Genomic DNA, 230686 nt, shown 5'->3' on the forward strand with positions numbered 1-230686 from the left:
TTACGAGGCGCTTTTTGCCTCGAATGAAGGAGTGAAACAACCGACTGTTCTAGCCGCTGGAGCTAGATATCACTAAAAGCGGAAGCGGCTCGTTCAGAACAGGAGGTTGTTGGAACTCCTGATTACGAGGCGCTTTTTGCCTCGAATGAAGGAGTGAAACAACCGACTGTTCTAGCCGCTGGAGCTAGATATCACTAAAAGCGGAAGCGGCTCGTTCAGAGTCGCTTTTTTCTATTGGGTGTTCCCATGTAACGGTACATGAAATTATATTAACGATTTTTCAAATATATCGATCATAACTCGCAATATATCAACGATTTTTTCATTATATCGATCACAACTCACAATATATCAACGATTCGACAAAGAATATCGATTTACCGACAAATCACGACAATATTAGCACTCTCCTCCCCTATTTTTATCAATATATTACAATCTCATTTATGTTAAAATATAGGAAACACCCTTTAGTAACTAGATCCAAAAAGCTTTTCCAAGTTCATCATTTACTACTTAAATGACGGGAGTGGTTCAGTTGAAAGACTACTTAATTAGAGCATTTTTTGCGTTAATAACAGTTGGGATTGTCTTACTTATAGCTAATATTTTCAATATAAATGTCGCGGTGAAAGACTATGCTTTCCTCGTTGTTGTAGCGATTGGTGGCGGCTGGGGTGGCTGGTACCTGTATAAAAAACAAAGTAATCAAAATGATAAAGGCATTCCAAAGTAATATGGAATGCCTTCCTTGTTATTTCCGTCTATAGTAAATAATGAAATTTAGACCACTGATCACACCAATCGCAATAAACATATTAAAAGACTGCACATCGCCACCTAGATTATACTCATCAACAATAAACCCAGACATAAAGAGTGTGATTGCCGAAACACCGATACACAATATCGAAATAAACCAAAGAGAAAATTCATTAATTAGCTCTTTCTTCTGTGTTGAAACAATTAGCATAACAAGAACAGATGCTGCTAATATACTTTTAAAAACAGGACGTAAATATACAAACTCCCCCATCTATTTCTCCTTTTCCAAAAACATTATATCTCAACATTAACATATTTAACCAAATTAAAAACACATGCCTTTTCAAGGTAAAATGACATGTGTTTCAAAAAATCTCTATAAAATTGTATTATGATAGCTGTTTCCACTTCGTCCCTAAAACAGGGCGCTCATAATTTTGGATTTCATGAATGAGTTTATCTGCCGTCTCTGCTGAAACGATCAACTCTTTATTTGATGGATTCATAAAGCCTTCTTCTGCTGCACGTTCAACCATTTGCAGAATTGGTCCGTAAAAGTCTTTAATGTTTAATAAACCAACCGGCTTATTATGTATACCGATTTGTGACCAACATACAACTTCAAATAGTTCTTCAAACGTTCCATATCCGCCTGGTAGTGCAATGAAAGCATCCGCAAGCTCTGCCATTTTTGCTTTACGCTCATGCATCGTTTCTACTTCAATTAGTTCTGTTAATCCTGTATGTACAATTTCTCCTCGGAATAAACCGCGCGGCATAACACCTGTTACGCGTCCACCTAAACGAAGGACTTCGTTTGCTACTTCTCCCATTAATCCAACGCATGAACCGCCGTATACGAGCTCATAGTCGTTCTCAACAAACATTTTTCCTAATTCAATTGCTTGCTCTTTAAACTCTGGTCTCTCCCCTAAATTTGAACCTGCAAACACACAAATCTTTCTCATTCCTACACCCCGAAACTATATATTGTTATGATACAATTGACATTGTACAACATATTGAGGAGATGAGGAAGAAATGGATATCGTCGCATTTCAAAGATGGGTTGAGGAATTTTACGAAAAACGAAGCTGGTCACAGTATAATGCCTTTATTCGCTTAAATTTCTTAACTGAAGAAGTTGGGGAAGTTTCACGCGTTGTTCGCGCTATTGAAATCGGCCGTGATCGCCCAGATGAAGATGCGAAAACAGAAGAAGAGCTAAAACAAGAACTAAAAGAAGAACTTGGTGATGTACTATCTAATCTTGTTATTCTTTCACAAAAATATGATTTAGACCTGCAAGACATTATGGACACACACGTCACAAAGCTTTCGAAAAGGTTCGAAGCATCCAAATGAGAATATTATCAATTATGATATAATATTCTTGTCACAATAATAAGGGGGATTTTATGTTATCTAAAAAATTGCACGACGCACTAAACGATCAAATGAACTTTGAATTTTATTCCGCTCATGCTTATATGGCAATGGCAGCTTACTGTACAGCTGAGAGCTACGATGGATTCGCTAACTTTTTCCTTGTACAAGCTGAAGAAGAGCGTTTCCACGCAATGAAACTTTACAACTATATTAATGACCGGGGCGAGCGCGCTATTATTACTGGTTTTAATAATCCAAATAACGAATACGAATCTGTATTACACGCTTTTGAAGTCGCACTTGAACACGAGCGTGAAGTAACGAAACGTATTTACAACTTATCTGATATCGCTTGGGATGAGCGTGAACACGCAACAATTACATTCTTAAAATGGTTCGTTGATGAGCAAGTTGAAGAAGAAGCTTCATTTGATAGCATCATCCAAAAATTAAAACGTATTACAAGTGATTCAAACGCACTATTTATGCTAGATGCTGAATTAGAGAAACGTACATTTACGCCTCCAGCTGAGTAGTATTTCAATCACCTTAATGAATGTATTAAGGTGATTTTTTATTTCAATGACTCCTTATAATCAACTGGAAATTATATCAAAAAAATGTATGAATTTGTTTTTGTATTATTTATAATAACACTATAAATACTATAGGGGGTTCGGTATGGGAAATGTATGGCTTACAAGAAATTTAAGAATCGGATTTTTTTCAGCGTTCTTTATTATTCACATGCTAGTATTACTAGTTTCTTTATTATCGGGGGCAATTCAATTCGCATTTATTTGTCTATTATTCTCTATTCCATTTGCATATCTCGGATTTGGTATTGATATGCAACGAAAGAAAAAAGCAACTCAAGTTTTAGAAGAAAAGATGAGATCCATAAATCAAGTAGAATCTATTCAATGTATTGCCGACGGATATCATGAACAAAAAGGCAGAGGCCACTTAGCTTTAACAGATCATTTTCTCTTTTTTATAACAAGAAAAAAAGAAATTTACTCCATAGACCTACATACAGTCGAACGCTATGGAACACGTGCTGATGGAACTGGTGTTTATGGAACAACCATCCACCACTCTGGTCCCATTAGTATCGCAAGTACTCAAGAAGCAAAGATACCTATGTTTTATGTTGAAGGTATTCATGCAGGTGAACATTTCCATTATGCCTTTAGTACCTTCAAAAACACTAAATTCTTTAAAATTTTAGATCGTAATTTAAGCTCTGGAAAAATCGCAAAAGAATCTGCCGCCAAAAACCAGGAACAGCAAAAGCAACAACAAGTGTTTGAAAATGAAAATGCTGTTCTTATCCAAAATATGAATCGCATTATGGATACAGAAATCAATGATTTAGATACACCTCTTTATTTACAAAATGGAAAAGCATATTTAGAAATTTATTTTGATATTTTTAAAGAACAATTTCCAAATTTAAACGCTTTGCAAGAGGGTGAAAAGCATACATTTTTCAGTTATCTACAAGCTTGTATGCTACGTGGTTCACGTATGTATAGTACGATCGTAGAAATGAATCATGGGAAAGTTTTATCCCTACAAGAAACCCCTACTCTACCAATAGATTTATTAGAGGAAAATTTCCCTAAAACATTCATGCCTAACTATCCTGCTGTCAAACAAATTGTATACAGTCAATTTAGAGGTTTTAGATATCAAAACCAAACCATGATAACAGAAGAACAAGCTCTATCCCTTACAGAAGAATATATAAAAATTGGATTTAGAAATGCCATGAGTAATTTCTTAGCATATAACGAACTACAAAATAGAGTGACTGTATAAACATAAAAGAGATGGGCAATTGATTGCCCATCTCTTTTTCATACACTTTTTAAATTTTATTAAAGCATAACCCCAACGATAATCGCTGATAATATACTTACTAATGTTGCACCGTATACAAGTTTTAATCCGAATGATGATACAACGTTTGCTTGTTTGCCATCAATACTCTTCGTTGCACCTGCGATAATTCCGATAGATGAGAAGTTCGCAAATGATACAAGGAAGATTGATAAAATACCTACTGTACGAGTTGATAACTCACCAGCTACTTTACCTAAATCAAGCATTGCAACGAATTCGTTCGTTACTAATTTTGTTGCCATAATTTGTCCTGCTTGTAGCATCTCTGATGTTGGAATACCCATTATGAATGCTAATGGTGAGAAAACGTAACCTAAAATGCTTTGGAATGTGATTCCGAAAATAGAATCGAATACACCGTTAATTGCTGTAATTAATGCTACGAAACCGATTAACATCGCCGCTACTGTTACAGCGATAGAGAAACCAAGCATAATATATTCGCCTAACATTTCAAAGAATGTTTGTTTCTTATCTTCTTGTAATTCTAAAATATCGTCTTCTTCTTTTACGTCATATGGATTAATAATATGAACGATAATGAATCCACTGAATAAGTTTAATACAAGTGCTGTTACTACATATTTTGGATCAATCATTTTCATATAAGAACCGACGATTGACATCGATACTGTTGACATTGATGATGCACAAAGTGTGTATAAACGATTTTTCGGTAATTTGCTTAGTTGATCTTTTACTGTAATAAATACTTCCCCTTGACCAACAATTGCAGCTGCTACTGCATTATATGATTCTAGTTTTCCTAAACCGTTAACTTTACTTAATAGGAAACCGACTGCACGAATGATAATCGGTAAAATTTTAATGTGTTGCAGGATCCCGATTAATACCGCTAAGAAAATAATCGGTAATAATACTGTTAAGAAGAATGGTGCTTGTCCATCGTTTGCTAGACCACCAAATACGAAATTAACCCCAGCTTCCGCAAATTTTAAAATAGCGCCAAATCCATCTGCAATTCCTTTAACTAATACAAATCCGATTTTTGTATTTAGTAAGAAATACGCAAGTACCAATTGAATGACAAGCATAAGTGCAATTGGTTTATATTTAATTTTCTTACGATCTGAACTTATAAGGAAACCTAGTACAAATACTACAAGTAAACCGACTAGAAACATTACTATTTTCATATGTGAATCCTCCACTTCTCCCACGAGTTATTAGTCATCTAACGAATGACGTCTGACCATTGTTGTTAAAAAAATTTAAAACCCCTAAATACTATTCAACTGTTATCTAAAATCAGTAAGCGTTTACATAAATTGCAATTTATAAAAGGTAGCCTCGTCTCTCCTACCATATTTGAAAGTCTGAAATTGATACCACCTACAAATCAAATTGTAAGCGTTATCTAATCGAAATGCAATATAAATTTTAAAAGATTTTCATATGTTAATATATTCCTAACTAATTGGTTTTTTCATGTAAATTTACCATAAAAAAATAGCCCTAGCTTTGAGCTAGGACCATCCCTTTTTATAACATAACACCAACGATAATCGCTGATAATATACTTACTAATGTAGCTCCGTATACAAGGCGTAGACCGAATGATGATACAACATTTGATTGATTTTCATCGATACCTTTCGTTGCACCTGCGATAATTCCGATAGATGAGAAGTTCGCAAATGATACAAGGAATACAGAAAGAATACCGACTGTACGAGCTGATAAATCACCAGCTACTTTTCCTAGATCAAGCATCGCAACGAACTCGTTTGATACTAATTTCGTTGCCATAATTTGTCCCGCTGTTACCATCTCTGATTGCGGGATACCCATTACGAATGCTAATGGTGAGAAAATGTATCCTAAAATAGCTTGGAATGTAATACCGAACATTGAATCAAACAAGCTATTGATTGCTGTAATTAATGCTACGAAACCAAGTAACATTGCTGCTACCGTAATTGCAATCGTGAAACCAAGCATAATATATTCGCTCAGCATTTCAAAGAATGATTGCTTCTTCTTATTTTCTAACTGCAGTGTATCTTCTTCTTCTGTAATATCGTACGGGTTAATAATATGAATGATAATGAAACCACTAAATAAATTTAATACAAGTGCTGTTACTACATATTTCGGTTCGATCATTTTCATATAAGAACCGACGATTGACATCGATACTGTCGACATGGAAGATGCACATAATGTATATAAACGGTGTTTTGGGATTTTACTTAATTGATCTTTTACTGTAATAAATACTTCTGCTTGTCCAACAATTGCAGCTGCTACTGCGTTATATGATTCTAGTTTTCCTAGACCATTTACTTTGCTTAACAAAGTACCAATAGCACGAATAAATATCGGTAAGATTTTAAAGTGTTGCAGAATTCCAATTAGAGCAGCAAAGAATACGATTGGTAATAAAGCTGTTAAGAAGAATGAAACTTCTCCTTTATTGACAAGACCACCAAATACGAAAACGATTCCAGATTCCGCATATCCAAGAAGCGCTCCAAATCCATCTGAAATTCCTTTTACTAAAATATAACCAATTGGCGTATTTAATAAGAAATACGTTAACGCTAGCTGAATAACAAGCATAATTGCGATTGGTTTATACTTAATCTTCTTTCGATCAGAACTTATAAGAAAACCGAGTCCGAACACAACGAGTAATCCTACAAGAAACATAACAAACTTCATGAATAAAATCCTCCATTTAACTCTTCATTAACGTTGAACGTCTGACCATTCAAAACAAGAAATAATCCGAACTTTCCATTTCCCCTCTAAAACCTTCAATTGGATATAAAAATTCATATAACCTCTTGTCCCAAAGGCATTTTCCATTCTAACATAAATCCCAATTCATATCCTCCCTTTTCTAAAAAAATTACATTTTATTATAAAACGCTCATGAATGTTCGTCTTTTTTATTATGTAATAAAAAAAATGAGCATCAAGTTTCACTTGATGCTCACCTCATTATACAGCTTTTTCTTTATCAGCTACTGGCTTATCCCAGCACTCTGTATTGTTCAATCCTGGAATAGACTCCGCATAAAAGACTGGATCTTTTCCTTGTTTCTTTTGCTTTACGTAATCTGATAATGCCGCGAAAGCATACTTAGAAAGGAATACAATTGCTACTAAATTAATAACAGCCATAATACCCATGAATAGATCTGCTAAGTCCCAAACAATTTGAATTGTTGCGACAGACCCTAACATAACCATACCAAGTACAGCAATTCGATAAGCATTTAATAAAACTTTACTTCCATTTAAGAATTCAATATTTGTCTCACCATAGTAGTAGTTACCTACTAATGAACTGAATGCAAACAAGAAGATTGCAACTGCTACGAATATAGATGCCCACGATCCAATGTGTTGACTTAACGCTTGTTGCGTTAATTGAATTCCATTTAAATCAGCTGCACCAGGTACATCAGATAATAAAATGATGAATGCTGTACAACTACAAATTAATAATGTATCTGTAAATACCCCTAAAGTTTGAATGAAACCTTGTTTAACTGGATGTGTTACGTTTGCAGTCGCTGCTGCGTTTGGCGCACTACCCATACCAGCTTCATTTGAGAATAATCCACGTTTTACTCCTAGTAAAATCGCAGCTCCTAATCCCCCACCAACTACTTCTTTAATTCCGAAAGCATGTAAGAAAATTTCTTTAAATACATACGGAATTGCCGTAATGTTTGTTACAACAACAAATAATGCAACTGCTACATAAATAATTGCCATTACCGGAACGATCATTTCCACTGCACGAGCAATTCGCTTCACTCCGCCGAAAATAATGATTGCAAGTAAACCAGCCATAACAACACCAACAAGTCTACCATCTGTTTTAAATGCCTCATCAAAGGCTGCTGCTACCGTATTTGATTGCACAGCATTAAAAATTAATCCGAAACTAACCGTTATTAAAATAGAGAACACAACACCTAACCAGCGTTTCTTTAAACCCTTCTCCATATAATACGCTGGTCCCCCACGGAATGTATTCCCATCTTTTACTTTATAAATTTGCGCTAACGTGCTCTCTACAAATGCAGAAGCACCCCCAATTACCGCGATTAACCACATCCAAAATACAGCTCCAGGTCCTCCCATAGAAATTGCAATAGCAACCCCTGCTAAGTTACCAGTACCTACACGAGAAGCTGTACTCATACAAAATGCTTGGAACGATGATACACCGCTCTTCTCCTTTTGCGCTTTTCTTGTCTTCGAACTCGCCCCATCCCCAAGTAAGCGAATCATTTCACCGAAGTAACGAATTTGGACAAATTTCACACGAAATGAAAAGTAAAGTCCTAACCCAATTAACATTGCAATAATGATATATGACCAAAGAACATTATTTACATCCCCAATTATATTAGTTAAAAAATCCATAATTGTATTGCCCCCTCTTCCTAACAATAAGAAAATTATATTCTAAAAACTTGTGGCAATCAAGAATTTTCGACAAAAATGTAAGGTTTTTTAACACAACTATGTAAGGATTTCTGACACGAGCGCTTTTTACATCTTTTATTACAACAAAAAACGAGCATCGAATTCATCTCGATGCTCGCCTTTTTATTACACTGCTTTTTCTTTATCCGCTACCACTGGCTTATCCCAACACTCTGTGTTCGTTAAACCAGGAATAGAGTCTGCACTGAAAACTGGATCTTTCCCTTGTTTCTTTTGTTTCACATAGTCTGCCAATGCAGCATACGCAAATCGACCAAGAAGTGTAATCGCAATTAAGTTTGTCATTACCATTAGACCCATAAATAAATCTGCCATATTCCATACCATTTGAAGCGTCGCAACAGAACCGAATAATACCATTGCCACTACCGCAATACGGTAAATTGTTAACCAAGTTTTACTTTGTTTAATGAATTCAATATTCGTCTCACCATAATAGTAGTTTCCTAGAAGTGAACTGAAAGCAAATAAGAAAATAATAATCGCTAAGAAGCTACTTGCCCACGGGCCAATTTGTGAACTTAACGCATTTTGTGTTAATTCAATACCTTCTAAATTCGTTGCTTTATATGCACCAGAACATAATACGATAAACGCTGTTGACGTACATACTAAAAATGTATCTACTAAAACACCGATTGTTTGAATAAATCCTTGTTTTGCTGGATGCGTTACGTCAGCTGTTGCCGCCGCATTTGGCGCACTACCCATACCTGCTTCGTTCGCAAATAATCCGCGCTGAATACCATATTTCATCGCAGCACCAATACCTCCACCTACAGCTGAATCTAAACCGAATGCACCTTTAAAGATTTCTGTAAATACATCTGGTAGTAAATAGAAATTTTTAATAACAACGAAAATAGCTACCGCAATATAAAGAAGTGCCATTGGTGGAACAATCATTTCTGACATACGTGCAATACTTTTCACGCCACCAAAAATAATAACCGCAACCAGTGCCGCTAATACGATTCCGACAACATAACGCTCAATACCAAATGCATTTTTAAATGCTAATGTAACTGTATTCGCTTGTACTGAGTTAAAAATTAAACCGTAACTAATTGTGATTAGAATAGAGAACCAAATCCCCATCCAACGTTTATTTAAACCTTTTTCCATATAATAAGCAGGACCACCACGGAAGCCACTGCCATCTTTTATTTTATAAATTTGCGCAAGCGTACTTTCCACGAAACTTGAAGATGCTCCAATAATTGCAATAACCCACATCCAAAATACAGCTCCAGGTCCTCCCATAGAAATAGCTAGCGCTACACCAGCTAAGTTACCGATTCCAATACGAGCTGCTGAACTCATACAGAACGCTTGGAAAGAAGATACACTACCCTTTTTACGCGTCTTACCAGTTAATCCATCACTCATTAATCGAACCATTTCCCCTAAATGAGTAATTTGTACGAATTTTAATTTAATAGAAAAATAAAGCCCTAACCCAATTAACATTGCAATAAGAATATATGACCAAAGAATTGTATTCGTTGATGAAACGAATTGATCTAAAATATTCATACAATTAACCCCCTCCTTTTATTCATAAAACGAATTATATTTAAAATACACTTAAAAATCAACATATTTCGACAACTTTCGACTTCCAAATATTAGAGATTCTACGACTCCCCCTTTCAACAAATACACATACTAAAACAAAAAATATTTTCATAAACAACGCCATTGACAAAAATACACATCTGTAACTATAATAGTTACATCAAGTTGTAACAAAACTAATTACAATACATTCATTCTTTTTCAGATATACATTTTAATAAAACACTTTGGAGGGATTCATTATGAAAATCGGAATTATCGGAGCAAGTGGTAAAGCAGGAAGTCGTATTTTAAAAGAAGCATTAGATCGCGGACATGAAGTAACCGCAATCGTAAGAGATGCCGCAAAAATTACAGAAGAAAATGTAAAAGTTTTAGAGAAAGATGTATTCTCCCTTACATCTAACGACCTAGGGGCATTTGATGTAGTTGTAAATGCATTCGGCGCTCCAGCAGGACAAGAACATCTTCATGTAGATGCAGGGAACGTACTTATTGAAGCTGTAAAAGGTGCACCAAATACAAAATTACTTGTAGTCGGCGGCGCTGGTAGCTTATTCGTAGATGAAGAAAAAACAACACGTGTATTTGATACACCTGGGTTCCCTAACGAATACCTTGCAACTGCTCAAAACCAAGGTAAAAACTTAGAAATCTTACAACAAACAAATGACATCACTTGGACATTCATCAGCCCTTCTGCACTATTCGCATTAGGAAAACGTACTGGCTCTTATACAGCTGGTAAAGACAACCTTCTTGTTAACTCAAAAGGGGATAGCTACGTAAGTTACGAAGACTTCGCGGTAGCAGCTCTTGATGAAATCGAAAATCCAAAACATGTAAATGAACGCTTCACAGTTGTTTCTGAAGCTGAGTAATAAAAAAAGCTCGTAAAACATATTGTTTTACGAGCTTTTCTATTTTTTTAAACCTTACCTCTTGTATACCTTCTGTTTTTTCAAAACCTTGTTCTGTAATTTTAAAGAAAAAGCATCGGCACATGCCAATGCTTTTTCTTTATCTCTTTTGATTCGGTTTGTGTGGTTCATTTGGAGTATGTGGTTTATTATTATCATGACCATTTGCTGTTTTCCAACTTACCGATAACTCTGGACTTGTTTTTTCTTCACTACGCTCTAATAATACAACTGCATTTTGAATCGTCGGTGTCCCTTTATGCGCAATTCCTTGTAGTTTCGTTAAATTGCCTGATACTTTAAAGCTAAATCCACCTGCTGGTGTTTGTTTCGGAATTAAAATGCGGAATTTCTCTCCCACATTAAATTCTGTTTTTGCTTCGCCTTTTTCATTTACAAACTTCGCGCCCTGCGGTGCACCTGTTGCCTGTACTTTATATGTTCCACTTTTCGCGTTAGTTTGTACTGTGTATAAACCTGTTTCAAAAAACTCATCTTTTAATACCGCTTGTTGTTCTTCTGTAGGCGTTACACTCATCGTAATTTCTTGTAATTCTTCACTAGCGTTTGCTTTTGCAACGATATCTTTCGTTACTTTTTCTACATTTTTATTACGGAAATCTAAATCGTTAATATCGATTTGTTTCAACGCATTCCACACCGCGAGCTGCGTTGCGTAATGTGCATCTCTCCAATCAGAAACACCTAATTCTTGCGGGCTCTTTTGTGGATATCCATTTAATAATACACGGTATACGTTAATATCCACTTTCCCCATTTCCGGTAAATCTTGACCGCTTGGAGATTTCAAATCTACATTTAAACAAAATGCAATTTTCCCATCTGCCGTTTTAATAAGCTCTGTTCGGATTGGTTTCTTCTTAGACTTACTATAACTCCAATCCATTTGATACTTTGTATGATCCATAACTTCTGCGAATGCCTTTTGAAGTGGGAATAACACAAATAAAACACTTAAAAACACAGCTAAAAGTTTGAACGATTGCTTTATATTCATATTTACAGCCCCTTAATAACAAACTTAATACTAAGTAGTATTTATTTAGAAACTATTTTTATGCACAAAAAAAGAGTGCTTTTACGCACTCTTTTTTCTTACCTTAATCTTAGAAATCGAAGTTATCAGGATCTGGACCAACGCGGTGATTTTCATTTAACGCATCGATTTTTTCCATATCTTCTTTCGTTAATTCAAAGTTAAACACATCAGCGTTTGCAACAATACGGTGTTCTTTCGTTGATTTTGGAATTGTGATTACTCCATTTTGAAGATCCCAACGTAAAATGACTTGCGCTGTTGTTTTATCATATTTAGTAGCAATTTCTTGTAATGTTTCATTATCTAATAGTTGACCTTGCATAAGTGGTGACCATGCTTCCATTTGAATACCTTGTTCTTTACAGAAAGCTTGTAATTCTTTTTGTGTTAAACGCGGGTGATATTCCACTTGGTTAATCATCGGTTTAATTTCCGCATCTTTCATTACATCTTGTAAGTGATGAATTTGGAAGTTACTTACACCAATTGCACGTACGCGTTTTTCTTTATAAAGTGTTTCTAACGCTCTCCATGTATCTTTATATTTTCCTTCTACAGGCCAATGAACAAGATATAAATCTAAATAATCTAGCTCTAATTTTTTTAAGCTCTCTTCATATGCAGCAAGTGTCGTTTCATATCCTTGATCCGCATTCCACACTTTTGAAGTAATAAATAAATCTTCGCGAGAAATTCCAGCTTCTTTTATACCTGCGCGAATTCCTTCACCTACCGCTTTTTCATTTCCGTAAATTGCAGCTGTATCGATGCTGCGGTATCCTGCTTTAATAGCCGATTTTACAGCCTCTACAAGTTCCGGTCCATCTTCTACTTTAAATACACCTAAACCGAACCAAGGCATTTCTACACCGTTATGCAATGTTGTTGTACTTTGTAAGTTTTTCATTTTATTTTCTCTCCTTTTATTTCACTTGATCTCTTTTTTCTAATGCCATGCTCCACGCCGTTAAAATAACAGCACCTGCTACCATAATGCCACCTACCCAAGCTGTATGAAGTAACCCTAACGAGTTCGTTACAATACCGCCTAAATAAGCACCGAGAGCGATTCCAGCGTTAAATGCTGCAATATTCATTGCTGATGCTACATCGACAGCACTCGGCACGAATCGTTCAGCTAATATAACGACATATACTTGTAATCCAGGAACATTCATAAATGCGAATAGTCCCATAAAAATAATCGTAATGAGCCCCACTACTTTAAATGGTGCTGTAAATGTTAGCACGAATAATACAATCGCTTGAATGAAAAACATATAAAATAATGCTCGAATTGGATTACGATTTGATAACTTACCACCGATCATATTCCCAATCGCAATTGCAATCCCGTACACTAACAAAATGATTGTAACGGTACTTGCTTTAAATCCGGTTACTTCTTGTAATAGCGGTGATAAATACGTAAACGTTACAAATGTTCCCCCGTATCCTAATGCAGTAATGATGAAAACAAGTAATAACCTTCCGTTCGTAATCAATTTGAACTGATCACGAAATGATACGGACGTACCTTTTTTCAAATTAGACGGGACTAATATACTATTTGCAATTAAAGCAACAATTCCAATTACAACAATTACCATAAAGGAAGCTCTCCAGCCAAATTGCTGACCAATAAACGTTCCAATTGGTACACCTGTGATCGTCGCAACCGTTAAACCAGTAAACATAAACGCAATTGCACTAGCTCGTTTATTCTCTGGTACAAGTGCGGCTGCAATCGTGGATCCGATCGACATAAAAACGCCGTGTGCGAAAGCAGATACAACTCTCGCGATAAGTAAAACAGTGAAACTTGTCGCCACAGCTGCAATTCCATTACCAATAATGAAAATAATCATAATCCACATTAATAACGTCTTTCGCGACATACTAGCTGTTAACGACGTTAACACTGGGGCGCCAAACGCTACCCCTAACGCATATAAAGAAACAGTTAAACCAGCTGTTGTGACAGAAACATGTAAATCTTCCGAAATGGATGGTAATAAACCCACACTTATAAATTCGGTCGTTCCTATTCCAAACGCACTAATAGCTAATGCTAACAAAGCAAACATACTTCTTCGATTCGTCTGAACCTCCGAAGATGATATTGTATATGAACTCAATTGAATTCCTCCTTATTACAAGAAATCCAATCATAATAGTGTGATAAAAAGGCCCTTTTATCTTCTAAAAAATATATTTACTCTCTACAAATGCTATTATGAATGGTTTCATTCCTTTTTGAAAGAACGCACTTTTAAGTACGATAGGCACCAAAAAGTAACATAGGCACTTTTTAGTACCGTACTACTCATTTGCCTCTTACGTATGCTATTATGAAACATATTCAACATAATAAAAAGTACGTACTTTAAAGTGCTATAGGCACTAAAAAGTAACATTTACATTATTTAGCTTCTTTCGTTGAAAAGTATAAATCCATATTCATCAAAGGAGATTTTTTATATGAAGAAATACAATATTCCTGTAGAAGCGACTTTAGAGGTTATCGGCGGAAAATGGAAAGTCGTAATCCTTTGCCACTTACAGAAAGGCACAAAAAGAACGAGTGAACTCAAACGTTTAATGCCTGGTATTACGCAGAAAATGTTAACTCAGCAATTACGTGAATTAGAAGAAGACGGAGTTATTCAAAGAAAGGTATACAACCAAGTACCCCCAAAAGTAGAATATTCTCTTACTGACTACGGCTGGTCTTTAGAAGCCATTCTTGATTCTCTTTGCACTTGGGGCGAATGCCATCTTGAAAAAGGCGGTAACACATCGATGCTTATGACAGAAGCTGAACAATAAGAAAAAGGAAAAAAAGAACAGTAATTTGTTCATTTTTTCCTTTTTTTCTTCATATATATGTACATTTCTCATTCAAACAAAATATTTTATGCGCTTTCATGCCTTGTCAGTACTAGGTTATGCACTTAATATCAAATAATTAGGAATCATTTTTATGTTAACATAGGTGTATATAGTATATAATATAAGATATATATTATATACACTTTCCGATAAAGGACCTTTCCATTATGCGGACAAGCCATGTATCGGACAGTTCATAAATAATAGGTAAGACGTTATGGTTTTAGATTTATGATTTCAGCTTATTTGTTATCATAAATTTAAAGGCATTTTATTGTGTTTTGTGAAACTTTGTATAAAGTTTCGTAAACGGTTACTATCTTACTTATCAAAAATAAGAGTATTGCTATCGTAAAGGAGAATTGGAGATGCCAGAAACTATGACTCAAACAAAGCCAGAACAAGAAACTGTACAAATTTCTGCTAGCCAAGGACAACTTGATGTACTTGATCAGTTGTTAAAACCTGAGGTACAAGAATCATTAACAACACTAGTAGAACAGCTTCCAAAATTAACTGAGCTTGTTAACATTTTAACTAAATCTTATGACTTCGCTCAAACTGTTGCTACTGATGAAGTATTAAAAAGCGACACTGTTGGTGCAATCACAGAGCTTGTAGAACCTGTAAAAGATACAGTGAAAAGCATGGCTGCGACTGCAATCGAAGCGAAAGATCGTGCTGACGAAAGTAATGAAGTTATCGGCCTATTCGGTCTATTGAAATTACTAAAAGATCCACAAGCACAAAAAATGTTCCGCTTTGTGAACGCATATCTTCAAATTAGTGCAGAACGCAACAATAAATAATTGAATTTATAACAACAATTAGTAAAGACGGGGGATATCATACTATGTCAAAACAAATTGTCATCTTAGGCGCTGGTTATGGCGGTCTTCTTGCCGCTTTAAACGTACGTAAATATTACAGCAAATCAGAAGCACAAGTTACAGTGATTAACCAATACCCAACACACCAAATCATCACTGAACTACACCGCCTTGCAGCTGGTAACGTTGCTGAGCAAGCAATTGCAATGCCACTTACAAAGCTTTTCAAAGGTAAAGACATCGATCTTAAAATCGCAACAGTTGAGTCATTCTCTGTTGATAGCAAAGAAATCAAACTAGCTGGCGGCACTACTTTATCTTACGATGCACTTGTAGTTGCTTTAGGAAGTAAAACTGCTTACTTCGGTATTCCAGGACTAGAAGAAAACAGCATGGTATTAAAATCTGCTGCTGATGCAAACAAAATCTACAAACACGTTGAAGACCGTATTCGTGAATACGCGAAAACGAAAAACGAAGCTGATGCTACAATCGTAATCGGTGGTGGCGGATTAACTGGCGTTGAGCTAGTTGGTGAGCTTGCTGACATTATGCCTAAACTTGCAAAAAGCCACGGCGTAAATCCAAAAGAAGTGAAACTTCTTCTTGTTGAAGCAGGTCCAAAAATCCTTCCAGTATTACCGGACCACTTAATCGAACGTGCAACTACTAGCTTAGAAGCACGCGGCGTTACATTCTTAACTGGTCTTCCTGTAACAAACGTTGCTGGCAATGAAATCGACTTAAAAGACGGTCAAAAACTTGTTGCTAACACATTCGTTTGGACAGGCGGCGTACAAGGTAACCCATTAATCGGTGAATCAGGTCTTGAAGTTAACCGTGGTCGTGCAACAGTTGATGCATACCTACAATCTACTTCTCACAAAGACGTATTCGTTGCTGGAGACAGCGCTGTTGTCTTCGCTCCAGACGGACGTCCATACCCACCAACTGCACAAATCGCTTGGCAAATGGGTGAGTTAATTGGATACAACTTATACGCAGCACTAGAAGGCAAAGCATTCGAAGAGTTCGCACCTGTAAACTCTGGAACACTTGCTAGTCTAGGACGTAAAGATGCTGTTGCTACAATCGGAGCAAGCAATACTCCACTTAAAGGCTTACCAGCATCATTAATGAAAGAAGCAAGTAACGTTCGTTACTTATCACACATTAAAGGTCTATTCAGCTTAGCTTACTAATCTGAATATAAGCCCGAATCATGCCCAGCATGGTTCGGGCTATTTTTATCCGTAATTTTCTCTAACTTATTTATTCGGCAGAAGAATACTATAATCCTCTATAATTATCAAAATATACTGACTCTTTTTAGTAGAAGCTGTCCCGTTTGGAACAGCTTCTATTGTCATTTTTTGTCGGTAAATCGATATATCGGGAACATCGCTGATATATTTTGACTTGCGGTCGATATATTTTAAAAATCGCCGATATAATTCGAGTTACGGTCGATATATTCGAAAAATCGCCGATATAATTTTTCGATTGTATTCGTTATCCTAGCTTCACTAAACTGTAGTTCTTCTTCCCTTTACGGATAATAATAAATCTTCCATCAAATGAATTTTCTACAGTTACATCCGTACCAACATCTGTTACTTTTTCACCATTCATAGAAATCGCGCCATTATTAATGTCTTCACGTGCTTGTCGTCTAGATGGTTCAATTCCTAAATCAACTAGCCACTCTACGATGTTTTTCTTCTCTTTTGAAGACTCGAATGTTGGCATCTCTTTAAAACCTTGTTCAATTTCATCAGCTGTTAACGTTTTAATATCTCCGCTAAATAACGCTGCTGTAATTTTCACAGCCTGCAGGAACGCTTCTTCACCATGAACGAACTTCGTCATTTCTTCTGCTAATACCTTTTGCGCTTCACGTTTATGAGGCTCTGCTTCTACCTTTGCTGCTAATTCATCAATGCGCTCTTTCGTTAAGAACGTAAAGTATTTCAAGTATTTCACCACATCACGATCATCTGTATTTACCCAGAACTGGTAAAATTCAAACGGTGTTGTTTTTTCAGGATCAAGCCAAACCGCACCGCCTGCTGATTTACCAAACTTCGTACCATCTGATTTTAATAATAACGGAATTGTTAGTCCAAATACTTTCGCCTCATGACCTTCTAACTTACGAATTAAATCTAAACCGCTCGTAATATTTCCCCATTGGTCACTACCACCAATTTGTAGTTGAACATCTTCTTTCGTGTATAAATGATGGAAATCCATCGCCTGCAAGATTTGGTACGTGAATTCAGTGAAAGAAATTCCCGTATCTAAACGACTTGCGACAATATCCTTCGCTAACATGCTATTAACGCTAAAGTTTTTCCCGTAATCACGTAAAAACTCGATAATGTTGATTTCATGTGTCCAGTCGTAGTTATTTACCATCTTCACTTCGCTATTCCCACCGAAATCAAATAGCTTTTTCATTTGCGCTGTTAACGCATCCACATTATGCTGAACGACTTCTAACGTTTGAAGCTGGCGCTCTGATTGACGTCCACTTGGATCACCAATTGTTCCAGTTGCTCCGCCAATTAAAATAACAGGATGATGGCCAGCTAACTGGAATCTCTTCATCATCATAAACGGAATCAAATGCCCAATATGCATACTATCACCAGTCGGATCAACTCCGCAGTATAGTGAAATCTTTTTCTCTTCTACTAGCTTACGTAAACCTTCTTCATCTGTCTGCTGATTCACAGCACCGCGCCATTCTAATTCATCAATAATATTCATGTTTTGTCATCCCCTTTATTTTTTCAAACAAAAAAGTCCCTATGTCTACGATAGACATAGGGACGATTATTCACCGTGTTACCACCCAGTTTGCATAAATAGCATAGCTACTCATACCACTCTTAGCAATAATATCGATTGCCAATCCGCTTAGCATTACCTAAGATACTCCAGAGTGTAATTCACAAGTTTGTTTGTGCTAGGTTCCAGCAACCCCTAGCTCTCTCGTTAACAGTGACAAACTGCTACTGGGCTCTTTCAACGTATGTTATTTGTTAAATTATTAGCCATTATATTGAATTAAAAACAAATTGTCAATAATCACCAAATATTATTTTAAAATAATTCGCATCTTCATACGTATTCCTTTATTACTTATCTTCTCCAATAATCCTTACTTCTCGCTCTAACTTCACGCCAAATTTCTCTTCAACTGTTTTTTGTACGAAGTGAATTAAATCGATGTAATCTTGTGCCGTTCCGTTATCAACATTCACCATAAATCCAGCATGTTTTAAAGAAACTTCCACTCCACCAATTCGCTTACCTTGTAGTCCTGATTCTTGAATCAATTTACCAGCAAAGTTGTTTGGTGGGCGCTTAAATACGCTACCACATGAAGGATATTCTAGAGGCTGTTTTGATTCACGCTTAAACGTTAAATCATCCATTTTCTCTTTAATTTCTTCACGTACACCTTCTTCAAGTTCAAACTTCGCTTCAAGAATAATGTAATGATTGTTCGCAAATACACTCTTACGATATCCAAATGCAAATTCATCTTTCGTTAAAGTACATAAGTCTCCATCACCCGTCATTACGACAGCTTCTGTTAACACAAACGATACTTCACCGCCGTAAGCACCAGCATTCATATATAATGCTCCGCCAACTGAACCTGGAATACCACAAGCAAACTCAAGACCTGTTAAATTGTGATCTAATGCAATGCGTGATACATCAATAATTGCTGCACCGCACTGTGCTACAATCGTCGTTCCTGTTACAGTAACACCTGTAATATGAATTAAACTTACTGTAATCCCTCGAATACCACCGTCTTTAATAATGACATTCGAACCGTTTCCTAAAAACGTAACTGGAATATTATATTGGTTAGCATATTTAATAACTTCTTGAATTTCATCATAATTCGTAGGCGCAACAAACACATCTGCTTTTCCGCCAACTTTAATATGCGTATGATTCTTTAACATTTCATCTTGTTTCACATGACCTTCAGGCAATACCGTACTTAAATATTCATAAACCTCTTGCATATTCATTTTACGATTCCTCTATTTCTATATTCTTTTTATCCCGTTATACGGGCCCATAATATCCCCACATACATGAACGAACCTAAAGTGGTGGATACAGTGTACCCAAAATCAATTCGAGACACCTATAAACCTCTTAATTTATAAGAGGTGCCACTCATATTAAAATATATATTGCATAATAAAGCAACCCAAATGGGCTACTAAACTTGACATGTCATCAGAAAGACAACAATTTGTAAAATATATTACTTTTTCAAAACACTATCCCTCAGTATCTTACTATACCATATGAAAAGAAAGTGGTATTTTTTTGTAATCTCTACTTTATCTTCTTCAACAAAAAAAAGAGGACATCCCACGGTGGAATGCACTCTTTTTTCGTTGCTTTACTTATCGTTCTCTTCTTTTTCCTTGTCAAACCATAATAGTTCGTCATCATCAACTTCACCGTTATAGTTGATTAAAATTTCTTCTCCAGCTTTTATATCCTTATAAGCGAAAAAGTTAAACGTATGATTCTCGAAGACAATTTCATACGTTGCATTCGGATTATATGCATGATTAAATAACATGCCGTATCCTAACAGAAATGCCGTATGATTTACCCCATACTCAAATGCGTAGTCAGCAAGTAACGTTTTCTCAATGTGTTCATGTTGTTCATTCGGATAAGAGATAACTGGTGCTGAGTGAATCAACTCACCCTTTTTAATATCACGAGTTGCAAATACACCTCTATTAAATTCTCCATCACTAAGTTCAGAAGTCTTAACTTCGATCATATAAGTCACCTATATAATTCTTTCTTTGAAGTATTTTTCTCCTTAAGCTTGGCAGAAAACGATGAGAAAAGCAATTAAATTCCTACCAAATGTAAAAGGAGCACATTATTTGTGCTCCTTTACAGTCATATTATTTTTCTAAAATCTCTTCTAGCAACTTGATTCACTTCATTACTTCAACTTAAATACCGCACTCACTGGGTTATGATCACTATTTTCAAACTTCAAATCTTTCCCTTGTACATTTACAATCTCAACATTCGGTGAAACGACGAAGCCATCAATAATCGTGACAAAATTTTCACCTTCTACATATTTCTTCACATCATCTCTCACAGTCATAACAGACGGATCTACAGCCCACTGGAATCCTCCGTCAGTAAAATCTTTCGGCAACTCTACTAACCATTCCGGGCGCTCCTTCACAAACCTCGGATCGCTTAATTGAACATCAGAAAGTAATTGATTCCAATCTCCACCCATTATTACGTAATCGCCATTTTGATAATGCTTGTTCATATATTCCTTTAAATATTCTACTTGCTGCTTTCTAATTTTTCCGCCTTCATCATAAGCAGACAAATGTAAGTTTACGAGTCTAACAAATTTCCCGTTATTAACCGGGATTTTATACTCAACAATCGCTCGGTCCAAATCAAATAAACGTTTTGGCCAAGGCTCCATACCTGGTAATTGGAACTGTGTCGCCTTTTGAACTGTATATTTAGAAAACGTACTTAGTCCAGCCTCAGCATATCCCATTGGACTTGTTACTGGCACCGGAACCCATTTTGTATCGTAATTCTTTCCAAATGACGAAGAATACTCAGATAGTCCATTTTTCAACAATTCATGTTCATTTACATCGAATGATCGAAGTGATTTTATATCAACTTCTTGTAATAACGTAAAATCACTATTCTCATTTTGCAAGAAAGAAAGCATCTTCTTTAAGTTCACTTCAGTCTGTTCTTTACTACTTGAACCAGAACCTTTTCCGCCATCCATAAAGAAGTCTTGCCCCTTATCTAATCCAGCATAGCCAATATTGAATGTCGTAACTTTAAACTCATTTCCTTGCTCTAATACGCGTTCCTTATTATTTTCCACCTTCAAACTTATAACATCAGCCGGCTGTTCTTTTGTAAGTGTCATATATCCTAAAAACCCACCTAAAATGCCCACTCCTATTAAAATAAATATAAGTATTACCTTTAAAAATTTCTTCAAATAAACGACTCCTTTTCTAAAAACACAACTCGTTTTTCTTTATTTTCAGTTAATTAAAATAAAATAGCAGACGTAAGAAATATTTTATCATAATTAAAATTGCACATCACCACATTTTGGTTATTAATAATAAACCTACTTCAAAATTCCCATTGAAATTTAACATCAATATTTAGTACACTATATGTAATAATCATAGGCGATGGAGTTCGCCATAACCGCTACTGAGCTAATGACTCCTACCAGTATACTTGCTGGTAGGAGTCTATTTTTTTGAACAAACTATGAAAGAGGTGAGGAAATTGATTTATATTATCGTTGGCATAGCCGGTATATTAGGAGCTCTTTCCCGTTATTATGTAGGGCTTACTATTCATACATTTTGGCATCATTCATTTCCGTTAGCTACATTACTTATTAACTTAGCTGGCTGCTTCTTATTAGCCTGGCTAACTACTTATATCGCTCGGCTGAACATCTTACCCTCTGAGGTGATTACAGGCATCGGGACTGGATTCATCGGTTCCTTTACGACGTTTTCAACGTTCAGTGTAGAAACCGTACAATTAATCAATCATTCTGAATGGAGCACAGCTTTCCTATATGTATCATGTAGCATGCTGGGTGGCCTCATTATGTCTGGTCTTGGCTATACACTAGGTGATTTCTTAATTAAGAAACGCCTTACGGAAGGTGATTTCTCATGATGGAGGCTTTATTAGTAGCAACTGGAGGTTTCTTCGGCGCCATTACACGATTTGCCATTAGCAATTGGTTTAAAAAAAGAAATACAACTTCCTTTCCAATCGCCACGTTTCTTGTGAATATAACGGGAGCCTTTTTACTCGGATATATAATTGGAGCGGGAATAACCACAGATTGGCAACTTCTACTAGGTACTGGTTTTATGGGTGCTTTTACTACATTTTCAACGTTTAAATTAGAGACATTCCAGCTTCTCAATCGTAAAAAATTTGGCATACTATTGATATATTTAAGCGCTACTTATATGATTGGCATCATCTTCGCATTCCTCGGGATGAAGTTAGGTGGAATATAAAAAAGCGACTCTTTTACAGGTCGCTTTCTTTCATAAGAAGTATCTCTCGCCATACAAAATTAAAAATAAACGGGCTGGATATACGTTGCTGTAGTGAACCACTTTCGTAACTTCACTACAACTCATCCTTTTCATATTCTAAAATATCGCCAGGCTGACACTCTAACACTTCACATATCTTCTCTAAAGTCGAAAACTTAATCGCTTTCGCTTTTCCGTTTTTCAAAATAGAGACATTTGCCATCGTAATTCCTAACTTGCCAGATAGCTCTGTCACACTCATTTTCCGCTTCGCTAACATTACATCAAGATTTACTATAATCGCCATAACAGAGCACCTCAAATCGTTAAGTCGTTATCTTCTTGTATATCACTCGCTTTCCTAACTAAATGAGAAAGTAAAGAAGTGAAAATGGATATAACAACTGAGAAAAATAAAATAAGTAATAGAATCACTACAATACTCGTATGATAATTCCCTACTATAGAAATATACAATAATGCTCCAATATATAAAATACCTTCCATCATCGATAAAATGCTAATTGCCTTTAATCTCTTCGCATTTTGTAAAGTAAATGCTTCATCTACAGCAATATCTGAACATATTTTCCACCCTAAAAATAAGGAAATAAAATATGGAATTCCTGTAATACAAATAAACGTACAAAAAAACGGCAAATGTGATCACTCGCCGCTTATATATATTTACTTATTCCCTTTTAAGTTTAATCGAATAAATGTAAATGAACCTGTCACTATAGCCATAAAGAATAGCAAATAACTTACTGGTACTAAGAAAAAGTAAGGCTCCATTAGCATACCATTCTCCGCTACTGTACTATTCGAACCATGTATCGATAAGCAAATAACTCCAAGCACGATTAACATAATAGATAATATATATTTTTTCATAAGACATTCTCCTCTATACGTAAAATTCCTCTTCACTAACTACCATCATAATAACGATATATATATTATAAGTCAATTATTTTTTATTGTTTTACGATAAAAAAATATCATTTCAAATAAAAAAAAAAAAAAAAACGTTTATAAAGTTAATACTTTATAAACGCTTTTTTTCTAAATATTGCTTCTGAAACATGCACATTCTTATTGCATTATGATACGTGCCATCTACGAAGAATTCATCTTGTAGCTCGCCTTCTACTATAAATCCAACCTTTCTATAAACATGCACAGCTTTTTCATTCTCTTTATCGACAACTAAATATATTTTATGCATATTTAATACCGAAAAAGCGTAATCCATCGCTAAACGCGTTGCATCAGCTGCATATCCGTGACCTTGATAACTCGGATCAATAATAATTTGGAATTCCGTTCTTCGGTGAATATAATCGATTTCTACTAACTCGACCAATCCAACCATTTCATTATCTTTCTCAACGATAAATCGGCGTTCACTTTGATCGTGTATATGTTTATCGTACAAGTCCTGCAATTCTACAAAGGCCTCATACGGCTCTTCAAACCAATACGACATAATATGTGCATTATTATTAAGTTCATGTACAAACTTTAAATCTTCCCGTTCTAAAGGACGTAACTTCAATTCCTGACTCATTTCTATAACCTCCAAGTAAAAGAAACCTCTTCACTTAATTTCTCAATTTTTTTCAATTTCAAACGCCCTACTTACATTGTAAACTTTCAAGCAACTTGAAGGTCAAGACATAAAAAAGTAGCACAAACAAAAGTCCGCACTACTACTCTTTTCTCAAATCTCTCAAATTTGATATGTATAAAGCAATAACTAAAACAAGAATGGAACCTGCATATAACAACGTCTCAAACGGTTCATCATGCGACACAATAATTAATCGAATTAAAGCCGTAATCCCGATATAAATAAAATAGCGTAACGGAAAATGGTAATTCGATTTAAAATACTTAATAATTAATGCGATGAACTCAAAGTACAAGAAGTAAACAATGATACTTTCCACTAACTTATAAGATGTATACTTCTTCGCTGAAAATATGTATTGAATAAATGTGATTGTCTCATTAATTAAAAAGATAGATAAGACAATGGATAGTATGATTAGTGCTATATTTAATATCCATTGTAAAACGCTAGCGATAAAATGATCAATATTGAATGATTTCATTTTCTCATTAAACTCCCTTCGTATAAGTGCGTATTTATTATAGCAAAATTATACTTACAGAAGTGTTAAATCATATATGATCGTCCTCTTTCACTATCACTTCGCCTTTCAAGCTCTTTCAATTGCTCGGTAAGCATCTTTTGTGTAATACCAGTTACCAACTTTTTTAACTCACCCGTTCTTGTCGGTCCACTTGTTAAATGATGTAAAATGTGGGATTTCCACTTTCCTCCGATCACATCCAAAACGACTTCAATTCTATTGTTATACTCTTTTTTCATACTGAACTCCTTCTGTATTTTGACAGGCACTTTCTCGTGCCTATGTCACGGAAAATTGCGTACTTTTCATAGTACCTGTACTATACCATAATGATGCATGTAAGCAACTTAGTGGAGGTATTTTAAAATGAAAAAAGAAAGGATAAATAGCTTATTCTTTCTTTTTTTCCATTCCCCGACATTTTTTCTCAAAAGTTTTGCACTACAATCGATTAGCTCTATTAGCAATTACATTATTGTTAGCGGCTTTCCTTTTTTCTTTACAATGCATTTTTTGATTACTCGTAGGCGCTACAGCAAGCTAGCGATTTTTTTATAAATATGAACATTTTTTAGGAATTAGTTTATCTTTTTTTAATGTTTTATTTAGAGGCAGTTTATAGTCGGGTATTAACATAAGAAACGTAGTAATTACATTCAGGAAGACGAACTATTTAAAATCACAAAATAAGGAGACGATAAAAATGAACAAAAAAACAAAAGTACTATCATCCATACTGCTCGGATTCACATTAGCATTAACAGGGTGTGCTGGTACTAAAGCTGAAGAAAATCATAGTAAACAAGAACAAGTTGCTAAAGAAACAAAAAAGGAAAATAAATTAACTAAAGGGCAAAAAATGGCTAATATTCTTAGCGAGACAAATTGGCAAGGTACACGAGTGTATGACAAAGATAAGAATGACTTAACAAAAGAGAATACAAACTTCATTGGTCTTGCAAAATATGATGCGAAGTCAGGCAGATATGAATTTTTTGATGCTAAAACAGGTGCAAGTCGTGGTGATAAAGGAACTTTCTTTGTCACAAATGATGGGAAGAAAAGAATATTAATTTCAGAATCAATGAAGTATCAAGCTGTTGTTGACATGACAAAATTAAATAAAAATATATTTACTTATAAACGAATGGGGAAAGACGCTAACGGTAAAGATGTAGAAGTTTTTGTTGAACATGTTCCATATAAAGAAAAAGAACTTTCTTTCACTGATCCGGACAAGCAGCTGAACACGACTACAGGCGATATTGTTAAAAACGTTGATGGAGATAAAATTTTAGGCAGCACCCTTTGGCACGGAACAAAGGTATTAGATGAAGCTGGTAACGATGTAACACAGTTTAATTCAAATTTTATAAGTCTAGCAAAATTTGATGACAAATCTAATAAATATGAGTTCTTCAATAGCGAAACAGGTCAAAGCCGCGGTGATTATGGCTACTTCGATGTTGTACACGAAAATAAAATAAGAGCCCATGTTTCAATTGGAAATAATAAATATGGTGCTGCTCTTGAACTTACTGAATTAAATAAGAATAAATTTACGTATAAAAGAACTGGTAAAGACCAAGCTGGTAAGGATATAACTATATTCGTTGAACATGAACCTTATAAAGGGGATATGAAACCACAATTTAGCTTTTAAAAACGTTTGATTAAAGATCCTGTACTGAGTTGCAGGATCTTTCTTATTAAGCAAGAGAACGAAAAGACGAAAAACATGTAGCTTTTCGTCTTCACAATATTCATACATGTCATTACAATTGTAGCAATCCAGCTTTGGAAAGAATAAAATTTGTGACTAAGTAAAAAAGCGCCCTACTTATAGGGCGCTTTTTTATACTTAATGACTAATACTAGCTGTTGGGTATAATGTTGTTCCTCCAATTGAAACTTTTATTTCATTTGTTAATGGAACGTTTTGTTCATTAATAATTGTTCTCCACCATTCCCATGCAAGACCTGTACATTCTCTTGCTACAATTTTTATATTTTTTGAATTTGGTGGAAGAGGGATAACTGTAGAGTAATGAGCCGTTTTGTCTTTTCCGCTACCATCCCATGTTTTATGTGTTAATACTTCGTTACCCTTTTGGTCAAATGTGAACTCATCCCAAGATACATCAAATTGAGCAACGTAAGCACCGTAATGATCAAGTGTCATTTTAGCACTTGAATATTCTGTAGTTGTCGTCTCAATATAATCTGTATTGTTATGAACAGCAGCAGTTGCATTATCTTTTAAGAAAGTACTTGTATATGAAATTGGGTATGCTGGATTTTTAAGACTTAATTCAGCATTATCTTTAATGATATTTCGGATTTCATTGAAATCTTTAGTAACAACCTTGTTATGCTCTTTCGCATCTCCACCTAATACTACAGCAGTAAAGGTACTTTCCTCAAAAATATCTTTATACTGTCCACTTGTTTCAACGCTGTTATCCTTAAGTAAGGCTTTAAAAGCAGCTTGTACATCTTTGCTCTTAGATGTTGTTTCTAATTTTACATAAATCGTTCTACCATAAGCTACATTTGAAACCATAACAGGTGGAGCCGAATTACTTACGCCTTTTCGAGTTAACTCACCAAAAGTAACACTATTATCAAAAAGGTCGGATGGATTGTTAGGTAGTTCAGCACTTACCGTATAAAATATTTGCTTATATGCGGCAACCATCACTTTTTTCTCTCCATTTGCAACCGCATTAAAATCAATGTTTAGACTGTTATCAAGATATTTAGCGTTAACATTAAGAGCACTTGCGATTTGTGATTTACTATAAACCATAGATTCCGTATACTGCATTCTTGCAGGTAACGTATGTGTTGTAGAATACTTTTCATTCCAAGTAGATACTAAATCATCTACTGCTCCAGCTACATTACCATATGTCGGATTTTGGACAGTGATTGTATTTTCTTTTCTCATGCCCGGTAAGTCTATACTAATATTCAAAGGCTTTCTCTTAGCCACTAATAAACTTGGTTGATTGTCTGCAAAAGCTTTATTTGCAAGTTGTACAGCTCCTGGATACGTGCGATTCACTACAGAATCAATAATTGAAATATCGACTGGTGACGTTGTAAGTGATTTTTTCTCGCGTTCCACTACTACAAATTTACCATTTGAATTGATACTTTCTTTCGGAACAAAACTCTCTACTTTATCACCATTTACAGCTAAAACCTCTTGATTATTATATTTAAGATTTGCTATACCAGTATCAATGCCACTAGCATTTTTGGTTACATCAGTTGTATTACTTGCTTGTGTTTCTGCGAAGGAAATAGATGAATAATTAATAGTGCATAGACTAACTAATAAACATGCAAGGAACTTTCTTCTTTTAGTGTTTTTCTTAATATTCAGAAAAATCACCCCGTTCTTTTTTTTAGTAAAATATGATAATGATTGATAAATGATAGCTAACTAATAAACTTACATAAATGCTTTTAATAGTTCTTGAATTAACGGGATTACGCCACCTACAAATTTTAAAACTGCCATTGCGATTTCCATATTATTTCCTCCTTTTTATTGCTACGAAAATGTGATTTATCTTTATGCCCTCATTATAGTGACCCCTTACACTTTTATCAATACACTCTGATATGCAATATTACATATAAAAAACAAGCTGAATTCTTTTAAAAAGTTATACAGAGATATTTTTTCCGCTTGGTAGATACTTAAAAAGGTGAAACATTCTTTTGCACTTTATGAGTAATCACATAAAAAAAGCTGCTGCCTATAAAATACAGACAGCAGCTACAGTATACATGTTGTAACTAATAAACAGCGATTGGACCATAAGGACCATCGATAATTTCTATTTTTGTTTCAAAAATATCTGTCAAAAGTGTTGGGTCCATAACTTCTTCTACTGTTCCAAAAGCAGCAATTTGTCCGTCTTTCATAGCACAAATTTTATCAGAGTATTTGGCTGCAAAATTTATGTCATGCATAACAGTCAAAATTGTTCTTCCAAATTCATTAGCAGCACGTCTCAAATGCTCCATCATTTGAACAGAACGAGCAACATCAAGGTTGTTTAGAGGCTCGTCCAAAAGTACATATTCCGTCTCTTGGCACAATACCATCGCTACATATGCCCTTTGTCTTTGACCACCAGAAAGCTCATCTAAATATCTATTCTCTAAACTAGTTAAATCTAGAAAATCGATATACTTAGAAATAATAACCTCATCCTCTTTAGTCAATCTTCCCTTTGAATAAGGAAAGCGCCCAAATCCAACTAGTTGTCTAATAGTAAGCCTAGTTACAAAATGATTTTCTTGTCGCAATATCGTCAAAACTTTTGCTAAGTCTTTTGATTTGGATTCAGAAACATCCATATTTGCTACCTGAATTTGACCTTCATCCATATCTAAAAGTCTTCCAATCATCAAAAGTGTCGTAGACTTTCCAGCGCCATTTGGTCCAATTAAAGAAGTAAAGCCCGCTTTTGGTATTTCAATATCCAAAGGTCCTATTTTTACCTTATCAGTATAGAACTTTTTAACATTATCAATTTTTATCATAAAGCCCTCTTCCTTAAAACTATAATTAAAAATGTGATTCCACCAAATAATTCAATAATAACTGAAACTACACCTTGAGCATGGAATACATGATACATTAAAAAGTATGCACTCGTCAGTATCAAAAATCCTATTGCAAAAGCCATTGGAAAAATATATCTATGATCATACGTTGACGCCGCCTGATAGCTCAAAGTTGCTACTAAAAAGCCGTAGAAAGTAAGTGGTCCAATTAGAGCTGTTGAAATGGACATTAAAATAGCTACTAATACAAGCGTATAAATTACACTAGGTTGATATTTAACTCCAAAAGAAGTAGCAACATCCTTTCCTAGTGATAAAACATTCAAATTCTTAGAATGAGCAAAAATTAATACCGCTACAATTATGATCATAGGAATTACAATAGGAAAATATGCAGGATCTGCATGATTAACAGAGCCAAATAATCTTGCTTGTAAAATATCAAATTCTGAAGGCGCAAGTAGTTTTCTCATGAAAGTTGACACAGAATTTAGCCCGGTACCAATAATAATTCCAACTAAAAGCATAAGTTGCAAATTCCCGTATTTACCGGAAAGTAACCATCCATAAAGTATCAAACTCATGAAGACCATAACCACAACTTGGAATAAAAATGATCCGATTCCATTAAAATTTAGTAATGCACTAGCACCAAAGAAGAATATTGTACTCGTTTGAATCGCTGAATAAAGTGATTCGAAACCTAAAAGCGAAGGCGTAATAATTTTATTATTCGTAATAGATTGGAAAGCTACAGTCGACAAGCTATGACAAACAGCTGCAATAATCATTGCAACAAGAGCTACTATCCTTCTCTTAACAACTGGGATAAAAGAAGGCGAATCTATCGGAACTGGATTGTTATAAACTAAAAGTCCATATGAAGAAAGGAGGCCTAAACCAATCAATGTGATCAGTAAAATCCAATAACGTCTTGCTTCCTTCTTAGAACGAAAAGCACTAGCTGATCTACTTTCATTATGAAGGCTAGAATCGATTTCGACATTTTCTTTATTTCTATATTCTAATGTGATCATCGTAGCCTCCTTGGTTTTCTTTGTCTCAATAAAATAGTAATAAACACGACTGCTCCCACTGTTGCGAGTATTAAAGAAACAGGTACTTCAAAAGGTTTTATAATTGTTCGAGAAATGATGTCACAGGCAGTTATTGTCCCCATTCCGATTACACACACCCAAGGTAAATTACTCCTAAGATCATCACCTCTAAACATGGAAACAATATTTGGCACAATTAATCCCAAGAAAGGTAAGTGTCCAATAACAGCTGCAACAATTCCAACTGCAACAGAGATAAGAGCAGTTCCAAAAAGAACAATTCTATTGTAATTAACTCCAAGGCTTGTTGCGACATCTTCTCCTAGTCCAGCTAAAGTCAATCTATTGGCATACATAAAAATAAGCAAAGTAATGATGACAATCAGCCATAAATATTCATATCTTCCCACCTGAATGTTAGCAAATGAACCTACAAACCAAGTTTCAATACTTTGCGTCATTTGAAAAAGAAGTCCCATAAAAGTAGACACTGCAGAAATAACTGCTCCAAGCATCAATCCAATAATCGGGACAATTAAAGACGAACGAAGCTTAACTCTTCTTAAAAATAGAAAGAAAATCATAGTTCCTATAAAAGAAAAAATGATTGCACCAGTCATTCTTTGAACTAAAGTCGGGGCAGGAAATAATAAATACACAAAAAGCAGGCCTAAGCCTGACCATTCAATAGTACCCGTTGTAGTAGGTTCAACAAAGCGATTCTGTGTAATTAGTTGCATGACGAGTCCTGCCATCGCCATCGCAGCTCCAGTAAGCATTAATGCAGCTGTTCTCGGAACACGAGTTATGAAAAACATCTCTATTCCGTCCTCTTGTCCGCGTATATCATAAACTCCAGTAAACAGTGATATAATCCCTAAAATTATTACAACTATAATCGCTATTATAAAAGGTTTTGTCCATAATTTATTGTGATTATAAAACTGGGGTTGAGAAATATTCTCAACCCTAGAAATTATATTTTTTGACACTGTTTCGTACTCCTTTACACTACTTAGCTAAAGTTTTTGCAATATTTCCAAATAACTCTATATAAGTTTGAATTGATTCATTTGTGTAAGTATCTTCTGGTGCATAAATAACCTGATTTTTAGAAACAGCAGTTGTGTTTTGAAGAGCAGGTGATTTAGAAATAACATCCTTAGCAGGTGTTGAAGTAGCTGCATCAGATGTTGCAGCATCACGATCTAATACGAAAATCCAATCAGGATTTGTTTGTGCAATAGCTTCAACAGAAACGTCGTCACCTTTATGACCTGCAGTAGAATTTGAAACTTCTAATGCTGGAACCCAACCGAAAATTTCATACATTGGTCCCCAAACACGACCAGAATGTGGAGCAGCAAAACCAATATTACCACCAGTAACGATAACACTCATAACTTTATCTTTTCCGTTATAAGCAGATTTTGCATTTTCAATAGATTTATCAAAATCAGCTACTAATTGTTTAGCTTCTTTATCTTTATCAAAGATTTTTCCTAAAGTCATTGTAGAATCTTTAAGTCCTTTTACTAAGTTTTCTCCAGGCTTAGTAGCTTTCTCAGAAACATCAACATTAAGATCAATAACAGCTGCATTTGGTACTAATTTTTTGATTTCTTCGTAATGATCAGCAAATCTTTGACCAACGATTACAAGGTCAGGGTTTGCTGCTGCAATAATTTCAAGATTTGGCTCGCGATGATTTCCAATATTTTGAACTGAATCGTCCTTTTTATATGCTGAATCTGCAGGCATTATATCCTTCGGAGCAGCCGCTAATTTAATTCCCCAATCAGCTAAAGTTTCAAACGTTCTATTATCCAAAGCAACTACACTCTTTGGATTTACAGGAACTTTAACCTTTCCATGTGCATCAGTGATTTCAATCGTTTTTGGCTTATCACTACTATTACCTTTAGTAGCCTTCGAAGTTTCTTTACCTGAATCTGAGCAAGCTACTAACATTAAAGTGAAAATTGCTAGAATACTCAACAATTTTAAAAGCATAGATTTTTTCATACATATACTCCTTATAATGTGATTTATTTCGAAAATGATGCCGTCCCTAGATTGAATTAAATAGTAACTACTATTCACCCAAATCAATATTGATAATCATTTTCATTTGAATATCCTGTTAATTAGTATAATCATTAATTCTGTGAAAATCTTGTGAATGGTGTGAGTTAATAGAATTAAGCATAATTTGTATTCAAAAAGGAATATATGCCGTCTGGCTTGTTAATTAACCTTTAGAAAATACATGAGAGAAGTATTTTTTTATGTTTTCCATCTCTTTCATATTTCTCATAAACTATTTGACTAGCAAATTTAATAGAAAAAACGAGTAAAACTAAAACAGTTTTACTCGTTTTTTCTATTATTCTAGGTATTGATTATTATGATAAACTGTACTTTACCTATTATCATTCAATCATTGAATAGCCCCTGCCATGTATCGTTTGAATATATCTGTCTTTCTTCTCGCACTTTAATTTTTTTCTTACATACCCAATATATAAATCCACTACATTTGGATTTACTACTACGTTATGTCCCCAAACCTGGTTCAAAAGCATTTCACGGCTCAATATTGTATTTTTATTCTTGATTAAAAATACAAGTAAATCATACTCACGCTTAGTAAGCGCGAGATTTTCACCATCTTTTTTTACGATATTGCTAGATGCATCAACAAAGAGATCTTTAAACCGCAAAAAGTTTGTCTCATTTTGCTGGATACAGTCGCTTCTCCTTAAAATCGCTTGAACCCTTGCTACTAATTCTTCTTTCACAAATGGTTTTCTTATATAATCATCCGCTCCCGCTTGTAACCCCGCTATGCAATCTTTGCTAGAAATATTGTCGGTCACAATAATTATCGGTGTCGTTTTAACGAGTCGTATTTGTTTACAAATTTCTGGTCCAGATATACTTAACGAATCCCAATCCAATATGATAATATCCCAATTTTGTTCATATATTATATTTAAACCTTGGTTTTCATTGTGAAGTTTTAAAATGAAATAGCCTTCTTGCGTTAGACCGCTTACGATTTTCTTTGCTGAAGACCGTTCATTTTTAATCACCAACACCTGCTTCACCGATGATTCACCTCTACTTCAATATAACTTATTTAGATAAAAAATTATCCCGAAAAAATAATTTGAAATTTATAAATATTAAACTCCTAAAAAAACCATTATAACAGCTTATTAGGAGAACTCTATATAATCTTACAATAGATATGGGTGAAAATACAAAATATATGAAAATTTAAATAAAGTGAAATTTTCATAACCACTCACCAATCGGGCGTTTACGAACAGCCGAGCTTCCACCTAACTTCTTTGCTTCAGCCGAATTTTGAGGTGGGGGGGGGTTCTGCCCGGCAAATAGCGTGATAAATATTATTTAATCATTAAGGGGTAGCTATAGTATCTACCTACTTATCGTCAATAACTATTTCTTCATTTTCTATTTCAGGGGTACCACCCATCCCCATCAACTTAAGCATTTTATAAAATCTCCAAAACAAAAAACGGTATCCTTCTTATTTTAAGACTAAATTTAATAGAGTTTAAGGCCGATCTTCTATAATGTAAGTTAACTGATAGTGAAAAAACTAGGTGTAAAATAAAGTGAAACTTTAATCAGTGGGGATTTTCTTCATCCCCCACTGATTATTAGCCTTCACCAATCGGACTTTTATGGGCAGCCCGACCCCCACCTAAATTCTTTGCTTTCGCTGAATTTTGAGGTGGGGGTCTTACTGCCCATTAAAGCAGGATAAATTTTTAAAAGGATCATCACTTTATTGATGATCCTTTTCCATTGCTTACTGATACATTGTTAAATCATACTTCCTCCCTTTATTCTCACCGACATACGGGATTTCAAGTAATTGAAGTATGCGTTTCATAATTGAACTTGATTGGATATTTAGAAATTCTTTCAACTTACTATTGGTAGCCACGGTTTCAATAAGAAGTGCATAATCTTGTAAAGCACACTTATGTGCATCCTTAGATAAAGTATTACATTTCGAGCAATGCCACCCTTTTTTCACTTTAACCATTGGTATAGAGGTACATTCCTCACACAGTACCCCCTTTAACAATTCTTCTTTTTTCATTTGATATTTCTCAAGGACATTTTGTTGCAATGGTGAATGCTCCATCATCATTCGCTGAATAAGTTCATTTATATTATATATAGGTTTTTTCTTATATTTACTTTCTAGCCACTTTATTTTATGAGGTAAATTAGCACTATGAATGATTTTATTAGAGAGGTTATCATCTGAAGATTTAATAACGGTACGCGGCGTACTAATAACAACGAAGGATTCAATTGGGAATTTAGAAAATCCGTATAACCTTAACCATTTCTGAAGCTGTAATTCCTGTCTTTTCACTTGCAAAATTGGATCTGGAAACCCTTCTGACTTTTCTTCGGATATTCGAATGAGCTGATTAAATGTTGAGTCAAAAAGTAGTGTACCTACTATATTCTTTATTTCTAGAAATAGAAGAAAGCACGAGGAAATGATGATGGTATCAATTTGAAAGTAATGATTTTGATCAAATAAACGAATGTCATGTAAAATGCTATAACCTCGCTCAGGGAGAAAACTTAATGGATAATCAACAGCTCGTTCCCCTTTATAACCTGCCTTATATTTCGCTATATTTTCAGCGATTATATTCCGTTTTGGATGATGAACAGGCAATCTTCTGAGTAGCGCTTCTAGTTGGCGTAAATAAATCGGCATTCTCCGTTCTTTCACAATCATTTTATCACTCCTCTAGAAATATATCGGCGATTTTTCAAATATATCGACCACAACTTCAATTATATCGGCGATTTTTTCATTATATCGACCGCAACTTCAATTATATCGGCGATTTTTTCATTATATCGACCGCAACTTCAATTATATCGGCGATTCGACATAGAATATCGACCGCTCGACAAAACACGACATCACTCCACCTCCCAAAACAGCATACCACCCGAAACCCACTACCAGCAAAACATGAAAATCCTATTTTCCTGCAAACAAAAAGAACCATAACCTCGCCAATCTGGCAAAGTTATGGTTCATATCATACAAAATAAAAAACCACCAAATATGTATTGGTGGAGACGGTGGGAGTCGAACCCACGTCCAAAAATATCGGCACTTAAGCTTCTACGAGTGTAGTCGATATATTAGCATTTCGCGAACTCTTCGGCCTATCGACAGGCTTCCAAGTTGCTAGTCTGGTTGTTCTCTTCCTTTGTCCTCAGACGGCGAACTCCGGCGTAGTCCACTTAGTTTGAGTCCCTTACCCTACCACATGGACGATGGAGGGAGGAACCTTTAGTGCAATTAAGCAGCTAAAGAAAGATTGTTTTGTTTGCCAATTATAGGCTTTGACGTTTTAACGAGGCCGATCCCCTCGACTCGCAACCTAAGCTCGAACTATCCCTGTCGAATCCGTAACGTCCCCATGATAGAAATGGAGCATACGAAGAAATATCGTGATAGCTACTAAGAGCTGTTTTTCAATGTGCAACAACCTTACATAAGTTATTATATCATACGCGCGCCGTTTTACAAATGTAAATATTTGTATTACATCTTTTGACGATCACGGAACGCGCGTGCAATTTCACGTTTAGCTTCTTTCTCTTTTAAATCGTGACGTTTATCGTATTGCTTCTTACCTTTTGCTAAACCAAGTGCCATCTTTGCAAATCCATTTTTCAAATAGATTCTAAGTGGAACTAATGCGTAACCTGTTTCTTTTGCAGCCCCCGCTAGCTTATCAATTTCTTTTTTATGAAGAAGTAATTTTCTCGTACGAAGCGGATCATGATTGAAACGATTCCCTTGCTCGTATGTATTAATATGCATATTATGAACCCATACTTCACCATTATGTACACGTGCAAACGCATCTTTCAAGTTTACGCGTCCAGCGCGAATCGACTTAATTTCCGTTCCTTGAAGGACAAGCCCTGCTTCATATGTTTCTTCGATGAAATAATCATGAAATGCTTTTTTATTTTGTGCAATAACCTTACCTGTACCTTTTGGCATACAACGTCCCTCCTCTATTTTTACTATTGTAACAAATGTTATTAAAAAGCGAAAGTGGCTCGCTCAGAATCTTTGGACATTGGAACTCCCGACAGAGAAGCGCTTTTTGCTTCGTCCGAGGGAGTGAAATGGCCAATAGATTCTAGCCACTGTAGCTGGATTCCATCAAAAAGCGAAAGTGGCTCGCTCTCAAGCCACCAAAAAAAGAAAACGACCTCGCTTTTCATCAAAGCGAAGCCACCCTCTTCTTACTTACGCTTTTTCTTTTTCTTCTTAAATCCTGGTACGTTTTCGAAGAATGCTTTTTTCTTCTTGCCATTACCATCTTTCTTTCCTGGCTGACTTGCGGATGCGGATGCAGAAGCTGATCCTCTTCCTTTTCCTTTACCGCCACGGTCAAACTTTCTTCCTGTACCGCGTTCTCCGCCGCGCTCATTGCTGCGCTCGCTACGTCCACCGCGTTTCTTTCTGCCTGTTCTTGGCTGCTCGATTACGACTGGACGATCTTTGAACTTACGACGAGGTGTACCTTTCATGCCAACGATTTCAAAGTCGATTGCTCGCTCGTCTTTGTTTACGTTAATAACACGAATTGTAATTTCGTCACCGATGCGGAATACGTTACCTGTACGTTCTCCGATCATTGCGAAATGTTGCTCGTCATAACGGTAGTAATCATCCGTTAAGTAGCTAACGTGTACAAGACCTTCAATTGTATTTGGCAGCTCTACGAATAAACCGAAGTTTGTTACAGAGCTAATCATACCATCATACTCTTCGCCGATCTTATCAACCATGTACTCTGCTTTTTTCATTTCGTCTGTTTCACGCTCTGCTTCAACAGCACGACGTTCCATATTAGAAGAGTGCTCTGCAATCTCAGGTAATTTTTCACGCCATTTCGCTTGTGTTTCGTTGTCGACTTTACCGTTAATGATGTATTCACGAATTAATCGATGAACAATCGTATCTGGGTAACGACGAATTGGTGATGTGAAATGTGTGTAGAACTCCGTTGATAAACCGAAATGTCCTAAGCTATCTGCATCATAACGTGCTTGCTTCATAGAACGAAGCATAACTGTTGAGATTACTACTTCTTCTGGTTGCCCTTGCACCATTTCAAGAATTTGTTGCAGCGCGCGAGGATGTACTTCATTCGCACGTCCTTTTACTGCATATCCGAAGTTTGTTACAAACTCGAAGAAACGCTCAAGCTTATCTTCTTTCGGATCTTCATGGACACGGTACATAAACGGTACGTTCATCCAGTGGAAGTGCTCTGCTACTGTTTCGTTCGCAACAAGCATAAATTCTTCAATTAACTTCTCTGATACAGAACGATCACGCATAACAACATCAGTCGGTTTTCCTTCTTCATCTACTAATACTTTTGCTTCTTTAAAGTCAAAGTCAATTGCACCGCGGCGCATACGTTTTTCACGTAAAATTTGAGCTAGTTGCCCCATCTCTTTAAACATCGGTACTAACGGCTCATAACGCTTAATTAACTCTTCGTCCTCATCTTCTAAAATGCTTCTTACGTCAGCATACGTCATACGCTCTGTCGTTTTAATTACACTTTGGAAAATCTCGTGTTTTACAACGTCACCTAAGTTATTGATTTCCATTTCACAAGATAGTGTCAGACGGTCTACTTTCGGATTTAATGAACAAATACCGTTAGATAAACGATGCGGAATCATCGGGATTACACGGTCAACAAGATATACACTCGTCGCTCTTTCCGCTGCTTCCACATCAATCGGAGAACCTTCTTGAACGTAATGACTTACATCCGCAATATGAACACCAAGCTTGTAATTACCGTTCTCAAGCTTCGTCACTGTAACAGCGTCATCTAAATCTTTCGCGTCTGCACCGTCAATTGTAACAATCATTTGGTCACGTAAATCACGGCGATCTTTTAAATCTTCTTCTGAAATCGTTTCTGGTACACTGTTTGCATGTTCCATCACTTCTTCTGGGAATGCTAAAGGTAAATGATGTTTATGGATGACAGATAAAATATCTACTCCTGGATCATTTTTATGACCTAGAATTTGAATAACTTCACCTTCTGCGCTTAAACGATTCTCCGGATAGCTCGTAATTTTCACAACTACTTTATGACCTTCTACAGCGCCCATAGATGCACTTTTCAAGATGAAAATGTCACTTGTCCAACGCTTATTGTCAGGTATAACAAATCCGAAGTTTTTTGATTCTGTATATGTACCAACTAGTTCTTTCGTTCCACGTTCTAAAATACGTACAATTGCACCTTCTTGACGTGAACCACTCGATTGGGAACTAACGCGTGCTAATACTGTATCGCCATGAAGTGCACCGTTTAATTCTGTAGGCGGGATGAAAAGATCATCATCTCCTGTTTTCTTCTCTTCTGGCACGACGAACGCAAAGCCACGTGCATGTCCAATTAACTTACCGCGTACTAAATTCATCTTTTCGGGAAGACCGTATCGGTTGCTACGTGTACGAATAACAAGCCCCTTCTCTTCCATCGTTACCAGTGCCTTTACAAAATCTTTAAAGCCTTCAGAACCTTCAATTCCAAATGCCGCTTCTAATTCTTGTATCGTTAACGGTTTATACGCTTCTTCTCTCATGAATAATAATAATTTATCAATATGTTTTTGTATGATTTCTTCCAAGCAGAAATACCTCCTTTAAACCCTTATATTATTTAGTGTATCCGAAAGATGGGGGATGTATAAAGCGAAAATTTAATACTCCCCTAATGATTTTTACAGTTTTCATAAAGTGAAACTTTAATCAGTGGGGATTTTTGTATCCTCACTGATTATTAGCCTTCACCAATCGGGCTTTTACGGGCAGTTAATCTCCTCCCCACTTTCTTGGCTTCAATTACTGCCAGTGAAAGCCGGATTAAAAAAACCTTATGAAAAAAAGAGGCAACTAGACCTTACCAATCTAGTTGCTCCAAGAAGTTATATACATCCTCATGTAGCACATCACGTTCTTTATCAAGTGTAATGACATGCGTAGAGTCTTCATACCATTTAATGTCTTTTAACGTAGATTCTACACCGTTATAAATAATGTTAGCACTATCTGTATTAATCATCTCATCGTGGCGTGCTTGTACAACGAATGTTGGAGCATAAATCATATCAACATTATTGCGTACGTCACGAATCAACTCTTGTAATGCTTTTAATGTATTCATCGGTGTCTGTTTAAATTCGAACATTTCCTGCTCAATTCGCTCTGGTGATTTTTGTTCACGCTTTTTATATTCGCGGGCATATGCCAATATACCTTGGTACATAATTTCTTCACTTTTAATGTACATAGGTGCACACATTGGTACAACACCTAAAATCGGTAATGTATAAGCAAGTTTTAATGAAAATACTCCACCTAATGATAATCCAACTGCAGCTATTTTCTCGTAACCTTGATCTTTTAAATGCTGGTAGGCATTCATTACATCTTTCCACCAGTCTTCAGGACCTGTATGAACAAGCTGCTCTGGTGGTACACCGTGTCCTTTATAAATTGGCGCATGACAAGTATAGCCTTTCTTCTCTAAAAAACGTCCAAGCATGCGTACGTCAGCTGAGTTCCCTGTGAATCCATGTAATAATAAAACAGCGCGGTCTCCACCTTCAAATGTAAATGGTTTTGGAGATGCTAATTTCATCATGTACTTCTCCTCTTTCTCTTCTGTAATCTAGTCGTATTCTTTCTATTCTTAGTGTACCATATTTATAATTCTATAATCTAATTAGAAACTTTTTTCGAATAACGAAATAAAAAAAGAAGAACCATCAGCACAAATCAGCTAACGCTTCTTCTCTCAATTCTATAAGTTTAAGTACGTAACAGCAATTGTTAGTGTGAAGAATAACACAGCTAAAACAACTGTAATACGGTTTAATACCGCTTCAATCCCGCGTGCTTTTTGCTTACCAAATAATTGCTCTGCACCACCTGAAATTGCACCCGAAAGGCCTGAGCTATTACTAGACTGCATAAGTACCATAACAATTATTAAAATCGATACAATAATAAGTAAAACTGATAATAACGTATGCACTTGGCGTACCTCCTACAAAGATTCAGTTAGTTTAACTGTAGCATAAAACCTATAGAAAAGCGAGAGCAATAAGGTTGCTCTCGCTTTTCTTCTATTACATAAACATCATCGCAAATAACGGACCAAGCACACATGTTAAAATAGCTGTTAATGTCATTGTTACCGATCCAATAACACCTTCATGCTCATTATTTTTCATCGCTCTCATAACGCCCATAATGTGAGATGCACATCCAAATCCAATGCCTTTACCAACCGAGTTTGTAACACGGCTCCATTTTAATAAAAGTGGGCCGGTAATCGTTCCAGTAATACCTGCAATAACAACGAAAGCTGCTGTTAAGGAAGGAACTCCGCCAACTTCCTCAGAAACGCTCATCGCAACTGGCATTGTCACTGATTTTGGTAAAGAAGATAAAATTAAGCTTTTATCTGTCCCCATAAGTGTAGCAATAGCCAAATCACTTGCAATAGCAACTGTTGTACCTACTAATACCCCGCCGGCAATGGGTACAACATATTTTTGCAGAACATGACGCTGTTTATAAAGCGGGATTGCGAATGCTACAACACCTGGTCCGAGTAATTCCGCAATCCAACCACCACCGCTTTCCATATAATTTTGATAAGGTATATCAAGCACTATAAATATAACAGCCATTAACCCTGTCGCCACAAGCATTGGAATAGTAAATGGTGTTGGAAATAATTTATAGATTTTTTTAGATAATTGATATAATAGCACCGTAAAAAGAACCCAACCAATTCCGATTAATATTTGGCTCATCGTGACTCTCTTTCCCCTCTCTTCGCAAGGTATTGTCCTGTATGTCCTGCGACAATAATAATTAAAAATGTACTCGCTACAATTGTAATGAAAAGGGAAATTCCTTTACTCATAAAAAAAGCACCGTAATTCATTAAGCCAAGTGTTGGCGGAATTAATAAAAACGGCATAACAGCGACGAGTGTTTCTGCTCCTACATCAAACCATTTCACTGGTAGAACTTTCAAGCTCAGTAAAACAAGTAAAAGAAACATCCCAATTAGACTTCCTGGAATCGGAATATTCAACATTTCCTGAACCCAATTTCCAACCATATAAAATACATACAAAGCAGCAATTTGGACAAGAATCTTTGTAAATTTCATGTTCATCATCCCTCATGTTTATACGATCTTCTCTTAATATCTTTATCATAGTATAAATTGTAAAAAGCTGCAATTTATCAACTTGACAGTAAAAATAGCCGATGTTACACGCTTACACCCTTGATATGACTGCATTTCCGAACAAAAATTAAGTCAAAAACGTTGACCTAATATAAAAAGTTTTTATTTTCTGAATTTACCTAGTTACTATTGTAAGAAAATAATCTTTTTATTCTTATTATCCAAAAACTTACATACATATAAATAAGATAGGTGGTGACCTTATGCCAAAAAAAGTTCTCATTTTTTGTGATCCTGGGATTGATGATACGATGGCGCTCCTCTTAGCATTCTTTATCGATGAAATCGAAATTATCGGCATTGTTGCAGATTACGGCAACGTTCCGAAAGAAATGGCCGTACAAAATGCTCATTTTCTTACGAACGAAGCAATGGAGAGAAATATTAAGATATTTGGTGGATCTGAACGTCCGCTTACCGGTTCTTCTCCTGCTTTCTTTATGAATGTACATGGAAAACAGGGGCTCGGGCCAATTATCCCTAAGAAGAATGTGACTAACGGAGAAATGGAGAACTTTTTCGAAGTTATTCCTCTAATTGAGCAGTATAAAGATGAACTAGTCATTGTAAGTTTAGGAAGACTTACCTCTCTAGCAATTTTATTCATCGTATATAAAGAGTTAATGAAGCAAATTAAATCTTATTACGTAATGGGTGGTTCCTTTTTGCATCCAGGTAATGTAACTCCACTATCAGAAGCAAATTTTTATGGTGACCCAATCGCAGCTAACATTGTATTACAATCCGCATCTAACATGTATATATATCCATTAAACGTTACTCAATATTCAATCGTTACACCCGACATGGCTGAATACATTGAAGCAAAAGGAAAAGCCCCTCTCGTCAAACCTCTTTTCGATCACTATTACTATGGATATTATAAAAATGCTTTACCCCATTTAAAGGGCAGCCCCTTCCATGACACAATGCCCATACTCGCTTTATTTGATAACACTATGTTCACGTATCACAAGTCACCAATCGTTGTCATGAAAGAGTCTTACGCACAAGGAGCAAGCATTGGAGAATTTCGCTCTTTAGGAGAATCTAAACCATTTATTGATTGGCCAAGTCATCAAATCGCAATTGATTTTGATTATAACCGCTTCTTTAAACATTTCATGTCACTTATGACTGGTGAGCAATTTTAGCATAAAAAAACAGACCGTGATTTCTCACGGTCTGTCGTTATTTTCTACAATTATCGTTTGATGTTGTAGAAAGATTTTAAACCATCGTAAACAGCGATTTCGCCTAGTTCGTCTTCGATGCGTAATAATTGGTTGTACTTAGCAATACGGTCAGTACGGCTCATAGAACCAGTTTTGATTTGGCCAGCGTTAGTTGCAACTGCGATGTCAGCGATTGTAGCATCTTCAGTTTCACCAGAGCGGTGAGATACAACTGCTGTGTAACCAGCACGTTTAGCCATTTCGATAGCTTCGAAAGTCTCAGTTAAAGTACCGATTTGGTTAACTTTAATTAAGATTGAGTTAGAGATACCTTTTTCGATACCTTCAGCAAGTTTTTGAGTGTTAGTTACGAATAAATCATCACCAACTAATTGTACTTTATCACCGATACGCTCAGTTAATAATTTGTGACCATCCCAGTCGTTTTCGTCTAAACCATCTTCGATAGAGATGATTGGGAAGTCTTTGCAAAGCTCTTCGTAGAAATCAACCATTTCTGCAGAAGTTAAGCCAGTACGGCCTTCGCCTGCAAGGTCATATTTACCAGTTTCTTTGTTGTAGAACTCAGAAGAAGCAACGTCCATTCCTAGGAATACGTTCTCACCAGCTTTGTAACCAGCTTTTTCGATAGCTTCGATGATTACTTCTAATGCTTCACGGTTAGAACCAAGGTTTGGAGCGAATCCACCTTCGTCACCTACTGCAGTGTTAAGACCTTTGTCATGTAATACAGCTTTAAGTGCATGGAATACTTCAGCACCCATACGGATTGATTCTTTGAATGTTGGAGCACCAACTGGTAAGATCATGAACTCTTGGAAGTCAACGTTGTTATCAGCGTGAGAACCACCGTTGATGATGTTCATCATTGGAGTTGGTAATTGTTTTGCATTGAATCCACCAAGGTAACGGTATAATGGAAGACCTACGAAATCAGCTGCTGCGTGAGCTACTGCCATAGATACACCAAGGATAGCGTTAGCGCCTAGTTTACCTTTGTTTGGAGTGCCATCTAATTCGATCATAGCACGGTCGATACCAGCTTGGTCAGTTACGTCGAAACCAACGATTTCTGGAGCGATTGCTTCGTTAACGTTGTTTACTGCGTTCATAACACCTTTACCAAGGTAACGAGATTTGTCACCGTCACGTAATTCTACTGCTTCGTGTTCACCAGTAGATGCACCACTTGGTACGATAGCGCGTCCGAAAGCGCCGCTTTCTGTGTAAACTTCTACTTCTACAGTTGGATTACCACGAGAGTCAAGGACTTCGCGAGCATAAACATCAATAATTGTTGACATAATAAATTCTCTCCTTTTTATATAAGCAAATTATTTAATGATTGTTTTACCTGTCATTTCTTTCGGTTGTTCCACATTTAAAAGCGTAAGCATTGTTGGGGCGATATCTCCTAAAATACCACCTTCACGAAGCTCTACATCATTTTTTGTAACGATGAAAGGAACCGGGTTAGTTGTATGTGCTGTCATTGGTTCACCATCAGCAGTTAACTCCTGATCAGCATTACCATGGTCAGCAGTAATAAGTGCTACACCATCTTTTGCAAGAATCGCTTCTACAACTTTTCCTAAACATTCGTCAGTTGCTTCTACTGCTTTAATTGTTGGTTCCATCATCCCAGAATGGCCAACCATATCACAGTTTGCAAAGTTAAGAATGATAACATCATGTTTATCATTTTCGATTTCATTTACTAAAGCGTCCGTTACTTCGTAAATGCTCATTTCAGGTTTCAAGTCATACGTTGCAACCTTTGGTGAGTTAATTAAGATACGCTCTTCTCCTGGGAATTCAGCCTCACGACCACCGCTAAAGAAGAATGTAACGTGCGGATACTTTTCAGTTTCCGCGATGCGAAGTTGCTTTAATCCCGCTTGCGCAACAACTTCACCTAATGTGTTATCAAGGTTCATCGGCTTGAATGCCACGTAACCATCTACAGTTTCACTAAAGTGTGTCATACATACGAATTCTGGAATGTGAGGTACTTTTTCACCACGATCGAACTCACGGAAGTCTTCGTTTGTAAATACACGAGCAATTTGAATTGCACGGTCTGGACGGAAGTTATAGAAGATAACTGCATCATCATCATTGATTGTTGCAACTGGCGTGTCATCTTCGTTAACAATTACAGACGGCAATACGAATTCATCGTAGATACCATTTGCATAAGAGTCTTCTACACACTCTTCTGCTGATTTATAAGTAGGGCCTTCACCATTCACCATAGCACGGTAACATTTTTCTACGCGATCCCAACGCTTGTCACGGTCCATGGAGTAATAACGACCAGAGATAGTCGCGAATTGTCCTACTCCTGTTTCTTTAATGACTTCATTTGTTGCATCGATATAACCTTGTGCTGTTTTTGGTCCAACATCGCGGCCATCTAAGAATGCATGGATATATACTTTCTCTACGCCTTCTTTTGCTGCTAAGCGAAGAAGAGCAAACATGTGGTTCATGTGACTGTGCACACCACCGTCAGAAAGTAAACCGAATAAATGAAGTGCAGTACCTTTTTCTTTTACGCTTTTAATTGCATTTTGGAACGTTTCGTTCTGATCGAACTCACCTTCACGAATTGCAACGTTTACGCGTGTTAAGCTTTGATATACTACGCGGCCAGCACCAATATTTAAGTGTCCAACCTCCGAGTTACCCATTTGACCTTCTGGAAGACCTACTGCCTCACCACAAGCTGTAAGCGTTGTGTGAGGGAATTTGTTCCAGTAACCATCAAAATTAGGTTTCTTAGCTTGTGCTACAGCATTCCCGTAAGTTTCTTCACGAAGTCCGAAACCGTCAAGAATGATTAAAGCTGTTGGCTTTCTCATTTTACCGCCCCCAGAAGACCTAAGAACGAAGCAGGCTCTAAGCTAGCACCGCCAACTAAAGCGCCGTCGATGTCAGATTGTGCCATATACTCTTTAATGTTTTCTGGTTTTACGCTACCGCCGTATTGAATACGAACAGCTTCTGCAGCTGCTGGAGAAACAGCTTCTGCAACAACTTTACGGATGTGCGCACATACTTCGTTTGCATCTGCAGAAGAAGAAGATTTACCTGTACCGATAGCCCAGATTGGCTCGTAAGCGATAACAGTTGCTTTAACTTGCTCTTCTGTTAAGCCTGCAAGTGCTTTTGTCACTTGACCTGCTACTAGATCAAATGTTTTTCCGCTTTCGCGCTCTTCTAAAGTCTCACCACAACATACGATTGGTGTTAAACCATGTTCAAATGCTGCGATAGTCTTTTTGTTTACTGACTCATCTGTTTCAGCAAACATTTCACGACGTTCAGAGTGGCCAAGTACTACGTAGCCTACTTTTAAGTCGCTAAGTGCTACTGGGCTAATTTCGCCAGTGAATGCACCATTTTTTTCGAAGTGCATGTTTTGTGCACCTACTTGTAAGTCAGTTCCTTCAGCCGTAGCTACTAAACGCTCTAAGAATAGAGCTGGAGAGCAAACTACTGCATCAACAGCTGAAGCTGCTGGGATTTGACCTTTAACTTCCTCTACGAAGCTAACTGCTTCAGATAGAGTTTTATTCATTTTCCAGTTACCTGCGATAATTGGTTTACGCATGCTTTGCACCGTCCTTTTTCTTTGGCTGCTACTTATTTGTCGTTAAGACAAACTACACCTGGAAGCTCTTTACCTTCCATAAATTCTAATGACGCACCGCCGCCAGTAGAAATGTGGCTCATTTTATCAGCCATACCGAATTTTTCAACAGCTGCTGCAGAGTCACCACCGCCGATAACAGAGTATGTACCTTCTGCATCTGCTAATGCTTGTCCTACTGCTTTTGTACCTTCTGCGAATGGAGTCATTTCGAATACACCCATTGGTCCATTCCATACAACAAGCTTAGAGTTTTTAATTACATCTGCATAAATTTCACTTGTTTTAGGACCGATGTCCACGCCTTCCCATGTAGAAAGAATAGAGTCGATACCAACGATTTGAGTTGTTGCAGTTTCAGAGAATTCCTCAGTGATTACAACATCAACTGGCATGTAGAAGTTTACGCCCTTTTCTTTTGCAAGTTGCATAAATTCTTTAGCTAGTTCAATCTTGTCATCTTCACATAAAGATTGACCAATTTCATGACCTAAAGCTTTAACGAATGTGTAAGCAAGTCCGCCACCGATAATTAAGTTATCTACTTTGTCTAATAGATGACGAATTACACCAATTTTATCTTTTACTTTCGCACCACCGATGATAGCTGTGAATGGACGATCTGGGTTAGAAAGTGCTTTTCCAAGAACATCTAACTCTTTTTCCATTAGTAAACCAGATACTGCTGGTAGGTAGTCCGCGATACCTGCAGTAGAAGCGTGAGCACGGTGAGCTGCACCGAATGCATCGTTTACGAAGATATCAGCAAGTGCTGCAAATTCTTTCGCAAGTTCTGCATCGTTCTTTTCTTCGCCCGCATAGAAACGTACGTTTTCAAGAACTAATACGTCGCCTTCGTTCATTGCTGCAACCATTTCTTGTACAGCTGGTCCAAATGCTTCGTCTGCTTTTTTAACGTCTTTACCAAGAAGCTCGCCTAAACGTGCTGCTACTGGAGTTAAACGCATTTCTTCTACTACTTGACCTTTTGGACGGCCTAAGTGACTTGCTAAAATAACTTTCGCACCTTGCTCTACTAAATATTGAATTGTAGGAAGAGCTGCACGGATACGAGTTTCATCTGTAATTTTGCCTTCTTTCATAGGTACGTTGAAATCAACGCGGCAAAATACACGCTTACCTTTTAAATCTACGTCACGAATTGATTTTTTGTTCATTGGATTTCCCTCCGACTACTAGTTAGGATTGACAAAACCCACTCAAAAGCTTACCACATTTGCTTTTAAAACGAAAGAAAAGAGAGAGGGAACAAACCCTCTCCCTCGTTTTGTCATTGATAACTTATATAATTAAGAATTAAAGACCTTTAGAAGTCATGTATGCTGCTAAGTCTACTACGCGGTTAGAGTAACCAGTTTCGTTATCGTACCAAGAAAGTACTTTAACCATGTTACCTTCCATTACCATTGTAGATAATGCATCGATTGTAGAAGAAGCTGTGCATCCGTTATAGTCGATAGATACTAATGGCTCTTCGCTGTATCCAAGGATACCTTTTAATTCGCCTTCAGCTGCTGCTTTGAATGCTGCGTTTACTTCTTCAACTGTTACTTCTTTGTCAAGTTCAACAACTAAGTCAACAAGAGAAACGTTAGCAGTTGGAACACGTACAGCGCCACCGTTTAATTTACCTTTAAGTTCTGGTAATACTAATGCTACAGCTTTAGCTGCACCAGTAGATGTTGGGATCATGTTTTCAGCTGCTGCACGAGCACGACGTAAATCTTTGTGTGGTAAGTCTAAGATTTGTTGGTCGTTAGTGTAAGAGTGAATTGTTGTCATCATTCCGCGTTTCACGCCGAATTTTTCGTTTAATACTTTAGCGAATGGAGCTAGACAGTTTGTAGTACAAGAAGCGTTAGATACTACGTTGTGGTTAGCTGCATCGTATTGTTCGTGGTTAACACCCATAACTACAGTGATATCTTCGTCAGAAGCTGGAGCTGAGATGATAACTTTCTTAACTGATCCACCTAAGTGTTTTTCAGCGTCTGATTTTTTAGTGAAACGGCCAGTAGATTCTACTACTACTTCTACTCCGTAGTCGCTCCATGGTAATTGAGCTGGGTCACGCTCAGCGATAACTTTAATTTCTTTACCGTTAACAATGATGCTGTTTTCGTTAGCAGATACTTCTGCATTTAAAGTTCCGTGAACTGTGTCATATTTTAAAAGGTGAGCTAATGTTTTAGCATCTGTTAAGTCGTTGATTGCTACTACTTCTACCTCAGAGTTGTTAAGAGCTGCGCGGAATACGTTACGTCCGATACGTCCAAATCCATTAATACCAATTTTAGTCATTTGAATTTCCTCCTTGGGGGATTATATTAAAGGGTAATACCCTTTGCTAACTGTTTCGCTGCACCTTCATCTGTAATTAGAATTGAAGTGTGCCCTTGTTTAATTACAGCCTGTATTGCCTTTGCCTTTGAAGAACCTCCAGCGACTGCAACAACGTGAGATACATTTTGTAAATCCTCTAGTTGCATACCAACTGTTCTTACTTTATGAACAACATTTCCTTGTTCATTAAAGTAGTAACCGAAAGCTTCGCCAACTGCTTCGTTTGCCTCAATCTTTAACCAATCTGCTTCTGAAGTATTTCTGCGACGTGCCATTGTTAACGCATCACCTATTCCATGAATGACGATATTGGAAGATCGAATCAACTCAAGAACTTCTTTCACGGAAGGCTCTGTCACAATAGACGCATATGCTTCGCTACTAACATGGTCCGGAACATACAATAAGCGATAATTACTCATCGTATTTTGCGCCATTTTGGCACAAATGGTATTGGCTTCTAATTCAACACCTTCTCCAATTCCACCACGAGCTGGGACAAATAGCATATGTAAATCTTTGCAATCAAGCTGCATCATGTCCGCAGCAGCAGCTAGCGTAGTTCCTCCAGCCACAGCAACGATATTATTCGCTGTCAGACGGTCTTTTATACAACTCACACAAGCACGGCCCATCTCCAGTTTGACCCAAGGTGATTCATCACTATCACCAGGGACAACGAAAACTTCATCCAAGTCTAATGTTTCCTTAAGTTGTTTCTCTAAAACCTTTAACCCGGAAATTTCTTTCATAAAGTCTTCCAAAGCAAGAACTAAAGCTGTTCCTTCTTCTGTCAATGTCATTCCAGAAGAAGCGATGTGAACTAAGTTCTGTTCTTTCAAAACTTGAACTTCACTTCGCAATACTCGTTCTGTCATACCGAGACTTGCTGATAAATTCCTTCTTCCAATCGGCTGCATAAGCCTAATGTACTGAAGAATTTGCATTCTCGTTTGCATAACAGGTAGCAGATCAGGTAATAATTTTTTTGTGTTCTGAATCCATGAGCGCATATCTTTTCTCCTCACTACATTGGTTCATTTTTTCTCGTGGTCACTTTATGTCCCGTAGTGACATTTTGTGTCCCACATAGATTAAAAAAATAATCCCTGCTACGTGTATTATTGTAACAGGAGATAGAAACTTATTCAACTCTTAACTGCATTCTTTATATAGTTTATTATGACACCTTTGTGAATGTTACCATATTCTACTTGTTTTCCGCCTATTTCTACAACCGGAATCATTAAGTGATATTTTTCTAAAAGGTCATTATCTTCATATATATCTATTTCCTTAATTTGAAAAGAATATTCACATTGTACTTCCTGTAAAACTTGTTTCGCCTGCACGCAAAGGCCACAATCTGTTTTTGTATACAGTACAACTTCCATCTTTTTCACCTATCCGATCGTTTTTCGTAATGACGAAGCTGGAATGTGCATTTGTTCTCTATACTTCGCCACTGTTCTTCGAGAAATAACAATTTCATGCTCTTCTTCTAACAATTTTGAAATCTTTTGATCTGAAAGTGGCTTTTTCTTATTCTCTGCCTCAACGAGCGTTTGAATAAATCGTTTCACACGCTTTGTAGAAACTGCTTCATCTTCAGTAGTCGAAACGGCATTGCTAAAGAACGATTTCATCTCAAATAAACCGTGTGGTGTTTGCACATATTTATTTCGCGTTGCCCGACTAATTGTAGACTCATGCACACTTAACTCTTCCGCTACCTCTTTTAACGCGAGCGGTTTTAAATACTCTGGGCCTTTCCAGAAGAAATCCCGTTGTTTTTCCATAATAATGGTCATCACTTGCAGAAGCGTCTGCTTTCTCTGTTTCAAACTACGCAGAATCCACTGCACATGCTGATACTTTTCTGATACGTAAGATGCTACTTCACTTTCACTATTATTAAGAAGCGCACTATACTCCGAATGAATTTCAATTCTCGGCATATTTCTCTCGTTCATCTGTAAAACGAGACGATCGCCATCTTTTTTCACCGCCATATCAGGCACAATATAAAGTGGTTTATCAGAAGAAAATGCAAGACCTGGTTTTGGTTGTAATGAGGTGATACAATTTACCGCACTCTGCAATTCCTCATTACTACACTTCAGCACTTGAACGAGCTTTCGCCAATCTTTCTTCACGAAATGAGCAAAGTGCTCTTCTATAACTTCTTCCGCTAATCCATTCCGTCTTTGTAAGCGCTTCAATTGCAAGGTTAGACATTCCTGAATATTACGTGCTCCTACCCCTGCTGGCTCCAGTGATTGGACAAGCTCTACAGAGCGGTCTACTACATGAATCGGTGCGGAAAGGAGGCCTGCTAACTCTTCATTCGTTTCTTGTAAATACCCATTTCCATCCATGTTCATAATAATGAAAGAAGCTACTTTTCGCTCTTCTTCATCTATTTTATAATACTGCATTTGATTTAATAAATGTTGCTGAATCGTTGTAGAATCTACACTGTAGATTTCCATCTGATTCTCGACTTGTTTGCTGGTACTTTTACTTGTGTTAGAGCTCTTTTTCTTCTCCCTCTCAAAACCACCTAACTCAATAAGGGGATTCTCTAACGATTGCTCATACAAAAACTCCGATAATTCTTGTACATTATACTGGAGCATTGTAATCGCTTGCCTTAACTCTTGTGTCATTGCCAAACGTAAGCTTTGTTCTTGTAAAAGACTTGCCTTCAAACTAATCTCCCCCTTGTTTCTATTGTACAATAAGTTTGGTAAAAGGAGAATGCTATCACAGACACCCATTCCAAAATATTATTAATTTATATGTATTAATGAGATTTACAACTTACAACCGAAATTTGAATAATATTGAAAGAAAATATTAAAACAAAAAATTATTATCAAGTACTAATAGTAAATCTTATTACTAGATATAACAATAGGGAAATAAAAAAAGTCCTAACCTACAAAACGTAAGTTAGGACTTTTTGACGCGCCCAGAGGGATTCGAACCCCCGGCAGACGTGGTACCGGAAACCACCGCTCTATCCGACTGAGCTATGGGCGCATGATTATAGAAAACACTTCATTTTCTTTTCATAATAATAGCAATAAAATCCATTTAAATCAATAAAAACTCTTTAATTTCACATTATATATACTTTATTTTCTACATAAAAATGCCCCCTAATTTCTACATGTAGGAGGCAATTCTTATCCATTTTATTTATCTAATTTCTCTTTTATCTCTTTTGGAATTTCATTAGGCTGTACTTCTTGATATGTTTCAATATATTCACCTTTCGTTTTAACCTTTACATATGCTCCCTCTCTAAGCCCACGAGGTGCATAAAACTTAACGTCTCTTCCTTCACCTGAACCGTAATAACCGGTAAGTTTATAGTCTCCAGCTACCTCTCCAACTGTAGATAGTCGGCCAGATTCCTTCGCTTTTACATATACCCAGTCCTCTTTTACAAGCGGGTTATATCTATCTGTTACCTCATTATGATAAATGCTTGCCACACCAATAATTAATATAAATATTCCAATTAAACCTAATAATATTTTTTTCATTTTGCTCTCCTTAAAATATCCTTTTAACTTGCTTTACCTTCTTTATTCTAGGAGAAATAGTTTTTTTCCACCATCGTTTATCCTTACATGTTCATTACAAAATTTTAATCTACACATGTTACATCCCTAAAATTCCCAATCATAAATTCACCCCAATTCACAAATTATAACTTTTGAATTGATATTCCAAGGGGGGCTTCATTCAATGACTGTAATTACAAAACTAAAGCAAACTGTTTCTGGATTAAAAAGTGCACAAGCTAGCTTAGAGGGATTCGCTCTTGATACGGATAACCAACAAGCAAAGCAACTTTTTCAAACAGCTGCACAGCAAACGCAAACGATTATTGATTCTTTAAACCCGCGCGTTGAAGAAGTCCAGCAAGAAGAACCACAGTACTCACAACAATAACAAATCGCTTATATAGCGAAATAGAAAAAGGATGATATGCAGTCATCCTTTTTCTATCACATTACATATTGCAATAGAAACGGAATGATAATCATGCGAAAACTCGGCCTCATAACCGCATTATTTGCCCTTCTATTTAGCTCTTTTACTGGATGTGATAATAGTCCTTTAGATAAAAAAGTGAAAGAAGAAGCAAAACGAACGGAGAAAGAAAAAGGTCCTAAATTAACAAAGACGAGTACAGAATCCTTTAATCAATCTATATCACAAGGCGCCAAGAAAAAGGCTCTCGCTATGGATGAAATTATAAAAAGTACGGCAGTGAATTCAAATTTAGATCTTTACATAGCAGTTATACCCGAGCATCATGAAAGATTTGGACTGAAACCTCTGCGCAGCAAACTCCAAAAGCAATTAAGTGATGAATATCCTACTTTCGATGTTCGTGTAAGTACGGATAAAAAAATCTTTATGTTACTTGAAAAGCTTGAAAATAAAATTAAGAAAAAAGAAGTGTCTAAAGATGAAATTAAAAAACAATTAAAACTCATTGGAAGCAAAATGGAATCTAACACTTAACGCTTTTTAAAAGAAAAGGAAGGATCGCAATGTCTAGTAAAGATAAAAACCTAACTCCTGTACAACAGGAATATAAAAAATTCGCGCAAGAACGCGAGCCGAAGCGTCCTGTTTTAAAAAATTGTATAAAAGCCTTTTTCGTCGGTGGTTTTATTTGCTTCGTCGGACAACTAATCTCTACTTTTTATATCACGTATTTCGATTTCACTGAACGTTCGGCAGGAAATCCAACCGTCGCAACTCTGATTTTCATTTCCATGTTACTAACTGGTTTCGGTATATATGATCGCTTTGGGCAGTTTGCTGGAGCAGGCACAGCTGTACCTGTTACTGGATTTGGTAACTCTGTTATTGCCGCATGTATTGAACACCGAACAGAAGGGTTTGTCCTCGGTGTTGGTGGTAACATGTTCAAATTAGCTGGTTCTGTTATTTTGTTTGGTGTATTTTCCGCTTTCGTCATCGCACTTATTAAAACGATTCTCGTTCAATGGGGAGGGCTATAAATGTTACAAGGACACCGAACGTGGGTATTTGAAAACAAACCAGTTATTATTTCGACAGGAGTCGTTGGCGGGCCATTTGAAGCAAAAGGGAACATTCCTGAGGACTTCGATATCCTTCATGAAGATTTATGGCTCGGACAAGATTCTTATGAAAAAGCACACAAAATTTTATTCGAAGAAGCTTGTAGCCGCGCTACTGAAAAAGCAGAACTTCGTAAAGACGATATTCAATTCGTACTCGCAGGCGATTTAATTAATCAAATTACTCCTACAAGCTTTGCGTGTCGTACACTCGGCACCCCTTATCTCGGATTATTCGGTGCTTGCTCTACTTCTATGGAAGGTTTAGCACTCGGGGCAAGTATTGTAAATGCAAAAGGCGCAAAATATTTATTAACTGGCGCATCCAGTCATAATACAGCTGTAGAAAAACAATTCCGATATCCTACTGAATATGGCGGACAAAAGCCGCCTACTGCGCAGTGGACAGTAACTGGCGCTGGTGCAGCCATTTTAAGTGATACTGGATACGGTCCACGAGTAACCTCTGCAACAATTGGACGAGTTGTGGATATGGGATTAACAGATCCTTTTAATATGGGAGCTGCGATGGCCCCAGCTGCAGTTGATACAATTGAAGCCCATTTACGCGAACGAAAAATCGATGCCTCTTACTACGACTTAATCGTAACAGGTGATCTTGGACATGTTGGCCGCGAAATTGCCTATGACTTATTACATAAACACGGAACAAAAGTGAAAAATGAACAATTCCAAGACTGTGGCATCATCATTTATCGAGAAGGGCAACCTGTCATAGCTGGCGCTAGTGGCCCGGGTTGTTCTGCAACTGTCGTATACGGTCACTTATTAAACCGAATGAAAAGAGGAGAATTTAACAAAATACTTGTCGTTGCGACAGGCGCTTTACTATCTCCACTTACATTCCAACAAGAAGAAACGATTCCGTGTATCGCTCACGCCGTTTCGATTGAATTTGGAGGTGCAACGCAATGATTTTTTTCTGGGCTTTCGTCATTGGCGGGCTTATATGCGTAATTGGTCAACTTATGTTTGATGTCGGTAAACTTACTCCTGCCCATACGATGGCAACACTCGTTGTCGCTGGGGCTATATTAGATGGGTTTAATTTATATGAACCATTAATCGATTTCGCCGGCGCTGGGGCCACTGTACCAATTACAAGTTTCGGTAATGCCCTCGTTCATGGTGCGATGGAAGAAGCCGCAAAACACGGAATCGTTGGTGTCATTACTGGCATGTTTAAAGTAACGAGTGCTGGTGTATCAGCAGCTATCATTTTCGGGTTCATCGGTGCATTACTATTTAAACCAAAAGGATAAGAGGTGTTTTATATGACTGTAATCGCTAGTGTAAAAACATGCCTCGCTAGTCTACGGGGCGCGCAAGCAAGTTTAAGCTCCCTTTCTTTAAACGCAGCAGATGAAGAATCAAAACGCGTCTTTCATGAATGTATGTTAGAAATGGACAGTGTCATCGCTGATTTAAAAGATAGAGTTTCATTATTAGAACGTGAAGAACCTCAATATAAAGGGTTTTAAGTAGACTGGAGGAAATGACTATGTCTCACCTGCCGGAATGGACACTCGTTATTCTTCGCTCTGTATTCATATTAATTATTTTATTTGCTATTACAAAATGGTTAGGGAAAAGACAAATCTCTCAGCTCTCCTTTTTCGAATACATAGCTGGAATGACAATCGGTGACATCGCTGCCCAAGTATCTACAGGGCTCGATTCAAAATTTTTTCACGGCGTCTTTGCGATACTCATTTTCGCTGTGGTACCTTTTTTCACGGGAATCCTCTCCTTAAAGAACAAAACAGCTCGGGACTTCTTTGAAGGAAAATCTACCGTATTAATAAAAGACGGAAAAATACTCGAAGACAACTTAAAGAAAGAAAAATATACAAGTGACGAATTACTTGAACTACTCCGAGGAAAAAGTGCGTTCAGCGTAGCTGAAGTCGAATTTGCTGTCTTAGAACCGAGCGGAGAATTAAATGTATTATTAAAGAAAGATTCTCAGCCACTTACAGCAAAAGACATCGGTTTAAAAGTACCAAACGAGAAAGAACCGCAAACTGTTATTATGGATGGAAATGTACTAGATGAACCTCTATCCTCTAGTGGACATAACCGCGCTTGGCTACATTCTGAGCTCGAAAAACTCGGTGTTGTCATTGAAAATGTCTTTCTTGCTCAAGTTGACTCATATGGACAACTTACTATCGACATTTACAATGACAAACTCCAAATGCCTTCTCCTCAAAATAAGCCTTTATTATTGGCATCTTTAAAAAAATGCCATGCTGATCTCGAGTTATTTTCTTTAGAAACAAAGTCAAAAACAGCAAGTGAAATGTATAGTAAAAATGCGAAACAAGTCGAAAAGATTTTAAATAAAGTTACCTATCTTTTAAAAGAATAGATAATGAAAGAACGCTCCCGTCAAAAGGCGTTCTTTTCTTTTTTCTACAGCTTTCATGACGTTTAAATTTATGCAATTCGGTTATGATGTTGAAGATACATAAGCAGGGAATTTCAAAAACATAGCGAATAATTCATGGTACAACTACATATTTTTTTGATTTAAAGTGGTTTCGTTTGACCTTTATTGACCATAATTGTATTATAAGACTAAGAAAGCTTTAGAAGGAGGAAATAACAGATGAATTTAATTCCTACAGTAATTGAACAAACAAATCGTGGAGAACGCGCTTACGATATTTACTCTCGACTATTAAAAGACCGCATCATTATGCTTGGTAGTGCAATTGATGACAACGTAGCTAACTCAATCGTTTCCCAGCTTTTATTCTTGGAATCTCAAGATCCAGAAAAAGATATTCATATCTACATTAACAGCCCTGGTGGTTCTATCACAGCAGGTATGGCAATCTACGATACAATGCAGTTTATTAAACCGCAAGTATCAACAATCTGTATCGGTATGGCTGCATCTATGGGTGCATTCTTACTAGCAGCAGGTGAAAAAGGAAAACGTTTCGCACTTCCAAACAGTGAAGTAATGATCCACCAACCACTTGGCGGTGCACAAGGTCAAGCGACTGAAATCGAAATCGCAGCAAAACGTATCCTATTCTTACGTGAAAAACTAAACCAAATTCTTGCTGACCGCACAGGTCAACCACTTGAAGTACTACAACGCGACACAGACCGCGACAACTTCATGACAGCTGAAAGAGCTCTAGAATACGGTTTAATCGATAAGATCTTTACAAATCGTTAATACTTAAAAGCGGAAGCGGCTCGTTTAGAATCGCAGGGCGTTGGAGCCCCTGATTCCGAGGCGCTTTTTGCCTCGAATGAAGGGGCGAAACAACCGGAGATTCTAGCCGCTGGAGCTGGATATAACTAAAAGCGGAAGCGGCTCGTTCAGAATCGCAGGGCGTTGGAGCCCCTGATTCCGAGGCGCTTTTTGCCTCGAATGAAGGGGCGAAACGACCGGAGATTCTAGCCGCTGGAGCTGGATATAACTAAAAGCGGAAGCGGCTCGTTCAGAATCGCAGGAGCTAGATACAACAAAAACCGGAAGCGCCCTATTACAGGGCGCTTTTTTATTATGTGCTCCCGCGCGCATACCCCACCTAGTATCAAACCGGATATATCAGCGATTTTTCAATTATATCGACCGTAATTCCAATTATATCGGCGATTATTTTAATATATCGACGTTTCGACACAACATATCGACTTACCGACAATTCCCGACAAGCACGCGCGCCCTACATACCCTCCCCCCACCAATCCACGCAAATAACAAAACAAAAAAGCTATCGCAAATATGCGATAGCAGTTTTATTGTACATATGCAGCTAATGCTTCTAAAGCTTCTTCTGCATCTGAACCTTCTGTTGTAATTGTTATCATGCTACCAGTTCCAATTGCTAAGCTCATAATCCCCATTATGCTCTTTGCATTCACTGTCTTTCCATCTTTCTCGATGAAGATATCTGCATGAAAACGATTTGCCTCTTGTACAAACAACGCAGCCGGACGTGCTTGTAAGCCGTTTTTTAATGAAACTTTAACCTGTTTTTGAACCACAGCTCCATTTCCCCTTTAACCTTTTATTTTTTTACTACTGGTTCTCCCGCGCGTAATTTCTCTGCAATTTCATCGATTTTACGCAAACGATGATTAATACCCGATTTACTAATTTTCCCCCCGGATACCATCTCACCTAACTCTTTCAATGTTACATCTTGATAATCTCTTCGTAGTTGTGCAATTTCTCGTAGTTTATCCGGCAAAATATCAAGACCAACCGTCTCATCAATATAGCGGATATTTTCAATCTGTCTTAGCGCTGCACCAATTGTTTTATTTAAATTGGCTGTTTCACAGTTCACTAAACGATTTACTGAATTACGCATATCGCGAACAATTCGAATGTCTTCAAATCTTAAAAGCGCATTATGAGCACCTATAATATTTAAAAACTCCGTAATTTTCTCTGCTTCTTTCAAATACGTAATATACCCTTTTCTTCTTTCCAACGTCTTACTATTTAAATCAAATCCGTTCATCAGTTCACATATAGCATCATTATGTTCCTTATATAACGAAAAGATCTCTAAATGATAAGATGATGTTTCTGGGTTATTTACTGAACCACCTGCTAAAAATGCACCGCGTAAATACGATCGTTTACAACATTTCTTCTCAATTAACTCTTGTGATATATTTCGAATAAATGAAAAGTCGTCGCGGACGATATGAAGATCTGCTAATATTTCACGTGATTTCTCAACAAGCCTTACGATATATACATTATTTTTCTTCAATCGCATTTTTTTACGAACAAGTAATTCTACCGTCACGTCATATCCCTTTTTCAAAAGCGTATAAATCCTTCTTGCAATTGCTGCATTTTCCGTTTGAATATCGATAGATAGACGACGATTTGAAAAAGAAAGCGATCCGTTCATTCGAAGCAACGCTGATAATTCTGCTTTCTCACAGCATTCCTTCATCTCAAGATTCGTCAACTCTTTCTTTGTTTCTGATGCAAATGACACAGTCAACACCTCCTTATACTATTACTCTGGAACAAAAATCTTGTCCTATATGAATGAAGGAGCGCTATCTCATAAAGAGATAACGCACATCTACAACAGTGAATATAAAATAGAAGCTAACTTTAATGTATCATGCCTTACAACATGATCATCATACTTCGCTAATTGATCTTGAATTACATTAACATTATTTTCAGCAAAACGCTCTTCATCCACTACAACTGGTCCCGACATTTCTTCCTCATATAACCTACGTAATTCAGAAGGGATATCACGGTTATTTACAATTGCAGTATCGATAAATGGTTGCCCTAAATGATCATGCAGCGCCTGCACATGGTCAAACGCCGTATATCCCATCGTTTCACCCGCTTGCGTCATAACATTACATACATATACCTTCTTCGCTTTTGCAGCAAGAACAGCGTCCCCAATTTTGTTAACAACTAAATTCGGCAATATACTCGTATACAAACTTCCTGGACCGAAAACAAGTAAATCAGCTCGTTTAATCTCAGCCAACGTTTCATGTAACGGCTCTACATCTTCCGGAGTTAAAAAGACACGGTTAATCTTCTTTCCGTAATAAGGAATCTTGGATTCACCTGTTACAATTTCTCCATCTTCTAGTTCCGCATGAAGTACCGCACTTTGATTCGCTGCTGGCAATACACGCCCTCTGACATTTAATACTTTACTCGTTTCCGTAATTGCATGGAAAAAGTCTCCTGTAATCGAGGTCATACCTGCTAATAGTAAATTTCCTAACGCATGACCTTTCAGTCCGTCTCCCGTTGTGAAACGATGCTGAAATAAAGCTTCCACCAGTGGCTCTACATCCGACAACGCAACAAGTACGTTACGAATATCACCCGGGGGCGGAATTTCTAGCTCATCACGTAATCTACCTGAACTGCCACCATCATCAGCGATTGTAACAACTGCTGTAATATCAACAGGATATTGCTTTAATCCTCTTAATAAGACAGAGAGTCCAGTACCGCCTCCCATGATAACAATTTTAGGTTTTCTCTCTTTTTTCATCCCTTAATGGCCCTTTCTTTTCTCCACATCACGATGAGATACATGAACGCTATACTCTGGTTTCAAATGTTTCCCAAGGTATTCTGTAAGCGTAACAGAACGATGTTGCCCACCTGTACATCCAATTGCAATTACAAGTTGGCTCTTGCCTTCTCTTTTATAATGAGGAAGCATGAAAGTAATGAGATCTGTTAGTTTCTCTAAAAACTTATGTGTCTCATTAAATTTCAGTACATACGATGAAACTTCTTCATCTAGCCCTGTTAATGGCTTCATATGTGGAATGTAATATGGATTTGGTAAAAAACGAACATCAAACACTAAATCGGCATCAATTGGAATACCGTACTTAAATCCAAATGACATAACATTTACACGAAATGCTTGCTCAGTTTCAGTTGAAAACAGTTGAACAATTTTTTCACGTAATTCTTTCGGTTTTAATTCCGATGTATCGAGCACAATATTCGCTCGTGCCTTCATATCAATTAATAAGCTACGCTCCGCCTCGATTCCCTTTAACGGCAAACCAGTTGGCGCAAGTGGATGCGAACGTCTCGTTTCTTTATAACGAGTTACAAGTGTGCTATCTTTCGCATCTAAAAATAAAATATGAGGAATGATCCATGTACGTTCTGATAAATCATCAAGTGCTCCCCATAAATGTTCGAAAAACTCTCGGCCACGTAAATCAACGCCAAGTGCTACTTTATTCATTTTTCCTTTTGAATCCGCCATAAGCTCAATAAACTTTGGCAATAACATCGGTGGTAAATTATCTACACAAAAATATCCTAAATCTTCAAAACTTTGTAAAGCTACTGTTTTTCCAGCTCCAGACATTCCTGTAATTATTACCATTTTTATATCATTATTCTCTGTCATCGTATCCTCTCCTTGACGGTTTAACTCGGATCTAATCGATATGAAAGCAACTCAAAATCTGGGGTATATACAAATGTACCGTAGATTATACCATTCCCTTTAATTAAATAATCAATAATGTGATAATCTCCTGGCGCCATTGCTAAATCATCAATTTTATCAAATGTATGCCAACCAATGATGCCTTCTTCGCTCTCTAGTTTGTTTTCTCCTGCAAAATCTGTCGCTAAAAAGGAGAACATCATCCATTCAGAAACTACTTTATCACCTTCTTGGATGACAAAGGTGAAGACCCCCTTTAACGCTGGGTTCTTTAAATAAATACCTGTTTCTTCACGATACTCGCGAACAACGGAATCTCTTACTGTCTCACCACGCTCCATTTTCCCGCCTGGTGCAACCCACCAATTTCGACGAGGCTTTTGGAGTAAGAGTACTTCATTATCTTTAATTAACACACAGTTTGTCACTCTTTGCATGTTTCTTCACCTCAGCTACTTGCAGCGAAATTTTTCACTGCATACTCATTTCATTATACTATCAAAAACAGTTTGCTACAACGAAGGAGCCAGTCCTCTTTTGTTAAGCATATGCTCCCAACAATTGTAGAAAAGCTTTCTAGAACAAGCAATGTAAATGCTCCTGCACCTCATGACTAGCACATAAAAATCCCCTTAACGATTTTGCCATTAAGGGGATGAAAAGCCTTATTTCTTACCAAAATAATTCACAATCGCAAATCCTAAAATAAACGTAATAATTGAACTTACAATTGAAAATCCACCAGTTGGAATACCAGGGAATACAATTACAATCGAACCGATAACAAGTCCAATAATTGCCGCAAATGTCATACTTTTATAACGATCCAATAAAAAACTAATTCCTTTACTACTTACAACAAATCCGACCATAACACCTGCACCAATCACAGCGATTAATGGTAAATTGAGTGTAGTTAAAGCGTTAATTGCTGTTGGATAAACACCAATGATTAATAAAATAAACGATCCGCTAATTCCAGGAAGAAGCATAGCCATACTAGCCATCCATCCTGCGAAAAACAAACCGATTGCATTTAAAATTGTTAACGTTGTAATTGGATCTGCTGCCTTATCTGGCTTAAAGAACGCTGTTATCGCAACAAGAATTGCTGCGATGATTAATAAAGCAATGTGCTTACCTTTAAACGACGCCTTTGCATCAGCTTCTCTCATTAACATCGGTAATATACTAATAATTAAACCGAGGAAGAAAAATTGAGTCGGCTCATAATGATTTGCAAGTAAATATTTAATAACGTGACTTAGCGTTAAAAACGCTGCCGCCACACCAGCAGCAAGCGGAATTAAAAATCCTAAATGCTTTTTCCATTCACGACTAAAGAATCCACTAATGGCCGCAAGCAATTGTTCATAAATCCCTAACACAACAGCGATTGTACCGCCGCTCACACCAGGAATTAAATCACTAACGCCCATACAAAATCCACGATATATATTACGCCATTCCATACTGAATAAATTCCTCATTTCTTATAGTGATTTTTTCCGTAAAGTCCAGTATATCAATAAGAAACCTTATAATCCTACTTGTTTTTGACAAAACTTTGACATTTTCACAAAAAAAGAAAGCTACTATCGGTAGCTTTCTTCTCAAAAGGTATAATATCCCTTATTTCTCTGTTACAGTTTTTAGTTCTTCTAATAATTCTTCTACGTAATGTTGTGCACTTTGTGCTGCAATACTACCGTCACCTGTTGCAGTTACAATTTGACGAAGCATTTTTTCGCGAACATCACCAGCTGCGAAAATACCAGGAACTTTCGTTTCCATACGCTCGTTCGTTTCAACGTAACCATTTTCGTTTGTAATACCTAACTCAACGAACGGTTTTGATAGTGGCAACATACCGATGTATACGAATACGCCGTCAGTTTTGACTTCTTGCTCTTCTCCACTGTTTACATCTACAAGTGTTACGCTTCCTACTTTACCATTTGCTTCGTTAATTTCTTTTATCGTGTGGTTCCAAATGAAATCTACTTTCTCGTTTTGGAAAGCACGATCTTGTAAAATTTTCTGTGCACGAAGCGTGTCACGACGGTGAACGATTGTTACTTTTGATGCGAAGCGTGTTAAGAACACACCCTCTTCAACAGCAGAGTCTCCGCCCCCGATAACAACAAGTTCTTTTTCTTTAAAGAATGCGCCATCACATACCGCACAGTATGATACACCACGGCCGCCAAGTTCTGTTTCACCCGGTACACCGATTTTTTTATACTCTGCACCACTTGCAACGATAATTGCACGTGTTTTATATTCTTTTTTACCAGCAATAATTGTTTTGTACTCTTTACCATCGATGACTGCTTTCACATCACCATATGCATATTCAGCACCAAATTTCTTCGCATGCTCGAACATTTTATTTGATAAGTCTGGTCCTAAAATAGACTCATAACCTGGGTAGTTTTCTACATCTTCTGTATTTGCCATTTGTCCGCCTGGAATACCACGCTCAAGCATTAATGTGCTTAAATTCGCACGAGATGTATATACTGCAGCTGTCATACCAGCTGGTCCTGCACCAATAATAATGACATCATAAATTTTTTCTTCTGACACACTACTCACTCCTATCCATTCCTACACAATTAAGTTACCCTCATTATACTGTTAGCATCATTTTTTTCCCAATGATTTGCTTATCTTATGTGTGCGTACGCTTCACAGCCTGCACATACTTTCGAACAGTCGCTACAGATACATTATATACATCTCCAAGCTCCGACTGTGTCATCTTATTTCCTTGTTCGCCCCGCACAATGTATTCAACCGCAGCTGACCAACCGTACACATTTGTAAAAACTGCTCCAGATGTATATAAACGTATGAACGTACAAAACCAAAATTGTAAACACTCTTCGATTAATTCATCATCTTTTTTCGTATAATTGTATAAAGCATCCGCAATTCGCACGCACTGTTCAAATTGCTGTAAATCAGCTGGAATACTCTTATGGCTATTCAGTAAAAAGAAATATTTTGCAAGTTGCGATACAATTGGAACACCATTCTTCGCCTGCGTCACATCAAAGAAGAATCCAACCTTCTCAGGCGTTGACAATTCATTCATTAAATATAAAGCTAGCATTTGCTCCTCTAGCGTCGCACTTTGCTGAAATGATTTTCGTAATTCTTCAAATAATATATTTTGCCCTTCATCTTCTAAATTCAGTGCATTCCACGGTTCTTTCCCTTTTTTATCAGGATGCAATTCTATAACATGTTGCCACATTTTTTCAGCCACTTGCTGATCCTTCACCATATAAGCAGAATATGCAAACCAATAATAAAAACTAACGTCTCCTTCGTACCCTTGACGCTTTAATACTTTGAACCATTTATATGCAGGCTCGAAATGACCAATTGTTGCAAGTGTCGTTCCAAGTTTCAAACGATGTTCAAATGAAATCGGATATACTGAAACGAGCTGTCCCGCTAACGCTTCTACTTGTTTATGCTCTCCAATTGAATATAGAAAAATAAGCGTATTACAAAGCGCATGTATATTACCAGGATTTTTCTCTAAAATCATTTCTGTTAACTTCAGCGCCTTATCTACATTACCAGATTGAAAATGTGCAATCGCTAAATTATTATGACCTGACCAAAATTCCGGATAATCTTTCGTAACAATTTCTAACGTAGCAATTGCTTCTTCTAGTTGTCCGTTACGAATATAACGATTCGCCTCTTCCTGCATAACAATTAAATCGTCTTCATCTTCAATCTCTTCCGCACCCATCGCTTCTTCTTCTATAATTTCAAGCAACTCTAATGTATCCTCAACAAATTCCTTCTCTTCGGCAACATCTAAATAGCGCTCCGCATACTTCTTCGCCTGCTGAAATAAACCCATATATGCATAATTATTTGCAATAAAATAATAGCACTGTTCAAGTTCTGGATTAGATTTTATTAGCTTTAAGAAGGTTTGATTCGACTCCTGATATTCACCAGATTCAGACAATGTTATTGCTAATTGGCATAAAATAAACGGCTCCTTCTCACTTTGTGCCGCTCTTCGAAAATATTTAATTGCATCTTGCAATTTTTGCCCTTTGTAAGCCCTCATCCCTTTTTTATAAAAAAAGTCCGCTAATTGGTTAAAAGAGATAACTTGTCCGTTCTCCTTATATATTCTTTGATTTTTCCCCATATATCCTCCAGTTTTTTGTTTTCTTCGCTCACACATTCTTCTATCTATAAGTATAAACGATTCCGTAAAAAACAAAACAGTATATTATACTCAATTATTTCCTTTTTATTCATTAAAAAAGAGGAGAAATGTTACATTTTTAGTATGAACCTTTTCTAGCCGCCATTTGCTCTTTCGTATAAATAATACGCATTGGATTTCCACCTACGAAAGCACCACTCGGTACATCTTTATGAACAAGTGTGCCCGCTGAGACAATCGCACCATCTCCAATTTTCACACCTGGCAATATCGTCGTATTTGCTCCAATCATCACTTCATTTCCAATGACGATTTCTCCAAGACGATATTCACGAATTAAATATTCATGTGCTAAAAGCGTTGTGTTATAGCCAATAATCGAATTTTCTCCCACAGCTATCTTTTCTGGAAACATAATATCCGGCATTACCATAAGCGCAAATGATGTTTTCTCTCCTACTTTCATGCGTAAAAACGTGCGATACAACCAATTCTTCACAGATAAAAATGGCGTGTAACGTGCAATTTGGATAATAATAAAATTCTTCATTACCTTCCAAAAAGAAACTGTTTTATACACATTCCATAATGAATTCTCTCCTGAAATAGGATAGCGTGTTGTCCGTCGCACTTAACTCGCTCCTCCACTAAAAAAGTAAAACTGTAAGCTAGTAGGGATACGCATCCCTACTAACTTACTTGAACCTTTATGAACGATTCATGTCGGACAAGATCGGTAGTAAATCACTCATTTTATCTAACATAAAATCTGGTTTATAAGCTTCTAAATACGCTCTACCCTTTAACGTCCATGAAACTGCAGCTGTTTTCGTACCCGCATTTTGTCCGCCAACAATATCATGATGATTATCCCCAACCATCAATGTTTCTTCTGGTTTCGCATCTAGTAATTCAAGCGCTTTTTGAAGTGGTTCTGGATGTGGTTTCACATGCTCCACATCATCAATTGTCACGACAACATCAAAAAACTCATCAAGCTTTGACAACTTTAATCCCATCTCAACCGTTTGTCTCGCTTTCGTTGTAACAATACCAATTTTGTAACCTTGCTTCTTCAAGTCTTGAACTGTTTCATATACAGTTTCATATTCTTCCACTAATTCATCGTGATGATCATGGTTAAATTGACGATAACACGTAATCATCTCTTCAACCTTACTTTCATCAATCTTGCTGAAAGTATCATGCAAAGATGGACCGATAAATGGCAATACATCTTCACGCTTATACTGATTTGGATAATATGTGTGTAACACATGTAAAAAAGAAGAGATAATAAGTTCGTTTGTATTAATTAACGTTCCATCTAAATCAAATAACACTGTATTTATTTGCATTGCCTTTCGTCCTTTCGTTTTCCTGAATATGAAAGAAGCAGCATCTTATTATAAGATGCTACTTTTCTCTAATTTTCTAAATATCTTTTATCAGCTTGCCCCATTTTTCGTCTCGCAATAATGAAAATGATAGAAATAACAATAATTCCAATCGACATTACTTGGGCAATACGAAGTGGTCCTAACATTAAGCTATCTGTACGTAAACCTTCTACGAAGAAGCGTCCTACTGAATACCAAATTAAATATGTGAAGAATAGTTCCCCACGTCTTAAATTCACTTTTCGTAATGCAAGTAATAAAATGACACCTGCAAAATTCCATAACGATTCATATAAAAACGTCGGGTGATAATACACACCCTCAATATACATTTGATTAATAATAAAATCCGGTAAATGAAGACCTTCTAAAAACTGTCTCGTTACTTCATCACCATGCGCCTCTTGGTTCATAAAGTTTCCCCATCTGCCAATTGCTTGTCCTAGTAAAATACTTGGCGCAGCAATATCCGCTAACTTCCAGAATGAAAGCCCGCGTCGTTTTGCAAAAAGGATTCCTGTAATAACAGCCCCAATTAAACCACCATGAATCGCCAAACCACCTTGACGGATTCTAAGAATTTCACTTGGGTTTTGCGCGTAATATTCCCATTCAAAAATGACATAGTACATTCTCGCAAAAAGAATAGCGATCGGTACTGCAATTAATACAAGGTCAATAAATGTATCTTTTGGAATACCTAGCCTTTCTCCCTCGCGAGTTGCTAGCCAAAGACCTAATAGCACACCTGTACCGATAATAACCCCGTACCAATATATAGGGAACGGCCCAAGTTGAATCGCTACACGGTCAAGCTGTGGTACAGAACCTAACAGCATATGTATGACCTCCCTCTCCCAAATTTACTCCTGATTTCCTAACTCAATTGCACTCATTAATCGTTCAGAGAACTGTTGTGCCGCATTGACTCCCATACGTTTTAAACGGAAGTTCATCGCTGCCACTTCAATAATAACAGCTAAATTTCGGCCAGGACGAACTGGAAGTGTAATCTTCGTAAGTTCTGTATCAATAATCTTCATCTTCTCTTCATCAAGACCTAAGCGATCATAATTTTTCTTTTGATCCCAAATTTCAAGATTAATAACAAGTGTAATACGCTTATAATTTCGCACTGCCCCTGCACCGAATAACGTCATAACGTTAATAATACCTAGACCACGAATTTCTAATAAATGCTCAATTAAATCTGGTGAGCTTCCGACTAACATGTCTTCATCTTCTTGACGAATTTCTACACTATCATCCGCAACAAGACGGTGACCACGCTTTACAAGTTCAAGAGCTGTCTCACTTTTACCAACACCACTTTGACCTGTAATTAAAACACCAACGCCGTAAATATCTACTAATACACCATGAACAGCTGTTGTTGGCGCTAACTTACCTTCTAAATAGTTCGTTAAACGACTTGATAATCTCGTTGTCGTTTGAGAAGAACGTAATAAAGGCACACATGACTCACGCGATGCTTGCAGTAACTCATCTGGTACATCTTGATTTCGAGTTACAATAATACACGGCGTCTCCTCCGTACAAAGCGCTTTCATTCTCTCTTGTTTTTGCCCTGATGTTAACGTGTCAAAGAACGTAAGCTCCGTTTTCCCAAGAAGTTGCACGCGATCAGCTGGATAATATGTGAAAAATCCTGCCATCTCAATTCCAGGTCGTGATAAATCACTTGTGTCAATCGGGCGATGAATGCCTTCTTCACCACTTATTAACTCCAATTGAAATTGTTCAATTAAATCTTTTGTCCTTACTTTCGGCATATGTATAAACCTCCATCCGCTGCGGGTTCAGTCTCATTTGATGTAAAATTCCATTCTACCGGATATTGTACCATTTTTTTCTGGAAACAAGAAATACGGTTTCTAATAAATAGAAAAAAACATTTCATACGAATGATGAAATGTTTTTCCTTTTGTCACTTTCTCTTTTTTTCATATAATGGTTCCACAATTGCCTTTTCAATGATCATATTGAAAATGGAAATACAAATTGCCGCAACAATCGCTACACCAAACCCTGTTATATTGAAAGCATCTCCTAATAATGAATCTGTCATTTTTAACGTAATCGCATTAATAACAATTAAGAAGAACCCGAAAGTTACAACAGTAATTGGTAGCGTAATTAAAATTAAAAATGGCTTTACGAATACATTTAAAATCGCTAATATAATACTCGCAATAATTGCTGTTTGTATATTTGCTATGTAAAACGCGTCTGGTGCAATCCCTTTTAAAAGTCCCGATACAGCGATTAACACAATGCTATTTACAAGAAGTGATACAATCCATCTCATTTCGTTACACATCCTTTAAACATATATATTTCATCATACGCTAATAGATAATAAACGCAAGTATCATACGAGCGCTTATATCAACTTATTCTACCCTTTATGCTTGTATACCTACTAACACACTTACCAGTTTTTCCGCGTAAAATAAAAACCGAGCGTCATTTCCACTCGGTTTTCATCAATAAATTTATTGCGATAACTCTACTTCTTTTATTCTCTCTTTCATTCTTGCTTTATCACGAACTAAGATCTCTTTTAAATACTTACCTGTATACGAGCGCTCTTCTTTCACTACTTGCTCTGGCGTTCCTGAAGCAACGATTTGTCCACCTTTGTCTCCGCCCTCTGGTCCAAGGTCAACAATGTAATCAGCCGTTTTAATAACATCTAAATTATGTTCAATTACAAGAACTGTCTCTCCGCTTTCAACAAGACGCTGCAATACCTCTAGAAGACGTGCAATATCATGTGCATGTAAACCAGTCGTTGGCTCATCTAAAATATATAGCGTACGCCCTGTAGAACGACGATGTAATTCAGAAGCTAATTTCACGCGCTGTGCTTCCCCACCAGATAACGTCGTAGCTGGTTGCCCTAATTTCATATAACCAAGTCCAACATCTACAAGCGTTTGAAGTTTACGCTTAATTTTCGGGATATTAGCGAAGAACTCTACTCCATCTTCAATTGTCATCCCTAACACTTCAGAAATGTTCTTATCTTTATACTTCACTTCTAACGTTTCACGGTTGTAACGTTTACCGTGACAAACTTCACACGGAACGTACACATCTGGTAAGAAATGCATTTCGATTTTAATAATCCCGTCACCACGGCACGCTTCACAACGGCCACCTTTTACGTTAAAGCTGAAACGTCCTTTTTGATATCCGCGCACTTTCGCTTCGTTCGTTTGTGCAAACACATCACGAATATCATCGAATACACCTGTATACGTCGCTGGGTTGGAACGTGGTGTACGACCGATTGGCGATTGATCAATATCAATAACTTTATCTAAATGCTCAAGACCTTTAATTTCTTTATGAGTCCCTGGCTTCGCTTTCGCTTTATATAGCTTTTGAGCTAACGATTTGTATAGCACTTCATTAATCATCGTACTTTTACCAGAACCAGATACACCCGTTACCGCTACAAACGTACCAAGTGGGAATGACATTTTCGCATTCTTTAAGTTATTCTCTTTTGCACCGACAATCTCTACTTTACGTCCGTCACCTTTACGTCTTTCAAGTGGAACTGGAATAAACTCTTTCCCACTTAAGTATTTCCCTGTTAATGAATTCTCATCTTGCATAACCTCAGCTGGTGTACCCGCTGATACAACTTGACCACCGTGAATACCTGCACCAGGTCCGATATCAAGTAAGTAATCTGCTGCCATCATCGTATCTTCATCATGTTCAACGACAATTAACGTATTGCCTAAATCACGCATTTCTTGCAATGTGCGAATAAGACGATCGTTATCACGTTGGTGTAAACCAATTGAAGGCTCATCAAGAATATAAAGTACGCCAGTTAGACGAGAACCAATTTGCGTTGCTAAACGAATACGCTGCGCCTCACCACCTGATAACGTACCAGCCGCACGACTTAACGTTAAATAATCTAAACCAACGTTCACTAAAAACCCAACGCGCTCTTGAATTTCTCTTAAAATTAAATGAGCAATTTTTTGTTGTTTCTCTGTTAGTTCCACATTCGAGAAGAACTCCTGTACTTCTTGAACAGAATACTTCGTTACGTCAGCAATCGTTTTATCACCAACGAAAACAGCTAAACTCTCTGGCTTTAAGCGTCCGCCTTTACACTTCGGACAAGCTTGCTCTGCCATGTATTTCTCCATTTGCTCACGAACATAATCAGAACTCGTCTCACGATAACGACGCTCTATATTCGGAATAACACCTTCAAATAAAATCTCATTTTCCTTTACTTGACCAAATTCATTTACATAGCGGAAGTAAACCTTCTCTTCACCGCTTCCATACAATACTTTATCAAATAAATCTTTCGGTATATCTTTCACAGGCATATCCATATCCACGCCGTAGTGATTACATACAGATTGTAAAAGTTGTGGGTAATATTGTGAACTTGTCGGTTCCCAAGGAGCAATCGCATGTTCATTTAATGATAAATCCCAGTTCGGAATAACAAGCTCTAAATCTACCTCTAGCTTTGAGCCAAGTCCATCACAAGAAGGACATGCACCGAACGGACTATTGAATGAGAACATGCGCGGCTCTAATTCTCCAATTGAAAAGCCACAATGCGGACAAGCATGATGTTCACTAAATAGAAGTTCCTCTTCTCCCATAACATCAATTAACACTCGGCCCCCGCCAAGCTTTAATGCACTTTCAAGTGAATCAGCAAGGCGGCTTGCAATTCCTTCTTTTACAACAATACGGTCAATTACAACTTCTATCGAATGCTTCTTATTTTTATCTAACGTAATCTCTTCAGATACGTCCAGCATTTCCCCATCAACACGTACACGAACGTAACCTTGCTTCTTAATATCTTCAAGTACTTTTACATGTGCACCTTTACGCCCAGAAACGATAGGCGCTAGTACTTGCAATTTCGTACGTTCAGGATATTCGAGAACACGGTCTACCATCTGTTCTACTGTTTGTGATGTAATTTCAATTCCATGATTCGGACAAATTGGCGTACCAATTCGCGCAAATAATAAACGTAAATAATCATAAATCTCCGTCACTGTTCCGACAGTTGAACGCGGATTACGACTCGTCGTTTTTTGATCAATCGAAATCGCTGGCGACAACCCTTCAATCGTATCTACATCCGGTTTATCCATCTGTCCTAAAAATTGGCGTGCATACGCAGATAACGATTCTACGTATCTGCGCTGCCCTTCTGCATAAATCGTATCAAATGCTAATGATGATTTCCCTGAACCAGACAATCCCGTTACAACAACAAGCTGATTTCTCGGAATGGTTACATCAATATTTTTTAAGTTATGTGCTCTAGCACCTTTTACAACAATAAAATCCTTGCTCATGCTCACGCTTTTCACCCTTCCGCCTTTAATTCTAATAGTAAATCTCTTAATTCAGCTGCACGCTCGAAGTCTAACGCTTTTGCTGCTTCTTTCATCTCTGCTTCTATCTTCGCAATTGTCTTTTCACGCTCTTTTTTCGTCATTTTCTTAGCAGGAGCTGCTTCATATGTTTCTGGCTCTTCAGCAGCTGTCGTTGCACGGATTACATCGCGCACTCCTTTTTGAATCGTTTTCGGTGTAATACCATGCTCCTCATTGTAAGCTTCTTGTATAGTACGACGACGCTGCGTTTCTTCAATCGCAATTCCCATCGATCTCGTTATGCGATCTGCGTACATAATAACGCGGCCGTTTTCATTACGTGCGGCACGACCGATTGTTTGAATTAATGAGCGTTCTGAACGCAAGAACCCTTCCTTATCAGCATCTAAAATAGCTACAAGTGAAACTTCTGGTATATCTAAACCTTCTCGTAATAAGTTAATACCGACAAGTACATCAAACTTACCAAGGCGAAGATCACGAATAATCTCAATACGTTCTAACGTTTTAATTTCAGAGTGAAGATAGTTCACTTTAATTCCTACATCTTTTAAGTAATCCGTTAAATCCTCTGACATTTTTTTCGTTAAAGTTGTAATTAATACACGCTCATTTTTTGCGATGCGATCTTGAATCTCTCCTAATAAATCGTCAATTTGCCCTTCAATTGGTCGTATATCAATCGGTGGATCTAAAAGCCCTGTTGGACGAATAATTTGTTCTATTACTTCCGGTGACTGCTCTAACTCGTACGGCCCTGGCGTTGCCGAAACATAAATAACTTGATTCGTTTTCTCTTCAAACTCATCAAACATGAGTGGTCTATTATCTAAAGCTGATGGCAGACGGAATCCATGATCCACAAGCACTTGCTTACGCGCTTGGTCCCCGTTATACATCGCTCTTACTTGCGGCACTGATACGTGCGACTCATCCATAACAATTAAGAAATCCTCCGGGAAATAGTCTAATAACGTATACGGCGTTGCACCCGCTGGACGAAGTGTTAAATGACGGGAATAGTTTTCAATACCTGAACAAAAGCCCATCTCACGCATCATTTCTAAATCATAACGCGTACGTTGCTCTATACGCTGCGCCTCTAACAACTTACCATTATCATTTAATTCCTTTAAACGCTCTTCTAATTCTTTTTCGATATTTTCAATAGCAACCTTCATTTTCTCTTCACGTGTAACGAAGTGAGATGCTGGGAAGATTGCTACATGATCACGTTCTGCTAATACTTCACCTGTTAATGCATTTACTTCACGAATACGGTCAATTTCATCACCAAAAAATTCAATTCGGATACAATGCTCATCAAGTGATGCCGGGAAGATTTCAACTACATCTCCGCGCACACGGAATGTACCACGCTTGAAATCAATATCATTACGCCCATACTGTACATCAACAAGTTCACGAAGCAATTGATTGCGGTCCTTTTCCATACCAACTCGAAGCGAAACAACTAACTCGCGGTACTCTTCTGGAGAACCTAAACCATATATACACGAAACACTCGCAACGATAATTACATCGTCCCGTTCAAATAATGCAGACGTTGCTGAGTGACGTAATTTATCGATTTCATCATTAATCTGCGCGTCTTTTTCAATAAACGTATCTGTTTGCGGCACATACGCTTCTGGCTGATAATAATCGTAATAACTAACAAAATATTCAACTGCATTATTCGGAAAAAAATCTTTCAGCTCACTATATAATTGTCCTGCCAACGTTTTATTGTGAGCCATGACAAGTGTTGGCTTCTGCACTTCTTTAATGACATTTGAAATTGTAAATGTCTTACCCGTTCCTGTCGCACCAAGCAACACTTGCTTTTTCTTTCCACTATTAATTCCCTCTACAAGCTTCTCTATAGCTACCGGCTGATCACCTTGCGGGGAATACGCTGAGATAATTTCAAATTGATGTTCCACGTACAATCCGACCTCCTCATAAAAATCTGTATTATTATTTTACCACGAATGCCCATAAAAAACCTAAAAAAACGAACAGATATTCGGTAAAATTTTCGACAATATACACATAGAAAAAGGAAGGAGTACATACTTCCTTCCTCTACTAACTCTATTTTTTAGGTACATATAATAAGTCATATCCATTGCGCCCATCTTCATTCGTACAATCTATTAACCGATAAGCCGTTTCTGATTCATGTTGCTCTTTAACAATCCTTTTACAACTATCTTCATATATACCTGTATGATTACCAGCAAATTGATCTTGCCTATTATCTAACATATGAAGTATATCTGTCCCACTATGCTCTAACGTTTGAAAAACCGGATCACCTTCATCTGTATAATGTACAATTCTTATTTTATCAATTTCCCCTTGTTCCACATTCAAAACGAACTTTTCGAATTTATCTAGATTAGAAATTTCCGCCCCCTTTGCAACAACATCACTCTTCTTATCAATTGCACTGTTAGATTGTGAACATGCTACTAAACTAAAGAGAAATAAACATATAAAACCTGTTCTTTTTCCTATTGCTATCCTCTCCTATACAAACTATTGGTATACTAGAAAAAGCTACTTTCCTCTATGAAAGTAGCTTTTCTTTCCCTTTCTCCTTCTTCGGAAAAATTACATATGAAAATGAAATTGCAGTATCCACTAAAAGAATAATAGCCCATACTTGGCTTACACGGCTTGCCGCTTTATTTAAAACGATTCCTGATTCTAACCAATTTCCCCACTGTTCAAATGGAATCAATCCGTACGCGAAGAAAAAGAATATATGAACAGCAACGAATAAAACAAGATGTACTAGCCAATTTTTCACTTCCTGCTTCGCATAGGCCATACCTGTTAATTCTACCTGTTCTTCCATAATAGGCGCCGGTTCATTCCGCCATTTCGCAACTAGTTTTTGCACAAATAGATCAAGCTTCTTCAAATCCTTTTTCCCGTAAAAGACTGCATACAATAAAATAATTACAGTAATAATTTGAAAGTTAGAGAACTTTCCTGTTTGATAATAGTCCACTACCCCTAAAATTAAAATAAACACTTCATTTACGAGTAGCACAATCCCCATAATAAAACTCGCCTTTTTCAAACGAAATCCGTAACGGAGTAAAAAGAAACCGATAGCCGATAACCAAAATATAATCTCTGCTCCAATTAAAAAATACCACCGATATTCTGCGAGTATACTCATTTATCCGTCCCCCTTTTCATCATAAATACGAAAAGCTTCATCCATATATATTAAAAGTTCTTCTTCGATTGGATACATACTCATCCTTTGCGAATCTTCTTTTGACTTCCTAACTTCCCATAACTTATCTAAAAACGCTTCATCACCATTTGCCATTTCCAAACACTTCTGCATTAATCTCTTCGTTGCCCCTTGTACCTCATCACTCGCTACTTCTTTACCGTCTTTCATAAAAGTACGTAATTGCTTTAATAAATCTACCCACTCTAAAACATTCGGATCTTCCTTACTCATGTTTGGTAAATTATGAAGCAATTTTTGTTCTTCCTCTGAAAATACTTCATTTTGGAACATTTCCCGTATACGAGGAGACTGTTTTGAAAGCTGAATAAGTTCAAACATAACTTTCCAATCCAAATCTCCTTCGACGTCTACTGAATAAACAACAGCTTGTAAAATACGCTCCATTCGATTGAATTTCTTTTGTTCTTCTTGTACAAACCGAAGTTGTTTTTCAAGAGAATCCTTTAAATCCAGCTCATCTTTTACTAACATATTCGCAGTTTCTTTTAATGAAAATCCCATTTCTTTTAAAAATAAAATTTGTTGCAAACGAATGACATCAGCTTCACTATATAACCGATGTCCACCCTCTGTTTTCCCACTTGGCTTTAATAAATCTATTTGATCATAATAACGTAATGTACGTACCGTAACCCCTGTTTCTCTCGTCAATTGTTGTATTGAAATCACTAGCATCACCTCTTCCCCTTCATTATAAAAGATGACGTTACGTAACTTTCAAGTGTTTTGTAAAAAAAATACAAAAAGCTGTTTATACTCTTTGTATAAACAGCTTTTACGGAAATAATCCTTTTATAGCGCGCCCACAAAATAAAATAAGTGCTCCAACAACAACGCCAGTTGCCATTTTATGATAATGGGCTGATAGTAATAAATAATACGATAACCCTGCAGTACCAATCATAATACAAATGCTTGGCACTGGATTACGAGAAAAGTTTTGCATTCCCCAAAGAAGCGCAAATATAACTGTAGCGACACATAATACCGGTAATCCCATCCCAGTTCCCCTTTTTCTATCTATTCCTTGTTGCGAAAATACTCGTCGATGCCATGCTAATTAACAAACCAAAAATAACGATATACAATAACTCATTTACATGTACTACTGACCTATCTAAATACTTATTTACACAAAGATACATAATGAACAAAAGAACGAATCCTGTAACACAAATAGTGAAATACGACTTCATCTTGTTCACAACTCTCTCATCAATCGACGGTACTCCCTCTTCTTTCAAACGCTTCTGTTCTCTATATTCCGCAATTCCATATAAAATGACTAGTGCCACATTCGATATGAAAATAGTTCCCCACGAAATACTTAAAATCATTAAACTCACATTTAAAACAAGCCCCGCTAAAAACAAACTTCCTATGAACCGTATAACCTCTTGCTTACTCATACATGATCAGCCTCTTTACTATTTCTATATCTCCATTTCGGCCAATAGTTCACAAAGAAATAAACAAACTGTCCTAGTACAAATAAAACAAACGGCATACCAGCATTTCCGTAAACAATTAAATTATACAAACTCCAGACTGCTAAACTAATCGCTAAAAACAACCCTACATATTTAAACGCTTTATCTGACTGAAATCTCTCAAACTCATCCTGCATTTTTCGTCCCTCCTATCGCTATGCTCGTTTTCCTGCCATTTTCTATCCCTTTACTCCAGCGTAAAGATTTCCTCCACCTTCATCCTAAAATATTTGGCGATTTTTAAGGATAGCTCTAGACTCGGATTGTAATGGTGATTTTCAATCGCCACGATCGTCTGCCGCGTTACTTGCATCACCTTTGCCATTTCCACTTGCGTTATATGATGTTGCTTTCTTAATTCTTTAATTTTATTTTTCACACCCATAGGATCCACCTTCAAAAGTAAAGATATCTTTACTTGAATTATAAATTTTTTCCAATTACAAGTAAAGATATCTTTACAAAAAAATGTAAAAAAAGAGACATCTAATAAGATGCCTCTTTGCTACTACATAAATCCTAATCCCCATACGAGAACATAACCAAGAACCGATAGACAAACCGAGCCAATCAAACCTGCCACGAATGCTTTACTTCCTAATTTACGGAACGTTTTAAACTCTACATTTAAACCAAGCCCTGCCATCGCCATTGCGATTAGCATATAAGCGATCACTACAATGTATCCCGCAACAACTTCTGGAATCACGCCAAGCGAATGCACCGCGCTCATTGCTAAAAATCCGAAGATGAACCATGGAATCGGAAGGTCGCGCCACGATCCTTTTTCTTTGCTTCCTTCACTCTTACCAAACCATAATCCGATTAAAATCGCTACTGGCACGAGCATCGCAACGCGCGTTAATTTCACGATAACCGCAATGTCTACAGCCGTGCTACCACCTGGCGCTGCAGCCGCGATAACATGAGCGATTTCGTGCAACGTCGCACCCGAAAATACGCCGTAACCGTACGGAGAAAAGCCAAGCACTGGGTATAATAGCGTATAAATAAGTGTAAATATTGTACCTAAAATTGCAATGATCGCTGCCCCAACTGCCGTTTCCTCATCCTTCGCTTTCACTTGCGGTGCAATTGCCACGACCGCTGCCGCTCCGCAAATTGCCGTCCCGCACGCCGTTAAAATCCCAAGTTTCTTGTCCACTTTAAATACTTTCGTGAGTCCATATACAACGAAAATCGTAAATGTAATAACAACCGCTGCGATGACCAATACTTTTGGCCCCGCCTTCACAATATCAACAAGATTTAATCGCATTCCAAGTAAGATAATCCCCAAGCGAAGCAACTTCTTACTCGCGAAATTCGTTCCAGCTATCGCTTCTTGCGGAACTCCAATAGCCGCTCGCCAAACCATCCCAATTAGAATAGCAATTACTAATTGTCCCATAATATTTAAAAATGGAAGCTCTGCTAAATACTTCGCGACAATGGCGATTAATAACGTAATCCCAATTCCTTGCGAAAATCCAAAGCCCTTCTTCTTTTGTATAACAAGTGTTTGTTCCACTTTCTACCACCCCAATAATCGTATTGGAACATGCATGTTCTTTCTAATTACATTATAAGAGAGTTTCTATAATAAGTTTAATACCAATACCAAATCTCTATCATCAGAAATACTTATGATAAAATGAAAGAAAAATGAAAGGAGCTTTGCAAATGAACGTAGACATTTTAAAGATTTTTGTTACGGTCGTTGAACAGAAACACTTCTCTCGTGCAGCGGAATTATTAAATCTTTCACAGCCTGGCGTAAGTATGCACATTCGCAACTTAGAAAACGAATTTGGAACTACACTCATTCAGCGCTCCCCGAAACATGTACAAGTTACGGAAGCTGGAAACATTCTATACATACATGCAAAGCAAATGCTCTCTCTTTACGAAGATGCGAAGCAAGAAATTAACGAATTACATAACGTTGTAACAGGAACACTTCGCATCGGTGCTAGTTTTACAATTGGCGAATACTTACTTCCAAAAATACTCGCTAATTATGCCAATGAAAATCCACGTGTCGAGGTTCATACTTTTATCTCAAATACAGAAGAAGTTTTGCAAAGTCTTCGCTCCAATCAAATTGATATCGGCTTAGTGGAAGGGCAAGTCGTATACGCCGACGTAGATGTTGAAACATTTATGCAAGATGAAATGAAGCTCGTCGTTCCGCCAAATCATCCACTGCTCCGCGCCGAGGAAATAAATGAAAGCACACTCCAAGACCAAGTATGGGTATTAAGAGAAAGTGGTTCTGGTACACGTGCTTATAGTGACCGCTTTATTCATCAACACCATTTAAAAATGAAGCGATTCTTTACATTTAGTAGTATCCAAAGTGTAAAGGAAGCCGTCGCTGCCGGGCTTGGCATCGCTATACTTTCTGATTGGACTGTACGAAAAGAGCTACTAGCAAAAGAGCTATTTCACGTCGAGATTCCGAATGAAAGGCTATTCCGCCCATTCTCCATCGTGCGCGGCAAATATTTTATTCCATCTAAAGCTATTCAAGTGTTTTTAAATCATGTAAATTCTTTCGCGAAAAAACAGAGTTGACCTTCACATTAGTGTGAAGGTTTACAATACATGTAAAAGGAGTGAAACACATTGCGAATCGGGGAGTTATCAAAAGAAACTGGCGTTAGCGAAAGATCACTAAGACATTACGAAGAAAAGGGGTTACTTCCTTCGAAGCGCCTCGCAAATGGCTACCGTGATTTTGATGAAAGTGCTATTGAAAAAGTAGAACTCATTCAAATGTACTTACAAATTGGTTTAAATTTAGAAGAGACGGCAAGGATGCTGCGCTGCCTTGAAATCGAGCCGCACCTGTACGAAAATCCTTGCAGCAGTATCCTTGCACTTTATGAAGATAAACTCAATGAAGTAACAAAGCAAATCTCCTTACTTTCCAGCATTCAAACGAATTTGCAAAAACACGTTTCACTCCTAAAACAAGCAAAAGAAAAGGGATGATTACATGTTTGTTATACATGGCAGTTCTAGACAAAACGGAAATACAGAAACTCTAACACATACGATGATTGATGGGATTGAAACAGAACAAATTTACTTACGAGACTATACAGTCCATCCTATTACAGATCAACGTCATGATGCAGAAGGATTTCAACCTGTAAACGATGACTACGAGCAGTTAACCAAACGCATGCTAGAGCACGACACGATTATCTTCGCTACACCGCTATACTGGTACGGAATGAGCGGTCATATGAAAAACTTCGTTGATCGCTGGTCACAAAGCTTGCGTGATACATCTCTTCATTTCAAAGAGAAAATGAAAGAGAAAAAGATGTACGTTGTCATCGTTGGCGGAGACAATCCGAAACTGAAAGCATTGCCACTTATTGCTCAGTTCCAATATATCTTTGATTTTGTTGGTTCATCATTTGAAGGGTATATTATTGGGGATGCGAATGGATTAGATGAAATCAAAAATGATGCTGAAGCACTAGCAAAGGCACAAATTTATAATAACGAATTCAAAAATTACAAACAGAAATAAGTTTGACAATCCCATTTGTATGCGCATACAATAAAAGTAATATTATGAAAGGAAGGTACTTTGACCAATGAAGTTCTAATTCTCTTATTTATTTCATCCATCACAAATAGTGAACAAAAATGATGAAAACTAGCAGGGGATTAGTCTGTCCATTAGTCGATACTTTCTTTCGAAGCGATCATGTAAAAAATCGTTTATTTATGTACGATTTTTACATGTAAGGACGACGTTTATCCTCTCTAGTGAAACTAGGGAGGTTTTTTTATGACTATTTTATTTGCACGTAATATTGAAAAGAGCTTTGGTGATCGCACACTATTTACGTTACCATCACTAGAAATTCAAGCGCAGGATCGTATAGGAATTGTCGGAGTCAACGGAGCTGGAAAATCTACGTTACTACAAATATTAAGTAAAGAAATAGAAGCTGACGAAGGTATAGTAACTCATCATAGTTCTATCGCCATCATTCCTCAGCTTAGCGAAGAACTACCGGAAACCGCTTCTTCTCTCGCAAAAGGAAAATGGAGCATTTCAAACGTTACAGATTCAATGAGCGGCGGTGAACTCATGCGCCTAAAAATTGCCCACGCTCTCGAACAGGATGCAGGCATTTTATTTGCTGATGAACCGACTAGCCACTTAGATATGTTCGGTACAGAGCAATTAGAAAAGACACTTTTATCTTATAAAGGGGCCATTGTTTTAATATCACATGATCGTGATTTTTTAGATGCGATATGTACAAAAATCATTGAAATCGAAGACGGTACGATTCAAGAATATAAAGGAAATTATTCCAACTATCGAAAGCAAAAAGAACGTGAGCGAATGCAACAACGAGCGGAATATGAGCAATATGTACAAGAAAAAAATCGTTTAGAACAGTCCATTTTACAAAAAAAGCAACGTGCTTCTAGCATGACAAAAATCCCAACACGGTTCAGTTCATCTGAATCTAAACTTTATAAGTTAAGTGGGGCTCATGGCCAAGAACAGGTTAGCAAAGCAGCGAAAGCATTAGAGACACGTCTCGAAAAATTAGAAAAGAAAGAAAAGCCAAAGGATCTTTCTCAAGCTCAGTTTGACGTGCAATACCATACTCCTATTCATAGTAAAGTGGTGATGCAGTTCAATAAAGCCACAAAAAAAATAGGTGACCGCACACTATTTAAAAATATGAATGGAACTATTGCACCTGGTGCAAAACTTGCTATTTTAGGGGCAAACGGAAGTGGAAAAACAACTCTGTTCAACATGCTTCTCGCAAAAGAGCGCGGCATTCAGCTTTCGAAAAGTTGTAAGATTGGGTACTTTGAACAAACACTATCTATTTTAAAAACAGATCAAACAATTTTAGAAAATGTTCTAGAAGAAACAAACTATACGGAATCGTTCGTTCGAACAATACTTGCACGGCTTCTATTCCGCCGTGAAGATGTTCATAAACCTGTGCACGTTCTAAGCGGGGGTGAGCGAATGAAGGTTGCACTCGCAAAAGTATTTTTAGGAAACTATAATATGCTTCTGCTTGATGAACCGACAAACTATTTAGACTTAGCAACGCAAGAAGAATTAGAAAGCATGTTACAAGAATATCCGGGCACTATACTTTTCATTAGCCATGACCGCGCCTTTATTCGTTCTGTTGCAGACCATATTCTACAAGTGGATGAAAACGAGCCAAGAATATTCCATGGCAATTACGAGCAATACACAAAACGAACAACCGGGGATTCTGTAAACGTTACTGAACAAGAATTATTACGGTTACAAACAAAATTAACTGAAATCATCGGCCGAATTTCTATACCCAATCATCACGATGACATCACATCTCTCAACCAAGAATACGAAACATTATTAGTTCAAATCCGGAAATGTAAAGAATCGCTCTAATGTCTTCCCTATATATCGACGGGACCTTCCACATTTCCCAAGAAATATCGAGGCTTCGACATAGCATAGCATCAATAACAGCAAAAAGCCGTGCATCAGCACGGCTTTTCACTTTATATACGGACAGCAGTCCCGCTCACCGCAACCATTAGCATCCCTTCGCGAACGACTTCGTAGTCCACGTCAATACCGACAATTGCGTTCGCATTTTTTTGTCTTGCGAGAGTTTTCATCTCTTCCATCGCGATATCGCGCGCTTCTTTTAATTTACTTTCATAAGCGCCAGAACGACCGCCGACTACATCACGGACAGAAGCGAAAAGGTCACGAACGATATTCGCACCCATAATCGCTTCACCATTCACGATATCGACATACTCAATAATTTCTTTTCCTTGAATTGTAGACGTTGTTGTTATAATCATACTCTTTAGCCTCCCATATAAGATTTCCATCTACTTATATGGTGTGCTAATTCAGCAGAAATTATATTTACGAACTAAACTGTGCTTCGTATAACCTGCTATATCCTCCGCCACGCTCAATTAATTCATCATGTGAACCTTGCTCTGCAATACCGTCTTTATTTACAACGACGATACGATCTGCATTTTTAATCGTTGCAAGTCTATGTGCAATTACTAATGTTGTACGACCAACGGCTAATTCTGCAAGTGATTTTTGAATCGCAAGTTCCGTCTCTGTATCTAACGCAGAAGTTGCCTCATCTAAAATTAAAATTGGCGGGTTTTTCAAGAACATACGGGCAATCGCTAGACGTTGCTTCTGTCCACCGGAAAGTTTCACGCCGCGCTCACCGATAACTGTATCTAAACCGTCCGGCTGCGAGTAAATTAAATCTTCTAACTGCGCTCTCTTTACTGCCTGCCAAATATCAGCTTCTGACGCTTTTAAATTTCCGTAAGCAATATTTTCACGAATCGTTCCTGAGAATAAGAACACATCTTGTTGCACAATTCCGATTTGCTTACGAAGTGATGATAATGTCATCTCTTTCGTATCAATACCATCAATTTGAATGGAACCAGATGATTGCTCATAAAAACGTGGTAGTAAACTACATAACGTTGTTTTTCCAGCCCCTGATGGACCAACGAACGCAACTGTTTCACCTGCATGTATTTTCAAACTAATATCATGTAAAATCGGTTCTTTATTTTCATATCCGAACGTAATGTTGTTATATTGAATATCACCATGTACATGTTTTACTTCTATCGCATCTTTAGAATCTACAATATCAGGCTCTGTTTCAAGAAGTTCTACATATCTTTTAAAACCTGCGATTCCTTTCGGATAACTTTCAATAACCGCGTTAATTTTCTCAATTGGACGGAAGAAAATATTCGTTAATAAGACGAAGCCAATAAATCCACCGTACGTTAATTCACCTTGCAGAACAAACCATGTGCCGCATATTAATACGAAGAGCGTAACGAGACGCATGAGCATATAACTAATTGACGAATTTAACGCCATAATTTTATACGCCATTAATTTCGTTGTACGGAAACGAGCGTTGTTTACAGCGAACTGATCTTTCTCAAACTTTTCATTTCCGAATGCTTGTACAACGCGAATACCACCGACGTTATTTTCAATACATGCATTGAAATCAGCAACGTCTGAAAATAAACGTCTAAACGTACCTGTCATTTTTTTGTTGAAGTAAAGTGCCAACCATAATAAGAATGGAATGACGAAGAATGTTAACAGCGCTAACTTCCAGTTAATCATCATCATAAATGAAAACGCCCCGACTAAAGTCATAACAGCGATGAATAAATCTTCTGGCCCGTGGTGGGCAATTTCTCCAATTTCCATTAAATCGTTCGTAAGGCGTGAAATTAAATGACCTGTTTTATTATTGTCAAAAAATCTGAATGATAGCTTTTGAATGTGATCAAATAATTTCTGCCTCATATCTGTTTCAATGTTAACACCAAGCATATGTCCCCAATATGTAACGACATATTGCAGGCCTGCATTTAACATATACACTGCAAGTAAACCGAAACAAGCCCATAAAATAAGCGTCCAGTTTTGCCCTGGCAATAACTTATCGATAAATTGGTTTACGATAAGCGGAAAGCCAAGTTCTAGCAATCCTGCGATAACTGCGCAAGAAAAGTCGAGTATAAATAAACCTTTGTACGGTTTATAGTACGAAAAAAATTTACGTAACATATCTTCCCTCCATTTTCCAAAATTAAAAAGACTCCCTAAATGATAACCATTATCAAATGAATATTCAAGTTATCCGTCTATGAAACTATAAATAAGGTTTGCGATAGTTATCGTTTTTTGCCGGAAAGTCGATATATTCGGATAATCGCCGATATAAATTTCATGTACTAACTACCCTCCCCCAAAAACAAAAAAGGTACCACCACAAGGCGATACCTCACTTCTATTATATAGCTTCCGAATCCCACTCATGATCCTGCTGAACAAACACAACACCTAATTCGTGATGTCCCCCCGCATATAATGCTGTTTGAGCAAGGCGAAGCTCACCGTTTGTATCTATTACTTCTAATTTACAAAACGCTCCTGTCGTCTTCGTTTGAAGCGCATCATAAAATTCCTCGGCACTTCTTGGAACGACTCCATTTACTTTCGTAATAACTTCGCCAGGTAGTAAGTTTAGCTCTGCCCCAATTGTATTTGGAATTGTATCTAATACAACTAGTCCCTCACTACGTGCAGCAAAATAGGCTTGTCTTGTCTCATCTACAATTTTTTCTTGCATCGAGATTGTAAAACGACCAAGTATTGCAACTCCCATCGCGATAATTGCCAGTACATGCCACCAGTAACTTGCGATTCCTAAAACAAGCACAAGTCCTGCTAATCCGTAGACACGTCTTCCTGTAAATAATAGAGCTTCCGTCGGTTCATAACTTCTAATCTGTCTCATAAACCCAATTAAAAACGGAACGAGGAATAGAGAATATGTATTTGAACCTATTGAAACGACAGGCCACCATGAAATGAACTGCGTTACCGCATCACCTGGTACAAGAATAAAAATAGGAATGATCCATAAACGCTTCGATTCGTGTAAACCGATCTTTAACCCTCGTTTTCCCTTCCTAATTTTTGGTGTAGAATATCCCACCGCATTTTTAGAAATCAATAAGCCTTCTACAATAAGCATGACGCCTAGTAAAATAGCAAGAGATACAATCGTACCCTCTTCCCCTTCTCTAAGCTGTAAGAAGGAAACTGGTAGCTTAGAAGATAGTAGAACACATACAATCGCAATACTAAACGTATAAGCCGCCGATAAATATCGATACATAGCAGTTAATCCAAATAGCAGCGTCCAAAGTAAAATTACCCATAAACTCGCTTTCGAAACAACAAGTCCAAGTCCAATCGTAATAACAGATACGATTAATCCGTATCCAATCCCTGCAAATAGAGATGTTCGCAGTTCAAACCAAATATCATAAACTTTAAAAGAAAAATCTTTTCTCTCTCGTAATATACGTAAGTATCCAACGAAGATACTACTTATTAAAAATACATAGACAGCAGGGTGTAAGAAAAAACGTCCAACTGCCCGCATTATTTCAAAAATCCATGCTTCCACGAACTCACTCACCACCATTTATATCATTCTTTCTTTTTATCTTATCATAACTGGAGAAACGTGTGTTTAACACAAAAAAATACAGGCAATAAAATGCCTGTATTTCTTCTTATTTTGCCATTAATTTTAATGCTGATTGTAATTGCAAATCATTTTCTCCAGAACGGATTTTTTCAATGATTTTCGTTTGGATTGCTTCAGCTGTCTTTTTATCAAGCTGTCCTGTCGCTTCCATCTCATTTGCATTTTGGAATGCTTTCAGCGCTGATTCTGTCTCTTTACTAAAGTATCCATCTTCACGACCTGGTACATATCCTAAGCTTTTTAGCATTTCTTGTGCATGCTTTACTTGCACATCATTTGAATTGTATGAAAGTGTCTTTTCAATTTGAATTGGCGTCGCATGGTAGTAATCTGGTTGTTTCACTTCTACAGTTGGCTTGATTCCTTTTTTATGAATCCAATTTCCATCTGGAGTTAACCATTTAAACATCGTTAATTTAATGTTACTTCCATCTTTAAATGGAACCGCTTGTTGAACAGTTCCTTTACCAAATGTTGTTTCACCAATTAAATCGTAACCTTCTCCTTCTTGCAGTGCACCAGCTAAAATTTCTGAAGCAGAAGCACTTCCTTTATCAATTAACACTGAAATTGGATATGGTTTTCTCTCTTTTCGTTCTGTGGAGAATTTCTTTTTCTCCCCATTTCGTTGCTCTACTTGTAGCATCGGTTTTTTATTTGTCATAATTTCTCCTAGTATATCTTCTACACTATTCAAATAGCCACCAGGATTACCACGCACGTCAATAACTAAACCTTGTATGTTTTTCTTCTCTAACTCTTTTAACTGATCCTTAAATTCTTTCGCCGTATTTTCAGCAAACGAAGTAATTTGCATATAACCGATATCTTTTCCGTTCTCTTGCTTCACAGAACTAAACACCGTGAAAATCGGAATTTTTTCACGCTTAATTTTAAATACAATCGGATCAGCTACTCCTGCACGTTTAATTTCAATCGCGACAGTCGTTCCTTTTTTACCACGAATTTTTAGCACGGCTTCTTCGCGTGATAAGTCTTTCACACTGTTTCCATCTACAGATAAAATTTGGTCATTCGGTTTAATTCCTATCTTTTCTGCTGGTGAACCTTTAATTGGAGATACGATAATAAGCTTACCGTCCGTCTTGTTCACCTCAGCCCCAATCCCCTCTAACTCTGGATCAAGCGATTCACTAAACTGTTTGGCTGTTTCTTTATCCATATACGTGGAATAAGGGTCCTTCAGCGTAGACAACATACCTTGTATTGCACCTTCGACTAACTTGTCATCTTTCACGTCTTCCACATAACGTGAATCAATTAGTGCATACGCCTCATTAATTTTTGCCAAATTCCCTTGCGTTGTGCTAGCGTTTCCACTCGAAATTGTTTGCGTTACTTCTGCTGGGTTAACCCCAAATACAGACATTCCTGCAAACATTCCGCCAGCACCAATTAAAAATGCAACAACCATTCCAATAATCGCAACTCTACGTTTCAATGCGGAATTCCCCTTTCCAAAACACACAGGTGGTGTAGCAAAAGGCATCACACAGCGTGTGATGCCTTTACCTATTTCTACTATATGATAAGCTTGTACGAATTATGTTTGCAACTTTTTACACTTTTAAGAAGCGACGAATTGACATTACACTTCCCCACATACCGATTAATGCACCGATTAACACTAATAAACCAGCTAATTGGAATACGAATGGGTTGTATGGTAGAAGCTCGAAAATTGTTCCGCCAAGTTTTTCATTAAACACACCTTGTAATGAATTATACATAACTAAGATTATGCCAATTGGAATAATTGATCCTAATACTCCTAGGAATAATCCTTCTAACAAGAATGGCCAACGAATAAACCAGTTTGTTGCACCTACAAGTTTCATAATTTCAATCTCAGTACTACGAGCATAAATTGTAATTTTAATTGTGTTAGAGATTAAGAACATCGCTGTGAATAGAAGACCAGCAATTAACAGAATCCCGATGTTACGACCAGTTTTTACAGTATCAAATAACTTTTCAACTTGACCTTTACCGTATTGAACGGTACTTACAAACTGCATCTTTTCAATCTTTTTCGCAATTACTGCTGTATCTGTTGGCTCTTTCGCCTTTACAACGAATACGTCTTTCAGTGGGTTATCTTGCTCAAATAACTCGAACGTTTTTCCACTATCGCCTAAACTTTTAATTAAACGTTTCAATTCTTCTTCTTTAGAAGAATATTTAATAGAATCTACTTTCGCAATCTTGCTCATATCTTCTTCTAATTTCTTTTGATCAGCTTCTTTTGCTGCTGGATCAATATGCACACGAATTTCCACATCTTGCTCTACTTTCGTCGCAAAATGATTCATATTCATAATCGCTGTTAAAAAGACACCTACAAGTAGTAATGTAACCGTTACTGCACTTACAGAAGCAAATGTCATCCATCCGTTACGGGATAGATTTTTTACACCTTCTCGCAAATGTCGACTAAGGGTTTTAGTCTTCATATCCGTATCCTCCCTCAATCTCGTCTCGAACAATTTTTCCGCCTTCAATCGCGATTACACGATGACGAATTGTATTTACGATATCTGCGTTATGCGTCGCCATAACAATCGTTGTACCACGCTCATTAATGCGTTTGAAAATCTTCATAATATCAAGAGCCGTTTCAATATCTAAGTTACCTGTTGGCTCATCGGCAATTACAACCTTTGGTCTATTTACAATTGCTCTTGCAATCGCAACACGTTGTTGCTCTCCACCTGAAAGTTCACCTGGAAGTGCATCTGCACGATCTTCTAGACCTACAAGACCTAACACTTCTGTCACACGTTCACGAATTGCTTCTGGCTCTTCTTCAATTACTTCTAGAGCAAACGCAACATTCTCATATACCGTTAATTTAGGTAGCAATTTAAAATCTTGGAAAATTACGCCTAATTGACGGCGGAAATATGGAACATCTCTTTCTGCCAATGTTTCAATTACAAGTCCATTTACGTTAATAGATCCTGTAGATGGTTTTTCTTCACGATACATCATTTTAATAAATGTAGATTTTCCGGCTCCACTCGGTCCAACTACATATACGAATTCACCTTGTTTAATGGTAACTGTGAGACCAGCAATGGCTTTCATACCATTCGGGTACTCCTTATAAACATTCGTCATTTTTATCATTATTTATCACCCAATACTTAATGATTTTTTTCGAAATACTTTTCTGTACATTTGAAAATAAAAGTTAGCCTCTTACTCCCATGTAACAACTCTTGTTGAAGGTAGTTTACTGACACTCTTTGTATAAACTACTCTATGTAATATATTTCAGCAAAATTCTACAAACCTCATTGTAACATCAAACGGTTTCCAATTCGGATACAGTTTTGTTACAGTTATGTTACATCCCCGAAAAAGAGAAACGAGCTGCTGTAATTTATTAACCCGAAATGCTTTTTGGGCAAATTATACACTCAGCTCGTTTATTAAACATTTTCTTATTTATGTTCCGCTAACCATTCAGCTACTTTTTTCGCGTCCTCACCTTGAATAAGTCCTGGTGACATTGAACCGCGGCCCTTTTTAATAATTTCTTCGATATCTGCAGCATCATACTTACCGCCTACTTTTCTTAAATCAGGTCCAGTTGCCCCCGATAAATCTGTCGCGTGACATCCAGCACAACTTCTTTGGAAAATTTGTTCCGCGCTATCTGTGCTTGCAGATTGTTTCGAAGATTTACTCTCTTCTTTATTTCCGCACGCCCCTAAAGCAAAAACGACTGATGTCCCTAACGCAATAGCCAACAATTTCTTTTTCACTTCTATCGCTCCCCATCGTTGATATTCTTTTCATTTCTAACACACTCATTTTCATTATAAACATTATCTTTATATAGAAAAACTCAGGTATATTTCATCTTCTTCAAAAATGTAGTGAGAACCCTGATAGAACAAAGATTTCCTAAGTTGTTTCAATTATGTGAACACCGTAGAAACTTCAGCAAAGTACCTTTTTCCAAAAATCAAACTAGAAAAACTCCGTATAAAGTCCTACTCTATTACCGCTCTATTTTACTATTCTCTACTTTTTACAAAACAATATACACCATTGTATTCTACATATACTCCCATCAAAAAGAGAAGTTGTCGTTTCCAACTTCTCTTCCTCAGCACTTCATCCATATAAATAAAGTAATACTCTTTATATCCTCTATGCCCCCATTATGTGCCGACAATTTTGTTGGCCTTTTTTCTTATCCCGCAGTAGCGGGCAGTAAGACCCCCACCTCAAAATTCAGCGAGAGCTGAGAAGTTAGGTGGGGAATGCTCCCCACTGATTAAAGTTTCACTTTATTAGATACGAGAACGTAAGTAAGCATCAATAAATGGATCAATTTCTCCATCCATAACAGCTTGCACGTTACCAACCTCTGTATTTGTGCGGTGATCTTTTACAAGAGAATATGGGTGGAATACGTACGAACGGATTTGGCTACCCCATCCGATTTCTTTTTGCTCCCCGCGGATTTCATCTAACTCCGCTTGTTGCTCTTCTAGTTTCTTTTGATATAATTTCGCTTTTAACATTTTCATCGCATGCTCACGGTTTTTAATTTGAGAACGCTCTGATTGACATGTTACAACCGTATTTGTCGGTGTATGTGTAATACGAACTGCTGAATCCGTCGTATTAATGTGCTGTCCACCAGCTCCACTTGCACGGTACGTATCAATTTTCAAGTCTTCTGTACGCACTTCAATTTCAACTTCATCATTAAACTCCGGTACAACTTCACAAGATACGAACGATGTATGACGGCGACCTGAAGAATCGAATGGTGAAATACGTACAAGACGATGTACGCCTTTTTCTGCTTTTAAGTAACCGTAAGCGTTATGACCTTTAATTAATAAAGTAACGCTCTTAATACCAGCTTCATCACCTGGTAAGTAGTCAACAGTCTCTACTTTAAATCCACGTTTTTCAGCCCAGCGTGTATACATACGTAATAGCATAGAGCCCCAGTCTTGTGACTCTGTTCCACCTGCACCTGGGTGTAATTCTAAAATCGCATTATTTTTATCATAAGGATCACTTAATAGTAACTGAAGCTCATACTCATTCATTTCTTGAATTAAGCCTTTTACTTCTGATTCTAATTCCTCATGTAAATCTTCATCATACTCTTCTTTTAAAAGCTCATGCGTTATTTCTAAATTTTCGAATGTCTCATCTAACTTACGGAACTTTCCAACCATATCTTTTAACGCATTTGCTTCGTTAATGACAACTTGTGCGCCTTGTTGGTCATCCCAAAATCCTGCAGCCATCATTTTTTCTTCTAATTCTGCAATTTGTTTCTCCTTAGTAGGGAGGTCAAAGAGACCCCCTAAAAGCCGCTAATCTCTTAGCCATTTTCTCTAATTCCTGTCTAATTTCTACTAATTCCATTTCCTTCACCTCTATGTAATTGCTGTTACTTTCGTATGAAAACAAGGGAAACTCTCTCCACTTATTACGGAGAGAGTCCAGTCCTTCTTAATTATACATTTTTAATGTAAAAGTTTGCAAAACAGTCTAGGCTACCGACTTTTATTACTTCCCAATACCACAACAGTTTTTATACTTTTTACCACTACCACACTTACATAAATCATTGCGGCCCACTTGGTCACCTTTTACAACTGGCTTTTTCTTCGCTTCTTCGCCATCGCTAGATGGATGAATAGCTTCACCTTGAGCAACTTCTTGACGTTCTAAGTTTTGTTCAATTTCAGCTTTCATAATGTAACGAGAAATTTCTTCTTCAATAGAAGCAATCATTGACTCGAACATTGCGAATCCTTCCATTTGATACTCACGAAGTGGATCGATTTGACCGTAAGCACGTAAATGAATACCTTCACGAAGGTGATCCATCGCATCAATGTGCTCTGTCCATTTCGTATCTACAACACGGAATACAACAACTTTTTCGAACTCACGCATTTGCTCTTCTGGCATAAGCTTTTCTTTGTCGTTATAACGCTCTAATAATTGTGCAATGATTGGTTCGCTCATTTCTTCTGGAGCAAGGCGACGTAACTCTTCCTCTTTTACATCTCCTTCTTGCAGAAGGTTTGTATTTAAGTAGTCAACAAGACCTTTAATGTTCCAATCCTCTTCAATTTCCTCTTGTGTATGAAGCGCAACTGCACGCTCTACTGTAGATTTCATCATACCTTCAATAATGCCGCGTAAGTTCTCAGACTCCATTACTTCTTGACGCTGTTTATAAATAACTTCACGTTGCTGACGAAGTACATCATCGTATTGTAGTAACTGCTTACGCGCGTCATAGTTATTTCCTTCTACACGTTTTTGCGCAGATTCTACCGCACGAGAAACCATTTTACTTTCGATTGGCTGTGAATCATCCATACCAAGACGATCCATCATAGATTTCATATTATCTGAACCGAAGCGGCGCATTAATTCATCTTCCATTGATAAGTAGAACTGCGTAACACCAGGATCCCCTTGACGACCAGCACGACCACGTAACTGATTATCAATACGACGGCTTTCATGACGCTCTGTACCGATAACTGCAAGACCAACGTTTTTAATATCGTCCCCAAGCTTAATATCCGTACCACGACCAGCCATGTTTGTCGCAATCGTTACAGCACCTTTAATACCAGCTTCTGCAATGATATCTGCTTCACGCGCATGGTTTTTTGCGTTTAAGATGTTATGACGTACACCTTTACGTGTTAACATTTTTGAAATAAGCTCTGACGTTTCAATTGCAACTGTACCAACAAGAATTGGTTGCCCTTGTTTATGACGATTTACAATATCCTCAACAACTGCATTGAATTTACCTTCCATTGATTTGAAGATTAAATCCGCACGGTCATCACGAATAATATCTTTATTCGTTGGAATTACGATAACATTCATATTGTAAATACTACGGAATTCTTCTTCTTCCGTTTTCGCTGTACCAGTCATACCAGATAACTTTTCGTACATACGGAAGTAGTTCTGGAACGTAATTGTTGCAAGCGTCATACTTTCATTTTGAATTTCTACGCCTTCTTTTGCTTCAATAGCTTGGTGTAAACCTTCGCTATAACGACGACCTTTCATAAGACGACCAGTGAATTGGTCTACAATTACAATTTCGCCTTCTTGTACAACATAATCTGTATCAAGGTGCATAACAACGTGCGCACGAAGTGCCTGATTAATATGGTGAAGAAGTGCTACATGTTTTAAATCGAATAAATTTTCAATATGGAAAGCTTTCTCCGCTTTCGTAATACCATCTTCTGTTAACATTACATTTTTCGTCTTCACATCAAATGAATACTCTTTTTCATTTTCTAACGTACGAACGAATGCATTTGCAAACATGTATAACTCTGCTGATTTTTGAGCTTGTCCAGAAATAATAAGTGGCGTACGTGCTTCATCGACTAAAATAGAATCGACTTCATCGATAATAGCAAAATGAAGTGGACGTTGAACGCGCTGCTCTTTATATAACACCATGTTGTCACGTAAGTAATCGAATCCAAGTTCATTATTTGTGCTGTACGTAATATCAGCAGCATAAGCTTCTTGTTTCTCTTCGCGTGACATACTGTTTAAGTTAATTCCTACTGTTAAGCCTAGGAACTCATGAAGTTGTCCCATTTCGCTCGCATCACGTTGCGCTAAGTATTCATTGACTGTAACAACGTGAACACCTTTTCCTGTTAAAGCATTTAAATATACAGGTAATGTCGATGTTAACGTTTTACCTTCACCCGTTTTCATCTCAGAGATATTCCCTTCATGCAGGGCAATACCACCCATTAACTGCACACCATACGGACGCATTCCAAGAACACGAGTCGCAGCTTCACGAACAACCGCAAAAGCTTCAGGTAGTAGATCATCTACTGTCTCACCTTTTGTTAGACGTTCTTTAAATTCAAGCGTCTTTCCTTTTAATTGTTCATCAGTTAAAGGCTTAATAGATGATTCTAATGCATCAATTTGCTCAACTGTCTTCTGCATACGTTTAATTTGGCGTTGATTTACATCAAATACCTTTTTTAAAATACCGATCATAGGAAATACGCTCCTCTTTTTATTAAAATAAAACTTCCGATTGTTTTTCTTTTTCTCTATTACAATCAGTCGTTATAAAAATCAAATATATGTTATGCCAATTTTTCTCCTAATTAAAAAAACTAAAATGTATATACCTAATGATAATTGTAACACTTGTCTTATAACTATGACAACAATCGGCGGAATGTCGAGTTCTAAATTAGGAAAAGTTTTTTAAAAATCTATTTGTAGCAAAAAAAGCGCAGCCTCTTTCGGCTGCGCTTTCGAATTATTATTTAGTTTCGATTAAACCGTATTTCCCATCTTTACGGCCATATACAACATTAGTTTCATTTGTATCAGCATTTGTGAAGACGAAGAAATTATGTCCTAGCATATCCATTTGTAGGATTGCTTCTTCAACGTCCATCGGTTTTAAATCGAATCGTTTTGTACGTACAAGTTCTAATTCATCCTCTTCTACCTCATCCAAAACAGCTACTGCTTGTGGAAGGATAAAGTTCGTTTTCACAGAACCTTTCTCACGTAATTTACGATTTACTTTTGTTTTATGTTTACGAATTTGTCGCTCAATTTTATCAACTACTAAATCGATAGCAGCGTACATATCGCTATTAGATTCTTCTGCACGAAGTAATAAATCAGTAAACGGAATTGTTACCTCGACACGTTGCTTGTCAGAGTATACTTTTAAATTAACTTTAATCTCTGGAAATGTATCAAAATAACGCTCTAACTTACTTAATTTTTTCTCTACATATTCCTTTAATGCTGGAGTTACTTCAATATTTTCACCACGAATGTTGAATTTCATAGATGAATTCCTCCTTTCAAGCCTATGTACTATAATTTCGACACTGGCTTAAAAACTCCTTCTAACTTTTTTAAAAAAATTAGTGGAATTGCGATTTTTTTATCGTTTTTTGTTGAAATGAAAAGATGCATCGTTTCTATCTTTATTTTATCCTATTTACATCGTGAATAACGAATATAACTGTGGACAATTCGTTACAGAAATGAAACAACTTTTTGACAACGCTACTCATAACAAAAACCCCTTGCGAAGAACAAGAGGTTCTACTATATATAACGTTGCCACAAACGCAGCTTTCTCTTCCCAAAAACAATATCCCTACAGTTTTACAACATTAGCTGCTTGTGGTCCGCGTGCTCCATCTACAATGTCAAACTCGACTTGTTGCCCTTCTTCTAACGACTTATATCCATCTTGTTGAATAGCAGAAAAATGAACAAACACATCATCACCATCTTCACGCTCAATAAACCCAAATCCCTTTTCTGCATTGAACCATTTCACTCTTCCTTGCATGTTCATTCCATTCCCTTCACTCTAAAAATCAGGGCATTTGCCCCATAATTTGACTATAACGAATGACAACATATGAAGTCAAAGAAGACTTATCGTCTTTTTATTATCTCTTTCGACAGTTACAGATTAACTTCTACAGAGCGTCAAACTAGAAACTTCTCTCGCTCCTCTATCGTATAAAAGCCTCCCAATTTGTCTAACGGTAATTCCTGTCGTATATACATCATCAACGAGTAAAATATGTTGTCCATGAAACATCTCTTCTCCCTGAAAATAAAAAGGATTACTTCCCGACACCCTTTCTTTACGCGTCTTTTTACTTTGCTTCTCTGTTTCTATTCTGCTTAACGATGTATGAGACACACTAACAGGTAAACAAGCTGCCAATAACTCTGCTTGATTAAAACCACGCTCATATTCTCGTTCCCTACTAAGTGGAACAACCATAACAACTGAAACATGTATAAAGTACTTTTGAAAAAGACTACGAAAAGGTTGATAAAACATATGAAATAACTCAGCGTCACCACGAAACTTAAACTGTGCTAGTATACGTTTCATCTCATCATCGTACACGTACAACGAGCGATTTTTAAGCGGACGATATCCCTCCTCATTTATCCACCTTACACAATCCATGCAAATGTCATTTTCTTTATATCGAGTAGGCAAGTCATTTAAAGGACGACCACAATCCATGCAAATGTCTCCTATAATATAGGAAAGTTTCCGCTCACATCTATCACACATATGTTTTCTATGAAACTTTACAAAAAAAGTGTACCAACTAACTGTTTCTACAATACGCTCATCACAAAGTAGACAATGCATTAATCGATCAACCCTTGTTCTTTCGCATTTTTGTTCATACTTTGAATATGCTTTTTCGCACGTACCATCGCCTCTGTCTTACCGTAATGAAAATAAACGACCTCGCCATACGGTTCCTCAAAACTTCGACCTACCCGGCCTGCAATTTGTACGAGCGCACTTTCTGAAAATATTTCTTCTTCCGCCCCTAAAACCGCAACTTGTAAATTCTTCACAGTTACTCCTCTCTCTAAAATTGTCGTTGTAACTAATAACGGAATTTCTCCCTTTCTGAACGCTGCGACTTTCTCTTTTCTCATCGAATCTTCTGCATGTACACCTTCAACTTTATTGTGCAACGATTTCAATAACGAGCTTATTTCTTCTATATATCGTACATGGGGAACGAATAAAAAAACGGGATACTTCTTGTTTAAGTATATGTTTAACCATTGTAGTAAAACTCGGGGAATTCTTTTACGATTGAGGCTTTTCTTCCAATTTCCGCACCAGCAAAATAGGGGAACTGGCAACGGATGACGGTGGTATCGACCTGAGACAATGATACCCTTTTGTTTACCCTTTCTGAAATTGCGCTTCCACTTTTCATCTGGAGTCGCCGTTAAATAAATACTTGCGGCATTTTCTTTCATCGCTTGTTTCACTGCATAGTGCAGCATTTGGTCTGCATAATAAGGAAAAGCATCTATCTCATCTACAATCATGACATGGAACGCTCTATAGTAACGCAGTAGTTGATGAGTCGTCGCAACGACTAATGCGGCATCTTTTTCCCGTTCTGCACTACCTCCATATAAAGCAGCTACATGTATATTCGGGAACACTTCTTGTATCCTTGGTGCTAATTCAAGTACAACATCCGTCCTTGGTGTTGCGATACAAACCCTTTCTCCCTTTTGAAGCGCCTCTGCAATACCGTAAAATAACATTTCTGTTTTTCCAGCCCCGCACACAGCCCAAATAAAAAACGATTCTTTCTGCTTAACAGCATCCAGGGCACCTTTTGCCGCTAACTTCTGGCCAGTAGACAAGGTGCCTTTCCACTGTAGTGGATTCAGATCACTTTCTCCTTTCCTTTCAGCAATCCCGCGAACAAGTACAGCACATTCACTTACCCTCCCCATCGTTATACACTTCCGGCAATACGTGCAGACTTTATTGCACCTTTTGCACAGAAATGATGCAAATAGCCGCTGCTCTATATTTCCACATCGCTGACACATATATTTAGAACCCTTCTTTTTTATACCTTGTACACATGTAACCTTCCCTTTCTTTTTCAAACCATCTAAATTATCCCGCACATCTGAAGAAAGCTCCTCTAGTAATAACTGTTTCCCAGCTTGCATCAACAACCACCTCCAGCTCCACTATAAATCTTTCTCATACTCTCGTAAAAACTCAAAAAAGCCGATAACCTACTTATAAAATAGTAAGCTATCGACTTTATACACATTATTTATTCAATTATAAATCCTATAATCTACCATAACCTAAGAAATGTTTTTGGTTGTATGAGCTATTTACGCTACCGTAAGTAACACCTGTTGACTCATCAGCAGCATGAATCATTTGACCGCCACCAATGTAAATACCAACGTGAGATACGCCTGCTCTGTAAGTACCTTGTAAGAAGATAAGATCTCCCGGTTTCGCTTCAGATGGGCTAATCTTTTGTACTGAACTCCATAAACTTCTAGTATCTTGACGACCTAAACCGTAAACGTAAGAGATTAATCCACTACAGTCAAAACCGCCGTTTGAAATTGACGAACTACCCCATACGTATTTTAGACCTACTAAACCTTTAGCTTTTTCAACAACATCTTGTCTTCCGCCACCATCATTACTTGGTGCTGGAGCTGGAGTTGGTGCTGGAGCTGGTTTTTTCGCTTCTTCTTTTTTCGCTTGTCCATTATTGTTTGCTGGAGCTGCTTGTGTTTGTGCTGGTTGAGCTGGAGCCTGCGCTGGTTGAGCTGATTGAGCAGCTTGCTCTGCTTGTTTTTGAGCAGCAGCTTCTTGTGCAGCTTTTTCTTGCGCTTCTTTTTCAGCAATTTGTTGTAATTTTAACGCTTGTTGTTCAAGCTCTTTTAATTGACTTTCTGTGCTTGTCATCGTAGTTACAACTGTTTCCATTTTACCGCTTAAATCATTTACTGCAGTTTCTTTTTTTGCTTTTTCAGCGTCAAGTTCTTTCTTAGCAGTTTCAATTTGAGCTTGTGCTTCTTTTAATTCTTTTTGCTTTTCTTTTACCATTTCAACATCTTTTTTCACGTTCGCTTGATCTTCTTGTTGTGTTTTCATGATATCTTCGTCAGACTCAAGAATTTTAGAAACAGAATTTAAACGATCAACTAAATCTGCAATGTTTTTAGAGTTTACAAGAACTTCTGTTACAACGTTCGTATTTGGTTGTTCTTGAAGTGCAACTAAACGCTTTCTTAATAACTCTTCACGTTTTGCAATCTTTGTTTGTAATTCTGCAATATCTTTATTTTTCTTTTCGATTAATTGCTCAGTATCAGAAACTTTTTTCGTTGTTTCATCAAGTTTTGCAGCATTTTCTTGAACAGACTTATCTAAACCTTGAATTGTTTTGTTTAAGTCATTCATTTGTTTTTGTAATTCATCACGCTCTTGTTGTTGTTTATGTAAATTGTCATTTTGTGTATTAATTTGTGATTTCACATCTGAAATATTATCTTCTGCAAATGCACTTGGTGTTAGTCCTGAAAACATTAACCCTGCAACTAATGCGCAAGATGCCATTTTTAGCTTTTTCATTTTATTTTTTACACCGCTTTCTTTTTTCATTTTCCGTATATAACCTATAAATTTTATACCATAATTCGGGATTTTTTTTACCAATGTTACGCTTTTGTAAAACAAATGTAATATTATATGTAACTCTATCGCAAAATACGTATAATTTTGTATGTATGTGTAGAATTTTAAAAGGTTCAACCCACTTTTCATAAACAAAGAAAAAACGTAAGGAATCCCTTACGTTTTGTTACATATACAAATGAAATCGAAATGCTATTTCATCCATTTCTCAGCCCAATTTTGGACTTCATCCATAACACTTTCTAACGCTTTTCCTTTGTCAGTTAAGCCATACTCAATTCGAACCGGTACTTCTGGATAAACATTACGAACTACAATGCCTTCGCTCTCCAATTCCTTTAAACGCTCTGACAACATACGATCGCTCATATTCGGTATAATATCTGCGATTTCTCTAAAACGTTTCGATTCTTCAAGCAAAGATTTAATAATTAAGCCAGTCCATTTTTTACTAAGCAAAGTAAAAGCAGACTCAAACTTTGGACATAAACAAGAATTATGCTCCATATGTTTCACCTCTCCTCTATTATAATATAGTTTCTTGTAAAAAGTAAGTTATAAAACTTTTCTCGTTATTTTATTTTACGTACATTTTATCATTTCCAAATATTAACTTGTCAACTATACGCAAAATATCCGTAAAAAAACCCTCTTCAAAAAGAGAGCTTTTTATAACTTATTACTTCGTGTACCATCCAAGACCTAGTGCACCTTCACCTAAATGCGTACCAATTACAGCACCAAAATAACCTATGCGGATTGTGACATGAGGATATTTTGCTTCTAATTCTGCCTTCCATTCATTCGCTTCCTCTTCACGCTGCGCATGAATGATGACAGCTTCCATAGGTACACCTTTACTTGCTTGCTCATCAAAAATTTCAACAATGCGTTTTAACGCTTTTTTACGCGTACGAATCTTTTCAAAAGGAATAATGATTTTATCTCTGAAATATAAAACGGGCTTCACTTGTAACAAACTACCAATGAAAGCTTGCGCACTATTTAATCGTCCGCCACGTTGTAAATGATGTAAATCATCCACTACAAAATAAGCGTCCATCGTTTGCTTCATTTCATCAAAACGAGTAATGATCTCTTTCGGATCCTTTCCTTCACTTGCTAGTTTTGCCCCTTCACGTACATAGAATCCTTGCACTTCACAACTAATTTCAGAGTCGTACGTATATACATCAATACCCTCTACCATTTGTCCGGCTGTCGTTGCAGTTTGGTATGTACCACTAATCCCACTTGAAAGATGGATGCTAATAACCGCATCATAATCCTTAGATAGTTCTTCAAATAACTCAACAAACTTTCCGATTGCTGGCTGAGAAGTTTTCGGAAGTTCTTCTTGCTCACGTACTTTCACATAGAAATCATCTACTGAAATTTCAGCTTCTTCTTGATAAGATTCTGTTCCAAACACAACGTTTAATGGAATCATATATATATTGAGTTCTTCACGAATATGCTTCGGTATATATGCTGTACTATCAGTAACAATAGCTGTTTTCATTTTCGTACCTGCCTTATAAAAAGTTTTTATTCCCTAAGTTTACACGAAAACTAAAAATGGTGCATCCATACATAAAAATGCTAGTCAAAAATTATACTCACCATCCCGACAAATTACAACAAAAAGGTGAAATACTCATCAAAAATTTCAACAGTTTTGCAAAAAATGTTTGAATATAAAAACGCCCGCTTTTAAAATGTAAAGTACTAGTCATTTTGATAGATAGGGGCGTATACGAGTGCTATTACAATATTTTACAATCAAAGACTACGGCGAACACGAAATTGTCATTCAAAAATCAAGATTTATCTGTTACATTAGCCGAGCTACAACCGAAGAAGAAGCTCAAGAATTTATACAAAAAATCAAAAAACAAAACTGGAACGCAACACATAACTGTTCCGCGTATTTAATTGGCGAACAAGATCAAATCCAAAAAGCAAATGATGATGGCGAACCTAGCGGTACAGCTGGCGTTCCTATGTTAGAGGTGCTAAAAAAACGCGATCTAAAAGATACCGTCGTTGTCGTTACACGCTATTTTGGCGGCATTAAACTTGGTGCAGGTGGATTAATTCGTGCATACGGAAAATGTACAAGCGAAGGTATTAATTATGTCGGTGTTGTCGAGCGAAAACTAATGCGTGTTATGCAGACCGAAATTGATTACACATTACTTGGTAAGTTAGAAAATGAATTACGCAATTCAAAATATGCCATTAAAGAGATTCATTATCTAGAAAATGTCACATTTGATACGTATGTAGAAGAAGATGGAAAACAATCATTCACGGATTGGATGATTGAATTAACAAATGGGAAATGTACAATTACAGAGGGAGATATGTTGTACTTAGAACAAGATGTTCTCTAAGCATAGCTAGCTTATCCCCCTTTAAAGATTAATGTAGTGAATTACCTTCCTACAAATGAACTAAGGAGATTATATATGGAAGAACGTTATTATCATCTCCAAAATAGCAGAATAAAAAAGAAACGTAGAAGGAAGTTTTTCTACTTCCTTATTTTCGCATTTTTATTTGGCAGTGTAGGCCTTTATATATTAAATTCCTACACTTCTCTCATGGGGATGTATAGTGGTTTTACTCGTGAAAAATCGGATTTAAGAACCGAAGATGTCGAAATTACAAAGGAACCTTTTACAGTCCTCATTATGGGGATAGAGGATTATGCAACAGACGGACAAAATGGTCGTACAGACTCATTAATGTTTGCAACAGTCAATCCGAAAACGCAAAAGGTATCGCTTATGAGTATCCCTCGCGATACGCGCGTTCCCATTGCCGGGAAGGATAAAGAAGACAAAATTAACGCTGCACATGCTTACGGCGGAGAAAAAATGGCAATTAAAACTGTCGAAAACTTTCTAAAAGTTCCTGTAGACCATTACATCAAAATTGATTTCCAAGGCTTCAAAGGTATCGTTGATGCTGTTGGCGGTGTTACCGTTGATGTCCCCTTCGATTTTTGGGAACGTTCTGACGTGGATTACTACAAAAAAATCGAATTTAAGCAAGGGCAACAACAATTAAATGGTGAAGAAGCACTCGCATACGTACGTATGCGAAAACAGGATCCAAACGGCGATTATGGCCGCGCAACTAGACAAAGACAGTTACTAGCAGCTGTTGCTCAAAAACTAAATTCGGCCTCTACTGTATTTAAAATTAAAGATTTAACAGATGTCGTTGGAAAATATATAAAAACCGACATTCCTGTTTCTGATGGACTTGCTCTTTACAATAAACTCTCTGGTTTTGATCCTTCTACAATCCAAACGCTAAAGCTTGAAGGAGAAGACAAAAAAATAGGCGGTATTTATTACTTCCTTCCAGATCCAATTAGTGTAGAGACGACACGTAAGGAAATTGAAAAAGAACTAGGGGAAAAAGAAACACCTTCAACAGATTCAACTAGCTCAAATTCCGACTCAAATGCTCACTCTAACGAAAAACCAAAGAAAGACACGAGTGAGAATAAAACACCAACTGAGCCACCGCCTTCTACAAATGCTCATGCAGAGTGGATTATGAGAAATCAGCAATAACAAAAAGAGCCAAATCGCATAAGATTTGGCTCTTTTTTGTTTACTTATTGAAGTATTGTAAAATCGCTTCTACAATACGTTCTGATGCATGACCGTCACCGTAAGGGTTAGATGCTTTCGTCATCTTATCATGAGCTTCTTTATTTGATAACAACTCATCAGCAAGATTAAAGATTGTCTCTTCGTCTGTTCCTGCTAATTTCAATGTACCTGCTTCAATCCCTTCTGGGCGCTCCGTTGTATCACGAAGAACAAGAACTGGTACACCAAGTGATGGTGCTTCTTCTTGTACACCGCCAGAATCCGTTAACATTAAGTATGAACGAGCTGCAACGTTATGGAAATCAATTACGTCTAACGGCTCAATTAAATGAATGCGGTTATGTTCGCCTAAAATATCATTCGCCGTTTCACGAACAACAGGGTTCATATGAACCGGATACACAACTTGTACATCTTCATGCTTATCAACAAGACGCTTAATTGCACGGAACATATTACGCATCGGTTCACCTAAGTTTTCACGACGGTGAGCTGTCATAAGTACAAGACGATCACTTCCAAGTTTCTCTAGTACAGGATGACTATATGTTTCTTTTACAGTCGTTTTTAATGCGTCAATCGCTGTATTTCCTGTTATGAAAATGCGTGACTCATCTTTATTTTCTTTCTGTAAGTTCTTTGCTGATTTTTCTGTCGGTGAGAAATGAAGATCCGCCATTACACCTGTTAATTGACGATTCATCTCTTCTGGATATGGAGAATACTTATCCCATGTACGAAGTCCTGCTTCCACATGACCTACTGGAATTTGATTATAGAAAGCAGCTAAGCTTGCAATAAATGTTGTCGTTGTATCACCATGTACAAGTACAATATCGGGCTTCGCTTCTTTCATTACTTTATCCAAACCTTCTAAACCACGTGTTGTAATATCAATTAAGGTTTGACGATCTTTCATAATATTTAAATCGAAATCTGGCGTAATTCCAAAGATATTTAATACTTGATCTAACATTTGACGATGTTGTGCTGTTACAGTCACAATCGATTCAATTTTTTCTGGGTGTTTTTGCAACTCTAATACAAGAGGTGCCATTTTAATTGCTTCTGGACGTGTCCCGAAAATTGTCATTACTTTTAAACGTTCAGTCATTTCATTGCCTCTTTTCTTTCACTAGTTACAACTTCTATTATGACATATAAGAATATGCATGGATACATGCCTTTTTAACGAATAACAGAAACATTTCTATTACAAATGCTTTGTCTGCCAATCGAGTAATAATCAATCGATTGCTTCTTGGCATCCTCATCAGTATAACAATTTCTCCCATCAAATAAAATAGGCTCTCTCATAAGTTGTTCGTACTTTTCTAACGGATAAGCTCGAATAGCTTCCCATTCTGTTACGATGAAAGCTGCACTCGCTCCCCTAATCGTTTCATCTATACATTCACTATATTGTATAGTCTCCCCAAATATATTTTTTACATTTCGAGTCGCCTTTGGATCATATAGAACTACATCCGCACCTATATTAAGTAATTCCCCTATTATAATAAGAGATGGTGCTTCTCTAATATCATCCGTATTCGGCTTAAATGTCGCTCCAAGAACCGCAATCCGCTTCTTATTCATATTTATTACTTCTTTCGCCTTTTCAACCAATAACAACTGTTGTTTATTATTCACTTCAATAACTGCTTTTAACAAGCGAAAATCATGCGCCACATTCCCTGCAATTTGCACAAGCGCTTTCGTATCTTTCGGAAAACACGATCCTCCATAGCCGATGCCGGCATGTAAAAAGGATGCACCAATCCTCTTATCCATTCCCATTCCTTTTGCAACATCTAATACATTTGCGCCTACCTTCTCACATATATTTGAAATTTCATTAATAAAACTAATCTTTGTAGCTAAAAAGGCATTCGATGCATATTTAATCATCTCTGCACTTTTAATATCCGTAACATACGTTTGTAAGCTTAATTCACTATACAAACTCCCCACTCTTTGCGCCACTTCCTCATTATCTGCGCCAATTACGATACGATCTCCCTGAAAAAAATCGTAAACACCTGAACCTTCCCGTAAAAATTCTGGATTCGATACGATATGTAATGCATGCCTCCCCCGTAACTTCTCCTCAATCCATCCTTTTATAGCGTCATTCGTCCCTACAGGAACCGTACTTTTCGTAACAACAATAATGTCGTTCGTCACATATGTCCCAATATCATCACAAGCACTTTGAATGTATGTTAAATCTGCTGTCCCATCTAATAAAGATGGCGTTCCAACTGCAATAAATATAATCTCTGCATCGTGAAATGCCTGAACTTTATTTGCAGTAAAAGTTAAGCGATCCTTCTCACATGCATCATGTATTAATTCATGTAAGCCAGCTTCATAAATAGGCAGATTCCCTCGTTTTATCTGTTCAATTTTTTCATCATTTATATCAAAACACGTAACTGAATGTCCCAATATTGCCAACCCTACACCTGTAATCAAGCCAACATATCCAGTCCCTATTATCGTAATTTTCATTTCCCTTTCGCACAGGAATATACAGTAGAAAATATACGAATACATAGCGTGCTCCCTGCGCTTCCCCCTCTCACATTAAAAATGAGAAAACCTTTTTACTCCTTTATTATATGAATTACTTTCTCCATTCTTTTTTAAGTTTTTGTAAAATTAAAGGCAGACTTTAATCAGTTGGAGTTTTGTCCATTCCCCACTGATTATTAGCCCACACCAATCAGACTTTTGCGGGTAACACACAAATAGCGAGATAAATTCCCACATTTTAACACGGAACTTACTCATTTCTACGTGTAACACTTATAATACTGAAATAAAAGTATTCACTGCCTAAGAAAAATAGGACATGTCATATTCCAAAGCCTGATACGAATAACCTTCCCAAATGATCTAACATTCTGTATACGATTGTCATATATTCTATCCGCTTCCATTTACCGTAAAAAGAAAAAAAGATTGAATTCTAATCTTTTTGTGATACCATATGTTATGAGCCTGTAAATAAACATCATAATTTTCAGATAAATACATTTAAAAAAAATTACGTTAGACTATAAAAGGGTGGGGTATTAATGGACTCACAAGTGATTTATGCCATTTTGGCATCATTCATCACTGTACTCGTCGTTACTCCTTTAGTTATTAAATTAGCTTTTAAAATAGGAGCAACAGATAAGCCAAACGCACGTAAAGTACACCAAAAAATTATGCCTCGTCTTGGCGGGTTAGCAATATTTATCGGTGTAGCTGTAGGATTTGTGGTCGGTGGCTTATATGAACAAAGAATGTTATCGATAACGTTAGGTGCAATCATCATCGTAATCATTGGGATTTTAGATGATATGTACGAGTTATCTGCGAAAGTAAAATTCGGTGGACAACTATTAGTTGCCATTATGATTGTAAAAAGTGGATTATTAGTGCAAGTATTATATATTCCAATTCTCGGGGATACTGAACTTGGATGGCTTGCTTATCCAATTACAGTATTTTGGATTGTAGGTATTACAAATGCAATCAACTTAATTGACGGCTTAGATGGATTATCTGCTGGTATTTCATCTATCGTACTAGCAACGCTAGCATATATGGCCTTCACTAGCCCATGGGGTACTGGAACAGCAATTATTTTACCTCTAGCATTAATTGCACTTGCAAGTACACTTGGATTTTTATTCTATAACTTCCATCCAGCAAAGATTTTCATGGGAGATACAGGAGCACTATTTTTAGGATACTGTATTTCTGTTATATCGTTACTTGGATTATACAAAAGCGTAACGTTATTCAGTTTTATCGTTCCAATTATCATTTTAGGTGTACCTATATTTGATACGACATTTGCAATTATCCGTCGTATCGTAAATAAAAAGCCTATTTCCGCACCAGATAAATCGCATTTACATCACCGTTTACTTGCAATGGGCTTCTCTCATCGTAAAACGGTACTAATTATATACGCATTCGGTATTTTCTTTAGTGTGAATGCTATTATTTTCAGTAGTGCGACATTATGGTTATCCATTACTCTTCTGTTCGTTTTAATCTTCTTTACAGAAATTATTGCTGAAGTAATCGGACTTGTACACGAGCGTTACAAACCAATTATTTCCTTCTATAAAAAAGTGAAAAAACGCGAAGACTAATTGTAGTATAGCCTTTACAATTATGAAATATTCAAATAGCATCCTCTTTCTTTGAAGAGGATGCTATTTTTTATTTTTTATCCCTCACTTTGTATTTCCAAAATATAGATTGTTTGAGAGTGCCTCTATTGGAGAAAGATATACATAATAAGAAATGGATTACATTTTATTTTTTACATCTTGATTGTCAAACTGAGGGTGAATGTTATGATCAAGCGAATATTTCTATACATCATTTTATTTTTAACAATTACTATGTACGCGTCATCTCATGCAGAAGCAACTACAGTTATTCCTGCTGAACTTCATCCAAATAATGCAACTACCTCTCCTACCCAAAAAATTGCGTACTTAACATTTGATGATGGACCAAACAAATATACTACGCAAATTTTAAACATTTTAAAAGAAAAGAACGGAAAAGCAACTTTCTTTGTTATTGGAGGAAAGGTGCCGCACTACAAAAAGACAATGCAGCGCTTAGTTAAAGACGGACATTATATCGGACTTCATAGCATGTCACACGATGTAAAGCGCCTTTATACTGGGGACCCTTCTACTTTAATTACAGAAATGGAGCAAGCGCAAGACATTGTCCAGCAAATTACAAAGTTAAATACACATCTCGTTCGTGTCCCCTACGGTAGTATGCCTTACTTAAAACAGAATTACCGTGACGCACTTGTATCAGCAGAATATAAAATGTGGGATTGGACCATCGATACATATGACTGGAAAAGCTATGATAATCCTTCTGCCATACTAGAAAGAGTACGTAATCAGAGCGATGAACAAGTTGAAGTTATTTTAATGCACGATTCAAGTGTTACTGTACAAATACTTCCAAAAGTAATTGATTATTTACAGTCACAAGGATACAAGCTTCTTCCTTATAATCCATCTTCTCATCTCGCAGTGAATTTCTGGAAAGACACAAGATTGTAACAGCTTTGGTGCTTATGTACTAAGGCTGTTTTATTTTTCTCTTTCCACCCTTCCCATTTTTGTGTAAAATTTTAAATAGTGATGAAGTTTCGAGGTGAATAGAAATGAAACGAATAGATCTCATTTTTAACGCAATACAAGAAGGAAATTATACAGAAGGTGTAACCGCATCAGAACTCGCTACCCTTCTAAAACTGGATCGTGCCAATGTAAGTAGCGATTTAAACAAACTTGTAAAAGATACGCGTTTATTAAAAACAAATACGCGCCCTGTTCGTTTTTATATAGAAACGAACACTTCGTTGGAAACGCATTCAAAAGATGTCACTTCATTAGATACATTTGCAATTGAAAATACAAGCCTTAAAATCGCAATTGAAAAAGCGAAAGCTTCTATTCTCTATCCTCCAAACGGTATGCATACTTTATTGCTAGGAGAAACAGGGGTCGGAAAATCTATGTTCGCTTCTTTAATGCACGAATATGCAATTGAAGTTGAACAGCTTCCAAAAAATGCGCCCTTTATCGTCTTTAACTGTGCTGATTATGCAAACAATCCACAGTTACTACTTGGACAGTTATTTGGGATTAAAAAAGGGGCTTACACGGGGGCAAGTGATCAAAAAGGGTTAATTGAAAAAGCACATGAAGGGATTCTTTTCTTAGATGAAGTACATCGGCTTCCTCCAGAGGGACAAGAAATGCTTTTCACCTTTATTGACCGCGGGGTATACCGCCGCCTTGGAGAAACAGAAAACGAGCGGAAAGCAAAAGTATTAATCATTACAGCAACGACAGAAGAACCAAATTCATTTTTATTAAAAACATTTACAAGACGTATACCGATGACTGTCACGCTCCCACCACTTCGTGAGCGTACACACAAAGAACGTTTTGCTTTACTACAACTATTTTTTACAAATGAAGCAATTCGCCTGAGAAAAGAAATTCATGTTAGCCCAAATGCAATGCGTGCTTTCGTCTTTTACAATTGTCCCAATAACATCGGTCAATTAAAAACGGATGTCCAAATTGCCTGTGCGAAAGCCTATTCTGATTTCGTGACAAAAAAACGTGACTCTGTCTACGTTTCAAGTACAGATTTACCTTGGTATATGAAAGAAGGACTGTTTATTGAAAGAAAGAGCCGCCACCTGTACCAAATACCGAATGAAACATTTGTATTTACAAGTGATGAAGGCTGGAGTAACCATAAAACAGAAGATGAAAAACGTTCTTCTATTTACGATTATATTGATTATAAATATGAAGAACTTCAAGCACGCGGTATTGAAGAGGAAGAATTAGAACTACTAATAGAAAATGATATCCAAAGCTTTTTCGTACAATATTTTAACCAAATGTCCAAAAAGACAAGTCATGAAAATGTTTTTAAAATTGTGGATCGTAATATCGTTTCCGTATGTGAAAAAATAGCGGAACTCGCTGAAAAACATTTATCTAAGACGTTTGATGAAAAAGTATTTCTCGCTTTAAGTTTACATGTACAGACAACTCTACAACGTTTACAAAGTGGGAAACAAATTCATCATCCACAATTAAATCAAATTCGTACGAAATATAAAGAAGCTTTTTCCGTAGCTATGCAATGTATTCAGCTACTAGAGGAAGAATTACAAATAACAATGCCAATTGATGAAGCAGGCTTTTTAACAATGTTCTTCGTTGTTGATCCAATTCCTGCCTCACAAACAGAAGTAAAAGTACTAATATTAGCGCACGGTAATGGCATCGCAACAGAAATGGCAAACGTGGCAAACGAACTTCTCGGCATTGAGGACGTAACCGGTATTGATATGCCGTTACATGAATCACCGAAAGATTTCTTAGAGCGTGTCAAAGTGTATATGAAAACACTGCAAAATGTAAACGGACTTCTCTTACTTGTTGATATGGGATCGCTCGCTTACATTGGTGATATATTAGAAACTGAGTTCAAAATTCCAGTGCGTATTCTTTCTATGACAAGCACACCACACGTATTAGAAGCGGCACGGAAGGCTCAGCTCGGGTATTCATTAGATGCACTATATGAAACAGTAAAAAATTTAACACCGTTTTACTTAAACGTACAAGAAGAAAAGAAAAAGCCACTCTCTCCAATGAAGTCTGTTATTCTGACAGCTTGTTTAACTGGGGAAGGAAGTGCTTTAGCAATTCAAAAAATGTTAGAGAACTATTTACGATTTGATAAAGAATTAATCGAAATTATTCCGATTAGTATCGTCCATGAAAAAGATTTAACAAAAATGATTGAGAACATAAAAAAAGAACGTAATATCATTTGTATCGTCACGAATTTCGATGTACAAGTACCGTGCTTAACATATCATTTTCAAGACATTGTAAACTACACAGCCATTCAGCCAATTCAAGAATTGATTACGTATGAAGAAACATATGCAAAAATGGCTGATATTCTTGAACAACAAATGCAACGTAACGACGGGGCATTACTCATTAAAACAATTCGTTATGCATTAAATACAATTCAAGAATTAATTTCCTTACAGCTAACCCCAGATAGCTTAATGGGTGTAATTCTTCATATGAGCTGCATGGTTGACCGTCTTCAAAAAGGGGAAAGTCTCCTCCCTCATCCAGACAAAGAGAAACGACGACAAGATGAGTACTGGATGTATATGAAAGTGAAAAAAGCACTACAGCCGATTGAAAATACATTTGAAATACAAATACCCGACGACGAAGTATTTTATGTCATGGACTTCTTCATAAAAAATCAACCTGTAAAAAATTAAACGAGGCAGTTTTTGAAATATATCAACCGTAACGCGAATTATATCAGCGATTTACCGGCAATAATCGCTAAAATTTGTGACCTATATAAGAAGAAAAGGCTGTTCCAAATGGAAACAGCCTTTTCATTTACTTCTTTACTTTTCTAATCCGTCCTCTTATTTCTCCTCTTTTATGTGATTTCGTATGAACATTTACATATACATTTGCTTGAATGATTTCTTGAAGAAAGTGAACAAATGATTTTCCCTGTAAAGGCCCTTCGAAATCCTCCGCATTCATTACACCGGTAATACTCCCCTCATTCAAACTAATCCCCTGTTCTAGTGGGCCGTACAAATAAAAAACAATAGGACCTATTTGAGCGGAATTTCCTAAATGAATTTGACACGATGTGACCTTTTCTATATTTTTTAGTATGACTCTGTAATGCAATTTCGTTAAATCATCACTAAAAATAAACTCCGCAACCCCAAAAGCTTCTGTATTTACAGGAGGCACTTCCCTCTTACCTGTCAACCTCGCAAAAAAGTGTGTTGTCATAAGGCATTCTCCTTATATAAATTTCCCAGCACTACTTCTACTACTTTATGGTTTAGACATAATCATTTATGACTTTTTCAATTTTAATTACGAAGAAAAGATTCACACAATCTTTACATTGAAATCATTCCTTTAGATTTACATTCTCTTGTATAATGCACATAGAAAAAACATTATAGGGGGTCCCTTTGAAAAACAACAAATACACTTTTCACACATTATTAGAGATTTTTCTCGTTTCATTTAAATTAGGACTTACTTCATTTGGAGGTCCTGTCGCTCATCTCGGTTATTTTCATCATGAGTACATCCAAAAAAGAAAATGGATGGATGAACGAAGTTATGCTGATTTAGTCGCACTATGCCAATTCCTTCCTGGACCTGCTAGTAGTCAGGTCGGTATGGGGATTGGGTTAGTACGCGGCGGGTTATTAGGAGCTATTATTTCATGGATTGGATTCACTCTACCATCTGTTCTCGTTTTAGTATTCTTCGCTTCACTTCTTAATCAATTTGACCTTGGAAGTACTGGATGGATTCACGGACTAAAGCTCGTAGCAGTCGCAATTGTCGCTCATGCAATATGGGGAATGGCACAAAAATTAACGCCAGACCGCAATCGTGCAACGATTGCTATTGTAACTGCCGCAATCGCATTACTATGGCCAAGTAGCTGGACACAAGTTATTCTCATTATACTATCTGGCTTTATCGGCTGGTTTTTATATCGCAACCAACCAATTAGCCAATCTCAAAATATAAAAGTACCTATTTCAAAAACGATAGCAGTTTCTTGTCTCGTCTTATTCTTCGGCCTATTACTACTGCTACCAATGTTAAGACCATTCTCGTATTACATCGCTTTATTTGATAGTTTCTATCGCTCTGGCGCACTTGTATTCGGAGGCGGACATGTCGTTCTTCCCCTTCTTGAAGGTGAGTTTGTACAAAATGGAATGATGACGAAAGAGCAGTTCCTAGCTGGATACGGATTAACACAAGCAGTACCAGGACCACTATTTACATTCGCCTCTTATATAGGAGCAGTGCTAAACGGGACACCCGGGGCCATACTCGCAACAATCGCTATCTTTCTTCCTGCCTTTTTGCTTGTTATCGGTGTTTTACCATTTTGGGACAGTGTAAGAAGGATATCCTACATACAAGGTGCACTACTTGGAGTCAACGCCGCAGTTGTCGGCATTTTACTAGCAGCGTTTTACGATCCGATTTGGACGATTACAATTATGAATTCTGTAGATTTTGTCTTTGCTTCTCTTCTATTTTGCTTACTAGCTTTTTGGAAAACACCACCTTGGGTCATCGTTATAATCGGGGCCTTCGGCGGATATATTTTATCCATTGTGTAAGCACAAAAAACGACGGCATTATGTAGCCGTCGTTTTTCTATTAAAACTTCACAAGCTCTATTCCATCAGGCAACTTACTCTCTGTTAAAATACGCAATTCCTTCACTCGATCCATTACGTAAGAAGAACGTTTTACAAGCTCTGGGTCAATATAAGCTGGATGAACCATAATTTCTACCGATTGTTCATCTTGTACTCTTTCTTTTAACTTCACAAAGTAATCTTCCGTCACACCATCCGCATAAAAATCACTGTAAAACACATCAGAAAATGGGCGCACTGCTCTCTCTTCCTCACAACGACGAATCGGAACGTTATATTTAGCCGCTAATCTTTCAAGAACATCGTGTAAGATTGGTAAACTATGCACATGATGATGACTATCTAAATGAGTCGGTATTAATCCGTAAGATAAAAACTTCTCGATTTGAGCAGTCCATTCTCTCTCAACTTCTTCTGGATCTATATTCCCTTCCCGTACGACACTTTGTTTATGAAATGCTCCATCACTACCCACAAGTGATGGAACGTCTGTAAGAAGTGGTTCTCCTGCCGTTAATACGAGATGCACGCCTACCCCTAACGTTTTATACGCTTTCGCTAAGTGTACAGCATGCTCTGTCCCTGGCATATTCATCATCATCGTCGTTGAATTTACAAGCCCATTTATATGTCCATCAATAATGCCGTAATTCGTACCTTCCGTAAGACCGAAATCATCTGCATTTACAATTAACTTAATCATCCTACTACCTCCTATCGAAATAAAAAAAAGCGGGCTAAATAGCGCCGCTTTTTACTTCTCTACCTTTTTAAAGAACTGTGGAAGATATTCTTTATGTGCTTCCAACATTTCATCTAAAATTTGTTTTGCAACTTTATCTGATGGTACAAGTGGATTGATTGTCATCGCAAGCAGCGCCTTATGATAATCACCTGTAACCGCAGCTTCAATTGTTGTGCGCTCAAATGATTTAATTTGTTGTACTAAACCGCGAACTGGTACTGGAAGATCTCCGACCGCAATTGGTTTTGGACCCTCTTTCGTAATAATACAGTTCACTTCAACAGCAGAATCATGTGGCAAGCTTGCAATTGTTCCGTTGTTTCGTGTATTAACAGGCTGGATATCACCTTTATTATTGTAAATAGACGTAATTAAGCTACATGCTGCATCACTATAATAAGCTCCGCCACGTTTTTCTAATTGTGGTGGCTTAATATCTAAATTCGGGTCTTTATATAACTCGAATAAATCATCTTCTAATTGTTTTACTACTTCTGCACGTGTGCCTTTCTCGATTGAAGCTTCTTTCTCTTCTTCTAACATTTCACGTGTTTTGTAGTAGTAACGGTGGTATGGACATGGAATTGCACGAAGGCCTCGAATAAAGTCTGGCTCCCAGTTAAGCGCTGCGATGTTTTCCATCGTAATTTGCTTTTCTGGATCTGTTACAAGCTCTAACACGCGATCCATTACGCTTACTCCATCTAAATATACGTCTAGTCCATATACCATGTGATTTAAACCGGCGAAATCTACATGTACACGACTTGCATCTACTTCCAGTAATCTCGCAAGACCCATACGAATTCCGATTGGAACGTTACATAGACCAACTACTCTTTGAATATTTGTATAGCGAAGGACAGCTTCTGTTACCATACCTGCTGGGTTCGCAAAGTTAATTAACCATGCATTCGGACAAAGCTCCTCCATATCCTTACAAATATCTAAAATAACAGGAATCGTTCTCAGTGCTTTAAACAAACCACCAGGACCATTCGTTTCCTGACCAATTACATCATATTTTAAAGGAATCGCTTCATCTTTTGCGCGTGCTTCTAATAAACCAACGCGAAGCTGTGTTGTTACGAAATCAGCATCCTTTAATGCCTCGCGGCGATCAAGTGTTAAATGCACTTCGATTGGTAAACCTGATTTTTTCACCATACGTTTCGCTAAGTTACCAACGATTTCTAACTTTTCTTTTCCTGCCTCAATATCTACTAACCAAATTTCACGAACAGGAAGCTCATCATAACGTTTAATAAACCCTTCAATTAACTCTGGTGTATAACTAGATCCACCACCGATTGTAGCAATTTTAATTCCAGTCATGCTTTATTCCCCTTTCGCTTCTAACTTTTTATAAAGGTCAATAAATTCTGCTGCTAATTCTTTCACTGTAATCGCATTCATTAAATGATCTTGTGCGTGAATTAAAAGAACACTAATCTCTGTCTTTTCTCCTCTTGCTTCTGATTGTATGAGCTCTGTTTGGAAATGATGCGCTTCATTAATCGCTTCTTTCGCCTTTACCATCGCTTCATCAGCCTCTGCCATTTTCCCCTGTTTGGCAAATTGAAGTGCCTCCATTGCAAAGCTTCGTGCATTACCACTATTTAAAATCAATTGGAATGGAATTTGTTCTGCTGTAGTCATCATAATTACCGCCCTCTCTATTATGGTTCAACCGATTGAAATACCCCTTCAGTTTGAACATTTCTATTACATTAATATTTTATGAATGATAGTTTGGTGTTCTTATAGATGTATTCCATCTTTCTGAACATGATATAAAGGTAATTGTTCTCACAGATCATGTTATCTGTGAGAACAATCCCTATGTTACATAGGTACAGAGTTGTTATTTCCTTGCGCTGCTGCTTTTTCCGTACGAACAACAGAACGGTCGCATAATACAACGAATGGATAATAGATTACCATCGCAATTACAAAGTTGAATAACTGTAGAATTGCACCAGAAATATGTCCACCTGTTACAAGATAACCACTAATAATTGGTGGTGTTGCCCATGGAATCATCACAACTGTTTTTGGTACCCAACCAATAGATATAGCTGTATAAGAAGTAATTACTAATACAATTGGTGTTAGGATAAACGGTAAGAATAAAATTGGATTTAAAATAATTGGTGTACCAAATATTACTGGTTCGTTAATATTGAATGCACCTGGTCCAATTGATAAACGAGATACACCGCGTAATTGTGCGCTCTTCGCTACAAGTAATACCACTACTAAGAACGCTAATGTTGCACCAGAACCACCAAGATATACGAAAGTATCGAAGAATGGTTTTGTAACAATGTTTGGAACATCAAATGCAGATGTTCCACCTTGGAATAACTTCATGTTTTTCTCTAATGCCGGTAAGTATAATGGCTCAATAATACCACCAACGATATTTGGACCATGTAAACCGAAGAACCAAAGAAGATGAACGAGAAGTACAATGACAATTGCACTTGGTAATGTCCCTGCTAAACTTTGCAGTGGTGATTGAATCGTATTAAAGATAAATTCATGAACACTTGTACCAGCTAATTTCACTGCTAATTGAATACCTGCAACTACTGTTAAGATAACAAATGCTGGAACTATAGCTGCGAAAGATCTTAAAACTGCTGGTGGTACTCCATCAGGCATTTTAAAAGTAATGTTTCTTTGTACAAAGAAACGGAATACTTCAGTAACAAGGAGTGCCACAATAATTGCTACGAATAACCCTTGTGCACCTGTCCAAGCTAAGTTCAATCCGCCTTCTTTCGGTGTTGTTGGCGTAAGAATAATTAACGCACCAAATGAAATAATACCTGCTGACAAACCATCAACGCCGTAAGATTTTGCTAAGTTATAACTTGTTGTAAATGCTATGATTAATGCTAGAATTGCGAAAGAACCAGTCCACATTCCACCGCCAACTTGTTTCCACGTTTCACCAAACAAACCTTTCATGAAATCTTGGAAAGCTTCAGATGGAAAACCATTAATTAATGATGCAAGTGCACCAACTAAAATAAGTGGCATAACTGCAATAAATCCATCACGGATCGCCGCTAAGTGACGTTGCGATCCAATTTTACCAGCGACAGGAACAATATATTTTTCCATGAATGCAATAAACTTTTGCATTTCGCTTCCCCCCCTAATTATTTTTTAAGTGTTAGTGCGTGATCTAAAACTGCTTCTCCATTCATCATGCCGTAGTGCATTGGGTTAATAACATCGATTCCAATGTTCTTCTCATCAGCAAGCGTTTTCATAGAAGAAAGCATGTAACGAACTTGTGGTCCTAGTAATAATACATCTGCTTGATCGATATTATTTTTTACTGCATCCCCAGATACAGCCCAAATCTTTCCTTCTAAACCACGAGCTTTTGCAGCCGCTTCCATTTTTGTAACTAGTAAACTTGTAGACATCCCTGCTGAGCAACATAATAAAATATTCATTTGAAAATCCCCCTTGTATAGTATAAAAAATTTATGTTATTTATTTTTCTTTACGCTATTTATTAATGCAATTAGCGTGCCAACTTTTTAAAACCAGTAAAATCAGCACTTTTTCGAGTATTCCCTTTGTGTGTTAACGCTTTCAATTAGTGTGTCACTCAAAAAACACACAGTGTGTTATAAAACAACACGCTTTTAACACATAACTGTATGAAGATAGATTAGTGTTTAGTTGTCTAGTTATGTTTAACATAAAAAAACACTAAAAAAATTTTTTAGCGTGAAAACAGAATAACGAAAAATATAATATTTCGACTCAAATCAAAAACAAATACCTACTCAAGATACTCGTCTAACTATCGTCCAGTCACAATCTATTAAATTACATAGAATAGAATAAAATAATACAATTCGAAAGGGGATTCCTATGCCAAAGCATAGAAAACTGAACAAAATAAAAGTTTATAGAATAACGAGCTTTAAAAAAGACAAGTCTTCTGAATTAGACTCTGACAAATTTGAGCTAGACAAGCAAGATACACAAAACAAACAGGACAAACAAGACAAACAGGACAAACAAGACAAACAAGACAAACAAGACAAACAAGACAAACAGGACAAACAAGACAAACAAGACAAACAAGACAAACAGGACAAACAAGACAAACAAGACAAGCAGGACAAACACGATAAACAAGACAAACAGGACAAACAAGACAAACAGGACAAACAGGACAAACAAGACAAACAGGACAAACAGGACAAACAGGACAAACACGATAAACAAGACAAACAGGACAAACAGGACAAACACGATAAACAAGACAAACAGGACAAACAGGACAAACAGGACAAACAGGACAAACAAGACAAACCAGGTAAACTAGACAAACACGATAAACAAGACAAACAGGACAAACAAGACAAACAAGACAAACAAGACAAACAAGACAAACACGATAAACAAGACAAACAGGACAAACAGGACAAACACGATAAACAAGACAAACAGGACAAACAGGACAAACACGATAAACAGGACAAACACGATAAACAAGACAAACAGGACAAACAGGACAAACAAGACAAACAGGATAAACAGGACAAACAAGACAAACAGGACAAACAGGACAAACAGGACAAACAGGACAAACAGGACAAACAGGACAAACACGATAAACAAGACAAACAGGACAAACAGGACAAACAAGACAAACAGGACAAACAGGACAAACAAGACAAACAAGACAAACAAGACAAACAAGACAAACAAACACAATCGGAACCTATAATAGAAACAAATTCACACAACTTAGATATATGGGATGAAATTTCTTTAAAAGAAATACAAGCTAGCGAGCATACGAGTTTATTTGAAGAAAAAAGCAATTATCAAAATATTAATTTGCTACAAGTAAGCGATATCCGTCTATATTTGGACAACCAACTACAATTTAGTTCCGTTGATGAACAAATTTATCATGAAGCGCTTGTTCACCCGATAATGTCCAAAGTCATTGATCCAAAACGTGTTCTCATATTAGGTGGCGGCGATGGCCTTGCCTTACGAGAAGTTTTGAAATATGAAACTGTGATGCATGTAGACCTTGTTGATTTAGACGAGGCGATGATTAATCTAGCTCGTAATGTACCAGAAATAGTCTCTTTAAACAAAAATGCATTTTTTGATGAGCGCGTAAATGTGCACGTATGTGATGCGAAAGAGTTTCTAAATTCTCCTTCCTCCTTATACGATGTAATTATTATTGATTTTCCTGATCCATCAACAGAATTATTAAGTACTTTATATACAAGCGAACTTTTTGCTCGTATAGCTACGTTCTTAACAGAAGATGGTGCTTTCGTCTGCCAATCTAATTCACCTGCTGATGCACCTCTTGTATATTGGAGTATCGGTAATACAATTGAAAATGCCGGATTAATTGTAAAAAGCTATCATATAATTGTTCCTTCTTTCGGAACGGACTGGGGATTTCATATTGCTGCTAACTCCTCACATGCACTCAATCAAATTGAACAATTATACGTAGTACCAACTCCTCGAACATTACCTTCTCTTCTTGCTCCTTTATTTCAATTTAAAGAAGAACATTTAGATCACCGTAACGATGCCGTTTTAAATTTAGAATCGAACCTTACCCTACATCATTGCTATCAACAAGAAATGCAATTTTGATGATATTTTAACTAAGGGGGGGACCAGCATATGGACTATTCTACGTTTGGCAGACATATAATAGTAGATTTATGGGGAGTAGATTTTCCCCTATTAAATGATATTCATTTTTTAGAGCATCATTTAGTTTCCGCTGCTGATTACTCTGGTGCAACTGTTTTAAGCGTAAACAAAAAAAAATTCCAGCCGTATGGCGTTACAGTATTAGTATTGCTATCCGAAAGTCACCTTTCTATTCACACGTATCCAGAGAAAAATTTTGCAGCAATTGATTGCTATACGTGCGGTACAACCGTTGAACCGCAAATAGCGATTGATTATATCGTAAATATATTAAAACCAAAAGAAATTCATATAAAAAAATTAATTCGTGGTATAGGAGACATCGTTACTACCGATTAACGATTACTCTTACTCATCCATGAAAAGGAGGATTGTAAATACCATCAGTGGAACGAAAGCTCCACTGATGGTACGCACACATACATAATTTTTTCATTTTAATTGATGATTTAATTTTTCTATTTTTCGTTTCCAATATAGTGTCATTACAAGCCATATAATGAAATAAATCATAATAAAGCTCCCTATACAAACAAGAATCGCACCGAAACGATTCGGAACCCACCCGATCCAAATAGCTGTAGGCAAAAATGTCCCTAGTAAAATGATAAAGTGAATACTTGTCTGTTTTACTATACTCCATTCTTCTTTTTCAAAAATAAATGAAGCGAAAGAAAAGATAAGCCCTACTATATTGGCTGTAACTAAATACATAATTAATGTTTTCATTTCTACTGTTTCTACCCCTTTTACATAACCGATCCATAAAAACAATAGACTATATATCATCGCCATCCCTAATCCAAAAGCCGCTTTATTTATAACTCTATCAACCATCTCTTAACCTCCTCCTATATTTAAAGCCTCCTTAATAAGCGGTACATATTTCCTCGAAACATATTCTTTCGTTCCATTAGAAAAGTGAGCACACATGCTACCACTAAAAGACATTTCAAAGCTTTTTACATGCTCTAAATTCGCAAGTATCGACTTAGAAAACCTAGCAAAACGATTTCTAGCTAACTGTTCCTCTAATTCATATAAGCGAGCTTTCACCTCAAGACTCCCTTTCTTCGTTTGTGCCATAACTTTTCTTCCCTCTGTATAAAACCAATAAATATCATGTAAGTGTAACAAATAATATTGCTGATCTAACACACCAACAATTTGATTCGCATTTCCGCCTTCTATTATTTTTAAAAGTTGCTGAATTTCGTCCGTTACTTCTTTTGTTTTTATAATTATTTCTACATCTACTTGTGATGGGTCTAACTCGATGCGAACTTTCATCTATTTCCCACCCCCTTTATACTTTTATTTTTACATAAAATTGAAAATAATAAATGTAATCTTGCGTAAGTGGTCTTCGTCTCGTCATAACAGTATCTTTTCAAAACATAAAAAAACCTTGCATAAGCAAGGTTCATTCAGCTGCTGCCATCTTCCTATATAATTCTACAAATTCACTCGCTAATTCCTTTACCGTAATTGCATTCATTAAATGATCTTGTGCGTGCACCATCAGAAGGGTAACTTCTGTTTTTTCACCACCAGCTTCCTTCTGTATGAGTTCCGTTTGTACACGGTGTGCCTCTTGCAATTCATGTAAAGCTTCTTGCAACTTTGCCTCTGCTCCCTCGAAGTCTCCACGTTTTGCGCAATCAATTGCTTCCATTGAACAACTTCTTGCATTTCCTCCATGCAAAATTAAATGAAAAGTTTTCGTCTCTATCGTATCCATTTTAGTTCTTTACTCCCCCTGTTCTTCCGCCAATTTTTGTTTATCCCATATTTTTAAGAATGGTAAATAAAGAATGCCAGTGCAAAGTTAATAAGCTGCAAAATAACACCAGAAATTTTACCCCCAGATGCTAAAGCATCCACTTTATAATACTCACCAAGTCTGTAAGCGATTCCAAAAATAGCTACTAAAGACATTATATTAAAAGTAGCACTGACTGGGTACCCTAAAGCTTTCTGCCACCACTAGGTTACAAATATATTTGTCTAGATTTCTAACTGTATGCCGAGCTCAAAAACAAAAATTTCTCGGTTTTCACGCTATTCCATCTATCGGTATTTTCCTAGTAAAGAAGACTCTAACTCGCTATAATGATTCAGTATGATTTTTTTATAATCGATAGGAGGGTATATTTATGAAGGCATATCGCTTTCCACTTATTTTATTATCTTCTATCCTAATTGGTGGTTTCATTGGTTATTTCATGGGTGCCGATGCAGTTATCTTAAAGCCGCTTGGTGACATTTTCTTAAACTTAATGTTTACGATTGTTGTACCTTTAGTGTTCTTTAGCATCGCGTCATCTATTGCTAATATGGATGGATTAAAACGTTTCGGTAAAATTATGTCTAGTATGGCTGGGACTTTTTTATTTACAAGTATTTTAGCTGCTATTTTTATGATTATCATCGTGAAAGTATTCCCGCCAGCACAAGGTGTTGTATTAGAACTAACACAACCTGATAAAGCTGAAAAAGTTGTTAGCGTTGCGGATCAAATCGTTGGTATTCTAACAGTATCTGACTTCTCGAAGTTACTATCTCGTGAAAATATGTTAGCTCTTATTTTCTTCTCTATCTTAATGGGGATTGCAACTTCAGCAGTTGGTGAAAAAGGAAAACCATTCGCTACATTCCTACAAGCTGGTGCAGAGATTTCAATGAAAGTCGTATCTTTCATTATGTACTACGCTCCAATCGGACTTGCTGCTTACTTCGCAGCATTAGTTGGTGAATTCGGACCACAACTTCTTGGAACTTACTTCCGAGCAGCAATGGTATATTATCCAGCTTCACTTATTTACTTCTTTGTATTCTTCACGTTCTATGCATACCTTGCAGGTCGCAAGCAAGGTGTTCAAATATTTTGGAAGAACATGGTCTCTCCTACAGTTACATCACTTGCAACTTGTAGTAGCGCCGCAAGTATTCCAGCGAACTTAGAAGCAACGAAGAAAATGGGTATTTCTTCAGACATTCGTGAAACAGTTGTCCTACTTGGGTCTACACTTCATAAAGACGGATCTGTTTTAGGCGGCGTATTAAAGATCGCTTTCTTATTCGGTATTTTCAACATGGAATTTGAAGGACCAAAAACATTAGCGATCGCACTTGTCGTTTCTCTATTAGTAGGAACGGTAATGGGCGCTATTCCAGGCGGTGGTATGATTGGTGAAATGTTAATCGTTTCTCTATACGGATTCCCGCCAGAAGCACTGCCAATTATCGCAGCAATTAGTACAATCATCGACCCTCCTGCAACGATGTTAAACGTAACAGCGGATAACGCTTGTGCCGTAATGACAGCTCGTCTTGTAGAAGGTAAGAACTGGATCAAAAATAAATTTGCTTAATAAATAGAAAGAGGATGCTCATTTTGGAGCATCCTCTTTTTGTCGTTATTTGTTGAGAAGTCGATATCCCTTGTCGAAACGTCGATATATTGAAAAAATCGTTGATATATTTGAAGTTGTGATAGATATATCCGAAAAATCGTTGATATAATTTCATTCATCTCCTCCCGCCACAAATTTGTTAAAATCTTCACAAATATTCCACACCTCTCATCCATTCTCCGTACTATAATCATGTATGGAAAAGGAGATGGAGACCATGACACAAAGCGCACCAGAATTTAAAGTTTTGCAAAGCATTGCATTTCTTGCTGTCGTTTTGCAAAGTTCCTTATTATATACAATGAATCAAGGAAATGTCTTACTTGAACAATCCCTCATTATGGGTATGTTATTTAATCTCGCAAAATTTTCAGCACCTGCATTCATATTTATCGTTGGATTTCATTTAATTCGTCACTATACAAAGCAACTCGTATACAAAGAATATATTTATGAAAAAGCCACACACTTACTCATTCCTTATTTCTTTTGGTCTATTCTGTACTTATTAACAACAAACGACATGATTACATTACAAGGCGGAATAAAAAGTTTATTACTCGGAACGGCCGCCCCTCATCTTTGGTACGTTATTATGATGTTCCAAATTCACTTATTGTTCCCTTTACTTTGCACACTATTTTATTGGTTTCAAAAACGAACAACAAATAAAAAAGACATATATAAATATATGACCATCTTTGCATGTCTATATTTCCTTTTAATGTGGTTCTCTTCCCACTACATTTTTAATGGAGAAAAATTAACGAGTTCGACCATTTTACATTATACAGATCGATCCTTTCTATTCTACTCATTCTATTTCGTTATGGGAGGCATTGCCGCTGTAGCACTAAAAACTTGGCGTCTATTCGTCATGAAACATATACCGCTTATCACAATATTATTTTTTATCTTATTTTTGTTTATCAATTATGAACTATTTAGCTTTTACGGAGCAAACTCTATTCATTTAACCGTTTCTACTTATTTAAAACCGTCCATGTTTTTATATATAGTCTGTGAAATTATGATACTGTACGTGTTATCTATTACAATTGTACAGCGCCGGGGTTGCTTATATAAAACGTTACGATTCATTGGAAACTACACGTATGGCGCTTATTTAGCACATTTTTTCTTCTTGCAACTATGTACAAAACTTCTTTCTTTATTCACACTGCAAGAAAATACTATATTATATAGCCTATTACTATTTGCATTAACAGCTGTTATATCTATTTCAACAATGGTCATTTGTAGCACACTACCATTTCATATATGGATTACAGGACCTTCTCCTACGACAAATATAAAATGGGCGAAGATTGCACTCCGAAAAAATCATGAAAAACTATTCAAACCATATATTTGATATAATTATACGCATATAAGAAAAGAAAGCAGGAGACATCTATGATTAATCAAGTTGGACAAATTATGCTATATGTAAATAACCAAGATGAAACCGTACAATTTTGGACAGAAAAAGTAGGGTTCCAAATCATCGCAGAAGAAAATAACGGAAAAGGATTTCGCTGGATTGAAATTGCACCAGTAAAAGAAGCTGGCACAAGCATCGTCCTTCACGATAAAGCGTTAATTGCGAAGATGCAGCCTGAATTAAATCTTAATACCCCTTCACTTATGTTCTTCTCTAACAACTTAGATCAGCTGTATAAAGATCTTTCTGAGAAAAACGTAACAGTTGGACAAGTTGTAGATTTACCTACTGGTAGAGCGTTCAACTTTGCAGATAATGAAAATAATTACTTTGCCGTAATGGAACGCAAATAAAAAATGGTTATCCTTTCACATATATATTTTGAAAGGATAACCATTTTATTTTTTACTCTTCTCTAATTCTATTTCAGCTAAAAGCGGCAAAACATTATCAAAAATATGTGTATTATTATTTTCACCTGTCACGTATCCACCGTAATATCTACTAAACACATTATCATTTCGGAATGTAGTCATTTGCTCATATAATTCCTTCGCAAAATTTGTATCACCTGTGTGTAGTACGTATAAAATTGTTAGCCCGTAAGCAGCTGGCGATTCATAATTCACCGTTTGTTTTCCCGTTTCTAAATTGTATCGACCGTATAACTTCCCGTCCTCCTGGAACTTCTTCTTTATAAATTCCAAATATGCATCTGATGAAAGACCACCTAAACTACGATGGTAAGCAACGTATGATTGGTCAATCAGATTCACTTCTTTATCGTATGTAAATGTACCATCTTCTTTATACTCTTTTGGGAATGCCCATCCATTTCTCGGATAATCAGCTAAAAACTGAATTACTTCTTGATACTGCTGAGCAGAAATTTTCTCGTACTTTTTCATATAAAAAAATGCGTGCGGGTTTATGTAAGATGTTGTTACAAAATTATTTTGTTTACCTGTATTTGCATCATAATAATCAACGTAATAATTACCTTTTTTATTATAACGAAGTACAGCATCACTCAATTGATCTGCAAGGTTTTTATAACGCTCTTCCTTGTACATTTCATAAGCACGATATAATTGTTCTATAATACGAAGATCATCTATAAGAGCATTTGTAGCTGACTGCATTTCTCCCTTTTCAGAGATTTTCCATACAACGATGCGATCCTTATGTAAAAAGTTATTTTGAATGACCTTTACTTGTTCATCAAATAACGCTTGATCGTCTTTATCAAGAGTATATTGTAGCCATAGTCCTGCCGATTCTGATAAAGCTTCACGGCCTTTTGCTTCCCCTATGCCAGCCTTTGTATCTGCTAAACGATATGTAGCAAGCGTCCCATTTTCATTCACCATATGTCTTAAAATAAAGTATTCTGTACGGTTTCCTTGTAAGGCTGACCAAAATACAATTCCACCTAAAGCGACTAAGAGCATAACTCCAATCCCTATATATATACGTTTCCGCAATCTTTTCACCTCCCTATTCAGGCTAACCTTAATTTTAACAGAACATACGTCAATTAAAAAAAGACAATCTATTAGATTGTCTCCCTCACCTTATCCCTCGTAAGCCTCTTTAGAAGGTCTATATAGCGATTCCACAAGTCGATCATATTCACGACGTGTAATTTCTTTATTGTACAACTTTAATAATAAATCTCTATGCTCTTTTGAAAATGCCATCTTTTTAATGACTTCAGGATACATAAAACACCATCTCCATTTCACATAAACTTCTTCATCCCGGAAACAGAACTCACGTTCGCATAAAAGATTATAAAAGATTCTTAAACAAAAAACAAACAAAATATTATCAAATATTCATTTCTTTTTCTTTGGAATATTCTAATACTTTATTACCATATTCACTTTTTAAATACACATATATTTTTGGCAGTTTATTGAATAAATCTTCCAATTCAATCAGAAAATAATGGTAAAAAAAGAAGAGGAGTTTACATATGGATACCGTAACATTAGCAAGAGCATTTTTTGGTTCTTCATTAGCATTCCACATTATCTTTGCAACACTTGGAGTCGGGCTTTCATTAATGATTTTCGTAAGCGAAATACTCTATCACTGGAAGAAAGATTCCGACTATGCCATTATGGCAAAAAGATGGACAAAGGCATTTGCAATCCTTCTTGGTGTAGCAATTCCAACTGGAACCATTGTCGGTGTACAAATCTCACTTCTGTGGCCCGGTTTTGCCAAAATTGTTGGACAAGTTATTTCTGTTCCCTTTCAAATTGAGATTTTCGCCTTCTTTCTAGAGGCTTTATTCATGTCTATTTACGTATATGCAGCTGATAGACTACCTCCATTTATGAGATTAGTATCACTCTTTTTCGTAATGCTTGGTGCCACGGCATCCGCCGTGCTTATTACATCAGCAAATACATGGATGAATACACCTGCAGGCTTTTCAATGGGGCCAGATGGGTCAGTTTTTAACGTGGATCCGTGGAAAGCTTTCTTTAATCCAAGCTTTGGCACAAGTGCATTCCACGTTGTTATTACGGCCTATGCAGCTGGGGCAGCTGTCATTGCCTCTATCGCTGGATTTAAATTATTAAGGAGAAATGTAAGCGAACGTGAAATTGCTTACCATAAAAAAGGATTACTATTAGGACTTGTCGTTACATTCATCACAGGTGCTACGATGTGGATTTCAGGACACGAATCGGCGATCGCCTTACATAAGCACTCACCTGAAAAACTTGCATCTGCTGAAGCTTTGTTTGAAACGACATCGCACGCTCCTTTATCAATTGGTGGGGTTGTTGATCCGAATACACTTGAACTAAACTATGCACTCGAAATTCCAAACCTGCTCAGCTTATTAGTAGGGCTCGATCCTAGTACTGTCGTAAAAGGACTAAATGAATTCCCACAAGAAACGTGGCCACCATTTTATACACATACACTTTTCAACTTAATGGTCGGAGCTGCCTCCTTTACCTTTGCAGTTGCAGCAATCGCTCTCTTATATTGGTACTTTGTTTATCGAAAAAAAGGGACAGCGTTACCGAAGTGGCTTCTTTGGAGCACTGCCGCATGCGGGCCAGTTATGATGCTCGGCATTGAGTTCGGATGGATTTTCAGTTGTAGCGGTCGCCAGCCATGGACCATTTATGGGATGCAACGGACGATGGATGCTTCTACACGTGCTGATTTCGTCGGTCCTTTATTTGTTCTATTCATTATTTTATATATCGGACTCGCTATTTTAACCGTCTTTGTACTACGAACATTCTTTAAGAAACACCCGTTAAAGAATGATTTACATAACCAAGGAGGCGATTCTCGTGCATGAGGAAAGTATTGCAATCATCATCTTATGGGCTCTTATTTTTGTTTATAGTATATTAGGGTCCATTGATTTTGGGGCTGGTTTTTGGGGCATGGTATACGCGAAACATCCAACGCTTGCTGCGAAACTTGCGAATCGATACTTATCACCCACTTGGGAAGTAACCAATACCTTTCTCGTCTTTGTTGTTGTCGCTTTTCTCGGTTTCTTTCCGAAAGCAGCCTTTACCCTAGCAACCGTTATGTTCGTACCAGTTATGCTCATTCTAATACTCGTTGCCATTCGCAGTACATTTATGGTATTTGCTTATTCACTGCCAAAATACCAACATCTTCTTCGTATTATTTCAGGTATTACAGGGCTTTTAATTCCAGCTCTATTAATTACCGTTCTACCTGTTACAGAAGGTGCTTATATTACAATGTCGGAAGGAAAAGAAGTACTCCTTTATGGAAAACTTCTTTCTAGTCCTGTTATTTATTGCTATATGCTCTTCGGACTAACTTCGGAACTATTTCTATCCTCTCTCTTTCTTGCTGATTTTGCGAGAGAACAAGGTTCAGAAGATGCATATAAAATTTATAGAAGAAATGCCATCATACTCGGTCCTGCAACACTCGTTACGGCTATTATCGCCCTCGTTGTAATGGACCCAGAAACACACTGGCTTATGGAAGGGCTAATAAAGCAATTCCAATGGTTTACCGTTTCTATCGTTTTATTCGTTATCGGGTACTCTTCACTTTGGTGGACAAACAAGAAGTACGACACACTTGGATTTCCACGCATCGCCGTTTTAGCTGTCGTTGCTCAATATGGATTTGCAAGCTACGCTTACGGCATCGCCCATTTACCGTATATCATTTACCCGGACGTAACTGTATTTACAAGCTTTACGACACCTGAAACATTCTATGCACTGCTTATTTTATACGCAATTGGGATTGCAATTTTACTCCCAGGATTCATTTTCTTCTGGAATTTATTCTTGAAGGATCGAACTTTTTTAAAGGAAAAATAATATAGTGGGGGAGTCTGTTCCAAGAGGTATTTTGGGATAGACTCCCCTTGTCATGTTTTATCGGTAAATCGCTGGTATATTTTGAGTTACGCCGATATAAAATCCACTTACTATCCGACTGTCCACCAAATTTATAGACTCCTCTCACAATAGTTATTTCACTACTCGTGATACTTGTCCTATAGCATAAAAAACACATATTCACTTCATTCCATTATACGTCTAGTTCCTCTTATTTTTCACTGAATATACTACCAATATAAACCTTGAGACAAGCTACATTCGTTCAAGGAAAAGTAGAAAGGTAGGCAAAATATGAGTACTGAAATATGGATTACTATTATTGTATTCTTCTTAACGATGATTGTTATCTTTTGGCGACCTCGTGGTTTAAATGAGGCGTGGCCAGCAGCAATTGGCGCTGGTATTATCCTGATTACTGGCCTTGTATCAAAACCAGACGTCATGGACATTATAAGTAAAATCGGAGGTGCCTCCATAACAATATTAGCGACCATCGTTATGGCGGTTATATTAGAAAGCTTCGGCTTCTTCCATTGGTCCGCAGCAAAACTAGCGAATTTAGCAAAAGGATCCGGTCACCGTTTATACTGGTATATTCAATTACTATGTTTCCTTATGACCCTTTTATTTAATAATGACGGCAGTATTTTAATTACAACTCCAATTTTAATTCTTCTTCTAAGAAATCTTCAATTAAAGCCTCATCAACAAATTCCTTATTTATTAAGTGGCGCTTTAATCGCTACTGCATCCAGTGCACCAATCGGTGTAAGTAATATCGTAAACTTAATTGCATTAAACATCGTCCATATGACTCTTTATATGCATACAGCTATGATGTTTGTACCAGCAACATTAGGACTACTGTTTATGTCATGGCTTATGTATACAGTTTTAAAGAAAAAACTTCCGAAAAGATTACCTGTTTCTTCATATGATATTGAAGAAATTTTCTTCACAAAGAACTTCCATCCACTTAAAGGAAAAAATTCTGTTGATACAAAACAAAAACGTACAAGATTTATGTTAAAAGTATTAGGTTTCGTCTTCCTTATGCGCTGTCTTCTATTCGTTGCATCCTTCTTATCGATCCCAATCGAAATTGTTGCTGTACTCGGTTCACTCGTTCTTCTCATTTGGAGATGGTACTACTTACGAACAAACCCAGTCGATATTTTGAAAAAGACACCGTGGCACATTTTAATTTTCGCTTTCTCTATGTATGTAATTATTTACGGGCTTCACAATGCAGGATTAACAGCAGCACTTGTAAATTGGCTCGAGCCAGTTGTAAATCAACATCTACTCTATGCAAGCTTTGCGATGGGTGGACTTGTATCTATCCTCTCCAACCTCTTCAATAATCACCCTGCCCTTATGATTGGTACCATTACATTAACAGAAATGGGATTAGATCCAGTCACATTAAAAACTATCTATCTCGCAAATATCATTGGTAGTGACATCGGTTCACTATTATTACCAATCGGTACGCTAGCTTCTCTCATTTGGATGTATATACTAAGACAAAACAAAATTAAAGTGAAATGGAAAGACTATTTAAGCGTATCTCTCATCGTTATCCCACTCACAACCGTCGTCACATTATTCCTCTTATACTACTGGGTACACTTATTCTTCACCTTATAAAAATAGAAGCCCCCTTTGCTACCGTCTTAGCAAAGGGGGCTTCTTCTATATAATTAAGTTAGGTACTACAGTGTGATCAATCAAGTAAAGAGGTGTAACGTGTTATTGATATAAACGACTACCAGTATCTTTAAATTCTTTCGCTTTCTCTTTCATCCCTTTTTCAATGGCTTCTGTCGTTTCTAAATCATTTTCTTTCGCATATTCACGAATATCATGTGAAATTCTCATACTACAAAACTTCGGTCCACACATCGAACAGAAATGAGCTGTTTTCGCTCCTTCTGCCGGCAACGTTTCATCGTGATATTCCATCGCGCGTTCAGGATCTAAAGATAGATTAAATTGATCACGCCAACGGAATTCGAAGCGTGCTTTTGAAAGTGCATCATCACGCTGATGAGCCGTTTTGTGCCCTTTCGCAAGATCAGCCGCATGTGCTGCAATTTTGTACGTAATAACCCCTGTGCGAACATCATCTTTATTTGGCAATCCTAAATGTTCTTTCGGCGTTACATAACAAAGCATCGCCGTTCCGAACCAGCCAATCATTGCAGCTCCAATTGCCGATGTAATATGGTCATAACCTGGTGCAATATCTGTCGTTAACGGTCCAAGTGTATAGAATGGCGCGCCCTGACAAATATCAAGTTCTTTCTCCATATTCTCTTTAATTAAATGCATTGGTACATGCCCAGGTCCTTCAATCATAACTTGCACATCATGCTTCCAAGCAATTTTCGTTAATTCACCAAGTGTTTCAAGCTCAGAAAATTGTGCTTCGTCATTTGCATCTGCAATCGACCCTGGACGTAATCCATCTCCTAGAGAGAACGAAACATCATACTGCTTCATAATTTCACAAATCTCTTCAAAATGAGTATAGAGGAAGTTTTCTTTATGATGGAATAAACACCACTGCGCCATAATTGAACCACCACGCGAAACAATACCTGTCGTACGCTTTGCCGTAATTGGAATGTAACGAAGTAATACACCTGCGTGAATCGTAAAGTAATCAACGCCTTGCTCCGCTTGCTCAATTAACGTATCACGATACACTTCCCACGTTAAATCTTCTGCAATTCCGTTTACCTTTTCAAGCGCTTGATAAATCGGCACTGTTCCAACTGGTACCGGTGCGTTACGAATAATCCACTCACGCGTCGTATGAATGTTTTTACCTGTAGATAAATCCATAATCGTATCTGCACCCCAGCGAGTCGCCCACGTCATCTTCTCTACTTCTTCTGCAATAGAAGAAGATACAGCAGAGTTTCCGATATTTGCATTTACCTTCACGTGGAAATTACGCCCGATAATCATCGGTTCTGCTTCCGGATGGTTAATATTCGCTGGTAAAATAGCACGGCCTTCTGCGATCTCCTTACGAACAAACTCAGGCTCTACTCCTTCACGAATCGCAACGTATTCCATCTCAGACGTAATAATACCGTTACGCGCATAATGCATTTGCGTTACATTGGCACCTTGCTTCGCTCTAAGCGGCTGGCGATCCATTTGCGGGAAAACAGGTGTATGTTTCGAAGCCACTTTCACACCGTCATCCTCTGGTTTCACCTCACGCCCTTCGTATGCCTCTACATCCCCGCGCTCCACGATCCAAGAATGGCGCGGCGCCTGCAACCCCTTTTCCAGCTCCACTTTATACTCGGGATCCGTATAAGGACCGCTCGTATCATACACACGGATTGGTGGATTTTGGACGCCGTTCGTTTCGCTTTGTTCAATCTCACGCATCGGCACTTTCATACCTGCGCGCGGTCCATCCACATATACTTTCTTACTCCCTGGTAAACTCGATTTCAATTCAATTTGCTCAGCCGAAACAGATTGTTTCATAACTTTTGTTGCCCCCTGTTCGTGACAAGGACGAGATATGGCCAGCGCATGCCAAAATAAAAAGAGCCAGGTCCATAAAAAAATAAGGACCTGGCTCATAAAAGACATCATTATGTAAAGCCGTTAACTTCCCTACGCTGGTACGAGCCAGATCAGGTCCAAAGGGTTAAGAAGTTCACACGCTTCTCTCTCAGCCTACGCATACGTTAGGCACCCCTAGTTTATCACTGATTTAATTTTCAATACTTTCCCATCATACACGATAATCCGAAAAATGCAAACTTTATTTCTTTTGTCACTTATGGAATCATCCACGTTAAATAATATGCTTGAACATACGTCATAATACCAACAATAATGACGAAGAACAAACTATGTTTCACCGTGAAGCGGAACAAGTCTGATTCTTTTCCAGCAAGTCCAACTGCCGCACAAGCAATTGCAATCGATTGCGGAGAAATCATTTTCCCTGTTACACCGCCCGTTGTATTTGCTGCAACGAGAAGTACTTCAGATACACCGACTTGCTGCGCTGTAATTGCTTGTAAATTCGAGAACAGTGCATTCGCTGACGTATCGGAACCTGTTAAGAATACGCCAATCCACCCTAAGAATGGGGAGAAGAACGGGAATAATCCGCCAGTTCCAGCTAGTGCTAATGCTAGTGTAGAAGATAGACCAGAATAGTTTGCGATAAAGGCAAACCCTAATACGAATCCGATTGATAGAATTGGCATCTTAAGTTCGTTTAACGTTTCTTTAAATGTCGCTACTGCATCTTTTGCACTCATTTTCAAAATAAAGATAGAAATGATACAAGCAATTAAGATTGCTGTTCCTGTTGCTGATACTACGTCAAACTTCAAAATTGCCTCGTAAGGCGTCGGTTTATTTACAATTGGCTCCGCCTTCATTACTAAATTGTGTAAACCTGGTACCTCAAACTTAAATACAAGACTCTCTAATGCGCCCCCCGGAGCGAATAACGATTTAAAGAAACTTTGGCTCCAAATGACTACCATTACAGTTAAAATAATGAACGGAGACCATGCTTTTACTACTTTTCCTACTGTTAGTTTCGGCATATCTGCCGTAGTTGTTGCTGCTGCTACTTCACCATCCGCTTGCTTCGATTGATAAATTTCTTTCGGCTGCCAAACTTTTAAGAATAGCGATAAACTTACTAAACTTACAAGCGCTGATGTAATATCCGGAAGTTCTGGTCCTAAGAATGTCGCTGTAATGAATTGTGTAATTGCAAATGAACTACCCGCTACAAATAACGCAGGCCAAGTTTGTTTTACACCTTTAAATCCATCCATTAAAAATACGATAAAGAACGGAACAAATAATGATAGGAACGGTAACTGATGTCCAGCCATTTGTCCGATTTTATGCGGATCAATACCTGTTACTTGTCCAGCAACTGTAATTGGAATTCCCATTGCCCCGAACGCTACCGGCGCCGTATTTGCGATTAAACAAAGACCAGCTGCATATAAAGGATTTAATCCAAGACCTGCAAGAAGCGCCGCCGTAATCGCTACTGGGGCCCCAAACCCTGCTGCTCCTTCCAAAAATGCTCCAAATGAAAATCCGATTAAAATAACGAGTAAACGGTGATCATTTGTAATAGATAATACAGATGCACGAATCACATCGAATTGACCCGTTTTCACAGAAATTTTATATAAAAATACCGACATAATGATGATCCAAGCAATTGGCCATAATCCGTATAAGAAACCGTATCCGGTCGCTGCCATCGCCATCGTGAACGGCATCTTATAAGCGAATAACGCTACTAAAATCGTAAGTACAACTGTAATAAATCCTGCCACATACCCCTTCATGCGGAAAACTGCTAAAGCTAAGAAAAAAAAGATAATCGGAATAAGTGCGACCGCCGCCGAAATCCAAATGTTGCCGAACGGATCATAAACTTGTGTCCATGTGTTCATTGTTCTCTCCGATACGATAAACTTAACTAAATCTATACAATTCAATCAAATTTATACAAGTTAGTGCTTCATCGTGTTCTCGCAGCCCCAAAGGGACGAGGGGTATAACACTCCACACGAGGCAGTATCGTTACCTCCTATTATCAAGCATTTATTTTACCCATCTTGATAAATTTATCGCAGCATTTACATCCCTATCGTGATAACTATTGCATGAAGCACAACGCCATTCACGAATCTTTACACTCCACTGTCCTTCTGGTTGAACTGAATGGTCGTATTTAACGCCGCAACATGAGCAAATCTTGCTTGAAGCGAACCATTTATCAGCTTTTACATACGCAATGCCGTACTTCTCGCACTTGTATGACAAACATTGAAAGAAGAAGTTTAATTTTTGAAATGAAAATGCTTTCGATAGTTTTTTGTTTTTTAACAGGTTTGAAATAGATAAGTCTTCCACAACAATCCTCATTGGTTTGGTTTTCACCAATTTAGCTGTTGCTTGATGGATATGGTTATTTCGGATATTCATAATTTTCCTAGATAACCGCAGGTGCTCCGCTTTCGCTTTTTCATATCCGGCAGATTGAATTTTCACACCTTTTTTAAATCTCTTAGACATATCTCTTTGCGCTGACTTTTTCCTTTTCAAAAGCTTTTTAACCTTGGCGTCTTTGTTTATATTTCGTTCTTTCGTACCATTAGAAGCTACAAACAGCTCTTTTAAACCAACATCCACACCGATTGACTCATTGGTTAGTTCTTGTGATTCAAAGTCTTCTTGGAATCCCACACTAATCCACCAGTGACGACCATCAAAGGTAACTCTTGGATTGGATGGTTTTTTATTTCTTGGTAGTTGTTGGCTTGTTTTCACTTCTCCAATAGACTGAATATGAACGACTTTTTTTCCTATAATCAGTCTTTCATAATTGGCATAAAATCCTTGGATCAAATCTTTTTTGGATTTATAAGAAGTGTGAGAACCATTTTTGTACTTTTTGAACGAATTTTTTCTAGCCGTATCAAAATCTTTTGAAGCCTGTTTAGGAACTTGTGCATTAATGTCTTTTAACCACTCATATCTCTTTCGCTTCTTGATCTTTGTAAATCGTTTCTGTAAAGCTAACTGTGAAACAGATTTTCCAAATAGCTTATAGTATCTATCACTCATTCTTTTACAATAGTTATAAGCGAATCTTGCAGCGCCAGCATGATTTCTAAGCACCTTTTCTTCTTCAGGCGTTGGAATTAGTCTAACTTTCTTCGCCAATATCATCAGAATGTAACTCCTTTAATGAAAGATTTGTTCTTCTGAATCGTAGCGTGTTCCACCAGCGTTCTCCTGAGACTACTTGGATGCAAACCTGTTAATTCTGATACTTGACTAACTCGTAAAAACTTCATTATTATTCTTACCTCATTGAATCTAACATAGCACGTACGTTCGATAGATTCAATGAGTTTTGATAGATTTAATTAAATGTATCTCGTTCAACTAAGGGCGCAATTCCTTAGCCAGTTCTCTTATGAACTTCTCATGTTTTCACATGAGCGCAGACTATATGTTTATCTCTTTAGAGATAGAGGATTTTTCCATCACCATAGGCTTGTGATGTACTCTCGTCAGTTATACGAGATAGTCGTTGAACGTTCATCTTATCACTTTTGACTTAGATGATTCGAGGCGGAAGACCCATTGTTCTAGTGTTTAGGGTTTAACCTTGCACGATCTGATTGATTTTTTCTGCTTTCGCAACATTCACGCTCGCCATTTCTAGCCACGTTGTAGTTCAATCAGCTTTAGGGATTGCCCGCAGTTAACCCTCACTACTAGCCAATCACTTGACTAGCAGGGCTTACTGATATATTTAATTAACTTTCGTTATAATTGGTTAAATAAATCGTAACAGTTAGTTACCCCCTAAAGAATCCCCTTTTAAATAGAATAACCTCATCAATAGACTATCAGGTCATCATACCTTTTAGCCAAAAAATAAAAAACGTTTAAGAAAACGTTTTCGATAACTTTCATTTATACTTTAGCACATTATTTTCTTTCAAAAAAGATTTTTTTGAAAATTTTATTATTTAACATAGAAATCTTACAAAAACGTCATGTTCTTGTAATGTTCATCGATAGGAAGCCCGCTACATTTCCTGCATAATAAAGGTATAACAACGGACATTATTTATGAGGTGATATATATGAACGGAAACAAAATATTAGCAGCTTTATCATACTTTAGTGTATTATTTGCCCCTATCTTATTCCCTATTATCGTGTGGATTGTGGGCGATTCTGAAACAAAACCACACGCAAAACGCGCTCTATGGACACACATCATTCCAAGCATCGCGTCATTTATTGGATTTATTATTCTAGGAATTATGGGTATCGGATCGGATCGACCAGACGTAACACTTGGAATTGGAGCAATGATTGTCTTATGTATTTGTGGCATTATTAGCTTACACTACTTCATTTGGAACATCGTAAAAGGTATTAAAATACTGAAAGCTTAATTTTAAACAAACGTTTGATTAAAAAGGCACTATCGCACGATGATAAATGAAATTTCATCGATAACCGACTTATTAATAAGAAAAAAACCGTCCCAAAATACCTTTTGGGACGGTTTTTTTATCTTCTGCGTTTCTTCTTTTTTCTCATCATTTTCTTTCGGCGCGTGTTCACTTTATCCGCTATAATGTGGAGCGTACTCGCCACCACAATTCCCATTACGAACGTTACAAGTTCAACCTCATGTTTCTTCGCCATTTCTATTAAATTCCCGTCAAGTACGATTACATTTAATAGGAATAAAAACGGAGAAAACACAATTAACATGTATGCGATACGAATAATATCACCAAGTATAATCGTGTGTGTAAAAAAGGAACGATGCGGCATTATCCTCTTATACGGGTACCAAAATATACGTAGGAATCCCCATTTATTGTACGCATTACTATACGTATCTAAATCTGGTGTTAAAAATGAAGTGCCCACTAAAAAGCCAATTGCAAAAGTTAATAAAAAATCGAAATCTGTTAATCCATACGAAAAAAGCATAAACAAAACAACCGGAAGGGATATTAAGTTTATTTTCGTATGCGTTTTTCCTGATGGCATAATGCACTTCCTCGCTTACGTTCGCCCTGTCACCATATGACAGTTCTCACCTATTGATCTAATTTCTGATCGATAAATGATGTGTCTATATCCGAACCAAACCATTCTGCCAACTTCATTCGTGCCTTATCTTTCACATCTTCATTGACGTATAACGACGCTTGTAATAGCGCGGCCATTAACGCCCCTAAATCATCCGTATAACCAACTCCAGCAAGGAAATCTGGGATAGCATCAATCGGTGCAATAAAATAAGCAAGTGCTCCAATTACAATCATTTTCACTCGTTTTGGAACATCGGGTCTTTGCAAAACATAAAACAATAATAAACTTGCATAAATAACCGACTGCCCCGCTTGCTTTGCAACATGTTTTACTTTCTTCCAAAACGCTTCAACTGAAAATTTTTGTTCCATATAAAAGCCTCCCTATTTTTTCAAAAAAATAAGCTACAATATGATATCAGTAAAAGTTCATCAAAATTACACATAATCTATCAATGAATTTTCATTGTAACAAACAAAGACAAAAAGAACAAGTGTTCGTTAATTTTTACATATTTTCCTTCATATAATAGTTTTCTAGACAACCACTTACCCATCTTCATTTCTTATTTCTCAACCATGAAAATTTTCACTTTCACTTAACACTTTGTTCCATCTTTGTTATATTTTCTAGTTGACGGGTATATAAACGAATGTTAAAGTTTTCTCTGGTAGTAACAAAACACATACAAAAAATGTAAAATGTTATAGTGTTTCTCAGAAATGAATTTTGTTGTATAATACAGAAATGACGTTATGCTTATGAGCAACACAAGAAACTAAAAGGGTATGCATAGTTATAGTCGTATATGGGTGAATATAGAAACTCTAATTATGGCCAAGAAAACTATGTATTTTTTATTTTAACATTTTTCGCTCCAAAATCGACCAAGCCTGATAGAGAAAGGGTGGAAATGAATGAAAGAAACCATGAAATCACAATTTCAACATGTGCGTTTCACTTTATTGGTAGCTTTGACTGTATGGCTAAAAACCTACATCATTACACGCACAAGCTTTGATTTAAAACTTGAATCTTTCATGCAAGAATTCATTTTATTCATTAGTCCATTAGCAGCATCATTACTGTTTGTGGGCCTTGCATTATTTGCAAAAGGGAAAAAACGTAACTATATAGCACTTGGAATTAACTTTATCTTAACGTTCATCCTTGTTGGTAACGTAATGTTCTACGGATTCTACAATGACTTCGTTACTTTACCAGTACTAGGACAAACGTCTAATTTCGGAAGTTTAGGTTCTAGTGTGAAAGAATTATTTAGCTTCAAAATTATGCTTGCATTTGCGGATATTATCGTATTCTTCATTCTATTGAAGAAGAAGAAAGATTTTGCACCGACAGAGCGTGTAGCACGCCCGATGCGTTCTTTATACTTCGTATCAACAATTGCTATTTTCTGCGCAAACCTAGGACTTGCAGAAGCCGAGCGTCCAGAACTATTAACACGTTCATTCGACCGCGTTATGCTAGTTAAAAACTTAGGACTATATGTACACCAAGTATACGATCTTGGCTTACAAGCAAAATCAAGTTCACAAAAAGCGTTTGCTGATAGTAGTAAATTGCAAGAAGCAGAAAACTATGTGAAAACGACACAAAGTAAACCAGATCCAAATATGTTTGGTACTGCAAAAGGGAAAAACGTAATTGTTGTCTCTCTTGAATCATTACAAACGTTCTTAATTGGAGCACAAGTTAACGGACAAGAAGTTACACCATTCTTAAACCAATTTGCGAAAGAAAGTTATTACTTCGATAACTTCTTCCATCAAACTGGGCAAGGAAAAACATCTGATGCTGAATTCTTAGTAGATACTTCTTTATATCCACTAGACCGTGGTGCTGTATTCTTCACACACGGTAACAACGAATACACAGCAACTCCAGAAATTTTACGTCAGCAAGGGTATCACACGTCGGTATTCCACGCAAACAACGCAACGTTCTGGAACCGTAACATTATGTATCCGGCACTTGGTTATGATCGTTACTACAACGAGCTTGACTACAAGATTACGCCAGAAACAAAATTAAACTGGGGATTAAAAGATATCGAATACTTCGATCAATCTATCGATATGTTAAAAGAAGTAAAGCAACCATTCTATACTCGCTTCCTTACTTTAACAAACCATTACCCATTCACTTATGACGACAGTACGAAATTAATCGATGAGTACAATTCTGGTGATGGCGTATTTGACCGTTACATGGTAACTGCTCGTTATTTAGACGAAGCACTGAAACACTTTGTTGAGCGTCTAAAAGCAGAAGGCATTTACGACAACTCTGTTATCGTATTCTACGGTGACCACTACGGTATTTCTGAAAACCATAACCGTGCGATGGCACAGTTCTTAGGAAAAGAAGAAATTACTGCATTTGACCATATGAACTTACAAAAAACACCGATGTTTATTCACGTTCCAGGTCAAAAAGAAGGTAAAACAATTTCAAAACCAACTGGTGAAATTGACATTAAACCAACAATTCTAAACTTACTTGGTGTAGATTCTACGAATCAAATTCAATTCGGTCATGATGTATTCTCACCAGACAATAAAGGATTCGTTGTTCTTCGTGACGGTAGCTTCGTTACAGATAAGTACATGTACACGAACAATACATTCTACGACCGTAACACAGGTGAAGTCGTACAATTACCGAAAGAAGAAGCTCAACCACTAATTGATCGTGCCCAAAATGAATTGCACATGTCTGACAAGATCATTGAAGGTGACTTACTTCGCTTCTCAGACAGTAACAAGATCAAAACTGGTGAAGTAAAAACAGCTATTAAAGAAGAAAAGAAGAGCGCTGAGTAATCTCAGCCTCTTTTTTTATATTCCTCTCTCTTTCCTCTTATATGCATTAACTTTAAAATTACATAACCTTTACCAAATATTCACACGAAATTAATGGAGCATCTCTATAATAAAATATGTAAACGAGGTTCTATATATTTCTTATCTCTCATCTTTACTAAGATCCCTTAATGAAATATGTAAATCGTTTGTTTCTATTTTCTTATCATTGTCTTTTACAATGTTTTGTTTCCTTACACAAAACATTCCATGAGACGATGTCCCTATGAAAGATAGCTACCCTCCTTGTGCAGCATTCCATAAGAATGTTGCTTTTTTTTATTCAAAAGCAGGATTCTTATTTCTTATTTTCGAATTTATATATACAAAATGCTATAAATTACCACTACTTCTTTGCGATTTATCAATACATATACGTCATATGTAAAGAATTACTCACATAAAAATGACTATCATGACTTTTATTCCGAATGAAAGTTTCATGTTACTTATGTACTTATGAAAGGATGGGACGACAATTGGCATATGAAAGATTTGTACTTTGGAATGATGCAGTTATTGATACAACAAAGCAAAAAACGTACATAGAACTTGAAGAAAGAGGCTTGCAGTTTGGAGATGGTGTCTATGAGGTGATTCGCCTATACAAAGGGAACTTTCATTTATTAGATCCGCATATAACAAGATTATATCGTTCCATGGAAGAAATAGAATTATCTCTCCCTTTCTCAAAAGCAGAACTCATCATATTACTTTACAAGCTCATTGAAAGTAATAATTTCCACGAAGATGGAACCATTTATTTGCAAGTATCTCGCGGTGTACAAGCTCGTACTCACGCATTCTCATATGACGCTCCTCCGACAATCTATGCCTATATTACAAAAAAGGAAAGACCAGCTTTATGGATTGAATATGGTGTACGTGCTATATCAGAACCAGATTCCCGCTGGCTCCGCTGTGACATTAAATCATTAAATTTATTACCAAATGTACTCGCTGCTACGAAAGCGGAGCGCAAAGGCTGTAAAGAAGCACTATTTGTACGAAATGGTATTGTAACGGAGGGAAGTTGTTCTAATTTCTTTCTAATCAAAAATGGCACTCTGTACACACATCCAGCCAATCACCTTATTTTAAACGGTATTATTCGTCAATATGTCCTTTCTTTAGCGAAAACCCTTCGTATTCCTGTACAAGAAGAACTTTTCAGTGTTCGTGACGTGTATCAAGCAGATGAATGCTTCTTTACAGGAACTACAATTGAAATTTTACCGATGACTCACCTTGATGGAACAGCGATTCAAGATGGTCAAGTTGGACCTATCACAAAAATGCTACAAAGATCCTTTTCTCAAAGTTTGTTACAATCCAACATGTCATCTTCTTAAACACGAATAATTGCTATCCTTTCTACATTCAATATATGTATTTAAATGGAAATCAAGGTGTGGAATTCATACCTTGATTTTTTCTTGTAATCTTTTTGTCATATTCAGATTCCCGCATAAGTCTTGACAGTAATCGACATGCTCTTTAGAATTTTTAACAGTTGGTAAATATTTCTTCACTACATTACAGACAGAAAGGAATCGACAAATTATGAAAAAATACCTTGCCGGTCTTGCGGCAGTGTCTGTAGCAGGAGGAGCAGCTCCTACACTCGATAGTGTTCAAGCTGCCCCTGAACAAAATACACAAAAAGCTGCTACGCAAGCTGTCCAAGCTTCTGCATCAAACAACTCATCTTATACGGTGAACACTAGCGTATTACATGTACGCGCAGGATCAAGTACTTCTCACGACATCATCTCACGCGTTTATAACGGTCAATCTTTAAACGTGATTGGCGAAGAAAATGGCTGGTTCAAAATTAACCACAATGGAAAAACTGGCTTTGTTAGCGGTGAATTTGTATCAAAAAATGGCGCAAGCAATTCCAATGTAAGTGCAACAGGTGGAAAAAATAAAGTTACTGCTGATGTATTACGTGTCCGTACAGCTCCTAACACTTCTAGTTCTGTTTCAGGACGTGTATATGAAGGTCAAACGTTAAACGTGATTGGTCAAGAAAATGGTTGGGTAAAAATCAATCATAATGGACAAGTTGGCTACGTAAGTGGCGAATTCGTATCTGGTGTTTCTTCTAATGCAGGTTCTTCAAACAACAACCAAGAATCTGTAAAACCAGCAAGCGGAAACTATACAGTAAATGTATCTTCTCTTCGTGTTCGTACAGGCCCTAGTACTTCTCATACTACTGTAGGTTCTATTACAAAAGGACAAGTAGTACAAGTCGTTGGCGAAGTTCAAGATTGGTTCAAAATCAATTATGCAGGTCAAACTGCTTACGTAAGCAAAGACTATGTAACAAAAGGCGGTTCTAACGACAACGTTACACAAGGAAACAACCAAGAACAAAATAATAATGTAACCGTTCAAACTGGTGGTACATACGTTGTTAACGCAACATCTCTACGCGTTCGTACGGGCCCTGCTACTTACCATAGCGTAATTGGTGGCGTGTTAAACGGTACTACTTTAAACGTAATTGGATCTGAAAACGGTTGGTTTAAAGTGAACTATCAAGGAAAAACAGGCTTTGTTAGTAGCGAGTTTGTAAAATTCGTTAAAGGTGGCACTACTACTCCTGAACAGCCAAAACAACCTGAACAACCTAGCCAAGCAATTGGTGACTACTACATTAATGCTTCTGCATTAAACGTACGTAGCGGTGAAGGCACAAATTATAGAATCATAGGCGCACTTCCACAAGGACAGAAGGTTCAAGTAATCTCTGAAAACTCTGGATGGAGTAAAATTAACTACAACGGTCAAACTGGTTACATCGGAACACGTTTTCTATCTAAAACACCAGTGGGCGGTGCAGCGAATAACAAGCCTAACAACGATTCTAATCAAAATAACAACAATCAAAACAATAACAATACAAATAGCGGTGACAGTTCTTCTCTACTTGCATACGCAAAATCAATGCAAGGCGTACCATACGTTTGGGGCGGTACTTCTGCTAACGGTGTTGACTGCAGTGGTTACATCTATCACGTATTTAAGAAATTTGGTCATAACATTAGTCGTCAAAGTGTTGCAGGATATTGGAGCAGCCTACAAAAAACTTCAAATCCACAACCAGGTGACTTAATTTATTTCAAAGACACTTATAAATCAGGTCCTTCTCACATGGGTATTTACCTTGGTGGGGGATCATTTATCCAATCCGGAGATAAAGGTGTAGCAATCGCTTCATTAAGTAACTCTTATTGGAGCAAGCACTTCTTAGGTTATACGAAAGCACCTTAAGTTGTATTTTCAAAGCCTTCTAGATTACTAGAAGGCTTTTTGTTATACGTTCACCTCATTACCCCCTTTCCCTATCTTCTCTCTACAAAAATAATGCATCTATTTTCCCATTTCATACACCATATTCTACAAAAATAATCCATAACGTTATCATAATGTATATATTTTCATAAAAAACATAACCTATTTCATGACAATTTATTTTATATGTGTTTTTTTGATGAATTTTCTTTTTATTTAAACTTTTCGTTAGACGTTTGACCTCCGATGTCCATTATGATAAGTTACTTAAGATGTTATATTCGAAAAAGTATAGACAACTGGTTTATACACTTTTTTTACTATGAGGAAGGAGCATACACTGCATGAATCTTTTATGGGGAATTGGCGGCGTGATTGGAGTATTAGCAATTGCTTTCTTACTATCTTCCAACCGCAAAGCTATTAATTGGCGCACAATTTTAATCGCGCTAGCATTACAAATGTCATTTTCATTTATTGTATTAAGATGGGATGCTGGTAAAGCAGTTTTAAAATACGCTGCTGACGGCGTTCAAGGATTAATTAATTTTTCTTACGAGGGAATTAGATTCGTTGCTGGGGATTTAGTCAACGCAAAAGGCCCTTGGGGATTTATCTTCGTGATTCAAGCACTACTTCCAATTGTATTTATTAGTTCATTAGTTGCAATCTTATATCATTTCGGTATTATGCAGAAATTCGTTAGTATCATTGGTGGTGCATTAAGTAAACTTCTTGGAACTTCGAAAGCAGAAAGCTTAAACTCAGTAACAACTGTATTTTTAGGACAAACTGAAGCTCCAATCTTAATCAAACCTTACTTAGCACGCTTAACAAACAGTGAATTCTTCACTATTATGGTAAGTGGTATGACAGCTGTTGCCGGATCAGTTCTTGTCGGTTATGCCGCAATGGGAATTCCGTTAGAACACTTATTAGCAGCAGCAATTATGGCAGCTCCATCAAGTTTATTAATTGCAAAAATAATTATGCCAGAGACAGAACAAGTAGATAATAACGTTGAACTTTCTACAGAACGTGAAGACGCAAACGTTATCGATGCAGCTGCACGTGGTGCATCTGAAGGTATGCAACTTGTTATTAACGTAGCAGCAATGTTAATGGCTTTCATCGCATTAATCGCTTTATTAAATGGATTATTAGGATGGGTTGGTTCTTGGTTCGATATTAAACTTAGCCTTGATTTAATCTTCGGTTACTTACTATCACCATTTGCAATCTTAATCGGGGTTTCTCCAAATGAAGCTATACAAGCGGCAAGCTTTATCGGTCAAAAACTTGCAATCAACGAATTCGTTGCATACGCAAACTTAGGGCCACACATGGCAGAGTTCTCTGCAAAAACAAACCTAATTTTAACATTCGCAATCTGTGGTTTCGCAAACTTCTCTTCTATCGCAATTCAATTAGGTGTAACAGGAACATTAGCTCCTACTCGCCGTAAACAAATTGCACAATTAGGGATTAAAGCAGTTATCGCTGGTACATTAGCAAACTTCTTAAATGCAGCAGTTGCAGGTATGATGTTCCTATAAAGTGAAGGCTGCCCGCGAATAGCGGGATACATTTTCACATAAATCCGCCTCTTTTAAAGAGGCGGATTTTTTACATATTATCCATATCTAGATGTATAGACAATATGATACAATAATTAGTAAGTCTGTTTATTTTTTCTTGCAAAAAAAAAGGATATTACTTGTTATTGTTCTATTGAACAGGATTTATAGTCTAATTCTTAATAATTGCACATACTACAAGTGTCCTTGTATGAATTACCTTTAAGGAGGAAAGCTTTGTGAAAGATAAGTTCTATAAAATCCTATCTATGTGGATTTTACAAATTGTATTTTATTTTACTACTGTACATATAACAAAATATGAGCATGCGCTCATTTTTACAATTATATATGTAATTGTAAATGTACTATTCCTATTCTTAGCTGATAAAACAGCATTTGTTTTCTTCATACTCGGAACTATCATTTCCGTATTCTATTTATTTTATGAAGCATGGCTTCACTTATGGAGTACATCACACCAATGGGAATATATCATTACCCACTTCCTGATGGCAGCTAACTTCTTCATTGTTTATATATCAACCCACTTATTAAAGAAGGTCATTCACGAAAATAGAAATTTAACTGCACGCGTGAAAGAGTTGGAACAATACATTGGAGAATCGAAATTATTAACGAGACAAGAATTTGAAAGACGACAAGCATTAATAATAACTGCAATGAAGCGTCGTAATGAAACAGGCATTATTATTTATTTTGATTTCACTTCCTTTAGTAAATATACGAAAGAAAGTGTTATGGACCGTGTAGCTTCCTTATTAGTTGAAACAGTACGAACTGACTTTGACCTCGCTGCCGAGTATGACAACGACACGTTAGTCATTTTATTACAAAATACAAATGATGCCGGTGCAGATATCGTAATGAACCGTCTACAGCCAAAAATGGAGAAATGGCTTGCAAATCAAGCAATTCAAGATATTAAAATGACACGAAAACACATTGCTACCGAAGGACCGACAGTATTATGATGACACTCGTTATGCTCCTACTATTTCTTTTGTTTTGTGTACTTGTCTTTTGGATTAGCATTACATTCTCCATTAAGTATGTGTTAATCTTTACAGCTTTTCTATTCTCAGGGTTACTCGTTTACTACTCTTTCTTAACAATCGCAGGCTTAGTTCACCGAAATACTAAACGAAAAGATCGTACGCTAGAACATTATCCAAGCGTCGATATTTTAATACCCGCTCATAACGAAGGTGTCGTTATGAAAGATACATTAGAGGCAATGGCAAAGATCGAATATCCAGGAAAACTGACCGTTTATTTACTAAACGATAACTCGCAAGACGAAACACCTGAAATTGGTGATGACTTTGACAAAGCTTATGCTCATATTCGTCACATTCGTGTCCCGCCCGGTGAACCGAAAGGGAAATCACGTGTATTAAACTACGGTCTTAGTATTTCCGATGGTGAATATTTCTGTGTTTACGATGCAGATAATCAGCCTGAACCACATGCCTTGCGAATGCTTGTAGAACACGCCGAAACAACCCGGGATGCTGTTGGGGCTGTTGGACACGTTCGTACAGTAAATGAAAAGAGAAACTGGCTGACGCGAATGATTTCACTAGAATTCCAAATCTTCCAGCTCCTTATGCAGTCTGGGCGCTGGTTATTATTCCAAACAGGTTCCCTAACAGGAACGAACATGCTTCTTCGACGCTCCGCATTAGAAGAGCTTGGTGGCTATGACCCTTATGCAATTGCAGAAGATGCTGAATTAACATTACGAATTACACAAAAAGGCTATCTCTTACCAATCGTTCCAGAATCGATTACATGGGAACAAGAACCTGAGCATTTAAAAATTCTTATTAAACAACGTACGCGTTGGCTCCAAGGAAATTTATACATTTTAGAAAAAATGTTTTCTTCCTTAAGCTTCTTTAAGGGAAAACTTCTTGTCCATTCCTTACAGCAAGTTTTAGTGTATGTCGTATTTTGGCTATTCCTAATCATTTCAAACGTTTGGTTTATAATTGGATTACTTGGGATATTCCAGATCCAATATAGTATCCCGCTATTATTTATGTGGTACGTTGCGTATATTACATATGTTTCGCAATTATTTAGTGCCCAAAGTGTTGAGCGAACCTTTACACCGACTAATATTTTCATTAGTGTCATCATGTACTTTACGTACGCACAGCTCTTTACGTACTTATTCATTCGCAGTTTAATCTTATACTTACGTGCAAAGAGTAAGAAACAAGTCATTGGCTGGGATAAAACAGTTCGATTCAAAAAAGACAAATAAACAGCACATTAAAAATAAGCACAGAGCGCCGTATGCTCTGTGCTTATTTATTGCCGTATAACTTATATATCAGACAATACCCCTTAGCTGAAAGTAATTTCACGTCCATCCCCCAACGAACGATCGACCTTCATTTATATACGAAAAAGTGATTGCTATTTTTGTAGAACCAATTGCTTCTCTTGCTGTTCTTTGCGCGTTTCAGTCTTAGGTTCCGTGCTTTCTTGGACACTACGATGTGCCACACGTTTCAAACAAATATGCTTCCACTTTCTTTCGTAACGTTTCATTATTCTAGATGTCCCCCTTGAATACGCTTTAAAACTATTTGAAATCGCTTACAGGAAATAATATAGCACATATACATAAACGTGACAACACATTTCCGACAATTTTTTGTCAAAAATGCAAATAGAATTTGAAAGATATCGAATATTGTCGAAATGTATCGTTTTTTATTTGTATAAAAGGCATACTACTTATATAATAATGAGTTTTATTTCCCTTCATTATAATAAAAATCACTTCTATGCAAAAAAAGAGCTGATATAAAATCAGCCCTTTTCCTTCTATTATTTATGTCGCTTCATACGACCTTCCTTTTGTAACTCTTTAAATAATGATGCCATCATAAAGAAAATAACAAATACGAACGGGAACGCCGCAATGATAGCTGCCGTTTGCAAGGCTTCTAATCCACCAACATATAATAGGATCGAAGCTAACGCAGCTAATACAAGACCCCAAACTAATTTAATACGGTTTGGCGGATTTAAACTGCCATGTGTCGTTAACATTCCTAGAACGAATGTCGCAGAATCTGCAGATGTAATAAAGAATGTCGAAATAAGAAGAATAGCTAGAACAGATAAAGCTGATCCAAAGCTTCCCATCTGATCAAACATAGCGAATAATCCTACTTCTGTTCCCATCTCTTTCACTTTCTCGAAGATATGTGCATCACCAAACAACTCCATATGAATAGCTGTTCCGCCAAAAACAGAGAACCAAAGTGCACCAATTACGGTCGGTACAAGTAACACACCGATAACAAACTCACGAATAGTACGCCCTTTTGAAACACGTGCAATAAACGTACCTACGAATGGTGACCATGCAATCCACCATGCCCAATAGAAAATGGTCCATGACTGAATCCATTGATTTCCGCCTTCATCTAATGGACTTAAACGGAAACTCATACTTGGCAATTCTTGAATGTAAGAACCGATTGTTGAAGTGAAATAATTCATAATAAAGTTTGTTGGACCTGCAAATAATACAATAATCATAAGTGCAAATGCCAAAATAATGTTTGTATTACTTAAATATTTAATCCCTTTATCAAGACCTGTTTGTGCAGATAACATGAAAAGAACGGTTACGATTGCAATAATAACTAACTGTGTCGTTAATGAATTCGGGATAGATGTTAAATAACTAACACCACCTGCAATTTGTTTTGCACCAAGACCTAATGACGTCGCAACACCAAACACCGTCGCGAAAACAGCTAAAACATCAAATGTATGAGCAATACGCCCATGTTCCCCGCCTTTAAATAACGAACCTACTGTCGCACTAATCGTACTTGCTTTTCCTTTTCTAAAAGTAAAGTAAGCAATACATAACGCTACAAACGCATATAGTCCCCACGGATGTAATCCCCAGTGGAAAAATGAAAAACGCAGTGCGAGACGCGCACTTTCTTCCGTTCCACCTTCTCCAAACGGAGGTGCGTACAAATGGTTTAATGGTTCCGCAACGCCCCAGAAAACTAAACCGATACCCATACCGGCACTAAATAACATAGCAAACCATGTCATATAACTATAATCAGGTTCGTCATCATCTTTACCTAAACGAATAGAACCGTATTTCGAAACAATTAAAAAGATAGATACACCTAAAATAATAGAAACAGAAATAATATAAAACCATCCAAACTTACTAACTAGCGCAGTTTGAATTGCAGTTGTTACATTTCCTAGGCTACCTTTTCCAATAATAGATTCGGGAATAGCCCCCCAAATTGTAAATGCAATACATAATGTTAATGAAACGATGAATGTTTTTGTCAGTTTCCTCATCAAATCCCCCTTCGTAGGTTTAACTTTTGTAAATAACATAAATTCCGATATGTTAAATCGGATAGAAAACTATAACTTTTGCGGTGATTTTCTTTCAATTCTCTTACTTTCACCTTCACCAATTAGAATTCTTATGGACAGCCTTACCTTCCGTATAACCTTTTCACTCTGCAAGAGCTACAAGATAGAAATACTGCTGTCAAATTGTGCGAGAAAAATGCGGATGGGAATGTATTTTCCCAAAAAAGGGTGTGTTACAGATGTAAAAAAGGGCAAATTCCTTCCTTGCAACCCTTTTCTCTTGTAACAATTATGCGGTTTTTTTGCTAGTATATAGCACATGTTTATAGATTCACAAACGAAATGTTTATGTTTATATAACTATATTACCCATAAAACGGTAAAATACTCAAGGAATGTAATCGTTTAGTAAACATCATGTAACACTATCGTAATATTTTTATTTACGCCGAAAAAAATATGTTGCATTAAATATTTTGAATATAACTAGAAACCTACTAATCACATAGAATGAAAAACGCTTCCTTATATTTTTTGCTATATTACAAGATGTTAACGACTTATTACGAATGGTTTGTAATTGTGTGTTTTCCCTAAATCCGAAAAAATCTGTTGCTATAATGAGGACACGAAAACAAACGCAATGGAGGCTATCATGAAAAAATTAATTGGTATAGCAACAGCAGCAGTTTTTGGTCTTGGGATTTTCACATCAACTGCTAATGCAGAAACTGTTGTAACAACAGACGTACTAAACGTACGCGAAAACCCTACTACGGAATCAAAAGTTGTCGGTAAATTACTAAACGGTAATAAGATAGATGTTCTAAATGCAGAAAATGGATGGTCAAAAATCTCTTTAGATGGTAAAGACGCATTCGTAAGTACAGAGTTTACAAAAAGCATCTACTACGTAACAGCTAACGTATTAAACGTACGTGCTGAAGCGAATACAAACTCAGAAATTCTTGGAACGCTTAAGAAAGACGATATGATCGAAACAACGTACCAAGTACAAAATGAGTGGTTACAATTTGAATATAACGGGAAAACAGCTTACGTTCACGTTCCTTTCTTAACAGGTACAGCACCTGTTATTGAAAAACAAGAACAACCTGCTCCTGCTAAAGCGCAAGCACCAGCTAAAGCTCAAGCACCTGCAGCACAAGCAAAACCAGCTGCTAAGCCTGCTGTGAAAGCTGCTGAAACTAGCGAACCTTCTGGTGGTCGTGAGTTAACAGTTGAAGCTACAGCATATACAGCTCACCCGAGCGAAAACGGTGGCACATATGGCGGCCGCGTATTAACTGCAATGGGTCATGACCTAACAGCGAACCCAAATATGAAAATGATCGCTGTTGACCCGAAAGTAATCCCATTAGGATCTAAAGTATGGGTTGAAGGTTACGGAGAAGCTATCGCTGGAGATACTGGCGGTGCAATTAAAGGTAACCGTATCGACGTTCTAGTTGGATCAGATAGCGCTGCCCAAAAATGGGGACGCAAAACTGTTAAAGTGAAAATTTTAAAATAACCAATGACTACTACAGCCGGTTCTCTTTATTGAGAGTCGGCTTTTATTTTTTTATAATACATATAAGGAGGCTACGCCCATGAATATACAAGCAAAAGTTGACTGGATTGGTACACCAAAACCGTATATATATAAAGATGAAATCACATATGACGCTATTTCCATTGATTTTTCACTCGCTGGCGATGACAATCGCTATAAGTTAATTGTGCTCAAGTCTGAAGGAAATACACATTACAAAATCGTGCAATACGGGATAAAACCAGGCTCCCAAAAGCCTTTTCCCATCGATATTCCATTCGAAGAAAGCATGTTACCAATTATAAAACAAATATTACACGACCCATACGTAAAAGCGGTATTACAGGAATCACGCTCTTAATTACAAAAAAGGATGTTACTTAGTAGGAAAGTTCAACTAGGCAACATCCTTTTTTGTAATCCTAACTTCATTTTTTCTGTTTTGAGCATTTTTTGTTTATAATGGTAAAGGAAAGAAATCTGTGTACGGAGGAATATTATGCTGCAACACTCAATTACGAAAGATGAAATTATGATGATTGCGAATGAGTTCGTTCAAGGACTAGATCCACAGCAAACGGCTGATCAGGAACATGTCGCTACAGCTCGGCACCTATATCGTAGTGGTGTTGTCTATAACGTTGACTTTGATGGGTATACGCTATCTGGAACTGTAGATGCGGAAGGCAGCGTATATAGCGTCCACATCCCGATTCGTAATGTCGCTGAAAGCTATTGCGATTGCTTCGCACCAACACAATGTGAGCATATGCTAGCTGTGTTACTATCTGCAGCGTCTAGTTTCGGGCAAGTAGGGGATGTATTAACTTTATTTAAAAATAATACGAAACCTTCCCTTCCTCCGATTCGAACTGCAAGACAAGTATTGCAATCATCAGCTTTTGAAGAAAGCGATTATAAAAGTTGGCAATCGTATTTTGACAAAGAATATGATTCATTTAAAAAAGAACAAGCTCGGCTTACTTATAAACAAATGTATTTTCTTATGAGTATCTTTACGGACTTCTATACAAAACTTGAACGGAAAGCTCCGCGCGTCATTGCGATACATGAATTATTCCGGCTACATGCTGCACTTTATTGCTTTCAAAAATTGCTAGAAGAAATTCAGTCGTTTGAAGTAAATAAAACGTATTCTTATCATCAGCCTGTTAACGTCGTTCGGTTATTTGTAGATAAAGTGGAAGCAATCGTTCGGGACTTACAATCAGATGCGATTCCTCAAGAAGTGGAAGCTATTTTGCAAGAAACAGCTCGTCTCGTTCATGAAGTATTCTTCTCAACCGACTCCTATACACAAGAACGATATTTCATTTATCGTCACGTATGGAGTGAACTCTTAAACAATAAAGAGAAACTGCAAGCGGAAGAACAACGAATTGATACGAAAATCAATCCACTTTCCAAAGCATTAGCATCTTCTCACCTACTCTTTTTAAAGGAAGAAGACCAATTAGCAATGGACTTACTAAAAAAACAACCTGCTTCTGTTGTAAGTCTGTATTTCTATTGGTTAGAAGAGCTATTAAGTGCCATGCAGTGGGATCGTGCGAAAAACTGGCTTTCCTTTACGTATAAACAAGTAAAGGAAACGATACATGAACATGAAAATACAATCTTCATAAAAGATATCGTTCGGTTATTTGTCATCATGTATGAAACATATGCAACACATACAAATGAACAAGCTGGATTCGAAATGATTTTGCAAGAACTCCTGCCGTATAGTTTCGCAAACTATGAGCAATACGTACTCGCGAAGAAACAGTATCGTACATGGGCAGAACTTCATCTCTTATATGGATTTGAAGCAATTGAACTATTAAAGGAACCGCTGAAAGATATTGAAAAAGAAGCGCCTGAAGCAGCACTTCCTCTTTATCATCTTGCTGCCGTAGAAGCAATTGAAGAGCGAAATCGTAAATCATATAGACGTGCCGTTCGTTACTTAAAAAAATTACGTATATTATATAAACGATTAAAACGTACCGACGAATGGGATGCTTTCATCATTCACATCGCCAATCTACATTCACGTTTGCGTGCACTACAAGAGGAATTACGGAAAGGAAAATTAATCGATGATCAATCAAACTGAAGTAACAATTAGGCTCCAGCACATTAGTCAAGGTTGGTTCCTTTGGGGAGAAGATGACAGCGGTACTCCATTATCCGTAACAAGTTGGAAACGAAATGCATTCACATGGCACGCCACTTCTTTCTACGGTACGTTTCTAAAAGAAGCAACCTTTGAAGGAAAACAAGGTGTTATCCTAACAAACGCACAAGCATTTGAATACATCGCAAACAAACCGATGAACTCCTTTGCACATATTCAAATGAACGGCCCTATTACAGCACTTGCGAAAGATGCGAATGAATTATGGGATGCCTTCACAAGCGGTAGCTTCGTACCCGATATGGAGCGTTGGCCCAAACAGCCATCTTGGAAAGTTCAAAATACACCAATCGAAGATGACACATTAGCATCTCTTTTCTCAGCCGCAGTAAATGAAAGCATATTACAAGATAACCGTTCAAATGACGGATGGGAAGATGCAAAAAGGCTATATGAACATTATGACTTTACGAAAAGACAGCTGGAAGCAGCACTACATGAAGAAGATTGGCTTCGAAAAATTGGTTACATTGAAGATGATCTTCCGTTTACAGTCGGCTTAAGACTACAAGAACCACAGGAAGAATTTGAAATGTGGAAACTTGAGACGGTTGTTACGCCAAAGCGCGGGGCACATCGCATATATGTATATGAAAACATCGATTCCTTACCGAAAAGATGGCACGACTATGAAGAACGTGTTACCGAAACACAAGAAGGTTTTAGTAAGCTCGTACCGTGGCTTAAGGAAGATGATACGTTCCGAACTGAACTCTTTGAAACAGAAGCGTGGAACTTCTTAACAGAAGCAAGTAACGAATTACTCGCAGCTGGTATTACGATTCTACTACCATCATGGTGGCAAAATTTAAAAGCAACAAAACCAAAATTACGTGTGCAGCTGAAGCAAAATGCCACGCAAACACAATCTTTCTTCGGCATGAATACGCTCGTTAATTTTGACTGGCGCATTTCAACGAACGGCATTGATTTGTCAGAAAGCGAATTTTTCGAACTCGTTGAACAAAACAAACGGTTATTCAATATAAATGGTCAATGGATGCGACTAGATCCCGCCTTTATTGAAGAAGTAAGAAAACTCATGAACCGTGCCGATAAATATGGACTAGAAATGAAAGATGTCCTCCAGCAACATCTATCAAATACAGCTGAAACAGAAATTGTAGAAGAGGATAGCCCGTTTGCAGATATCGAAATTGAACTAGACGGATATTATGAAGAGCTATTCCAAAAGCTCTTACATATTGGCGATATCCCAAAAGTAGACGTCCCTTCTTCACTAGATGCAACACTACGTCCGTATCAACAACACGGCATTGAGTGGTTATTATATTTACGAAAACTTGGATTTGGGGCATTATTAGCCGACGATATGGGACTTGGCAAAAGTATTCAAACGATTACTTACTTACTATATGCAAAAGAAAATAATCTCAAAACAGGCCCTGCCTTAATCGTAGCGCCGACATCCGTTCTTGGAAATTGGCAAAAAGAATTTGAGCGTTTCGCACCGAATTTACGTGTTCAATTACATTACGGAAGTAACCGAGATAAGGGCGAGTCATTTGAAGATTTCCTTCAATCAGCAGATGTTGTATTAACGTCTTACGCATTAGCTCAGCTCGATGAAGAAGAACTGACTTCGTTATGCTGGGACGCTGTTATTTTGGATGAAGCACAAAATATTAAGAACCCGCATACGAAACAGTCGAAAGCAGTACGAAACTTGCAGGCAAATCATAAAATCGCTTTAACCGGTACGCCGATGGAAAACCGCCTTGCTGAGCTTTGGTCCATTTTCGACTTTATTAATCATGGATATCTCGGCAGCTTAGGACAATTCCAGCGCCGCTTCGTCACACCGATTGAAAAAGACCGTGATGAAGGAAAAATCCAACAAGTTCAACGTTTTATCTCACCATTTTTACTGCGCCGAACGAAGAAAGATCAAACAGTCGCATTAAACTTACCAGATAAACTAGAACAAAAAGCTTACTGCCCTCTTACTGGGGAGCAAGCGTCCTTATATGAACAACTTGTTCAAGATACATTACAAAATGTAGAAGGATTAAGCGGGATTGAGCGCCGCGGATTTATATTACTTATGCTGAACAAGCTAAAACAAATTTGTAATCATCCTGCTCTTTATTTAAAAGAAGAAGAACCACAAAATGTCGTTGAACGCTCTATGAAAACAAAAACGTTAATGGAGCTCATCGAAAATATAAAAGATCAAAATGAAAGTTGCCTCATCTTCACGCAATACATTGGCATGGGGAACATGCTAAAACGTGTGCTAGAAGAAAAATTCGGTCAGCGCGTCCTCTTCTTAAACGGTAGTGTACCGAAGAAAGAGCGAGATAAAATGATTGAACAGTTCCAAAACGGAACGTATGATATTTTCATCCTATCATTGAAAGCTGGCGGAACAGGCTTAAACTTAACTGCAGCCAACCACGTTATTCACTATGATCGTTGGTGGAACCCTGCTGTAGAAAACCAAGCAACGGACCGCGCATATCGCATTGGTCAAAAACGATTCGTTCATGTTCATAAACTCATTACTACAGGAACGTTAGAAGAGAAAATTGATGAAATGTTAGAACGAAAACAATCATTAAACAACGCTGTCATTACAAGCGATAGTTGGATGACTGAACTATCGACAGACGAATTAAAAGAATTACTTGGTGTATAAACTTAAAAAAGGAGCAAATCTCGTAATGAGATTAGCTCCTTTTTCTATGCCAAAACCAATTACTTATTATAATCCCCGTTAATCCGCCGCACGTATCTAACAATGAATCTTGCCACATCGGTGTACGATCTCCTGTAAACGATTGATGGATTTCATCAAATGTTGCGTATCCCGCAACGAAAAGGAGAGCGTATAGAAAACACCTTTTTCTCGAATAACCCGATCGATAAAACGCGTAATACGTCAATGAACCAAGCATAAAGAACACCATAAAATGAGCGCCTTTACGAAGGAAAAACTCAACAAATCCGCCTACACCTTTATTTTCAATACTAACAGGTGTACCTCCACCATAATCGATAGATACCCATGAAAAATGCTCTTTCACAAACTCAACATTTATATATTGTTCAATATCTGAGCGTACATCCTGCTTTGTATACGGTTGTGCTGAAGAATAGAAAATCAGCCCCATCCATAGTACTACAGGAATCCAAAATAATTTACGATTCATTCTTCCGAAACTCCTCTCCTAGTCTTTTAAGAGTACCAAAAAAAAAATAAAATTTCACGCCAAAACATGACATTTGTCCCCTATTTATAAAGTGAAAGGGGGTGATAAACATGGCAGTCGAAACAATCGTAATGGACTTAACGTTGCGCCTTGTCTTAAACAACGGATTAGATAAGAACGGCAAAACAGTTTTCAAGAACAAACAATTTAAACGTGTGAAAACAAACGCAAACTTAGAGCAAGTACACAACGTAGCACGTGCTCTTGCCTCATTACAAGAATCATCACTTCACGCTGTACAGCTTGTAAGCACATCAGATCTTTCTAACCTATAAAGTGAAGCTTTAATCAGTGGGGGTTTTCTTCATCCCCCGCTGATTATTATCCGCACTAACCGAACGTTTACGTGATCAATAAAAAGGAGGAAAAACGCATGCAAGTACTAGAATTAATTTTCGCGAAAGAAAGTGGAAAAACAGTTGTTTTTTCTATCGAGAAGCCCATCACACCCGTCGATACACAAGTCGTAAACCAAGTAATGGATACCATTCTTGCCTCATCTGTATTTTCATCAATTGATGAAAATACGCAGAAAAAGGGAGCCCGTCTCGTAGAAAAAAACGTCTCTGAAATTCCAATTACACTATAAAGTGAAACTTTAATCAGTGGGGGTTTTCTTCATCCCCCACTGATTATTAGCCTTCACCAATCGGACTTTTATGGGCAGCCCGACCCCCACCTAAATTCTTTGCTTTCGCTGAATTTTGAGGTGGGGGTCTTACTGCCCATTAAAGCGGGATAAATGAAAAAGACGAATCTGCATCATTTTGCAGATTCGTCTTTTTTCTTCGGCATTTCAATTGGGATAAAAATCTTTGAAACACCAACACAAACATATTTATAGTGTTCTCCGCCTAAATCAAACTCGGTCGTATATGTTGAGAAGAAAATATAATCATTCCGTTTTGTATAATGATCGATTAATAACCCAACTTGCGGCTCAACATACTTTTTCGCCAACTTCTTACCAGCAGATGCTAAATCGCCAAGGAGACCCTCTTCGTTCTCTTTTTGAACTTCGTCTAATTTCTTACTCACATCATTACGTTTCATAAACTGCTTCGCTGCCCAGTCTGTATATTCTCCTTTACTCGGATTACTATTTGCTAAATATACGAGGAGAACAACAACTAGGGCCATAATAATATACCTTTTCTTCATACTATCTCACCGCCTACTCTTTTCTATTTTCATATATATGTACAAGCGATGCAAATTAGAAAAACTATTACATCTTGTATTGTAAACGAACAACTAAAATTTACAATATGAAACAAAAGATTAACATTAAATTTACTTAATTCGTATATAATGATATTGAGAATAATATTTTATAAGGGAGGACTTAGAATTATGGCCAATGATGAAAATGATATTTTTATTTCTAATTCTACAATGATGCTAGAGCCCTGCAAGCACCCTTACTATTGCACAACACTTATCGACAGTAGCGGGAATCATATACAATCCCGTCAAACCGCTCTTCAACTCATAAAGAAATATTGCCTAATGAACGTTCACTCTACTTATCAAGGCAGACGTAATGCAATCCAAATAAATTTCAAATTCAAACAAAATGTCCCGATTCCAATTAACCATAGAGAATATATTTGCGTATTCCCTACAGAATCTCCTTCTTCTCCAAACTGTATATGGCTATTTTATAATCATATAGATGACATAGAATTTTCCGAAAGGAGCAAACAAACTACCATTCATTTTTCAAATGGCACTACTACTACCATACACATCAGTCCTCATAAGTTAACGCAACAATTGTTAAAAGCCGGATACGTACTATCACGTATGAACATGCAAGATTCACTACAATGTAAAAGCCCCTTACTAAATTTACTACCGTAAAATAACAAGTAGAATGGAAAGCAACATTTCTTGCCTTCCATTCTTATGTTACTATTTATCCTCTTACGCTATCTCGCATTTTCTCGAGTGCTTGTCGATACACCCATCTCACTTGATAATAGGTCATTTCTGTCTCTAAAGCGATTTCCCCCATCGTCTTTCCTACAAAAAAGCGTTCAAAAATAATGTACTTCTCCTTCTCATTTAATACACTCATAAAATCCTTCGCTCTCGTTTCAATCTCTTCAGCATGGAAGATATCCTCATACTCTCCTACATATACACACTTTTCTTGCACTGCAAACTCTTTCTTCAATCTCTCTAATATATAACCACGCACCGTTACAACTGCATATGCAGGAAAACTTCCTTTCTCCGCATCAAATCTTTCATACGCGTACCAAAGACCAATTAAACCACATTGATAGTACTCCTCATGATCTTGATAAATACCTAACTTCTTTATTTGATTTACAATCATTCCTTCATACAACACAACTGCCTCTTTAAAAGTTGCTGGCTTCACACAGTACCCACTTCTAAAAGGTATACCTCTTTGTTATTCCGCCGGTACCTTTACAATATAAAAAAGAAAAAGAAAGTTCATTGTGGGCAATTTTAAATACCACCACCGAAATTTGAAATTACACTAGACCGTATTTGAAATTCTGCTGGTTGTATTTGAAATAGGGGCAAAAATAAAAAAGGTGACTCTAGTAAGAGCCACCTTTTCACAAAAATATATTATGCGCCAAAACTGTTTCCTAAACCTTTAAGAAAACCTAATCCAATCGTTAAGATAAAGAAAATCACAATTAGAATTGTAGCTTTTTTCTTACTTAAACCTGCTACAATATGTAACCCTAATCCTGTTAAAATTAAACTCCAAATATTAAAAATCTCAATTGAAGATGCAATACCGTTCCAAACTGTCCCTTTTTCAAATAAAGGAGCTAAACTTGTATAAGCATCCGTTCCATTTCCATCGAAAATGAAAGCTAATCCTATATTTAACAATCCGCCAATGTAGAAAACAAGATTAGCGTAAATGTAAATAGATAATATCTTCATGTAAGGAGTATCATTTCCCATTAACATCATAATAACTTTATAAAAACCTGCTGCAATAAAGAGGCCGATAGGTGTTCCGAACAAACCAAACAGTGCTCCGCCGCCAAGGGCAAACCATTGTATCATCTGCCCATCTTGGCCATTCAATTCTTTTGCCACTTCTGGCGTATTAACCACCGATAAATAAAATACCGCAGCTGCTGTAACCGTTCCAAGTAGAACAAATATGATAAATGCTCCCCATACCGGGCTTTTCGTCTTCATTCGCTCGAACTGTACCTCTGGAGATGTAATCATTCCAAATAATGATGGCTTTTTCGAATCTACATCTTGCGTATTAATATTCGTTTCCATTATAACGCCTCCTTATTTAGATTGGCATATTTGGTAAAAATGCTGCTACTAACACAACAATCGCTGCTAAAAATGCCGCTTTAATAATGAATAAAATGATAATTGGAATCGCCGCTTTCACTTTGCTTAATCCAGCTGTAATTTGTAACCCTAGCCAAATTAAAACTAAATTCCATAAATAGAACAATTCAATCGTATTACCAATTCCATATGCAAGTGAACCTTGCTCAAATAATGGTCCTAAACTTGTATACTGCGTTGCCCCGCCATCTAACATTAAACCGATAACACCATTAATAAGTCCACCGATAATAAGAGCAATATTCGTATATACAACAATCGTTAACAACGTTTTATAAGACGTATCGTTCCCAAAGAACATCATAAACACCTTATAAATACCTGCAATAATTATAGCCCCAAGCATTGTTCCTACAAAACTTGATACACCACCGTAGATCACTTCTGATGTAAGAGAACTCTTTGTAGCAAATTCACCACCAAATTCACTTAATTCTTTCTGCATCTTAACCATTTCAGGTGACGTATTCACGACATATGTCGTCAAACTACCTACAAGCCCTTGTAACAGTGCAACGAGGAAAAACATACCCCATACTTTCTCGCTCGTCTTCATTCTCTCAAACTGTAAGCCTGGAGATGTAATCATCCCAAGCAATGATGGCCTCTCTCCACCAGCTTTTTGTGTATTCATATTCGCCTCCATCATAACGCCTCCTTCTATTTATATAGCCCGTTCTAGTGAACGATTCACTAGAACGGTAATGCATACCCTATCTACTACACTAGTAAACTACTCATAACGCAGTGCTTCAATTGGATCTAACTTCGCAGCTTTGTTCGCTGGAATTAATCCGAAAATAATACCAAGTGTCATAGAGAATAATACGCCTCCAACGACAACTTCCCACGAAACGAGCGGTGGCCATTTCGCGAATGTGGATACAATATATGCCCCGCCATATCCAAGACCAATTCCGATCAAACCACCTAGAAGCGTTAACATAACAGCTTCAATTAAAAACTGTAATAAAATTTTACTACGCGTTGCTCCAAGCGCTTTACGTATCCCAATTTCGCGCGTACGCTCCGTTACAGATACGAGCATAATATTCATAACACCAATACCACCAACGACTAGTGAAATACCAGCGATACCACCAATAATCATTGTCATAATGTTAGTGACTTTAGAAACTCCTTCTTGGAACTCTTTTAAATTTACCAATTCATATTGACCCGGAATTTCACTTGGCTTACGACTATTCAATACCTCTACCGCTTTTTTCCCTGCTATTTCTAAGTCGTCTACATTTTTAGATTGAATTGCGATATTTTGAATTTCATCTGTTCCGTATAACACAGGCCATAAAGTGAGCGGGATTAACCCTTCTTCCATTTCAAATCCCATAAACTCATTATCTGATTTGTACACACCGATAATTTGCATCGGTTGTCCTTTCATCTCAATAATTTGCCCGACTGGATTTTCATCCTTAAATAACGTTTCCTCTGTTTTCGTACTAATCATCACGACATTATTCGCATAAGAAATATCTGATTCAGTAAAGGTGCGTCCCTTTACCACCTTTACTTTATTTACCGCAAAATACTCATTATCAAGCCCAATAACATTCAAATTTGCTTTTTTATCATTTACATCAAGCATCTCTGAAGTCTGGTTTGTCGTAATAACGTGTGAAACATCCTTCACTTGTCTTACTTCTAGAATATCTTCTTCCGTTAACTTCGGTATTTCAAATCCACCTATAGCAAACTCATCATTAATATCTGGTTTAAACTGAATTGGCATAAGATTATTACCAGAACCAGCGATTTTTGACTTCAACATCGCTTCCCCGCCTTGCCCAATTGCAACGACAGTAATAATAGAACCAACTCCGATAATAATACCTAGCATCGTAAGAGCTGAGCGCAGTTTATGAGCTAAAATAGAAGATAAGGCTATTTTGATACTATCTAGCAAACTCATACCGCACACCTTCTATCTTCTGTAATTTTCCCGTCTCGCAGTACGATGCGGCGAGATGAATAAGCCGCTACCTCTTCTTCATGCGTAACCATAACAATCGTCGTACCTTCTGCATTGAGCTTCGTGAAAATATTCATAACTTGCTCACCAGACTTCGTATCAAGCGCCCCAGTCGGCTCATCGGCCATAATAAACGTTGGATTATTCGCGATCGACCTTGCAATTGCGACACGCTGCTTCTGTCCACCTGATAACTCATTTGGCAAATGATGAACTCTGTCTGATAAACCAACCTTACTAAGTGCTTCCAGAGCCCTTTGACGACGCTCTGCTTTCTTCACCCCACCGTATACGAGCGGAAGTTCAACATTTTCCACCGCAGAAAGACGCGGCAGTAAATTAAAATGCTGAAACACAAAGCCGATATACTCATTACGAATTAAAGCAAGCTTTGACTCATCTGCTGTTAAGATATTCACATCATTCAGCATATATTCGCCTTCTGTTGGACGATCCAAACAACCGATAATATTCATAAGCGTCGACTTACCAGAACCAGACGGCCCCATAATCGAAACAAACTCACCGCTCTGAATCGTTAAACTAATATCATGCAAAATCGGCACCGCAAGCTTCCCTTGATAATACGTCTTAGCAATATTATTTAACGTAATCATTTCTCTTTCACTTCCATTCCGTCATACACGTTGTCGGAAGGATTTTTAACCACCTTTTGCCCCACTGTTACGCCCTCTACAATCTCTGTCCAATCTCCATCATTTGCACCTTTTTTCACATTTTGTTTACGAAGCTTTCCTTTATCCTCAACATAAACAAATGCATCCTCGCCTTTTTCTACAACGCTCTTACTTGGAACAGCAATCATCGTCTTATTCTCTAAATTCACTTGCAGAGAAACGTGATAACCTGGAGATAAACCATCTTGCGTATCAAGACTTGCTTTATATGTATACTGAGACATATTTTGAGTCGCCTCACCCATACCGCCAGCTTGAGCCATCTCTGCACTCGTTGGGAACTCACTTACCTCTGTAATCTTACCTGTCCACTTCTTCTTATTATTTGCTTTCGCAGTGACAGTGAATGTTTGATCTGGTTGAATTTGTGACTTCTGAAGCTCAGTTAACGTCCCTTGAATTTGGAACGGATCTTTAGAAGCTACTTGTAAAAACGCCTTACCTTGACCACCTAACGCTTGAGAAGAACTTTGCGCCGCATCTTTATCTAACTTTTGAACAACACCAGCAAAATTACTATAAATCGTAAGCTCTTTCTGCTTCTTACTTAATTCTTCTTTCTGCAACTTCCCTTTCTCTTTCTCAAGGTCAGTTGTCTTTTGAACCATCTCTAACTCACTTACTTGCTCTTCCATCGGATCTGTTACTTCTTTCCCAGCGCCGCTATCTTTCGCCTTCTTAATTTCTTTCTTCAACGAATCAATCTTCTTTTTCCCTTGATCATAACGCATATCAGCCATCTTCTCATCAAGCTCAGCTTGCCTCATTTGAAGATTAATTTCTTCATTATCATAAGAGAATAACTTCGTACCTTTCTCTACCTCTTGCCCTTCTTTCACAACAATCTCTTTCACTTTTCCCTTAGTCGGATCCGCATAAAAACTTTCAATATTCCCCGGCTTCACCTGACCAGAAATTAACTTCGTATTATTCAGCTTACGCTCTGTTACTTTCTCAAAACTCACAGCATCAGCATTTGTTGATGCACCCTTCTTCTTGCCTTGCATAATAAAAATATTAACTGCTGCAACAATAACAATTAGTGCAATAACCCCGAAAATAATCCATTTCTTTTTCTTGTTTGGAGTACGAACCGTATTTGGTAACATAGTCTCTCTCCCTTTATAACTTAATAGTTTAATAATAAAATTGTATAAAACTTTCTGAAAACAAAATACATATTATTACATTCTTTTTACAAAGTTTTACACATTCATTTATATTGTAACAAAAATACCAATGATTAGAAATATGACATCTTATCTTTTAAGATAGTTTTAAGGAAAGATACGTACAACAAAAAGAGCGGGTATCGTCATAAGACGATACCCGCTCTTCACATATACAACCTATTTCTCATACCCATTAGGTTTCTTCTGATGCCAATTCCAAGCATGCTCAATGATTGTCTTCACATTTACATACTGTGGATCCCATCCTAACTTCTCTTTCGCTTTCTGAGAAGAAGCAACTAAACGTGCTGGATCTCCCGCACGGCGCGGTGCTACCTCAGCTGGAATTTCATGATTTGTCACTTCACGAACTGCATCAACGATTTCTTTTACACTGAAACCATTACCATTTCCTAAGTTATAGAAATCACTTTCTCCGCCGTTTTGTAAGTCTTTAAGACCTAAGAAATGAGCCGCTACTAAATCTTCAACGTGAATGTAATCACGGATACACGTACCATCTGGTGTATTATAATCATCACCAAACATCATAATCTTCTCACGTTGACCTAACGCCACTTGCAGCACTAGAGGAATTAAATGCGTCTCTGGACGGTGATCTTCCCCAATAATACCGTTCGGAGTTGCACCAGCCACATTAAAGTATCTGAAAATCTTATAACGTAAATTAGAAGCTTGGCTATACCAATGAAGCATCTTCTCAATTGCTAACTTCGTCTCTCCATACGTATTCGTTGGATTTGTCATCGTTTCCTCAGTAATAAGATCCACATCTACCTCACCATACGTTGCCGCAGTAGAAGAGAAAATAAACTTATCTACCTTAAACTCATCCATTACCTCTAATAAGCAAAGTGCACCATACACATTGTTATTATAATATTGCAGAGGCTTCTCCATACTAACCCCAACTAAAGAATCAGCCGCGAAATGCATAACCGCCTCAATATTTTCTTTTGTAAAAACATCTCTTAAAAATGCTTTATCACGAAGGTCACCATTATAAAACTTCGCACCTTCCGTAATCGCATCTTCATGACCTGTTTGTAAATTATCTACCACTACTACAGATAAACCTTCATCTACTAATTTTTTCACAGCGTGAGAACCGATATAACCAGCTCCACCGCAGATTAAGATTGAATTCATTGTCTTCCTCCTACATATATTAGGATTTCTTACTCACTCTCTTATTATAAAAGGTATACGATTGCTCGTATACCTTTTGTGTACCTGTCATTACTTAGCCACAAAATAATCCGTTACATATTGTGCCCAAACTTCATGACCTTTAGCACTTGGGAAACCAAACTCTTCTTGTAAGTAAGGTAAAATAGCCTTTGTTGTTGCATCAGGCCAAGCTCCCCAATGATCCACATATGTATAACCATTTTGCGTCGCAAATTGCTTTAACGCTTCAATCGCTTTCGGATAATTCTTCGCACCATACACTGGGTTCGATGGTTGAATCATAATCGTAGCGCCTTTTGCACTAGTAGAAAGTGCTTGAACAAACTTCTGCGTATTTACTACAGAGTTGCCATTCCCACTCTTACCATTGTCCGTAATAAATGGTGGCTCAAATAAAATCACATCTGGATTTTCTTTCGCAATCTCTTTATCACGTTTATTTGTGATTAATTCTTCTGTGCTCTCACCCTTATATTCCTTAACTGTCACATTCCATAAACCTTTACCGTAAGCAGTTTCTAAATTAGCCGTAAACTTAGCTGCCCAACCATCTTTTTCAGATGAAGAAGCTTCATCACCAACAATAACAAGATTCACTGCCTTTTTATCCGCAGCAGCTTTCTTCAACTTCTCTTTCACTTCATCCGGTAAATTCTTCGCATATGCTTCATTAAAAGATGACTTCGCATCTTGCTTTTTCTCTTCTTTCTTCGCTCCGCTATCTTTCACTTCAGCCTTTGTTTTCGTTACTTCACTCGTTTGTCCTGTCGCATTCGCAACCTTATTATTCCAGTATAATTTACCACTCACAATCGAAGCGACAAACAATACAAAGGTCACAAGGACAAGTACTGCTTTCTGATTCATCGATTCACCTCATCTATTAATCTCACAATATATAATACTAATATAAATTTAAGTAATAATAACCCAACTCCTTCCAAAGGAGTTGGGTTATTATTACTTAGTTACTTCAAGATGTGCTCTTAACTTATTCGTTAAATCTTGTTTTGCTGCATCCGGAACATAGTAGTACCAAATACCGTCGGCGGCTTTGTGACCGTCACCTGGGATTTGGATATCCTCACTGTTCTGTAGACAATTTTTATAATTCATTTGCATATCAAACATTTGATCTTGTGTTAAATTTGTTTTCACGTTCTTTTGAATTGCTGTTAACACATCACCATAGCTTGATAAAGAAGAGAAGCTTGCGCCTTTCTTAATAACAGCTTGCATGACTTGACGTTGACGCATTTGGCGTCCGAAATCGCCTCGTGGATCTTCTTTACGCATACGAGTATATGCTAGAGCTTGGTCACCTGTTAAGTGAATATTCCCCTTTTGGAAGTGATGCTCCCCAAGTGAAAATTCTAAGTCATTATTCACATCAACACCACCGACTGCATCAACAATATCCTTAAATCCTTCCATGTTCACTTCAACATAGTAATTGATAGGAATATTTAAGAACTTTTCTACTGTCGCTACAGACATATCTACGCCACCGAATGCATAAGCATGATTGATTTTATCACTTTTCCCTTTTCCAACGATTTCTGTATACGTATCACGAGGGATACTTACAGTCTTCATTGAGTTAGTTTTAGGATTTAATGTGATGACCATTAAAGAATCTGAACGACCTTTGTCTTCGCCACGTTCATCGGCTCCTAATAATAGGATAGATACAGGTTCGGATTTACTAATTTTTTCTTCTTGTTTATTATCTTGGTCACGCTGTAGCGGTTTATGAACTTCATCTAATGTTTTTGAGACTTTTGAATATACATTATAGGCATATGCTCCACCACCTATAATGATTACCCCTATAATCCCTAGTATCCATAATAGGATTTTCTTTTTCATTACTATAGACCTCTTCTTTCATTTATTCTGAATAAATGTCCAGATAATACAAGCACTAATTTAGTCTATTATACTAAGAACGGAATCCTATAACTAGTATATTCTCTACCCAGTAACCCAAGTTTTCAATTATTTTACTTTATAATAATCTACATACCAATTAGCAAATTCCTGTAAACCTTTTTCTATAGAAGTTTTAGGTTTAAAATCTACAGCTTTCTGTAATAAATCCGTTGATGCATAAGTAGCTGGTACATCTCCTGGTTTGATAGGCTCAAATACCTTTTCAAATGCAACTTCTCTTCCTAAAGCTTTCCCCAGTGTTTTCTCTAATGTTTCGATAAACACCATTAGTTTTTCAGGATTATTGTTTCCAATATTGAATACTTTATGTTCAACATCACCTTCAGGTGGATTACTTAAAAGACGTTGGATCCCTTCAACAATATCATCTATATAAGTAAAATCGCGATATAGGTCATTTTCAAAATCACCATTATTAAATATTTTGATTGAATCACCCGCGAAATACTTATCAGTAAAACCAAAGTAAGCCATATCTGGACGTCCCATTGGACCATAAACTGTAAAGAAGCGCAGCCCAGTAGCCGGAATTTTATACAAATGACTATACGTATGAGCCATTAGTTCATTTGATTTCTTAGTAGATGCATAAAGTGATACTGGATTATCTACAAAATCTGTTTCTTCAAATGGTACCTTTTTATTAGCCCCATAAACAGAACTTGATGATGCATATACAAGGTGGTCTACTGGATAGTGTCTACACGCTTCTAAAATATTATAGAAACCAATAATATTACTTTGAATATATACATCTGGATTTTCAATTGAATATCTCACACCAGCTTGTGCGGCTAAATTCACAACAATATTTGGCTTGTACTCTTCAAAAAGCTTAGTAATCGTATCCTTATCAGAAATATCTCCTTTAATAAAAGTAAATTTCTCATACGGCTTAAGTTGCTCTAAACGAGCATATTTAAGATTCACATCATAATAGTCATTTATATTATCGACACCTATTACTTGGCAACCTTGTTCCAGTAATTTTTTAGATAAAAAGTATCCTACAAAACCGGCCACTCCAGTAACCAAATATATTTTATTATTATCTAACGGATTGTAATTCAACATTATTCCCCTCCTTCATACGTTCTCTACTTGTTGATTTTCTACCAATGGAATGATATTCTATACCCACTTCTTGCATTACTTGAACATCATAAATATTTCTTCCATCATAAATTAGCGGTGTTCTCATTAATTTCTTATACATCTCTGGAGTTAACGTCTTCACTTCTCCCCACTCGGTGAAAATAAAGCAAACATTTGCACCTTCTAATGCCTGCTCAATATTTGCAACATATGTGATATTTCCATTCTTATTTCTTCCCTCTGGATACAATTTTGCAAAATTATTTGCACCGACTGGATCAAATGCATAAATATCCGCGCCCTGCTCTAATAGCAGCGGAATATTTTCAAGAGATGCAGCTTCTCTTAAATCATCTGTGCCTGGTTTAAATGTTAGCCCTAACACTGCTACTTTAAGACCGCTAAAAGTAATTAATCGTTGACTTGCCTTTTGATATAATAAAGTCTTTTGATCTTTATTTACATCTATGGCGGCTTTTACTGTTCTTAATTCATAACCATTTTGTCTTGCTAAATACTCTAATGCTTTAGTATCTTTAGGGAAGCATGATCCACCAAACCCAATACCTGCATTTAAAAACTTGCTTCCAATACGCTCATCAAAGCTCATACCTTTTGCAACATCTTGAATGTCCGCGCCAACTAACTCACAAAGATTCGCAATATCATTCATATATGAAATTTTAAGCGCTAAAAAATCATTAGAAGCATACTTAATCATTTCAGCTGATCTTCTATTAACAGAAACGATTGGCAAATGGAATGGTTTATAAAGATTCATTAATACTTCTTCAGCCCACCTGCTTTCTGTACCGATAACAATTCTTTCTGCATATAACGTGTCATGAACAGCAGAACCTTGAGCTAAGAATTCTGGATTTGATGCTACTTCAACTTTCACATCATTAACTAAAAAGTCTTGAATAAACTGCTCAACTTTGTCATTTGTTCCAATTGGAACCGTTGATTTTACAACAACAAGACAATCTTTTTCTACACTTTCAGCAATTTGCTTTGCAACAGTTGCAATATACGAAAGGTTTGCAGAACCATCAGCTTGTTCTGGAGTTCCAACTCCAATAAAGATAGCATCTGCATCTTTGTATGCTGACTTGTAATCCGTTGTATAATTAATTCTTCCATCGGCATAATTTTTCTGCATTAAATTCTCTAAATCAGCTTCATAAATTGGTGAAATGCCAGATCTCATTAATTCAACTTTTTTCTCATCAATATCAACACAAGTTACTTGATGTCCGACTTCAGCAAAGCATACGCCTGCTACTAAACCGACATACCCTGTTCCTGCTACTGCTATTTTGTACATTATTACACCGCCCTTTATTTTCATGCTCATTTACCTTTTTAATAATAAGAAGAATAAAGCCTTTATTTAACAATCAGTTTATCAATTTCACAGTACTATAGCACCCAAAATTGGTTCGCTAGAATTCCAAATAATACCATTTAGCTAGATTCGAAAAATAATCAGTACCCTAACTGAAAAGATGCAGCACTTTTTAAGAAATAATTAACTTTAGTTCCCGTACCAAATTCATATACGAGGTATTCAAAATGAAGCATGGAACATCCCATGCTTACCAAAAACTCGTAAATTGACAAACCTTGAGATATAACATGCAGGCACCCAACCACAATATTGAGTCTGCAAAAAGTAAGTCACGATGACCATTTTCCAATTTTATAAGAGAAACATCTCTATAAAGTAAGCTTTTATAATAAGAGGTAAACCAATTGGTAATGTTCCAGTTGATTTACCTCTTACATGCTAGAAATACATTTCAATAAATATACATGCTTAATAAAAAATACTTTTTTCAATTCTTACCGAGCTAATTTCTCCAAAAACCCCTTGTCATATTCTACGAACAGCTATAGTTATTTTGTGTATGAACAATAATAAATCACTTTTAAAGAATATAAATTTATAGAGAAAGACTACAACTGTAGCAATTATAAAAACTTCAATAGCACGCAATCCCCACATAAAATAATTACTTATTTCAAAACTAGGGATAAGGCTTACTAAGAAAACTATTGTAGCAACCTCAGCAATACAAGAAAGTAGTCTTTTGATAACTACTCTTATACTACGACTTAATATATGTTTTGAGGAATATACTGCATATTGGAATGTTCGAAATACCATAGCACATAAGGTGCCAATTGCTACACCAATAATCCCAAATTTTTGCACGAAGATTATGGAAAGGATTATATTCATTAACGCTTCAAATATAGCACCGTTTCTAGTTTCCTTAAAATGCCCAACAGCTTCAACTAAATCCTCATAAGGAATCCTAATGCAATAAAAGAACATACTTGCCGATATCATATAACCAAATAAAGGTCTATAATAATTAACATCATTGACCCCCATTGTATAGACCATAGCAAATGGAGCAATGAGCAGAGCTGTACATGTAAAGGCAATCGTAGCAGTAGTAAATAAGAAGAACTCATATATTCGCAAATTTTCCATAAGTGCCTTATCTTCTTTATTCGCAATCATATTACCTAACGCTGCTCCAAACCCTCCGGAAAGGGTAAGTATTAATGTTCTTATACCATTTACAACTAAATAATACACCGTATAAACCGAAATTTGCCACACTGTTGAAAAAACAGTTAAAATAACCAAATCAGTATTGTTGTTGACAAATGCAGCGATTTCCTGTGTAAAAGCATTCCATCTTTGAGAAATAACAGATAGATCAGGGGTCACATTTTTTATAATATGATAATGTTTATGGACATATATTGTTAATAATATCGGATTCAAGGCAAAAACGGCAGTAATACTCAATTGAACAATATGAATAGAACCACCCAAGTTGATTATAATTACCGTCACAACAGTACTTAATATTATTGTAATTATCTGTATTATAGAATAAATGTAATTTCGTTGATCAGCTAATAAAAGCATCTGATATGTGATACCTAAATAATTCTGAATAACGGTACTTGCTCCCATAATTAAAACAAGGCTAAAAGTAAATAACCATCCAAATTCTCCATCTATAATAAATGGATATACGAAAGCAAAGCATATTAAACAAACTGCAAAAACTAAAGCAACCTTTTTCATAAAAAGTGTTGTTGCATATACAATTTCACTGATTTTTGTGATATCATTTTCCGCTAATGGTTTATAAAGCGCTGCCCTAGTAACCCCCGCTATTCCCGCTCTTAGTAAAACAATAGTGTTTAGAAACTGCAATATTGAAGCAGTTAATCCATTATAATTTGAACCGAAATTTGAAATAATGAGCCATGGAAGTAAAAAGCCGCAAATCATATTAACAGCTTCACGCATCAAACCTACTGATGAATTAAGTAATATCTTCTTACTACGCAAACGTTTCTATCCTCTCAAATGAATTAATATTTTCGATAGATTTACTACTATTGTAATGGTTTAACCTTTATATCTCTCCCCCCCGTGACCAATGAATTAGGTGGTATTTTCCCTTTAATTATACATCCAGCACCAATAACACAATTATCACCTATTATAGAGCCACGTAGTATAATGGATCCTGCCCCTATCCAGCAATTCTCTCCTATTTCTATATCACTACATTTGTAACCTGACATTTTCCCTTGACCTCCAAACTTATGATCGTGATCGAAGATGCAGACATTGGGTCCAAAAATAGTTCCCTTCCCAATTTTCACAGATTTTCTACAAACAATAATGCAGTTACTATTAAAATATATATTATCACCAATTGAAAGTTCTCCACCATGAACTGACGCCAGCTGTACATTAGACTCAGTTGTAAGGTTTTTCCCTAATATACATTTTCCTCCATTGTTTAAATCTATAACAGTATCTGGATTTAATTTCAATTGATATGTAGAACCTAGTAAACGATGACTATATTTTATTTTCCTAGCTGTAAAAATAAAAATGGAAGCAAATGCCTTCCATAACTTATTAAAGGATGGTAATTTTAATCTAGTTACCTTTTTAAAACTCATAGCGTCTCACCACTTTTCTATTTTAAATAAAATGCCTACCTAATTAAGAGCAGCTGATAGAAACAAAATTCTTTGTATTCGATAATTCTTCCGAGAAAGCTTAATCGCTTAATGCACAGTTCCGTAGAACTGTGCATTAAGAAGTAATTTCATAAAAAAAGCATATGCAGCTTCTTTATATAGTACTCTAAATGATGTTTTTCGTGTAATTTTATCCATACGAGATTCCTTTATTCTGGATTTGGATCAGTTACTACTACCAAATCATTATAAAAATACTTTTTATAAAGAATTCTAGCAAAGAATAATTCAGACTAATATTTTAAATTGAATTATTTTAATGATACTTTATTGATTAAAAATATAATATTTTCATTACCATACGAGGTATCAATATCAGTTAATAATTCTTTTCATTTCACTTTTTTAAATCAATCATATCCCCCAATAAAATATCATCTTTCTCGTTTAAGAAAGGTACAAACCCTGAACCGTCATAAAAAGTCATTTCCCCGAAGTAAAGTTGTCCATTCACAAAATACCAATCGACCCTTACGTGGGTTATATTTGTTGCTAAAATCTCTGATAAGTGGGTCATTTCATCAAGAAAATTTGGTTTTTCCATAGGAGTTTCAGTGAGTTTGATACCTTGCGAAATACCCATATTACCCCATTCTAAATCATAGAAATCCTGTGTGTAATCTTCGGAACCTCTGTTACTGTGAACTTGAATCAATCTTGCTTTGCCGTTAAAACACAAAACCTTATAATCAATCAAAGATTGATTACTTTGATCTTCCAAATATTCTTCGGCAATAATAAGAGGTTTAACATTTTTATATGGCCATTCTCTGCCATAATAATAAGCATTTTGCTTTAAATGACTATTAAGTTTCTTAACTATTCCTTGTACATCGATTTTACTTTTATCTTTACAAATGACTACACTTTTGGAATCATGATTGCATTTTAATACGAACTGCTTGGGCAGCTTTTCAAAATCTATTTCAGAAGCATCTTTCCAGACCCCTATTAGTGGAACTAAATACCTCTCACCAATTTTCTCTTTAATATAATTTCTAACTTCATATTTATCAACTAATCTTGTATATTCAGAATTACGATCGTTGATTTTTAACCATTGCAGCTTTTCATTAAATGTTCTTGGGTTTTTTAAATCTAAATTTTTCCTTATGTTTTTATAAAATATAATTTTCAAATATAACGAATCTGGTATAATTCGAAATAACCTGATTAATAAAGATTTCATATTTTTCTCCTTTTTATAATAGTATTGGATTATTTATATACTTGATTCTTATGTCTATTATTTTAAAACAAAAAACTTATTACCCATTCATCCACCCTATGAAAATAGCAGATAGAGAAATCTAATAAAAAAACAGTCTATCCGTTTTATCATTATCTTGAACGACAGCTTTCACCAAAAGAGATGATGGTATGTGCATTTATCCTCGCTGAAACAAAGATAAACAAACCGAGATTTCAACCTACCAAACTACTAAATCAAGGGTATGGCCAAATAAGTAAAAGAACTTAAAACTAGTTAGATTTCCACGAGTACAAGCTATAAAAAGAATTATACAAGAGAGGATAAAAACAAACTGTCTAAAATTAATTTTTATTATTTTGTTATATCGACTCGATTCTAGTACATATGCAAGTAGCGGAATTGCTATAATAGACAGAAATATTACAAATCTGTGAAAGGTATTATATTCAATCAAGAATACAATTAGTAGTACAGCCATATATTTACAAAAAACTAATAGTTTTTGTATACTGCGTAAATCGCCTTCTATTTTAATAAACTTAGATGTTAAAGAAATTAAATAAATTATAAATAGTAAACTTATTCCACCGATTAAATATTCCCAAAAATACCAATAACCCCCAGAAGATACATAGTCTTTAGTTTTTTCAACACTAGCCAAAAGGTATTCCTGACCAAAGATATATAAAACTGGTAATACAATTAGTACAAATAAAATCTTTGAGAACTTCTGATAATTATTTTTACTTTTTTCAATTACAAGGTAACTAAATCGAATCATTACCAATGCTAATACTGCAGGATGTATCAATGATACCAACACATACCATACTATATTCTTAAGGATAGACTTACCTTCAACCATCTCCTTATAAACAAAAACAGCGACAAATGAAAAACCAAGCATTGTCCTTATCCCTGAAATAACTTCTATTAATACCCCTAAAGACATGAAAAAAAACAGTACAAGTGCTGCATCAATTGCAGACACTTTATACCTAATAACACTCTTCTTTAATATATAAAAAACGTTATTATAAAAGAGAAAAGCTGTGATGGCAGGTAATAAACCATCTATTTTAGTTTTACCGATTAAATACATATACAACAAGTTAATTGGAGTAGTGGAGTTTAACATCTCATTCCATAGCTCACTGAAGTTTAAACTTCCCCAAATGTGCATTATTGGTATTAATCTATATAAATCTCCCCCCGGAGATGGAACAAAAAAGAAAGACATTGTAGATAATATCAATGTATAAAAAAATAATATTTTACCTATATATTTGTTTCCTAGCTTAGATATTAAAAAACACATTATCCAAAGTATTAGTACATAGGTAAAAAGAGAAATAATTCTTTCGGTAAGGTACAATTTAACTCTCCCCATTTTCAGATTTCTATCAACGGATGCTACAACGTTAAAATTTTTGCATCACTAAGCCTTGTATTAATAAAGCAAATAACATACAACTAACGCTAATTATGTTTACTATATTTCTGTTATAAATTAGTATTAATATTCTATCAAATAATTAAACTTAATTATGTTATTCACTTTAGTTATCTTTTTTAATTGATTAATTTATTATATACACTATGACTTTTTTGGGCTAAAGCATCCCAATCGTAACTTCGGGATAGTTCCATTGCATTTTCCCCTTTTTCTTCCATTTTGCTTTTTTCACGGATAAGTCCTTTTATAGCTATAACTATACTCTCGATTTCATTTTCAGCAATCCATCCTGCATTATTGCTTTCAATTTCTTTAGCCATATTTGTGCCGGTAGTTACAAGAGATGGTAATCCATATGATAATGCCTCAATTAAACCCATTGGGTGTCCCTCAAATCTTGATGTTAAAACAAAAAAGTCACTATCCAAAAGTACAGTTTCTTTTTCACTATCATAAATTCCATCTTTCACTTTTATAATATTATCTAGACCATGTTTAACAATTAAATTAGTTATCTCATGTTTTGAACCGTTTTGATCTTTTCCATAAATGTCAATTTGAATAATTCCATCTATCTCATTCTTTAGTTTTGCACAAGCTTCTATAAGTAAATCTATTCCTTTATGATAAACATGCAATCTCCCTATAAAAACTCCTTTTAAGGGAGAACGTTCTCTAAAAGTTTTCCCTATTGTTTTGACATAAGTGCCATTAGGAACTATTAAATGATTTTCATTCCACCAATCACCAGAGTCTCGATATTCTGCCTGATTCAAATACTGGATGGCAAGTGCATTCTTTATAAATTTGTTGAAAATCAATTTGTTTGAAATCTTCTTTTTAAGAGCTTTAATTTTTTGAGCCCCTCTTGTTAATGAGCCTCTTGGAATTATAATATATGGTATATTACGTTTAACAAGTTCTTTTGAAATTAGATAGTAATCTATAAAATAAACTCCTTGGAATACAACTAAATCCGGAGAGTTATAAGGTGCAGGAAGTTCCGATATTTTTTTTGAAGGAAAATCCTTAATATTACTATATTTTATATTTTTAGTATCATTTCTTTTATATGTAGAGTTCAAATTATACCAAAAGACTTTATCAATTCGACTTTGACTTTCTATTTGAGCGGGCACACTGTACGTAAACCCTGCTGCCTTGTTTCCAGAAAGGCAGGAAATGTATACAATATTCAACTTAGTTCCTCTCCCATTAAATTGCTTATTTTATTATATGTTTTTTCCCTGTTAAATAAATTTTCTGCTAGTTTACGATTATTTCTTCCCATATCTTCCTTTAATTTCTCGTCGTTAATTAAATCAATAAGTTTTTCAGATAAATCTAATGCACAACCATTTATACAATTAAACCCTGCCCTGTAATCCTCTACAAGTTCTTTATATTCATTAGATTCCTGAGTATTTAATACAGGTAAACCTGCAGCAGCATAGTCACCTACTTTGTTTATAATACTACCAGCAGATCCCTGCTTTATTGGGTTCACCGCTATATCACAAGACTTTAAAATTCCAACCATCTTATCATACCCTAATCTACCAGTAAACAATGCATTTATCCCAAGCTGTTTAGCATAGGTCTCAAATTTAGACTTATATGGTCCATCTCCCATGACGACAAACTTGATATTGTTTATCCCTTTATCTTTTACTATCTTCAAGGCATCTATTACACTACAAATATCATAACTATGTCCCAATGTTCCTATATAGACAAGCCACATTTCATTATTAGGTTTATCTGTTAACTTATTCTGCTCAGCCAAATTATCAAAATATGCCAATTCGGTACCTAGATAAATCCCGAGAGCATCTATACCCTTATTATTGGCTTTTAGTGCTCTATCAGCATAAGTTTGAGAAACTGCTACAATTTCATCTGCAGTTGAGTAAATATAATCAGCTTTTTTTTTCATTGGGTAGAAGATAATATCCTTAATTACTGGGACATTAAATACCATTTTAAATGCCTCCGGCCACAAATCTTGAACATCAATAATAAACCGAATGTTATGTTTTTTTGCGTATTTCGCAGTTGTCTTTGCTACATCTAATGAAGGAACTGCACAATAAATAACATCCGGTTTTTTCCTATTACTTAAGTATTTTCGTAAATTCCGCCCCATTACATAATGACTATAAAAACGTTTAAACGAAACATTTTTAGTGTACCCCGGTTCTTTTAACATCGTTATCTTATAGCTTATACTTTGTTTCTGTTCATTTGTTACATTTCGTTGCTTTTTAGTTCTATGTGAGAAACTTGTTGTTACAATTTCAACATTGGCTTTTTGTTTATCTATCTTTTCTGCTATATAATTAAATCTCCCATTGCCCACCTCACCTGGTACTTGTGTAAAGTGAGCTATTATTAAAATGTCCTTCATTTTTTCACCCAATCTATATATATGCATCGAAAAAAAACTAATTTTCCATTAATACCTATACCATTATTTCATTAGATAACTAAGCCCTAGAATTTAGGCATGTACTAAGATTTTCTTCTCCTTTGCAGGAACCCCAACATATACAGAATTCGGTTTAGTATTTTTCGTCACTACAGTCCCCGCACCTAATACTACATTTGCCTCAATGGTTAAGCCTTGTATTATCGTAGCACCTGTTCCAACCATGGATTTTGACTTTAAATTAACATTTCCTGATATCTTACTTCCAGGCATAACTGTTACATAATCTAACATCAACACATCATGACCTAAAGTTGATCCTATATTAATATGCGAATGATTACCCATCGTGCATTCAGGATTAATAACAACACCTGCACATATGATATTTCCCTCTCCAAGTTTTGTATAATTACTAACTACTGCACTTGGATGGATTAAATTTATCCATTGGACATCATTTAACTTTCTTGAAATACGCTCTCTTATTTCTCCATCAGCAATTGCTATAACGCCCTGTATTTGTTGTTGCTGTGAAAGTTGTTTAATATAATTCGTATCTCCAATTACTTCATATCCTAGAACTTCGGTACCAACTAAGCTTTTATTATCGTCTATAATCCCTAATAGTTTATACTCTGGATTTATTAAATTTAACTGTTCAATAATTTCAATTACTTGTTTACTAAAACCACCGCTTCCAATAACTACTACATCATTCATTTTCCAACCTCATTTTTATTTATGCCATATTTTTTTGAACCTTTAAATTTTATATCTTTAATATTACTATTAAAATTAATTCCTTCGCGTACAAAAACTTTCCTAATAGTTAACAATATAATTTTAATGTCACCGCTAAAACTAACATTTTCTACATATTCGACATCGAGGTCAAATTTATCTTCCCAAGACAAAGAGTTCCTTCCTTTTGCCTGAGCTAGGCCGGACAAACCTGGTCTCACTTCATGTCTACGTTTTTGATGAGAGTTATAGAGAGGTAAATATTCAACCAATAGAGGTCGGGGTCCTATAATTGACATATCTCCCTTAATAATATTAAATAGCTCTGGTAATTCATCTAAGCTTGTACTTCTCAAAAACTTTCCAAATCTAGTGTATCTCATCTCATTAGGCAGTAACTCCCCATTTTCATCCCTTTGATCTGTCATCGTCCTAAATTTATACATCATAAAAATCTCTTCATTAAGACCGGGTCTTTCCTGCTTAAAAATCACCGGACTCCCAAGATTTATTTTCACAAGCAAAGCAACTATTAAATAGACCGGACTAAGAACAAGAATAGCAATCAAAGAAAGAATGAAATCCATTGATCTCTTTATAAATCCCCCATAAATACTTCCTTTAGAATTCTTCATTATTTCAACCACAACCCTTTAATAATCTCTACTACTCTAGTCAAATCTTTATCCGTTATTTTTGTATCACTTGGCAAGCAAATACCATTCTCAAATAATGTCTCTGATACGTCTGTACCAACAAAATCATATTTCTCAAAGAACGGTTGTAGATGCATAGGTTTCCAAACCGGTCTAGATTCAATATTTTCCTTTTCAAGTGCTTCCATCACATCTATTGGACGAACCTTACCGTTCAATGTTATAGAACTTAACCAATAATTCGGTTCATCCCATTCGTTACTAGGCATAAATTCAATACCTTCAAGATTTCCTAATTCTCTCTTATAAAAATCGAATATGTATCTTTTCTTCTGAACTCTTTGGTCTAATACTTTAAGTTGTCCTCTACCAATTCCGGCAACTACATTACTCATGCGATAGTTAAACCCTAATTCACTATGTTGATAATGTCTTGCCTGATCTCTACTTTGAGTAGCCCAGAACCTTACCTTTGAAACTCTTTCTTCATCATTAGAAACTAGCATACCACCACCAGAAGTTGTGATGATCTTATTTCCATTAAAAGAGAAAATACCATAATTACCAAAACTTCCAGTATGCTTCTCTTTATAGTACGTTCCTAAAGATTCCGCTGCATCTTCAATTAAAGCAACATTATATTTTTTACAAAGTTCAACAATCTTATCCATATCTGCGGAGAGACCATATAAATGAACCACTATAACTGCCTTTACATTTGGATACTTTTGAAAAGCTTCCTCTAGTGCTTTTGGACACATATTCCAAGTTTCATAATTACTATCTATGAAAACAGGAGTAGCATTTTGATAAATGATAGGATTTGCAGTAGCTGAGAATGTAAGTGTTTGACAAAAAACAACATCTCCTTCCCCTACTTCTGCTGCCTTTAAGGCCATATGAATGGCAGCTGTTCCAGAAGATAATGCCGCCGCCGCTTTAGAACCAACTTTTTCTGCTAGCTCCCTTTCAAATCCATTCACATTTTCTCCAAGTGGTGCAATCCAATTTGTATCGAAAGCTTCCTTAACATAATGCATTTCATAACCTTCATCACTCATATGTGGTGATGAAAGAAATATTCTGTCTCCCATTTAAAAAACTTCCTTCCCTGAAATTAATTTTTTAAATTAACTTTATTATTTGCAATGCCTAATAATCGTTCTCTTATTTCCTCTTTATCCATTCCCTCAAAATCATTCATAAATTGTCTTAAGATCTTTTGGTCCATTAAAACAGCTTTTCCTATATGAATTTTAGGGAATATTTGCTCTGGATGAATCTCACCTTCATTTAATAGCTCTTCATACATTTTTTCACCTGGTCTTAATCCAGTAAATTCAATTCCAATTTCTTCAATATCAAAACCTGAAAGAGTAATTAAATTTTTAGCCAAATCTACAATTTTTACTGGATCTCCCATATCTAGTACAAACAATTCCCCACCTCTAGCTAGGGTTCCAGCTTGAATAACTAATCTCGAAGCTTCTGGTATTGTCATAAAGTAACGAATCATGTCGGGGTGAGTAACTGTTACAGGTCCACCCTTTTGAATTTGTTTCTTAAACAAAGGAATTACACTCCCCCTACTCCCAAGAACATTACCAAATCTAACCGCCACAAAGCGCGTTCCAGTACTAACAGATGCCATATGTTGGACAAGCATCTCTGCAAATCGCTTTGTAGCTCCCATTACATTCGTAGGGTTTACTGCTTTATCTGTAGAAACCATTACAAACGTATTTGTTTTAAATGTATCAGCAGCTTCGGCTACATTCTTCGTACCAAAAATATTATTTTTCACGGCCTCTTCGGGGTTGCGTTCCATTAAAGGTACGTGTTTATGTGCTGCTGCATGATATACGATATACGGTTTGTGCTTTTTCATTATTTCAAATATTTTATGGCGATCTTGAACATCAGCAATTTCTGTCGTAATTTCGACAGATTCTTTATAAGTAACTCTCATTTCCATTTCGATATTATAAATACTGTTCTCACCATGTCCTAAAAGAACAATTTTTGCTGGCTTATACTTCATTACTTGTCGACAAATTTCTGATCCAATTGATCCACCAGCACCTGTTACTAAAATTGTTTTGCCTGTAATTTTTCCTCCAATTCCCGCATCATCTAATTGAATTGGTTCTCTTCCTAATAAATCTTCAACTTGTACATCCCGGAATTCATTAACAGAAACTTTACCATCTAGAAGATCTTCAAGCATCGGTACAATTTGCGTTTTCGCTTTCGTTTTTCTACACATCTCAAAAATCTCGTTTATTTGACCTCTATTTAATGAAGGGATTGCGATAATAATATGTTCTATATCATTGTCTTCTACAATTTCTTGAATGTGATTTGTTGTCCCAATAACCGGTACATTATAAATTTCTAATTTTTGTTTATTTCTATCATCATCAACAAACGCAATTGGATATAAATCTGCTTCTTTATTATGTTGTAATTGACGTACTACCATTGTTCCTGCTGAACCAGCGCCAATAATCAATGTTCGTTTTTTATCAGTAGCTTTCGCAATATACGTATCACGGAACATACGCCATACAAAGCGCGAACCACCAATTAATAATAAATGTAACATCCATGCGATTGCTAAAATGCGAACATAAATATCATGACTTATAATTTGTTGAACAATTGCCGTTACTAAAATGGATAACGTAATTGCCTTAAATATTTGTTTTAATTCCCCAATGCTTGCATATTCCCACGCCTTGTTATACAGCTTATAAATAGCAGCAAAAATATGATGGCTACACAATAATGTAATAGAACTAATAATTACTGTCGTAGGAATTTTACTTAATGTATTTGGGTGTATGAACCAATAGCTTAAGTACACGGCAGTTAGTACGATAAATGAATCTAATAAAACTAATAATGAGAGCCGTTTTCGATAACTCAATATATCTGTTCCCTTCTTTATATAATTGGTATATTATTAAAATTCAAAAAGAGCATTCTCTTATGAATACACCTCTTCCTTTTTTACAAGTTCTTTCATATATTTCATCAAGTCTACTTTCAATTCTTCATTTTGGAGTGCCATTTCAATCGTCGTCTTAATAAATCCGAACTTCTCTCCAACATCGTAACGAGTTCCTTCAAAGTCATAAGCAAATACTTGTTGGATTTCATTTAATCGTTGAATCGCATCTGTTAATTGAATCTCTCCACCCGCACCTGTTTGTTGGTTCTCAAGAAACGTAAAAATTTCTGGTGTTAATACGTAACGTCCCATAATAGCTAAATTAGATGGCGCTGTACCTTGAGCTGGCTTTTCTAAAAATTGACGCACTTGATAACGACGTTCATTTTGTTCAACTGGATCAATAATGCCGTAACGATGTGTTTCATTTTCAGGTACTGTTTGTACACCAATAACCGATGATTGTGTTCCTTCGTATTGATCCATCAATTGACGTAAACACGGTGTTTCTGCTTGCACAATATCATCACCAAGTAATACCGCAAATGGTTCATTTCCAATAAATTTACGTGCGCACCATACCGCATGCCCTAAACCTTTTGGTTCTTTTTGTCTTATGTAATGAATATTAATTTTTGAAGAAGCTTGTACTTTTTCAAGTACTTCCAATTTTCCTTTTTCAAGTAGATTTTGTTCTAACTCAAAAGAGTGATCAAAATGATCTTCAATCGCACGCTTTCCTCTTCCAGTCACAATAATAATATCTTCAATTCCTGATTCTATCGCTTCTTCTACTATGTATTGAATCGTCGGTTTATCAACGATCGGTAACATTTCCTTCGGCATCGCTTTCGTCGCTGGTAAAAATCTCGTCCCAAGGCCAGCCGCTGGGATAATTGCTTTTCTTATTTTTTCCAATTATAGCCCTCCGCATTTAATTATTTGTATGTAACAATAACAAAAACCCTACCTATAGAGTCATCTTTATAACTCCATAGGTAGAGTTTCTATCATAAATAAATGATGGGCATCTAACCCAACCTCACGTCATACTCCCGACAACAAGTGTCTAAGGTAGGTTCGAAATAAAAATTTCTACCCACAGCACGACCGAGTGCCTCCATTGATAACGGTTAGGAGACATCACCTGTTCCTTATTCAAAAAATTCCAAACATTTTTTTACGACGAATGTGTTCTGGATCTTCTTTATAAATCACTTTCCCGCTAATTAATAAATAAGGATTTTCTTTTAAATCACTCATCACACTCATTCCGAATTCTTTTCCGATTAACTCGTAGCTTTCCGCTAAATGGAATCCTCTTGACGTTGTGTTATGTGCATCTGAAGCGATCATATGTGTTAAATTATGTTCCACAAGTTGCAAGGAAAACTTTTTAATTTTTTTACCGAATTTACCCAGCAAACTACCTGCTGTTACTTGAGTTAACGTCCCCTTGTTTACAAGGTTATATAACTTATCTGGTCGCTCCATTAACTCAGCGTTACGCTCCGGATGAACGATAATTGGAATCAGTCCTTTTACACGTAGTTCATATAGTAGTTGCTCTGCATAACGAGGTACATGATTTGACGGGAATTCAATGAATATATATTTATTCGTTTCATTTAAAGTAACAATTTTACCAGCTTCATAGTCTTCTAATAAGTCACCATATAACCTAACCTCTTGTCCTGGCAAAATTTCTAGCGGAATATCCTGTTGTTGTAGTTCATCATTTAATTGCTTCACTTGATGAATAATCGAAGTACGCTCATTTACATATTTTCCATTTTGATGGTGCGGTGTTGCGACAATTGTATGGATCCCTTCTTGAACAGCCTTTTGTGCCATCGCTAAACTATCTGTTACCGTTTGTGCACCGTCATCGATACTAGGTAAAATGTGACAATGTAAATCAATCACTTATTTCATCCTCCTCTCCCGTAATTATCTTTTTTCCCTTGAATATGAAATTTATCTCATATTCAAGGGAAAAAAGGAGATATGATCATGTCATATCTCACTTTTCAATTAGTTCGCACCGTAGTAATAATATAAGCCATGTTCACGTTCACGATCATTTAAAACGACACCTAACAATTTACCTTTTGCCGATTGTAATAAACCTTTTGCTTTTACTGCCGCTTCTTTTTCCGTTGCTTCACTACGTACAACAAGAATAGAGGCGTCACATACATTTGCCATAATTTGCGCATCTGTAACAGCTAAAATTGGTGGTAAATCAAAAATGACTAAATCGTACATACTATACGCTTGTGCAAGTAGTTCTTGCATTGATTTCGAACCTAACAATTCTGCCGGGTTTGGCGGGATCGGCCCACATGCTAAAAAGTGTAGATTATCAACTGATGTTTTTTGTACACACTTTTCTAAACGTTCACTATGTGTTAATACATTCGTTAATCCGAAAATGTTATCTACTTGGAATACTTGATGCATCGCCGGTTTGCGCATATCCGCATCAATTAGTAGTACTTTCTTCCCTTGTTGTGCAAAAACAACTGCCATATTCGATGTTATCGTTGTTTTCCCTTCACTCAGGTTTGCAGACGTTACCATTATCGAATGTAAATTTGTATCAACAGATGCAAATTCAACATTCGTTCGAATGTTACGAAATTGTTCTGAAATAGGTGATTTCGGTTGTTGATGAGCAATTAATTGACGACGTTGACGATGATTCTTTTTCTTTTTAAATAAACTATTAAGAGCCAATTGTTTGTCCCCTCACTTTTCTTGATGATGGAGCATGCGATTTCACGTTCGTTTTTTCTTCATCCATACGAGCGACGATACCTAACACTGGTAAGCCAAGTAAGTTTTCTACATCTTCTTCCTTTTTCACTGTGTTATCTAAGTATTCTAGTAAGAACACAAGACCAACTGCAGCCATTAAACCAACAACGAAAGCAATTGCTACATTTAACATTGGACGTGGTTTAATTGGAGATTGATTTTCTCCAACTTCAGCTTTAGATAGTACCGTTACGTTATCAACGTTCATAATTTTCGCAACTTCATCTTTAAATACATCTGCAGTTGCATTGGCAATATCACGAGCTACTTTTGGGTCTTTATCTTCAACTGTTACAGAAATGACCTGTGAATCTTTTTCATTTGCAACATTAATCTTTCCTGCTAAAGCTTGTGCTGTCATGCTTAAATTTAATTTTTCATTTACTTGATCTAAGATTACTGGACTTTTAATAATAACCTTATATGTATTCGTTAATTGAATATTCGTTTGAACTTCACCAGCTTGAATCATTGTTCCATCTTGTTTCTTCTGGTTAACAAGAATTTGCGTTGAAGATTGATAGATTGGTGTTATAAAGAAGAAGCTAATGATAGCACTTACTATAGCTGCACCAAAGGCGATTACGAGGATCATTGCTAAACGTTTTTTTAAGATATGAAATAACTCTTTTAAACTAATTGTTTCTTCCATAGGTTCCTCCAACTTTCTAAAATTTGCGCATGAGAAAAATTATAACATATAATCTTACATTTTTTTATTTTAGTAATATCTACGTACGATTAGTATTTAAAAACATATATAATCTTACAAAATAATCTTAAATCTGACAACACATTCCATCAAATTTCCAAAATTTTATATTATATCACATTTCTTGTATAACGCAATGCTAAATTTTATAAAAATTCTAAATAAAAACAACCAATAAGCATTTCTTATTGGTCGCTTTTACTATTTTAGTAATAGCCGTATTGCTCTTGGTCTTCTTTTTTATCGTTTAATACGACTCCAAGTATTTTTCCTGATGCTTTGTCTAATAGTTGTTTCGTTTTTACGATTTTATCTTTTTCTGTTTTTTCGCTGCGTACGACAAGTATGATTCCATCACACTTATTCGCAAGTATTTGTGCATCGGTAACCGCAAGAACTGGCGGTGTGTCTATTAAAACAATATCAAACATGTTATATGCTTCAAGTAATACCTCGTCCATTACTCGATTTCCTAACAGTTCTGCTGGGTTTGGTGGTATTGGCCCTGATGCCATTACGTATACATTCTCTATATCTGTCTTTTGAATACATTGCATTATATTTGCTTGTCCTGATAATACATTTGTTAGTCCATTTGAATTATGGACTGCAAATAAGTCTTGTATGGAAGGCTTACGTAAATCAGCTCCAATTACTAAAACTTTCTTTCCTTGTTGACCGAAAACAACTGCTAAGTTTGAAACTGTCATTGTTTTTCCGTCACCAGGATTTGCTGACGTTACCATGATAGAACGAATATTATTGTCTACAGATGTAAATTCAATATTTGTACGAATGTTACGGTATTGTTCCGTAATACGTGATTTAGGCTCCTGATGTGTAATTAATTGTCGTATTGGTTTTCTTTTTTCTCTCCCGAACATGTTCTAATCTCCTCTGTTAAAATGCGACACTCTCCCTATTTCTTTATGCTCGATATACACGCCTATTTCATTCACAATGGATATATTACGCTCGTTTCCCACTTATTTCTACTGTTAAATCCGTCCATTATCTGCCATGTATAACCATATTTAATACCATTCTATTTTGTCCTATATAAAGACCGTAACAATATGACAATAGCTTCATTTCTTTTATACCTTTATCATTTATCTCAAAAACGAGATAAATGATAAAGTAATTGTATGGTAATCCAAATTAGTTTACAACTAATTTTCTAACTAGTTTGTATTTTTATATTTATATCGATATATTTAGTAAATAAAAAAATCTTCCTGTATTTTTACAAGAAGATTTTTTTATTCGATCTATTCTTTTTTATCACCAATTGCAAATGTAATTTCTGCTTCACATGCAACTTCGCCATCTACTGTTGCGATTGCTTTCCCTTTTCCGATTGGGCCACGTACACGTGTCATTTCCACTTCTAGGCGGAGTTGATCACCTGGGCGTACTTGTTTTTTGAAACGACAATTGTCGATTCCTGCGAAGAAAGCGAGTCTTCCGCGATTTTCTTCTTTCTTTAATACAGCAACTGCTCCGACTTGCGCTAATGCTTCTACAATAAGTACACCAGGCATAACTGCATAGTCAGGGAAGTGTCCATTAAAGAATTCTTCGTTTGCAGATACATTTTTAATTCCAACCGCTCTTTTTCCTTCATCTACTTCTAATATTTTATCAACGAGTAAAAATGGATAGCGGTGAGGAATGATTTCTTTAATTTGTTCTATATTTAGCATGTAACAATCGCCCCTTTTGTAATATTGGTCTTACCACTTGGACATATTGTTTATTATCCCATTTTGTTTATTGTTTGTCATTACAAAGTGAAATTTTATATTCAGCATCGCTTCCTATATAAAAAAATGCACACACTCTATTCCATTAAAATAGTTGCACATTCCTGCAACTGACACGGAGGTAGAAAAGAGTGTATGCCCAAGTTAGGGAAAGGCAATATGTATGTGAACATTCTTTGCCTTAATGTCGTATTCGACTCATTATATTATAAACGTTTTCGAATAAGGAAATATTAAATTTAACCATATATATGAATATTTTCCCTATTTTCTTCGTTTTTCTTTATTTTTCTTCTATTTTCTCAATAAATCAAAATATAAAAATATAAAAACAAAAAAGAGCTACGGTTATGACACCTTAGCTCTTCTCACTTTAGTCCGCTATTTACGGGTTATGAATCAGTCGGTTCCCCGCACTTTATTTCAAAGCACGACGTGGTAATTTATCGATATTCTCTAACATAATACCTGTACCAACCGCAACACATTGCATTGGGTTTTCAGCAATTAATACTGGTACTTTTAATTCTTCTGCTAGAAGCATGTCGATACCGTGTAGTAAAGCTCCACCGCCTGTTAGAATAACACCGCGGTCGATGATGTCCGCAGATAATTCTGGTGGCGTGCGTTCTAGTACACCTTTTGCAGCTTGTACAATGACAGCTGCGTCTTCTTTTAGTGCTTCTGTAATTTCTTCAGAGCATACTGTAATTGTACGTGGTAAACCTGTTACCATGTCACGTCCGCGAATTTCAAGTTCTTCGCTACGTGCACCTGGGAATACTGTACCAACTTTAATTTTAATATTTTCTGAAGTACGTTCTCCAATTAATAGCTTATACTTACGTTTAACGTAGTTTAAGATCTCCATATCAAACTTATCGCCAGCCATTTTGATAGAGGAAGAGGTAACAATATCACCCATAGATAGTACAGCGATATCTGTTGTACCTCCACCAATATCAACAACCATGTTACCGCTTGGTTGGAAGATTTCCATACCAGCACCAACTGCGGCTACTTTTGGTTCTTCTTCTAAAAATACTGTTTTACCACCTGAACGTTCAGCAGCCTCACGAATTGCTTTTTGCTCTACTGATGTGATGTTCGTTGGGCAACAAATTAAAATACGCGGTTTTGAAAAGAAGCTCTTTACGTCCAATTTGTTAATGAAATACTTTAACATCGCTTCTGTAATTTCGAAATCTGCGATTACGCCATCTTTAAGTGGACGAATTGCTACAATATTACCAGGCGTACGCCCCACCATACTTCTTGCTTCTTCACCTACTGCTAGTACTTTACCTGTATTACGATCAATTGCCACAACAGATGGCTCATTTAATACAATACCCTTACCTTTAACATGAATTAATACGTTAGCCGTACCTAAGTCAATTCCGATATCTCGCGCAAACATTCCCGTCATTTCCTCCTCGATATTCAAAATCAGGTTACACCCGAATTCTTTTACACCTAATTTCTGATTTTATCATATATTTAACAGAAACGTAATATTCGCAAAAAGAATTCTTCTGAAAAATGTTACGGAATGTTTGCTACTGTATCTTTATTGACGTACAGGCTTTTCTACATCTTCTTTTCTATACTTTTGCTTTGTTGCTTCTCCGCCTCTTAAATGACGAATAGACTTATGATAATCAAGAATTTCTTTCACTTCATTTGCGAGCTCTGGATTAATTTCTGGTAAACGTTCTGTTAAATCTTTATGGACTGTACTCTTTGATACCCCAAATTCCTTTGCAATGACACGCACTGTCTTTCTTGTCTCCACGATATACTTACCAATCTTGATAGTTCTCTCTTTGATGTAATCGTGCACACCACTCGCCTCCCTAAATTGGATGTGAGAAGTGTGAAATGAGCCTCGCTGCATACGACTAAGAAGTAAGTGTGAGTGCTGTTTGTAAGCGTTAAACATTCTTGGATTTATAATGAAATGATTCACGATTTCTCACCTCAAACACTCTCTTTGCTTTGGTTTATACCATTGTATTGCCCGCACTACTGATATATGCTACATGTTCACTATTTTTGCGGACTAAGTTAAGAAAAATTACGTTTTTTTGTGAGAAATACGTTAACAATGACGATTTTGGCAAAAAAAATGACACCTTATATGAAAGGCGTCATTCTTCTCGGTCAAATTCTTCTTCTAACAACTGACGGTGGGGAACCTCTTTTTTACCAGCAATATAATAATATAAAGTGAATAAAACAAACAATAAAATAATAGCAATCGACAGAACAAATAAAAATGACACAGTATCCCCTCCTTTTTGTAATATATATTCGAGAATCTCGTCATTTTTCCTTGTTATTGCAACTTTTTTCTCGAAATTGAGTATTTTTATATAAAAATAAAAAAATCAGCTCTCCTAGTGAGAGCTGATTTTTTCACTGTCTTATTCTTGTGAAGAAGAACCATTTGTTGATTTTTCTTCTTTCTTCGGTTCTTCTTTTTTGTCAGTAGTCGAACCGCTTGTTGATTTCTCTTCTTTTTGAGACTTATCTTCTGTTTTACTTTCTGGTTTCGTGCTTGTTGACTTTTCTTCTTTTTGAGATTTGTCATCAGCTTTTTTACCAGAAGCGTTCGTTGCTTTTGCAGCACCTGCATCAGCTTTAATTTCTGCTACTGATTTATTTAAGTAGCGCTCAGGGTTCACAGCTACATTGTCTTTACGTACTTCAAAGTGAACGTGAGAACCTGCTTCTTTGTTCATTGCACTTAAACCAGATTTCCCTAATACTTCACCTTGTACAACTCTTGCACCTTTTTCTACTTTTACACTGCCTAAGCTTTGATAAGATGCTGCTACACCATTTCCACTATCAACTGTTACAACATAACCAAGAAGTGAATCTTTTTCAGCTTTCGTTACTGTACCACTTAAAGCAGCTGTTACACTAAATTCTTTTCCATTCTTCGCAGCAATGTCGATTCCTTTATTCGGGGAATATGTGTTGTTATAAAAGACAAGTGCTTTTTCTTGTTCCGCCTCAGTTGCTACGTCTTCATAGAACTTCTTCTGTACGACTACTTCCACACTCGTGGCAGCTGGCATTTTCACTACTTCTGAAGATTTCGTTACTGGTACTGCTGGATCTTCCGATTGTGTATACGGTGTTGCTTGATCGTGGTTCGGAGTCTTCTTCGGATTAGCTCCTTGGAACCATAGCGCAACCATTAAGATTACCGCTGCACAAGCAATGTATAGTGCCGGAAACACCCATCTTTTTTGAAATAAATGTACTACCTTTTGCGACTTTTTATTATTTCTTCCTCGCATTCCATCATCACCTCAGCAATCATTCTGAACAATATTCAAATATCCTATACAACCTGTAACTAATTATTTTTCGACAAATACTGTAAAAATATGTATAAGAATTGTAAAATTTCCGAGGAAATGATAGAAAAAAGAAAAAACTGAGCATTTCAGCTCAGTTTTTAGTCCATTTGTTTCTTTTTATATACGATTAAACATGCAATAAGTGAAAGAATAAGCCACACCCCAACATTGAGTACATGCCCACTAATACTACTAAACCCTGCTCCCTCTACTAAGCTTTTAATTGCTTTTGCCATATGAGATGTTGGAAGATACTCAATCATTGTCTTAATTACTTTATTTTCAACCATTGACTCAAATTGTACAGCTAAATACATCGTCATTAATATCGGCATTCCAATTAGTGATGTTTGTGGTACAGACTCAGCTAATAACCCAATCGTCGTTCCAATCACGATAAATAGAATTGTTCCACTTAAGAAAATAAACCCTAGTAATACAAGATTGCCACTTAATTGATCCAGAATGAATAAGTTCACAATACAAATACAAAGCGTCAAACATGCTGTTAATATACTTTTTCCAAGAAGAACTTCAACAGAAGAAGCTGGTGATAGCATTAACACACGTAATGTATGTTTTTCTTTTTCTTCCGCGATTACCATCGATTGAACAAATCCCGCAACAAATAGAAAGGCCATTAAAGTAATAATACCAACCCCTGCACTTCCTTGCCCAAACCTGCTATATATAAATGCAAATATAATTGGTAAAGATGCCATTAACAGTACTTGTGAATTTGTCTTAAAATCTTGTACTTCTTTCCTAAAAATAGCTGATACACGTCTCATTGAAAATGTCATTATAATCCCCTCCCAGTAACTTCAATAAAGATATCGCCTAGCGTTGGTTCGTATGAATGAATGGATAGTAATTCTCCTTTTTTCATCCATTCCGAAATACGTTTTGCACCTAATTCATCTTTTTGCACGACTTCTTTTTGCTTATCTTTTAATACGACTTGTATTTGATCTTTCGCGTATTGTAAGCGAAGGTTTTCTGGTGTATCAAGCGCTACAATTTCTCCGCCGCATAGAAAGGCAATGCGGTTACAAAGCGTTTCTGCTTCGTCCATGTTATGCGTCGTTAAGAAAATCGTTGTTCCCTCTTTATTTAAGTCTTTTAAGATTTTATGAATGTTTTGTACGTTTACTGGATCAAGTGCGGATGTTGGTTCGTCTAAGAAGAGGATATCTGGTTTATGAAGAATTGCTCTTGCTAATGTTACGCGCTGCTTCATTCCCTTTGATAGTTTCTTTACTAATGTTTTTTTATCATCTAATAGATTCACTTGCGCTAGTACTTCGTCGATTCGTTCTTTTTTACACTCGTATAAATCACAAAATAATAGTAAGTTATCATAAATACTAAGTCTTTCATATAAACCGCTGTTGTCTGTTAAAATACCAATTCGTTTGTAATCCATACTACTTGGTCCTGTAATATCCTTCCCTAATACTCGTACCGTTCCAACACTATGAAGCAATTGAGAAGTTAAAATTTTCACCGTTGTCGTTTTACCAGATCCACTCGGTCCGAGGAATCCGAAAATCTCTCCTTGTTTCACCTCAATATTTACATTTCGAAGTGCCGTTTTTTCGTTGAAACTTTTCATTACATCTTTCATTTCAATTGCCAATGTCATGTCGTCATCCCCTTTGTTTTTCTTTTTTATAGATGAAAGTCGCTGTAGCGCTTTTCGTTTGTTTGTTTCGCTTTTCCTGACTCAATCATATGAGAAACAAAGGGTAGGCGCAGTAAAATACCGGTAAAAGGAGTATTTTTACCGGTGAATGAATCGTATTTCGAGCTTATTGGAGCACTTTTTATAGCCCAATTACGCCTTTTAATTCATCCATTCGTCCTTTTGAAAGCGGGATTGAACTTTTTCTTTCGTCATCCAAAATTAAACTGAAACTGTTACGAGTCCACGTAATCACTTCTCGTACTCTTTGTAAATTCACAAGATACGAGCGATGACATCTAAAGAATCCGAATCCTGTTAGTCTCGTTTCTAGTTCACTTAATGTTAATGCACATACAAAATCACCTTCACGCACATGAATATGCGTCACTCCATTTTGCGTTTCAATGAAATGAATTTCCATCGGATCAAGTAAAATGATTTTATCGTTCACTTTCGCTGGTATTCTTTCTAATTTCATTTGTGGAATCATTTGAACGACTTTTTCTTCATCGACTTCTTCTGCTTCCTCTTGCTCAATTTCTACTTTTTTCACACCGTCTTGATTTAATATGTATACATCTTCTGTTAATGAAAGAGCGTCCGATAAGAAAGATGACGTAATAAAAATTGCCTTTCCTTGCTCTTTCATTTTCATAATTGCTTTTCGAATCATAATCGTACTCTCTGTATCTACATTTTGCTCTGGCTCTTCCAAAATAATTAAATCTGGATTATGAATCATCACACGCCCGATATGAAGACGTCGTTTCTCTGAAAATGATAATTTTTCTATTTTAACGTTTAGCTTATCTAGGAGACCGACATATTGCACTACTTCTTCTATACTCATATTTGATTCATACAGCCCTATTAAAAACTTAAAATATTCCTTCACCTTCAAACGATCATATGCCTCATCTTTCAAAAAACAAAAGCCGATGCGGGAATAATTTTTCTTTCCAATCGCTTCTCCCTCAAACAGCACATTGCCAGTTGAAGCTTCTTCCTCGCCGATAATAATGCGATGCAACACTTTAGCTGTATGGTTATTACATTGCAAAACAACACATTGCCCTTTCTCAACTTCCAGCTCAATTGCCGGTAACTGGTTCGTCTTCCCTAATTGTTTCAACTCCAATAACGCCATTCCGTCTCCCCCAAAATAGTTTTTATTTTATTATAACAAACAATTAATGGAAAATTATGATACTTTATACAACATCTTTACACCTGAAAGATTGGAAAGCAATTTGTCATGTCGACTAAAAAGAAGGCTATCCAAATGAAAGGATAGCCTTCTTCTCTATTTCTGCTCTACCATATACGACTTAAGTTGATCTCGAAGTGCTCGTTTTAGAAACTTCCCTACAGATGTTTTCGGAATTTCATTTACGAATAAAATATCATCTGGCATCCACCATTTCGGAAATTCTGCTTCTAGTAAAGCATACAACTCTTCTCTTTCTACTGCTTGTCCCTCTTTTAATACAACGCAAGCTACTGGGCGCTCTTGCCATTTTTCATGCGGTACTGCCACAACAGATGCTTCTAACACTTTATTGTGTGACATTAAAGCATTTTCTAAATCTACAGAAGAGATCCATTCACCGCCACTTTTAATTAAATCTTTCGTACGATCAGCAATTTTAATAAATCCTTCCGAATCAACTGTAACGATATCTCCTGTATGGAGCCATCCATCCTTCATCAATTCCTCTGTGCGCTCATCTTTATAATAGCTACCGGCAATCCATGGGCCGCGCAAACAAAGTTCGCCCATTTCTTCGCCATCCCATTTAATTTCACCGTCTTGTCCAATCACTTTCATTTCTAGCCCAGGGAGTAAATATCCTTGGCGAGAGCGTAAATTGTAGTAATCATCTTTCGGTAAATCACGTTGATATGATTTTGGACAATTAATTACAACAGCAGGACTCGTTTCTGTCATTCCATATATTTGTCTAAATGCAATATCATACTTCTCTTCATACGTACGAATCATGCTCATTGGAGCAGCTGATCCACCTGACCATATCGTTTTAATACTACTAATATCATATGGATGTTTTTCTAGTTCCTGCAACAAACCAATCCAAATGGTTGGTACGCCAGCCGTAATTGTCACTTTCTCTCTTTCAATTAATTCCGCTAAAATCTTCGGCGTGAAGTGTGGTCCTGGTAATACGAGTTTTGTCCCAAACCATGTACTCGCAAACGGTAATCCCCATGCATTAACATGGAACATCGGAACGACTGGCATACAAGTGTCTACTTCTGATATATTCCCGCCATCCGCAAGTCCAAGTGTATAACTATGGAGTGCAATACTACGGTGTGTGTAAACTACACCTTTCGGTTTTCCTGTCGTAGCCGATGTGTAGCACATACCGGCTGGTTCTTTTTCATCTAAATCTTTTACAAACGGAAATGTCTCATCGCCTTCTTCGAGTAATTGGTCGTAATGATATGCTGGTGATAGTGTTGTGTGAGGTAGTTTATGATCGTCTGTCATAATGATAAAGGCTTTTATATGCGGGATTTCGTGTTGAATACTTTCTAATACAGGTACCATATCTTCATCGACAAGAATAATCTTATCTTCTGCATGGTTAATAATATATGAAATGTGATCAGCGGAAAGTCTTAAATTAATCGTATGTAGCACTGCACCGATTCCTGGAATCGCAAAGTATGCTTCCAAATGCCTATGATGGTTCCAAGCAATTGTACCTACTTTATCCCCTTGTTCAATTCCCATTTTCGTTAATACGCTAGCGAGCCTTCTCGTCCGCTTTGCAATTTCTCCGTATGTTAATGTATGAATACGCGATGCAGTCCGTGAAACAACTTCCTTTTTCGAAAAATATTTCTCCGCTCGTTCCATCATTGACGGAATGAGAAGTGGTACATCCATCATCATTTTTCATTACCCCCTATTGTTATGTTTTATATATTCACATAACTGTATTATAACACGTAGTGCGCAACGTACCTTCCATTTATTTCTACAAATAATGACAAAAAGAGCTAATTTAAATTAGCTCTTTTTGCACTCTACTTCTTCACCATCAATTTCCCCTCATAATCATTCATCGTCTTTATTTCAACGCCTTTATAATAATGAGCGACAATATCTGTATATTTCTTACCTTCCGCTGCCATACCGTTCGCGCCGTATTGGCTCATCCCAACGCCGTGGCCGAACCCTTTCGTTGTAACGACGATTTTATCGCCCTGTTGTTTCCACGTGAAGTCAGACGAGCGTAAATCTAATTTGTCACGCACATCTCTTCCTGTTAATGTTTTACCTTGAAATGCTACATCTTTTACACGTTTTCCTTCTGTACGCTCTTTAATATCGCCGACTTTTCCGCCCGCCAGTATTTTTACACCGAGACGTTTTTGAAAGTCAGCTACTGTAAATGTTTGCTCGCTCGTAAATTTTGGAGATGCTTCATCCCACGGACTATCTACACTCTTTAAGTACGGATAATCATTTCCCCAATAGTCAGCTGCATTTTCTGTTCGCCCGTTACTCGTTGAGAAGAACGATGCTGAAATGGGTTTTCCTTCATACGTTAAAACTTGTCCTGCGGTTTTGGAGACGGCTTCCTCGATTTTCTTTAAATTATTTTCGTAGTTATTACCCCATTGTTTCTTCAATTCTTCTTTGCTTTTGTACACTTGATCTTTCACCGTATCTGTCACGTCCGCATTGTTTTTCTTTCCTCCGCTTAGCATACGCTGTACTACAAATGTTCTCGCTGCTAATGCCTGCGCCTTTAGCGCCTCTATTTCAAAACTGGCATTCATCTCAGAAGCTACTACACCGGTCACATACTCCTCCATAGGTAATGTTTCTACCTTCTTCTGTTTCTCGCGATATACGGCAACTTGAACCGCTGTATCTACTTTCCCTGGAGCTGGTATACTTTCTATCGCTGGAGGAGTTTTAGAGGCTGCTTCTTCCCCTACTTTTGCTTTCGCAAATGGAATAACAAGGGCTGCAGGTACAATGATAACGAGCGCTATTAGAAGCGCTACTGTAATGAAAAGTGACTTTGAAAATTTCATCTTATTTCCCCCACTGATTATTAGTTGAACCAATCGGACTTTTATGGGCAGTTGCCCCCCCACCTAACTTCTTTGCTTTCGCTGAATTTTGAGGTGGGGGTCTTACTGCCCATTAAAGCGGGATAAAGTTGGCTTCCTTTCATTCTTATGGAACTACGGAATTTTTTAGAACATACTTGGAGGTATCGGTATAAAGTGAAATTTTAATGCGGCGAAGTTTCGCTGACCACAAATAGCAAAATAAAACGTAAATTTTCTAAATATTTTCACTGGTACGTGCATAAGTATAGAATTTATTGACTATAACAGTAATAAGCCCAAAAAAAATAGCCCCTATGTCAAAAGACATAGAGACTATTTCAATTAAGCGTGAAGATCAGAAACTTCTTGTTCTTTCACTTCTTCTACTTTTTCGTTTACACGTTCAATAGTTGCACCTAATGCAGCTAATTTTTTATGGAAATCTACATAACCACGGTCAAGATGTTTTAACTCAGTTACACGAGTGTAACCTTCTGATACTAAACCAGCTAAGATTAACGCTGCAGCTGCACGTAAGTCAGTTGCACCTACTTCAGCACCTTGTAAGCTGTTTGGACCGTTCATAATAACAGAACGACCTTCGATTTTAATATCAGCATTCATACGACGGAATTCTTCAACGTGCATAAAGCGGTTTTCGAATACCGTTTCTGTAATCATACTTGTTCCATCAGCTTGTAGTAATAATGCCATCATTTGTGATTGCATGTCTGTTGGGAAACCTGGGTGAGGCATAGTTTTAATATCAACCGCTTTTAACTTATCTGGGCCGATAACACGTACACCTTCATTTTCCTCAATAATTTTAACACCCATTTCTTCCATTTTCGCTGTAATTGAGCGTAAATGTTCAGGCACAGCATTTTCAATTAAGATGTCTCCACCAGTAATTGCCGCTGCAACCATGAATGTTCCCGCTTCAATACGGTCAGGAATAATAGAGTGGTTTGCACCATATAATTTATCAACACCCTCAATACGGATCGTTCCAGTTCCAGCTCCGCGTACTTTCGCTCCCATCGCATTTAAGAAGTTAGCTAAGTCAACGATTTCTGGTTCTTTCGCTGCGTTTTCAAGGATTGTTGTCCCTTTTGCTAATGTAGCTGCAGACATAATGTTTTCTGTCGCGCCTACGCTTGGGAAGTCTAAATAAATTTTAGCTCCTTTTAGTTCTCCCTCTACGTATGCCTCAACGAAACCATTACCAACCTGTACTTTTGCTCCCATTGCTTCGAAGCCTTTTAAATGTTGATCAATTGGACGTGAACCAATTGCACATCCACCAGGAAGTGCAATACGAGCACGACCGTTACGCGCTAATAATGGGCCCATTACTTGAACAGATGCACGCATTTTACGTACATATTCAAATGGTGCTTCGATGTTTAATTCTTTAGAAGCATCGATTGTTACTTGATTATTTTCAAATACGACTTCAGCATTTAAATGACGTAATACCTCATTAATTGTGTATACATCAGACAAAACTGGTACTTCAGATAGTACATTCTTTCCATCACTCGCTAATAGGGCTGCAGCGATTATAGGTAATACAGCATTTTTTGCGCCCTCAACACGCACTGTGCCGTTTAACCGCTTTCCGCCACGGACGATGATCTTTTCCAAATTATTCCCCTCCGTGTCCTTTTTTCAGTATCTATTCACTCAATACTCAGAAGTTATGATCGGTGTGCCAACCACAATTGTATCTTTGTTGTTTGTAGAACGTATTGCTATTTGCACATTTATTTTCTCTCTATTTGTTGAAAGAGCGTCATCCCACTTTTTATTGTATGCGGAGACTGATACAAATGCTCTTTCTTCTATCTGTTCGATCGCTCTTGCTGAAAAATCTTTCAAAACCTCATTGGTTTTATTTTGCAAAACACCTTCAATCTTATCATTCAGTACACCTTGAACACAAGTGTAAATTATAGGTTTTTCACTAAAAATTTTATTCGTATTCCGAACGTACTTCGGGTCCCATTTCGCCCCACTTACTTCAAAAATAATGAAAGTGTTTTCTTTAGTATTTTCCTTACTCCAAGTTACTACTACTCGTTCTTCATATGAAGCAAACTTTTTATAGGATGTAGCTTTATATCCGTCTGGAGATTGCTCTAATTCCCACTTTTGAATATCGGCTTTGTCCTTCACATCGTTTAACAGTTTTTGAAACGTATGTATATTAGAAATTGTTTTCGTTTCTCGCGCCAACCATGACCATTTCTCTACTTTAGCATCATTTTTCTCTAATGCCGCGATCATGCTCTCCATTTTCTGTTCATCGCTTATTGGTTTCATCTCTCTATATCCAACCAAAAATAAAACGACACTCAAGGCAACAATAAGAATGACTTTAAGCTTCAATTTCATCCCCTCCTATCCCCATTGTTAACGGAGATATAAGGTTCTATACACTTACTTTACTAAATACGTTAAACTCTTCGAATAGCCTAAATAATCAAGGAAAAAGTTACTTACAGATGTCCCAATTGCAATTGTAACTAAGATGAGTAACACTCTCGTCTGCATCACTTTTCCAGGCTTCATTAAACGCTCAATGTGAATGCCTTGCAATGCCCACCACGTAATGGTGATAAACAATAAATGCGAAATAATGGCAATCAGTGCTTGTTGCCCTAAAAGTTGTGCCAAAAAATCGACCCCTTTTTACTTGGCTACTACTTATAAAAATAGAAAAACGATACCATAATAAGTAGGAGCCACACTTTTTCAAATGCAAATAAGCATCTTACATTTTACATCGTAATTTTCTCTCAAAGAACGTATACCTATATGCATTTTCATTTGTGATTCACACAAAATAAAAAGCGTAGAGTACCGACTCCACACCTTTTATTTTTACTATTGTACCACGTTCCCTAGGAAGAAGAAATCTTTCATTAATGGAAAATATTCATAAAAGAAATTGTATCCAATCATCGGCATAATCCCTAGTATTACAATTGAAATTGCACAAAGACTCATAACAACCTTTATATTTAGCGGTAACCGAATCTTCTCTTCTGTCTCCCCCGTGCGGAAAAACATTTGTTGCAAAATCCGGAAATAATATACGAATGAAACGACTGTTGTTCCCATCATAATAGAAGCTAGTACGTAATGAGCCGGTTCTACATGAAGTGCACCTAAAAAGATGTTAATTTTCCCGATGAAACCAGCCGTTCCTGGTATCCCGGCTAACGATAAAATAAAAATCGTCATCACTATCGCTGTAAATGGCGACCTTTTATATAATCCGGTGAAAATGGTTATGTTTTCTTTGTCACTTTGTAAGATTAATCCATGGATAATCGCAAATGCTCCTATGTTCATAAGCATATAAGCCAGCATGTAAAACCACATACTATCCATCGTGAACGGTGATAACGCCACAAGTGGAACGAGTAAATACCCTGCATGCGCGATTCCTGAGTAGGCAAATAAACGTTTTACACTGTATTGCTTTAATGCGACTACATTCCCAACAATCATCGTAATACTTGCTAATACCGCAATGTATATGCTCATATGCCCGTACAAAGACTCCGCATCTCCTTGTATCGAAACATTTGCAAACACCATAAGGAACAGGCGAATAATAAGGAGAAACCCAGCAATTTTAGAAATCGTTCCGAGGAAAGCCGTAACAGGTGTAGCAGCCCCTTCATATACATCAGGTGCCCACATATGAAATGGCACTGTTGCAATTTTGAATGAGAGCCCGACAAGCAATAGTAGAAATGCGAGAGCCAGCAATAACTGAATGCCGCTAGTTAGTTCCCCGGCGAATGCTTTTTGCATATCCAACATGTTAGTCGATCCTGTAATACCGTATAAATAACTCATTCCAAAGAGCGTAATTGCTGTTCCAATCCCTCCGTTAATGACATATTTCATTGCCGCTTCATTTGATGCACGATTCTTTTTTCGTATTCCTACTAAAATGTATGAAGAAAGTGATAGTAGCTCTAGACCGACGAACAGTGTAATGAAATCAACACTGGAAGCCATAAACATCGCTCCAAGAAGCGCCATTAAAAATAAGTAATAATATTCTCCCTTATCCTCAATTGGATTCTTCTTGTCATCACTCATTGCCGTGCATAAGATAAGGGCCGCCCCGCCTAATAGCAACGTTTTAAATCCTTTTGAAAATCCGTCTAACACAAACGATCCATTTAAAATATCTCCCGCCGGTTCACCGTATAACGTAATTAATGACACGATTGCTACTAGGACAGCTGCGATTGAACTAAGCGCTACATACCTATGATTCAGCTTAAAAAACAAATCACATATGGAAAGAAGGATGGCAGCTCCGAGAATAATGAATTCTGGCACCATGAGATGCCATGACAAGCTAAGTAACGTATTCATATCCATCCTACTTCACCCCCAATGTTTTCAATGTATCTTGAAGCGGATCCCCAAGTATTTCTGGCATGACTCCAATTGCAATAATGCAGAAGATAAGTAGTAAGACGGGGACATACTCCCATCCGTGTATATCAGCTTTCGCTTCCCACTCTTTCTTACCAAATGTTACTTGAAGTGTCGCTCTCAATACGTATACAGCGGTTAAAATGATGCCGAGTACGCCGACTGCCGCAATGACTGGCTCCCCTTGGAACAAACCGAGAAAGGCAAGAAATTCGCTAACGAATCCAGACATTCCTGGCAGTCCAAGCGATGCCATTCCTCCTGCTAAGAAGAAGCCACTAAGTACTGGGACACTTTTTGCAAGTCCACCAAGCGCTGTAATATGTGACGTTCCAAAACGTTGTTCTATAACACCAAGTAAGAAGAACAGCAAGGCCGCAATTAAACCGTGCGATACAACTTGGAATAGCGCCCCTTGTGTACCCGGTGCATTAAGTGCCGCAAGCCCCATTAAAACAATTCCCATATGCGAAATACTAGAGTAAGCAAGTACCTTTCTAAAATCCGTTTGGATGAGTGCTAAGAAAGCACCGTACAATAAATTAATGACTCCTAAAATCGCAATGAGCGTCGCAAACTCGCGAAAGTATTCCGGGAATAATCCCTTCCCGAAACGAATCATACCGTACGCGCCAATCTTTAACAAAACACCCGCATGAAGCATAACTACTGCAGGGTGTGCTTCAATATGCACGTTAACCATCCAGCGATGCAACGGGAACACGGGTAGTTTAATTGCAAAGGCAACCATTATGGCGATAAATATACCAAGTTGTAAGCTACTCGGGATGATCTGCCCTTCCCCAGCACTTCCGCTCGTTAATATCTCTTTCAGCTCCACAATATTTGTCGTACCTGTTTTCGCAAACAAAATCGAGAAAACGATGAGTAAAATAGCCGATCCAATACCGTTATATATTAAATAACTATATGCGGCTTTCTCACTCGACAATTTCCCCCACTTCCCAATTAGTAAGAACATTGGCGGCAGCGTAATTTCAAAGAAGATAAAGAACAACATTAAATTTTGAGCAGCGAAGACACCGAGCATTCCTATTTCTAACATGAGTAATAACATATAAAATGCTTTCAAATTTCTTGTAATAGAAAAAGCTGCAATTGCGGCAAGCATCGCTAGAAGGGTCGTCAGCACCATCATGACAAGTGATAACCCGTCAATACCGAGCTCGTAATAAATGGAAAACCACCTTTTATCCACCGCCGTAAAATCCCCAAATTTAATCCATTCCACTTTTTCATCAAATAGCGATAAACTCTTTCCAGAAGCATATGTACAAGCGAGGACGATAGCGATTCCAAATGGAAGCGCCGTTCCGAATAACCCAAGCGCTCGCACTGTACGCGATTCTTTTTTCGGTGTTAATACAAGTAAGAGAATTCCTAACAGCGGGGAAAAAATGAAGAACGTTAACAACAAATCATTCATCGTAAATCCCCTCCCGTATAGAGCAAAATAATGACGAGTAATGCGAGTGAAACTGCTGTTACAGTGCCGTATACTTGTACATTCCCGTTTTGAAGTTTCGATCCTATGCTGCTCGCACCTTTAACCAAACTTCCAATTAAAACTGCGATTCCTTCTACAACATATACTTCAAACAAGCGAAGAACATGAGCGATTCCCTTCGTAATGGGAAGCACCGTAACATTGTATAGTTCATCCACATAATATTTTTCTTTCAGGAGATTATGAAGAAAGGATCCTTCTCCTCCAGCCCAATTTCTTGAGATAGTTTTCTTTCCGTATATGAAATACGCAAGGGCGATTCCCGCAAATGAAACGAGCGTTGCAACAACCATAATCCAAACCGGTCCATGTACTTCTTCCACCTTGAACGCTACATCTTTCGTAAGCCAATCTCCAAGAAACGTCCCAAACCATGGTGTATTTATATATCCCGCCACTATCGCGAGAACGCCGAGAACAATCATCGGATACGTCATAACGCGGGGCGACTCATGCACATCTTCCTTCGTCTTCGCTTCTCCAGTAAAGACAAGGAAGTATAGACGGAACATGTAAAACGCCGTTAAGAATGCCGCAATTACTGCTAATATGAATAAAAAGTAGTTGCCATTCATCCACGTCGCCGCTAAAATTTCATCTTTACTAAAGAAACCAGAAAGGAGAGGAACACCGCTAATTGCAAGTGTACCGATTAAAAATAGCGCTGCAGTTACTTTCATCTTCTTCTGTAAACCGCCCATTTTATTAATGTTTTGCGTGTGCACGGCATGAATTACGCTTCCTGCTGCTAAAAACAATAGTGCTTTAAAAAAGGCATGTGTCGTTAAATGAAAGATACCAGCTACATAACCCGCTGAACCTAGTGCAAGCATCATATATCCAAGCTGACTAACTGTAGAATAAGCAAGTACTCTCTTTATATCTGTTTGTACAAGGCCGATAGAGGCCGCAAAGATTGCAGTGAAAGCTCCAACGATTGCCACTGTCTGCATCGCTACCGCACTTGCCGAAAATAACGGGAACATCGTCGCCACTAAATATACGCCAGCTGCAACCATCGTCGCCGCGTGAATAAGCGCTGAAACAGGCGTCGGTCCTTCCATTGCATCAGGTAGCCACGTATGAAGCGGAAACTGACCCGATTTCCCCATCGCACCAACAAAAATTAATATCGCCGTTATTGTAATCATAGAAGGAGAGAGATCTCCCGTATGAATCGCTTTGAAAATTTCATCATATTCAAAACTACCTGCGTGCCAAAAAATTAAAATCATCCCAATAAATAAACCAACATCCCCGATACGTGTCATAATAAAAGCCTTTTTCGCAGCAGCCTTCGCTTCTTCTTTAAAGAAATAAAAGCCGATGAGTAAAAATGAACCGAGGCCTACTAACTCCCAAAATACGTAAAGCTGCAATAAATTCGTCGATATAACGAGCCCTAGCATTGCAAATGTGAAGAGCCCTAAATACGCATAAAAGGTCGGTAACCTTTCATCACCTTTCATATAACCTTTCGAATACACATGTACAAGCAAACTTACAAGTGTAACGATAAACAACATTAAAGCTCCTAATGCCGTCACCTCAAAGCCAAATGATATATCTATATCTCCAGCGCTAAGCCATACCCACTTATGCTTCACTGGTACTGTCGAAAACCTTTCTATTAATACAAGTACCGCAAATATAAAGGAGAGAAAGATGAAGAAAATACTAAGTACGCTGCTTCCTTCTCTAATTTTCTTCCCGAACGTAATAAGTAACAAAAACGAAACAAGCGGGAAAAGCGGTATGAGCCATGCATAATCGATCATTGTTTCCTTCCCCCTTTTCGGTCACAATGCTATCCTTTGAGCGTATCCATTTCATCTACATGAACTGTCGTGCGATTACGGTACAAAGCAATTAAGATAGCGAGTCCTACCGCCGCCTCCGCTGCTGCTACAGCCATCGTAAACAGCGAGAAAATTTGCCCTGTTAAATTTGGAAACATACCTAATTTACTAAACGCCACTAAGTTTAAATTGGCCGCATTAAGCATTAATTCAATACAAATTAATACGATTACCGTATTTCGCTTCGTTAAAGCTCCAAATAGACCGATGCAAAATAAAATAATTGCAAGCGTTAAATATGCAGAAGCTGGAACGCTACTCATTGGAATCCTCCTCTTTCTCATCCTTCTTCGCAAGTATAATCGCGCCAACAAGTGCTACAAGTAAAATAACTGAAGTTAATTCAAACGGAATAATATATTTTGAATAGAGAAGTGTACCGATTTGAAGTGTGTTTTTTTCATGAAGAGGTAAACTTCCTTGTGTGCTTTCATTTGCAAAATCAATATTATTAACAGCGAAATACATAACCGCCCCAAATGCTACAACCGCAAAGAAGATAATCCATTTTCGAAGAGTAAGACGCGATTCATTTTCCGCATTATGTTTCGTTAACATAATGCCAAAAATCATAATAATTGTGATCGCACCAGAGTAAAGTAAAATTTGTGCAACACCGATAAATTCGGCTGATAAAAGAAAGTACAAACCTGCAATGCTGAGAAATGTAAGAACGAGAGCTAGCATCATATGCATGACTTTCGTTAAATTCAGCATAAGAACGCCGCCGATAATTGCAGACAAGGATAGTATAAAGAATGCTACAAACTCGCCATTCATGCTTTATTCTCCTTCCTGACGTTTTCGTCGTTTTCGTCAAGCCACTGCAAATTTTTAAATAAATCATCACGTGTATACTCCGCGAGCTCAAAGTTATTTGTCATGACAATTGCCTCTGTCGGACAAACTTCTGTACACAAATCGCAAAGAATACAAATTTCAAAATTAATATCGTACGTATCGATAATTTTTCCTTTTTTCGTAGGATCCGGATGTTTTTTCCCTGTTAACTGAATGCAATCTGTCGGACAAATATTGGAGCACTGATTACAAACAATACATTTTTCCGGATAAAATTTTTGAATCCCCCGAAAACGGTCTGGCAATGGCAACGGCTGATTCGGATAGTCGTACGTCACCTTCTTCTTAGTCAAATTACTTAATGTATATTTTAATCCTTTAAATAGCCCTTTCATCTCTTGCTGGCACCCCCCTCATAGATTAGAAGAATAACTCCTTAATCAATGCCGTTAAGAAAATATTTGCAAGTGCAATTGGTAATAATACTTTCCAACCAAACTCCATTAACTGATCGCCCCTTATACGCGGAAACGTGACGCGGAACCAAATTAATAGGAAGACTACACTGCTAAATTTCAAAGCAAACCATACAGCTCCCGGGAGAAATCCAAGGAACATAACTGGATTCCATCCGCCTAAAAAGAGCACTGTAATTAAAGATGCCATTCCGAAGAAATATACATACTCTGAAAGCATGAAAAACGCCCAGCGAAACCCTGAGTATTCCGTATGATATCCAGAAACAAGTTCCGACTCCGCTTCTGGTAAATCAAACGGTGTCCTATTTAACTCTGCAACTGCTGCGATTAAGAAAATGACGAAACCGATTGGCTGCACAAAAATGAACCAAACATTCTCCTGCGCCGCTACAATCTCATTCAAATTCAAACTACCAGCTAATAAAACGACTCCAATTACACTCATTACGAGCGGAATTTCATAAGAAATCATTTGCGCCGCCGCACGCATCCCTCCTAAAAGGGAATATTTATTATTCGATGCCCATCCCCCAGTCACAACACCAATCGTCGTAATCCCAGAAACAGCAATATAATAAAGCAGGCCTACTCCAATATCTGCAAACTGAAATTTATCAGTAAACGGGATAACCGCAAGCACCATAAATGCTGGTGCGAATGCAATGACAGGCGCTAATATAAATAACGGTTTATCTGCTGCTTTCGGAATACTATCTTCTTTCAATAATAGTTTCAAAACATCAGCTACCGTTTGCAGTAGACCGAACCGACCCCCAACTTGGTTTGGTCCAATCCGTCCTTGCATAAATCCCATCACTTTCCGTTCTGCCAAAATGCCATATGTAACGAAGCCAAGAACTGCAAATAGTAGCAGCACCGCTAATCCGAAAAAAATAAAAAAGTTCGTCCAGCTTGAAGGTGATTGTAAGAGCGACTCAATCATTAGCCATCAACCTCCCCAAGTACAATATCAACTCCACCTAAAATCGTAATTAAATTGGCGATATTTTCACCTTTCAATAACTTCGGTAAAATTTGCAAATTATAAAAAGAAGGTCTGCGGAATTTCAGACGATACGGCTCTTTCTTTCCATCACTAGCAATATAGCAACCAATCTCTCCGCGCGGCGACTCTATACGGACGAACGCCTCCCCTTTAGGAGCCTTAATAATTTTAGGTACTTTAGCAAGTACCGCTCCATCTTTCGGGAACTGCTGGACTGCTTGCTCAACAATTTTTAACGACTCCTCAATTTCTTCCATTCGGCAAACGTAGCGATCCCAAGCATCTCCCACGCTCCCAACAGGAATATCAAAGTCAAAACGATCATAAATCGAATACGGCTCATCTTTGCGAAGATCCCAGTTTACTCCAGTGCATCGCAAGTTCGCTCCGCTTAAAGAATACGAAATCGCTTCTTCCGCGCTATATATACCAACGCCCTTCACACGATTCAAGAAAATTTCATTACCGCTAACGAGGTCGTGATAACCTGCCAATTGCTCTCTCATATACGGAACAAACTCTTCTACCTTTTCAATCCAACCATCCGGTGCATCCCACTTCACACCTCCGACCCTCATATAGTTAAAAGTAAGCCGTGCACCGCATAATTCATTTAATAAATTGATAATCATCTCTCGTTCGCGAAACGCGTACAAAAACGGACTAACCGCTCCTATATCAAGAAGATTTGTCCCCCACCAAACGAGATGACTTGCAATTCGTCCAAGCTCCATCGCAAGTACTCGCAAATATTCGGCACGCTCTGGGATTTCAAGCCCCATCATCGTCTCTACAGCATGGCAAATGACGTAATTATTCGTCATGGCCGATAAATAATCCATTCGATCTGTATAAGGAATAATTTGCGTATACTGCAAACTCTCAGCGATCTTTTCAGTCCCGCGATGCAAATACCCAATAACCGGTGTAGCTTCTTTAATAATTTCCCCGTCAATCTTAATAACAAGCCTGAATACACCATGTGTACTCGGATGCTGAGGCCCTACATTCAACAGCATTTCTTCCGTACGGATCATAAGCTACACCTCCACATCATACGGTTCATAATCTTTCCGAAGCGGATACCCTACCCAATCATCGGGCATTAATATACGTGATAAATTCGGATGCCCTTTAAATACAATACCAAGCAAATCATACGCTTCACGCTCCGGCCAGTCCGCCCCTTTCCAAAGCGCTGTCACCGATTCTACTTGCGGCGCCTCCCGGTCCAGCTTTACTTTCACCGCTACTGACTGTTTCTTTCCATATGAAAATAAATGAACATACACTTCCATATGTGTCACAAAATCCGTCGCATGCAGCTCTGACATATAATCAAAAGCAAGTCCCTCATGGAATCGCAATAACTCCATTACTTCATAATATTTCGCGGAATCCACCACAAGAGTTGGCACATCTTTTGAAAGTTTATTAATATAGGAATCTACTAATGCAGCCGCTCCTACTTTCTCCCTAATAACCTCAACATACTGATTCAAATACGGCTGATTCACAGACGGCTCTTCCTGCTTCAGCTCGTCTTCCTTCTTATCTTCCGTTCCCTTTGTCTTCGCTCTTGCCGCTGCGGCCGCTTTCGCCTTCGCTGCTGCAATCGCCTTTACCTTTTCATCTCCTGAATCTCCATCACCTTGTGAGGCTTTTGCCTTCGCTAGCGCCGCCGCTTTCGCTTTTGCGGCTGCCACAGCCTTCGCCTTTGCTTTGGCCTTTTCCTCTTCCGTTACTTCTTCACTTCCTTCTCTCTTTTGCTTCGCTAGTGCAGCCGCTTTTGCTTTCGCTGCTGCTGCTGCCTTCGCCTTCGCTTTAGCCTTTTCCTCTTCCGGTACTTCTTCTATTCCTTCTCTCTTTTGCTTCGCTAGTGCAGCCGCTTTTGCTTTCGCTGCCGCTGCTGCCTTCGCCTTGGCCTTTTCTTCTTCCGGTACTCCTTCTGTTCCTTCTCGCTTTTGCTTCGCTAGTGCAGCCGCTTTTGCTTTTGCTGCCGCTGCTGCCTTCGCCTTCGCTTTGGCCTTTTCCTCTTCCGTTACTTCTTCGCTTCCTTCTCGCTTTTGCTTCGCTAGTGCAGCCGCTTTTGCTTTTGCTGCTGCTGCGGCACGACGTTTTGCTTCTTCTACAGTCAATTCGTCATTTTTTGGTAGCGCTTTCTCTTTTTCCTGATTTTCTTCCTCAAGTTTACTTATTTCTGTCTCATGTTTCGCAGCAAGACGTTTTCTCGCTTCTTCCTTCGCCCGCCTAGCCGCTTCTTTTTTCAAATCCTCTAAATCTTTATTTGGATCACTCATTTATTCGTCACCTGCTTCCCCGTCTTTGCCTCGTAACGAATTTTCTCTTTTAACTTATTAATTCCATAAATTAAAGCTGCAGGATTGGGTGGGCATCCAGGAATATACACATCAACGGGGACAATTTGATCTACCCCTTTCACAACAGCGTACGAATTTACATACGGGCCACCAGCTGTCGCACAAGACCCCATCGCAATAACCCATTTCGGTTCAGGCATTTGATCGTATAAACGCCGAACAATAGGAGCCATCTTCTTCGTTACCGTTCCCGACACAATCATGACATCCGATTGCCTTGGTGAAGTCCGAAAAAATGACCCAAATCGATCTAAATCATAATGTGATGAACCTACTCCCATCATTTCAATGGCACAGCATGCCAGTCCAAACGTCATCGGCCATAAAGAATTGCTCCGTGCCCATCCTTTCAACTGTTCCAATGTAGAAAAAAAGATATTTTGTTCTAATTCCGCTCGTTCATTTGGATGTAATTCCTCAAAATTTATAACCATTGTAACACCTTCTTTTTCCAAGCATACGCTAATCCAACTAGCAACATTACAACAAAGATGAGCATTTCAATTAATGCAAATAAACCTAGCTTGTCATATGCGACAGCCCATGGATATAAAAATAAAGTTTCTACATCAAAGATGACAAACAATAGGGCAAAAATATAATAACGAGCATGAAACCGAATATTTGCATCATGAAAAGGCTCAATTCCACTCTCATACGTCGTCGCTTTCGCTGCACTCGGCTTATTTGGGCGCAACATTCTTCCTAATGTAAGAGCCACTACCGGCAGCAATATGCCTACTAGCAAGAAAATCAAAACGATCATATAACTATTTTCATATACACTCGCCATTGTGAAACCCTCCCCCCTAAATTAAGAACAAGTTCACATAGTAAACAATATGTCCTAGTTGCAGTAATTATTATTTTTAAATTTTTCTAAATAATGCAACTATTTTAATTATTATAACAAACTTCAAATTCCGATGTCGATACGTTGGGGACAGAAACAAAAATTATTAAAATCTATTTTTATAACCCGCTATATCTGTGCAAAATAAACATAGAAATTATATATATATGTCTTTTAGTAATCGTAAAAAATAAAATGAAAAGTTTATATGTATATAACGTAGGTGATATAAATGAAAAAACAAACACATGTAAGTATTCTTATAAGCATTTTATTGTTATGTATCGTGATTCATTACGCAGTAATGCCCTTTCTATATGAATACTCATTTCCTTTTCAAATATTAATCGGCATGAATACCTTATTAATTGATATTATCGCTTGTAGCTATATACTCTATTTTTCAAATATGAAAAAAGGATTACCTCGTTTATTTTGGATGATATTATCAGTTGGAGCTCTTTCTTATTTCATCGGTGATATAGTCGTTGCCTATCAACGTTTAATTTTAAAGGACTTCTATACATTCGTTGATCCGTCTGATTTTTTTTACTTACTTTTTTTAACTAGCTTTGCGCTTGCCTTTCTATACGAAATCATTTACAACCGAGATTTATTAGAAAAGCTTTTTATGCTATGTGATATTTGCATTATCGTTACAGCCCAATTTACTTTAAGTTACTACTTACTCATTGAACGAACCATTCACATTTTTACAACATCCTATATCGATATATTCGTTCAACTTACCTATCCAATGGTTGATTTACTCTTTCTTTTAATAGGAATCAATCTTTTATTTAGACCATTATCCTTATTACCAAAACGGGTTGGTGCACTTCTTGGCAGTGCTTTAATTTTATATGCTACTACCGATGCTATTTATGCTTATATAAAATATTTCACACCAGAGTATTCTATGTTTATAGTTACTCCACTCTATCAAGTGATCTTAGTGCTAGTAGCAATCGCCTGTATTCTTCATACAAAAGAGCCTGAAGAACAAGAACAAGTATTACTAACACCTAGAATTGGTGAATCCATCCGATTATCATTACCTTATGTTTCAGTGGTAATGCTTATTGTTTTTATATTGGTCGAAAATGTTTTTGCACCTATTGTAGTAATCGGGCTTATGATTACTTTCTCTTTCGTTCTCATACGCCATAGTTTAGTTCGAAAACAAAATAAAATATTATTACTATATCAAATGCAATTTAACTTAGAACTCGAGAAACAAATTGAACTACGCACAGAAGATTTAGTGAAACAAAAAAACGAGTTATACCATAACCAACAAATGTTTAAATCTTTATACGAGCATCATCCAGATCCAATCTTCACACTAGATTTGTACGGTAATTTTCTCAAAGTGAATAACGCTGGTACTACGTTACTCGGTTATCAAACGAATGAATTATTAAATCAGCCCTATTACTCACTCATATACGAGGGAGATTTAGAAAAAATTATTAATGCTTTTCATCATGTGAAAAATGGAAGTTCTATTTCTTTAGAAATACGGGCATATCACAAAAACAGAGATATTTACTACTTGCATGTTACAGCTGTTCCCATCTTTTTAAAGGAGCACATTTCTGGAGTCTATTTAATGATTAAAGATATTACGGAAAGCAAACAGCAACAAGAACAAATTAATTTCCTGGCATATCATGATACGTTAACGGAGCTGGCAAATCGCCGTTCCTTTCATCAATATTTAGAAGAAGCGATTGCACAAGCAAAAATAACGAAAAGACCTTTTGCTGTTATGTTTCTCGACCTAGACCGCTTTAAAGTAATTAATGATACCCTCGGTCACCGGGTAGGAGATCTCCTTTTAATTGCAGTAGCAAGAAGGCTCGAACAAGTATCAACACCAAATATGAAACTTGCTCGACTAGCCGGGGATGAATTCACAATCCTCATCGAAAATTATAAAAAAAAGCCAGATGTACAAAAAATAGCTGATATGATTGTAGCTGCCATGAACAAACCATTTGAAATCGAAAATCAACATTTACAAATTTCACCGAGTATCGGAATTGCGATATATCCTGAAGCAGGTGAAGATCCTTTGTCTATTTTGCAGCATGCTGATATGGCCATGTACGAAGCAAAAAACAGAGGGAAAAATAGGAGCTCTCTTTACACGAAAGAACTGTATAAAAAAATAGAACGAAAAGCTCGAATCGAAAAAGATTTGCCACTCGCTTTAGTAAATAAAGAGTTCTATCTCGTGTATCAACCACAAATTGATATTACAACAAAAAAAATTATTGGTGCTGAAGCATTAATACGTTGGAAACACCCACTACTAGGTGACATTCCGCCACATGAGTTCATTCCTATTGTAGAAGAGACTCCTCAAGTCATCCCGCTTGGACACTGGGTGCTAAAAGAGTCCTGTTACCAATTAAAAATATGGCACATGCTTGGTTACACAGATTTAAAAATGAGTGTGAATTTATCAGCAAAAGAGTTTCAGCAAAATCAGTTAATCGAAAATATTTCCCAAATACTACAAGAAGTCAATGTTCATCCTAAATCTGTAACACTCGAGCTAACCGAGAGAATTGCGATGATCAATGAACAGGAAACATTATTGAGACTCAAACAATTAAAAGAATATGGTATTCACACATCTATTGACGACTTCGGTACCGGTTACTCTTCTCTTGCATATTTGTCAATTTTCCCTATCGATACATTAAAAATACCGAGGGAATTCACACAACTAGCCGATCATCGACCTGAAGAAAGAGCCATCGTTTCAACCATTCTTTCTCTTGCAAATACTTTAAATCTTTCAGTCGTTGCCGAAGGAATTGAAACAGAAAAACAGCTGAAATTTTTACAAAAAAACAACTGTAAATATATGCAAGGTTACTATTTCAGTAAACCTCTAACAAGTAAACAATTTATAAGATTTCTACAAAAAACACCCAGTATGAACAAATAGTTCACACTGGGTGTTTTTATCCCGCTATTTACGGGCAGTAAATAGCGGGGGGATGGCTCTAGACTGATTACAATTTCACTTTATATTGTTGGAATTTTTTTCTCATAATATTCTTCTGCAATCTCTTCGTAAAAAGCTGCAGCTGTTGTATAGAAATATGGAATTAACCATAGGAATCCAATCCCGAGTGTAATACAACTTAATATGAACCAACCAATAAAGCTTAAACATAAAAGGAAATACTCCATTTTATGCCCATCCATCATACGACGGCTTTCTGTAATAGCTTGGTTCAATGAATACTCAGGATGATCGTTTATAATAAAATATGTCATCGCATAAGAAAACGATTTAATAATGCCTGGAATAATGAGAAGTAACGTCCATAAAAAAAGATAAAGATTCACTAATAAATATACTAAAAATGATTTTAGAAATCTTTTCCCAGCCGTAAACCAAATAAATATATTACCGATGCTAGCTTGTTTTTCACGAATGATATTTAAAGCAAGATAATATCCACCTAAAGTTAATGGTCCAGTAACAAAAAATGTAAGAAAATTCACTGAAAGTGAACCCCCTATTTCTTGTCGATCTAAAACAGCAGAAACTCCCCAATCAACACTAAAACTAAAAGCCGTAATAAGAATGGAAATGAGTAGTGTTGCCCCAACTGCTAAGCCCCATTTTCCTTCAAGCGAGTCTAGCGCTTCTCCTTTTAAATCACTAATCATAACTTTCCTCCTATACGTAATAATTCTATTAGTATAGCATGTTCCTACTGCAATTCACCTTTTGAAATGTAGCGATAAAAATGTGCTGTCGTTGTATTCATATACGGACTAACCCAAAGGAAGCCTATTCCGAGTGTAAGAAGTGCTAAAATAGCCCACCCTATAAAACTAAGCCATAAAAGAAACAAATCTAACTTATGTCCCTTCATAAGATGCTTACTTTCTTTCATTGCCTGTGACACACTATATTCTGGATTTTCAATCATCACATAGTACGTCATCGTATAAGAAAAATACATCACAATTATACCAACAATTGAAATAGCTAATAGTACGAAGAAAGCAATTGTAAACGACGTATTCCCTTCTTCACCTAAGAATATGAATAAACCTGTTAACAATATCGGAATCCATGTACCTGTATATAATAAAATCGCAAGCATTGCCCACATTGTTTTCATCATTCTCTTAAAGCCACGAAATCCTTCGAATAAGTGATCTATTTTAGCACCTTCTCGTTTACTAACCTGTAGAAACACATTCGTATAACCATATGACGTAATACCATAAGATGCATTACTCAAAATGATCATTATGCAATACAAAATTCCAAATGTAATACCTGCTCCAATTGACATTGTTTCCTCTTCAATTGAACCTGTTAAACCAGCAAATAAGAAAAATATAATAACTCCCGGAATAAAAAGTATAAACATTGCAGCCATTGCAACAACATAGCTTAAAATAAAATATAAAATTGTTGCTCCAACACCTAGTCCCCATTTTCCCTTTAAAGAGTGCAATGCTTCTCGTTTCATTTCACCAATCATGTGTTCATCCCCTTTATAAATTGTTGTACATTCTCTACTTATACGAGCATCAATACAATTATACCATTTTTGTAAAATTATCCATAAACTACAATAAAAAAATCCGTAAAGGCAAAGCCTTTACGGATTTTTTATTTCATATCGGAAACGTTTAAACGGTTCACAGCACGTTGTAATGCCATTTCTGCACGTCTAAAGTCAACGTGAGCTTGTTTATCTTGCATACGTTGCTCAGCGCGACGCTTCGCTTCATTTGCACGATGGATATCGATATGGTTTGCTTCTTCAGCAGATGATGATAATACAGTTACTTTATCTGGACGAACTTCGATAAAGCCACCGCTTACTGCTACATAATCAGTGTGTCCACCATTTTTCAGACGAACTGCACTAATTTTTAATGGTGCAACAGTTGGAATGTGACCTGGTAAGATCCCCATTTCCCCACTCTCTGCTTTTACACTTACCATTTCTACTTCTTTTTCGTAAACCGGTCCATCAGGAGTTACAATACTGACTGGAAATGTCTTCATACTTCGTCCCTCCTAAGGCCTTACGCCATCATTTTCTTCGCGTTCTCAATAACTTCTTCAATGCCACCAACTAAGCGGAATGCATCTTCTGGAAGGTCATCATATTTTCCTTCTAGAATTTCTTTGAAGCCACTAACTGTATTTTTTACAGGTACGTAAGAACCTTTTTGACCTGTAAACTGTTCAGCTACGTGGAAGTTTTGAGATAAGAAGAATTGAATACGACGAGCACGATGTACAACTAACTTATCTTCTTCAGATAACTCATCCATACCTAAGATAGCGATGATATCTTGAAGCTCTTTGTAACGTTGTAAAGTTTGTTGCACTTGACGTGCTACTTCATAATGCTCTTCTCCTACGATTTCCGGAGAAAGCGCACGAGATGTAGATGCTAATGGATCTACCGCTGGGTAAATACCCATTTGTGTTAAACGACGCTCTAAGTTTGTTGTTGCATCTAAGTGAGCGAACGTTGTAGCTGGTGCTGGATCAGTATAGTCATCGGCTGGTACATATACCGCTTGGATAGACGTGATAGACCCTTTATTTGTAGATGTAATACGCTCTTGTAATTGACCCATTTCTGTCGCAAGAGTTGGTTGGTAACCTACCGCAGATGGCATACGACCAAGAAGGGCAGATACTTCAGAACCTGCTTGCGTGAAACGGAAGATGTTATCGATGAACAATAGTACGTCTTGTCCTTGCTCATCACGGAAATGCTCAGCCATTGTTAAACCTGTTAATGCAACACGTTGACGTGCTCCAGGTGGCTCGTTCATTTGTCCGAATACCATCGCAGTTTTCTTGATTACGCCAGAATCGCTCATTTCGTGGTATAAGTCATTACCCTCACGAGTACGCTCACCTACACCAGCGAATACAGAGATACCACCGTGCTCTTGTGCGATGTTGTTAATTAATTCCTGAATTAATACTGTTTTACCTACACCGGCACCACCGAATAGACCGATTTTACCACCCTTAATGTAAGGAGCAAGTAAGTCTACTACTTTAATACCAGTTTCAAGAATTTCTACTTTAGTAGATAGTTCTTCAAATGCAGGTGCTTGACGGTGAATTGGATCACGACGTACATCCGCAGGAACATCACCATCTAAGTCAATTGCATCACCTAATACGTTGAATACACGACCAAGTGTTGCATCACCAACTGGTACAGAGATTGCTTTACCAGTATCTTCTACTTCTGTGCCACGAACAAGTCCATCTGTGGAAGACATCGCAACTGTACGAACTGTATCATCACCTAAATGAAGTGCAACTTCAAATGTTAAGTTAATGCTTGCTCCGTTTTCGTTGCTTTGTTTTACCGTAAGGGCGTTGTAGATTTCTGGTAGCTTTCCGCCATCAAACTTAACGTCTACAACCGGACCCATGATTTGCGTAACGCGCCCTTTATTCATCGGGTTCCCTCCTAGCTTTCTTTTAATTAGCCAACTTTCTAAAAGAAGTCGGCTTTTAATTTTTTTATTAGTTTAGCTTACGCGACTCTTTTGACAGAGCCGCTTCCGCTTTTTATTACTACTCTAACGCTGCTGCTCCACCAACGATTTCCGTAATTTCTTGCGTAATCGCTGCTTGACGCGCACGGTTGAATGAAAGTGTAAGTGAATCGATAACTTCCATTGCGTTGTCTGTAGCACTCTTCATTGCTGTCATACGCGCTGCGTGCTCACTTGCTTTACCGTCTAGTAATGCACCGTACACTAAGCTTTCTGCGTATTGTGGCAATAATACTTTTAAAATTTCTTCTTCAGAAGGTTCGAATTCATAAGATGTCGTCGGTTTGTCAGACGCCACATCAGTAAGCGGTAAAATTTTATTTTCCGTTACTTCTTGTGAAATTTTACTTACGTAATGGTTGTAGTAAATGTACAGCTCATCATAAGCACCATCTGCAAACATCGCAATTGCTCGAGAAGCAAGATCTTTAATATCAGTAAATGATGGGTGGTCAGATAGTCCAACTACTTCATCAATGATGTTAAAGCCGCGACGTTTTAAATAATCACGTCCTAGTCGTCCAAGCACAATAATAGAATATTGGTTTGAATCCATATTATGACGTTCACGAATTACGTTACTAACTGTACGTAATACGTTACTGTTATAACCACCTGCTAGTCCGCGATCCGATGTAATAACGATGTATCCTGTACGCTTTACAGGACGCGCATTTAGCATTGGATGATTAATCCCTTTGCTTCCTTGCGCAATGCTCGCTACTACTTCTTGAATCTTTTCCATATACGGAACGAAAGATTTAGCATTTTGCTCTGCACGGTTTAACTTAGATGCAGATACCATCTCCATCGCTTTCGTAATTTGACTCGTTTTCTTTGTCGAGGTAATCTTCGCTTTTATATCGCGTAAAGATGCCACAGGTTTTCACCACCTTTTTTCCGGAAGTTGGCACGATTAGTAAGAATCCTCTTCCTAATCTACGTTGCAAGATATTCTTGCTCATGATTGAAGGAAAAGAATAGGTGCACCTACTCTTTTCCTTTACATGACCTTTAGCAATCTCAGAGCCCGAGATGCCTTTTATATATACTATCTAGCTCCAGCGGCTTGAATGTTCGGTGGCTTCACTTCTTCCTACGAGGCAAAGACCGCCTCTTCGTCAGAAGCTCCATCCCCCTCACATTCAGAACGAGCCGCTTCCGCTTTTATTATTCAGAAGCTACGAATACTTTTTTAAATCCGTTAATTGCTGCTGCAAATTTATCGTCATCCGCAAGTTTCTTAGTTGTGCGGATTTCTTCTAATAAGTCAGTCGCATTTGAATCTAACCAAGCATGGAATTCTTCTTCGAAACGAGTGATATCTACTACTGGGATATCATCTAGGAATCCACGTGTTAAAGCGTAAAGAATGATAACTTGTTTCTCTACACGTAACGGTTTGTGTAATCCTTGTTTTAGTACTTCAACAGTACGAGCACCACGGTTTAATTTCGCTTGTGTTGCTTTATCAAGGTCAGAACCGAACTGAGCGAACGCTTCTAACTCACGGTAAGATGCAAGGTCAAGACGAAGTGTACCTGATACTTTACTCATCGCTTTAATCTGAGCAGATCCACCAACACGAGATACTGAAGTACCCGCATCGATCGCTGGACGTACGCCAGAGAAGAATAGGTCAGATTGTAAGAAGATTTGTCCATCCGTAATCGAGATTACGTTTGTTGGGATGTAAGCTGATACGTCCCCTGCTTGTGTTTCGATGAAAGGTAGTGCAGTTAAAGAACCGCCGCCTCTTGCATCACTTAATTTTGCTGCACGCTCTAATAAGCGAGAATGTAAGTAGAATACATCCCCTGGGTAAGCTTCACGACCTGGAGGACGACGTAATAGTAATGACAGCTCACGGTAAGCCGCTGCTTGTTTTGATAAGTCATCATATACTACTAATACGTGTTTACCATTGTACATGAACTCTTCACCCATTGTTACACCAGCATAAGGAGCTAAGTATAATAATGGAGCTGGTTGAGAAGCAGATGCAGTTACAACGATTGTGTACTCTAATGCACCGTGCTTACGTAGTGTTTCTACTACGTTACGTACAGTTGATTCTTTTTGTCCGATAGCTACATAGATACAAATCATATCTTCATCTTTTTGGTTAATGATTGTATCAAGTGCAACTGCTGTTTTACCTGTTTGGCGGTCACCGATGATTAACTCACGTTGACCACGGCCAATTGGTACAAGAGCATCGATCGCTTTAATACCTGTTTGAAGTGGTTCATGAACAGATTTACGATCCATTACACCTGGTGCTGGACTTTCGATTGGACGAGTGTTTGTTGTATTGATTGGGCCTAAACCATCAACTGGTTGACCTAATGGGTTTACAACACGACCGATTAGTTCTTTACCTACTGGTACTTGCATGATGCGACCAGTACGACGAACTTCGTCACCTTCACGGATTTCTGTGTAAGGTCCTAAAATAATAATACCTACGTTGTTTTCTTCTAAGTTTTGTGCTAGTCCCATAACGCCGTTAGAGAACTCTACAAGTTCACCAGCCATAACGTTATCAAGACCATGAGCACGCGCGATACCGTCACCAACTTGGATAACTGTACCAACATCACTAACTTCGATTTCAGACTGATAGTTCTCGATTTGTTGCTTTATCAGTGCGCTAATTTCTTCAGCTCTGATGCTCATGTGCTTCACCCCTATCTATTCTTCATTAATTCACGCTGAATACGTGCTAATTTTCCTTGTAAACTTCCGTCATAAATGCGATTTCCAATACGTACTTTAATTCCGCCTAGTAAATCTTCATCTACAACATTTTTCACGCGAATAGCATCTTTTCCCGTTCTCTTTGCAAATGCTTCTGCAATGTTAAGCTTCTCTTCTTCAGATAGAAGACGAATAGAATATACAGTTGCATCCGCTACGTTACGTTCTTCATTAGCAAGAACAACATATTCATTTGCAATTTCAGGTAAGATTTCAATACGCTTGTTATCAATTAAAATATATAACGTATTTAAAATAGATTCAGAAACAGATCCGAATACGTTTGCAAGAAACGTTTTCTTCTGCTCTTTTGAAATGTTCGGTTGCGTTAAAAAGCTATGTAGTTCTCCGTTTTTCACATAAACGTTTTGTACAAGGCGTAATTCTTCTTCAAACATTTCTAATACGTGTTTTTCTTTTGCAATTTTAAAAAGAGCGACAGCATAACGTTTTGCTACAATCCCATTGCTCATCGCGCTTCTCCTACTTCTTTAATATAATCGCGAATTAACTTCACTTGATCTTCTTCTTTTAATTCTTTTTCAATTACTTTAGAAGCAATTTGAACAGATAAAGAAGCAACTTGTTCTTGTAAAGCAGCAATCGCTTGCTCTTTTTCGCGTTGAATTTCTTGTACAGCAGATGCTTTAATTGATTCTGCTTCTTCTTTCGCAGCAGCAACAATAACATCTTTTTGATCTACAGCTTGTTTTTTCGCTCTTTCGATTAACTCTTGTGCTTCAACACGCGATTGTTTTAACATTTCACGTTGTTCTTCTACTAACTTCTTCGCTTCAGCGTTACTTCTTTCTGCAGCATCGATTTCATTAGTAACATGCTCTTCACGTTCTTTCATAATTCCCATTAAAGGACCCCACGCAAATTTGCGTAGCATTACTAATAGAAGTAAGAAAATGAACAATGTGTAAGCAATCGTTCCAAATGGAATGGAAGCGCCTAATAATAAAGTTGGCACAAGGATTCACTCCCTTCAAAATATCTAAATTGATCATATGAAAAAAAAAGACATACGTTTCGTTCATAAAGCAATGGCGAAGAAAGTTCAAAAAACACTCTTCGCCATCTATGTAAGGGGAGTCTCCCTTATTTGTTCATTACGATGAAAGCAATAACTACACCGATGATTGGAAGTGCCTCAACTAAAGCAACCCCGATGAACATAATTGTTTGAAGTGCGCCTTTTAATTCTGGTTGACGAGCAACACCTTCGATTGTACGTGATACGATAAGACCGTTACCAATACCTGCACCTAATGCTGATAAACCAATTGCAATTGCAGCTGCGATTACACCTAAACTCATTTAATTTGTCCTCCTTTGTATTATAAAAAAATAAATTTTTTCTTACTTAAATTATATTAATGGTCATGGCTTACTTTATGAGCCATATAAACCATCGTTAACATAACGAAAATAAATGACTGGATTGATCCAACGAATACACTGAATCCCATCCATGCTAACATCGGTACAAGTGCACCTAATGCGCCAAGAACTGATGCTCCGCCCAACTTAGCAAGTAATCCTAATAAGATCTCCCCTGCATAAATGTTACCGAATAAACGAAGACCTAACGTTAATGTGTTAGCAAACTCCTCAATAACCTTTAATGGGAATAAGAATTTCATAGGTTGGAAATAACCTTTAATGTATTCTTTCGTACCCTTCATCTTAATTCCATAATAATGGGTGAGGGTAACTACCATCACGGCTAATGTTAATGTAACTGCTGGATCAGACGTTGGTGATCTCCACCATGCAATATGTTCGCCAGCCTCAACTGTTGAATACATGAATGGTAAACCAAGGAAGTTCGATACGATGATAAACATGATAAGCGTAACGCCAAGCGTTAAGAAACGTCCACCTGTTTTCCAGTCCATCGTACTATTGATAATCCCTTTCACGAAGTCAAACACCCATTCCATGAAGTTTTGCATCCCGGTTGGGCGAAGGGCTAAGCTGCGAGTTCCGATAACAGCGATTAAGAAAACAATAACTGCTGCTACAGTAACCATCATAACTGATGACAAATCGAACGTTAAACCTAGAAATTCAACTAATTTACCGTGTTCCACTAGTAATTCACCTCTCTTCCCTGCTCTTATACTCTAAATAAAGAAAATCTATGATCATGACAAGGTATCCTGTCAGCAATCCTACACCTAAGCCCCACATCGCAATTAACTCTTGATATTTGGCTGCAAATAAAATTAATAACCCAATCGTGGCAAACCTTGAATATGTACTTACCGCTGTTGCCTTAAACTTCACGTTTTCTCCATTTGTTACGCGATCTAACAGCTTGTCTGTTCTACGTGCAATGATGCGCAAACTAAGAAAACTGAAAATCGTTCCGATAATCAGCCCAAGAAATACATCCTTGTAAGAGGTAAAGCCCCATCCTAGCACTAGAAGCGCAAGCAAGTAGTACATATATTTCTTCTGTCTTTGGACAAGTCCATGTACGTCTATCATCATTGCTCTCCCGAATAGTAATGTCGAATGAGTCGAATCATTGCGTATACCCCTGTTCCTAACCCGAGTAATAACCCTACAATAAGAAACAATGGAAACGTTCCAACCTTATTATCAATCCACTGCCCACCAAAGATTCCAACAAGAATAGAACCGACTAACTGAGCAAGAATTCCTGACATTAAAGCATATGCTTTTATATGGCTGCGATCGTTTTTTTGCAAGGATTCATCCCTCCAATATGTAACCCTCATTCACGATGTGTTAATAATAACTCATTTTTCTGCATAAATTCTATACAAAATAAAAAGTTTACATTTTCGTCACGGAATAGATGCATTTTTGTCACTGAAAGCCCTACCATCTATCCCCGTTGTTAGCATACAATAGGGTATTAACAGTGTCAACGAGAAATCGTAAAAAATCAAAAAATTTGAGTATTAGTCATTTCCTCCCAAAAATGAAAACGTTCCCCTTCTAAATACTGGTTAGAGATATGCAATTTCTAACAGTATTCTCTTTATAATAGAAGAAAATGTTCACAACTTTGTCACTATTACGTTTTTTAAACATAGCGCTTCCCTTCCATAATATAGTGTTCCCAAGACGTAAGACTTCTATATTATATGTGATACGTATGCTACTTATGTTGTATATACGATGTATATTTATCCTCCCCTCCCCCACTTGCTTCTGGCCAAAAAAAAGACGAGCTAGGGAATCTCCCCTTCTCGTCAGTTGTCTTACTTCGTTCCGAATAAACGGTCACCAGCATCACCAAGACCTGGCACTACATATCCGTGATCATTTAATTTCTCATCTAATGCTGCAACATAAATATCCACATCAGGATGCTCTTCTTGTACTACTTTCACGCCTTCTGGAGCAGCTACGATACACATTAATTTAATTTGTTTCGCACCGCGCTTTTTCAGAGAGTTAATTGCTTCAGCTGCAGAACCACCTGTTGCTAACATCGGATCTAGTACGATGAAGTCACGCTCTTCTACATCTGTTGGAAGTTTCACATAGTATTCTACCGGTTGCAATGTTTCAGGGTCACGGTATAAACCAACGTGTCCTACTTTTGCTGCTGGAATTAATTTCAGAATTCCATCAACCATTCCTAAACCTGCACGTAAAATCGGAATTAAACCAAGTTTTTTACCAGCGATCACTTTTGTTGTCGCTTTGCTTACAGGTGTTTCAATCTCAATGTCTTTAAGTGGAAGATCGCGAGTAATTTCGAAAGCCATTAAGCTTGCTACTTCATCCACTAATTCACGAAAATCTTTCGTACCTGTATTCTTATCGCGAATATATGTAATCTTATGTTGAATTAACGGGTGATCAAATACATACAGTTTTCCCATGTGAATCTCTCCTTTAGATGATATTCATGCGTTTGCACGCTTTTTTACACTATTTACGATTGTAAAGAAAACGCTACTAATATTCAAGGGCAAATTTGGTAAAGTCATGATTTTGCACGAATCTATCTAGTATCTTTACCAATTATGGGAGCTGTATCCTTCATTATATCGCCAAAATTTATTCATCATTTGTATACATACTTTATAAGTGATATATGTCCATGAAAAAAGACTGCCGAAACAATTACATTTCAACAGTCTTTTTCAATCTTTTATAGATTTGGATACATTGGGAATTTGCTCGTTAACGCTTCTACACGCTTACGTGCTTCTTCTAATGCAGCTTCATTCTCATGATTTTTTAATGTATAAGCAATAAGTGACGCAATTTCATCCATTTCTTCTAAACCGAAACCACGAGATGTTACAGCTGCTGTACCGATACGTACGCCGCTCGTTACAAATGGGCTCGCTGTTTCAAATGGAATTGTATTTTTGTTCACTGTAATGCCAACTTCATCTAATACGTGCTCTGCTACTTTACCTGTAATTTCTAGGTTACGAACATCAATTAAGATTAAGTGATTATCTGTTCCACCAGAAACAAGTGTAAGTCCTTCTTTTTGAAGGCCTTCAGCTAAGCGATTCGCATTGTTAATAATATTTTGTGCATATGCTTTAAAGTCATCTTGAAGTGCCTCACCAAACGCAACAGCTTTCGCAGCAATTACGTGCATAAGTGGGCCACCTTGAATACCAGGGAAGATTGATTTATCAATTTGTTTTGCAAATTGCTCTTCACATAAAATCATACCACCACGTGGGCCACGTAATGTTTTATGTGTTGTCGTTGTAACGAAATGTGCATGTGGTACTGGGTTTGGATGTAAACCAGCTGCTACTAAACCAGCGATATGAGCCATATCAACCATTAAGTATGCGCCCACTTCATCTGCAATCTCACGGAATCGTTTGAAATCGATAACACGAGGGTATGCACTTGCACCTGCAACGATTAATTTTGGTTTATGTTCTTTCGCTTTTGCTAATACATCATCGTAATTAATACGGTGAGATTCAGCATCCACGCCATATTCTACGAAATTATATTGTACTCCACTGAAGTTAACAGGGCTTCCGTGTGTTAAATGACCACCATGAGATAAATTCATGCCAAGTACTGTATCGCCTTGTTCTAAAATTGTGAAGTATACTGCCATGTTCGCTTGTGCACCAGAATGCGGTTGAACATTTACGTGCTCTGCGCCGAAAATTTCTTTTACGCGGTCACGTGCGATATCTTCTACTACGTCTACGTGTTCACAGCCACCATAGTAACGTTTCCCAGGATATCCTTCAGCATACTTATTCGTTAAAACAGAACCTTGCGCCTCCATTACCGCTTCACTTACGAAGTTTTCTGAAGCAATTAACTCAATCTTTGAACGCTGTCTACCTAGTTCTGCCTCAATTGCAGCAAATACCTTTTCATCTTGACGTTTTAAATGATCCACCAAAATCCCCCTTTTCTGAACGAATTACATCGATTCCCAATAGTTTTTTCTTTTTTATCCAGAAAAAACGAAAATTCAGGTTGTAATTCTTTCGAACCTTCATGTTTTCAACTACATTCTAACATGACTTTCTATATCATAAAAGAAAAAAAAGACCGAAAATCGGTCTTTTCTTTCTTCTATTATAAAGTCAGACAACATACCTTCTATCATATTTACCGGCAAGTGATAGTTTCTTCCTCTGCCGCATAGACAGCACGCGCTCCACCAATTAGTTTTCCACGTGTTTTTGCCATCGTTACATGTGCACTCCCAATTTCCTTCACACTTGTACGAACCGGGACGGCTACATGCTTTAAATGCATACCGATAAATGTATCACCAATATCCATTCCTGCATCCGCCTTAATAAACTCAATTACTACCGGATCTTTCAAATTGTGATATGCATATGTTGCTAATGCACCACCTGCTGATCTAACAGGCGTAACTGTTACAATTTCAAATTGATATTTTATCGCCACATCTCTCTCAACTACTAAAGCACGATTTAAATGCTCACAACATTGAAAAGCCAATTCGATACCTGTTTGCTCTTGAAATTGTTTTAACTCAGAAAAAATCGCTTCTGCCACTTCCATCGTTCCCGATGTTCCAATTCTTTCTCCTAGCACCTCGCTCGTGCTACACCCCACTACAAAAATTTGACCACTTTGTAATGAAGCTTGTTCTTGGAAATCAGAAAGCGACATTTGCAGCTGTTCTCTTACCTTTACGATTTCTGTCATTACGCCTCTTCCTTTCACAGGTTGGTTCACCAAATTATATTTCATACTGCTTCTAGTTAGAATCTATTACTTTGTTTCGTATGTTTTAATTTTTCCTACGCGGTTTTCGTGACGGCCACCTTCATAGTCAGTTGTTAACCAAATTTTTGCGATATCACGCGCTAAACCAGCACCAATTACACGCTCACCCATCGCTAGCATGTTAGTGTCATTATGCTCTCTCGTTGCTTTCGCGCTGAAAGTATCATGAACTAACGCACAACGGATACCGTTTACTTTGTTTGCTGCAATTGACATACCAATGCCTGTCCCACAAACTAAAATACCACGATCCACTTCACCATTCGCTACCATCTCTGCTGCAGGAAATGCAAAATCAGGGTAATCAACAGAACCAGCTTCACATTCACAACCTAAATCAATATATTCAATATTTAATTCTTCTAATAAACTTACAAGTTCTTTACGGATATTCATACCGCCGTGATCAGATGCTACTACTACTTTCATTTTTACCCCTCCAAAGTTTCAATCCATTATCTTCATTGCTCACTCCACTACCTTAATAGTAGGAAATGCTCTCCAATATCGTATTATACACGAAACATTAATCCTCTGAATGTTTTTTCAATAAAGTTTGCACAAGGGCTTCCATCTCTTTTAACGTCTCCTTATAAACAGAAAGAGAGCCTCCAAACGGATCGGAAATATCCTTACTTACACCTTCAGTTAATCCATATAGTGTATACACTTTTTCTTCATTATTAGGATAATGCCCAAGTATAATTCCCTTATGATTTTCTGTCATTGCTATTACAATATCCGCCCAATCAAGCAACGTTTCATTTATTTGCTTTGAAGCATGATCGATGGAAATTCCTTTTTCAATAAGTGCTTCTTTCGCATAAACCGACGCATCGCTCCCAGGATAGGCGAAAACACCAGCAGATTGCACTTCAAACTTACCTTCTCCATGATGACGAAGTAACGCCTCAGCCATCGGACTACGGCATGTATTTCCAGTGCAAACAAATAATACTCGTTTCATCCCAACCCACCCCTTATATTGTATCTTCTCCCTTTAATAATAGCTTACATTAGGATAGAACAAAAGAAATGTGAATATACGAAAGGCGCATTTTTTCTAAGAAAAAATGCGCCTTATCCACATATATGTGAAACCCTAGTTCCAAGTGCCCAAAGTATTTTACCATACATAACGTGCACACTACAAAACAAAATAAGGAATCCATTTCATACGAAACAGATTCCTCTTATACAAGCATTATTTCATTGTAACTTTCATTACTTCTGTTGAACCTTTTGTAGCTGTTACGCCTATAGTTGTCTTAATAGACTCGGCTGCATCTGTGTTTGTAATAACGATTGGAGTAATTGTACTTTTCGCTTTTTCACGGATTAATTCTAAGTCGAATGAGATTAATTTATCTCCAGCTTTTACAGCTTGGCCTTCAGAAACGTGAGCTTCGAAACCTTCGCCTTCCATTTTTACAGTTTCTAATCCAACGTGGATTAAGATTTCTGTACCGTTTTTCGCTTTAATTCCAATAGCATGTTTTGTGTGGAATAATTGTACGATTTCACCATCAACTGGAGATACAACTACACCTTCAGTAGGATCAATTGCAACACCGTCACCCATCATACGACCAGCGAATACTGGATCTGGTACTTCTTCAATATTTTTCACTGCTCCAGTTAATGGAGCTACGATTGTTTCTTCATTTGTTTTTGAACCAAGACCGAATAATTTTTTAAACATAGGATAGTCCTCCTTATAATTTACCTAAAAGTTTATAGGGCAATCCCTAGTAAAGATCGGGATACATGTAAGACTTCATACTTCGAATATTATATTGTAAAAACGCTTTCGAAATAAATTACGTCATTACTAATAGACTCTTATTGTAGCGCTTCACAAAATTCCAGTCAATTCTGATTGTCTGAATAACAATAAGAAGTTAACTTCTATTTATATTTTCTCTTTTTTTATCTAACTTGTCTAGAGGTCTTTACTACATTTTATTTTTTGTTGTTAATTTGTAAAATTCATTTCATAATTTCTTCAAAATGCACTTGACTAAAGTAAGTAACTATTTTATTATTACTTACATAAGATAAGTTAATAACTTTTAGGAGGTTTTAAAAATGATGGATATCGGTCTTCTTATTATTCGTCTTGTTGTAGGAATTACATTCATGGGTCACGGTGCTCAAAAATTATTTGGTTGGTTTGGTGGCTACGGTCTGAAAGGAACAGGCGGCTGGATGGAATCAATCGGTTTACGCCCTGGTGTATTTATGGCATTTATGGCGGGTGCAACTGAACTATTAGGTGGCTTCTTATTCGCATCAGGTATTTTCACTGCAATTGGTGCATTATTTATCGTCGGAACAATGTTAATGGCAATCTTCACTGTTCATGGAAAAAATGGTTACTGGGTAACCCAAAATGGATATGAATATAACTTAATGTTAATCGCTGTTGCTGTTGGTGTAGCTTTAATCGGCCCTGGCGCATACGTTTTACTTTAAAATTTATCTCAATTTCGAGATTTTTCAAAAGGAACTTACTTCATCACGATTGAAGTAAGTTCCTTTTTATATAACAAAAATATTATTTTCAGCAGGAGATTCCCATTGATATCTTGTAAACAAACAATGAGTCTTCATATTTAGAAAGGGGATCACAACATGTTATCCATTAATCCAAACGAACAAACCGAAAAAGATAATTACAAATTACTAACAGGAAGTATCATTCCACGTCCTGTTGCATTCGTTACTTCTGTAACAAAAGACGGCGTATTGAACGGTGCACCATATAGTTATTTCAATATCGTCGCTGCCAATCCACCGCTTATTTCAGTTTCCGTACAACGAAAAGAAGGAGAACGAAAGGACACTTCCCGAAACGCAATCGAAAAGGGCGAATTTGTCGTACACATTTCTGATGAATCTTACGTAGAAGCAATTAACGAAACAGCAGCCAACCTACCTCCTAACGAAAGTGAAATCGAATTAGCAAAACTAACACCGATTGACAGCGATGTCATCTCAGTACCAGGTGTAAAAGAAGCAAACATTCGAATGGAATGCGTATTAGAACAAGCAATTCCTCTTGGTGGAACAGAAGGCGCACCCGCTTGCGACCTACTAATCGGACGCGTCGTTCGTTTCCACATCGCAGAACACCTATACGAAAACGGCCGCATCCACGCCGAAGAACTAAAACCAATAAGCCGCCTAGCAGGACACAACTACGCAAAACTAGGAGAACAATTTGAATTAGTGAGGCCAATCTAAAAGCGGAAGCGGCTCGTTTAGCTCTGACCAGCTAAGGTTCTCTCGCACAAAAGGTGCTTTTTACCTTTAGTGCGGGAGGTTCTTAGATGCGAAGAGCTGGCCACTGGAGCTGGATACCACCTAAAGGCGGAAGCGGCTCGCTCAGAATCGCATGACACTTCAAGCTCTCGACCTTGAAGCGCTTTTTGCTTCATGAGAGAGAGTGAAATGACCGGAGATTCTAGCCGCTCTACTACATCATCCAAAAAATCCCCCGCTTAAAGCGGGGGATTTTTTTATAATTCTTCCTTATTTTCCTCTAAAGTAGGCATCTTCTCTTTTTTCGGTTTCCCAAGCTTAATTACTAAGAAGTATAGGGAAAGCAATGTAATAAGAAAAACAATTAAAAACGGGTATGGAGAATAAAAAGTACGCGCTGCCTCCGTTTTCCCCGCAACAAATTTCAATGACTCAATATCTAAAAACTCAGCAAACATTTGTACACCGAGCATACTAAACCAGAAAACAAAAAAACTAATAATAATACCAAAAACTTGCTTCAATCTCGTCATCCATCTCATCCTTTCTATATCTGTAATTTTTTAGTGCGATCAATATAGTACAAACAAAACTATGCACAGAAAGGAACTATCTTATCATTCGCGAATTAACTTAATCCAACCTAAAATCGAATATACCATTCCAATACCCTGTTCATAACGTCCTCCTCCTCAAAATTATATAGGGAAAAGGAGATATAATCCAAATCCAACTAGAATGATACCACCTACTATTTCACCATATGTACCGAGCATATCTTTCGCATGTCTACCAATTAATAAACCAATCCAAGCTAATAACATGCTAACAAATCCAAAAAGTAATATCGTAATAATCGTCTGTGCCCCGTAAATTCCAAGACTAAGTCCTACTGAAAAACTATCTATACTAACGCCGAATGCAAATACGAATAAACTAATTCCAATAGGGGCAATCCTAGCCTCTTCATTCTCCAAAATAGATGAATATACAATATAGAATCCTAGTCCAATTAATAAAATAGCACCTGCAAAATGTGCAATGTCTCCATACTTCTCTGATAAAAAACGACCTAATACCATTCCTATAAATGGCATGATAATATGAAAAATCCCTATCGTCATACCGATATACAGGATTTGTCTTAACTTTAAGGTCATCATCCCCATACCAAGACTCACCGAGAACGCATCCATCCCTAAGGCGAATGCCATAATTATTAAAGGTATTATCTGTTCAAACGTCATTCATGTCCCTCCTCGGACGTGCTACTTCAAAATATGCTTATCCGAGGAGAAATATTCTGTTTGCTAATCACACCTTATCATTCAGTAATAATATGATGTCCTGCTGCTTTTGTTAAACGATTCATAATGGCATTGCCTATTCCTTCATTTGGGAACGACTCACTAAAAATAACATCTACTTCACTTGCATCAAATGTTCTAAGTACATCATATAATTTAGCCGCAACACTATCTAAATCACTTCGAACACCACAAGATAATATAACATCTGCACTATATACATGCTGATACTCTTCTGTCGTTAATACACCTACTTTGAATCCTTCTTCCTTCTTCTTATCCACCATAAGCTGAATAAACTCACGTGATCCTTCAACAATACTAAGTGGCGCTTTCGGTGCATAATGTGTATATTTCATTCCAGGTGATTTCGGCTTTTCCTTCTCATCCTTTAAAGCTGGATCTAAAGAAACAGTACCTATCACCGCTTCCAACTGTTCCTTCGTAATGCCACCTGGACGTAGAATCGTTGGAACTGTGCTCGTACAATCAATTACAGTCGATTCAACACCTACCCCCGTTGCACCACCATCTACAATACCCGCGATTTTCTCATTTAAATCTTCATATACGTGAGACGCTAACGTTGGACTTGGACGACCTGAACGATTTGCACTTGGTGCCGCAACAGGTACATTTGCCTCCTCAATAAGAGCAAGCGCCACTGGATGATCAGGCATTCTTACTCCAACCGTATCAAGCCCTGCCGTCACCTTCTCTGAAATACCTTCTTTTCTAGGTAAAATAATTGTTAACGGTCCTGGCCAAAAGTGTTCCATTAACTTCTCCGCAACTGGCGGAATTTCCGTCACAATCCCATCTAACTGAGATTTCGTGCCTATGTGGACAATAAGTGGATTATCACTCGGTCTTCCTTTCGCTTCAAAAATCTTCGCGATTGCTTCATCATTCATCGCATTCGCACCTAGTCCATATACCGTTTCTGTAGGGAAGGCAATTGCTTCATTTTCCCTTAATAATTTTGCTGCTTCTTGTAACTGTGGATAATATTTTTTTCTTTCCACAACATTATCCACAACCCACATATTTGTATGCATTTTTTCCCACGTCCTTTTCTACCATGAAATACTTGTC

Annotated in this window: 227 protein-coding genes, 1 tRNA gene, 1 other RNA gene, 1 pseudogene, 2 riboswitches and 1 other annotated feature; of the genes and pseudogenes, 55 read left to right on the forward strand and 175 right to left on the reverse strand. The window is 37.0% G+C overall.

The features are described from left to right. Positions 1-538 precede the first annotated feature (538 nt). The gene (locus ACQKNI_RS13365; protein ID WP_088232073.1) at positions 539-736 is read left to right on the forward strand and encodes a hypothetical protein; all 198 of its coding nucleotides are present in this window, start codon (positions 539-541) and stop codon (positions 734-736) included. A gap of 18 nt (positions 737-754) precedes the next feature. Here the strand turns inward: ACQKNI_RS13365 and ACQKNI_RS13370 are convergent, their stop codons facing one another. Next, entirely contained in the window at positions 755-1036 is a 282-nt protein-coding gene (locus tag ACQKNI_RS13370) for a hypothetical protein (RefSeq protein WP_088232072.1), read from the reverse strand. Positions 1037-1154: 118 nt separating this feature from the next. After that, positions 1155-1718, reverse strand: coding sequence for a TIGR00730 family Rossman fold protein (locus tag ACQKNI_RS13375; RefSeq protein ID WP_002045701.1), 564 nt, complete (start codon positions 1716-1718; stop codon positions 1155-1157). Positions 1719-1806: 88 nt separating this feature from the next. On the opposite strand from ACQKNI_RS13375, the gene ACQKNI_RS13380 reads away from it, so the two are divergent. The 3 genes from ACQKNI_RS13380 to ACQKNI_RS13390 all read left to right on the forward strand — a co-directional run bounded on the left by ACQKNI_RS13380 (position 1807) and on the right by ACQKNI_RS13390 (position 3978). Then, positions 1807-2130, forward strand: coding sequence for a MazG nucleotide pyrophosphohydrolase domain-containing protein (locus ACQKNI_RS13380; protein ID WP_088232071.1), 324 nt, complete (start codon positions 1807-1809; stop codon positions 2128-2130). A 53-nt stretch (positions 2131-2183) separates the two neighbouring features. Next, positions 2184-2690 carry a ferritin gene (locus ACQKNI_RS13385; protein WP_088232070.1) on the forward strand — a complete coding sequence of 169 codons (507 nt, stop codon included), beginning with the start codon at positions 2184-2186 and terminating at the stop codon, positions 2688-2690. A 145-nt stretch (positions 2691-2835) separates the two neighbouring features. Next, on the forward strand, positions 2836-3978 hold the full coding sequence (locus tag ACQKNI_RS13390; RefSeq protein WP_088232069.1) for a hypothetical protein: 1143 nt from the start codon (positions 2836-2838) through the stop codon (positions 3976-3978). 59 nt (positions 3979-4037) lie between these two features. Here ACQKNI_RS13390 and ACQKNI_RS13395 read toward each other — a convergent pair whose 3' ends face one another. From ACQKNI_RS13395 to ACQKNI_RS13410, 4 genes are all read right to left on the reverse strand, one after another. Then, a complete protein-coding gene (locus ACQKNI_RS13395) occupies positions 4038-5219 on the reverse strand; it encodes a NupC/NupG family nucleoside CNT transporter (RefSeq protein ID WP_088232068.1) in 1182 nt (393 codons plus the stop codon). Positions 5220-5565: 346 nt separating this feature from the next. Next, positions 5566-6747, reverse strand: a complete 1182-nt coding sequence (locus tag ACQKNI_RS13400; RefSeq protein ID WP_427282430.1) for a NupC/NupG family nucleoside CNT transporter — start codon at positions 6745-6747, stop codon at positions 5566-5568. Between the two features lie 282 nt (positions 6748-7029). Beyond that, positions 7030-8469, reverse strand: a complete 1440-nt coding sequence (locus tag ACQKNI_RS13405; protein WP_088232066.1) for an alanine/glycine:cation symporter family protein — start codon at positions 8467-8469, stop codon at positions 7030-7032. A gap of 189 nt (positions 8470-8658) precedes the next feature. Further along, complete coding sequence (locus ACQKNI_RS13410) at positions 8659-10089, reverse strand: alanine/glycine:cation symporter family protein (protein WP_088232065.1); 1431 nt, start codon at positions 10087-10089, stop codon at positions 8659-8661. A gap of 284 nt (positions 10090-10373) precedes the next feature. Between ACQKNI_RS13410 and ACQKNI_RS13415 the strand changes: the two genes are divergently transcribed. Next, entirely contained in the window at positions 10374-11012 is a 639-nt protein-coding gene (locus ACQKNI_RS13415; protein ID WP_088232064.1) for an NAD(P)-dependent oxidoreductase, read from the forward strand. Between the two features lie 139 nt (positions 11013-11151). Here the strand turns inward: ACQKNI_RS13415 and ACQKNI_RS13420 are convergent, their stop codons facing one another. The 3 genes from ACQKNI_RS13420 to ACQKNI_RS13430 form a co-directional block, all read right to left on the reverse strand. Further along, positions 11152-12069 (reverse strand): thioester domain-containing protein, encoded by a 918-nt coding sequence (locus ACQKNI_RS13420; protein WP_088232063.1) that lies wholly within the window; start codon positions 12067-12069, stop codon positions 11152-11154. Between the two features lie 109 nt (positions 12070-12178). Beyond that, complete coding sequence (locus ACQKNI_RS13425) at positions 12179-13018, reverse strand: aldo/keto reductase (RefSeq protein WP_088232062.1); 840 nt, start codon at positions 13016-13018, stop codon at positions 12179-12181. Between the two features lie 16 nt (positions 13019-13034). Beyond that, positions 13035-14198 (reverse strand): MFS transporter, encoded by a 1164-nt coding sequence (locus ACQKNI_RS13430; protein WP_170933781.1) that lies wholly within the window; start codon positions 14196-14198, stop codon positions 13035-13037. A 394-nt stretch (positions 14199-14592) separates the two neighbouring features. Between ACQKNI_RS13430 and ACQKNI_RS13435 the strand changes: the two genes are divergently transcribed. From ACQKNI_RS13435 to ACQKNI_RS13445, 3 genes are all read left to right on the forward strand, one after another. Continuing rightward, positions 14593-14940, forward strand: coding sequence for a winged helix-turn-helix transcriptional regulator (locus ACQKNI_RS13435; protein ID WP_088232060.1), 348 nt, complete (start codon positions 14593-14595; stop codon positions 14938-14940). Between the two features lie 431 nt (positions 14941-15371). Beyond that, the gene (locus ACQKNI_RS13440; RefSeq protein ID WP_001115309.1) at positions 15372-15812 is read left to right on the forward strand and encodes a DUF1641 domain-containing protein; all 441 of its coding nucleotides are present in this window, start codon (positions 15372-15374) and stop codon (positions 15810-15812) included. 44 nt (positions 15813-15856) lie between these two features. Further along, positions 15857-17035: an NAD(P)/FAD-dependent oxidoreductase gene (locus ACQKNI_RS13445; protein WP_000043194.1), complete on the forward strand. Its 1179-nt coding sequence runs from the start codon at positions 15857-15859 to the stop codon at positions 17033-17035. Positions 17036-17345: 310 nt separating this feature from the next. On the opposite strand, the gene tyrS is transcribed toward ACQKNI_RS13445, so the two are convergent. The 4 genes from tyrS to ACQKNI_RS13465 all read right to left on the reverse strand — a co-directional run bounded on the left by tyrS (position 17346) and on the right by ACQKNI_RS13465 (position 21900). Further along, positions 17346-18605 (reverse strand): tyrosine--tRNA ligase, encoded by a 1260-nt coding sequence (gene tyrS, locus ACQKNI_RS13450; protein ID WP_088232059.1) that lies wholly within the window; start codon positions 18603-18605, stop codon positions 17346-17348. Positions 18606-18660: 55 nt separating this feature from the next. Then, positions 18661-18876 (reverse strand) — a binding site (T-box leader). A gap of 100 nt (positions 18877-18976) precedes the next feature. Then, complete coding sequence (murB, locus tag ACQKNI_RS13455; RefSeq protein WP_088232058.1) at positions 18977-19891, reverse strand: UDP-N-acetylmuramate dehydrogenase; 915 nt, start codon at positions 19889-19891, stop codon at positions 18977-18979. A gap of 383 nt (positions 19892-20274) precedes the next feature. Further along, complete coding sequence (locus ACQKNI_RS13460) at positions 20275-20670, reverse strand: SET domain-containing protein (protein ID WP_140417443.1); 396 nt, start codon at positions 20668-20670, stop codon at positions 20275-20277. Positions 20671-20841: 171 nt separating this feature from the next. Beyond that, a complete protein-coding gene (locus tag ACQKNI_RS13465) occupies positions 20842-21900 on the reverse strand; it encodes an endonuclease/exonuclease/phosphatase family protein (RefSeq protein WP_088232056.1) in 1059 nt (352 codons plus the stop codon). Between the two features lie 189 nt (positions 21901-22089). Continuing rightward, positions 22090-22149: riboswitch (Fluoride riboswitch) on the forward strand. A gap of 53 nt (positions 22150-22202) precedes the next feature. On the opposite strand from ACQKNI_RS13465, the gene crcB (ACQKNI_RS13470) reads away from it, so the two are divergent. Beyond that, positions 22203-22607: a fluoride efflux transporter CrcB gene (gene crcB, locus ACQKNI_RS13470; protein ID WP_170933778.1), complete on the forward strand. Its 405-nt coding sequence runs from the start codon at positions 22203-22205 to the stop codon at positions 22605-22607. Continuing rightward, complete coding sequence (gene crcB, locus ACQKNI_RS13475) at positions 22604-22960, forward strand: fluoride efflux transporter CrcB (RefSeq protein WP_088232055.1); 357 nt, start codon at positions 22604-22606, stop codon at positions 22958-22960. The genes crcB (ACQKNI_RS13470) and crcB (ACQKNI_RS13475) overlap by 4 nt, the downstream gene beginning before the upstream one ends. Positions 22961-23075: 115 nt before the next feature. Here the strand turns inward: crcB (ACQKNI_RS13475) and ACQKNI_RS13480 are convergent, their stop codons facing one another. The 6 genes and pseudogenes from ACQKNI_RS13480 to ACQKNI_RS13505 form a co-directional block, all read right to left on the reverse strand. Beyond that, entirely contained in the window at positions 23076-23288 is a 213-nt protein-coding gene (locus ACQKNI_RS13480; protein ID WP_088232054.1) for a helix-turn-helix domain-containing protein, read from the reverse strand. A gap of 11 nt (positions 23289-23299) precedes the next feature. Further along, on the reverse strand, positions 23300-23641 hold the full coding sequence (locus ACQKNI_RS13485; protein ID WP_088232053.1) for a DUF2975 domain-containing protein: 342 nt from the start codon (positions 23639-23641) through the stop codon (positions 23300-23302). A 27-nt stretch (positions 23642-23668) separates the two neighbouring features. After that, entirely contained in the window at positions 23669-23875 is a 207-nt protein-coding gene (locus ACQKNI_RS13490) for a DUF3955 domain-containing protein (protein ID WP_098841444.1), read from the reverse strand. Positions 23876-24029: 154 nt separating this feature from the next. Next, the gene (gene speG / locus ACQKNI_RS13495; RefSeq protein WP_088232051.1) at positions 24030-24551 is read right to left on the reverse strand and encodes a spermidine N1-acetyltransferase; all 522 of its coding nucleotides are present in this window, start codon (positions 24549-24551) and stop codon (positions 24030-24032) included. Positions 24552-24693: 142 nt separating this feature from the next. Continuing rightward, positions 24694-25098, reverse strand: coding sequence for a phosphate-starvation-inducible protein PsiE (gene psiE / locus ACQKNI_RS13500; protein WP_088232050.1), 405 nt, complete (start codon positions 25096-25098; stop codon positions 24694-24696). A 104-nt stretch (positions 25099-25202) separates the two neighbouring features. Next, positions 25203-25379, reverse strand: a pseudogene (locus ACQKNI_RS13505) (winged helix-turn-helix transcriptional regulator); the annotation flags it as partial. 464 nt (positions 25380-25843) lie between these two features. Between ACQKNI_RS13505 and ACQKNI_RS13510 the strand changes: the two are divergent. Then, complete coding sequence (locus tag ACQKNI_RS13510) at positions 25844-26803, forward strand: DUF4822 domain-containing protein (protein WP_088232049.1); 960 nt, start codon at positions 25844-25846, stop codon at positions 26801-26803. Between the two features lie 198 nt (positions 26804-27001). On the opposite strand, the gene alo is transcribed toward ACQKNI_RS13510, so the two are convergent. From alo to ACQKNI_RS13580, 14 genes are all read right to left on the reverse strand, one after another. Beyond that, positions 27002-28540, reverse strand: coding sequence for an anthrolysin O/cereolysin O family cholesterol-dependent cytolysin Alo (gene alo, locus ACQKNI_RS13515; RefSeq protein WP_088232048.1), 1539 nt, complete (start codon positions 28538-28540; stop codon positions 27002-27004). A gap of 410 nt (positions 28541-28950) precedes the next feature. Beyond that, positions 28951-29703: an ABC transporter ATP-binding protein gene (locus ACQKNI_RS13520; protein WP_098253455.1), complete on the reverse strand. Its 753-nt coding sequence runs from the start codon at positions 29701-29703 to the stop codon at positions 28951-28953. After that, positions 29700-30764, reverse strand: coding sequence for an iron chelate uptake ABC transporter family permease subunit (locus ACQKNI_RS13525; RefSeq protein ID WP_098356991.1), 1065 nt, complete (start codon positions 30762-30764; stop codon positions 29700-29702). Before ACQKNI_RS13525 ends, ACQKNI_RS13520 begins: the two co-directional genes overlap by 4 nt. Continuing rightward, positions 30761-31777, reverse strand: coding sequence for an ABC transporter permease (locus ACQKNI_RS13530; RefSeq protein WP_088232045.1), 1017 nt, complete (start codon positions 31775-31777; stop codon positions 30761-30763). The genes ACQKNI_RS13525 and ACQKNI_RS13530 overlap by 4 nt, the downstream gene beginning before the upstream one ends. A 19-nt stretch (positions 31778-31796) precedes the next feature. After that, the gene (locus tag ACQKNI_RS13535) at positions 31797-32810 is read right to left on the reverse strand and encodes a siderophore ABC transporter substrate-binding protein (protein WP_098882656.1); all 1014 of its coding nucleotides are present in this window, start codon (positions 32808-32810) and stop codon (positions 31797-31799) included. Between the two features lie 407 nt (positions 32811-33217). Further along, a complete protein-coding gene (locus ACQKNI_RS13540; RefSeq protein ID WP_088232043.1) occupies positions 33218-33895 on the reverse strand; it encodes a response regulator transcription factor in 678 nt (225 codons plus the stop codon). Positions 33896-34629: 734 nt separating this feature from the next. Then, complete coding sequence (locus tag ACQKNI_RS13545; protein ID WP_088232042.1) at positions 34630-35586, reverse strand: nuclease-related domain-containing protein; 957 nt, start codon at positions 35584-35586, stop codon at positions 34630-34632. Between the two features lie 345 nt (positions 35587-35931). After that, positions 35932-36286, reverse strand: a transfer-messenger RNA (tmRNA) gene (gene ssrA / locus ACQKNI_RS13550). A gap of 125 nt (positions 36287-36411) precedes the next feature. Beyond that, positions 36412-36879: an SsrA-binding protein gene (gene smpB / locus ACQKNI_RS13555; protein ID WP_001123919.1), complete on the reverse strand. Its 468-nt coding sequence runs from the start codon at positions 36877-36879 to the stop codon at positions 36412-36414. A gap of 248 nt (positions 36880-37127) precedes the next feature. Then, a complete protein-coding gene (gene rnr, locus ACQKNI_RS13560; RefSeq protein ID WP_088232040.1) occupies positions 37128-39554 on the reverse strand; it encodes a ribonuclease R in 2427 nt (808 codons plus the stop codon). 272 nt (positions 39555-39826) lie between these two features. Next, positions 39827-40567, reverse strand: a complete 741-nt coding sequence (locus tag ACQKNI_RS13565) for an alpha/beta hydrolase (protein WP_170933777.1) — start codon at positions 40565-40567, stop codon at positions 39827-39829. A 162-nt stretch (positions 40568-40729) separates the two neighbouring features. Beyond that, the gene (gene secG / locus ACQKNI_RS13570) at positions 40730-40963 is read right to left on the reverse strand and encodes a preprotein translocase subunit SecG (RefSeq protein ID WP_088232038.1); all 234 of its coding nucleotides are present in this window, start codon (positions 40961-40963) and stop codon (positions 40730-40732) included. Positions 40964-41057: 94 nt separating this feature from the next. After that, on the reverse strand, positions 41058-41750 hold the full coding sequence (locus ACQKNI_RS13575; RefSeq protein WP_088232037.1) for an LrgB family protein: 693 nt from the start codon (positions 41748-41750) through the stop codon (positions 41058-41060). Continuing rightward, on the reverse strand, positions 41747-42115 hold the full coding sequence (locus tag ACQKNI_RS13580; RefSeq protein WP_088232036.1) for a CidA/LrgA family holin-like protein: 369 nt from the start codon (positions 42113-42115) through the stop codon (positions 41747-41749). Before ACQKNI_RS13580 ends, ACQKNI_RS13575 begins: the two co-directional genes overlap by 4 nt. A 284-nt stretch (positions 42116-42399) precedes the next feature. On the opposite strand from ACQKNI_RS13580, the gene ACQKNI_RS13585 reads away from it, so the two are divergent. Beyond that, positions 42400-43350 carry a nucleoside hydrolase gene (locus ACQKNI_RS13585; RefSeq protein ID WP_098841440.1) on the forward strand — a complete coding sequence of 317 codons (951 nt, stop codon included), beginning with the start codon at positions 42400-42402 and terminating at the stop codon, positions 43348-43350. Between the two features lie 50 nt (positions 43351-43400). On the opposite strand, the gene eno is transcribed toward ACQKNI_RS13585, so the two are convergent. From eno to ACQKNI_RS13635, 10 genes are all read right to left on the reverse strand, one after another. Continuing rightward, a complete protein-coding gene (eno, locus tag ACQKNI_RS13590; protein WP_002124088.1) occupies positions 43401-44696 on the reverse strand; it encodes a phosphopyruvate hydratase in 1296 nt (431 codons plus the stop codon). A 30-nt stretch (positions 44697-44726) separates the two neighbouring features. Next, a complete protein-coding gene (gpmI, locus tag ACQKNI_RS13595) occupies positions 44727-46256 on the reverse strand; it encodes a 2,3-bisphosphoglycerate-independent phosphoglycerate mutase (protein WP_088232034.1) in 1530 nt (509 codons plus the stop codon). After that, the gene (tpiA, locus tag ACQKNI_RS13600) at positions 46253-47008 is read right to left on the reverse strand and encodes a triose-phosphate isomerase (RefSeq protein WP_088232033.1); all 756 of its coding nucleotides are present in this window, start codon (positions 47006-47008) and stop codon (positions 46253-46255) included. The genes gpmI and tpiA overlap by 4 nt, the downstream gene beginning before the upstream one ends. 32 nt (positions 47009-47040) lie before the next feature. After that, positions 47041-48225 carry a phosphoglycerate kinase gene (locus ACQKNI_RS13605; protein ID WP_427282431.1) on the reverse strand — a complete coding sequence of 395 codons (1185 nt, stop codon included), beginning with the start codon at positions 48223-48225 and terminating at the stop codon, positions 47041-47043. Between the two features lie 139 nt (positions 48226-48364). After that, complete coding sequence (gene gap / locus ACQKNI_RS13610) at positions 48365-49369, reverse strand: type I glyceraldehyde-3-phosphate dehydrogenase (protein WP_000161232.1); 1005 nt, start codon at positions 49367-49369, stop codon at positions 48365-48367. Positions 49370-49395: 26 nt separating this feature from the next. Further along, positions 49396-50424, reverse strand: a complete 1029-nt coding sequence (cggR, locus tag ACQKNI_RS13615) for a gapA transcriptional regulator CggR (RefSeq protein ID WP_088232031.1) — start codon at positions 50422-50424, stop codon at positions 49396-49398. Positions 50425-50559: 135 nt separating this feature from the next. Continuing rightward, complete coding sequence (locus tag ACQKNI_RS13620) at positions 50560-50805, reverse strand: glutaredoxin family protein (RefSeq protein ID WP_071710098.1); 246 nt, start codon at positions 50803-50805, stop codon at positions 50560-50562. Positions 50806-50814: 9 nt separating this feature from the next. Continuing rightward, complete coding sequence (rpoN, locus tag ACQKNI_RS13625) at positions 50815-52122, reverse strand: RNA polymerase factor sigma-54 (RefSeq protein WP_280147352.1); 1308 nt, start codon at positions 52120-52122, stop codon at positions 50815-50817. A gap of 258 nt (positions 52123-52380) precedes the next feature. Next, positions 52381-52456, reverse strand: a tRNA-Arg gene (locus ACQKNI_RS13630). A gap of 155 nt (positions 52457-52611) precedes the next feature. Next, positions 52612-52965, reverse strand: coding sequence for a YxeA family protein (locus ACQKNI_RS13635; protein WP_098253448.1), 354 nt, complete (start codon positions 52963-52965; stop codon positions 52612-52614). 205 nt (positions 52966-53170) lie between these two features. Between ACQKNI_RS13635 and ACQKNI_RS13640 the strand changes: the two genes are divergently transcribed. From ACQKNI_RS13640 to clpP, 8 genes are all read left to right on the forward strand, one after another. Then, positions 53171-53377: a DUF1657 domain-containing protein gene (locus ACQKNI_RS13640; protein ID WP_000216166.1), complete on the forward strand. Its 207-nt coding sequence runs from the start codon at positions 53171-53173 to the stop codon at positions 53375-53377. A gap of 93 nt (positions 53378-53470) precedes the next feature. Next, positions 53471-53956, forward strand: coding sequence for a hypothetical protein (locus ACQKNI_RS13645; RefSeq protein ID WP_088232028.1), 486 nt, complete (start codon positions 53471-53473; stop codon positions 53954-53956). A gap of 29 nt (positions 53957-53985) precedes the next feature. Then, on the forward strand, positions 53986-54462 hold the full coding sequence (gene spoVAC / locus ACQKNI_RS13650; protein ID WP_088232027.1) for a stage V sporulation protein AC: 477 nt from the start codon (positions 53986-53988) through the stop codon (positions 54460-54462). Then, entirely contained in the window at positions 54463-55479 is a 1017-nt protein-coding gene (gene spoVAD / locus ACQKNI_RS13655; RefSeq protein WP_088232026.1) for a stage V sporulation protein AD, read from the forward strand. It abuts the gene before it with no gap. Continuing rightward, positions 55476-55826, forward strand: a complete 351-nt coding sequence (spoVAE, locus tag ACQKNI_RS13660; RefSeq protein ID WP_000575919.1) for a stage V sporulation protein AE — start codon at positions 55476-55478, stop codon at positions 55824-55826. Before spoVAD ends, spoVAE begins: the two co-directional genes overlap by 4 nt. A gap of 12 nt (positions 55827-55838) precedes the next feature. Next, positions 55839-56045, forward strand: coding sequence for a DUF1657 domain-containing protein (locus ACQKNI_RS13665; protein WP_088232025.1), 207 nt, complete (start codon positions 55839-55841; stop codon positions 56043-56045). A 20-nt stretch (positions 56046-56065) separates the two neighbouring features. Beyond that, positions 56066-56935, forward strand: a complete 870-nt coding sequence (locus tag ACQKNI_RS13670) for a DUF421 domain-containing protein (protein WP_088232024.1) — start codon at positions 56066-56068, stop codon at positions 56933-56935. 240 nt (positions 56936-57175) lie between these two features. Then, a complete protein-coding gene (gene clpP, locus ACQKNI_RS13675) occupies positions 57176-57757 on the forward strand; it encodes an ATP-dependent Clp endopeptidase proteolytic subunit ClpP (RefSeq protein ID WP_001049156.1) in 582 nt (193 codons plus the stop codon). Between the two features lie 569 nt (positions 57758-58326). Here clpP and ACQKNI_RS13680 read toward each other — a convergent pair. From ACQKNI_RS13680 to ACQKNI_RS13790, 23 genes are all read right to left on the reverse strand, one after another. Further along, the gene (locus tag ACQKNI_RS13680) at positions 58327-58575 is read right to left on the reverse strand and encodes an HPr family phosphocarrier protein (protein ID WP_000250298.1); all 249 of its coding nucleotides are present in this window, start codon (positions 58573-58575) and stop codon (positions 58327-58329) included. Between the two features lie 23 nt (positions 58576-58598). Continuing rightward, complete coding sequence (gene whiA, locus ACQKNI_RS13685; RefSeq protein ID WP_000006562.1) at positions 58599-59549, reverse strand: DNA-binding protein WhiA; 951 nt, start codon at positions 59547-59549, stop codon at positions 58599-58601. Between the two features lie 90 nt (positions 59550-59639). Beyond that, positions 59640-60593 (reverse strand): gluconeogenesis factor YvcK family protein, encoded by a 954-nt coding sequence (locus ACQKNI_RS13690; RefSeq protein ID WP_088232023.1) that lies wholly within the window; start codon positions 60591-60593, stop codon positions 59640-59642. 3 nt (positions 60594-60596) lie between these two features. Beyond that, positions 60597-61478: an RNase adapter RapZ gene (gene rapZ, locus ACQKNI_RS13695; RefSeq protein ID WP_088232022.1), complete on the reverse strand. Its 882-nt coding sequence runs from the start codon at positions 61476-61478 to the stop codon at positions 60597-60599. Positions 61479-61498: 20 nt separating this feature from the next. Further along, a complete protein-coding gene (locus ACQKNI_RS13700) occupies positions 61499-61957 on the reverse strand; it encodes an NUDIX hydrolase (RefSeq protein WP_071728246.1) in 459 nt (152 codons plus the stop codon). 228 nt (positions 61958-62185) lie between these two features. Continuing rightward, complete coding sequence (locus ACQKNI_RS13705; RefSeq protein ID WP_088232021.1) at positions 62186-62992, reverse strand: DUF368 domain-containing protein; 807 nt, start codon at positions 62990-62992, stop codon at positions 62186-62188. Between the two features lie 160 nt (positions 62993-63152). Further along, complete coding sequence (gene trxB / locus ACQKNI_RS13710; protein WP_140417541.1) at positions 63153-64109, reverse strand: thioredoxin-disulfide reductase; 957 nt, start codon at positions 64107-64109, stop codon at positions 63153-63155. Positions 64110-64194: 85 nt separating this feature from the next. Continuing rightward, positions 64195-65706: a tetratricopeptide repeat protein gene (locus ACQKNI_RS13715; protein ID WP_088233282.1), complete on the reverse strand. Its 1512-nt coding sequence runs from the start codon at positions 65704-65706 to the stop codon at positions 64195-64197. A gap of 139 nt (positions 65707-65845) precedes the next feature. Then, on the reverse strand, positions 65846-66358 hold the full coding sequence (locus tag ACQKNI_RS13720) for an acyltransferase (RefSeq protein WP_088233281.1): 513 nt from the start codon (positions 66356-66358) through the stop codon (positions 65846-65848). 76 nt (positions 66359-66434) lie between these two features. Then, the gene (ppaX, locus tag ACQKNI_RS13725) at positions 66435-67085 is read right to left on the reverse strand and encodes a pyrophosphatase PpaX (RefSeq protein ID WP_088233280.1); all 651 of its coding nucleotides are present in this window, start codon (positions 67083-67085) and stop codon (positions 66435-66437) included. A 68-nt stretch (positions 67086-67153) separates the two neighbouring features. Continuing rightward, positions 67154-67966: a prolipoprotein diacylglyceryl transferase gene (gene lgt, locus ACQKNI_RS13730; protein ID WP_088233279.1), complete on the reverse strand. Its 813-nt coding sequence runs from the start codon at positions 67964-67966 to the stop codon at positions 67154-67156. 24 nt (positions 67967-67990) lie between these two features. Then, positions 67991-68920 (reverse strand): HPr(Ser) kinase/phosphatase, encoded by a 930-nt coding sequence (gene hprK / locus ACQKNI_RS13735; protein WP_088233278.1) that lies wholly within the window; start codon positions 68918-68920, stop codon positions 67991-67993. A gap of 155 nt (positions 68921-69075) precedes the next feature. Then, positions 69076-69456 (reverse strand): phage holin family protein, encoded by a 381-nt coding sequence (locus ACQKNI_RS13740; RefSeq protein ID WP_088233277.1) that lies wholly within the window; start codon positions 69454-69456, stop codon positions 69076-69078. Positions 69457-69643: 187 nt separating this feature from the next. After that, the gene (gene uvrA, locus ACQKNI_RS13745) at positions 69644-72514 is read right to left on the reverse strand and encodes an excinuclease ABC subunit UvrA (RefSeq protein WP_140417542.1); all 2871 of its coding nucleotides are present in this window, start codon (positions 72512-72514) and stop codon (positions 69644-69646) included. 11 nt (positions 72515-72525) lie between these two features. After that, the gene (gene uvrB, locus ACQKNI_RS13750) at positions 72526-74502 is read right to left on the reverse strand and encodes an excinuclease ABC subunit B (RefSeq protein WP_088233276.1); all 1977 of its coding nucleotides are present in this window, start codon (positions 74500-74502) and stop codon (positions 72526-72528) included. Between the two features lie 151 nt (positions 74503-74653). After that, the gene (locus ACQKNI_RS13755; RefSeq protein WP_098253042.1) at positions 74654-75085 is read right to left on the reverse strand and encodes a DUF4362 domain-containing protein; all 432 of its coding nucleotides are present in this window, start codon (positions 75083-75085) and stop codon (positions 74654-74656) included. Positions 75086-75131: 46 nt separating this feature from the next. Continuing rightward, complete coding sequence (locus ACQKNI_RS13760; RefSeq protein ID WP_088233274.1) at positions 75132-75752, reverse strand: hypothetical protein; 621 nt, start codon at positions 75750-75752, stop codon at positions 75132-75134. Beyond that, positions 75753-76511 (reverse strand): MerR family transcriptional regulator, encoded by a 759-nt coding sequence (locus ACQKNI_RS13765; protein ID WP_140417540.1) that lies wholly within the window; start codon positions 76509-76511, stop codon positions 75753-75755. A gap of 100 nt (positions 76512-76611) precedes the next feature. After that, positions 76612-76836, reverse strand: a complete 225-nt coding sequence (locus tag ACQKNI_RS13770) for a hypothetical protein (RefSeq protein ID WP_088233272.1) — start codon at positions 76834-76836, stop codon at positions 76612-76614. Between the two features lie 16 nt (positions 76837-76852). Next, positions 76853-77245 (reverse strand): ATPase, encoded by a 393-nt coding sequence (locus ACQKNI_RS13775; RefSeq protein ID WP_088233271.1) that lies wholly within the window; start codon positions 77243-77245, stop codon positions 76853-76855. Then, complete coding sequence (locus ACQKNI_RS13780; protein ID WP_098841437.1) at positions 77242-77463, reverse strand: hypothetical protein; 222 nt, start codon at positions 77461-77463, stop codon at positions 77242-77244. The genes ACQKNI_RS13775 and ACQKNI_RS13780 overlap by 4 nt, the downstream gene beginning before the upstream one ends. A 50-nt stretch (positions 77464-77513) precedes the next feature. Continuing rightward, on the reverse strand, positions 77514-77711 hold the full coding sequence (locus tag ACQKNI_RS13785; protein WP_427282433.1) for a helix-turn-helix transcriptional regulator: 198 nt from the start codon (positions 77709-77711) through the stop codon (positions 77514-77516). A gap of 123 nt (positions 77712-77834) precedes the next feature. After that, positions 77835-78857: a YeiH family protein gene (locus ACQKNI_RS13790; protein ID WP_098253041.1), complete on the reverse strand. Its 1023-nt coding sequence runs from the start codon at positions 78855-78857 to the stop codon at positions 77835-77837. Between the two features lie 152 nt (positions 78858-79009). Between ACQKNI_RS13790 and ACQKNI_RS13795 the strand changes: the two genes are divergently transcribed. The 4 genes from ACQKNI_RS13795 (at position 79010) to abc-f (ending at position 82772) form a co-directional block, all read left to right on the forward strand. Then, entirely contained in the window at positions 79010-79903 is an 894-nt protein-coding gene (locus ACQKNI_RS13795) for a LysR family transcriptional regulator (protein ID WP_098253040.1), read from the forward strand. Positions 79904-79954: 51 nt separating this feature from the next. Then, positions 79955-80323 (forward strand): MerR family transcriptional regulator, encoded by a 369-nt coding sequence (locus tag ACQKNI_RS13800; RefSeq protein ID WP_088233266.1) that lies wholly within the window; start codon positions 79955-79957, stop codon positions 80321-80323. A gap of 4 nt (positions 80324-80327) precedes the next feature. After that, positions 80328-80873, forward strand: coding sequence for a flavodoxin family protein (locus ACQKNI_RS13805; protein ID WP_098253039.1), 546 nt, complete (start codon positions 80328-80330; stop codon positions 80871-80873). A 264-nt stretch (positions 80874-81137) separates the two neighbouring features. Continuing rightward, positions 81138-82772: a ribosomal protection-like ABC-F family protein gene (gene abc-f / locus ACQKNI_RS13810; protein ID WP_098356986.1), complete on the forward strand. Its 1635-nt coding sequence runs from the start codon at positions 81138-81140 to the stop codon at positions 82770-82772. A 113-nt stretch (positions 82773-82885) separates the two neighbouring features. Here the strand turns inward: abc-f and ACQKNI_RS13815 are convergent, their stop codons facing one another. The 16 genes from ACQKNI_RS13815 to ACQKNI_RS13890 form a co-directional block, all read right to left on the reverse strand. After that, positions 82886-83197, reverse strand: coding sequence for a YbjQ family protein (locus ACQKNI_RS13815; RefSeq protein WP_000587632.1), 312 nt, complete (start codon positions 83195-83197; stop codon positions 82886-82888). Between the two features lie 67 nt (positions 83198-83264). Continuing rightward, positions 83265-84980, reverse strand: coding sequence for an ABC transporter ATP-binding protein (locus ACQKNI_RS13820; RefSeq protein ID WP_098882652.1), 1716 nt, complete (start codon positions 84978-84980; stop codon positions 83265-83267). Positions 84981-85206: 226 nt separating this feature from the next. Next, positions 85207-86391 (reverse strand): PDZ domain-containing protein, encoded by a 1185-nt coding sequence (locus ACQKNI_RS13825; RefSeq protein ID WP_140417512.1) that lies wholly within the window; start codon positions 86389-86391, stop codon positions 85207-85209. A 109-nt stretch (positions 86392-86500) separates the two neighbouring features. Beyond that, a complete protein-coding gene (locus ACQKNI_RS13830; protein WP_141524783.1) occupies positions 86501-87985 on the reverse strand; it encodes a S41 family peptidase in 1485 nt (494 codons plus the stop codon). Between the two features lie 70 nt (positions 87986-88055). Then, positions 88056-88949 (reverse strand): permease-like cell division protein FtsX, encoded by an 894-nt coding sequence (ftsX, locus tag ACQKNI_RS13835; protein WP_088232970.1) that lies wholly within the window; start codon positions 88947-88949, stop codon positions 88056-88058. Then, entirely contained in the window at positions 88939-89625 is a 687-nt protein-coding gene (ftsE, locus tag ACQKNI_RS13840; RefSeq protein ID WP_088232969.1) for a cell division ATP-binding protein FtsE, read from the reverse strand. Before ftsE ends, ftsX begins: the two co-directional genes overlap by 11 nt. Before the next feature lie 317 nt (positions 89626-89942). Continuing rightward, positions 89943-90266, reverse strand: a complete 324-nt coding sequence (gene cccB, locus ACQKNI_RS13845; protein WP_087994224.1) for a cytochrome c551 — start codon at positions 90264-90266, stop codon at positions 89943-89945. A 534-nt stretch (positions 90267-90800) separates the two neighbouring features. Further along, a protein-coding gene (gene prfB, locus ACQKNI_RS13850) for a peptide chain release factor 2 (protein WP_098253034.1) occupies positions 90801-91899 on the reverse strand; the annotation gives its coding sequence in 2 pieces (ribosomal slippage) (positions 90801-91826 and positions 91828-91899; 1098 coding nt in all). Positions 91900-92043: 144 nt separating this feature from the next. Beyond that, a complete protein-coding gene (secA, locus tag ACQKNI_RS13855) occupies positions 92044-94551 on the reverse strand; it encodes a preprotein translocase subunit SecA (RefSeq protein WP_088232967.1) in 2508 nt (835 codons plus the stop codon). Between the two features lie 274 nt (positions 94552-94825). Continuing rightward, a complete protein-coding gene (hpf, locus tag ACQKNI_RS13860; RefSeq protein ID WP_088232966.1) occupies positions 94826-95368 on the reverse strand; it encodes a ribosome hibernation-promoting factor, HPF/YfiA family in 543 nt (180 codons plus the stop codon). Positions 95369-95686: 318 nt separating this feature from the next. Continuing rightward, the gene (gene cspC / locus ACQKNI_RS13865; RefSeq protein WP_001990088.1) at positions 95687-95884 is read right to left on the reverse strand and encodes a cold shock protein CspC; all 198 of its coding nucleotides are present in this window, start codon (positions 95882-95884) and stop codon (positions 95687-95689) included. Between the two features lie 126 nt (positions 95885-96010). Then, positions 96011-96715, reverse strand: a complete 705-nt coding sequence (locus tag ACQKNI_RS13870) for a ComF family protein (protein WP_098356982.1) — start codon at positions 96713-96715, stop codon at positions 96011-96013. Continuing rightward, the gene (comFA, locus tag ACQKNI_RS13875) at positions 96715-98064 is read right to left on the reverse strand and encodes an ATP-dependent helicase ComFA (RefSeq protein WP_088232964.1); all 1350 of its coding nucleotides are present in this window, start codon (positions 98062-98064) and stop codon (positions 96715-96717) included. The genes ACQKNI_RS13870 and comFA overlap by 1 nt, the downstream gene beginning before the upstream one ends. 127 nt (positions 98065-98191) lie before the next feature. Continuing rightward, on the reverse strand, positions 98192-99604 hold the full coding sequence (locus ACQKNI_RS13880) for an NlpC/P60 family protein (RefSeq protein WP_098253043.1): 1413 nt from the start codon (positions 99602-99604) through the stop codon (positions 98192-98194). A gap of 150 nt (positions 99605-99754) precedes the next feature. Then, positions 99755-100069: a winged helix-turn-helix transcriptional regulator gene (locus ACQKNI_RS13885; protein ID WP_000400857.1), complete on the reverse strand. Its 315-nt coding sequence runs from the start codon at positions 100067-100069 to the stop codon at positions 99755-99757. Positions 100070-100241: 172 nt separating this feature from the next. After that, complete coding sequence (locus ACQKNI_RS13890) at positions 100242-101084, reverse strand: DegV family protein (protein ID WP_088232963.1); 843 nt, start codon at positions 101082-101084, stop codon at positions 100242-100244. Between the two features lie 238 nt (positions 101085-101322). On the opposite strand from ACQKNI_RS13890, the gene ACQKNI_RS13895 reads away from it, so the two are divergent. Together ACQKNI_RS13895 and ACQKNI_RS13900 are read left to right on the forward strand one after the other, a co-directional pair. Continuing rightward, positions 101323-101958 carry a YigZ family protein gene (locus ACQKNI_RS13895; RefSeq protein ID WP_088232962.1) on the forward strand — a complete coding sequence of 212 codons (636 nt, stop codon included), beginning with the start codon at positions 101323-101325 and terminating at the stop codon, positions 101956-101958. A 75-nt stretch (positions 101959-102033) separates the two neighbouring features. Beyond that, positions 102034-103152, forward strand: coding sequence for an LCP family protein (locus ACQKNI_RS13900; protein WP_088232961.1), 1119 nt, complete (start codon positions 102034-102036; stop codon positions 103150-103152). Positions 103153-103192: 40 nt separating this feature from the next. Here ACQKNI_RS13900 and wecB read toward each other — a convergent pair whose 3' ends face one another. Together wecB and ACQKNI_RS13910 are read right to left on the reverse strand one after the other, a co-directional pair. Then, on the reverse strand, positions 103193-104308 hold the full coding sequence (gene wecB, locus ACQKNI_RS13905) for a non-hydrolyzing UDP-N-acetylglucosamine 2-epimerase (RefSeq protein ID WP_088232960.1): 1116 nt from the start codon (positions 104306-104308) through the stop codon (positions 103193-103195). 74 nt (positions 104309-104382) lie between these two features. Then, complete coding sequence (locus tag ACQKNI_RS13910) at positions 104383-105753, reverse strand: UDP-glucose dehydrogenase family protein (RefSeq protein WP_140417511.1); 1371 nt, start codon at positions 105751-105753, stop codon at positions 104383-104385. A 524-nt stretch (positions 105754-106277) separates the two neighbouring features. Here ACQKNI_RS13910 and ACQKNI_RS13915 point away from each other — a divergent pair. The 3 genes from ACQKNI_RS13915 to ACQKNI_RS13925 all read left to right on the forward strand — a co-directional run bounded on the left by ACQKNI_RS13915 (position 106278) and on the right by ACQKNI_RS13925 (position 111076). Next, positions 106278-107351 (forward strand): glycosyltransferase family 4 protein, encoded by a 1074-nt coding sequence (locus ACQKNI_RS13915; RefSeq protein WP_088232958.1) that lies wholly within the window; start codon positions 106278-106280, stop codon positions 107349-107351. A gap of 207 nt (positions 107352-107558) precedes the next feature. Further along, positions 107559-108296, forward strand: coding sequence for a polysaccharide deacetylase family protein (locus ACQKNI_RS13920; protein WP_088232957.1), 738 nt, complete (start codon positions 107559-107561; stop codon positions 108294-108296). 104 nt (positions 108297-108400) lie between these two features. After that, the gene (locus tag ACQKNI_RS13925; protein WP_088232956.1) at positions 108401-111076 is read left to right on the forward strand and encodes a PRD domain-containing protein; all 2676 of its coding nucleotides are present in this window, start codon (positions 108401-108403) and stop codon (positions 111074-111076) included. A gap of 127 nt (positions 111077-111203) precedes the next feature. Here ACQKNI_RS13925 and exsM read toward each other — a convergent pair whose 3' ends face one another. After that, the gene (exsM, locus tag ACQKNI_RS13930) at positions 111204-111617 is read right to left on the reverse strand and encodes an exosporium regulatory protein ExsM (RefSeq protein ID WP_088232955.1); all 414 of its coding nucleotides are present in this window, start codon (positions 111615-111617) and stop codon (positions 111204-111206) included. Between the two features lie 188 nt (positions 111618-111805). Between exsM and ACQKNI_RS13935 the strand changes: the two genes are divergently transcribed. Further along, complete coding sequence (locus ACQKNI_RS13935) at positions 111806-112987, forward strand: chromate transporter (RefSeq protein ID WP_098253030.1); 1182 nt, start codon at positions 111806-111808, stop codon at positions 112985-112987. 40 nt (positions 112988-113027) lie between these two features. On the opposite strand, the gene chbG is transcribed toward ACQKNI_RS13935, so the two are convergent. The 5 genes from chbG to ACQKNI_RS13960 form a co-directional block, all read right to left on the reverse strand. Continuing rightward, a complete protein-coding gene (chbG, locus tag ACQKNI_RS13940) occupies positions 113028-113732 on the reverse strand; it encodes a chitin disaccharide deacetylase (RefSeq protein WP_088232953.1) in 705 nt (234 codons plus the stop codon). A 51-nt stretch (positions 113733-113783) separates the two neighbouring features. Further along, entirely contained in the window at positions 113784-115109 is a 1326-nt protein-coding gene (gene celF, locus ACQKNI_RS13945; protein ID WP_000145754.1) for a 6-phospho-beta-glucosidase, read from the reverse strand. A 3-nt stretch (positions 115110-115112) separates the two neighbouring features. After that, complete coding sequence (locus ACQKNI_RS13950; RefSeq protein WP_000989050.1) at positions 115113-115436, reverse strand: PTS lactose/cellobiose transporter subunit IIA; 324 nt, start codon at positions 115434-115436, stop codon at positions 115113-115115. A gap of 183 nt (positions 115437-115619) precedes the next feature. Next, positions 115620-116927 carry a PTS cellobiose transporter subunit IIC gene (celB, locus tag ACQKNI_RS13955; protein WP_088232952.1) on the reverse strand — a complete coding sequence of 436 codons (1308 nt, stop codon included), beginning with the start codon at positions 116925-116927 and terminating at the stop codon, positions 115620-115622. A 17-nt stretch (positions 116928-116944) separates the two neighbouring features. Next, a complete protein-coding gene (locus ACQKNI_RS13960) occupies positions 116945-117247 on the reverse strand; it encodes a PTS sugar transporter subunit IIB (RefSeq protein WP_071710056.1) in 303 nt (100 codons plus the stop codon). 427 nt (positions 117248-117674) lie between these two features. On the opposite strand from ACQKNI_RS13960, the gene ACQKNI_RS13965 reads away from it, so the two are divergent. Together ACQKNI_RS13965 and speD are read left to right on the forward strand one after the other, a co-directional pair. Further along, entirely contained in the window at positions 117675-119444 is a 1770-nt protein-coding gene (locus tag ACQKNI_RS13965) for a polyamine aminopropyltransferase (protein ID WP_427282434.1), read from the forward strand. 30 nt (positions 119445-119474) lie between these two features. Beyond that, a complete protein-coding gene (gene speD / locus ACQKNI_RS13970; RefSeq protein ID WP_088232951.1) occupies positions 119475-119846 on the forward strand; it encodes an adenosylmethionine decarboxylase in 372 nt (123 codons plus the stop codon). A gap of 93 nt (positions 119847-119939) precedes the next feature. Here speD and ACQKNI_RS13975 read toward each other — a convergent pair whose 3' ends face one another. The 3 genes from ACQKNI_RS13975 to ACQKNI_RS13985 all read right to left on the reverse strand — a co-directional run bounded on the left by ACQKNI_RS13975 (position 119940) and on the right by ACQKNI_RS13985 (position 121248). Then, positions 119940-120344, reverse strand: a complete 405-nt coding sequence (locus tag ACQKNI_RS13975; protein WP_098841413.1) for a DUF3021 domain-containing protein — start codon at positions 120342-120344, stop codon at positions 119940-119942. A 3-nt stretch (positions 120345-120347) separates the two neighbouring features. Then, on the reverse strand, positions 120348-120797 hold the full coding sequence (locus ACQKNI_RS13980) for a LytTR family DNA-binding domain-containing protein (RefSeq protein ID WP_088232949.1): 450 nt from the start codon (positions 120795-120797) through the stop codon (positions 120348-120350). 133 nt (positions 120798-120930) lie between these two features. After that, positions 120931-121248 (reverse strand): PTS lactose/cellobiose transporter subunit IIA, encoded by a 318-nt coding sequence (locus ACQKNI_RS13985; protein ID WP_088232948.1) that lies wholly within the window; start codon positions 121246-121248, stop codon positions 120931-120933. A 415-nt stretch (positions 121249-121663) separates the two neighbouring features. On the opposite strand from ACQKNI_RS13985, the gene ACQKNI_RS13990 reads away from it, so the two are divergent. The 3 genes from ACQKNI_RS13990 (at position 121664) to ACQKNI_RS14000 (ending at position 124720) form a co-directional block, all read left to right on the forward strand. Beyond that, positions 121664-122881: a dicarboxylate/amino acid:cation symporter gene (locus ACQKNI_RS13990; RefSeq protein WP_098253516.1), complete on the forward strand. Its 1218-nt coding sequence runs from the start codon at positions 121664-121666 to the stop codon at positions 122879-122881. A gap of 259 nt (positions 122882-123140) precedes the next feature. Beyond that, positions 123141-124298, forward strand: coding sequence for an acyltransferase (locus ACQKNI_RS13995; protein WP_098882961.1), 1158 nt, complete (start codon positions 123141-123143; stop codon positions 124296-124298). Positions 124299-124339: 41 nt separating this feature from the next. Beyond that, positions 124340-124720 (forward strand): VOC family protein, encoded by a 381-nt coding sequence (locus ACQKNI_RS14000; RefSeq protein ID WP_098882962.1) that lies wholly within the window; start codon positions 124340-124342, stop codon positions 124718-124720. Between the two features lie 45 nt (positions 124721-124765). Here the strand turns inward: ACQKNI_RS14000 and ACQKNI_RS14005 are convergent, their stop codons facing one another. Together ACQKNI_RS14005 and ACQKNI_RS14010 are read right to left on the reverse strand one after the other, a co-directional pair. After that, entirely contained in the window at positions 124766-125851 is a 1086-nt protein-coding gene (locus ACQKNI_RS14005) for a transcriptional regulator (protein WP_098253515.1), read from the reverse strand. Between the two features lie 90 nt (positions 125852-125941). After that, positions 125942-126091, reverse strand: a complete 150-nt coding sequence (locus ACQKNI_RS14010) for a hypothetical protein (protein ID WP_000283175.1) — start codon at positions 126089-126091, stop codon at positions 125942-125944. Positions 126092-126345: 254 nt separating this feature from the next. Between ACQKNI_RS14010 and cydA the strand changes: the two genes are divergently transcribed. The 3 genes from cydA (at position 126346) to ACQKNI_RS14025 (ending at position 130393) form a co-directional block, all read left to right on the forward strand. Beyond that, complete coding sequence (cydA, locus tag ACQKNI_RS14015) at positions 126346-127701, forward strand: cytochrome ubiquinol oxidase subunit I (protein WP_098253513.1); 1356 nt, start codon at positions 126346-126348, stop codon at positions 127699-127701. Continuing rightward, positions 127694-128719 (forward strand): cytochrome d ubiquinol oxidase subunit II, encoded by a 1026-nt coding sequence (locus ACQKNI_RS14020; RefSeq protein WP_088232940.1) that lies wholly within the window; start codon positions 127694-127696, stop codon positions 128717-128719. The genes cydA and ACQKNI_RS14020 overlap by 8 nt, the downstream gene beginning before the upstream one ends. Before the next feature lie 315 nt (positions 128720-129034). Continuing rightward, a complete protein-coding gene (locus tag ACQKNI_RS14025; RefSeq protein WP_088232939.1) occupies positions 129035-130393 on the forward strand; it encodes an arsenic transporter in 1359 nt (452 codons plus the stop codon). 102 nt (positions 130394-130495) lie between these two features. On the opposite strand, the gene thiC is transcribed toward ACQKNI_RS14025, so the two are convergent. From thiC to ACQKNI_RS14040, 3 genes are all read right to left on the reverse strand, one after another. Then, a complete protein-coding gene (thiC, locus tag ACQKNI_RS14030) occupies positions 130496-132256 on the reverse strand; it encodes a phosphomethylpyrimidine synthase ThiC (RefSeq protein ID WP_098882963.1) in 1761 nt (586 codons plus the stop codon). A gap of 112 nt (positions 132257-132368) precedes the next feature. Beyond that, positions 132369-132484, reverse strand: a riboswitch (TPP riboswitch). A gap of 71 nt (positions 132485-132555) precedes the next feature. Then, the gene (lldP, locus tag ACQKNI_RS14035; protein ID WP_088232937.1) at positions 132556-134217 is read right to left on the reverse strand and encodes an L-lactate permease; all 1662 of its coding nucleotides are present in this window, start codon (positions 134215-134217) and stop codon (positions 132556-132558) included. A 151-nt stretch (positions 134218-134368) separates the two neighbouring features. Continuing rightward, a complete protein-coding gene (locus ACQKNI_RS14040) occupies positions 134369-135499 on the reverse strand; it encodes an RNA-guided endonuclease InsQ/TnpB family protein (protein WP_427282437.1) in 1131 nt (376 codons plus the stop codon). A 929-nt stretch (positions 135500-136428) separates the two neighbouring features. On the opposite strand from ACQKNI_RS14040, the gene ACQKNI_RS14045 reads away from it, so the two are divergent. Then, positions 136429-136746 carry a DUF4870 domain-containing protein gene (locus tag ACQKNI_RS14045; RefSeq protein WP_406911529.1) on the forward strand — a complete coding sequence of 106 codons (318 nt, stop codon included), beginning with the start codon at positions 136429-136431 and terminating at the stop codon, positions 136744-136746. Positions 136747-136864: 118 nt separating this feature from the next. Here ACQKNI_RS14045 and ACQKNI_RS14050 read toward each other — a convergent pair whose 3' ends face one another. After that, positions 136865-137356 (reverse strand): metal-binding protein, encoded by a 492-nt coding sequence (locus tag ACQKNI_RS14050; RefSeq protein WP_088229884.1) that lies wholly within the window; start codon positions 137354-137356, stop codon positions 136865-136867. 50 nt (positions 137357-137406) lie between these two features. Further along, complete coding sequence (locus ACQKNI_RS14055) at positions 137407-137772, reverse strand: YkvA family protein (protein ID WP_088229885.1); 366 nt, start codon at positions 137770-137772, stop codon at positions 137407-137409. A 546-nt stretch (positions 137773-138318) separates the two neighbouring features. On the opposite strand from ACQKNI_RS14055, the gene ACQKNI_RS14060 reads away from it, so the two are divergent. The 6 genes from ACQKNI_RS14060 to ACQKNI_RS14085 all read left to right on the forward strand — a co-directional run bounded on the left by ACQKNI_RS14060 (position 138319) and on the right by ACQKNI_RS14085 (position 147459). Then, the gene (locus ACQKNI_RS14060; RefSeq protein WP_427282438.1) at positions 138319-140247 is read left to right on the forward strand and encodes an LTA synthase family protein; all 1929 of its coding nucleotides are present in this window, start codon (positions 138319-138321) and stop codon (positions 140245-140247) included. Positions 140248-140753: 506 nt separating this feature from the next. Beyond that, the gene (locus ACQKNI_RS14065; RefSeq protein WP_098252732.1) at positions 140754-141638 is read left to right on the forward strand and encodes a D-amino-acid transaminase; all 885 of its coding nucleotides are present in this window, start codon (positions 140754-140756) and stop codon (positions 141636-141638) included. Positions 141639-141849: 211 nt separating this feature from the next. Next, on the forward strand, positions 141850-143568 hold the full coding sequence (locus tag ACQKNI_RS14070) for an SH3 domain-containing protein (RefSeq protein ID WP_088229890.1): 1719 nt from the start codon (positions 141850-141852) through the stop codon (positions 143566-143568). 365 nt (positions 143569-143933) lie between these two features. After that, entirely contained in the window at positions 143934-145145 is a 1212-nt protein-coding gene (locus ACQKNI_RS14075; RefSeq protein WP_088229891.1) for a NupC/NupG family nucleoside CNT transporter, read from the forward strand. 260 nt (positions 145146-145405) lie between these two features. Next, a complete protein-coding gene (locus ACQKNI_RS14080) occupies positions 145406-146161 on the forward strand; it encodes a diguanylate cyclase domain-containing protein (protein ID WP_427282439.1) in 756 nt (251 codons plus the stop codon). Beyond that, positions 146158-147459, forward strand: a complete 1302-nt coding sequence (locus tag ACQKNI_RS14085; RefSeq protein ID WP_088229893.1) for a glycosyltransferase family 2 protein — start codon at positions 146158-146160, stop codon at positions 147457-147459. The genes ACQKNI_RS14080 and ACQKNI_RS14085 overlap by 4 nt, the downstream gene beginning before the upstream one ends. Positions 147460-148031: 572 nt before the next feature. Here ACQKNI_RS14085 and opuD read toward each other — a convergent pair. Continuing rightward, the gene (gene opuD, locus ACQKNI_RS14090; protein ID WP_088229894.1) at positions 148032-149549 is read right to left on the reverse strand and encodes a glycine betaine transporter OpuD; all 1518 of its coding nucleotides are present in this window, start codon (positions 149547-149549) and stop codon (positions 148032-148034) included. Between the two features lie 676 nt (positions 149550-150225). On the opposite strand from opuD, the gene ACQKNI_RS14095 reads away from it, so the two are divergent. The 4 genes from ACQKNI_RS14095 (at position 150226) to ACQKNI_RS14110 (ending at position 155984) form a co-directional block, all read left to right on the forward strand. Next, on the forward strand, positions 150226-151104 hold the full coding sequence (locus ACQKNI_RS14095) for a cell wall-binding protein EntA (RefSeq protein WP_427282440.1): 879 nt from the start codon (positions 150226-150228) through the stop codon (positions 151102-151104). Between the two features lie 79 nt (positions 151105-151183). Then, positions 151184-151486 carry a DUF3910 family protein gene (locus ACQKNI_RS14100; RefSeq protein WP_088229897.1) on the forward strand — a complete coding sequence of 101 codons (303 nt, stop codon included), beginning with the start codon at positions 151184-151186 and terminating at the stop codon, positions 151484-151486. Positions 151487-151624: 138 nt separating this feature from the next. After that, on the forward strand, positions 151625-153244 hold the full coding sequence (locus ACQKNI_RS14105; protein WP_427282441.1) for an SWIM zinc finger family protein: 1620 nt from the start codon (positions 151625-151627) through the stop codon (positions 153242-153244). Beyond that, entirely contained in the window at positions 153228-155984 is a 2757-nt protein-coding gene (locus ACQKNI_RS14110; RefSeq protein WP_144559706.1) for a DEAD/DEAH box helicase, read from the forward strand. The genes ACQKNI_RS14105 and ACQKNI_RS14110 overlap by 17 nt, the downstream gene beginning before the upstream one ends. A gap of 31 nt (positions 155985-156015) precedes the next feature. Here ACQKNI_RS14110 and ACQKNI_RS14115 read toward each other — a convergent pair whose 3' ends face one another. Next, entirely contained in the window at positions 156016-156498 is a 483-nt protein-coding gene (locus ACQKNI_RS14115) for a VanZ family protein (RefSeq protein WP_088229900.1), read from the reverse strand. Positions 156499-156608: 110 nt separating this feature from the next. Between ACQKNI_RS14115 and ACQKNI_RS14120 the strand changes: the two genes are divergently transcribed. Then, entirely contained in the window at positions 156609-156833 is a 225-nt protein-coding gene (locus tag ACQKNI_RS14120) for a DUF1659 domain-containing protein (RefSeq protein WP_088229901.1), read from the forward strand. A 98-nt stretch (positions 156834-156931) separates the two neighbouring features. Continuing rightward, a complete protein-coding gene (locus ACQKNI_RS14125) occupies positions 156932-157147 on the forward strand; it encodes a DUF2922 domain-containing protein (protein WP_088229902.1) in 216 nt (71 codons plus the stop codon). 173 nt (positions 157148-157320) lie between these two features. On the opposite strand, the gene ACQKNI_RS14130 is transcribed toward ACQKNI_RS14125, so the two are convergent. Beyond that, on the reverse strand, positions 157321-157719 hold the full coding sequence (locus tag ACQKNI_RS14130; protein ID WP_088229903.1) for a DUF4359 domain-containing protein: 399 nt from the start codon (positions 157717-157719) through the stop codon (positions 157321-157323). A gap of 192 nt (positions 157720-157911) precedes the next feature. Here ACQKNI_RS14130 and ACQKNI_RS14135 point away from each other — a divergent pair, with 192 nt between their 5' ends. Next, complete coding sequence (locus ACQKNI_RS14135; protein WP_098252737.1) at positions 157912-158421, forward strand: competence protein ComK; 510 nt, start codon at positions 157912-157914, stop codon at positions 158419-158421. Between the two features lie 55 nt (positions 158422-158476). On the opposite strand, the gene ACQKNI_RS14140 is transcribed toward ACQKNI_RS14135, so the two are convergent. From ACQKNI_RS14140 to nuoA, 50 genes are all read right to left on the reverse strand, one after another. Continuing rightward, positions 158477-158947 (reverse strand): sigma-70 family RNA polymerase sigma factor, encoded by a 471-nt coding sequence (locus ACQKNI_RS14140; RefSeq protein WP_088229905.1) that lies wholly within the window; start codon positions 158945-158947, stop codon positions 158477-158479. 218 nt (positions 158948-159165) lie between these two features. Then, a complete protein-coding gene (locus ACQKNI_RS14145; protein WP_098252739.1) occupies positions 159166-159846 on the reverse strand; it encodes a Yip1 family protein in 681 nt (226 codons plus the stop codon). A gap of 16 nt (positions 159847-159862) precedes the next feature. Next, the gene (locus ACQKNI_RS14150) at positions 159863-160573 is read right to left on the reverse strand and encodes a Yip1 family protein (RefSeq protein ID WP_098841199.1); all 711 of its coding nucleotides are present in this window, start codon (positions 160571-160573) and stop codon (positions 159863-159865) included. 87 nt (positions 160574-160660) lie between these two features. Then, on the reverse strand, positions 160661-161860 hold the full coding sequence (locus ACQKNI_RS14155; protein WP_406911522.1) for an ABC transporter permease: 1200 nt from the start codon (positions 161858-161860) through the stop codon (positions 160661-160663). Continuing rightward, a complete protein-coding gene (locus ACQKNI_RS14160) occupies positions 161857-162537 on the reverse strand; it encodes an ABC transporter ATP-binding protein (protein ID WP_088229909.1) in 681 nt (226 codons plus the stop codon). Before ACQKNI_RS14160 ends, ACQKNI_RS14155 begins: the two co-directional genes overlap by 4 nt. Further along, positions 162534-163727, reverse strand: a complete 1194-nt coding sequence (locus ACQKNI_RS14165; protein ID WP_098882726.1) for an efflux RND transporter periplasmic adaptor subunit — start codon at positions 163725-163727, stop codon at positions 162534-162536. Before ACQKNI_RS14165 ends, ACQKNI_RS14160 begins: the two co-directional genes overlap by 4 nt. A gap of 240 nt (positions 163728-163967) precedes the next feature. Further along, on the reverse strand, positions 163968-164960 hold the full coding sequence (gene galE / locus ACQKNI_RS14170; protein WP_001084641.1) for a UDP-glucose 4-epimerase GalE: 993 nt from the start codon (positions 164958-164960) through the stop codon (positions 163968-163970). A 90-nt stretch (positions 164961-165050) separates the two neighbouring features. Then, positions 165051-165869, reverse strand: a complete 819-nt coding sequence (locus ACQKNI_RS14175) for an SGNH/GDSL hydrolase family protein (RefSeq protein ID WP_427282442.1) — start codon at positions 165867-165869, stop codon at positions 165051-165053. 93 nt (positions 165870-165962) lie between these two features. After that, positions 165963-166871: a LytR family transcriptional regulator gene (locus ACQKNI_RS14180; protein ID WP_427282443.1), complete on the reverse strand. Its 909-nt coding sequence runs from the start codon at positions 166869-166871 to the stop codon at positions 165963-165965. A 129-nt stretch (positions 166872-167000) separates the two neighbouring features. Next, on the reverse strand, positions 167001-168026 hold the full coding sequence (locus ACQKNI_RS14185; protein ID WP_427282476.1) for a GDP-mannose 4,6-dehydratase: 1026 nt from the start codon (positions 168024-168026) through the stop codon (positions 167001-167003). Beyond that, positions 168004-169377 carry a UDP-glucose dehydrogenase family protein gene (locus ACQKNI_RS14190; RefSeq protein ID WP_427282444.1) on the reverse strand — a complete coding sequence of 458 codons (1374 nt, stop codon included), beginning with the start codon at positions 169375-169377 and terminating at the stop codon, positions 168004-168006. Before ACQKNI_RS14190 ends, ACQKNI_RS14185 begins: the two co-directional genes overlap by 23 nt. Positions 169378-169926: 549 nt before the next feature. Next, positions 169927-171432 (reverse strand): oligosaccharide flippase family protein, encoded by a 1506-nt coding sequence (locus ACQKNI_RS14195; protein ID WP_427282445.1) that lies wholly within the window; start codon positions 171430-171432, stop codon positions 169927-169929. A 47-nt stretch (positions 171433-171479) separates the two neighbouring features. After that, positions 171480-172058: an acyltransferase gene (locus ACQKNI_RS14200; protein ID WP_427282446.1), complete on the reverse strand. Its 579-nt coding sequence runs from the start codon at positions 172056-172058 to the stop codon at positions 171480-171482. Positions 172059-172476: 418 nt separating this feature from the next. Then, positions 172477-173328 (reverse strand): ATP-grasp fold amidoligase family protein, encoded by an 852-nt coding sequence (locus ACQKNI_RS14205; protein ID WP_427282447.1) that lies wholly within the window; start codon positions 173326-173328, stop codon positions 172477-172479. Positions 173329-173569: 241 nt separating this feature from the next. Continuing rightward, entirely contained in the window at positions 173570-174727 is a 1158-nt protein-coding gene (locus ACQKNI_RS14210) for a hypothetical protein (protein ID WP_427282448.1), read from the reverse strand. A 197-nt stretch (positions 174728-174924) separates the two neighbouring features. After that, complete coding sequence (locus tag ACQKNI_RS14215) at positions 174925-176007, reverse strand: glycosyltransferase (RefSeq protein ID WP_427282449.1); 1083 nt, start codon at positions 176005-176007, stop codon at positions 174925-174927. Continuing rightward, positions 176004-177215 (reverse strand): glycosyltransferase family 4 protein, encoded by a 1212-nt coding sequence (locus ACQKNI_RS14220; protein WP_427282450.1) that lies wholly within the window; start codon positions 177213-177215, stop codon positions 176004-176006. The genes ACQKNI_RS14215 and ACQKNI_RS14220 overlap by 4 nt, the downstream gene beginning before the upstream one ends. A gap of 93 nt (positions 177216-177308) precedes the next feature. Beyond that, the gene (locus ACQKNI_RS14225; RefSeq protein WP_427282451.1) at positions 177309-177959 is read right to left on the reverse strand and encodes an acetyltransferase; all 651 of its coding nucleotides are present in this window, start codon (positions 177957-177959) and stop codon (positions 177309-177311) included. Next, on the reverse strand, positions 177956-178615 hold the full coding sequence (locus tag ACQKNI_RS14230; RefSeq protein ID WP_427282452.1) for a sugar transferase: 660 nt from the start codon (positions 178613-178615) through the stop codon (positions 177956-177958). The genes ACQKNI_RS14225 and ACQKNI_RS14230 overlap by 4 nt, the downstream gene beginning before the upstream one ends. Further along, positions 178615-179730, reverse strand: coding sequence for a DegT/DnrJ/EryC1/StrS family aminotransferase (locus ACQKNI_RS14235; RefSeq protein WP_427282453.1), 1116 nt, complete (start codon positions 179728-179730; stop codon positions 178615-178617). Before ACQKNI_RS14235 ends, ACQKNI_RS14230 begins: the two co-directional genes overlap by 1 nt. Before the next feature lie 23 nt (positions 179731-179753). Next, on the reverse strand, positions 179754-181565 hold the full coding sequence (locus ACQKNI_RS14240; RefSeq protein WP_427282454.1) for a polysaccharide biosynthesis protein: 1812 nt from the start codon (positions 181563-181565) through the stop codon (positions 179754-179756). Positions 181566-181625: 60 nt separating this feature from the next. Further along, positions 181626-182507, reverse strand: coding sequence for a UTP--glucose-1-phosphate uridylyltransferase BpsC (bpsC, locus tag ACQKNI_RS14245; protein ID WP_427282455.1), 882 nt, complete (start codon positions 182505-182507; stop codon positions 181626-181628). Positions 182508-182747: 240 nt separating this feature from the next. Continuing rightward, positions 182748-183515: a tyrosine-protein phosphatase gene (locus tag ACQKNI_RS14250; protein ID WP_427282456.1), complete on the reverse strand. Its 768-nt coding sequence runs from the start codon at positions 183513-183515 to the stop codon at positions 182748-182750. Positions 183516-183623: 108 nt separating this feature from the next. Continuing rightward, positions 183624-184328, reverse strand: a complete 705-nt coding sequence (locus tag ACQKNI_RS14255) for a CpsD/CapB family tyrosine-protein kinase (protein ID WP_427282457.1) — start codon at positions 184326-184328, stop codon at positions 183624-183626. Next, entirely contained in the window at positions 184318-185061 is a 744-nt protein-coding gene (locus ACQKNI_RS14260) for a YveK family protein (RefSeq protein ID WP_427282458.1), read from the reverse strand. Before ACQKNI_RS14260 ends, ACQKNI_RS14255 begins: the two co-directional genes overlap by 11 nt. Before the next feature lie 266 nt (positions 185062-185327). Continuing rightward, complete coding sequence (locus tag ACQKNI_RS14265; RefSeq protein ID WP_427282459.1) at positions 185328-186005, reverse strand: CpsD/CapB family tyrosine-protein kinase; 678 nt, start codon at positions 186003-186005, stop codon at positions 185328-185330. A gap of 387 nt (positions 186006-186392) precedes the next feature. Beyond that, positions 186393-186827, reverse strand: coding sequence for a 3-hydroxyacyl-ACP dehydratase FabZ (fabZ, locus tag ACQKNI_RS14270; RefSeq protein ID WP_000931959.1), 435 nt, complete (start codon positions 186825-186827; stop codon positions 186393-186395). Between the two features lie 478 nt (positions 186828-187305). Next, positions 187306-188307, reverse strand: a complete 1002-nt coding sequence (locus tag ACQKNI_RS14275; protein WP_000457992.1) for a rod shape-determining protein — start codon at positions 188305-188307, stop codon at positions 187306-187308. Between the two features lie 150 nt (positions 188308-188457). After that, the gene (gene spoIIID / locus ACQKNI_RS14280; RefSeq protein WP_000544012.1) at positions 188458-188730 is read right to left on the reverse strand and encodes a sporulation transcriptional regulator SpoIIID; all 273 of its coding nucleotides are present in this window, start codon (positions 188728-188730) and stop codon (positions 188458-188460) included. 307 nt (positions 188731-189037) lie between these two features. Then, positions 189038-189172 carry an ABC transporter ATP-binding protein gene (locus ACQKNI_RS14285; RefSeq protein ID WP_088232001.1) on the reverse strand — a complete coding sequence of 45 codons (135 nt, stop codon included), beginning with the start codon at positions 189170-189172 and terminating at the stop codon, positions 189038-189040. A 141-nt stretch (positions 189173-189313) separates the two neighbouring features. Next, complete coding sequence (locus tag ACQKNI_RS14290) at positions 189314-190198, reverse strand: M23 family metallopeptidase (protein WP_088232000.1); 885 nt, start codon at positions 190196-190198, stop codon at positions 189314-189316. 161 nt (positions 190199-190359) lie between these two features. Next, positions 190360-191064 carry an ABC transporter permease gene (locus ACQKNI_RS14295; RefSeq protein WP_427282460.1) on the reverse strand — a complete coding sequence of 235 codons (705 nt, stop codon included), beginning with the start codon at positions 191062-191064 and terminating at the stop codon, positions 190360-190362. Continuing rightward, positions 191064-191906: an ABC transporter ATP-binding protein gene (locus tag ACQKNI_RS14300; RefSeq protein ID WP_088231998.1), complete on the reverse strand. Its 843-nt coding sequence runs from the start codon at positions 191904-191906 to the stop codon at positions 191064-191066. Before ACQKNI_RS14300 ends, ACQKNI_RS14295 begins: the two co-directional genes overlap by 1 nt. A 181-nt stretch (positions 191907-192087) precedes the next feature. Further along, positions 192088-193095 carry a LytTR family transcriptional regulator DNA-binding domain-containing protein gene (locus ACQKNI_RS14305; RefSeq protein ID WP_427282461.1) on the reverse strand — a complete coding sequence of 336 codons (1008 nt, stop codon included), beginning with the start codon at positions 193093-193095 and terminating at the stop codon, positions 192088-192090. Between the two features lie 156 nt (positions 193096-193251). Next, positions 193252-194868: a long-chain fatty acid--CoA ligase gene (locus ACQKNI_RS14310; RefSeq protein WP_427282462.1), complete on the reverse strand. Its 1617-nt coding sequence runs from the start codon at positions 194866-194868 to the stop codon at positions 193252-193254. 134 nt (positions 194869-195002) lie between these two features. Continuing rightward, the gene (spoIID, locus tag ACQKNI_RS14315; protein WP_088231995.1) at positions 195003-196022 is read right to left on the reverse strand and encodes a stage II sporulation protein D; all 1020 of its coding nucleotides are present in this window, start codon (positions 196020-196022) and stop codon (positions 195003-195005) included. Between the two features lie 363 nt (positions 196023-196385). After that, positions 196386-197690 (reverse strand): UDP-N-acetylglucosamine 1-carboxyvinyltransferase, encoded by a 1305-nt coding sequence (gene murA / locus ACQKNI_RS14320; protein WP_000411264.1) that lies wholly within the window; start codon positions 197688-197690, stop codon positions 196386-196388. Between the two features lie 39 nt (positions 197691-197729). Next, positions 197730-198434: a YwmB family TATA-box binding protein gene (locus ACQKNI_RS14325; RefSeq protein ID WP_427282463.1), complete on the reverse strand. Its 705-nt coding sequence runs from the start codon at positions 198432-198434 to the stop codon at positions 197730-197732. 51 nt (positions 198435-198485) lie between these two features. After that, complete coding sequence (locus ACQKNI_RS14330; protein ID WP_088231993.1) at positions 198486-198722, reverse strand: DUF1146 family protein; 237 nt, start codon at positions 198720-198722, stop codon at positions 198486-198488. 210 nt (positions 198723-198932) lie between these two features. Continuing rightward, positions 198933-200447, reverse strand: a complete 1515-nt coding sequence (gene nuoN / locus ACQKNI_RS14335) for an NADH-quinone oxidoreductase subunit NuoN (protein ID WP_427282477.1) — start codon at positions 200445-200447, stop codon at positions 198933-198935. A gap of 7 nt (positions 200448-200454) precedes the next feature. Then, a complete protein-coding gene (locus ACQKNI_RS14340) occupies positions 200455-201957 on the reverse strand; it encodes an NADH-quinone oxidoreductase subunit M (RefSeq protein WP_427282464.1) in 1503 nt (500 codons plus the stop codon). Next, positions 201954-203816 (reverse strand): NADH-quinone oxidoreductase subunit L, encoded by a 1863-nt coding sequence (nuoL, locus tag ACQKNI_RS14345; protein WP_427282465.1) that lies wholly within the window; start codon positions 203814-203816, stop codon positions 201954-201956. The genes ACQKNI_RS14340 and nuoL overlap by 4 nt, the downstream gene beginning before the upstream one ends. 29 nt (positions 203817-203845) lie before the next feature. Beyond that, positions 203846-204160 (reverse strand): NADH-quinone oxidoreductase subunit NuoK, encoded by a 315-nt coding sequence (gene nuoK, locus ACQKNI_RS14350; RefSeq protein WP_098883024.1) that lies wholly within the window; start codon positions 204158-204160, stop codon positions 203846-203848. Beyond that, complete coding sequence (locus tag ACQKNI_RS14355; protein WP_063222506.1) at positions 204153-204677, reverse strand: NADH-quinone oxidoreductase subunit J; 525 nt, start codon at positions 204675-204677, stop codon at positions 204153-204155. The genes nuoK and ACQKNI_RS14355 overlap by 8 nt, the downstream gene beginning before the upstream one ends. Continuing rightward, entirely contained in the window at positions 204674-205093 is a 420-nt protein-coding gene (nuoI, locus tag ACQKNI_RS14360; RefSeq protein ID WP_098253460.1) for an NADH-quinone oxidoreductase subunit NuoI, read from the reverse strand. The genes ACQKNI_RS14355 and nuoI overlap by 4 nt, the downstream gene beginning before the upstream one ends. A 25-nt stretch (positions 205094-205118) precedes the next feature. Further along, positions 205119-206120: an NADH-quinone oxidoreductase subunit NuoH gene (gene nuoH / locus ACQKNI_RS14365; RefSeq protein ID WP_427282468.1), complete on the reverse strand. Its 1002-nt coding sequence runs from the start codon at positions 206118-206120 to the stop codon at positions 205119-205121. After that, entirely contained in the window at positions 206120-207220 is a 1101-nt protein-coding gene (gene nuoD / locus ACQKNI_RS14370; RefSeq protein ID WP_002123807.1) for an NADH-quinone oxidoreductase subunit NuoD, read from the reverse strand. Before nuoD ends, nuoH begins: the two co-directional genes overlap by 1 nt. 3 nt (positions 207221-207223) lie before the next feature. Then, positions 207224-208483 (reverse strand): NADH-quinone oxidoreductase subunit C, encoded by a 1260-nt coding sequence (locus ACQKNI_RS14375; RefSeq protein ID WP_427282469.1) that lies wholly within the window; start codon positions 208481-208483, stop codon positions 207224-207226. Further along, entirely contained in the window at positions 208480-208998 is a 519-nt protein-coding gene (gene nuoB, locus ACQKNI_RS14380) for an NADH-quinone oxidoreductase subunit NuoB (protein WP_071711210.1), read from the reverse strand. Before nuoB ends, ACQKNI_RS14375 begins: the two co-directional genes overlap by 4 nt. Continuing rightward, positions 208989-209357 (reverse strand): NADH-quinone oxidoreductase subunit NuoA, encoded by a 369-nt coding sequence (gene nuoA / locus ACQKNI_RS14385; RefSeq protein ID WP_000179277.1) that lies wholly within the window; start codon positions 209355-209357, stop codon positions 208989-208991. Before nuoA ends, nuoB begins: the two co-directional genes overlap by 10 nt. 292 nt (positions 209358-209649) lie before the next feature. Here nuoA and ACQKNI_RS14390 point away from each other — a divergent pair, with 292 nt between their 5' ends. Continuing rightward, entirely contained in the window at positions 209650-212379 is a 2730-nt protein-coding gene (locus ACQKNI_RS14390; protein ID WP_088231986.1) for a putative bifunctional diguanylate cyclase/phosphodiesterase, read from the forward strand. Between the two features lie 80 nt (positions 212380-212459). Here ACQKNI_RS14390 and ACQKNI_RS14395 read toward each other — a convergent pair whose 3' ends face one another. The 19 genes from ACQKNI_RS14395 to ACQKNI_RS14485 all read right to left on the reverse strand — a co-directional run bounded on the left by ACQKNI_RS14395 (position 212460) and on the right by ACQKNI_RS14485 (position 226722). Continuing rightward, positions 212460-213113 carry a DUF975 family protein gene (locus ACQKNI_RS14395; RefSeq protein ID WP_088231985.1) on the reverse strand — a complete coding sequence of 218 codons (654 nt, stop codon included), beginning with the start codon at positions 213111-213113 and terminating at the stop codon, positions 212460-212462. Positions 213114-213157: 44 nt separating this feature from the next. After that, positions 213158-213943 (reverse strand): DUF975 family protein, encoded by a 786-nt coding sequence (locus tag ACQKNI_RS14400; protein ID WP_098252368.1) that lies wholly within the window; start codon positions 213941-213943, stop codon positions 213158-213160. Positions 213944-214074: 131 nt separating this feature from the next. Further along, positions 214075-214476 (reverse strand): F0F1 ATP synthase subunit epsilon, encoded by a 402-nt coding sequence (atpC, locus tag ACQKNI_RS14405; protein WP_000847215.1) that lies wholly within the window; start codon positions 214474-214476, stop codon positions 214075-214077. A gap of 20 nt (positions 214477-214496) precedes the next feature. After that, positions 214497-215906: a F0F1 ATP synthase subunit beta gene (gene atpD / locus ACQKNI_RS14410; RefSeq protein ID WP_001032589.1), complete on the reverse strand. Its 1410-nt coding sequence runs from the start codon at positions 215904-215906 to the stop codon at positions 214497-214499. Between the two features lie 118 nt (positions 215907-216024). Further along, on the reverse strand, positions 216025-216885 hold the full coding sequence (gene atpG, locus ACQKNI_RS14415; RefSeq protein WP_088231983.1) for a F0F1 ATP synthase subunit gamma: 861 nt from the start codon (positions 216883-216885) through the stop codon (positions 216025-216027). A 290-nt stretch (positions 216886-217175) separates the two neighbouring features. Continuing rightward, on the reverse strand, positions 217176-218684 hold the full coding sequence (atpA, locus tag ACQKNI_RS14420) for a F0F1 ATP synthase subunit alpha (protein WP_000027521.1): 1509 nt from the start codon (positions 218682-218684) through the stop codon (positions 217176-217178). Between the two features lie 11 nt (positions 218685-218695). Further along, positions 218696-219238, reverse strand: a complete 543-nt coding sequence (gene atpH / locus ACQKNI_RS14425; protein ID WP_088231982.1) for a F0F1 ATP synthase subunit delta — start codon at positions 219236-219238, stop codon at positions 218696-218698. Continuing rightward, on the reverse strand, positions 219235-219741 hold the full coding sequence (gene atpF / locus ACQKNI_RS14430) for a F0F1 ATP synthase subunit B (protein WP_001142625.1): 507 nt from the start codon (positions 219739-219741) through the stop codon (positions 219235-219237). Before atpF ends, atpH begins: the two co-directional genes overlap by 4 nt. Positions 219742-219869: 128 nt before the next feature. Next, the gene (gene atpE / locus ACQKNI_RS14435) at positions 219870-220088 is read right to left on the reverse strand and encodes a F0F1 ATP synthase subunit C (protein WP_000052064.1); all 219 of its coding nucleotides are present in this window, start codon (positions 220086-220088) and stop codon (positions 219870-219872) included. A 56-nt stretch (positions 220089-220144) separates the two neighbouring features. Next, positions 220145-220864, reverse strand: a complete 720-nt coding sequence (gene atpB / locus ACQKNI_RS14440; protein ID WP_088231980.1) for a F0F1 ATP synthase subunit A — start codon at positions 220862-220864, stop codon at positions 220145-220147. A 7-nt stretch (positions 220865-220871) separates the two neighbouring features. Further along, positions 220872-221264, reverse strand: coding sequence for an ATP synthase subunit I (locus ACQKNI_RS14445; protein WP_000567600.1), 393 nt, complete (start codon positions 221262-221264; stop codon positions 220872-220874). Beyond that, positions 221264-221488, reverse strand: coding sequence for an AtpZ/AtpI family protein (locus ACQKNI_RS14450; RefSeq protein WP_140417439.1), 225 nt, complete (start codon positions 221486-221488; stop codon positions 221264-221266). The genes ACQKNI_RS14445 and ACQKNI_RS14450 overlap by 1 nt, the downstream gene beginning before the upstream one ends. Positions 221489-221514: 26 nt before the next feature. Continuing rightward, positions 221515-221628, reverse strand: coding sequence for a DUF4024 domain-containing protein (locus ACQKNI_RS14455; protein WP_000232963.1), 114 nt, complete (start codon positions 221626-221628; stop codon positions 221515-221517). A 379-nt stretch (positions 221629-222007) separates the two neighbouring features. After that, positions 222008-222637 (reverse strand): uracil phosphoribosyltransferase, encoded by a 630-nt coding sequence (gene upp / locus ACQKNI_RS14460; protein ID WP_000517536.1) that lies wholly within the window; start codon positions 222635-222637, stop codon positions 222008-222010. 272 nt (positions 222638-222909) lie between these two features. Continuing rightward, entirely contained in the window at positions 222910-224151 is a 1242-nt protein-coding gene (gene glyA / locus ACQKNI_RS14465) for a serine hydroxymethyltransferase (protein WP_140417438.1), read from the reverse strand. Between the two features lie 215 nt (positions 224152-224366). After that, a complete protein-coding gene (locus ACQKNI_RS14470; protein WP_098252369.1) occupies positions 224367-224957 on the reverse strand; it encodes a TIGR01440 family protein in 591 nt (196 codons plus the stop codon). 48 nt (positions 224958-225005) lie between these two features. Then, positions 225006-225449: a ribose 5-phosphate isomerase B gene (gene rpiB / locus ACQKNI_RS14475; protein WP_000869917.1), complete on the reverse strand. Its 444-nt coding sequence runs from the start codon at positions 225447-225449 to the stop codon at positions 225006-225008. A 97-nt stretch (positions 225450-225546) separates the two neighbouring features. Next, positions 225547-225987, reverse strand: coding sequence for a low molecular weight protein arginine phosphatase (locus ACQKNI_RS14480; protein WP_088231976.1), 441 nt, complete (start codon positions 225985-225987; stop codon positions 225547-225549). A gap of 237 nt (positions 225988-226224) precedes the next feature. Continuing rightward, entirely contained in the window at positions 226225-226722 is a 498-nt protein-coding gene (locus tag ACQKNI_RS14485) for a PTS sugar transporter subunit IIA (protein WP_000473664.1), read from the reverse strand. A 386-nt stretch (positions 226723-227108) separates the two neighbouring features. Here ACQKNI_RS14485 and ACQKNI_RS14490 point away from each other — a divergent pair, with 386 nt between their 5' ends. Beyond that, positions 227109-227495: a DoxX family protein gene (locus tag ACQKNI_RS14490; protein ID WP_088231975.1), complete on the forward strand. Its 387-nt coding sequence runs from the start codon at positions 227109-227111 to the stop codon at positions 227493-227495. 159 nt (positions 227496-227654) lie between these two features. Next, a complete protein-coding gene (locus tag ACQKNI_RS14495; protein WP_427282470.1) occupies positions 227655-228266 on the forward strand; it encodes a flavin reductase family protein in 612 nt (203 codons plus the stop codon). A gap of 275 nt (positions 228267-228541) precedes the next feature. On the opposite strand, the gene ACQKNI_RS14500 is transcribed toward ACQKNI_RS14495, so the two are convergent. The 3 genes from ACQKNI_RS14500 to ACQKNI_RS14510 form a co-directional block, all read right to left on the reverse strand. Further along, positions 228542-228817, reverse strand: coding sequence for a DUF3935 domain-containing protein (locus tag ACQKNI_RS14500; protein WP_088231972.1), 276 nt, complete (start codon positions 228815-228817; stop codon positions 228542-228544). Between the two features lie 165 nt (positions 228818-228982). After that, on the reverse strand, positions 228983-229531 hold the full coding sequence (locus ACQKNI_RS14505; RefSeq protein ID WP_088231971.1) for a manganese efflux pump MntP family protein: 549 nt from the start codon (positions 229529-229531) through the stop codon (positions 228983-228985). Between the two features lie 77 nt (positions 229532-229608). After that, positions 229609-230649, reverse strand: coding sequence for an L-threonylcarbamoyladenylate synthase (locus ACQKNI_RS14510; RefSeq protein WP_088231970.1), 1041 nt, complete (start codon positions 230647-230649; stop codon positions 229609-229611). Positions 230650-230686: the final 37 nt, after the last annotated feature.

This window comes from Bacillus sp. NPDC094064 (assembly GCF_050279585.1).
In the GTDB taxonomy this organism is placed as follows: Bacteria; Bacillota; Bacilli; order Bacillales; family Bacillaceae_G; genus Bacillus_A.

Bases quoted from the DNA above. Each gene is read 5' to 3' on its own strand.
- ACQKNI_RS14230 (WP_427282452.1), bottom strand. From the start codon at position 178,615: ATGAAGAATTCTAAAGGAAGTATTTATGGGGGATTTATAAAGAGATCA.
- ACQKNI_RS13980 (WP_088232949.1), bottom strand. From the start codon at position 120,797: ATGAAAGTTCGCATCGAGTTAGACCCATCACAAGTAGATGTAGAAATA.
- rpiB (WP_000869917.1), bottom strand. From the start codon at position 225,449: ATGAAAGTAGTAGTAGCATCTGATCACGGCGGTATGAATATCCGTAAA.
- ACQKNI_RS14045 (WP_406911529.1), top strand. From the start codon at position 136,429: ATGAACGGAAACAAAATATTAGCAGCTTTATCATACTTTAGTGTATTA.
- ACQKNI_RS14180 (WP_427282443.1), bottom strand. From the start codon at position 166,871: ATGAAAAAGAAAATCCTATTATGGATACTAGGGATTATAGGGGTAATC.
- ACQKNI_RS13705 (WP_088232021.1), bottom strand. From the start codon at position 62,992: ATGGAATGGCGTAATATATATCGTGGATTTTGTATGGGCGTTAGTGAT.
- clpP (WP_001049156.1), top strand. From the start codon at position 57,176: ATGAATTTAATTCCTACAGTAATTGAACAAACAAATCGTGGAGAACGC.
- ACQKNI_RS13415 (WP_088232064.1), top strand. From the start codon at position 10,374: ATGAAAATCGGAATTATCGGAGCAAGTGGTAAAGCAGGAAGTCGTATT.
- lldP (WP_088232937.1), bottom strand. From the start codon at position 134,217: ATGAACACATGGACACAAGTTTATGATCCGTTCGGCAACATTTGGATT.
- crcB (WP_088232055.1), top strand. From the start codon at position 22,604: ATGATGGAGGCTTTATTAGTAGCAACTGGAGGTTTCTTCGGCGCCATT.
- ACQKNI_RS14145 (WP_098252739.1), bottom strand. From the start codon at position 159,846: ATGGAAACGAATATTAATACGCAAGATGTAGATTCGAAAAAGCCATCA.
- hpf (WP_088232966.1), bottom strand. From the start codon at position 95,368: ATGAAATTCAACATTCGTGGTGAAAATATTGAAGTAACTCCAGCATTA.
- ACQKNI_RS13490 (WP_098841444.1), bottom strand. From the start codon at position 23,875: ATGAAAAAATATATATTATCTATTATGTTAATCGTGCTTGGAGTTATT.
- atpE (WP_000052064.1), bottom strand. From the start codon at position 220,088: ATGAGTTTAGGTGTAATCGCAGCTGCAATTGCAATTGGTTTATCAGCA.
- ACQKNI_RS13480 (WP_088232054.1), bottom strand. From the start codon at position 23,288: ATGGCGATTATAGTAAATCTTGATGTAATGTTAGCGAAGCGGAAAATG.
- eno (WP_002124088.1), bottom strand. From the start codon at position 44,696: ATGTCAACAATTATTGATGTTTATGCTCGCGAAGTCCTTGACTCTCGT.
- wecB (WP_088232960.1), bottom strand. From the start codon at position 104,308: ATGACTGAACGTTTAAAAGTAATGACAATTTTCGGGACACGTCCAGAA.
- ACQKNI_RS14085 (WP_088229893.1), top strand. From the start codon at position 146,158: ATGATGACACTCGTTATGCTCCTACTATTTCTTTTGTTTTGTGTACTT.
- ACQKNI_RS13765 (WP_140417540.1), bottom strand. From the start codon at position 76,511: ATGCTAGTGATTTCAATACAACAATTGACGAGAGAAACAGGGGTTACG.
- ACQKNI_RS13410 (WP_088232065.1), bottom strand. From the start codon at position 10,089: ATGAATATTTTAGATCAATTCGTTTCATCAACGAATACAATTCTTTGG.
- ACQKNI_RS13510 (WP_088232049.1), top strand. From the start codon at position 25,844: ATGAACAAAAAAACAAAAGTACTATCATCCATACTGCTCGGATTCACA.
- ACQKNI_RS14235 (WP_427282453.1), bottom strand. From the start codon at position 179,730: ATGGGAGACAGAATATTTCTTTCATCACCACATATGAGTGATGAAGGT.
- ACQKNI_RS14135 (WP_098252737.1), top strand. From the start codon at position 157,912: ATGGCCAATGATGAAAATGATATTTTTATTTCTAATTCTACAATGATG.
- lgt (WP_088233279.1), bottom strand. From the start codon at position 67,966: ATGCTGTTAGGTTCTGTACCACAGCTTGACCGTGTAGCGATTCAACTT.
- atpD (WP_001032589.1), bottom strand. From the start codon at position 215,906: ATGAATAAAGGGCGCGTTACGCAAATCATGGGTCCGGTTGTAGACGTT.
- ACQKNI_RS13740 (WP_088233277.1), bottom strand. From the start codon at position 69,456: ATGAGATGGATTGTATCACTTCTTGTAAATAGCATTGTGTTAATCGCT.
- ACQKNI_RS13910 (WP_140417511.1), bottom strand. From the start codon at position 105,753: ATGTATTCGTATATTTTCTACTGTATATTCCTGTGCGAAAGGGAAATG.
- ACQKNI_RS13795 (WP_098253040.1), top strand. From the start codon at position 79,010: ATGAACGTAGACATTTTAAAGATTTTTGTTACGGTCGTTGAACAGAAA.
- ACQKNI_RS13645 (WP_088232028.1), top strand. From the start codon at position 53,471: ATGCGAAAACTCGGCCTCATAACCGCATTATTTGCCCTTCTATTTAGC.
- ACQKNI_RS14125 (WP_088229902.1), top strand. From the start codon at position 156,932: ATGCAAGTACTAGAATTAATTTTCGCGAAAGAAAGTGGAAAAACAGTT.
- ACQKNI_RS13640 (WP_000216166.1), top strand. From the start codon at position 53,171: ATGACTGTAATTACAAAACTAAAGCAAACTGTTTCTGGATTAAAAAGT.
- secA (WP_088232967.1), bottom strand. From the start codon at position 94,551: ATGATCGGTATTTTAAAAAAGGTATTTGATGTAAATCAACGCCAAATT.
- ACQKNI_RS14220 (WP_427282450.1), bottom strand. From the start codon at position 177,215: ATGAAGGACATTTTAATAATAGCTCACTTTACACAAGTACCAGGTGAG.
- ACQKNI_RS13575 (WP_088232037.1), bottom strand. From the start codon at position 41,750: ATGAGCCAAATATTAATCGGAATTGGTTGGGTTCTTTTTACGGTGCTA.
- ACQKNI_RS14490 (WP_088231975.1), top strand. From the start codon at position 227,109: ATGATGGATATCGGTCTTCTTATTATTCGTCTTGTTGTAGGAATTACA.
- ACQKNI_RS14000 (WP_098882962.1), top strand. From the start codon at position 124,340: ATGATTAATCAAGTTGGACAAATTATGCTATATGTAAATAACCAAGAT.
- ACQKNI_RS13885 (WP_000400857.1), bottom strand. From the start codon at position 100,069: ATGGAGCATAATTCTTGTTTATGTCCAAAGTTTGAGTCTGCTTTTACT.
- ACQKNI_RS13605 (WP_427282431.1), bottom strand. From the start codon at position 48,225: ATGAACAAAAAATCAATTCGTGACGTAGATTTAAAAGGTAAGCGTGTA.
- ACQKNI_RS13370 (WP_088232072.1), bottom strand. From the start codon at position 1,036: ATGGGGGAGTTTGTATATTTACGTCCTGTTTTTAAAAGTATATTAGCA.
- ACQKNI_RS14120 (WP_088229901.1), top strand. From the start codon at position 156,609: ATGGCAGTCGAAACAATCGTAATGGACTTAACGTTGCGCCTTGTCTTA.
- nuoB (WP_071711210.1), bottom strand. From the start codon at position 208,998: ATGGTTATAAATTTTGAGGAATTACATCCAAATGAACGAGCGGAATTA.
- speD (WP_088232951.1), top strand. From the start codon at position 119,475: ATGGACTATTCTACGTTTGGCAGACATATAATAGTAGATTTATGGGGA.
- ACQKNI_RS13380 (WP_088232071.1), top strand. From the start codon at position 1,807: ATGGATATCGTCGCATTTCAAAGATGGGTTGAGGAATTTTACGAAAAA.
- gap (WP_000161232.1), bottom strand. From the start codon at position 49,369: ATGACTAAAATTGGTATTAATGGATTTGGACGTATCGGACGTAACGTA.
- ACQKNI_RS14060 (WP_427282438.1), top strand. From the start codon at position 138,319: ATGAAAGAAACCATGAAATCACAATTTCAACATGTGCGTTTCACTTTA.
- opuD (WP_088229894.1), bottom strand. From the start codon at position 149,549: ATGAGGAAACTGACAAAAACATTCATCGTTTCATTAACATTATGTATT.
- ACQKNI_RS14110 (WP_144559706.1), top strand. From the start codon at position 153,228: ATGATCAATCAAACTGAAGTAACAATTAGGCTCCAGCACATTAGTCAA.
- ACQKNI_RS14355 (WP_063222506.1), bottom strand. From the start codon at position 204,677: ATGAATGGCGAGTTTGTAGCATTCTTTATACTATCCTTGTCTGCAATT.
- spoVAE (WP_000575919.1), top strand. From the start codon at position 55,476: ATGATTTTTTTCTGGGCTTTCGTCATTGGCGGGCTTATATGCGTAATT.
- nuoL (WP_427282465.1), bottom strand. From the start codon at position 203,816: ATGATCGATTATGCATGGCTCATACCGCTTTTCCCGCTTGTTTCGTTT.
- atpA (WP_000027521.1), bottom strand. From the start codon at position 218,684: ATGAGCATCAGAGCTGAAGAAATTAGCGCACTGATAAAGCAACAAATC.
- ACQKNI_RS14265 (WP_427282459.1), bottom strand. From the start codon at position 186,005: ATGTTCGGGAGAGAAAAAAGAAAACCAATACGACAATTAATTACACAT.
- exsM (WP_088232955.1), bottom strand. From the start codon at position 111,617: ATGACAACACACTTTTTTGCGAGGTTGACAGGTAAGAGGGAAGTGCCT.
- ACQKNI_RS14510 (WP_088231970.1), bottom strand. From the start codon at position 230,649: ATGCATACAAATATGTGGGTTGTGGATAATGTTGTGGAAAGAAAAAAA.
- rapZ (WP_088232022.1), bottom strand. From the start codon at position 61,478: ATGACAGAGAATAATGATATAAAAATGGTAATAATTACAGGAATGTCT.
- hprK (WP_088233278.1), bottom strand. From the start codon at position 68,920: ATGCCGAAAGTAAGGACAAAAGATTTAATTGAACAATTTCAATTGGAG.
- psiE (WP_088232050.1), bottom strand. From the start codon at position 25,098: ATGAAATCATTCAATATTGATCATTTTATCGCTAGCGTTTTACAATGG.
- ACQKNI_RS13585 (WP_098841440.1), top strand. From the start codon at position 42,400: ATGCCAAAAAAAGTTCTCATTTTTTGTGATCCTGGGATTGATGATACG.
- ACQKNI_RS14175 (WP_427282442.1), bottom strand. From the start codon at position 165,869: ATGAATCAGAAAGCAGTACTTGTCCTTGTGACCTTTGTATTGTTTGTC.
- comFA (WP_088232964.1), bottom strand. From the start codon at position 98,064: ATGCAAGCTGGGAAACAGTTATTACTAGAGGAGCTTTCTTCAGATGTG.
- ACQKNI_RS13420 (WP_088232063.1), bottom strand. From the start codon at position 12,069: ATGAATATAAAGCAATCGTTCAAACTTTTAGCTGTGTTTTTAAGTGTT.
- ACQKNI_RS14010 (WP_000283175.1), bottom strand. From the start codon at position 126,091: ATGTATCCTGAAGTCATTAAAAAGATGGCATTTTCAAAAGAGCATAGA.
- upp (WP_000517536.1), bottom strand. From the start codon at position 222,637: ATGGGAAAACTGTATGTATTTGATCACCCGTTAATTCAACATAAGATT.
- atpC (WP_000847215.1), bottom strand. From the start codon at position 214,476: ATGAAGACATTTCCAGTCAGTATTGTAACTCCTGATGGACCGGTTTAC.
- ACQKNI_RS13820 (WP_098882652.1), bottom strand. From the start codon at position 84,980: ATGTTACGTAAATTTTTTTCGTACTATAAACCGTACAAAGGTTTATTT.
- ACQKNI_RS14025 (WP_088232939.1), top strand. From the start codon at position 129,035: ATGAGTACTGAAATATGGATTACTATTATTGTATTCTTCTTAACGATG.
- ACQKNI_RS14295 (WP_427282460.1), bottom strand. From the start codon at position 191,064: ATGACATTTTCAATGAGACGTGTATCAGCTATTTTTAGGAAAGAAGTA.
- ACQKNI_RS14200 (WP_427282446.1), bottom strand. From the start codon at position 172,058: ATGAGTTTTAAAAAGGTAACTAGATTAAAATTACCATCCTTTAATAAG.
- nuoN (WP_427282477.1), bottom strand. From the start codon at position 200,447: ATGAATACGTTACTTAGCTTGTCATGGCATCTCATGGTGCCAGAATTC.
- ACQKNI_RS13400 (WP_427282430.1), bottom strand. From the start codon at position 6,747: ATGAAGTTTGTTATGTTTCTTGTAGGATTACTCGTTGTGTTCGGACTC.
- ACQKNI_RS13700 (WP_071728246.1), bottom strand. From the start codon at position 61,957: ATGCAAAGAGTGACAAACTGTGTGTTAATTAAAGATAATGAAGTACTC.
- tyrS (WP_088232059.1), bottom strand. From the start codon at position 18,605: ATGAATATTATTGATGAATTAGAATGGCGCGGTGCTGTGAATCAGCAG.
- ACQKNI_RS13715 (WP_088233282.1), bottom strand. From the start codon at position 65,706: ATGGGGAAAAATCAAAGAATATATAAGGAGAACGGACAAGTTATCTCT.
- ACQKNI_RS13535 (WP_098882656.1), bottom strand. From the start codon at position 32,810: ATGAAAAAATCTATGCTTTTAAAATTGTTGAGTATTCTAGCAATTTTC.
- ACQKNI_RS13690 (WP_088232023.1), bottom strand. From the start codon at position 60,593: ATGAAAAAAGAGAGAAAACCTAAAATTGTTATCATGGGAGGCGGTACT.
- ACQKNI_RS13770 (WP_088233272.1), bottom strand. From the start codon at position 76,836: ATGGGATTACCGGTATTATGTGTCGCTACAGTTATATTTGCGCTTCTT.
- spoIID (WP_088231995.1), bottom strand. From the start codon at position 196,022: ATGAAATTTTCAAAGTCACTTTTCATTACAGTAGCGCTTCTAATAGCG.
- ACQKNI_RS14495 (WP_427282470.1), top strand. From the start codon at position 227,655: ATGTTATCCATTAATCCAAACGAACAAACCGAAAAAGATAATTACAAA.
- ACQKNI_RS14340 (WP_427282464.1), bottom strand. From the start codon at position 201,957: ATGAATGATTTGTTGTTAACGTTCTTCATTTTTTCCCCGCTGTTAGGA.
- gpmI (WP_088232034.1), bottom strand. From the start codon at position 46,256: ATGAGAAAGCCAACAGCTTTAATCATTCTTGACGGTTTCGGACTTCGT.
- ACQKNI_RS13430 (WP_170933781.1), bottom strand. From the start codon at position 14,198: ATGTTTGCTTTGTTAGCATTAGCTATTAGTGCGTTTGGAATAGGAACG.
- ACQKNI_RS13775 (WP_088233271.1), bottom strand. From the start codon at position 77,245: ATGAGTAAGCAAGAGGTTATACGGTTCATAGGAAGTTTGTTTTTAGCG.
- ACQKNI_RS14160 (WP_088229909.1), bottom strand. From the start codon at position 162,537: ATGATTACGTTAAATAATATTGCTAAGACGTATTATCAAGGGAAGCTT.
- ACQKNI_RS14375 (WP_427282469.1), bottom strand. From the start codon at position 208,483: ATGAGTGATCCAAATAAAGATTTAGAGGATTTGAAAAAAGAAGCGGCT.
- ACQKNI_RS14290 (WP_088232000.1), bottom strand. From the start codon at position 190,198: ATGCGAGGAAGAAATAATAAAAAGTCGCAAAAGGTAGTACATTTATTT.
- nuoD (WP_002123807.1), bottom strand. From the start codon at position 207,220: ATGATCCGTACGGAAGAAATGCTGTTGAATGTAGGGCCTCAGCATCCG.
- ACQKNI_RS14480 (WP_088231976.1), bottom strand. From the start codon at position 225,987: ATGAAACGAGTATTATTTGTTTGCACTGGAAATACATGCCGTAGTCCG.
- nuoK (WP_098883024.1), bottom strand. From the start codon at position 204,160: ATGAGTAGCGTTCCAGCTTCTGCATATTTAACGCTTGCAATTATTTTA.
- ACQKNI_RS14070 (WP_088229890.1), top strand. From the start codon at position 141,850: ATGAAAAAATACCTTGCCGGTCTTGCGGCAGTGTCTGTAGCAGGAGGA.
- ftsE (WP_088232969.1), bottom strand. From the start codon at position 89,625: ATGATAAAAATGACGAATGTTTATAAGGAGTACCCGAATGGTATGAAA.
- ACQKNI_RS14115 (WP_088229900.1), bottom strand. From the start codon at position 156,498: ATGAATCGTAAATTATTTTGGATTCCTGTAGTACTATGGATGGGGCTG.
- ACQKNI_RS13830 (WP_141524783.1), bottom strand. From the start codon at position 87,985: ATGCCTTTTGCTACACCACCTGTGTGTTTTGGAAAGGGGAATTCCGCA.
- ACQKNI_RS13520 (WP_098253455.1), bottom strand. From the start codon at position 29,703: ATGATAAAAATTGATAATGTTAAAAAGTTCTATACTGATAAGGTAAAA.
- ACQKNI_RS13440 (WP_001115309.1), top strand. From the start codon at position 15,372: ATGCCAGAAACTATGACTCAAACAAAGCCAGAACAAGAAACTGTACAA.
- ACQKNI_RS14455 (WP_000232963.1), bottom strand. From the start codon at position 221,628: ATGGTAGGGCTTTCAGTGACAAAAATGCATCTATTCCGTGACGAAAAT.
- speG (WP_088232051.1), bottom strand. From the start codon at position 24,551: ATGAGTCAGGAATTGAAGTTACGTCCTTTAGAACGGGAAGATTTAAAG.
- ACQKNI_RS13780 (WP_098841437.1), bottom strand. From the start codon at position 77,463: ATGCAGGATGAGTTTGAGAGATTTCAGTCAGATAAAGCGTTTAAATAT.
- cggR (WP_088232031.1), bottom strand. From the start codon at position 50,424: ATGCGCTCATGGATTCAGAACACAAAAAAATTATTACCTGATCTGCTA.
- ACQKNI_RS14050 (WP_088229884.1), bottom strand. From the start codon at position 137,356: ATGCCATCAGGAAAAACGCATACGAAAATAAACTTAATATCCCTTCCG.
- ACQKNI_RS13950 (WP_000989050.1), bottom strand. From the start codon at position 115,436: ATGATGACTACAGCAGAACAAATTCCATTCCAATTGATTTTAAATAGT.
- ACQKNI_RS14400 (WP_098252368.1), bottom strand. From the start codon at position 213,943: ATGATTGGTGAAATGAAACGAGAAGCATTGCACTCTTTAAAGGGAAAA.
- cspC (WP_001990088.1), bottom strand. From the start codon at position 95,884: ATGCAAGGAAGAGTGAAATGGTTCAATGCAGAAAAGGGATTTGGGTTT.
- ACQKNI_RS14390 (WP_088231986.1), top strand. From the start codon at position 209,650: ATGAAAAAACAAACACATGTAAGTATTCTTATAAGCATTTTATTGTTA.
- ftsX (WP_088232970.1), bottom strand. From the start codon at position 88,949: ATGAAGACTAAAACCCTTAGTCGACATTTGCGAGAAGGTGTAAAAAAT.
- ACQKNI_RS14260 (WP_427282458.1), bottom strand. From the start codon at position 185,061: ATGGAAGAAACAATTAGTTTAAAAGAGTTATTTCATATCTTAAAAAAA.
- abc-f (WP_098356986.1), top strand. From the start codon at position 81,138: ATGACTATTTTATTTGCACGTAATATTGAAAAGAGCTTTGGTGATCGC.
- ACQKNI_RS13635 (WP_098253448.1), bottom strand. From the start codon at position 52,965: ATGAAAAAAATATTATTAGGTTTAATTGGAATATTTATATTAATTATT.
- ACQKNI_RS14165 (WP_098882726.1), bottom strand. From the start codon at position 163,727: ATGTTACCAAATACGGTTCGTACTCCAAACAAGAAAAAGAAATGGATT.
- ACQKNI_RS14485 (WP_000473664.1), bottom strand. From the start codon at position 226,722: ATGTTTAAAAAATTATTCGGTCTTGGTTCAAAAACAAATGAAGAAACA.
- ACQKNI_RS14190 (WP_427282444.1), bottom strand. From the start codon at position 169,377: ATGTACAAAATAGCAGTAGCAGGAACAGGGTATGTCGGTTTAGTAGCA.
- ACQKNI_RS13435 (WP_088232060.1), top strand. From the start codon at position 14,593: ATGAAGAAATACAATATTCCTGTAGAAGCGACTTTAGAGGTTATCGGC.
- ACQKNI_RS13580 (WP_088232036.1), bottom strand. From the start codon at position 42,115: ATGAAATTTACAAAGATTCTTGTCCAAATTGCTGCTTTGTATGTATTT.
- ACQKNI_RS14130 (WP_088229903.1), bottom strand. From the start codon at position 157,719: ATGAAGAAAAGGTATATTATTATGGCCCTAGTTGTTGTTCTCCTCGTA.
- ACQKNI_RS14075 (WP_088229891.1), top strand. From the start codon at position 143,934: ATGAATCTTTTATGGGGAATTGGCGGCGTGATTGGAGTATTAGCAATT.
- ACQKNI_RS13925 (WP_088232956.1), top strand. From the start codon at position 108,401: ATGAAACGAATAGATCTCATTTTTAACGCAATACAAGAAGGAAATTAT.
- ACQKNI_RS14305 (WP_427282461.1), bottom strand. From the start codon at position 193,095: ATGGCGTTATTGGAGTTGAAACAATTAGGGAAGACGAACCAGTTACCG.
- chbG (WP_088232953.1), bottom strand. From the start codon at position 113,732: ATGATTAAGTTAATTGTAAATGCAGATGATTTCGGTCTTACGGAAGGT.
- ACQKNI_RS13460 (WP_140417443.1), bottom strand. From the start codon at position 20,670: ATGATCGAAGTTAAGACTTCTGAACTTAGTGATGGAGAATTTAATAGA.
- ACQKNI_RS14105 (WP_427282441.1), top strand. From the start codon at position 151,625: ATGCTGCAACACTCAATTACGAAAGATGAAATTATGATGATTGCGAAT.
- nuoI (WP_098253460.1), bottom strand. From the start codon at position 205,093: ATGAAAGGGCTATTTAAAGGATTAAAATATACATTAAGTAATTTGACT.
- celF (WP_000145754.1), bottom strand. From the start codon at position 115,109: ATGACTGGAATTAAAATTGCTACAATCGGTGGTGGATCTAGTTATACA.
- uvrA (WP_140417542.1), bottom strand. From the start codon at position 72,514: ATGAGCAAGGATTTTATTGTTGTAAAAGGTGCTAGAGCACATAACTTA.
- ACQKNI_RS14100 (WP_088229897.1), top strand. From the start codon at position 151,184: ATGAATATACAAGCAAAAGTTGACTGGATTGGTACACCAAAACCGTAT.
- ACQKNI_RS13815 (WP_000587632.1), bottom strand. From the start codon at position 83,197: ATGATTATAACAACAACGTCTACAATTCAAGGAAAAGAAATTATTGAG.
- ACQKNI_RS13670 (WP_088232024.1), top strand. From the start codon at position 56,066: ATGTCTCACCTGCCGGAATGGACACTCGTTATTCTTCGCTCTGTATTC.
- ACQKNI_RS14445 (WP_000567600.1), bottom strand. From the start codon at position 221,264: ATGATAGACGTACATGGACTTGTCCAAAGACAGAAGAAATATATGTAC.
- ACQKNI_RS14055 (WP_088229885.1), bottom strand. From the start codon at position 137,772: ATGGAACAAAAATTTTCAGTTGAAGCGTTTTGGAAGAAAGTAAAACAT.
- ACQKNI_RS13975 (WP_098841413.1), bottom strand. From the start codon at position 120,344: ATGGTTGATAGAGTTATAAATAAAGCGGCTTTTGGATTAGGGATGGCG.
- ACQKNI_RS14505 (WP_088231971.1), bottom strand. From the start codon at position 229,531: ATGACGTTTGAACAGATAATACCTTTAATAATTATGGCATTCGCCTTA.
- ACQKNI_RS14095 (WP_427282440.1), top strand. From the start codon at position 150,226: ATGAAAAAATTAATTGGTATAGCAACAGCAGCAGTTTTTGGTCTTGGG.
- ACQKNI_RS13525 (WP_098356991.1), bottom strand. From the start codon at position 30,764: ATGATCACATTAGAATATAGAAATAAAGAAAATGTCGAAATCGATTCT.
- ACQKNI_RS13960 (WP_071710056.1), bottom strand. From the start codon at position 117,247: ATGAATATTTTATTATGTTGCTCAGCAGGGATGTCTACAAGTTTACTA.
- ACQKNI_RS13890 (WP_088232963.1), bottom strand. From the start codon at position 101,084: ATGAAAACAGCTATTGTTACTGATAGTACAGCATATATACCGAAGCAT.
- ACQKNI_RS13405 (WP_088232066.1), bottom strand. From the start codon at position 8,469: ATGGATTTTTTAACTAATATAATTGGGGATGTAAATAATGTTCTTTGG.
- ACQKNI_RS13805 (WP_098253039.1), top strand. From the start codon at position 80,328: ATGTTTGTTATACATGGCAGTTCTAGACAAAACGGAAATACAGAAACT.
- murB (WP_088232058.1), bottom strand. From the start codon at position 19,891: ATGAATATGCAAGAGGTTTATGAATATTTAAGTACGGTATTGCCTGAA.
- ACQKNI_RS14500 (WP_088231972.1), bottom strand. From the start codon at position 228,817: ATGACGAGATTGAAGCAAGTTTTTGGTATTATTATTAGTTTTTTTGTT.
- ACQKNI_RS13915 (WP_088232958.1), top strand. From the start codon at position 106,278: ATGGACTCACAAGTGATTTATGCCATTTTGGCATCATTCATCACTGTA.
- thiC (WP_098882963.1), bottom strand. From the start codon at position 132,256: ATGAAACAATCTGTTTCGGCTGAGCAAATTGAATTGAAATCGAGTTTA.
- ACQKNI_RS13385 (WP_088232070.1), top strand. From the start codon at position 2,184: ATGTTATCTAAAAAATTGCACGACGCACTAAACGATCAAATGAACTTT.
- ACQKNI_RS13445 (WP_000043194.1), top strand. From the start codon at position 15,857: ATGTCAAAACAAATTGTCATCTTAGGCGCTGGTTATGGCGGTCTTCTT.
- ACQKNI_RS13990 (WP_098253516.1), top strand. From the start codon at position 121,664: ATGAAGGCATATCGCTTTCCACTTATTTTATTATCTTCTATCCTAATT.
- galE (WP_001084641.1), bottom strand. From the start codon at position 164,960: ATGAATTCAATCTTAATCTGCGGTGGAGCTGGTTATATCGGTTCTCAC.
- ACQKNI_RS14150 (WP_098841199.1), bottom strand. From the start codon at position 160,573: ATGGAGGCGAATATGAATACACAAAAAGCTGGTGGAGAGAGGCCATCA.
- ACQKNI_RS14155 (WP_406911522.1), bottom strand. From the start codon at position 161,860: ATGAGTTTGCTAGATAGTATCAAAATAGCCTTATCTTCTATTTTAGCT.
- ACQKNI_RS13565 (WP_170933777.1), bottom strand. From the start codon at position 40,567: ATGAAATTAGCATCTCCAAAACCATTTACATTTGAAGGTGGAGACCGC.
- celB (WP_088232952.1), bottom strand. From the start codon at position 116,927: ATGCAAAAGTTTATTGCATTCATGGAAAAATATATTGTTCCTGTCGCT.
- ACQKNI_RS13395 (WP_088232068.1), bottom strand. From the start codon at position 5,219: ATGAAAATAGTAATGTTTCTAGTCGGTTTACTTGTAGTATTTGTACTA.
- ACQKNI_RS13965 (WP_427282434.1), top strand. From the start codon at position 117,675: ATGCCAAAGCATAGAAAACTGAACAAAATAAAAGTTTATAGAATAACG.
- ACQKNI_RS13920 (WP_088232957.1), top strand. From the start codon at position 107,559: ATGATCAAGCGAATATTTCTATACATCATTTTATTTTTAACAATTACT.
- smpB (WP_001123919.1), bottom strand. From the start codon at position 36,879: ATGCCAAAAGGTACAGGTAAGGTTATTGCACAAAATAAAAAAGCATTT.
- spoVAC (WP_088232027.1), top strand. From the start codon at position 53,986: ATGTCTAGTAAAGATAAAAACCTAACTCCTGTACAACAGGAATATAAA.
- ACQKNI_RS13995 (WP_098882961.1), top strand. From the start codon at position 123,141: ATGACACAAAGCGCACCAGAATTTAAAGTTTTGCAAAGCATTGCATTT.
- ACQKNI_RS13620 (WP_071710098.1), bottom strand. From the start codon at position 50,805: ATGGAAGTTGTACTGTATACAAAAACAGATTGTGGCCTTTGCGTGCAG.
- ACQKNI_RS14310 (WP_427282462.1), bottom strand. From the start codon at position 194,868: ATGATGATGGATGTACCACTTCTCATTCCGTCAATGATGGAACGAGCG.
- ACQKNI_RS13870 (WP_098356982.1), bottom strand. From the start codon at position 96,715: ATGCATTGTCTACTTTGTGATGAGCGTATTGTAGAAACAGTTAGTTGG.
- ACQKNI_RS14205 (WP_427282447.1), bottom strand. From the start codon at position 173,328: ATGAAATCTTTATTAATCAGGTTATTTCGAATTATACCAGATTCGTTA.
- ACQKNI_RS14275 (WP_000457992.1), bottom strand. From the start codon at position 188,307: ATGTTTGCGCGAGATATCGGAATTGACTTAGGTACGGCTAACGTATTA.
- ACQKNI_RS13900 (WP_088232961.1), top strand. From the start codon at position 102,034: ATGGAAGAACGTTATTATCATCTCCAAAATAGCAGAATAAAAAAGAAA.
- ACQKNI_RS13985 (WP_088232948.1), bottom strand. From the start codon at position 121,248: ATGGATACGATAGAGACGAAAACTTTTCATTTAATTTTGCATGGAGGA.
- nuoH (WP_427282468.1), bottom strand. From the start codon at position 206,120: ATGATTGAGTCGCTCTTACAATCACCTTCAAGCTGGACGAACTTTTTT.
- ACQKNI_RS13665 (WP_088232025.1), top strand. From the start codon at position 55,839: ATGACTGTAATCGCTAGTGTAAAAACATGCCTCGCTAGTCTACGGGGC.
- ACQKNI_RS14395 (WP_088231985.1), bottom strand. From the start codon at position 213,113: ATGATTAGTGATTTAAAAGGAGAAGCGCTAGACTCGCTTGAAGGAAAA.
- nuoA (WP_000179277.1), bottom strand. From the start codon at position 209,357: ATGGCGAGTGTATATGAAAATAGTTATATGATCGTTTTGATTTTCTTG.
- ppaX (WP_088233280.1), bottom strand. From the start codon at position 67,085: ATGCAAATAAATACAGTGTTATTTGATTTAGATGGAACGTTAATTAAT.
- tpiA (WP_088232033.1), bottom strand. From the start codon at position 47,008: ATGCGTAAACCAATTATCGCAGGTAACTGGAAAATGAATAAAACTCTA.
- ACQKNI_RS13425 (WP_088232062.1), bottom strand. From the start codon at position 13,018: ATGAAAAACTTACAAAGTACAACAACATTGCATAACGGTGTAGAAATG.
- atpH (WP_088231982.1), bottom strand. From the start codon at position 219,238: ATGAGCAATGGGATTGTAGCAAAACGTTATGCTGTCGCTCTTTTTAAA.
- spoVAD (WP_088232026.1), top strand. From the start codon at position 54,463: ATGTTACAAGGACACCGAACGTGGGTATTTGAAAACAAACCAGTTATT.
- ACQKNI_RS13390 (WP_088232069.1), top strand. From the start codon at position 2,836: ATGGGAAATGTATGGCTTACAAGAAATTTAAGAATCGGATTTTTTTCA.
- ACQKNI_RS14225 (WP_427282451.1), bottom strand. From the start codon at position 177,959: ATGAATGATGTAGTAGTTATTGGAAGCGGTGGTTTTAGTAAACAAGTA.
- ACQKNI_RS14040 (WP_427282437.1), bottom strand. From the start codon at position 135,499: ATGATATTGGCGAAGAAAGTTAGACTAATTCCAACGCCTGAAGAAGAA.
- ACQKNI_RS13545 (WP_088232042.1), bottom strand. From the start codon at position 35,586: ATGATTGTGAAAGAACGGAGAATGCCGATTTATTTACGCCAACTAGAA.
- ACQKNI_RS13785 (WP_427282433.1), bottom strand. From the start codon at position 77,711: ATGGGTGTGAAAAATAAAATTAAAGAATTAAGAAAGCAACATCATATA.
- ACQKNI_RS13760 (WP_088233274.1), bottom strand. From the start codon at position 75,752: ATGAGTATACTCGCAGAATATCGGTGGTATTTTTTAATTGGAGCAGAG.
- ACQKNI_RS14300 (WP_088231998.1), bottom strand. From the start codon at position 191,906: ATGACATTGGCAATTGAAATGAAAGATGTAATGAAAAGTTTCAACGAA.
- ACQKNI_RS14065 (WP_098252732.1), top strand. From the start codon at position 140,754: ATGGGACGACAATTGGCATATGAAAGATTTGTACTTTGGAATGATGCA.
- cydA (WP_098253513.1), top strand. From the start codon at position 126,346: ATGGATACCGTAACATTAGCAAGAGCATTTTTTGGTTCTTCATTAGCA.
- fabZ (WP_000931959.1), bottom strand. From the start codon at position 186,827: ATGCTAAATATAGAACAAATTAAAGAAATCATTCCTCACCGCTATCCA.